General features: G+C 62.8%; 237 protein-coding genes, 5 tRNA genes, 3 rRNA genes, 1 other RNA gene and 1 pseudogene (2 of these 247 cut by a window edge). 132 read left to right on the forward strand and 115 right to left on the reverse strand.

Annotated features, from left to right (window positions below; genetic code table 11):
• A protein-coding gene (locus tag P1M51_RS13455; RefSeq protein ID WP_276274601.1) for an aminopeptidase crosses the window boundary here: on the forward strand, positions 1-402 show its 3' portion. 696 nt of this gene lie to the left of the window's left edge; the window shows 402 of its 1,098 coding nt (coding positions 697-1,098); its start codon lies off the left edge, out of view; it ends in the stop codon at positions 400-402.
• Positions 403-405: 3 nt separating this feature from the next.
• On the opposite strand, the gene P1M51_RS13460 is transcribed toward P1M51_RS13455, so the two are convergent.
• From P1M51_RS13460 to rnpB, 3 genes are all read right to left on the reverse strand, one after another.
• Positions 406-1,248, reverse strand: coding sequence for a hypothetical protein (locus P1M51_RS13460; protein WP_276245680.1), 843 nt, complete (start codon positions 1,246-1,248; stop codon positions 406-408).
• Between the two features lie 30 nt (positions 1,249-1,278).
• Positions 1,279-2,355, reverse strand: a complete 1,077-nt coding sequence (locus P1M51_RS13465; protein WP_276245681.1) for a matrixin family metalloprotease — start codon at positions 2,353-2,355, stop codon at positions 1,279-1,281.
• Between the two features lie 68 nt (positions 2,356-2,423).
• Positions 2,424-2,740: RNase P RNA component (gene rnpB / locus P1M51_RS13470), an RNA gene on the reverse strand.
• A gap of 129 nt (positions 2,741-2,869) precedes the next feature.
• Between rnpB and P1M51_RS13475 the strand changes: the two genes are divergently transcribed.
• Positions 2,870-3,478 (forward strand): TIGR00296 family protein, encoded by a 609-nt coding sequence (locus P1M51_RS13475; protein ID WP_276245682.1) that lies wholly within the window; start codon positions 2,870-2,872, stop codon positions 3,476-3,478.
• On the opposite strand, the gene P1M51_RS13480 is transcribed toward P1M51_RS13475, so the two are convergent.
• The 3 genes from P1M51_RS13480 to P1M51_RS13490 are packed head-to-tail and all read right to left on the reverse strand — an operon-like array spanning position 3,475 to position 7,471.
• On the reverse strand, positions 3,475-4,620 hold the full coding sequence (locus tag P1M51_RS13480; protein ID WP_276245683.1) for a nicotinate phosphoribosyltransferase: 1,146 nt from the start codon (positions 4,618-4,620) through the stop codon (positions 3,475-3,477). The genes P1M51_RS13475 and P1M51_RS13480 overlap by 4 nt on opposite strands.
• A 31-nt stretch (positions 4,621-4,651) precedes the next feature.
• Positions 4,652-5,965 (reverse strand): Hvo_1808 family surface protein, encoded by a 1,314-nt coding sequence (locus P1M51_RS13485; RefSeq protein ID WP_276245684.1) that lies wholly within the window; start codon positions 5,963-5,965, stop codon positions 4,652-4,654.
• Positions 5,966-7,471, reverse strand: a complete 1,506-nt coding sequence (locus P1M51_RS13490) for an Hvo_1808 family surface protein (RefSeq protein WP_276245685.1) — start codon at positions 7,469-7,471, stop codon at positions 5,966-5,968.
• 94 nt (positions 7,472-7,565) lie between these two features.
• On the opposite strand from P1M51_RS13490, the gene P1M51_RS13495 reads away from it, so the two are divergent.
• Positions 7,566-8,150, forward strand: coding sequence for a cysteine hydrolase family protein (locus P1M51_RS13495; protein ID WP_276274603.1), 585 nt, complete (start codon positions 7,566-7,568; stop codon positions 8,148-8,150).
• On the opposite strand, the gene P1M51_RS13500 is transcribed toward P1M51_RS13495, so the two are convergent.
• Positions 8,131-8,580, reverse strand: coding sequence for a PaaI family thioesterase (locus P1M51_RS13500; protein ID WP_276245687.1), 450 nt, complete (start codon positions 8,578-8,580; stop codon positions 8,131-8,133). The genes P1M51_RS13495 and P1M51_RS13500 overlap by 20 nt on opposite strands.
• Before the next feature lie 180 nt (positions 8,581-8,760).
• On the opposite strand from P1M51_RS13500, the gene P1M51_RS13505 reads away from it, so the two are divergent.
• Positions 8,761-9,183, forward strand: a complete 423-nt coding sequence (locus P1M51_RS13505; protein ID WP_276245688.1) for a hypothetical protein — start codon at positions 8,761-8,763, stop codon at positions 9,181-9,183.
• Here P1M51_RS13505 and P1M51_RS13510 read toward each other — a convergent pair.
• Entirely contained in the window at positions 9,167-9,991 is an 825-nt protein-coding gene (locus P1M51_RS13510) for a hypothetical protein (RefSeq protein WP_276245689.1), read from the reverse strand. The two genes, P1M51_RS13505 and P1M51_RS13510, sit on opposite strands and share 17 nt — an antisense overlap.
• 54 nt (positions 9,992-10,045) lie before the next feature.
• On the opposite strand from P1M51_RS13510, the gene P1M51_RS13515 reads away from it, so the two are divergent.
• From P1M51_RS13515 to P1M51_RS13525, 3 genes are read left to right on the forward strand one after another with little or no spacing between them, the layout of a single operon-like run.
• Positions 10,046-10,729: a lipoate--protein ligase family protein gene (locus P1M51_RS13515; RefSeq protein WP_276245690.1), complete on the forward strand. Its 684-nt coding sequence runs from the start codon at positions 10,046-10,048 to the stop codon at positions 10,727-10,729.
• Positions 10,730-10,754: 25 nt separating this feature from the next.
• Positions 10,755-12,011 (forward strand): dihydroorotase, encoded by a 1,257-nt coding sequence (locus tag P1M51_RS13520; protein ID WP_276274604.1) that lies wholly within the window; start codon positions 10,755-10,757, stop codon positions 12,009-12,011.
• Positions 12,012-12,047: 36 nt separating this feature from the next.
• On the forward strand, positions 12,048-12,467 hold the full coding sequence (locus tag P1M51_RS13525) for a pyridoxamine 5'-phosphate oxidase family protein (protein ID WP_276245692.1): 420 nt from the start codon (positions 12,048-12,050) through the stop codon (positions 12,465-12,467).
• Here the strand turns inward: P1M51_RS13525 and P1M51_RS13530 are convergent.
• The 5 genes from P1M51_RS13530 to P1M51_RS13550 all read right to left on the reverse strand — a co-directional run bounded on the left by P1M51_RS13530 (position 12,464) and on the right by P1M51_RS13550 (position 19,005).
• The gene (locus P1M51_RS13530; protein ID WP_276245693.1) at positions 12,464-12,805 is read right to left on the reverse strand and encodes a hypothetical protein; all 342 of its coding nucleotides are present in this window, start codon (positions 12,803-12,805) and stop codon (positions 12,464-12,466) included. The two genes, P1M51_RS13525 and P1M51_RS13530, sit on opposite strands and share 4 nt — an antisense overlap.
• Entirely contained in the window at positions 12,805-13,719 is a 915-nt protein-coding gene (locus P1M51_RS13535; RefSeq protein WP_276245694.1) for an ABC transporter permease, read from the reverse strand. Before P1M51_RS13535 ends, P1M51_RS13530 begins: the two co-directional genes overlap by 1 nt.
• A complete protein-coding gene (locus P1M51_RS13540) occupies positions 13,716-14,732 on the reverse strand; it encodes an ABC transporter permease (RefSeq protein ID WP_276245695.1) in 1,017 nt (338 codons plus the stop codon). The genes P1M51_RS13535 and P1M51_RS13540 overlap by 4 nt, the downstream gene beginning before the upstream one ends.
• A 40-nt stretch (positions 14,733-14,772) precedes the next feature.
• Positions 14,773-16,464 (reverse strand): ABC transporter substrate-binding protein, encoded by a 1,692-nt coding sequence (locus P1M51_RS13545; protein ID WP_276245696.1) that lies wholly within the window; start codon positions 16,462-16,464, stop codon positions 14,773-14,775.
• An 84-nt stretch (positions 16,465-16,548) separates the two neighbouring features.
• Positions 16,549-19,005 (reverse strand): ABC transporter ATP-binding protein, encoded by a 2,457-nt coding sequence (locus P1M51_RS13550; RefSeq protein ID WP_276245697.1) that lies wholly within the window; start codon positions 19,003-19,005, stop codon positions 16,549-16,551.
• A 110-nt stretch (positions 19,006-19,115) separates the two neighbouring features.
• Between P1M51_RS13550 and P1M51_RS13555 the strand changes: the two genes are divergently transcribed.
• On the forward strand, positions 19,116-19,598 hold the full coding sequence (locus tag P1M51_RS13555) for a hypothetical protein (RefSeq protein WP_276245698.1): 483 nt from the start codon (positions 19,116-19,118) through the stop codon (positions 19,596-19,598).
• A gap of 37 nt (positions 19,599-19,635) precedes the next feature.
• Here P1M51_RS13555 and P1M51_RS13560 read toward each other — a convergent pair whose 3' ends face one another.
• Positions 19,636-21,030, reverse strand: coding sequence for an FAD-binding oxidoreductase (locus P1M51_RS13560; protein WP_276245699.1), 1,395 nt, complete (start codon positions 21,028-21,030; stop codon positions 19,636-19,638).
• Between the two features lie 143 nt (positions 21,031-21,173).
• Complete coding sequence (locus tag P1M51_RS13565; protein WP_276245700.1) at positions 21,174-21,836, reverse strand: DUF5806 family protein; 663 nt, start codon at positions 21,834-21,836, stop codon at positions 21,174-21,176.
• A gap of 80 nt (positions 21,837-21,916) precedes the next feature.
• On the opposite strand from P1M51_RS13565, the gene P1M51_RS13570 reads away from it, so the two are divergent.
• Together P1M51_RS13570 and P1M51_RS13575 are read left to right on the forward strand one after the other, a co-directional pair.
• A complete protein-coding gene (locus P1M51_RS13570) occupies positions 21,917-22,285 on the forward strand; it encodes a universal stress protein (protein ID WP_276245701.1) in 369 nt (122 codons plus the stop codon).
• Entirely contained in the window at positions 22,282-22,806 is a 525-nt protein-coding gene (locus P1M51_RS13575) for a GNAT family N-acetyltransferase (RefSeq protein ID WP_276245702.1), read from the forward strand. Before P1M51_RS13570 ends, P1M51_RS13575 begins: the two co-directional genes overlap by 4 nt.
• Here P1M51_RS13575 and P1M51_RS13580 read toward each other — a convergent pair.
• Positions 22,798-23,247 (reverse strand): universal stress protein, encoded by a 450-nt coding sequence (locus P1M51_RS13580; protein ID WP_276245703.1) that lies wholly within the window; start codon positions 23,245-23,247, stop codon positions 22,798-22,800. The two genes, P1M51_RS13575 and P1M51_RS13580, sit on opposite strands and share 9 nt — an antisense overlap.
• Before the next feature lie 84 nt (positions 23,248-23,331).
• On the opposite strand from P1M51_RS13580, the gene P1M51_RS13585 reads away from it, so the two are divergent.
• Complete coding sequence (locus P1M51_RS13585; protein ID WP_276245704.1) at positions 23,332-23,766, forward strand: universal stress protein; 435 nt, start codon at positions 23,332-23,334, stop codon at positions 23,764-23,766.
• A 52-nt stretch (positions 23,767-23,818) separates the two neighbouring features.
• Positions 23,819-24,904 (forward strand): DHH family phosphoesterase, encoded by a 1,086-nt coding sequence (locus tag P1M51_RS13590; protein WP_276245705.1) that lies wholly within the window; start codon positions 23,819-23,821, stop codon positions 24,902-24,904.
• A gap of 158 nt (positions 24,905-25,062) precedes the next feature.
• Here the strand turns inward: P1M51_RS13590 and P1M51_RS13595 are convergent, their stop codons facing one another.
• The 3 genes from P1M51_RS13595 to P1M51_RS13605 are packed head-to-tail and all read right to left on the reverse strand — an operon-like array spanning position 25,063 to position 26,548.
• A complete protein-coding gene (locus P1M51_RS13595) occupies positions 25,063-25,512 on the reverse strand; it encodes a DUF5807 family protein (protein WP_276245706.1) in 450 nt (149 codons plus the stop codon).
• Between the two features lie 38 nt (positions 25,513-25,550).
• A complete protein-coding gene (locus P1M51_RS13600) occupies positions 25,551-25,898 on the reverse strand; it encodes a hypothetical protein (protein ID WP_276245707.1) in 348 nt (115 codons plus the stop codon).
• 53 nt (positions 25,899-25,951) lie between these two features.
• The gene (locus tag P1M51_RS13605) at positions 25,952-26,548 is read right to left on the reverse strand and encodes an archaellin/type IV pilin N-terminal domain-containing protein (RefSeq protein ID WP_276245708.1); all 597 of its coding nucleotides are present in this window, start codon (positions 26,546-26,548) and stop codon (positions 25,952-25,954) included.
• Between the two features lie 139 nt (positions 26,549-26,687).
• On the opposite strand from P1M51_RS13605, the gene P1M51_RS13610 reads away from it, so the two are divergent.
• Positions 26,688-26,978 carry a helix-turn-helix transcriptional regulator gene (locus P1M51_RS13610; RefSeq protein WP_276245709.1) on the forward strand — a complete coding sequence of 97 codons (291 nt, stop codon included), beginning with the start codon at positions 26,688-26,690 and terminating at the stop codon, positions 26,976-26,978.
• Here P1M51_RS13610 and P1M51_RS13615 read toward each other — a convergent pair.
• Together P1M51_RS13615 and P1M51_RS13620 are read right to left on the reverse strand one after the other, a co-directional pair.
• Positions 26,975-27,418 carry a hypothetical protein gene (locus P1M51_RS13615; RefSeq protein WP_276245710.1) on the reverse strand — a complete coding sequence of 148 codons (444 nt, stop codon included), beginning with the start codon at positions 27,416-27,418 and terminating at the stop codon, positions 26,975-26,977. The genes P1M51_RS13610 and P1M51_RS13615 overlap by 4 nt on opposite strands.
• 42 nt (positions 27,419-27,460) lie before the next feature.
• On the reverse strand, positions 27,461-27,862 hold the full coding sequence (locus P1M51_RS13620; protein ID WP_276245711.1) for a 30S ribosomal protein S6e: 402 nt from the start codon (positions 27,860-27,862) through the stop codon (positions 27,461-27,463).
• Positions 27,863-28,096: 234 nt separating this feature from the next.
• On the opposite strand from P1M51_RS13620, the gene P1M51_RS13625 reads away from it, so the two are divergent.
• Positions 28,097-28,381 carry a hypothetical protein gene (locus P1M51_RS13625; protein WP_276245712.1) on the forward strand — a complete coding sequence of 95 codons (285 nt, stop codon included), beginning with the start codon at positions 28,097-28,099 and terminating at the stop codon, positions 28,379-28,381.
• A gap of 40 nt (positions 28,382-28,421) precedes the next feature.
• Positions 28,422-29,654, forward strand: a complete 1,233-nt coding sequence (locus tag P1M51_RS13630) for an MBL fold metallo-hydrolase (RefSeq protein ID WP_276245713.1) — start codon at positions 28,422-28,424, stop codon at positions 29,652-29,654.
• On the opposite strand, the gene P1M51_RS13635 is transcribed toward P1M51_RS13630, so the two are convergent.
• The gene (locus tag P1M51_RS13635; protein ID WP_276245714.1) at positions 29,655-30,173 is read right to left on the reverse strand and encodes a DUF21 domain-containing protein; all 519 of its coding nucleotides are present in this window, start codon (positions 30,171-30,173) and stop codon (positions 29,655-29,657) included.
• Between the two features lie 64 nt (positions 30,174-30,237).
• Between P1M51_RS13635 and P1M51_RS13640 the strand changes: the two genes are divergently transcribed.
• Genes P1M51_RS13640 through P1M51_RS13650 form a run of 3 tightly spaced genes read left to right on the forward strand, consistent with a single transcriptional unit; the run spans position 30,238 to position 32,819 of the window.
• Positions 30,238-31,491: a cation:proton antiporter gene (locus P1M51_RS13640; RefSeq protein ID WP_276245715.1), complete on the forward strand. Its 1,254-nt coding sequence runs from the start codon at positions 30,238-30,240 to the stop codon at positions 31,489-31,491.
• Positions 31,492-31,539: 48 nt separating this feature from the next.
• Positions 31,540-32,385, forward strand: a complete 846-nt coding sequence (locus tag P1M51_RS13645) for an aldo/keto reductase (protein ID WP_276245716.1) — start codon at positions 31,540-31,542, stop codon at positions 32,383-32,385.
• A gap of 41 nt (positions 32,386-32,426) precedes the next feature.
• The gene (locus tag P1M51_RS13650) at positions 32,427-32,819 is read left to right on the forward strand and encodes a hypothetical protein (RefSeq protein WP_276245717.1); all 393 of its coding nucleotides are present in this window, start codon (positions 32,427-32,429) and stop codon (positions 32,817-32,819) included.
• A gap of 12 nt (positions 32,820-32,831) precedes the next feature.
• Here P1M51_RS13650 and P1M51_RS13655 read toward each other — a convergent pair whose 3' ends face one another.
• From P1M51_RS13655 to P1M51_RS13665, 3 genes are all read right to left on the reverse strand, one after another.
• Positions 32,832-33,107 (reverse strand): DUF6360 family protein, encoded by a 276-nt coding sequence (locus P1M51_RS13655; protein WP_276245718.1) that lies wholly within the window; start codon positions 33,105-33,107, stop codon positions 32,832-32,834.
• Entirely contained in the window at positions 33,107-34,855 is a 1,749-nt protein-coding gene (locus P1M51_RS13660; RefSeq protein WP_276245719.1) for a nitrite/sulfite reductase, read from the reverse strand. The genes P1M51_RS13655 and P1M51_RS13660 overlap by 1 nt, the downstream gene beginning before the upstream one ends.
• Before the next feature lie 88 nt (positions 34,856-34,943).
• Positions 34,944-35,270: a hypothetical protein gene (locus P1M51_RS13665; protein ID WP_276245720.1), complete on the reverse strand. Its 327-nt coding sequence runs from the start codon at positions 35,268-35,270 to the stop codon at positions 34,944-34,946.
• 268 nt (positions 35,271-35,538) lie between these two features.
• Between P1M51_RS13665 and P1M51_RS13670 the strand changes: the two genes are divergently transcribed.
• The 4 genes from P1M51_RS13670 to P1M51_RS13685 all read left to right on the forward strand — a co-directional run bounded on the left by P1M51_RS13670 (position 35,539) and on the right by P1M51_RS13685 (position 37,247).
• A complete protein-coding gene (locus tag P1M51_RS13670) occupies positions 35,539-35,679 on the forward strand; it encodes a hypothetical protein (protein ID WP_276245721.1) in 141 nt (46 codons plus the stop codon).
• Positions 35,680-35,742: 63 nt separating this feature from the next.
• The gene (locus P1M51_RS13675) at positions 35,743-36,417 is read left to right on the forward strand and encodes a hypothetical protein (RefSeq protein ID WP_276245722.1); all 675 of its coding nucleotides are present in this window, start codon (positions 35,743-35,745) and stop codon (positions 36,415-36,417) included.
• 58 nt (positions 36,418-36,475) lie between these two features.
• Positions 36,476-36,549: transfer RNA gene (locus P1M51_RS13680), tRNA-Lys, on the forward strand.
• Between the two features lie 500 nt (positions 36,550-37,049).
• Positions 37,050-37,247: a hypothetical protein gene (locus P1M51_RS13685; protein WP_276245723.1), complete on the forward strand. Its 198-nt coding sequence runs from the start codon at positions 37,050-37,052 to the stop codon at positions 37,245-37,247.
• A 7-nt stretch (positions 37,248-37,254) separates the two neighbouring features.
• On the opposite strand, the gene P1M51_RS13690 is transcribed toward P1M51_RS13685, so the two are convergent.
• Entirely contained in the window at positions 37,255-38,106 is an 852-nt protein-coding gene (locus P1M51_RS13690; protein WP_276245724.1) for a hypothetical protein, read from the reverse strand.
• 189 nt (positions 38,107-38,295) lie between these two features.
• On the opposite strand from P1M51_RS13690, the gene P1M51_RS13695 reads away from it, so the two are divergent.
• Positions 38,296-38,580: a DUF2250 domain-containing protein gene (locus P1M51_RS13695; protein ID WP_276245725.1), complete on the forward strand. Its 285-nt coding sequence runs from the start codon at positions 38,296-38,298 to the stop codon at positions 38,578-38,580.
• Here the strand turns inward: P1M51_RS13695 and P1M51_RS13700 are convergent.
• Positions 38,577-38,993 carry a Rieske 2Fe-2S domain-containing protein gene (locus P1M51_RS13700; RefSeq protein WP_276245726.1) on the reverse strand — a complete coding sequence of 139 codons (417 nt, stop codon included), beginning with the start codon at positions 38,991-38,993 and terminating at the stop codon, positions 38,577-38,579. The genes P1M51_RS13695 and P1M51_RS13700 overlap by 4 nt on opposite strands.
• An 88-nt stretch (positions 38,994-39,081) precedes the next feature.
• Here P1M51_RS13700 and P1M51_RS13705 point away from each other — a divergent pair, with 88 nt between their 5' ends.
• Positions 39,082-40,137: a quinone-dependent dihydroorotate dehydrogenase gene (locus P1M51_RS13705; RefSeq protein WP_276245727.1), complete on the forward strand. Its 1,056-nt coding sequence runs from the start codon at positions 39,082-39,084 to the stop codon at positions 40,135-40,137.
• Here P1M51_RS13705 and P1M51_RS13710 read toward each other — a convergent pair.
• From P1M51_RS13710 to P1M51_RS13720, 3 genes are read right to left on the reverse strand one after another with little or no spacing between them, the layout of a single operon-like run.
• The gene (locus P1M51_RS13710) at positions 40,129-40,593 is read right to left on the reverse strand and encodes a GNAT family N-acetyltransferase (RefSeq protein ID WP_276245728.1); all 465 of its coding nucleotides are present in this window, start codon (positions 40,591-40,593) and stop codon (positions 40,129-40,131) included. The genes P1M51_RS13705 and P1M51_RS13710 overlap by 9 nt on opposite strands.
• A 37-nt stretch (positions 40,594-40,630) precedes the next feature.
• Entirely contained in the window at positions 40,631-42,346 is a 1,716-nt protein-coding gene (gene pheT / locus P1M51_RS13715) for a phenylalanine--tRNA ligase subunit beta (protein WP_276245729.1), read from the reverse strand.
• Positions 42,346-43,851, reverse strand: a complete 1,506-nt coding sequence (locus tag P1M51_RS13720; protein ID WP_276274605.1) for a phenylalanine--tRNA ligase subunit alpha — start codon at positions 43,849-43,851, stop codon at positions 42,346-42,348. Before P1M51_RS13720 ends, pheT begins: the two co-directional genes overlap by 1 nt.
• 361 nt (positions 43,852-44,212) lie before the next feature.
• On the opposite strand from P1M51_RS13720, the gene P1M51_RS13725 reads away from it, so the two are divergent.
• Entirely contained in the window at positions 44,213-44,893 is a 681-nt protein-coding gene (locus P1M51_RS13725) for a trans-aconitate 2-methyltransferase (RefSeq protein WP_276245731.1), read from the forward strand.
• 3 nt (positions 44,894-44,896) lie between these two features.
• Here P1M51_RS13725 and P1M51_RS13730 read toward each other — a convergent pair whose 3' ends face one another.
• The 5 genes from P1M51_RS13730 to P1M51_RS13750 all read right to left on the reverse strand — a co-directional run bounded on the left by P1M51_RS13730 (position 44,897) and on the right by P1M51_RS13750 (position 51,983).
• Positions 44,897-46,429, reverse strand: a complete 1,533-nt coding sequence (locus P1M51_RS13730; protein ID WP_276274606.1) for a tryptophan--tRNA ligase — start codon at positions 46,427-46,429, stop codon at positions 44,897-44,899.
• Positions 46,426-47,454: a tRNA-intron lyase gene (gene endA / locus P1M51_RS13735; protein WP_276245733.1), complete on the reverse strand. Its 1,029-nt coding sequence runs from the start codon at positions 47,452-47,454 to the stop codon at positions 46,426-46,428. The genes P1M51_RS13730 and endA overlap by 4 nt, the downstream gene beginning before the upstream one ends.
• A 37-nt stretch (positions 47,455-47,491) precedes the next feature.
• A complete protein-coding gene (locus P1M51_RS13740) occupies positions 47,492-48,211 on the reverse strand; it encodes an endonuclease NucS domain-containing protein (RefSeq protein WP_276245734.1) in 720 nt (239 codons plus the stop codon).
• A 33-nt stretch (positions 48,212-48,244) separates the two neighbouring features.
• Positions 48,245-50,587 carry a DEAD/DEAH box helicase gene (locus tag P1M51_RS13745; RefSeq protein WP_276245735.1) on the reverse strand — a complete coding sequence of 781 codons (2,343 nt, stop codon included), beginning with the start codon at positions 50,585-50,587 and terminating at the stop codon, positions 48,245-48,247.
• 88 nt (positions 50,588-50,675) lie between these two features.
• Entirely contained in the window at positions 50,676-51,983 is a 1,308-nt protein-coding gene (locus P1M51_RS13750) for an MATE family efflux transporter (protein WP_276245736.1), read from the reverse strand.
• Between the two features lie 303 nt (positions 51,984-52,286).
• On the opposite strand from P1M51_RS13750, the gene lipA reads away from it, so the two are divergent.
• The 9 genes from lipA (at position 52,287) to P1M51_RS13795 (ending at position 62,621) form a co-directional block, all read left to right on the forward strand.
• Positions 52,287-53,225 (forward strand): lipoyl synthase, encoded by a 939-nt coding sequence (lipA, locus tag P1M51_RS13755; protein WP_276245737.1) that lies wholly within the window; start codon positions 52,287-52,289, stop codon positions 53,223-53,225.
• A 262-nt stretch (positions 53,226-53,487) separates the two neighbouring features.
• Positions 53,488-54,594, forward strand: a complete 1,107-nt coding sequence (pdhA, locus tag P1M51_RS13760; protein WP_276274607.1) for a pyruvate dehydrogenase (acetyl-transferring) E1 component subunit alpha — start codon at positions 53,488-53,490, stop codon at positions 54,592-54,594.
• Positions 54,595-55,581, forward strand: a complete 987-nt coding sequence (locus P1M51_RS13765) for an alpha-ketoacid dehydrogenase subunit beta (protein ID WP_276245739.1) — start codon at positions 54,595-54,597, stop codon at positions 55,579-55,581.
• Position 55,582: 1 nt separating this feature from the next.
• Positions 55,583-57,085 carry a 2-oxo acid dehydrogenase subunit E2 gene (locus tag P1M51_RS13770; protein WP_276245740.1) on the forward strand — a complete coding sequence of 501 codons (1,503 nt, stop codon included), beginning with the start codon at positions 55,583-55,585 and terminating at the stop codon, positions 57,083-57,085.
• The gene (gene lpdA / locus P1M51_RS13775; protein WP_276245741.1) at positions 57,086-58,510 is read left to right on the forward strand and encodes a dihydrolipoyl dehydrogenase; all 1,425 of its coding nucleotides are present in this window, start codon (positions 57,086-57,088) and stop codon (positions 58,508-58,510) included. It begins immediately after the preceding gene.
• A gap of 64 nt (positions 58,511-58,574) precedes the next feature.
• The gene (locus tag P1M51_RS13780; RefSeq protein WP_276274608.1) at positions 58,575-58,781 is read left to right on the forward strand and encodes a hypothetical protein; all 207 of its coding nucleotides are present in this window, start codon (positions 58,575-58,577) and stop codon (positions 58,779-58,781) included.
• Between the two features lie 104 nt (positions 58,782-58,885).
• On the forward strand, positions 58,886-59,311 hold the full coding sequence (locus tag P1M51_RS13785; protein ID WP_276245743.1) for an Hsp20/alpha crystallin family protein: 426 nt from the start codon (positions 58,886-58,888) through the stop codon (positions 59,309-59,311).
• A gap of 103 nt (positions 59,312-59,414) precedes the next feature.
• Complete coding sequence (gene leuS / locus P1M51_RS13790; RefSeq protein WP_276245744.1) at positions 59,415-62,243, forward strand: leucine--tRNA ligase; 2,829 nt, start codon at positions 59,415-59,417, stop codon at positions 62,241-62,243.
• A gap of 75 nt (positions 62,244-62,318) precedes the next feature.
• Positions 62,319-62,621 (forward strand): hypothetical protein, encoded by a 303-nt coding sequence (locus P1M51_RS13795; RefSeq protein WP_276245745.1) that lies wholly within the window; start codon positions 62,319-62,321, stop codon positions 62,619-62,621.
• A 6-nt stretch (positions 62,622-62,627) separates the two neighbouring features.
• Here the strand turns inward: P1M51_RS13795 and P1M51_RS13800 are convergent, their stop codons facing one another.
• On the reverse strand, positions 62,628-63,623 hold the full coding sequence (locus P1M51_RS13800) for an ornithine cyclodeaminase family protein (RefSeq protein ID WP_276245746.1): 996 nt from the start codon (positions 63,621-63,623) through the stop codon (positions 62,628-62,630).
• A 131-nt stretch (positions 63,624-63,754) separates the two neighbouring features.
• Here P1M51_RS13800 and P1M51_RS13805 point away from each other — a divergent pair, with 131 nt between their 5' ends.
• From P1M51_RS13805 to P1M51_RS13825, 5 genes are read left to right on the forward strand one after another with little or no spacing between them, the layout of a single operon-like run.
• Positions 63,755-64,693 carry a hypothetical protein gene (locus P1M51_RS13805; protein WP_276245747.1) on the forward strand — a complete coding sequence of 313 codons (939 nt, stop codon included), beginning with the start codon at positions 63,755-63,757 and terminating at the stop codon, positions 64,691-64,693.
• An 8-nt stretch (positions 64,694-64,701) separates the two neighbouring features.
• Positions 64,702-66,936, forward strand: coding sequence for a hypothetical protein (locus P1M51_RS13810; RefSeq protein WP_276274609.1), 2,235 nt, complete (start codon positions 64,702-64,704; stop codon positions 66,934-66,936).
• A complete protein-coding gene (locus P1M51_RS13815) occupies positions 66,933-67,850 on the forward strand; it encodes a hypothetical protein (protein ID WP_276274610.1) in 918 nt (305 codons plus the stop codon). The genes P1M51_RS13810 and P1M51_RS13815 overlap by 4 nt, the downstream gene beginning before the upstream one ends.
• Positions 67,850-69,370 (forward strand): hypothetical protein, encoded by a 1,521-nt coding sequence (locus P1M51_RS13820; RefSeq protein WP_276274611.1) that lies wholly within the window; start codon positions 67,850-67,852, stop codon positions 69,368-69,370. The genes P1M51_RS13815 and P1M51_RS13820 overlap by 1 nt, the downstream gene beginning before the upstream one ends.
• Positions 69,371-69,393: 23 nt before the next feature.
• Complete coding sequence (locus P1M51_RS13825) at positions 69,394-70,284, forward strand: hypothetical protein (RefSeq protein ID WP_276274612.1); 891 nt, start codon at positions 69,394-69,396, stop codon at positions 70,282-70,284.
• A 63-nt stretch (positions 70,285-70,347) separates the two neighbouring features.
• Here the strand turns inward: P1M51_RS13825 and thsB are convergent, their stop codons facing one another.
• Positions 70,348-72,021 carry a thermosome subunit beta gene (thsB, locus tag P1M51_RS13830; RefSeq protein WP_369685306.1) on the reverse strand — a complete coding sequence of 558 codons (1,674 nt, stop codon included), beginning with the start codon at positions 72,019-72,021 and terminating at the stop codon, positions 70,348-70,350.
• 303 nt (positions 72,022-72,324) lie between these two features.
• On the opposite strand from thsB, the gene P1M51_RS13835 reads away from it, so the two are divergent.
• Both P1M51_RS13835 and P1M51_RS13840 read left to right on the forward strand, forming a co-directional pair.
• Complete coding sequence (locus P1M51_RS13835; RefSeq protein WP_276245752.1) at positions 72,325-72,906, forward strand: hypothetical protein; 582 nt, start codon at positions 72,325-72,327, stop codon at positions 72,904-72,906.
• A 91-nt stretch (positions 72,907-72,997) separates the two neighbouring features.
• Entirely contained in the window at positions 72,998-73,588 is a 591-nt protein-coding gene (locus P1M51_RS13840; RefSeq protein WP_276245753.1) for a hypothetical protein, read from the forward strand.
• Here P1M51_RS13840 and P1M51_RS13845 read toward each other — a convergent pair.
• The 4 genes from P1M51_RS13845 to P1M51_RS13860 all read right to left on the reverse strand — a co-directional run bounded on the left by P1M51_RS13845 (position 73,585) and on the right by P1M51_RS13860 (position 74,827).
• The gene (locus tag P1M51_RS13845; RefSeq protein WP_276245754.1) at positions 73,585-73,938 is read right to left on the reverse strand and encodes a DUF5518 domain-containing protein; all 354 of its coding nucleotides are present in this window, start codon (positions 73,936-73,938) and stop codon (positions 73,585-73,587) included. The two genes, P1M51_RS13840 and P1M51_RS13845, sit on opposite strands and share 4 nt — an antisense overlap.
• Before the next feature lie 135 nt (positions 73,939-74,073).
• Positions 74,074-74,155: transfer RNA gene (locus P1M51_RS13850), tRNA-Ser, on the reverse strand.
• Between the two features lie 44 nt (positions 74,156-74,199).
• Positions 74,200-74,391 (reverse strand): hypothetical protein, encoded by a 192-nt coding sequence (locus P1M51_RS13855; protein WP_276274613.1) that lies wholly within the window; start codon positions 74,389-74,391, stop codon positions 74,200-74,202.
• Positions 74,392-74,443: 52 nt separating this feature from the next.
• On the reverse strand, positions 74,444-74,827 hold the full coding sequence (locus P1M51_RS13860; protein ID WP_276245756.1) for a Rid family detoxifying hydrolase: 384 nt from the start codon (positions 74,825-74,827) through the stop codon (positions 74,444-74,446).
• A 97-nt stretch (positions 74,828-74,924) separates the two neighbouring features.
• On the opposite strand from P1M51_RS13860, the gene P1M51_RS13865 reads away from it, so the two are divergent.
• Positions 74,925-75,785: an SDR family NAD(P)-dependent oxidoreductase gene (locus P1M51_RS13865; RefSeq protein WP_276245757.1), complete on the forward strand. Its 861-nt coding sequence runs from the start codon at positions 74,925-74,927 to the stop codon at positions 75,783-75,785.
• Positions 75,778-76,737 (forward strand): patatin-like phospholipase family protein, encoded by a 960-nt coding sequence (locus P1M51_RS13870; protein WP_276274614.1) that lies wholly within the window; start codon positions 75,778-75,780, stop codon positions 76,735-76,737. The genes P1M51_RS13865 and P1M51_RS13870 overlap by 8 nt, the downstream gene beginning before the upstream one ends.
• Here the strand turns inward: P1M51_RS13870 and ilvA are convergent.
• From ilvA to citZ, 3 genes are all read right to left on the reverse strand, one after another.
• The gene (gene ilvA / locus P1M51_RS13875) at positions 76,713-77,924 is read right to left on the reverse strand and encodes a threonine ammonia-lyase (RefSeq protein WP_276274615.1); all 1,212 of its coding nucleotides are present in this window, start codon (positions 77,922-77,924) and stop codon (positions 76,713-76,715) included. The genes P1M51_RS13870 and ilvA overlap by 25 nt on opposite strands.
• A 267-nt stretch (positions 77,925-78,191) precedes the next feature.
• Positions 78,192-78,584, reverse strand: coding sequence for a gamma-glutamylcyclotransferase family protein (locus P1M51_RS13880; protein ID WP_276274616.1), 393 nt, complete (start codon positions 78,582-78,584; stop codon positions 78,192-78,194).
• Positions 78,585-78,647: 63 nt separating this feature from the next.
• Complete coding sequence (gene citZ, locus P1M51_RS13885) at positions 78,648-79,790, reverse strand: citrate synthase (protein WP_276274617.1); 1,143 nt, start codon at positions 79,788-79,790, stop codon at positions 78,648-78,650.
• A gap of 103 nt (positions 79,791-79,893) precedes the next feature.
• Between citZ and P1M51_RS13890 the strand changes: the two genes are divergently transcribed.
• Positions 79,894-81,123 carry a potassium channel family protein gene (locus P1M51_RS13890; protein ID WP_276245762.1) on the forward strand — a complete coding sequence of 410 codons (1,230 nt, stop codon included), beginning with the start codon at positions 79,894-79,896 and terminating at the stop codon, positions 81,121-81,123.
• On the opposite strand, the gene P1M51_RS13895 is transcribed toward P1M51_RS13890, so the two are convergent.
• A complete protein-coding gene (locus P1M51_RS13895) occupies positions 81,099-81,356 on the reverse strand; it encodes a hypothetical protein (RefSeq protein ID WP_276245763.1) in 258 nt (85 codons plus the stop codon). The genes P1M51_RS13890 and P1M51_RS13895 overlap by 25 nt on opposite strands.
• 88 nt (positions 81,357-81,444) lie before the next feature.
• On the opposite strand from P1M51_RS13895, the gene P1M51_RS13900 reads away from it, so the two are divergent.
• Together P1M51_RS13900 and P1M51_RS13905 are read left to right on the forward strand one after the other, a co-directional pair.
• Positions 81,445-82,401, forward strand: a complete 957-nt coding sequence (locus P1M51_RS13900) for a succinylglutamate desuccinylase/aspartoacylase family protein (protein WP_276245764.1) — start codon at positions 81,445-81,447, stop codon at positions 82,399-82,401.
• Entirely contained in the window at positions 82,401-83,483 is a 1,083-nt protein-coding gene (locus P1M51_RS13905) for a threonine synthase (protein ID WP_276245765.1), read from the forward strand. Before P1M51_RS13900 ends, P1M51_RS13905 begins: the two co-directional genes overlap by 1 nt.
• Positions 83,484-83,811: 328 nt before the next feature.
• Here P1M51_RS13905 and P1M51_RS13910 read toward each other — a convergent pair whose 3' ends face one another.
• Both P1M51_RS13910 and P1M51_RS13915 read right to left on the reverse strand, forming a co-directional pair.
• Positions 83,812-84,045: a hypothetical protein gene (locus P1M51_RS13910; RefSeq protein WP_276245766.1), complete on the reverse strand. Its 234-nt coding sequence runs from the start codon at positions 84,043-84,045 to the stop codon at positions 83,812-83,814.
• Positions 84,046-84,211: 166 nt separating this feature from the next.
• Positions 84,212-85,474, reverse strand: a complete 1,263-nt coding sequence (locus P1M51_RS13915; RefSeq protein WP_276245767.1) for a tRNA(Ile)(2)-agmatinylcytidine synthase — start codon at positions 85,472-85,474, stop codon at positions 84,212-84,214.
• Between the two features lie 148 nt (positions 85,475-85,622).
• Here P1M51_RS13915 and P1M51_RS13920 point away from each other — a divergent pair, with 148 nt between their 5' ends.
• On the forward strand, positions 85,623-86,585 hold the full coding sequence (locus P1M51_RS13920; protein ID WP_276274618.1) for a transcriptional regulator: 963 nt from the start codon (positions 85,623-85,625) through the stop codon (positions 86,583-86,585).
• Between the two features lies 1 nt (position 86,586).
• On the opposite strand, the gene P1M51_RS13925 is transcribed toward P1M51_RS13920, so the two are convergent.
• The 5 genes from P1M51_RS13925 to P1M51_RS13945 form a co-directional block, all read right to left on the reverse strand.
• Positions 86,587-86,976 (reverse strand): SHOCT domain-containing protein, encoded by a 390-nt coding sequence (locus P1M51_RS13925; RefSeq protein ID WP_276245769.1) that lies wholly within the window; start codon positions 86,974-86,976, stop codon positions 86,587-86,589.
• Between the two features lie 136 nt (positions 86,977-87,112).
• Positions 87,113-87,358: a glutathione S-transferase N-terminal domain-containing protein gene (locus P1M51_RS13930; RefSeq protein WP_276245770.1), complete on the reverse strand. Its 246-nt coding sequence runs from the start codon at positions 87,356-87,358 to the stop codon at positions 87,113-87,115.
• 71 nt (positions 87,359-87,429) lie between these two features.
• Positions 87,430-88,869, reverse strand: a complete 1,440-nt coding sequence (locus P1M51_RS13935) for an NCS2 family permease (protein WP_276245771.1) — start codon at positions 88,867-88,869, stop codon at positions 87,430-87,432.
• A gap of 83 nt (positions 88,870-88,952) precedes the next feature.
• Complete coding sequence (locus P1M51_RS13940; RefSeq protein ID WP_276245772.1) at positions 88,953-89,669, reverse strand: phosphoribosyltransferase family protein; 717 nt, start codon at positions 89,667-89,669, stop codon at positions 88,953-88,955.
• 245 nt (positions 89,670-89,914) lie between these two features.
• Positions 89,915-90,460, reverse strand: coding sequence for a CDP-2,3-bis-(O-geranylgeranyl)-sn-glycerol synthase (locus P1M51_RS13945; protein WP_276245773.1), 546 nt, complete (start codon positions 90,458-90,460; stop codon positions 89,915-89,917).
• Between the two features lie 102 nt (positions 90,461-90,562).
• Here P1M51_RS13945 and P1M51_RS13950 point away from each other — a divergent pair, with 102 nt between their 5' ends.
• From P1M51_RS13950 to P1M51_RS13970, 5 genes are all read left to right on the forward strand, one after another.
• Positions 90,563-91,399 carry a proline dehydrogenase family protein gene (locus P1M51_RS13950; protein ID WP_276245774.1) on the forward strand — a complete coding sequence of 279 codons (837 nt, stop codon included), beginning with the start codon at positions 90,563-90,565 and terminating at the stop codon, positions 91,397-91,399.
• Positions 91,400-91,507: 108 nt separating this feature from the next.
• Positions 91,508-92,125, forward strand: coding sequence for a DUF502 domain-containing protein (locus tag P1M51_RS13955; protein ID WP_276245775.1), 618 nt, complete (start codon positions 91,508-91,510; stop codon positions 92,123-92,125).
• Between the two features lie 39 nt (positions 92,126-92,164).
• Entirely contained in the window at positions 92,165-92,662 is a 498-nt protein-coding gene (locus P1M51_RS13960) for a DUF367 family protein (RefSeq protein ID WP_276245776.1), read from the forward strand.
• 41 nt (positions 92,663-92,703) lie between these two features.
• Complete coding sequence (locus P1M51_RS13965) at positions 92,704-92,916, forward strand: hypothetical protein (protein ID WP_276245777.1); 213 nt, start codon at positions 92,704-92,706, stop codon at positions 92,914-92,916.
• A gap of 53 nt (positions 92,917-92,969) precedes the next feature.
• The gene (locus tag P1M51_RS13970; RefSeq protein WP_276245778.1) at positions 92,970-93,119 is read left to right on the forward strand and encodes a 50S ribosomal protein L40e; all 150 of its coding nucleotides are present in this window, start codon (positions 92,970-92,972) and stop codon (positions 93,117-93,119) included.
• A 5-nt stretch (positions 93,120-93,124) separates the two neighbouring features.
• Here the strand turns inward: P1M51_RS13970 and P1M51_RS13975 are convergent, their stop codons facing one another.
• The 3 genes and pseudogenes from P1M51_RS13975 to P1M51_RS13980 form a co-directional block, all read right to left on the reverse strand.
• Positions 93,125-93,271, reverse strand: coding sequence for a hypothetical protein (locus P1M51_RS13975; RefSeq protein WP_276245779.1), 147 nt, complete (start codon positions 93,269-93,271; stop codon positions 93,125-93,127).
• Positions 93,272-93,303: 32 nt separating this feature from the next.
• A pseudogene (locus tag P1M51_RS20135) lies at positions 93,304-93,381 on the reverse strand (hypothetical protein); the annotation flags it as partial.
• A gap of 41 nt (positions 93,382-93,422) precedes the next feature.
• A complete protein-coding gene (locus P1M51_RS13980; RefSeq protein WP_276245780.1) occupies positions 93,423-94,031 on the reverse strand; it encodes an MBL fold metallo-hydrolase in 609 nt (202 codons plus the stop codon).
• A gap of 164 nt (positions 94,032-94,195) precedes the next feature.
• On the opposite strand from P1M51_RS13980, the gene P1M51_RS13985 reads away from it, so the two are divergent.
• The 5 genes from P1M51_RS13985 (at position 94,196) to P1M51_RS14005 (ending at position 96,824) form a co-directional block, all read left to right on the forward strand.
• On the forward strand, positions 94,196-94,372 hold the full coding sequence (locus P1M51_RS13985; protein ID WP_276245781.1) for a DUF5786 family protein: 177 nt from the start codon (positions 94,196-94,198) through the stop codon (positions 94,370-94,372).
• On the forward strand, positions 94,369-94,920 hold the full coding sequence (locus P1M51_RS13990; protein WP_276245782.1) for a DUF99 family protein: 552 nt from the start codon (positions 94,369-94,371) through the stop codon (positions 94,918-94,920). Before P1M51_RS13985 ends, P1M51_RS13990 begins: the two co-directional genes overlap by 4 nt.
• A gap of 26 nt (positions 94,921-94,946) precedes the next feature.
• Complete coding sequence (locus tag P1M51_RS13995; protein ID WP_276245783.1) at positions 94,947-95,534, forward strand: uracil-DNA glycosylase family protein; 588 nt, start codon at positions 94,947-94,949, stop codon at positions 95,532-95,534.
• Positions 95,535-95,584: 50 nt separating this feature from the next.
• A complete protein-coding gene (hisH, locus tag P1M51_RS14000) occupies positions 95,585-96,244 on the forward strand; it encodes an imidazole glycerol phosphate synthase subunit HisH (RefSeq protein ID WP_276274619.1) in 660 nt (219 codons plus the stop codon).
• A 61-nt stretch (positions 96,245-96,305) separates the two neighbouring features.
• Complete coding sequence (locus tag P1M51_RS14005) at positions 96,306-96,824, forward strand: hypothetical protein (RefSeq protein ID WP_276245785.1); 519 nt, start codon at positions 96,306-96,308, stop codon at positions 96,822-96,824.
• Here the strand turns inward: P1M51_RS14005 and P1M51_RS14010 are convergent.
• Together P1M51_RS14010 and P1M51_RS14015 are read right to left on the reverse strand one after the other, a co-directional pair.
• Positions 96,821-97,168 carry a hypothetical protein gene (locus tag P1M51_RS14010; protein WP_276245786.1) on the reverse strand — a complete coding sequence of 116 codons (348 nt, stop codon included), beginning with the start codon at positions 97,166-97,168 and terminating at the stop codon, positions 96,821-96,823. The two genes, P1M51_RS14005 and P1M51_RS14010, sit on opposite strands and share 4 nt — an antisense overlap.
• Before the next feature lie 46 nt (positions 97,169-97,214).
• Positions 97,215-97,724 carry an HPP family protein gene (locus P1M51_RS14015; RefSeq protein ID WP_276245787.1) on the reverse strand — a complete coding sequence of 170 codons (510 nt, stop codon included), beginning with the start codon at positions 97,722-97,724 and terminating at the stop codon, positions 97,215-97,217.
• Positions 97,725-97,811: 87 nt separating this feature from the next.
• On the opposite strand from P1M51_RS14015, the gene P1M51_RS14020 reads away from it, so the two are divergent.
• The gene (locus P1M51_RS14020) at positions 97,812-98,924 is read left to right on the forward strand and encodes a tRNA (guanine(26)-N(2))-dimethyltransferase (RefSeq protein WP_276245788.1); all 1,113 of its coding nucleotides are present in this window, start codon (positions 97,812-97,814) and stop codon (positions 98,922-98,924) included.
• Here P1M51_RS14020 and P1M51_RS14025 read toward each other — a convergent pair.
• A complete protein-coding gene (locus P1M51_RS14025; RefSeq protein ID WP_276274620.1) occupies positions 98,917-99,288 on the reverse strand; it encodes a hypothetical protein in 372 nt (123 codons plus the stop codon). The genes P1M51_RS14020 and P1M51_RS14025 overlap by 8 nt on opposite strands.
• A gap of 87 nt (positions 99,289-99,375) precedes the next feature.
• Between P1M51_RS14025 and P1M51_RS14030 the strand changes: the two genes are divergently transcribed.
• Genes P1M51_RS14030 through P1M51_RS14040 form a run of 3 tightly spaced genes read left to right on the forward strand, consistent with a single transcriptional unit; the run spans position 99,376 to position 102,326 of the window.
• Positions 99,376-100,173 (forward strand): YihY/virulence factor BrkB family protein, encoded by a 798-nt coding sequence (locus P1M51_RS14030; protein WP_276245790.1) that lies wholly within the window; start codon positions 99,376-99,378, stop codon positions 100,171-100,173.
• A gap of 21 nt (positions 100,174-100,194) precedes the next feature.
• On the forward strand, positions 100,195-101,442 hold the full coding sequence (locus tag P1M51_RS14035) for a YihY/virulence factor BrkB family protein (protein WP_276245791.1): 1,248 nt from the start codon (positions 100,195-100,197) through the stop codon (positions 101,440-101,442).
• Positions 101,439-102,326 carry a phosphatase PAP2 family protein gene (locus P1M51_RS14040; RefSeq protein WP_276245792.1) on the forward strand — a complete coding sequence of 296 codons (888 nt, stop codon included), beginning with the start codon at positions 101,439-101,441 and terminating at the stop codon, positions 102,324-102,326. Before P1M51_RS14035 ends, P1M51_RS14040 begins: the two co-directional genes overlap by 4 nt.
• Before the next feature lie 21 nt (positions 102,327-102,347).
• Here the strand turns inward: P1M51_RS14040 and glnA are convergent, their stop codons facing one another.
• The gene (gene glnA / locus P1M51_RS14045) at positions 102,348-103,721 is read right to left on the reverse strand and encodes a type I glutamate--ammonia ligase (RefSeq protein ID WP_276245793.1); all 1,374 of its coding nucleotides are present in this window, start codon (positions 103,719-103,721) and stop codon (positions 102,348-102,350) included.
• A gap of 126 nt (positions 103,722-103,847) precedes the next feature.
• On the opposite strand from glnA, the gene lrp reads away from it, so the two are divergent.
• Together lrp and P1M51_RS14055 are read left to right on the forward strand one after the other, a co-directional pair.
• On the forward strand, positions 103,848-104,306 hold the full coding sequence (gene lrp, locus P1M51_RS14050; RefSeq protein ID WP_276245794.1) for an HTH-type transcriptional regulator Lrp: 459 nt from the start codon (positions 103,848-103,850) through the stop codon (positions 104,304-104,306).
• 63 nt (positions 104,307-104,369) lie between these two features.
• Positions 104,370-104,594 (forward strand): hypothetical protein, encoded by a 225-nt coding sequence (locus P1M51_RS14055; RefSeq protein WP_276274621.1) that lies wholly within the window; start codon positions 104,370-104,372, stop codon positions 104,592-104,594.
• A gap of 145 nt (positions 104,595-104,739) precedes the next feature.
• On the opposite strand, the gene thsA is transcribed toward P1M51_RS14055, so the two are convergent.
• The 7 genes from thsA to eif1A all read right to left on the reverse strand — a co-directional run bounded on the left by thsA (position 104,740) and on the right by eif1A (position 111,886).
• The gene (thsA, locus tag P1M51_RS14060) at positions 104,740-106,404 is read right to left on the reverse strand and encodes a thermosome subunit alpha (RefSeq protein WP_276248446.1); all 1,665 of its coding nucleotides are present in this window, start codon (positions 106,402-106,404) and stop codon (positions 104,740-104,742) included.
• 133 nt (positions 106,405-106,537) lie between these two features.
• Positions 106,538-107,086 carry a pre-rRNA-processing protein PNO1 gene (locus tag P1M51_RS14065; RefSeq protein ID WP_276245796.1) on the reverse strand — a complete coding sequence of 183 codons (549 nt, stop codon included), beginning with the start codon at positions 107,084-107,086 and terminating at the stop codon, positions 106,538-106,540.
• A gap of 50 nt (positions 107,087-107,136) precedes the next feature.
• Entirely contained in the window at positions 107,137-108,372 is a 1,236-nt protein-coding gene (locus tag P1M51_RS14070; protein ID WP_276245797.1) for an MFS transporter, read from the reverse strand.
• Positions 108,373-108,467: 95 nt separating this feature from the next.
• Positions 108,468-109,328: a helix-turn-helix transcriptional regulator gene (locus P1M51_RS14075; protein WP_276245798.1), complete on the reverse strand. Its 861-nt coding sequence runs from the start codon at positions 109,326-109,328 to the stop codon at positions 108,468-108,470.
• Between the two features lie 39 nt (positions 109,329-109,367).
• The gene (locus P1M51_RS14080; protein ID WP_276274622.1) at positions 109,368-110,519 is read right to left on the reverse strand and encodes a tryptophan--tRNA ligase; all 1,152 of its coding nucleotides are present in this window, start codon (positions 110,517-110,519) and stop codon (positions 109,368-109,370) included.
• Between the two features lie 176 nt (positions 110,520-110,695).
• Positions 110,696-111,538 (reverse strand): serine/threonine-protein kinase Rio1, encoded by an 843-nt coding sequence (gene rio1, locus P1M51_RS14085; RefSeq protein ID WP_276245800.1) that lies wholly within the window; start codon positions 111,536-111,538, stop codon positions 110,696-110,698.
• A gap of 51 nt (positions 111,539-111,589) precedes the next feature.
• Positions 111,590-111,886 (reverse strand): translation initiation factor eIF-1A, encoded by a 297-nt coding sequence (gene eif1A, locus P1M51_RS14090; RefSeq protein ID WP_276245801.1) that lies wholly within the window; start codon positions 111,884-111,886, stop codon positions 111,590-111,592.
• 102 nt (positions 111,887-111,988) lie between these two features.
• On the opposite strand from eif1A, the gene P1M51_RS14095 reads away from it, so the two are divergent.
• Together P1M51_RS14095 and P1M51_RS14100 are read left to right on the forward strand one after the other, a co-directional pair.
• Positions 111,989-113,050: a zinc-dependent alcohol dehydrogenase family protein gene (locus P1M51_RS14095; protein WP_276274623.1), complete on the forward strand. Its 1,062-nt coding sequence runs from the start codon at positions 111,989-111,991 to the stop codon at positions 113,048-113,050.
• Between the two features lie 46 nt (positions 113,051-113,096).
• Positions 113,097-113,285: a hypothetical protein gene (locus P1M51_RS14100; RefSeq protein ID WP_276245803.1), complete on the forward strand. Its 189-nt coding sequence runs from the start codon at positions 113,097-113,099 to the stop codon at positions 113,283-113,285.
• Here the strand turns inward: P1M51_RS14100 and P1M51_RS14105 are convergent.
• Entirely contained in the window at positions 113,282-113,512 is a 231-nt protein-coding gene (locus tag P1M51_RS14105; protein WP_276245804.1) for a hypothetical protein, read from the reverse strand. The genes P1M51_RS14100 and P1M51_RS14105 overlap by 4 nt on opposite strands.
• A 127-nt stretch (positions 113,513-113,639) precedes the next feature.
• Here P1M51_RS14105 and P1M51_RS14110 point away from each other — a divergent pair, with 127 nt between their 5' ends.
• Entirely contained in the window at positions 113,640-115,307 is a 1,668-nt protein-coding gene (locus P1M51_RS14110) for a bacterio-opsin activator domain-containing protein (RefSeq protein ID WP_276274624.1), read from the forward strand.
• Between the two features lie 220 nt (positions 115,308-115,527).
• Here the strand turns inward: P1M51_RS14110 and P1M51_RS14115 are convergent, their stop codons facing one another.
• From P1M51_RS14115 to rnz, 3 genes are all read right to left on the reverse strand, one after another.
• The gene (locus tag P1M51_RS14115; RefSeq protein WP_276245806.1) at positions 115,528-117,504 is read right to left on the reverse strand and encodes a DUF460 domain-containing protein; all 1,977 of its coding nucleotides are present in this window, start codon (positions 117,502-117,504) and stop codon (positions 115,528-115,530) included.
• 125 nt (positions 117,505-117,629) lie between these two features.
• On the reverse strand, positions 117,630-118,805 hold the full coding sequence (locus P1M51_RS14120; protein ID WP_276274625.1) for an MFS transporter: 1,176 nt from the start codon (positions 118,803-118,805) through the stop codon (positions 117,630-117,632).
• A complete protein-coding gene (rnz, locus tag P1M51_RS14125) occupies positions 118,798-119,718 on the reverse strand; it encodes a ribonuclease Z (RefSeq protein WP_276245808.1) in 921 nt (306 codons plus the stop codon). Before rnz ends, P1M51_RS14120 begins: the two co-directional genes overlap by 8 nt.
• A 141-nt stretch (positions 119,719-119,859) precedes the next feature.
• Between rnz and P1M51_RS14130 the strand changes: the two genes are divergently transcribed.
• Both P1M51_RS14130 and P1M51_RS14135 read left to right on the forward strand, forming a co-directional pair.
• Complete coding sequence (locus tag P1M51_RS14130; RefSeq protein ID WP_276245809.1) at positions 119,860-120,906, forward strand: DUF4382 domain-containing protein; 1,047 nt, start codon at positions 119,860-119,862, stop codon at positions 120,904-120,906.
• Positions 120,907-120,945: 39 nt separating this feature from the next.
• Positions 120,946-121,944: an AAA family ATPase gene (locus tag P1M51_RS14135; RefSeq protein WP_276274626.1), complete on the forward strand. Its 999-nt coding sequence runs from the start codon at positions 120,946-120,948 to the stop codon at positions 121,942-121,944.
• Positions 121,945-121,948: 4 nt separating this feature from the next.
• Here the strand turns inward: P1M51_RS14135 and P1M51_RS14140 are convergent, their stop codons facing one another.
• Positions 121,949-123,166 (reverse strand): MFS transporter, encoded by a 1,218-nt coding sequence (locus tag P1M51_RS14140; protein WP_276245811.1) that lies wholly within the window; start codon positions 123,164-123,166, stop codon positions 121,949-121,951.
• Positions 123,167-123,549: 383 nt separating this feature from the next.
• Between P1M51_RS14140 and P1M51_RS14145 the strand changes: the two genes are divergently transcribed.
• Positions 123,550-124,710: a D-glucuronyl C5-epimerase family protein gene (locus tag P1M51_RS14145; RefSeq protein ID WP_276274627.1), complete on the forward strand. Its 1,161-nt coding sequence runs from the start codon at positions 123,550-123,552 to the stop codon at positions 124,708-124,710.
• A gap of 15 nt (positions 124,711-124,725) precedes the next feature.
• Here P1M51_RS14145 and P1M51_RS14150 read toward each other — a convergent pair whose 3' ends face one another.
• Positions 124,726-125,697, reverse strand: coding sequence for a methyltransferase domain-containing protein (locus tag P1M51_RS14150; protein WP_276248447.1), 972 nt, complete (start codon positions 125,695-125,697; stop codon positions 124,726-124,728).
• 111 nt (positions 125,698-125,808) lie between these two features.
• On the opposite strand from P1M51_RS14150, the gene P1M51_RS14155 reads away from it, so the two are divergent.
• Positions 125,809-126,369: a TATA-box-binding protein gene (locus tag P1M51_RS14155; protein ID WP_276245813.1), complete on the forward strand. Its 561-nt coding sequence runs from the start codon at positions 125,809-125,811 to the stop codon at positions 126,367-126,369.
• Positions 126,370-126,411: 42 nt separating this feature from the next.
• Positions 126,412-126,786: a hypothetical protein gene (locus tag P1M51_RS14160; RefSeq protein WP_276245814.1), complete on the forward strand. Its 375-nt coding sequence runs from the start codon at positions 126,412-126,414 to the stop codon at positions 126,784-126,786.
• Between the two features lie 12 nt (positions 126,787-126,798).
• Here P1M51_RS14160 and hisG read toward each other — a convergent pair whose 3' ends face one another.
• Positions 126,799-127,647, reverse strand: coding sequence for an ATP phosphoribosyltransferase (gene hisG, locus P1M51_RS14165; protein WP_276245815.1), 849 nt, complete (start codon positions 127,645-127,647; stop codon positions 126,799-126,801).
• Positions 127,648-127,860: 213 nt separating this feature from the next.
• Here hisG and P1M51_RS14170 point away from each other — a divergent pair, with 213 nt between their 5' ends.
• From P1M51_RS14170 to P1M51_RS14185, 4 genes are all read left to right on the forward strand, one after another.
• Positions 127,861-128,052: a hypothetical protein gene (locus tag P1M51_RS14170; protein ID WP_276274628.1), complete on the forward strand. Its 192-nt coding sequence runs from the start codon at positions 127,861-127,863 to the stop codon at positions 128,050-128,052.
• 74 nt (positions 128,053-128,126) lie between these two features.
• Positions 128,127-129,413 carry an amidohydrolase gene (locus P1M51_RS14175; protein WP_276245817.1) on the forward strand — a complete coding sequence of 429 codons (1,287 nt, stop codon included), beginning with the start codon at positions 128,127-128,129 and terminating at the stop codon, positions 129,411-129,413.
• A 235-nt stretch (positions 129,414-129,648) separates the two neighbouring features.
• Positions 129,649-130,419 carry a hypothetical protein gene (locus tag P1M51_RS14180; protein ID WP_276274629.1) on the forward strand — a complete coding sequence of 257 codons (771 nt, stop codon included), beginning with the start codon at positions 129,649-129,651 and terminating at the stop codon, positions 130,417-130,419.
• 186 nt (positions 130,420-130,605) lie between these two features.
• Entirely contained in the window at positions 130,606-131,892 is a 1,287-nt protein-coding gene (locus P1M51_RS14185) for an adenosylhomocysteinase (protein ID WP_276274630.1), read from the forward strand.
• Positions 131,893-131,901: 9 nt separating this feature from the next.
• Here the strand turns inward: P1M51_RS14185 and P1M51_RS14190 are convergent, their stop codons facing one another.
• Positions 131,902-132,711 carry a formate/nitrite transporter family protein gene (locus P1M51_RS14190; RefSeq protein WP_276274631.1) on the reverse strand — a complete coding sequence of 270 codons (810 nt, stop codon included), beginning with the start codon at positions 132,709-132,711 and terminating at the stop codon, positions 131,902-131,904.
• 103 nt (positions 132,712-132,814) lie between these two features.
• Here P1M51_RS14190 and hjc point away from each other — a divergent pair, with 103 nt between their 5' ends.
• Positions 132,815-133,252: a Holliday junction resolvase Hjc gene (gene hjc, locus P1M51_RS14195; RefSeq protein ID WP_276245821.1), complete on the forward strand. Its 438-nt coding sequence runs from the start codon at positions 132,815-132,817 to the stop codon at positions 133,250-133,252.
• Here the strand turns inward: hjc and P1M51_RS14200 are convergent.
• Positions 133,249-133,821 (reverse strand): SWIM zinc finger family protein, encoded by a 573-nt coding sequence (locus tag P1M51_RS14200; RefSeq protein WP_276274632.1) that lies wholly within the window; start codon positions 133,819-133,821, stop codon positions 133,249-133,251. The genes hjc and P1M51_RS14200 overlap by 4 nt on opposite strands.
• Before the next feature lie 318 nt (positions 133,822-134,139).
• On the opposite strand from P1M51_RS14200, the gene P1M51_RS14205 reads away from it, so the two are divergent.
• Positions 134,140-134,343: a hypothetical protein gene (locus tag P1M51_RS14205; RefSeq protein ID WP_276245823.1), complete on the forward strand. Its 204-nt coding sequence runs from the start codon at positions 134,140-134,142 to the stop codon at positions 134,341-134,343.
• Positions 134,344-134,345: 2 nt separating this feature from the next.
• Here the strand turns inward: P1M51_RS14205 and priL are convergent, their stop codons facing one another.
• The 3 genes from priL to P1M51_RS14220 form a co-directional block, all read right to left on the reverse strand.
• Entirely contained in the window at positions 134,346-135,428 is a 1,083-nt protein-coding gene (gene priL / locus P1M51_RS14210; protein WP_276274633.1) for a DNA primase regulatory subunit PriL, read from the reverse strand.
• A 57-nt stretch (positions 135,429-135,485) separates the two neighbouring features.
• The gene (locus tag P1M51_RS14215; RefSeq protein WP_276274634.1) at positions 135,486-137,849 is read right to left on the reverse strand and encodes a PQQ-binding-like beta-propeller repeat protein; all 2,364 of its coding nucleotides are present in this window, start codon (positions 137,847-137,849) and stop codon (positions 135,486-135,488) included.
• 107 nt (positions 137,850-137,956) lie between these two features.
• Positions 137,957-138,700, reverse strand: coding sequence for a DNA polymerase sliding clamp (locus P1M51_RS14220; RefSeq protein ID WP_276245826.1), 744 nt, complete (start codon positions 138,698-138,700; stop codon positions 137,957-137,959).
• A 255-nt stretch (positions 138,701-138,955) separates the two neighbouring features.
• Between P1M51_RS14220 and P1M51_RS14225 the strand changes: the two genes are divergently transcribed.
• From P1M51_RS14225 to P1M51_RS14235, 3 genes are read left to right on the forward strand one after another with little or no spacing between them, the layout of a single operon-like run.
• The gene (locus P1M51_RS14225) at positions 138,956-139,354 is read left to right on the forward strand and encodes a metalloregulator ArsR/SmtB family transcription factor (protein WP_276245827.1); all 399 of its coding nucleotides are present in this window, start codon (positions 138,956-138,958) and stop codon (positions 139,352-139,354) included.
• Entirely contained in the window at positions 139,351-140,175 is an 825-nt protein-coding gene (locus P1M51_RS14230; RefSeq protein WP_276274635.1) for an arsenite methyltransferase, read from the forward strand. Before P1M51_RS14225 ends, P1M51_RS14230 begins: the two co-directional genes overlap by 4 nt.
• Positions 140,176-140,229: 54 nt before the next feature.
• Entirely contained in the window at positions 140,230-140,994 is a 765-nt protein-coding gene (locus P1M51_RS14235) for a 23S rRNA (uridine(2552)-2'-O)-methyltransferase (protein ID WP_276245829.1), read from the forward strand.
• A gap of 77 nt (positions 140,995-141,071) precedes the next feature.
• Here the strand turns inward: P1M51_RS14235 and P1M51_RS14240 are convergent, their stop codons facing one another.
• The 3 genes from P1M51_RS14240 to P1M51_RS14250 form a co-directional block, all read right to left on the reverse strand.
• A complete protein-coding gene (locus P1M51_RS14240) occupies positions 141,072-141,797 on the reverse strand; it encodes a queuosine precursor transporter (protein WP_276245830.1) in 726 nt (241 codons plus the stop codon).
• Positions 141,787-141,960 carry a ribbon-helix-helix domain-containing protein gene (locus P1M51_RS14245; RefSeq protein ID WP_276245831.1) on the reverse strand — a complete coding sequence of 58 codons (174 nt, stop codon included), beginning with the start codon at positions 141,958-141,960 and terminating at the stop codon, positions 141,787-141,789. The genes P1M51_RS14240 and P1M51_RS14245 overlap by 11 nt, the downstream gene beginning before the upstream one ends.
• Positions 141,961-142,049: 89 nt before the next feature.
• Positions 142,050-144,056: a twin-arginine translocase subunit TatC gene (locus P1M51_RS14250; RefSeq protein WP_276245832.1), complete on the reverse strand. Its 2,007-nt coding sequence runs from the start codon at positions 144,054-144,056 to the stop codon at positions 142,050-142,052.
• A 125-nt stretch (positions 144,057-144,181) separates the two neighbouring features.
• On the opposite strand from P1M51_RS14250, the gene P1M51_RS14255 reads away from it, so the two are divergent.
• A complete protein-coding gene (locus P1M51_RS14255; RefSeq protein ID WP_276245833.1) occupies positions 144,182-144,955 on the forward strand; it encodes a twin-arginine translocase subunit TatC in 774 nt (257 codons plus the stop codon).
• A gap of 33 nt (positions 144,956-144,988) precedes the next feature.
• The gene (locus tag P1M51_RS14260; protein ID WP_276245834.1) at positions 144,989-145,594 is read left to right on the forward strand and encodes a histidine phosphatase family protein; all 606 of its coding nucleotides are present in this window, start codon (positions 144,989-144,991) and stop codon (positions 145,592-145,594) included.
• Between the two features lie 18 nt (positions 145,595-145,612).
• Here P1M51_RS14260 and larE read toward each other — a convergent pair whose 3' ends face one another.
• Together larE and P1M51_RS14270 are read right to left on the reverse strand one after the other, a co-directional pair.
• Positions 145,613-146,488 (reverse strand): ATP-dependent sacrificial sulfur transferase LarE, encoded by an 876-nt coding sequence (larE, locus tag P1M51_RS14265; RefSeq protein ID WP_276245835.1) that lies wholly within the window; start codon positions 146,486-146,488, stop codon positions 145,613-145,615.
• 78 nt (positions 146,489-146,566) lie between these two features.
• Complete coding sequence (locus P1M51_RS14270; RefSeq protein WP_276274636.1) at positions 146,567-147,793, reverse strand: MFS transporter; 1,227 nt, start codon at positions 147,791-147,793, stop codon at positions 146,567-146,569.
• Positions 147,794-147,954: 161 nt separating this feature from the next.
• On the opposite strand from P1M51_RS14270, the gene P1M51_RS14275 reads away from it, so the two are divergent.
• The 3 genes from P1M51_RS14275 to P1M51_RS14285 are packed head-to-tail and all read left to right on the forward strand — an operon-like array spanning position 147,955 to position 151,317.
• Positions 147,955-149,937: an endonuclease MutS2 gene (locus tag P1M51_RS14275; RefSeq protein WP_276245837.1), complete on the forward strand. Its 1,983-nt coding sequence runs from the start codon at positions 147,955-147,957 to the stop codon at positions 149,935-149,937.
• A 38-nt stretch (positions 149,938-149,975) separates the two neighbouring features.
• Entirely contained in the window at positions 149,976-150,134 is a 159-nt protein-coding gene (locus tag P1M51_RS14280) for a hypothetical protein (protein ID WP_276245838.1), read from the forward strand.
• 58 nt (positions 150,135-150,192) lie between these two features.
• On the forward strand, positions 150,193-151,317 hold the full coding sequence (locus tag P1M51_RS14285; RefSeq protein WP_276245839.1) for an ORC1-type DNA replication protein: 1,125 nt from the start codon (positions 150,193-150,195) through the stop codon (positions 151,315-151,317).
• On the opposite strand, the gene P1M51_RS14290 is transcribed toward P1M51_RS14285, so the two are convergent.
• Together P1M51_RS14290 and glmM are read right to left on the reverse strand one after the other, a co-directional pair.
• Complete coding sequence (locus tag P1M51_RS14290) at positions 151,314-152,024, reverse strand: SDR family NAD(P)-dependent oxidoreductase (protein ID WP_276274637.1); 711 nt, start codon at positions 152,022-152,024, stop codon at positions 151,314-151,316. The two genes, P1M51_RS14285 and P1M51_RS14290, sit on opposite strands and share 4 nt — an antisense overlap.
• A gap of 49 nt (positions 152,025-152,073) precedes the next feature.
• On the reverse strand, positions 152,074-153,378 hold the full coding sequence (gene glmM / locus P1M51_RS14295; protein ID WP_276274638.1) for a phosphoglucosamine mutase: 1,305 nt from the start codon (positions 153,376-153,378) through the stop codon (positions 152,074-152,076).
• A gap of 81 nt (positions 153,379-153,459) precedes the next feature.
• On the opposite strand from glmM, the gene rpiA reads away from it, so the two are divergent.
• The gene (gene rpiA, locus P1M51_RS14300) at positions 153,460-154,149 is read left to right on the forward strand and encodes a ribose-5-phosphate isomerase RpiA (RefSeq protein ID WP_276274639.1); all 690 of its coding nucleotides are present in this window, start codon (positions 153,460-153,462) and stop codon (positions 154,147-154,149) included.
• 72 nt (positions 154,150-154,221) lie between these two features.
• Here the strand turns inward: rpiA and P1M51_RS14305 are convergent, their stop codons facing one another.
• A complete protein-coding gene (locus P1M51_RS14305; protein ID WP_276245843.1) occupies positions 154,222-154,389 on the reverse strand; it encodes a DUF1931 family protein in 168 nt (55 codons plus the stop codon).
• A gap of 129 nt (positions 154,390-154,518) precedes the next feature.
• On the opposite strand from P1M51_RS14305, the gene larB reads away from it, so the two are divergent.
• The 4 genes from larB (at position 154,519) to P1M51_RS14325 (ending at position 157,572) form a co-directional block, all read left to right on the forward strand.
• Positions 154,519-155,289 carry a nickel pincer cofactor biosynthesis protein LarB gene (larB, locus tag P1M51_RS14310; RefSeq protein WP_276274640.1) on the forward strand — a complete coding sequence of 257 codons (771 nt, stop codon included), beginning with the start codon at positions 154,519-154,521 and terminating at the stop codon, positions 155,287-155,289.
• 384 nt (positions 155,290-155,673) lie between these two features.
• Positions 155,674-155,931: a GIY-YIG nuclease family protein gene (locus P1M51_RS14315; protein WP_276274641.1), complete on the forward strand. Its 258-nt coding sequence runs from the start codon at positions 155,674-155,676 to the stop codon at positions 155,929-155,931.
• A gap of 37 nt (positions 155,932-155,968) precedes the next feature.
• Positions 155,969-157,342 (forward strand): phosphoglucomutase/phosphomannomutase family protein, encoded by a 1,374-nt coding sequence (locus P1M51_RS14320; RefSeq protein WP_276274642.1) that lies wholly within the window; start codon positions 155,969-155,971, stop codon positions 157,340-157,342.
• Between the two features lie 41 nt (positions 157,343-157,383).
• Positions 157,384-157,572, forward strand: coding sequence for a hypothetical protein (locus tag P1M51_RS14325; RefSeq protein WP_276274643.1), 189 nt, complete (start codon positions 157,384-157,386; stop codon positions 157,570-157,572).
• Between the two features lie 12 nt (positions 157,573-157,584).
• Here P1M51_RS14325 and P1M51_RS14330 read toward each other — a convergent pair whose 3' ends face one another.
• Genes P1M51_RS14330 through P1M51_RS14345 form a run of 4 tightly spaced genes read right to left on the reverse strand, consistent with a single transcriptional unit; the run spans position 157,585 to position 159,522 of the window.
• Complete coding sequence (locus tag P1M51_RS14330; RefSeq protein WP_276274644.1) at positions 157,585-157,761, reverse strand: hypothetical protein; 177 nt, start codon at positions 157,759-157,761, stop codon at positions 157,585-157,587.
• A 25-nt stretch (positions 157,762-157,786) separates the two neighbouring features.
• Positions 157,787-158,176 (reverse strand): GNAT family N-acetyltransferase, encoded by a 390-nt coding sequence (locus P1M51_RS14335; protein WP_276274645.1) that lies wholly within the window; start codon positions 158,174-158,176, stop codon positions 157,787-157,789.
• Positions 158,176-158,373 (reverse strand): ubiquitin-like small modifier protein 2, encoded by a 198-nt coding sequence (locus P1M51_RS14340; RefSeq protein ID WP_276245850.1) that lies wholly within the window; start codon positions 158,371-158,373, stop codon positions 158,176-158,178. The genes P1M51_RS14335 and P1M51_RS14340 overlap by 1 nt, the downstream gene beginning before the upstream one ends.
• A gap of 39 nt (positions 158,374-158,412) precedes the next feature.
• Positions 158,413-159,522, reverse strand: coding sequence for a polymer-forming cytoskeletal protein (locus P1M51_RS14345; RefSeq protein ID WP_276274646.1), 1,110 nt, complete (start codon positions 159,520-159,522; stop codon positions 158,413-158,415).
• A 115-nt stretch (positions 159,523-159,637) separates the two neighbouring features.
• On the opposite strand from P1M51_RS14345, the gene P1M51_RS14350 reads away from it, so the two are divergent.
• Entirely contained in the window at positions 159,638-160,615 is a 978-nt protein-coding gene (locus P1M51_RS14350) for a replication factor C small subunit (RefSeq protein WP_276274647.1), read from the forward strand.
• Here P1M51_RS14350 and P1M51_RS14355 read toward each other — a convergent pair.
• Entirely contained in the window at positions 160,612-161,118 is a 507-nt protein-coding gene (locus tag P1M51_RS14355) for a TspO/MBR family protein (protein WP_276274648.1), read from the reverse strand. The genes P1M51_RS14350 and P1M51_RS14355 overlap by 4 nt on opposite strands.
• Positions 161,119-161,484: 366 nt before the next feature.
• Here P1M51_RS14355 and alaS point away from each other — a divergent pair, with 366 nt between their 5' ends.
• From alaS to P1M51_RS14380, 5 genes are all read left to right on the forward strand, one after another.
• Entirely contained in the window at positions 161,485-164,271 is a 2,787-nt protein-coding gene (gene alaS, locus P1M51_RS14360) for an alanine--tRNA ligase (RefSeq protein ID WP_276274649.1), read from the forward strand.
• Between the two features lie 54 nt (positions 164,272-164,325).
• On the forward strand, positions 164,326-165,093 hold the full coding sequence (locus P1M51_RS14365) for an alpha/beta fold hydrolase (protein ID WP_276274650.1): 768 nt from the start codon (positions 164,326-164,328) through the stop codon (positions 165,091-165,093).
• Positions 165,094-165,166: 73 nt separating this feature from the next.
• Positions 165,167-165,595, forward strand: a complete 429-nt coding sequence (locus P1M51_RS14370; RefSeq protein ID WP_276274651.1) for a hypothetical protein — start codon at positions 165,167-165,169, stop codon at positions 165,593-165,595.
• A gap of 72 nt (positions 165,596-165,667) precedes the next feature.
• Positions 165,668-166,372 (forward strand): type 1 glutamine amidotransferase, encoded by a 705-nt coding sequence (locus tag P1M51_RS14375; RefSeq protein WP_276274652.1) that lies wholly within the window; start codon positions 165,668-165,670, stop codon positions 166,370-166,372.
• Positions 166,373-166,434: 62 nt separating this feature from the next.
• Positions 166,435-167,151: a CPBP family intramembrane glutamic endopeptidase gene (locus P1M51_RS14380; protein WP_276274653.1), complete on the forward strand. Its 717-nt coding sequence runs from the start codon at positions 166,435-166,437 to the stop codon at positions 167,149-167,151.
• A 12-nt stretch (positions 167,152-167,163) separates the two neighbouring features.
• On the opposite strand, the gene P1M51_RS14385 is transcribed toward P1M51_RS14380, so the two are convergent.
• The gene (locus P1M51_RS14385; protein WP_276274654.1) at positions 167,164-167,631 is read right to left on the reverse strand and encodes a cupin domain-containing protein; all 468 of its coding nucleotides are present in this window, start codon (positions 167,629-167,631) and stop codon (positions 167,164-167,166) included.
• A 318-nt stretch (positions 167,632-167,949) separates the two neighbouring features.
• Here P1M51_RS14385 and P1M51_RS14390 point away from each other — a divergent pair, with 318 nt between their 5' ends.
• The 6 genes from P1M51_RS14390 to P1M51_RS14415 all read left to right on the forward strand — a co-directional run bounded on the left by P1M51_RS14390 (position 167,950) and on the right by P1M51_RS14415 (position 173,586).
• Positions 167,950-168,801: an electron transfer flavoprotein subunit beta/FixA family protein gene (locus P1M51_RS14390; protein ID WP_276274655.1), complete on the forward strand. Its 852-nt coding sequence runs from the start codon at positions 167,950-167,952 to the stop codon at positions 168,799-168,801.
• Between the two features lie 3 nt (positions 168,802-168,804).
• The gene (locus tag P1M51_RS14395) at positions 168,805-170,313 is read left to right on the forward strand and encodes an electron transfer flavoprotein subunit alpha/FixB family protein (RefSeq protein WP_276274656.1); all 1,509 of its coding nucleotides are present in this window, start codon (positions 168,805-168,807) and stop codon (positions 170,311-170,313) included.
• A complete protein-coding gene (locus tag P1M51_RS14400; RefSeq protein WP_276274657.1) occupies positions 170,310-171,974 on the forward strand; it encodes an FAD-dependent monooxygenase in 1,665 nt (554 codons plus the stop codon). Before P1M51_RS14395 ends, P1M51_RS14400 begins: the two co-directional genes overlap by 4 nt.
• A 2-nt stretch (positions 171,975-171,976) precedes the next feature.
• Positions 171,977-172,369 carry a hypothetical protein gene (locus tag P1M51_RS14405; RefSeq protein ID WP_369685307.1) on the forward strand — a complete coding sequence of 131 codons (393 nt, stop codon included), beginning with the start codon at positions 171,977-171,979 and terminating at the stop codon, positions 172,367-172,369.
• Positions 172,370-172,394: 25 nt separating this feature from the next.
• A complete protein-coding gene (locus P1M51_RS14410) occupies positions 172,395-173,126 on the forward strand; it encodes a helix-turn-helix domain-containing GNAT family N-acetyltransferase (protein ID WP_276245864.1) in 732 nt (243 codons plus the stop codon).
• Positions 173,127-173,250: 124 nt separating this feature from the next.
• Positions 173,251-173,586: a ferredoxin family protein gene (locus tag P1M51_RS14415; RefSeq protein WP_276245865.1), complete on the forward strand. Its 336-nt coding sequence runs from the start codon at positions 173,251-173,253 to the stop codon at positions 173,584-173,586.
• Between the two features lie 16 nt (positions 173,587-173,602).
• Here the strand turns inward: P1M51_RS14415 and P1M51_RS14420 are convergent, their stop codons facing one another.
• Complete coding sequence (locus P1M51_RS14420; protein WP_276245866.1) at positions 173,603-173,764, reverse strand: DUF6757 family protein; 162 nt, start codon at positions 173,762-173,764, stop codon at positions 173,603-173,605.
• A gap of 26 nt (positions 173,765-173,790) precedes the next feature.
• The gene (locus P1M51_RS14425) at positions 173,791-174,582 is read right to left on the reverse strand and encodes a PHP domain-containing protein (protein WP_276245867.1); all 792 of its coding nucleotides are present in this window, start codon (positions 174,580-174,582) and stop codon (positions 173,791-173,793) included.
• A gap of 131 nt (positions 174,583-174,713) precedes the next feature.
• Here P1M51_RS14425 and P1M51_RS14430 point away from each other — a divergent pair, with 131 nt between their 5' ends.
• Entirely contained in the window at positions 174,714-175,004 is a 291-nt protein-coding gene (locus P1M51_RS14430; protein WP_276245868.1) for a DUF2795 domain-containing protein, read from the forward strand.
• Here P1M51_RS14430 and P1M51_RS14435 read toward each other — a convergent pair.
• Positions 175,001-176,002, reverse strand: a complete 1,002-nt coding sequence (locus tag P1M51_RS14435) for a DUF5784 family protein (RefSeq protein WP_276245869.1) — start codon at positions 176,000-176,002, stop codon at positions 175,001-175,003. The two genes, P1M51_RS14430 and P1M51_RS14435, sit on opposite strands and share 4 nt — an antisense overlap.
• Positions 176,003-176,134: 132 nt before the next feature.
• Between P1M51_RS14435 and P1M51_RS14440 the strand changes: the two genes are divergently transcribed.
• On the forward strand, positions 176,135-176,311 hold the full coding sequence (locus P1M51_RS14440) for a DUF5786 family protein (protein ID WP_276245870.1): 177 nt from the start codon (positions 176,135-176,137) through the stop codon (positions 176,309-176,311).
• Here P1M51_RS14440 and P1M51_RS14445 read toward each other — a convergent pair.
• The 4 genes from P1M51_RS14445 to P1M51_RS14460 are packed head-to-tail and all read right to left on the reverse strand — an operon-like array spanning position 176,289 to position 180,823.
• Positions 176,289-177,011, reverse strand: a complete 723-nt coding sequence (locus P1M51_RS14445) for a hypothetical protein (RefSeq protein WP_276245871.1) — start codon at positions 177,009-177,011, stop codon at positions 176,289-176,291. The two genes, P1M51_RS14440 and P1M51_RS14445, sit on opposite strands and share 23 nt — an antisense overlap.
• Complete coding sequence (locus P1M51_RS14450; RefSeq protein ID WP_276245872.1) at positions 177,004-177,909, reverse strand: NAD(P)H-binding protein; 906 nt, start codon at positions 177,907-177,909, stop codon at positions 177,004-177,006. The genes P1M51_RS14445 and P1M51_RS14450 overlap by 8 nt, the downstream gene beginning before the upstream one ends.
• Before the next feature lie 25 nt (positions 177,910-177,934).
• Positions 177,935-178,810 (reverse strand): YkgJ family cysteine cluster protein, encoded by an 876-nt coding sequence (locus tag P1M51_RS14455; protein ID WP_276245873.1) that lies wholly within the window; start codon positions 178,808-178,810, stop codon positions 177,935-177,937.
• 51 nt (positions 178,811-178,861) lie between these two features.
• The gene (locus P1M51_RS14460) at positions 178,862-180,823 is read right to left on the reverse strand and encodes a beta-propeller domain-containing protein (protein WP_276245874.1); all 1,962 of its coding nucleotides are present in this window, start codon (positions 180,821-180,823) and stop codon (positions 178,862-178,864) included.
• A gap of 202 nt (positions 180,824-181,025) precedes the next feature.
• Between P1M51_RS14460 and P1M51_RS14465 the strand changes: the two genes are divergently transcribed.
• Together P1M51_RS14465 and P1M51_RS14470 are read left to right on the forward strand one after the other, a co-directional pair.
• Positions 181,026-181,223 (forward strand): hypothetical protein, encoded by a 198-nt coding sequence (locus tag P1M51_RS14465; RefSeq protein WP_276245875.1) that lies wholly within the window; start codon positions 181,026-181,028, stop codon positions 181,221-181,223.
• Positions 181,224-181,271: 48 nt separating this feature from the next.
• On the forward strand, positions 181,272-183,107 hold the full coding sequence (locus P1M51_RS14470; protein WP_276245876.1) for an ATP-dependent DNA helicase: 1,836 nt from the start codon (positions 181,272-181,274) through the stop codon (positions 183,105-183,107).
• Here P1M51_RS14470 and P1M51_RS14475 read toward each other — a convergent pair whose 3' ends face one another.
• Both P1M51_RS14475 and P1M51_RS14480 read right to left on the reverse strand, forming a co-directional pair.
• The gene (locus P1M51_RS14475; RefSeq protein WP_276245877.1) at positions 183,108-184,109 is read right to left on the reverse strand and encodes a class I SAM-dependent methyltransferase family protein; all 1,002 of its coding nucleotides are present in this window, start codon (positions 184,107-184,109) and stop codon (positions 183,108-183,110) included. It lies immediately after the preceding gene.
• Positions 184,102-185,211 carry a 60S ribosomal export protein NMD3 gene (locus tag P1M51_RS14480; RefSeq protein ID WP_276245878.1) on the reverse strand — a complete coding sequence of 370 codons (1,110 nt, stop codon included), beginning with the start codon at positions 185,209-185,211 and terminating at the stop codon, positions 184,102-184,104. The genes P1M51_RS14475 and P1M51_RS14480 overlap by 8 nt, the downstream gene beginning before the upstream one ends.
• A 106-nt stretch (positions 185,212-185,317) precedes the next feature.
• Here P1M51_RS14480 and htpX point away from each other — a divergent pair, with 106 nt between their 5' ends.
• The 3 genes from htpX (at position 185,318) to radA (ending at position 187,959) form a co-directional block, all read left to right on the forward strand.
• Positions 185,318-186,196 (forward strand): zinc metalloprotease HtpX, encoded by an 879-nt coding sequence (gene htpX / locus P1M51_RS14485; RefSeq protein ID WP_276245879.1) that lies wholly within the window; start codon positions 185,318-185,320, stop codon positions 186,194-186,196.
• Positions 186,197-186,802: a hypothetical protein gene (locus tag P1M51_RS14490; RefSeq protein WP_276245880.1), complete on the forward strand. Its 606-nt coding sequence runs from the start codon at positions 186,197-186,199 to the stop codon at positions 186,800-186,802. It abuts the gene before it with no gap.
• Between the two features lie 122 nt (positions 186,803-186,924).
• The gene (radA, locus tag P1M51_RS14495; RefSeq protein ID WP_276245881.1) at positions 186,925-187,959 is read left to right on the forward strand and encodes a DNA repair and recombination protein RadA; all 1,035 of its coding nucleotides are present in this window, start codon (positions 186,925-186,927) and stop codon (positions 187,957-187,959) included.
• Between the two features lie 80 nt (positions 187,960-188,039).
• Here radA and P1M51_RS14500 read toward each other — a convergent pair whose 3' ends face one another.
• The 5 genes from P1M51_RS14500 to P1M51_RS14520 all read right to left on the reverse strand — a co-directional run bounded on the left by P1M51_RS14500 (position 188,040) and on the right by P1M51_RS14520 (position 192,453).
• A complete protein-coding gene (locus P1M51_RS14500; protein ID WP_276245882.1) occupies positions 188,040-188,459 on the reverse strand; it encodes an iron-sulfur cluster assembly scaffold protein in 420 nt (139 codons plus the stop codon).
• 497 nt (positions 188,460-188,956) lie between these two features.
• Entirely contained in the window at positions 188,957-190,210 is a 1,254-nt protein-coding gene (locus P1M51_RS14505; RefSeq protein ID WP_276245883.1) for an aminotransferase class V-fold PLP-dependent enzyme, read from the reverse strand.
• Positions 190,211-190,285: 75 nt separating this feature from the next.
• On the reverse strand, positions 190,286-191,386 hold the full coding sequence (locus tag P1M51_RS14510) for a mandelate racemase/muconate lactonizing enzyme family protein (protein WP_276274658.1): 1,101 nt from the start codon (positions 191,384-191,386) through the stop codon (positions 190,286-190,288).
• Between the two features lie 42 nt (positions 191,387-191,428).
• Positions 191,429-191,722, reverse strand: a complete 294-nt coding sequence (locus tag P1M51_RS14515; protein ID WP_276245885.1) for a DUF424 domain-containing protein — start codon at positions 191,720-191,722, stop codon at positions 191,429-191,431.
• The gene (locus tag P1M51_RS14520; protein WP_276245886.1) at positions 191,719-192,453 is read right to left on the reverse strand and encodes a tetratricopeptide repeat protein; all 735 of its coding nucleotides are present in this window, start codon (positions 192,451-192,453) and stop codon (positions 191,719-191,721) included. The genes P1M51_RS14515 and P1M51_RS14520 overlap by 4 nt, the downstream gene beginning before the upstream one ends.
• An 83-nt stretch (positions 192,454-192,536) precedes the next feature.
• On the opposite strand from P1M51_RS14520, the gene thpR reads away from it, so the two are divergent.
• The 15 genes from thpR (at position 192,537) to P1M51_RS14595 (ending at position 205,102) form a co-directional block, all read left to right on the forward strand.
• Positions 192,537-193,091, forward strand: coding sequence for an RNA 2',3'-cyclic phosphodiesterase (gene thpR, locus P1M51_RS14525; RefSeq protein WP_276245887.1), 555 nt, complete (start codon positions 192,537-192,539; stop codon positions 193,089-193,091).
• Positions 193,092-193,152: 61 nt separating this feature from the next.
• On the forward strand, positions 193,153-193,950 hold the full coding sequence (locus P1M51_RS14530; protein ID WP_276245888.1) for a ZIP family metal transporter: 798 nt from the start codon (positions 193,153-193,155) through the stop codon (positions 193,948-193,950).
• 64 nt (positions 193,951-194,014) lie between these two features.
• Positions 194,015-194,167: a 50S ribosomal protein L39e gene (locus P1M51_RS14535; protein WP_276245889.1), complete on the forward strand. Its 153-nt coding sequence runs from the start codon at positions 194,015-194,017 to the stop codon at positions 194,165-194,167.
• A 3-nt stretch (positions 194,168-194,170) separates the two neighbouring features.
• Positions 194,171-194,449 carry a 50S ribosomal protein L31e gene (locus P1M51_RS14540; protein WP_276245890.1) on the forward strand — a complete coding sequence of 93 codons (279 nt, stop codon included), beginning with the start codon at positions 194,171-194,173 and terminating at the stop codon, positions 194,447-194,449.
• 4 nt (positions 194,450-194,453) lie between these two features.
• Positions 194,454-195,116 (forward strand): translation initiation factor IF-6, encoded by a 663-nt coding sequence (locus tag P1M51_RS14545; RefSeq protein ID WP_276245891.1) that lies wholly within the window; start codon positions 194,454-194,456, stop codon positions 195,114-195,116.
• Between the two features lie 118 nt (positions 195,117-195,234).
• The gene (gene rpl18a, locus P1M51_RS14550; RefSeq protein ID WP_276245892.1) at positions 195,235-195,426 is read left to right on the forward strand and encodes a 50S ribosomal protein L18Ae; all 192 of its coding nucleotides are present in this window, start codon (positions 195,235-195,237) and stop codon (positions 195,424-195,426) included.
• A complete protein-coding gene (gene pfdA, locus P1M51_RS14555) occupies positions 195,423-195,881 on the forward strand; it encodes a prefoldin subunit alpha (RefSeq protein WP_276245893.1) in 459 nt (152 codons plus the stop codon). Before rpl18a ends, pfdA begins: the two co-directional genes overlap by 4 nt.
• 6 nt (positions 195,882-195,887) lie before the next feature.
• Positions 195,888-197,177 carry a signal recognition particle-docking protein FtsY gene (gene ftsY / locus P1M51_RS14560; protein WP_276245894.1) on the forward strand — a complete coding sequence of 430 codons (1,290 nt, stop codon included), beginning with the start codon at positions 195,888-195,890 and terminating at the stop codon, positions 197,175-197,177.
• 278 nt (positions 197,178-197,455) lie between these two features.
• Positions 197,456-199,159 (forward strand): nitrite/sulfite reductase, encoded by a 1,704-nt coding sequence (locus P1M51_RS14565; RefSeq protein ID WP_276245895.1) that lies wholly within the window; start codon positions 197,456-197,458, stop codon positions 199,157-199,159.
• Positions 199,149-200,558, forward strand: a complete 1,410-nt coding sequence (locus tag P1M51_RS14570; RefSeq protein ID WP_276245896.1) for a Coenzyme F420 hydrogenase/dehydrogenase, beta subunit C-terminal domain — start codon at positions 199,149-199,151, stop codon at positions 200,556-200,558. The genes P1M51_RS14565 and P1M51_RS14570 overlap by 11 nt, the downstream gene beginning before the upstream one ends.
• A 66-nt stretch (positions 200,559-200,624) precedes the next feature.
• Positions 200,625-202,013 carry a signal recognition particle protein Srp54 gene (locus P1M51_RS14575; RefSeq protein WP_276245897.1) on the forward strand — a complete coding sequence of 463 codons (1,389 nt, stop codon included), beginning with the start codon at positions 200,625-200,627 and terminating at the stop codon, positions 202,011-202,013.
• A gap of 46 nt (positions 202,014-202,059) precedes the next feature.
• The gene (locus tag P1M51_RS14580; RefSeq protein WP_276245898.1) at positions 202,060-202,638 is read left to right on the forward strand and encodes a magnesium transporter; all 579 of its coding nucleotides are present in this window, start codon (positions 202,060-202,062) and stop codon (positions 202,636-202,638) included.
• Positions 202,639-203,196, forward strand: a complete 558-nt coding sequence (locus P1M51_RS14585) for a magnesium transporter (protein ID WP_276245899.1) — start codon at positions 202,639-202,641, stop codon at positions 203,194-203,196.
• Between the two features lie 39 nt (positions 203,197-203,235).
• On the forward strand, positions 203,236-204,207 hold the full coding sequence (locus tag P1M51_RS14590) for a nucleoside recognition protein (protein ID WP_276245900.1): 972 nt from the start codon (positions 203,236-203,238) through the stop codon (positions 204,205-204,207).
• A gap of 70 nt (positions 204,208-204,277) precedes the next feature.
• Positions 204,278-205,102 (forward strand): DUF4399 domain-containing protein, encoded by an 825-nt coding sequence (locus P1M51_RS14595; RefSeq protein ID WP_276274659.1) that lies wholly within the window; start codon positions 204,278-204,280, stop codon positions 205,100-205,102.
• 281 nt (positions 205,103-205,383) lie between these two features.
• On the opposite strand, the gene P1M51_RS14600 is transcribed toward P1M51_RS14595, so the two are convergent.
• The 6 genes from P1M51_RS14600 to P1M51_RS14625 all read right to left on the reverse strand — a co-directional run bounded on the left by P1M51_RS14600 (position 205,384) and on the right by P1M51_RS14625 (position 212,028).
• Positions 205,384-205,459, reverse strand: a tRNA-Cys gene (locus P1M51_RS14600).
• Positions 205,460-205,708: 249 nt separating this feature from the next.
• Positions 205,709-205,827: ribosomal RNA gene (rrf, locus tag P1M51_RS14605) — 5S ribosomal RNA — on the reverse strand.
• 132 nt (positions 205,828-205,959) lie between these two features.
• Positions 205,960-208,875 (reverse strand): 23S ribosomal RNA (locus tag P1M51_RS14610).
• A gap of 205 nt (positions 208,876-209,080) precedes the next feature.
• Positions 209,081-209,152 (reverse strand) — tRNA-Ala (locus P1M51_RS14615).
• 119 nt (positions 209,153-209,271) lie between these two features.
• Positions 209,272-210,744, reverse strand: a 16S ribosomal RNA gene (locus tag P1M51_RS14620).
• The 16S, 23S and 5S rRNA genes sit together here with 2 tRNA genes alongside, the layout of an rRNA operon.
• A 969-nt stretch (positions 210,745-211,713) precedes the next feature.
• Positions 211,714-212,028: a non-histone chromosomal MC1 family protein gene (locus tag P1M51_RS14625; protein WP_276245902.1), complete on the reverse strand. Its 315-nt coding sequence runs from the start codon at positions 212,026-212,028 to the stop codon at positions 211,714-211,716.
• A gap of 266 nt (positions 212,029-212,294) precedes the next feature.
• On the opposite strand from P1M51_RS14625, the gene P1M51_RS14630 reads away from it, so the two are divergent.
• Together P1M51_RS14630 and P1M51_RS14635 are read left to right on the forward strand one after the other, a co-directional pair.
• Positions 212,295-212,492: a hypothetical protein gene (locus P1M51_RS14630; RefSeq protein ID WP_276245903.1), complete on the forward strand. Its 198-nt coding sequence runs from the start codon at positions 212,295-212,297 to the stop codon at positions 212,490-212,492.
• Between the two features lie 109 nt (positions 212,493-212,601).
• On the forward strand, positions 212,602-213,678 hold the full coding sequence (locus P1M51_RS14635) for a molybdopterin-dependent oxidoreductase (protein ID WP_276245904.1): 1,077 nt from the start codon (positions 212,602-212,604) through the stop codon (positions 213,676-213,678).
• Here P1M51_RS14635 and P1M51_RS14640 read toward each other — a convergent pair.
• Both P1M51_RS14640 and P1M51_RS14645 read right to left on the reverse strand, forming a co-directional pair.
• Entirely contained in the window at positions 213,656-214,075 is a 420-nt protein-coding gene (locus P1M51_RS14640; protein ID WP_276245905.1) for an RNA-binding domain-containing protein, read from the reverse strand. The genes P1M51_RS14635 and P1M51_RS14640 overlap by 23 nt on opposite strands.
• Entirely contained in the window at positions 214,072-214,662 is a 591-nt protein-coding gene (locus tag P1M51_RS14645) for an AAA family ATPase (RefSeq protein ID WP_276245906.1), read from the reverse strand. Before P1M51_RS14645 ends, P1M51_RS14640 begins: the two co-directional genes overlap by 4 nt.
• An 84-nt stretch (positions 214,663-214,746) precedes the next feature.
• On the opposite strand from P1M51_RS14645, the gene P1M51_RS14650 reads away from it, so the two are divergent.
• The 5 genes from P1M51_RS14650 (at position 214,747) to P1M51_RS14670 (ending at position 216,983) form a co-directional block, all read left to right on the forward strand.
• A complete protein-coding gene (locus P1M51_RS14650; protein WP_276245907.1) occupies positions 214,747-215,124 on the forward strand; it encodes a YccF domain-containing protein in 378 nt (125 codons plus the stop codon).
• Between the two features lie 47 nt (positions 215,125-215,171).
• Positions 215,172-215,278, forward strand: a tRNA-Arg gene (locus P1M51_RS14655).
• Between the two features lie 243 nt (positions 215,279-215,521).
• Positions 215,522-215,953 (forward strand): hypothetical protein, encoded by a 432-nt coding sequence (locus P1M51_RS14660; protein WP_276245908.1) that lies wholly within the window; start codon positions 215,522-215,524, stop codon positions 215,951-215,953.
• Positions 215,946-216,455 carry a hypothetical protein gene (locus P1M51_RS14665; protein WP_276245909.1) on the forward strand — a complete coding sequence of 170 codons (510 nt, stop codon included), beginning with the start codon at positions 215,946-215,948 and terminating at the stop codon, positions 216,453-216,455. Before P1M51_RS14660 ends, P1M51_RS14665 begins: the two co-directional genes overlap by 8 nt.
• A gap of 66 nt (positions 216,456-216,521) precedes the next feature.
• Positions 216,522-216,983 carry a DUF6069 family protein gene (locus P1M51_RS14670; RefSeq protein ID WP_276245910.1) on the forward strand — a complete coding sequence of 154 codons (462 nt, stop codon included), beginning with the start codon at positions 216,522-216,524 and terminating at the stop codon, positions 216,981-216,983.
• Positions 216,984-217,025: 42 nt separating this feature from the next.
• Here the strand turns inward: P1M51_RS14670 and P1M51_RS14675 are convergent, their stop codons facing one another.
• Complete coding sequence (locus P1M51_RS14675) at positions 217,026-218,117, reverse strand: aminopeptidase (RefSeq protein WP_276245911.1); 1,092 nt, start codon at positions 218,115-218,117, stop codon at positions 217,026-217,028.
• Positions 218,118-218,241: 124 nt separating this feature from the next.
• On the opposite strand from P1M51_RS14675, the gene P1M51_RS14680 reads away from it, so the two are divergent.
• On the forward strand, positions 218,242-218,516 hold the start of the coding sequence (locus P1M51_RS14680; protein WP_276245912.1) for a DUF3267 domain-containing protein. The gene runs 595 nt beyond the window's last position; the window shows 275 of its 870 coding nt (coding positions 1-275); its start codon is at positions 218,242-218,244; its stop codon lies off the right edge, out of view.

The raw sequence follows: 218,516 nt of genomic DNA on the forward strand, positions 1-218,516 counted from the left end.
GTGCCGATGACGCTCAACGGTAAGCGCGTCCGGGACGTCCACCTCACCTTCGAGGACGGGGAAGTCACCGACTTCAGCGCCGGGCAGAACGAGGCGGTTCTCGAAGAGATTCTGAACACCGACGTAGGCGCACGACGACTCGGCGAACTCGGCATCGGGATGAATCGCGGCATCGACCGCTTCACCGACTCGATTCTCTTCGACGAGAAGATGGGCGACACCGTCCACCTCGCGGTGGGTCGGGCCTACGATTCGAACCTGCCAGAAGGCGAGGAAGGCAACAAGAGCGCCGTCCACGTGGATATGATTACGGACATGAGCGAGGACTCGCGCATCGAGGTCGACGGCGAAGTCGTCCAGCGAAACGGCGTGTTCCGGTGGGAAGACGGCTTCGAGGGCTGAAGGCTACGCCTCGAACACCGCCACCAGTGCGAACGCCGCACCAAGCAAGCCCGTCACGAGAACGACGTAGAGCAGAATGCCCGGCGGTGCGCCGTCGGCGACAATCCAGAAGAAGGCCGCCGCCCCGAGGAAGACGGCGGCGAAACTGAGCAACACCGCCTGGACCAGTCGGTCCGGTTCGTCGCGCTCGGGGCCGTCCTGTTCGACGCCCGCTTCGAGCACCAAGGCGACCTGGTCGGACTGGTCTGCGGGAACCGAGACGAATCGCGGCGAGTTCAGTCGTGCAGCACCCCGTTTGTAGGAGAGATAGCAGAGAACGACGTCCCCAATCTTCACGGTACGAACCCCCGCGAGGGCGTCGAGTTTCGTCGCCGCGCCGTAGCGCAGAACACCGCGTTCGCGGTCGATGGAACCAACGCCCGCGAACAGCGAAATCGCCACGAGCAAGCCGAATTTGAAGATGAGAATCGCGAGAATCGCCCGCGAGTCGGCGCGGATGACGAGTAGATAGCAGGCAGCGAGAAGGACGGCGAGTACCGCAATTTGTCCCCAGTTTTCGATGTCCGAGAACACCGTCTGTTCGAGCGTCGGGCGCTGGGATGCGTCGGTCAGCATCGGCCAGAGGTAAAGCAGCGAGGCTGGGCCGCCAACGAGCGCGAGGATGACGACGAGCACGCCGACTTCCGTGGTCAGCGTGGCGAAGATGGCGGGCAGGGCGTAGGCAAACAGGAGCGCGAACAGGATGGCGAACGCTCCGATAGAGGCGGCGAGCGCGGTGCGAAGGACGCGGACGGTGCGGGCGGAGGTACCGTCTATCGTCCATTCGAGCGGCGGGGGTTCGGACACAGTTCGACGGTTCTTGTCAACCGGGTAAAATTATTCCCACCAGTCGCCCCGGCGGTCGGTGTAGGAGGCGTCGCGGAACGGAGCGGGATACTCGGATTCCGACGAGAACCCGAAGCCGTAGCCGAGCCACCAGCCGACGTGCCAGCCGGTGGCTTCGGTGTCGAGGCCCGTCAGCGTGATCTGGAGGTTGGTGTAGGTTTCGAGTTCGCCGTCGCCGTCGGGGTCCTGCCCGCGGACTGCGCCACACGACCCGGGGTCAGTGCCACAGGGTGAGGCGTCCGTGAACTGAATCACGACGTCGGCTTCGGCCTCGGAGTCGACGCTCACGAACGAGATGTTGGTCGGGACGTATCCCTCTGCGCCCGACGCGTAGTAGTCGAGGGCGTGTTGGACCTGCTCGCGGGTTTCGGCGCGGTCACGGTCCCGGACGGCGCTGTAATCGACGTAGACGCGGAGTTCAGAGCGGTCCCACGGGTTTGGCTTGTCTGTCGCGTTGGTCATCGGGAGCGTGGTCAGGTTCGCGTGACCCGCCATGATGTCCGCTGGTTCGTCGTCGTGGTTCAGCCCCATCGCGTGGCCGAACTCGTGCTGGATGACGAGGACCGTGGACGAATCAGAGAGGCCCGTGAGAACCTGAATTCGCTCGGGTCGGTTTATCTGCCGAGAGTCGGTGATGTAGGGCGCACAGCCGGCGACTTCGCGTTTCTCGCCGCAGGTATCGACTCGTTCGACGAATTCGACGACCACGTCTGCGTCGTTCGCGTTCGGTTCGACGTCGAAGGAGAGGGCGTAGCCGGCGTACTGCTCGCTGTTCGCCTCCCAGTAGTCGAGGGCGTCCCGGAGGAGGGCGGTGTAGTCTCGCGAGTCACCGTCCGGTGCTTCGACGGCGATAGTCAACGTCCCCTCTTGCCACGGATTGGAGCGCGAATCGACGGCTCCCGGCGTCTGGGTCTGTGTCTGCGTCTGGACCGCGTTCGGCGTGCCGTCGGCTGGCGGTTGCGTGGTCTGGACCTGCGTGCTGGTCGTGTCGGCGAACCCCGGGTCGAGGGGAGCCGCACAGCCGGCGAGAACGACGAGGAGCGTCAACAGGAGGGCACGCCCGTTCATTACTGACATATCCGGCAGCGCTAAGTATCACGTTTGTGGTCACCGCAACTGCTCGTCGGTACGAAAGTGGCTGAGGGGAGTAAGCCCCCTTCTGTTCTTCCCGGTATTCGGCTGAGCGTCCGCATCGTTGTCCGGGCTACCTTGGCCGATGGGACTTGCACCGGTGAGGTTTCGCCGTTCCATCCGTTCTCCACCATCGACCCTCGGTGGGTTAGCTCCCCGTCCTTGCGGTTGGGTTCGCGCACCTCATCGGTCCGGTGGAGGGGTCTCGTTTCTGTTCCAGCGCCAGCGGTCTCCCGCTCCAGGCTTGCGCCTGGTCACCTGCCCAGACAGTGGGGGGACTTTCCTCGTTGGCTCGCGCCACGGGAACCGGGCTCCCTCTGCCGGCAGATGGTAGGCCGCGTAGCACAATTAAGGCGTTCGATTGGCCGGGTGGAAATAGCGATTGAGATAGTTCGCGTTCCAGATTGTCTGAATGAAAGCGTTGATTATGCTCGTTCCCGTTACAGGTGGTATGTCCGAGGCCCAGACTGCGCTCTTCTCGTACGACGACGGCCGCCGCTCGGTCGACCTTGCACGCGAGGCGGTGGAACTGTTCGTAAAGAACGGCCAGCGAAAACAGCCGGGAAGCATGCGCGACGCCTTCTACAACCGGGCGGGCGTGTTCGTGCGCCTCCAGTCGGCACAGGGGCGTGGCCGCCTCCGTGGCTGTGCGGGTACCGTCCAGAGCCCCGACCGAGTCGGCCACTCGCTCGTCGAGGCGGCGATTCAGGCGGCGAGCGACGACTCCTGTGGCTCCGAAGTCGAGGCCGCAGAACTCAACGCCATCGCCATCTCGGTCTGCGTCGTCACCGACGTCATCGAGACGAGCGACCCCGCCGCCGACCTCGAAGTCGGCACCCACGGCCTCTTCGTCCAGGACCGCGCCCGCTCGGGGTGGATGTACCCGACCGTCCCGGTCGAAAACGGCTGGAGTGAGTTCGAGTATCTCGACCGTACCTGCCGGAAGGCCGGCCTCTCGCCGACCGCGTGGGAGGACGACGACGTGGACGTCCTGCTCTTTCGCAGTCAGGTGTTCGAAGAGCGCAAGCCGAAAGGCTCCATCAAGGAATTGACGTTCTAGTTCTCGCCGAAGCCGACTTTTTTCGCGTCCGTCGCGGCGCGTTTTGCTGCATCAGAGAGGTCGAACTCCCGAACGAGTTCGCCGTCGCGGATGAGCGGTTCGAGCAGCGGTTTCCCGTCGGTCGGCCCGGGCCGACTCGCGAGGCCAACGTGGTGGCCACCGTCGCGGGTGCGGTACACCTGCTTCTTCCCGGAGAGTTTCCCGCGCTTCGACGCGGGTTCGCCCTCAACTTCGACGATGTCGAGCGCGAAGTCGAGTGGGTTCGCGTTCGAGACGTAGCCGCCGACGCCGAAGCCATCGACGAGGTCCTTCAGTTCGTGGAGGTCCGCAGGCCCGAGGCCGCCTGAGACGAAGATATCGACGTGGTCGTGGCCGCGGATGTCGAGTTCCCAGCGCACCTCTTTGACGATGTGCGCGAAGTCCCCGCGCCGCGAGCGGGTCGTGTCGATGCGCACGCTCTCTAAGTCATCGCCGAGTTCCGCGGCCGCGCGGAGCACCTCTTCGACTTCGTCCGAGTAGGTGTCACAGAGCGCGACGCCCTGCCCGGTCGTCTCGTAGAAAGCGCGCCAGGCGGCCTCCTGTTCGCCCCGGCCATAGCAGATGATGAGCGCGTGAGGCATCGTCCCGCTCGGTTCGCGCCCGAGCAGGTCGCCCGCAGCGACGGAGGAAAAGCCGTCGAACCCGGCGACGAGCGCGGAGCGTTCGACCATCGCGGCAATTGAGGGGTGGACGTGGCGTGCGCCGAAACTGACGACCGGCGTGTCCGGGGCAGCGAGGCGTGCTTCGAGTGCTTTCGTCGCGATGCCCGTCGCGTGCGAGAGGAAGCCGAGCAGCGCCGTCTCGTAGCGAGCGAAGTCGCGGTAATTCCCCGAGATCTGGAGGACGGGTCCTGCGTCGAACAGTTGTCCCTCCGAGAGTGCGTCTACGTCTACTGGAAGGCCTTCGAGAAGGTGGGCGGCGTCTTTGACGCCGGCGAAAAGATTGAACGCGCCCGTCGGGAACTGGTTGGCGGTTACCTCCGCGACGACCGTCGGGTTCAGTCCCGCGTGATCGAGCGTGGTTTCGGTCCGCTCGAAGTAGACATCCGTGGCGCGGCCGTCACGGATGGCTTCTGCGGACACGATATCGAACGAATCGGACATAGTCGGCGCTTACCCGCGAGGGGCGAAAAAGCTACCCGTCTATTCCCGAGAGGTCGGCTTCGGTCGGCGCGTTCACGATTTTCACTCGCGTCCCGTCGAGGGTCACGCGGAAGGCGTCGCCGTAGGGCTGGCTATCAGGAATCCGATAAACGCCCGACGAGCGTTCTGTCGCACCGTTGTTTTCGAGCACCTGGAGGTAGGCATCGTTGAACTCCTGGGCGTCGGTCTCCGTCTCCCACTCGGTCACCCAGACGTAGCCGTACTCGCCGTCGTTGTGGTAGGGGACGACCCTGTCGCCCGCCCACCCGGTCGAGGCGGGGAAAGTGTAGGTGTACGCAGACTGGTCGCCGGCCACGCCGTTCGCCCAGAGCATGGCGTAGATGGACGCCTCGCCGACGGTGTCGTAGTCGGGACGGTTCTCGAAGGTGAACCGCGACCACGCGTTCGAGGAGCGGTCTGGAATCGATATCTCGACGGGCGTATCCTCGGGGTAGTCTTCGGGGTGGATGACCTGTTCTGTGCTCTGTGGGACGGCGTCGTAGGCGTCGTTCACCGCCTCCCAGCCGCCGGATTCGCGCAGCGAGTCGACGAATCGAGGGCCGTCGGCGTAGGGCTGGTAGATGGCCGAGAACACGCCGCGGTTGAAGTCGTCCGGCGACCCGGACTGGTTTCGCTCGGGACGGTCGAGGCAGTCCCACTCGGCCTGACACCGCTGTTCGTAGAGCGATTCGACGTAGTTCGCGTCGCCCTCGATGAGGCCGTCGTAGGCGAGTTCGCCGTCCTGCGTGTCGCGGTTGCCCGAGAGGCCGAAGTGCTGGTCCTGGAGGGCGTGGACGAGTTCGTGCGAGAGCGTCGTGCGGTCGACCATCGGCGTCTCGGAGTCGCTCACGAGCGTGATTTCGCCGCCGCCGTAGTAGCCCTGGACCGCGCTACCGAACACGCCGCCGAAGGCGTCGTCGACGGTGGCCTCTTCGTCTACGAGGAACAGCGCTTCCCAGACCTGCTCGTTCCACCGCTGGTAGGTGTTCTGCTCGATGGTTCCCCCGTTACCACCCCGTTGGGCGCGGTACTCGTCGCGGGTGATGAGATTCACCGGGACGGACTGTTTGAACTCGAGTTGGCGGATGACCTCCACGCGGGCCATCGTCCGCGAAACGACGGCTTCGCGTTCGGTTTCGTTCAGGCCGTCGCTCTCGTCTACGGCGAGCGGGTCGTCGTACCAGTAGCCGTTCTCCCAGCCGATAGTGTCGTCGTCAGGCGCGTCTCTGGGGCCGAAAAAGCCGCCGACACAACCCGAGAGGACGAGGAGGAGCGCGAGGCCCACGACAGCGATTGCCCTACGCATTTAGGCTCCAGCGCCGTCGTACACCGCAGGCAGGTCGCCTTCGGTTGGGGCGTTCACGATGGTGACGGTGTCACCCTCGACGTGAATCCAGAAGGTGTCCGCGTACGGTTCACCCTCGGGGATGACCCACGTGTTTTCACCGGCCTGCTCTGCGCCCCAGTGCTGGAGGAGGCGCTCGTAGCCGGTCACGAACTGGTTTGCGTTCTGCGGGGAGTCCCAGGCGAGTTGCCAGACGTAGGCGGTCTCACCGGCGTCGTTCCAGTAGACGTGCATCCGGTCGCCGTCCCAGCCACGCGTGTAGCGCAGGTCGTAGTTGAACGGGTCAGAGCTGTTGACCCGGCCGTTCTGCTCGTAGTTGATAAACTCCTGGGGTTCGACTACCCGCGAGCGGTTGTACTCGTCGGTGAACGTGTGGGCGAACATCGAGGAGAGTGCGGATTGGCCGAGGCTGGCGTAGGCCGGGCGCTCCTGACCGGGGTACGGTGACTCGGGAACGACGCGCTCCCACTCGCCGGAGTTCGTGTCCTCGAAGGTCACGTCAGTCGGCTGGTCTTCCCCGTACTTCTGCGGGTAGATAATCTGCTCTGAGCTGTTCGGTAAGTCGCTGTAGAGTCCGTTTACGCCGTCCCAGCCCTGCGTGCGGTGAATTTGGCCGACGAAGCCGGGACCGTCGCTGTACGGGAAGAAGTTGAGGAAGTAGATTCCCCAGTGGAAGTCGTCTGGTACCCCGCCACCGCCGCCGGAGTCGGGTGCTTCGAGGCACTCCCATTCGCCGCCACAGCGTTCCATGTAGAGGCGCTGGACGTAGTTTGCCTCACCCTCGATGAGGCCGTTGCGACCGTTGTGGAGTTCGCGGGTCGGACGGGAGATGCGAGAGAGGTTGAAGTGCTGGTCCTGGAGGGCGTGGACGAGTTCGTGAGAGAGCGTCCCCTCAGCGTCGAGCGACGGGGTGTCTGAGTTCGCCACGATGACGATGGCGTCCTCCTTCGGGCTGAAGTAGCCGAGGACGTTCGAACCGCGGTTCGTATTCTGGACATCGAGAGCGTCTCTGTCCTCGCCGACGAAGAACATCGCCTCGAACTTCGTGTTGTCGAATGCGCGGAAGGCGTCGGTGTAGTTCTCGTTCGACTGGTTCTGGTACTCTGCACGGGTGATGATTTCGACGGGAACCGTCTCCTGGAATTCGAGTTCGCGGACGTGCTCGACGCGGGCCATCGCTCGGGCAACGATGGCGTCGAGTTCCGTCTCGTTCAGGCCGTCGTCGGTGTTGACCGACAACTGGGCGTCGTGCCAGTAGCCGTTCTCCCAGCCGAGGACGTCAGATTCGGGGTCGGGCCGCGGCGTGGGAGCGGGCGTCTGCGTGCCGGGAGAATCGGTCGTCGGTGCGGCGGTCGACGGCGTGGAGGGCGTCTCCGTCGTCGTGTCGGTCTGCTCTCCAGTCAGTCCGGCGCTGCACCCAGAGAGAACGAGGAGGAGTGCAACGAGGACGCTGGCCAGTGCTCGCATACCCCCATAGACGGGCCTGAGCGTGAAAAAGTACCCGCCGTGTCAGAATTCGTCGCGAGCCAGTTTTTTGCTGGCGGCGAACGCACTCTCCAGCATGAACCTCGACCCAGCCAGAGTCGCCGTCGTCGTCGTCGACATGCAAAACGGGTTCTGTCACCCCGACGGCAGCCTCTACGCGCCCGGCAGCGAGGCCGTCGTAGACGACGTGGCCTCACTCGTCGCCGACGCGAGAGCAGCAGGCGCGACCATCGTCTACACCCGAGACGTCCACCCGCCCGAGCAGTTCGACGACGCCCACTACTACGACGAGTTCGCGCGGTGGGGCGAACACGTCGTAGAGGGAACCTGGGAGACCGAACTCGTCGCCGACCTCGACGTGCGCGACGAAGACCACATCGTCGTGAAACACACCTACGATGCCTTCTACCAGACCGATTTAGAGGGGTTTCTCGACGCGCACGGCATCGACGACCTCCTGATTTGCGGGACGCTCGCGAACGTCTGCGTGCTGCACACGGCGTCGAGTGCGGGCCTTCGGGACTTCCGCCCGATGATCGTCCGCGAGGCCGTCGGCGCTATCGAAGACGCCCACAAACAGTACGCCCTCGACCACGCGGACTGGCTGTTCGGCGAGGTGATTTCACGGGCGGACGTGGCGTTCAGGACTGAAACAGTCTGAAGGCGGCCTGTCCGGTGGCGACTTCTTTACGCTCGCCGTCTGGCGTCTCGCTCTCGACAGTCACCTCGACCCAGCCAATCGACGACCCAGTGCGGATGACCTCTGCGTGGGCGGTAATGTCGCTCGACGCCCGACGCAGGTAGTTCACGTTGAGGTTGACCGTCGCCAGCGTGTCCTCGATGGGGTTTTCGAGCGTGGTTCTGAGCGCGAGGCCGCCGGCGGTGTCGATGAGCGTGGCGGCGACGCCGCCGTGAATCGTCGGCGGGTCGGACGGGTTGGTGAGTTTGTCGTCGAACGGGATAGTAAGGTCCACCTCGCCGTAGCGCACGTCCTCGACCTGCGTTCCGAGCCATGACAGGAAGCCGTGGCGCTCGTCGATGAAGTGCTGGATGGTGCTCGCGGTGCCGTCGGGAACCTGTGGCTCGCTCATATGCGGGTCGTTACAGGGAACTGCCTTTTAGCCTCCGCTACGAAGATTGACGGATTTCTGTGACGAACAATATTATATATTTATATGTTCAGCTACTCAATATATGGCCAGTCGCCACTGAGGGGTCGGGGGCGAAGGGGTTATGCAGTGATACTACACTGGGGTCTGGAGGTCGGCTGGATGGTCGCGGTTCCAATCGTAGCCGCCGCTGTCCCCGTGTTCGGGTCGGCGCTCCGGTCGGTCACTGACATCGTGCCCTGGCGAAACCACGACGACAGCGAGAACATCCACGCAGCTTGTCCCATCCTCGTCGCCCACGTGGTCAAGCGCGTTCCGCCGGACACCATCGTCAGCAACTCCTGGGCAGACCCGATAAAGGATTGCCGGGCGCTTCAGTACATTCTGCGAGAGGCGTTTCTCTCACAGAAGGTGCCGAAGCTCGTCCTCACGAAATCGGAGACCGTCCACGAGGTCAAACACGTTCTCTCGCTGTTGCCGTACACGGAGGGTGAAGAGGAGAACGAACGCGACGGCTACTACGTGAACACCAGTCAGGGTGTGGTCGTGCTCACCCTGGAAGACCCGCTCAAGAACGGGAAATAGCGAGTTCGACACGGTCACCGACCGCGAAGTCGTGGCCGCGGACTACCAGTTTTGCGCCGAATTCGTCCTGCGAACAGAACAGCGAGAGCCCAGTGAGCGCCACGCCGTTCGCCCGGAGGGAGACAGCGTCCCACGACACGTCGCGCCCGGTGGCGACGCCCACGCGCTCGCCCGCCACCGAGACCACTTGCTCGCTCCCGTCCTCGTTTCCGAGCGCGCCGCCGCCGTTGTAATGGGGTAGACCGCCGTCGAGCACGACGCCGGGTGCCCCCTCGATGCCGGCGAAGTACTCGCCGGGGGCGGGGTGGGCCGGTGCGTCGAGTCTGATCCAGGTTTCACCGGTTTCGACCACCGTTCCGGTCCCGTCCCACGGGAGGGGGCGAACGTCGAAATCGAGGTCGATTGGCACCGACCCCGACGCCCGGTACGGGTTCGCGTCGGAGTCGCGAAAGCCGAGGTGGATGTGATTTGCGACCCACGGGGCGAAAAAGCCCGCTCTGACCATCTCGCCGAGCGGGTCGCCGACTTCGACGTGGTCGCCAGCCTCGACTGCGGGTTCGACGTGTAACATTCGGGCCACGTAGTCGCCCGCGTCGACGAGAATGAGGTAGTCGTGTTCCGGCGAATAGGGCTTCGGCGGCGCCCTGACGGCTCGCGTGTCGAGCACCTCGCCGGCGACGGGGGAGGGTGCGACGTTCGTCTCTGGATAGAGGTCGATGGCGCAGCCGTGGTCGTGGGCCGCGTACGGCGAGTTGTAGAGCGAAAAGCGCGGATAGCGCGCGAGCAGAGCCGAGTCGAGCGTGACCATCGACCGCGTGTAGCAAGGGAGAGTGTTTAGTCCCGTCGGGAAGTGGTGACACCCATGCGCGTCATTCGCGGCCGGGGCGACTCCGTCGAGGCTGACCGGGCGGTGACCCGCCGAATGCTCGATTGGGTCGCTGAAAGCGAGACGCCGGCGGTCAGAGTGTGGACGCCGCACCGACAGGTCGCCTTTGGCCGCCGGGATGCGACCGCGCCGGGCTACGAGCAGGCCAGACGAGCCGCAGAAACTCACGGCTTCCCGCCAATCGAGCGCAGCGTCGGTGGCCGCGCCGTGGCCTACACCGGGACGACCGTCGCGTTCGCCCGGGCCGTCCCCGTTGCGGACACGCGAACCGGCCTGAACGACCGATACGACGCCCTCACGGCAGACGTACAGGCTGGTCTTTCGCAACTCGGCGTCCACGCCACCGCGGGCGAACCGCCGGACTCCTTCTGTCCCGGGGCGCACTCGCTGCAAGCGTCGGGAAAACTCGTCGGCATCGCCCAGCGCATCCAGCGCGGGGCGGCCCTCGTCGCGGGTATCTGCGTCGTCACCGACCACGAGGAAATCGCGGCGGTGCTCACCGAGGTGTACGACGCCCTCGACGTACCGTTCGACCCGGATTCGGTGGGCAGCGTCGAGCGAGCGGGCGGTCCGGCAGACCCACAGGCGACCATCGACGCGCTGGAAGCCGCACTCGCGGGGTCGGGTGACCACGACGTCGTCCCGGTCCGGGACGTTTAGGGTACTCCCCAGCGCAGGTGCATCCATGCTCATCACTGACGCGACGCTCGCGGACGGTCGCCGCCGCGACGTGCGAATCGAGGACGGGACGATTTCGGAAATCGGGCGCACGCTTTCTGGAGACGCGGACGTAGACGCGAGCGGGAAGCTCCTCCTGCCGGGAATGATAGACGCCCACGTTCACTTCCGGCAGCCGGGATACGACCACAAAGAGACGTGGGAATCGGGCAGTCGCTCTGCGGCCGCAGGCGGCGTGACCACCGTCGTCGACCAGCCCAACACCTCGCCGCCGACGGTGACGGGCGAGGCGTTCGACGAGAAGGCCAAATTTGCCGAACAATCCTACGTCGACTGGGGCATCAACGGCGGCGTGACCGAAAACTGGGAGCGAAAAAGCCTGCTCTCGCGCCCGCTGTTCGCTCTCGGTGAGGTGTTTCTCGCCGACTCGACGGGGAACATGGGTATCGCCCCGGTGTTGTTCGAGGACGCCGTGAAAGCCGCGACGAAGAAGGGCATCGCCGTCACCGTCCACGCCGAGGACGCGACGCTGTTCGACGAATTGGCGAAAGAACGCGACGATGCCGACGCCTGGAGCGCATTTCGGACGGCAGAAGCAGAGGCCGAAGCCGTCGAGTTGGCGTGTAAGGTCGGCGAGAACGTGGGCGCACAGCTCCACATCGCCCACACGAGCACGCCGGAGGGGATAGACCTCGCCGCAGAGTACGGCATGACCTGCGAAGTCTCACCCCACCACTTGCTGCTCTCGCGTTCCGATTACGAGGACCTCGGCACGTTCGGACGGATGAACCCGCCGCTGCGCATCGAACAACGTCGCGCCGCCGTCTACGAGCGCGTCGTGAACGGAACGGTGGACATGATTGCGACCGACCACGCCCCGCACACGCGCGAAGAGAAAGACGCGAGCATCTGGGACGCGCCAAGCGGCGTGCCGGGCGTCGAAACCGCCCTCCCGCTCCTGCTCGAAGAGGCGCGCAAAGGGAATCTGACCTACGAGCGCGTCCGGCAACTCACGGCGTCGAACCCGGCGGCCGTGTTCGACCTGCCGAAGAAGGGGCGCGTGGCCGTCGGTATGGACGCAGACCTCGTGCTCGTCGATCCGGACAACAGCCGCGAAATTCGCGGCGAAGACCTGCACTCGAAGTGCAACTGGACGCCGTTCGAGGGCATGAAGGGCGTGTTCCCCGAGTGGACAATGGTTCGCGGCGAGTTGGTGTTCGAGAACGGCGCGTTCGCCGACCCGGTTGGGCAGAACGTGCGCTGAGCGAGAGTTTTGCTCTCGGGGCGCGTAGCAACGTGAATGGCCGAAATTCCCCCGGAGTTCCACGACCTGTTCGAGGGGCGGGCCTTCGCCCAGTTCGCCTCCGTCCTCCCCGACGGCACCCCCCACGTCGTCCCCATGTGGGTCGAGTACGAAGACGGCTTTCTCTACGTGAACACGGTGACGGGCAACCGCAAACATCGGAACGTCGAACGCGACCCCCACGTCTCGATTGCGATTAGCGACCCCGAGAACCCGTATCGCTACCTCCACATCCGCGGCGAAGTCGTCGAAATGCGCGAAGACGTCGACCGTGAGCATCTGAACAAACTCGCAGAGCGGTACACGGGCGTCAGAAAGTATCCGCGAGATGCGTCGAACGAACCCGGACGCACGATTTTGAAGATTCGCCCCGATGCGGTTATGGGGCGTGCGCCGCCGACGCGCCAGCGTCGTTAGACGAACGACGCGACGACCGCGCCGAGCATTACACCCGCGCCGAACCCGGCGATGCGGGCCATCGCCCGGCGAGAATCTGCTTCTGTCCACTCTGACGACTCTGAGAGGTACGACTGCATCGTCTCGATGGAGCGACCCATGAACACGGAGCCGGTCCAGCCAAGCGTGGCGAAGCCGAGCGCGAGCGCCCCGAGGGCGAACACCTGATTGACGGCGAACGTGGCGTCACCCAGCCAGAGGCCGTAGGCGAGCGTGCCGACGACGCCGACGGCGAGGCCGACGAGGCCAGCCCCACCCAGCAGTCGGATGCGCGGGCGAAGCCACGCGAGCAGGTCCATCAGTCGATGGCGTCGCGCATCCGTGGGTCCAGTGCATCGCGCATCCCGTCACCAAGGAGGTTGAATCCGAGGACGGTGATGGCGAGGAACAGGCCGGGGAAGAACGACCACCACCAGATGCCAGAGAGCAGGCCCTTGTTGACCCCGTTCGAGAGCATCAGCCCCCACGACGGCGTCCCGGGCGCGGCACCGAAGCCGAGGAACGAGAGCGCCGCAAGGTCGATGATGGCGAGGCCGAAGTTGAGCGTACTCTGGACCGTGATGGGCGCGAGCGTGTTCGGCAGGATGTGGCGGAACAACACCCGCGGGTCGCGTGCGCCGAGCGCGACGGTGGCGTCCACGTACTCGTCTTCGAGCACTTTGAGCGCCGCCCCGCGGACGACGCGTGCGAAACGCGGCGTGTAGACGAGGGTGAGCGCGATGACCACCTTCCAGAGTCCCGCGCCGAAGATGGCGACGAGCGCCAGTGCGAGCAGGAGCGATGGGAACGCGAGCAGCACGTCCATCGTCCGCATGATGACGTTGTCCGTGAGGTCGGAGTAGTAGGCGGCCATGATGCCGAGCGTGATGCCCGCCACCGTCGAGAGGCCGACCGTGATGGTCCCGAACTTCATCGCCAGCCACGCGCCGTACATGACGCGCGGGAAGATGTCGCGGGCCTGCCCGTCCGTCCCGAACCAGAATTCGGCCGACGGTGCGGCGCGGTCGGGGTTCGTCCCGAGTTGCGACGTGGTAATCGCACCGACGTCGATGAACAACCGTGCGTAGATGGCGATGACCAGCATCGAGAAGATGATGAGCAGGCCAGCGACGGCGAGCCGGTTCGACAGGAGTTCAGAGAGGAACGGCGAGGCTTGCAGGCGGTCGAGAAGGCCGCGGTCGTTCCGTTGCTTGGTTTTGGTTTCCGTACTCATTGTTCGATCCTCGGGTCAAGGTAGCTGTAGGTGATGTCGACGCCCAGGTTCACGAGCGTGAACAGGAACGCGAAGGTGAGGACTGTCCCCTGCACGACCGGATAGTCGCCCACCTCGATGGCCTCGACGAGCAGCGTGCCGATGCCGTTGAGCGAGAACACCGTCTCGGTCAGCACCGCGCCGCCGAGCAGCGTCCCGAACTGAATCCCGATGACCGTGATGACCGGGATTAGCGCGTTCTTGAAGCCGTGTTTCATCAGCGTGATTTTCACGCCCTGACCCTTCGCGCGGGCGGTGCGGATGTAGTCCTGGCGGACGACTTCGAGCATCGACGAGCGCATCATCCGCGAGAGCAGCGCCATCGAGTAGATACCGATGACGCAGGCCGGCAGGATGAGGTGGTGGACCGCCGAGAAGAACGCGTCGTACTGCCCGTACAGGAGCGTGTCTATCGTCAGTAGGCCCGTGATGGGTTCCGGCGTCGAGAACAGCGGCGAGATGCGCCGGCCCGTCGGGAAGACGTCGTACTGCTGGGCAAGCAGTAGGATGAGCAGCGGCCCGCTCCAGAAGATGGGGACGCTGATGCCGGTGAGCGCGCCGATTCGCGTGAAGTGGTCGGTCAGGGAGTCCTGTTTGACCGCCGAAATCACGCCGAGTGGAATCCCGAGCAGGATACCGATTATCTGCCCGTACAGCGCGAGTTCGAGCGTGACGGGGATGCGAGTCTGGAGCAACTGCTGGACGCTCGAGTCCTTGTCGATGACGAACGAGTTTCCGAACTCGAACTGCGCCGCGTCGACGAGGAAGCGCCCGTACTGGACGTAGATTGGGTCGTTCAAACCGAGTTGATTCTCTATCTGTCTGACTGCCTCCTCTGTGGCCCGTTGCCCAGCGATGACGCGCGCCGGGTTGCCCGGCGCGAGGTGGAGGATTGCAAAGACGAGCGTCGCGACTCCGAACAACACCGGAATCAGCAACAGGAGTCGCTTTGCAACGAACCGCTTTGAGACCATAGTTCACTAAAAACGAAGTTCAATCAAAAATTGCCCGATTCTATTGTGAGAGGGTAACGTCCTTCAGGTACGGCCCGCCGATTGCAGTCGGGGTGTACCCGGAGACGCCGTTGGCGACGCCGCGAAGCTCCTGTGCGTGGTCGATGAAGACCCACGGAGCCTCGTCGTGTGCGAGTTGGGCAGCCTGGTTGTACTTCTCCGTGCGAGTTGCCTCGTCGTAGGTGGCCTGGCCCTCTTCGACGAGCGTCATGTACTCCTGATTCGCCCAGCCAGCGACGTTGAGGGTGTTGAAGCCCTCGGTGTCGAAGGTGACGTAGTCCTGCCCGTCTGGCGATTCGACGCCGGGGTGGAGCAGTGCGTAGAAGAAGTTGTCCGGGTCGCCGTTGTCGGTGTACCAGCCGAGGAAACACGCGTCGTGTTTGCCCTCTGCGGTGTAGTCGAGGAACGGGTCGAACGACTGCTGGTTGATTTCGACGGTGATGCCGATGGCACCGAGGTCAGAGCGGACCTTCTCCGCGGTCGAAATCGGCGACGGGTTGTACCCGCGTGGGTTCTTGAACGTCGCGAGTTCGAAGGTGAAGCCGTCACCGTAGCCGGCCTCGTCGAGGAGTGACTGGGCCTTCTCCTGGTCGTATTTGTACTCCGAGATTTCGTCGTTGAAGCCGAGGACGTTCGACGGAATCGGCTGGTTTGCCTGCTCTGCGAAGCCTTCGTAGATGTTGTCCACGATGGCTTTCGTGTCGATGGCGTAGCTGATAGCCTGGCGAACCTTCTTGTTGCGGAACTCCTCGCGCTTTGCGAAGTTGAACGCCATGTAGCCGATGTTGATACCCTCGAACTGTTCGAGGGAGGCGTTCGAGGAACTGTCCACGATTTTCGCTGCCTCGCTACCGAGGCCGTCCACGATGTGCGTCTCGCCCGCGTCAAGCGACTGGGCACGCGCCGTGTTCTGCTTCGTCGTGAGGAACACTGCTTCGTCCACCTTCGGACCGTCGCCCCAGTAGTCGTCGAAGGCTTCGAGACGGACGGTTTCCGTGCTGTCTTCGAGGGCCTTCAGCTGGAATGGACCGGTGCCGACTGGGTCAGAAGAGAGGTCCGTGCCCTTCTCCTGGATGGCTTTCTCCGAGTGAACGGAGGAGGCGAACATCGCGAGGTTACGCAGGAACGGTGCGTACTTCTCTTTGAGTTCGATGGTGAGTTTGTAGTCCTCCTCTGCGTTGACACTCTTGATCCAGTTGCCGAGCGTGAACGGCCCGTACGCGGAGGCGTAGTCGGAGCCGGGGAAGTGTTCGTACTCGGTGTCCACGAAGCGGCGGTAGGTCGCCTTGAAGTCGGACGCGGTGAACTCCTCGCCGTTGTGGAATGTGACGCCCTCGCGGAGGGTGAGCGTGGCCGTCGTGCCCGAGAGGTCCCACTCCGTCGCGAGACCCTTCATGAGGGAGGTCTTGCCCGGCTCGAACATCACGAGCTGGTCGTACATCTGGTTGGTGACCTTCACGTCCTCGCCCGAGGTCGTGTTCTGTGGGTCGAGGGTACCCGAGTGAGAGCCACGGGAGTAGAGCAGCGTGCCGCCCGAGCCGCCGTTGCCGCCGCCGTTCCCGTTGCCGTCACCGTTGCCACCGCCGTCGCCCTCATCGTTGCCCGCGATACAGCCGGCCATGGATGCAGCGACTGCTGCACCGCCTGCTGCCTTGAGGAAGCTACGACGCTTCAGGTTGTCTTCAGAAGACATGCGTCAAAGTCCAACATACATCATTGATAATAGTATCGGATATATCTCGTGAACATAAGAACAGGCCCGAGAGGACCTCAAGAGCTAGTTTTCGGAGGGTTGGTCGTAGAGGTGGCAGGCAGCGGGATGAGACTCATCCTGCAACAGTGGGCGGGACTGTTCACAGATGCTCGCAAATGTACTCCGGAGCGTGGCCGCGGCCTGCTCCCAGTCGCCGTCTGCGAGGTGGCGCATCGACTCTTCGACCACGTCGCGAGGTTCGCCCGTGAGTTCCCGGTCGAACTCGCGGTCGTAGAGCGCGTCGATGAACGCGGTGAGTGGGGCCGGGTAGCCACCGTCGGTGGCGACGGCCGAAGACGCCTGTGAATCGGCCGTCGCCCAGACGGGGTCTAACACGAGGTCTTCGTTCTCGACGCGCTCGCGGAAGTCCATCACTTCGCGGTAGGCAGCCTGTTCGATGTCGAGGCCCTCCGGTGGGATGACCTGTGGACACCGCGTGCGGAAGTGGCAGCCAGAAGGTGGATTGATGGGGCTCGGCACGTCGCCTTCGAGCAGGATGCGGTCGGTCTCCGCGTGGGGGTCGGGTTCTGGAATCGCAGAGAGCAACGCCTGCGTGTAGGGATGGCGCGGGTCTGCGAACAGGTCGTCGGTTTCCGCGATTTCGACGACTTCCCCGAGGTACATCACGGCCACGCGGTCACACAGGTGGCGCACCACGGAGAGGTCGTGGGCGATGAACAGGTAGGTCAGGCCAAATTCGTGCTGGAGGTCTTCGAGCAGGTTCAGAATCTGGGCCTGCACACTTACGTCGAGCGCCGAGACTGGCTCGTCACAGACGATGAAGTCAGGGTCCACGGCGAGCGCACGGGCGATGCCGACGCGCTGGCGCTGGCCGCCGGAAATCTCGTGGGGGTACCGGTCGTACTGGGCGGGGTCGAGGCCGACGGCCTCCATCAGTTCCTCGACGCGCTCGCGGCGACGACCCTCCGCGAGGTCGTGAATCTTGAGCGGTTCTTTGATGATTTGCCCGACGTTCATGCGCGGGTCGAGACTGGACATCGGGTCCTGGAAAATCATCTGCATGTCCCGGCGCAGCTCGCGCATCTCGGTCTTCGAGAGGTGGTTGATGTCCTCTCCCTGGAACACCACGGTCCCTTCGGTTGGGTCGAGCAGTCGCAGGACGGTCCGCCCGGTCGTGGATTTGCCACAGCCAGATTCGCCGACGAGGCCGAGCGTTTCGCCCTCGTAAATATCTAAGTCCACACCGTCTACGGCTTTCACGCTCTCCGGGTTCTTCGCGAGCAGTTCGTCTAACATCCCGTCTGCCTTCGAGAAGTGCTTTTTCAGGTCGCGCACGGAGAGAATTTGCTCTGCGTCGTAGTCCACCGTGGACTCGTGGGCGGAGACACCCTCGCGGTCTGCGCCGTACTCGTCCTTGTCGAACGATTCGAAGATGCACTTCGCCCGGTGGTCTACGTCTTCGGGACCGTGCTGGAGGAACGGAATCTCACCTGCGGTACACTCCTCGGTCGCCCACGGACACCGGTCTGCAAAGTGGCACCCGTCGGGCATATCGATGAGACCCGGGACGTTCCCCTCGATTGGCGTGAGGCGGTCTGCGTCCTCGCGCGGGATGGATTCGAGCAGCGCGTAGGTGTAGGGGTGACTCGGGTTGTCGAAGATTTCCTCGACTGGCCCCTCTTCGACGATTTCGCCGGCGTACATCACGGCCACGCGGTCGCAGGTCTCTGCGACCACGCCGAGGTCGTGGGTAATGAACAGGACGGACATCCCGAGGTCGTCCTGGAGTTCGTTGATGAGTTCGAGAATCTGGGCCTGAATCGTCACGTCGAGGGCCGTCGTCGGCTCGTCTGCGATGAGCAACTGGGGCTGGCAAGCGAGCGCGATGGCGATGAGCACGCGCTGGCGCATCCCGCCGGAGAACTCGTGTGGGTAGCTCTCGATGCGGGCTTCGGGTTCCGGAATGCCTACCGCAGAAAGAATGTCGATGGTGTCCTCGAGAATCTCCTCGCTCATGTCGGAGCCGAGTTTCGGCAGGATTTCTCGGACGGCGTTCAGCCACGAGTCCTTCCGGCGGCCCCCGTACTGGTGGAGACGCAGGCTCTCTGCGACCTGCTCGCCAACGGTGAGCGCCGGGTTGAGCGACGTCATCGGGTCCTGGAAAATCATGCTCATCGCGCCGCCGCGAATCTCGCGCATGGCCGATTCAGGCGCGTTCGTGATGTCGATGACGCCCTCGTCCTGGTCGACGAACTGGTCCGAATTCTTGTACTTGCGTGCGAGTTCGTCGGCGACCTCGGGAGCGTGAAACGTCACCGACCCGCCGGCGATGTGTCCCGGGTCGTCGACCAGGTTCATCGTCGAGAGTGCGGTCACGCTCTTGCCCGAGCCCGATTCGCCGACGAGGCCCACGGTTTCGCCTTCGCGAATCGTGAGGTCGATCCCGTCCACTGCCTTCACGGCACCCCGCTCCGTGTTGAACTGCGTGCGGAGGCCCGATATGGAGAGCAGGTCGGTCATTGAGGCAAATTTTGAAATCTCACTATAAACCAGTACCGAATGTCCCTAACACCCACGCGAACCGACCCCACAGCCGAACCCTTTTGAACCACGGCGGGTCACGTACGGGTATGTCTGAGGAAGCCCACAACCCGCTTGGCCGGGTCTCCGGCCAGTGGGACGCCGTGCTCGCCGACATGGAGGCGACCGCCGAGGAGTACCGCGACGACAACTGGGAGGTCGTCGAGTTACACCCCGGCGACAGCGTCGCCATCGCGGACGAGGTGCGCTACGGTATCGACCTCATCGTCTCCTCCTCCGAATTCGAGGAACTCGCCGGCTGGATGGACAACGAACACGCCGAGTTCGACTCCTACGAGGTGTTTCGCGCCGGGAACGAGGACATCATCTACCTCTTGCTAGTTATCCGCGACGAACGCGCAAAACGCGCCATCTGCCTCCCGGCGTACTACGACGTGCGAGCCGGTGGCGACATGATTTCGCGTGCCCGCGAAGAAGGTGTCGTCTACACCCACGTCCGACGACTCTCGACCGACCGCATCATCACGTTCACCCACGAGCAGGCGGCGATGTTGTTGCCACAGCGAGACTAGGCGGATTTCGGGGTATAGTGAGAAAGAGTGGAGAGGCTCAGACAGTCGGTTTGATGTTCTGGTTCAACCGGAACAGATTGTCCGGGTCCCACTTATTTTTGAGCGCAACGAGGCGGTCGTAGTTCTCCAGATACGCCATCGATTGCTCACCGTCGGATTCGGTTGTGAAGTTCACGTAGGTTCCACCGGTCGCGTGGGGGGCTAACGCCTCGAAGTACTCCCGAGTCCACCCAATACACGCATCATCTTGGTTGGGGCTTTGCCAGCGTGTCGTGATGTTCACCAAGAAATCTGCGTCTCGGTGGGGATAGGCCGTCGCATCCGAAGGAACGCGATTTACCGCACCGCCGAGGTGGGTGACAGAGACGCGCGTTTCAGGCGTTGGCGGTGAAATGGCGTGGTCAGTGATGCAATCAAGCGCTTCGGCAGACGGGGATTTGAAATTGTGCGACTTCCAGAAATAGCGCTCGCCGGCCGGATACGACGCGTCGAACGCCTGTTGCCACTCGACGAACCGCCACGGTTCGACCGTGTCGGCGAGGAGCGTGCCCAGTTTCTTGAACGGCGCAATCGCCTCCCAGCCGTCTTCGACGGCACCCGAGAATATCGGAATAACCGAGAGAATCCGTTTGCCGTGGTACACTTCCGGGATGAACGGTTCGGGAGCAGCGGTGGAGAAATTGAGCCACACGGACAACTCGTCGGGAGCGTTTGCAGCGTGCTCCCACCACGACCGGACGACCGAGTGTGCCTCTGCAGCAGGATAAATAAGCAACCCCGCGAGAACCCCCTCCAGTTCGTGGAGGGCGAACTCGAAGTTTGTCACGATGCCGAAGTTGCCACTGCCGCCCCGAACGCCCCAGAACAGGTCGGGGTTGCGCTCAGCACTGGCGTGGACGAGTTCGCCCTGCGCTGTGACGAGGTCTATCGACCGGAGGTTGTCTATCGTCAATCCGTGTTTTCGACAGAGATAGCCGAACCCACCACCGAGGGCCAGTCCTGCGACGCCCGTGATTGAAACGACGCCCGCGGGTGCGACAAGGCCGAGCGGCGCGGTTTCGTGGTCAACGTCGCCCAATCGCGCGCCGGGGCCGACGTGAACCGTTCGGGCCTCGGTATCGACACGGACGGAAGTCATGTTACAGAGGTCAATTTGGAGGCCACCGTCACAGACGGCATTCCCCGCAACGTTGTGGCCACCGCCTTTCACGGCAATCACGAGGTCGTGTTCTCGGGCGAAATCGACCGCAGCCATCACGTCGGCAGCCCCAGTCGGACGCACGACGACAGCAGGGCGGCGGTCGATCATCGCGTTGTATACCGTCCGAGCCTCGTCGTATCCGTCGTCGCCCGGTTGAATCACCTGCCCGCGTATGTTCGCCTTGAGCCCACGTACTGCACTATCAGCTCCCGAGTTCGTGGTAAGTGCCATCACAGCTCACAGTTACCAGACGCTTCCCGATTGCATAAACTCACACGCCAGACGCCTGCTCGGTGATGTTCCAGAAAAGCAGTGACCACTGAGAAATGAAAGCGACTGCCGTCACCGACTGCAACGAAACGGGGCGGGCAATCTCAGGGTTCGTGAATGCACCCGCACTCGGGGCACTCGACTTCTTCGTACCGTAATTCCTGACTCGCCTGGCGCACCTCGCGCATCACGGTCGAAATCCGCTCTTCTGCGGCCAGTTCCTCGTCCACCGCGAGGTCCACGCCTTCGACTTCGAGGAGGAATTTCGCCACCTCCGTCGCCTCGTACATCACGTCGTCGAGTTCCTCCGCGGTGAAGAAGTCGCACATCGCGCCGTAGAGGAAGGTCGCCCCGGCTTTGCGAACCTTGCCTTCGAACGACGACCGGGCCTGATTGACGGCCTGTGGCGAGTAGGTGTCCGTCATGAACGGGACGAGTTCCGGCAGGTTCTTGCCGATTTTCGTCATCTCGACGCCCGTCTCGGTGCGGAAATCAGAGCAGAGACGCGCGATGGCCCACTCGCGGGCGGTGATGTGCGTTCGGTCGCGCAGGAACTGGTTGACGCGCTCGTAGGCCGCCCCGTCCATCTTCGAGAAGCGGGCGTACTCGCGGACGTCCGCGGGGATGTCGCGTTCCGGCTGGTCCTGGGCGGCTGCGTCCGCCGCGTCATCTCCGGAGTGTGCGGTCTCCGCTGGCGCTGCTGATTGCTCCTCCGTGCCCGATTCCTCGCGTGCTGGCTCCTCGGAAGCCGGCGGGTCGCCTGCCATACCTCACCCAGTTTCGCCGGCCCCAAAACCGTATCGACGGAGGGACAACGACTTTGCCGCCGGGTCGCCTTGCTGGGCGTATGAAGGTCCTGCTGGGCATCGGTGGCAGCGACGACTCCCTCCACGCGCTGGAGGAGGTCGTCGAACGCACCAAAGTGACGGGCGACACCCTCACCGTCGCGATTCTCGACAACCCCGAGTCCGACCGCGCGACCGCCACGGTCGAACGACGGGTACGCGAGGTCCTGGACGACGGCGGCGTCGAAGCGAACATCCAGCACCTCTCGGGCCATCCCGGGAGCAAACTGGTAGAACTGGCAGACAGCGGCGAATTCGACCGCGTGGTTCTCGGCGGCGGCCAGCGCAGTCCGATGGGGAAGATAAACCTCGGGAGCATCTCCGAATTCGTCCTCCTCAACTCGAGAACGTCGGTGACGCTCATCCGATGAGTCACGAAATCTATCCCGAAGAGGTGGCGGGACCCTTCGAGAAACCGCCGCGCTCGGTCACGGACAAGGATGGCCGCGAGATAGCCGTCGAGACCTACGACGGCGAGGACGTGTCAGACCTCGTCGCGATGTACACCGAGTTCGACCCCGCAGACCGCGCTCAGGGCATCCCGCCCGTCCGCGAGGAGGGGATTCGCGAGTGGCTCGAAAATATCGTCCCGAAGGGCTACAACGTGGTCGCCCGCAACGAGGGCGACGTCATCGGCCACGCGACGCTCGTCCCCGACGGCGAGGAGGCCTACGAACTCGCCATCTTCGTCCTCCACGACTACCAGGGAGCAGGCATCGGCTCTGCGCTGTTGACCGCACTGCTCGGCGAGGGTGCAGCCCGCGGCGTCGAGAAGGTGTGGCTCACCGTCGAACGGTGGAACGCCGCGGCTATCGGGCTGTATCACAAGGTCGGCTTCGAGACGAGTGGGAGCGAGAGTTTCGAACTCGAGATGTCGATTCGGCTAAACTGAGAGGACGGGCTGGCTCGCGTAGAGCAACACGTATTCTGCGGATTTCGAGAGAACTTCGTCCGGACGACCGGTGAGCGGTTCGCGCGGAATGACGAGGAAGTCAGCGTCCACCTCGTCGGCCACGTCGAGGATGACGCTGCCGGGGTGCTGGGTCTTGCGCTTGAGCGAGAAGCCAGCGGCGGCGGAGTGGCCGATGGTGACTCCCTCGGGGACGATGGATTCGAGCGATTCGACGAACGTCTCCATCCGGTTTGCGACGGTCTCGGGTTCGAGTTCGCCGGTCGCCATCGCACGGACGGAGTCTTCGCTTACGATGCTCAGGATGTGGACCGATGCGCCGTAACGTTCGGCGATCGCGAGTGCGTACTCGGCAGCCTGCATGGACGCTTCGCTGCCGTCTACGGGGGCGAGCACCGTGTCGACTGAAACGGGCGCAGCCATGTCGCAACCTGCGTCGCCCCACCTAAAAAAGCCTCCGAGGGTGGACAGGCAGAGTTTATACACTATCGACCAGAAGATGGACGCATGATAGACTCCGTGGTCATCGCGACCGACGGCTCTGCGAGCGTAGAGCGAGCCGTCACCGTGGCACTCGACCTCGCAGACCGCTTCGATGCCACGGTCCACGCGCTCTACGTCGTCGACGACAGCGAGATAGACACCGCCCCCGACACCATCCGCGACGAGTTCCGCGACGCGCTCGAAGCCTCCGCCGACGAGGCGCTTTCCGCCGTCAAAGACGCCGCGAGCGGCGAGGTCATCACCGCAATCGAAACGGGTCGCCCGGCGAGCGTCATCTGCGAGTACGCCCGCGACAACGACGTCGACGTGGTCGCAACGGGCACGCGAGGCCGCCACGGCGAACACCGCTTCCTGCTCGGCAGCGTTGCGGAGACGGTCGTCCGTCGGTGCTCGGTTCCCGTCCTCACGGTCCGCCAGCTCGAAGGCGAACCCGCCTGAGCCCGGCCCGCTCAACCGAGTCGTTCTTTTCGCGTCAGTTCGTCGAATGCCTATGGACGATTATCTCATCGACGACGAACGACTCTCGCTGCCCCGGAAATCCGTCCTTCCGGGGACCGGCTTTTTCACCCCCGATTCGTTCGAAGACGAACTCGAAGTACAGGAGATAGCGGAGGCCCTGGACGGCGCAACGACCGTCGTCATCGCCGACCCGGACGCAGACGGCCTCGCCTGCGTGGCGCTCATCCGCGCGGCCTACGGCGAGGCCGCGCTCGTCGGCGCGGGCCCCTACGACCTGGAGGACGCGATGGAGCACGTCGCCGAGTACGCCGAACCGGGCGCGACCGTTTTCGTCTGCGACCTCTGTCCGGACAAGTTCGAGTACGTAGACGAGGAACTGAATCTGCTCGTCGACCACGCGGACGTGACGTGGTTCGACCACCACCAGTGGAACGACGAGGTGGCTGAAGCCGTCCGCGAGACGGGCGTCGAACTCGTCATCGGCGACTCAGAGGAGGAGTGTACCGCGGACGTGGCGCTTCGCTCGCTCGACTTCGACTTTCCCGAGTACCTGGTCGAACTCGCCGCCGTCACCCGCGACCACGACCTCTGGCTGCGCGAAGACCCGCGCAGCGACGATCTCGCGGACCTCGCCTACTGGAGCGAACCTGAAGAGTACGCAGCAATCATCCAGGAACACGGCGCTGCCCTCCCCGAGGACGCCCTCGAATTCTTAGCGGAGATGCGCGTCGAGAAGGAGGCGCTCATCGAACAGGCCGTCTCGCGGGCCGAGTTCCACGAAATCGGCGACTGGACCGTCGGCGTGACCTACGGCCGCTGTTCACAGAACGAAGTCGCAGAAGCCCTGCGCGAACAGGGCTCAGACGCCGCGGTCATCGTGAAACCCGCCGGCAGCGCGTCGATTCGCGGCACGGAAAACTTCGAACGCTGCCACGAAGTCGCCGCGCAGGTAAACGGCGGCGGCCATCCGAAAGCCGCCGGATGCAAACCGGACATCTACAACGACATGTTAGATTACGCGCATCACTGGACGACGCAGGGCGCGGTGACCAAGCAGACGATTCTCTCCGCGTTTGAGCGCCTCGCTGCGGAGGAATTGCCGACCGACGAGGACTGAGGAGCGCATCGGCCGAGAATCGTGGCCGAATATTCAGATATTCTGTCGATACGGGGTTAAACTTTATATCACATTACGTGAATAATTATGTAGGGGCAATCGGTTATTGTTCTACGTGCCCCTACCCCACCCCACTTCAACGACTCCGTGAGCGGACGTCAGGCTTCGCGGTCGACGACGACCCACCGGTCAGAGTAGGCAGCCCCGCAGGTACAGTGGGCGTAGGCGTGGATGACGTCACCTTCCGCGTAGAGGCCGCCAACCTCTTCGTTTTGCTCCTCGGCGAACGCGAAGATGTTACGAATCTGGTGGTCGTCGTCCGACTCTTCGTCCCACTTCTGCGGACAGGTTCCAGAGAGCAGGTCGCCGCCGATGTCGCCGTCGTTGCCCATCGCTCGCTGCGCGAACGTCATCGGGTCTACGCCCGTCGCCTTCTCGTACATCGCGCGCCCCTGCTTGCCGGGGAGGACCATCACGACGCCCTCGTCACGGACTTCGCCATGTTCGGCGAGCGCCTCGGGATTCGAGAGGGCGTGTGCGGCGAAGAAAATCAACACGTCGTCGGTACGCTTTCCAGCCAGGAACTCCTCACGCGCGGTTTCGCTCATGGCCGTGCTATCGGTGCGGTGGATAAAAACCGTGTGGCTCAGGGTTCGAGCGACGTTGCCGCGAGGAGGACGCGAAGCGCCTGCTCCGGCGGCAAGTCAGGAGCCACCGCCTCGGTGACCGCCAGCAGGAGGTCCTCGAAGGCCGCCCCGAGGTCGTTGGTCGAAATCGCCGTCTCAGCGTGCACGCCCTCGACCCGCAGGGAAAGGGCGAACTCGTACGCTCGCGCTGGCGTCTCGGCTGCGGCCTGAACCTCGGGCGGCGTCGGCCCGTCCGCACCAGACGTGATGACGAATCGATTGTCCCCGAGCGGTTTCGCAAATGATTCGGGAAGTTCGAGGTCTGCGGGGTCGAGTGGGTCTGTGGTTTCGTCGTCGTGGCTGGTCATTGGAATCTCGCTACGAGTAAAGCTGCTGTATAAAAAGTGGAGTGAGGTCTAGATTAGACTAAGACGTAGTCCTTCGAGCCCAGTGTGTCTGGGACGTTCACACCGTACGTGGTGGTCGCGCCGGACTGGTCGATGACACGGAGGGTCGCCGTCTCTCCTTCAGCGAGAGTGGCTCCTTCGATAGCGTTCGCGGCAATCTGAATTTTGAGTCGTTCGCTCGATTGGTCAAGAACGGTGTCCGAAACGTTGGTATTCGACGAATCGAGTACGACGTAGTGGGTTCCATTTGCCGTAAGACCGTCATGGTAAACGAGCGTCGCGTCGCTCGTATCACTCACGTACTGAATTGTCGCTTGACTGAGGTCAATTGGATCGGATCCCGGTGATTTCTTCACGAGAAACGTGACGGTGTCGACACCAGGGCTCGTATCGTTCACAGCGCCAGTGGCGCTCACGACGTCGATTTGATTGGAAACTTGTGCCTGGGCGTCTGCGCCCATGTCTTCAGCGCGGCTCTGGAGCAGGCCCGCGGTGTTGATGAGCACACCGGCAGCGACAGCTGCGACGAGTACCATTGCGATGAAGATGATGAGTGTCCCGATACCGACCTGCCCGCGGTCGTTGTCATCGGAGTTGCTGAATAGTTCCATAGTTGAATTTCACCTTGTGCATCGCGACTCGTCCACAGTCCGTTGGGAGCCAGGGGGCTGGTCCAACGAAAGTCGCCGCCTCGCACTGACATCAGTGCCGGGGTGTCCGAACGGACGAATCGCCGAGTGACATTGTTTCGTGGGTCACTCCCACGAGATCCTCTTACTCATCGGTTTTCGCGGCGCGACCCACGGCAAGGAGCTCATGGGAGACATCTCGAAACTGTTCAACGCTCACCTGAGTCCGGGGACCGTGTACCCGGCGCTTCACGAACTCGAAGCGGCGGAGGTCCTGGAGATGCACAAACTCGTCCGAACCAAAGAGTACACCATCGCAGACGATGCGACGGCCCGCGCACAAATCGAACGCTCGATGGCTCAACACCTCGCGATTGGGTTGTTCCTCTACGGGTCACTCCAGCACGTCTAATTTTCGTCGAGGTTCCGGGCGATGTCTGCGAGACTCGAGTTCGGTGATTCGACCGCTTTGTAGACCGCACGCTGTCCCGGCACTCTGACCCCGTAGAGGAACCCCTTCTCGACGATATCAACCAGCACGGAACTGCCAAAGGACCGACCGGAGTTCCGAACCCACGCATCGAGGTGGTTCTCGCCCTCGCCGGGATTGCGAGCGAGCCGCGCGTTGTCGTAGGCACCGCGGATTTCCGGGTCGTCGCTCCCGAGGGGCGATTCGATTTTGGCGAAGTACTGCGTGCCTGAGAGAACGAGTCGGACGACCTCACCCACCGGGAACGCGTCGTGGTGCTCCTCCGGGATGGTAATCGTGGCGCGGTCGGTGCGCCCGCGGCGGGCGAGTTTGGCGCGGACCTCCGTCACCGCGGGGTTGTCACTCGAAACGTTGTCTGCCATGGGAGGGAAAACGAAAGCGGGCGTCAAATGCCCTGCGATTACTTACTCTGCGTCTTCGTCGCCGCCTTCGCCGAGGAGGTCCTCGATGGACTGGTCCCCGCGGGCGATGATTTTGGCGTTAATCTGGCGCGTTTCGTCGGAGATTTCGCGGCCGCGAACGGTGATGCGTCGGCGCTCACCCTGCCGTTCTGGCTTGTAGCCAGTGCCGCCGGTGAGGAGCACTGCTTTTACGTTCGGCCCGGCGACGTCGGGGCGCATTGCGCGGCCCGTGTTGTCGGAACCACCGGTGATTTCGAGCGTGTAGCCGTCGAGGCCAACGGCCGTCCCGTCCACTTCGTCGCCGATGTCCTTACCGAGGAATCGGTTCGCATCCTGTCCCTCAATCTCGCGCTGGAAGGTCTCGCCGGAGTCTGGGTCGGCGACGACGACCTGAAAGTCTGCCATGCGTGTCTAAAAATGGTCGCGCTTGAAAAGCACATCGAAACCTCGTTTCGACGCGCCTTGCCCCTCGTCGCCCCGCATCGGGGATACAATTCGTCACGGTGACAGGACAGACGCGGTATGATTCAGTGAATATCGACAGAACCCCATGAGAAGACCTCTCGCTGCCGTAATCCGGGGAATTGACCTCGGTAGCCCCGAAGTCTCAAGTGCGTCCGACACTAACTTGAAGGCATCATGGATGCAAAGCGGCTCGAACGGGCACTCTCAGAGGAGTTCGACCCGGATGCTGGAGAGCTGCGTGTTGTCGTTCGTCAGGCCTGTGACCTGGCGGATTCGGGGTTGATAGAACGTGACCGCGGTCACGAACTGGAAGTCAGGGACGTCGTCGCGAACCTGAACGACGCACCGAAAAACAGCTCGCTCTCACAGCGCTGGAACTGGTGGCTCGGCTCGCTCGAAACCGCCTACGGCGGCTACGCCGAATTCAGAATTCTGCCGACCCTCTTTGAGGACATCTGAACCGATGGAGGCAAACGGCATCGTCCGCTACGTCCGATAGATGAAGCTACGCTTTCTTGGCGGGGCACGCGAAGTTGGCCGGAGTGCCATCCTCGTGAACGACCGCCTCCTTTTGGACTACGGGATGGCCCCCGGCGACCCGCCAGCCTACCCCGTCGGTGACGTGTCGCCCGAGGCCGTCGTCGTCTCGCACGGTCACTTAGACCACGTCGGAGCGCTGCCGACGCTGCTATCTGGGGACGAGCGCCCGCCGATTCACTGGACGCCACCCACCCGCGAACTCGCGCTGACGCTCGCCAGGGACACGCTGAAACTCCACGGGGGCACCTACGACTGCCCGTTCACCGAAGTCGAAGTCAGTCGGATGACGCAGGTGTCAGCAGAACACGGGTACGGCGACTCCTTCGAGGCTGCCGGCCACGAAATCACCTTCTTCAACGCCGGACACATTCCCGGCAGCGCCCACGTTCTCGTCGACGACGGCGAGACGCGCCTGCTCTACACGGGCGACTTTCACACCGACGACACCCGCCTACTCTCGGGGACGACGGACCGCCCCGAGGCGGACGTGGTCATCTGCGAATCGACGTACTCGGACGTAGACCACGACCCCCGCGAGCAAGTCGAACGACGATTCGTCGAGAGCGTCCAGACGACGGTCAGGGAGGGTGGCACGGTCGTCGTCCCCGCCTTCGCTATCGGCAGAACGCAGGAGATGCTCCACGTCTGCGCCGCCCACGGCGTCGATTGCTACGTCGATGGGATGGGCAAGTACATCACCCAGATGCTCCGCAACTACCCCGACTACGTGCGCGACGAGACGGCCCTCCAGCGGGCGAAATCGAACGCCCGATTCGTGACCGGGAAGAACGGCCAGCGGAAACGTATCGCCGCCCAAAACACCGTCATCGTGACGACGAGCGGGATGCTCACCGGCGGTCCAGCGATGACCTACGTACCGGAAATCCGCACCCATCCGGTGAACAAAATCACCTTCACTGGCTATCAGGTCGAAGGCACGCCCGGCCGCGAACTACTGGAACGGGGTCGTGCAGAATTGAACGGCCACGTCCGCCCGGTGAGCGCACAGGTAGAGGCCTACGACTTTTCCGCGCACGCAGACAGCGACGGTCTCCGCGAGTTCCTCGCCGCCTACGGGGGGACGCCGATTTTGCTCAACCATGGCGACCGCTGTGAAGCGTTCGCAGCAGAGTTGCAGGCCGCGGGCCACGACGCACACGCGCCCGTCCTCGACGAGACGGTCGAAATCTGATTACTCGTTCAACAGGTGCTGTTCGATGCCGGAATCGCCCCCGAGCAGCGCATTCAGCCGTCGCGTGATGAAGTCGAAGAAGGCGACCAGCGGGTAGAGAAGTCGTTCGATGAACGAGATGGGGATGGCGACGGTGAGCGCCCACTTCGCCGCGTTACCGAGACCGTAGGATTTCGGGACGATTTCACCGAAGACGAGGACGACGAAACTGCCGACGAGGGTGGCGACGGTCACCGCCTGACCCGTAGACAGGTACTCGATAGTGAGGACCGTGATGATGCTCGAGATGGCGACGTTGACGACGTTGTTGCCGACGAGCAACGTGACGAGCAGGCGGTGGGGGTCCCCGCGAAGGTCCGCAAGTGTATCGACGCGAGAATCGTGCCCGGGCGTCTGCGAGGCGAACCACGAGTCGGGAAGTGTGAAGATGGCCGTTTCGCTGCTCGAGAAGAACGCACTCAGCGCGATGAGACAGGCCAACACGACGATAGCGACCAGGGTGACCGAGAACGAAACCATACCATGGATGCGGACGCCAGCCTCAAAGAACCCGCTCCAGTGAAGTGGGAGGGAATCGAACAGGATGGCGATGGCCGCAGTGTTGAGTTCCGAGACGGCGATTTTTCTGCTCCTGCAAATCGTGCTACTGTTGGCTGTGGCTCGGCTGCTCGGGGCGTTCACCGAGCGTATCGGCGCAACGCGCGTCGTCGGCGAACTCACGACGGGATTCGTCCTCGGCCCGTCGATACTGGGCGTCGCCGCCCCGCCCGCCTACGAGGCGCTGTTCGCCGTCGAAGAATCTGCCTCGCTCGAAGTGCTGTCGCTGCTTGGCCTCGTGTTGTTGCTCACCCTCGCCGGCATCGAGATGGAGTTTCAGTTGATTCGCCGACGCCTCCGGGACGTAGTCGTCATCGGGTCTGCGGGTCTCGCACTACCCTTTGGCCTCGGGCTGGGCCTCGGATTGCTCGTGCCCGGGAGTCTGCTCGTCAGTTCGTCACCTCGCCTCGTGTTTGCGCTCTTTCTCGCGACGGCGCTCAGCATCTCCGCGATTCCCGTCATCGTGCGCATCCTGCGCGACCTGAACGTCTTTCACCAGCCATTCGGCCAACTCACGGTGGCGACGGCGATGTACACGGACACCCTCGGATGGGTGTTGTTGAGCGTCGTCGTCGGCATCAGTCGGGCCGGGTCGCTCGAACTCGGCGCGATCGGCGTCGTCCTGCTCGTCCTGCTTGGCTTCCTCGCGGTGGCGTTCACCGTCGGGCAACGAGTCGTGGACAGCGTTCTCCGGCAGATCGGCACCGACGGGAAGGGGCAACTCGCGCTGGTCGTCGGGACAGCAGTGCTCGGCAGTGCAACGACGATTGCGCTCGGCATCGAACCCGCACTCGGGGCGTTCGTCGCTGGCCTGCTCATCTCGCGAAGCGGCGGCGTCAAACCCGCCGTCTCGGACACCCTCGAACGCGTGACCGTCGGTATCTTCGCGCCGCTGTTTTTCGGCATCGCGGGCCTCCGCGCTGACCTCGGCGCACTGGCCGACCCAACCGTCGCCCTGTTCGGATTCGTGACACTCGCCGTCGCGACGGTCGGGAAACTGGCCGGCGTCTACCTCGGGGCCACCGCACTCGGGTACTCACGCACCGAGGCACTCGGCATGGGGGCGGGTCTGAACGCTCGCGGCGCCATCGAAATCGTCATCGCCACCGTCGGCCTCGAACTCGGGATTCTCTCGGTCGAGGTTTACACCATCATCCTGGGCGTCGCCATCCTCACTTCCGCGATGACCGCGCCGCTGCTCCGAATGGTCGGCCCGCAACTCACCCGCGAACTGGCCTGAATTCCCGCCAGACGAACTCCTATCCGTCTGCCGTGCCTACGGCCGCGCATGGTCCAGAATCAGCGCGACACGTTCGACATCGGCGGCGACCTCACCGTCAATCGCCTCGGCTTCGGCGCGATGCGCATCACCGGTGACGGCATCATCGGCGAACCCGACGACGTAGAGAGCGCAAAAGACGTCCTCCAGCGAGCGGTCGAACTCGGCGTCAACTTCATCGACACCGCAGACTCCTACGGGCCGGGAACGAGCGAACGACTCATCCGCGAGGCACTCGCCCCCTACCCCGAGGACCTCGTCATCGCGACGAAAGGCGGCCTGCTCCGCAACCGAGACACCCAGTGGAAGGCACACGGCGACCCTGACTACCTCCGAAACGCCCATCTCGCCAGTCTCGACCGCCTCGGCGTAGACAGCATCGACCTCTACCAGCTCCACCGCCCCGACCCGGACGTGGACTTCGAAGACTCGGTGACAGCACTCGCAGAACTCAAAGACGACGGCGTCGTCGAACACGTCGGCCTCAGCAACGTGAGCGTCGAACAGTTGGAGACCGCCCGCGACATCGTGGACATCGCCACCGTCCAGAACAAGTACTCCATCAAGCAACGCGAGTCAGCAGACGTCCTTCAGGTGTGCGAGGAGGAGGGAATCGGCTTCATCCCGTGGTTCCCACTCGGCGCGGGCGACCTCGGCGAGACGGGCGAGGTTTTAGACGACATCGCGAGTAGCTACAGCGCGACCCGTTACCAGATTGCCCTCGCGTGGTTGCTCCAGCACTCGCCAGTCATGCTCCCGATACCGGGCACCTCCAGCGTGACGCACCTCGAAGAAAACGTCGCAGCCTCGGAGATTTCGCTCTCGGACGACGAAATCGCACGTCTCGACGGGTAAAGAGGCATATCTCTTTTAGCTCTGGCGTGGTAGTTCATAGCATGATTCAGAAGGACCTCTCTGCGGACGAAAAGGCGGCACTCCACGAACTCCAGCTCGGTAGCGAACACCTGTATCGCGCCTACGGGAAGTTACTCGATTTCCACCACGCCGTCGGGCACGCGATGGACCGGTTTGCGAACGCCGAAGAAAATCTGCGAGCGGCGGGGTATACCGAACTTGCGGACGAACTCCGTGACCAACACCTGCCTGCCGGCGTCATCGACGACAAGTGGACGTACGAAATCGTCGAAGAATTCGAACACGGCTTCCTCGCCGCAACCACCGATTTCGAAAAGCGCGTCTGTCTGGAACTGGCCGAAGGGATGGACCACGTCAGCGAACGCGAGTTGCAATCGATGCTGCGGGTCAGGTCGCGACAACAGGGTCGCTAACGCAGTTTGAAACTACGCTTCGTCTACCTTCTCCGCGTACTTCTCGAGTTCCGCCGCCAGTGTTCGCGCCTCTTCGGCCGTCAGTCGCACCGAATCTGCGTGCGGCGCGAGGGTGTCGAGTTCCGTCGGGTCGAGTTCCACCTGCAGTGAGACGTGGTCCGGATTCTTTCGCGGAGCCGTGACGTTGAGCGTGGCGAACGCCTCCTCGGTGAACCCGTGGCCCTCCGCTTGCGCGTCCAGGAGGTCGAGCGTGGTGTACGCGTTGACCGTCATGATGCGGTCGGGCATCAGTCGTCAGATGGCGCGGGCGAGGCGTCCATGCCGTCGTCTTCCGCGTAGGGGTACCACGTCATCTTCGTGTTGTGCATGAACGGGTCCTCGTAGTCCGTCTCCTCGGGTTCGGCGAGGCCTTGCAGGTCGTCTTCGTCTTTCGCCGCGATGAAGTCGCGGAAGCTCTGTCCGTCTTCGCGCTGGTCTTCGTACACCTGCAGGAGGTTCTTGATGTAGCCGGGCACCTCGTCCGCGGCGACGCGCATCTCGACCCACTCTGCGAACTGCGGGTTCTCGCCGAGGCCGCCGCCGAGACCGATGTCGAAGGCTTCGACGGGGTCGCCGTCCTTGCGCGTCTTCATGCCCCGGAGGCTGATGTCCGCAATCTGGGGCTGGGCGCAGGAGGCCGTACAGCCCGAGAGGTGGATGTGGAAGTCGGTGACACCGTCTGGAACCTCGACGTTGTCGCGGAGCCAGCGGCCGTAGCGCACCATCCGGTTTTTCGTCTCGACGATCGAGAGCGAGCAGTACTCCGTGCCGGTACAGGCGATGGAACCTCGCATGAACGGGTGAGGGTCCGGCGAGTACTCTTCCAGAAGCGGCTCTGCGAGGAAGTCGTCTAAGTCCTCCTCCGCGATGTCGGCGACGATGAGATTCTGGCGCTGGGTGATGCCAATCATCTCGGAGCCGTACTCCTCGGCGAGGTCGGCGAGTTCGATGACGTCCTGGGCGTTCTGTCGGCCGACGAGGACGTACAGGCCGACGAAGTACTGGCCATCGCTCTGCTTGTGGACGCCAACGTAGTCGCCCGGCGCGTCGTTGCGCCCGGAGTTGTAGTCGTACTCGTGGCGCAGGTCCTCGCCTGCGGTTTCGAGTTCGTAGTCGATGTACTCGTCTTGCAGGACGCTGCGGAACTTCTCTGCGCCCCACTCGTCGACGAGGAACTTGATGCGGGCGTTGAACCGGTTGTCGCGGTCGCCGTGGTCGCGGAACAGTGCGGAGATGCCGGCGGACACGTCAGTCATCTCCTCTGGGCGGCAGAACACGTCGATGTCGCGGGCGAGACGCGGTTCCTTGCGGGCGAGGCCGCCGCCGACGCGGACGTTGAAGCCGGTGACTTCCTCTCCATCGAGTTCCTTCGTCGCGGGTTCGAAGGCGAGGTCGTTGATGTCGCCCTGCCCTGCGCCACGGGTGTCGCCGGTCACCGACACCTTCCACTTGCGCGGGAGGTTCGAGTACGCCGGGTTGCCCTTGAACTCGTCGTTCAGTTCCTGGACGAGCGGCCAGACGTCGATGTGCTCGTCCGCGTCGCGGCCGGCGACGGGACTGCCGACGATGTTGCGCCACGAGTCACCGCAGGCCTGAATGGTAGAGAGACCGACGTCCTCGAGTCGGGAGAAGATGTCCGGGATGTCCTGCAGTTGAATCCAGTGGAGCTGGATGGACTGGCGGGTCGTCCAGTCACAGACCGCGCCGGGCCACTCGGGATTGTCGGCGGGGCCGTGGGCGTAGTCTTCGGCGATTTCACCGACGACGCGCAGTTGTTCTGGCGTCAGGCGGCCCATCGGGACGCCGACGCGCATCATGAAGTAGCTCTCCTGGCCGGAGCGCTGGTGGTAGAGGCCCCACCACTTGAAGCGCTCGAACCAGGCGTCGTGTTCGTCTTCCGGGATGGCTTCCCAGCCCTCCTCGGCGAATCGTTCGAGGTGGTCACGGATTTCGAGACCGTAGGTCTCGTCTTTCCAGCCCTCGACTTTGCTTGGCATGACTCGCTAGTTGCCCTCGGCTCATATACGCCCAAGCGTGCCGTCAAGCATCCCCGCGTCTGCCCAATTGAGGAGAGTATTGCCCCTTCTACGCGGACGTACCTCGGTGTCGCAGCCGAGGGATGTGGATGCTTTCGGGGACGACACCGTAGAACGTGCCATCTATGACCCGCCCGACGGTCACCCAGTCGGTGACGCTCTCTTCGCCGCAGACGATACAGCGACCCGCGATTTTCGCGGCAATGTCACCGTCTGCAACACCGACATCGACGAATCCCTCCGCGAGAAAGTCGGCGACTTCGCAGGCGCAGACGTCGTGTCGGGCCAGCAACCAGAGGTCGCTCACGCTCACGCGACGCGCATCGTTTACGCTAATCCACGCGCCGTCGTCGAGCGTGTGGACGGCAACTTGCATACCCCGTCTTTGCGCCCGGCTACCCAAAGTCCGACGGCCCGAGCAACGTTCCCCGGCGGTGATGACGAACCAATCTGGCAGAACCGGCCGCATGCGAGCGGTTTTCGTGTGAATCGGCCGTCGTAGAAAGCGGCCGCGGTTGCCGCCAAGCGGTTTTCAGGGTCACAATTTCAGGTGAACGCGGGCTTATTTTAGGTGGGACAATAGAGTCGAGCATGTCAGAAACTCCCGACGCCACGATGCTCGCCTCGACACGGAGGGATGCCAATTGAGTAAGCAGACAGTCGAGCCCGAACCCGAGGTGAGCGACGACCACGATACGAGCCACCTGGACGACTTAGAAGACGGAAGCGGCTGCACCGAGATCTGGGAGAAACTCTCAGAACAACGCGAGATTCCAGAAGAGTAGGACGTTGTGACCGGCGTGCACAGCACGCGCAGATTTTTAAGGCTCATCCACCTACGCCGACCCATGAGAGAGGCGCGGCGACGCGACGAGATTGGCGCAGGGCGCAGGTCACCCGTCGGTGAGCCCGTCATCCGCGGTGACCCCTCGGTCACCGGCGAACGAGCCCAGGAAGCCGCCCGCTTCGACCCCAACGACCCCGACAGCCTCGCCCGCGCTGCGGAGACGGTTCAGAACTTCGCGACGAAGACCATCGGCGACGAGGACTACGTCTACATGCTCGAAGGGGCCGCCGCCTGCGCTGCACTCGTCCGGGGCGAAGGCTCGTACAAGGCCGCCGCCGCCCGCGCCGGCGGCGACGTGACCGTCTCGTTCATCCGGAAGTGGGCACGCGTCCACGACCTCCCCCGCGCCATCCGTCGCCACGTCGCCCAAGGCGAAATCGCCCCGACCGCCGCCAAACACATCGCCCGCGTTCGGGGGGAAGCGCGCTTCCTCCTCGCGTGGGCCGTCCTCGACAACGACCTGACCGTCCGGCAGGTGCGCGCTGCCGCGAGCGCCATCAACAACGGGACGAGCGTCGAGGCCGCGCTCGCAGAACAGGGCGTCCACCCCGGCGAAGTGACGCTGTCGCTCCCCGTCGACGCCTACCGTGAACTCCGCCGACAGGCCGCCAATCAGGGCGTCGAACCCGGCGAGCTCGTCGCCGACGCGCTCGAAGCGGTGTGGCAAACGGAGTAGGAAACTGGCAGACGGAATCGTAAAGGTTTACCACTAACCGCCGGTAGTCTGTGGTACAGGGCTGGTAGCTCAGTTAGGCAGAGCGTCTGGCTTTTAACCAGACGGCCAGGGGTTCAAATCCCTTCCAGCCCGCTTTTGCAACGAACAACACCGCGAGCACCGCGGAGCGTGTGCTCGCAACTCCGTGAGGAGTTAAACGGCTCCGAAGGAATTTGAATCAGGGAGCAGCTCTGCTGCGACCGAGGTTCAAATCCCGACACGCCGTATTGTGTTTTTAGGATACACTCGCAAAACTCACAGAGTTTTGCTCACTTCCGATGCGGCTTTGCCGCATCGACGTTCGTAATCACGTGGTGATTACTCACTTCCAGCCCGCTACATTCTCTCGCGAGCAACGTGGCGAGCGAGTGCTGTGTCGATACTGGGGGGATTTGAACCAGGGAGCAGCTCTTCTGCGACCGGCGTTCAAATCCCGACACGCCGTTCGACTCCGTCTCACGCCAGTCGTCGTTCGTGAACGCACGCGTTCACTCACCGCCGATGCGGCAAAGCCGCATCGAGGCTCGCAAACCCGAAGGGTTTGCTCGCCGCCGAGGCGTACCTTTATTTCAAAACCAGACACAGAGAGAGCCATGCAACTCGGGTCCGATGTCCTCTCTTCGTTGTTGATTGTGGCGGGTGGGTTCGTCGCGCTGGTCGGGCTTGCGACCATCGCAGGAATGCCGTGGACGACGAAGGCGAGTGGACTCGCGGCGGGGGTCCAGGTGGGCGGCGCGCTCGCGGCGGTGGCGCTCGGCGCGGGACTCGTGTGGCTCGGAAGAAAAGCGTAGACGGCGGTTAGCCCTTGCGCGGGAGGTACGCGAAGGAGAGGATGAAGATGACTGCGAGGAGGCTCAGGATGATGATTCCCCAGAGGCCGTTGATGGTGTCTTCGAAGTCAGTGACCTTCGCTTGCTCCTCGGCGTAATTTTCGTAGTTCGGCGAAAGCTGGACCTCTTCCTCCGAGATGAAGTTCACGACGTAGTCCTGTCCGGAGAGTGTGACGTTGCCGCCCTGTGAGAGGTCAATCGTGTTCGTCCGTGGGGCGTTCCAACCGACCGTCACGCCGCTTTCAGAGACACTCTGGACGGTGGTCGAGTTGTTCTGATACTGCAGTTGGTCTCCAGTCTGGAACTCTTGATTGTCGGGTTCCGGCAGGTATTCAGAGAGCAGTCGCAGCGTCTCGTTTTCTGAGTAGACGACGTACCGAGAGCCGTTCCGGGTAATGGTCTCGTTGTCGACCGCCGGGTCAGCGGCGAGGCGCTGGGTGACGTTGAACTCCTGGGTCATCGTGAACGAGGAGACGTTCGACCCGTTCGGAACGAGGACGCGGTAGGTGTCGTTGTTGTAGGGCACGGTGGAGTTGTTCGCGAGTTCCGCCGTGTAGAGGGCGGACTGGTTGGTCCACGTGAGTTCACCCGCGAAGCTGGCTCCGCCTCCGCCACCGTGACCGCCTCCGCCGCTCGATTCTTCGAGCGAGAGGCTCGCCACCGTGTACGTTCGGTCGCCGACTGTGAGCGTGTCGTTCACGCCGTAGGTTGGGCTGTCCAGTTTGATGTGCGGCTGTTCGGCCGTTGCGATGAGCCCGTAGGCCCCCGCACCGGCAACGACGAAGAACACTGCAAATATGGCCGCGGCGCGTCGTTGCATGCCTGAAGCGTCGAACGGACGCCGTATAACGGTTACTTTTCTCGCAGGCCGCGGGGTACAGCGGCGCTGTTCGTCGGTTCACGCACGCAAGCCGCCAGACGGCAGTGACGTGTCGCTGAGCTAACACGGACGCAACCACGAGCAGATAGCGTTATATGTTACCGAGTAGCATAACTGGTAGAGGTATCGATGGCTACAATGACCCAGCGAGCAGCATGGATGCACTCCGCCGACCACCGGATTCTGGACTATTTACAGCGCGAGCGACCGGATTACGCCCCGCTCATCGCGAACCGACTCGGGATGCACTTGAAGTACGTAGAGGAGCGCATCGACGTGCTCTGTACGTATGGCCTGCTCGAAGCCATCAGCGGTGAGGTCGTCTACCGCATCACCGACCGGGGCGTGGCGTATCTCGAAGGTGAAATCGACCCGACGACGCTCACCCCGGAATACGGCGAGACAGAAGCCTAAAACGAGAGGTGCGACGAGGAGGAGGGCATATCGTCGCCGTCGTCGAGGCCGCCCTCGTGGAGGAATCTGCATTTTGCGTCCGTGAGATATACGTCGCCGTCTTCGACGGTCACGTCCACTTCGACGAGTGTCGATTCTGCAGCCTTGCCGTTGTCGCAGTAGCCAGAACAGCCGTCGAACATCGAGCCGTGTTTGGGGCAGATGATTTCGCCGTCGCGCATGGCCGCGCCCATGCCGCGGTCGAGTCGCTGGTCGGTCTCGTGCTGGCAGAAGTTCTTCCACGCCGCGATGCACGTGGCCGTCTTGACGAGGATGACCTCCTCCTCGCTCCCATCCAGTTCGCGGACGGTGAACAGGTACGATTCGTTTTCGGCGAGGTCAGAAGCGGAGACGAGATGGGTTCCGCGGGGCATACCCAGAGTCGGGAGAGCACGGACTTAGACCCGACGCTCGCTGCTACATCCACGGGCTTTATCGACGTGGCATCCACTTCCTGACACAATGAGACTCTACAGCGCGGCGAAGCCGGTTCTGTTCAGGCTTCCACCGGAGACGGCCCACGGGCTGGTCCACGGCCTGCTCGGGAAAGCGGACGGGACACCTCTGATGAGGGCGATGCGTCGCTTCTACACCGTGAACGACGACCGCCTCACGGTCCGGGCGTTCAACCAGCAGTTCGAGAATCCCATCGGCGTGGCTGCGGGGTTCGACAAGAACGCAGAGATACCGGGCGCGCTTGGTGGCCTTGGGTTCAGTCACGTCGAAGTCGGCGGCGTCACCGCAGAACGCCAACCCGGAAATCCCAAGCCACGGATGTTCCGCCTCCGCGAGGACGAGGCGCTCGTAAATCGTATGGGGTTCAACAACGAGGGCGCAGACCGCATCGGCGAACGATTAGCCGACGTGGACGTGGACTTCCCCCTCGGCATCAACATCGGGAAGTCGAAAGCAACAGCCCTCGAAGACGCCGCAGACGACTATCTGTACACCTACGAGCGCGTCAAAGACGGCGGCGACTACTTCGTCGTAAACGTCTCCAGCCCGAACACGCCGGGTCTGCGCGAACTCCAGAACCGCGAACCACTGGAGCGAATTTTCTCCACACTGCAGGACGCCGGCGCGAGTCCCCTCCTCGTCAAACTCTCGCCGAACCTCACGAACGCCGCCGTCGAAGACGTCATCGACGTGGTGGAGGACCTGGACCTGGACGGCATCGTGGCGACCAACACCTCGACCGATCGACCGGCCCACCTCCAGAGCGCAAACAGTTCGCAGACCGGTGGCCTCTCGGGCAAACCAATCGAGGGACGAGCCACCGAGATGATTCGCTTCGTCGCAAAACGCACGGACAAGCCAGTCGTCGGCGTCGGCGGCATCGACTCTGCCGAAGGAGCCTACCGAAAAATCAAGGCCGGTGCGAGCGTCCTCCAACTCTACACCGGCCTCGTCTATCACGGCCCATCCATCGCTCGCGACATCAACAAGGGACTGCTCGAACTGCTCGAACGAGATGGATACGACAGCGTGGAAGACGCCGTCGGCGCGGATTTACCGTAGGTCCATTCGCATCGTCACGAACTCGTATTCCCCGCCGTTCGTCTCCTGTTCGTATCGCCCAGTCTCCTCGAAGCCGACGCGCTCGTATACTCGAATCGCACGCTCGTTGAACGCCGCTACCGCGAGTTCGAAGGCGGTTGGGTCGAAGCGTTCTCGAGCAAAGGCGAGTCCCGTCCTGAGGAACTTCTCTCCGAGTCCCCCTCCGGTCAGGTCTGGAGCCATCCCGAGGCCAATCGTCACGACGCCATCTGTTTCTGAAAAACTGAAGAAGCCGACGAAGGTTCCGTCTGCATCTTCGACTGCGAAGTACGAACCCGGCCAATTGCTGGCCTCGAGGAACTCCTCGCGGTCTGCGGGGTCCGCATCCAAATTGTAAAAATCGAACGGCGGCTCGTAGCGCCAGCTATCGACTGCATTGGCGTCTGCCTGTGTCAGCGGACGAAACGAGAACTCCATTCGAAAACAGACCGCGACGAGTGAGAAAAGTGGGTCGCTACTGCAAGGCTCGCAGGTCGAATTCGAAGCCAGCGACCGGCAGTTCGAGGCCGTGTTCGACGAGCACCTTCGGGTGAAGCTCGCCGATGACGCCGACTTCCTCGCCGTCGATGACGACGGCGGCGGTGCGCCCGGCGATGAACGATGGATGTTCCGTGGCCGGGGTTTCGAGGGCAACGTCGAACGCGCGACAGAGTGCCTGCAGGCGCGATTTCGCGTCCTCGTAGGACACGTCGTGGCGGGCGAGGACGGCGGCGACGTGGCGTGCTTCTGCGACGCGGGTGTTCAGCGAGTCGTCGCGGTGGGCGACGAAGCCGATTTCCGCTAAGTCCTGTGGATAGGCGCGGTGCGTGTTGTTTTCGAGAACCATCAGCAGCGACGGGAGGTTCCACGTTCGAAGCGTCGTGTACTCCTCGCTGTACGGTTCGGTGATGGTCACGGGCGTTTCCGCACCGAGAGCGTCGTCCGCGGGCGAGATGCCCATGCGCTCGAAGTTCTCCACCTCGCTCGTCATGTGGAAGTTGAGCAGGTCCTGGAACCCGAGGCCGACGAGCGTGTCACGGGTGGCGGTTTCGAGCCGCGAGCGGTCGTGCAGCCCACCCACCGTCGAGACGTCCGGGTACGTCGGTTCGAGTTCGTTGAAGCCGTAGGCCCGCCCGATGTCGTCCACGATGTCGAGCGGGTGGAGCACGTCCACGCGGTACGGCGGGACCGAAACCTCGTAGACCGGTTCGCCGTCCTGTGTCTCCGTCTCGGCGTCGAGGCCGGCGCGTTCGAGCAGGTCGACGACCTCTTTCTGGTCTAAGTCGATGCCGAGCAGTTTCTCGATGCGCTCGTGGCTGACCGTCTTTGTCTCGAGTTCGAAGTCGGGACGGACGAGTTCGTGGTCGGGGTACTCGACGTTCACCTTCTCGACGGTGCCGCCGCGGGCGTCGAGCGCGTAGCAGATGATGTTGCACATCCGGTCGATGGTCCACTGGTCCGTGCCCGTGAGTTCGATGAACAGGTCACGCGAGTCGGTCGAAACCTCCGTCCGGCGGCCGTTGATGACCGGCGGGAACGAGAACAGCCCGATGTCGTCGTAGATGGCTGGGAAGCGGTCGAGCCCCTCCACGAGGGCTGCGTACTTCTTGCCCGTCTCGTGTTCGGTGAGGACTTCCCGTGGTGTGAGTTCCTTGTCGGAATCGAGCGCGACGAAGGTCTCCGCGTCCGGGTCCACGCCCTTGTAGGTGATCGATTGATCGCCTGCGCCGTCGGTCGCTTTCGCGCCCTTCAGCATGGTCAGGTCGTGGACGCCGATTGCGCCCTTGGCGCGTTTGCGGCCCATCGTCGCGTGGAGTTTCTCCTGTAACTGGATGAGCGAGTCGAGGCCGTCCGCAGAGAGATTCGCGCCACGGACGATTGCACCCGTGACGTAGGGTCGTTCTTCGGGAACCGATTCGTCAACGACGATAGACCAGTCGGCGTCGTTCGTCCGGGGGACGTACACGCCGCGGTCGTCACCGTACTGGTAGCGCAGCGAGCGGGCGACGCCCTCCACCGAGAGGCGGTCGAGACGGTCCGGGGCGAACTCCAGTTGGAAGTCGCCGTCGGCTGTTTCGCCCTCGAATTCGAGGCCGAGGCCGAACAGGTCGGTTTTCAGTTCCTCGTCGCTCTTCTCGTCGTGGCCGGTCAGGCGGCGCAGTTCGTCTGGGTTGACGTCGACAACTGGCATTAGTAGACTACCTCCACGTTCCGCAGCAGGTCAAGGTCACAGAGCGTGCCGTGAACGTCGCGGATATCTTCGAATCCGTGCATCAACATGAGCAGGCGTTCTAAGGCGAGGCCCCACGCCATGACGTCGCACTCGACGCCGAGTGGGTCGAGCACCTCGCGGCGGAAGATGCCGCTGTTCCCGATTTCGATGATTTCACCCGTCTCCGGGTGGCGACCGAACAGTTCAAAACTCGGCTCCGTGTACGGGTTGTAGTGGGGTTTGAATTCGAGGTCGGTGATACCGAACTGCTCGTAGAACTCGGTGAACGTGCCCATCAGGTCGCGCACCGAGAGGTCCTCGGCCATGACCCAGCCCTCAATCTGGTAGAATTCGAGTAGGTGCGTCGGGTCGAGCGTGTCGTTGCGGTACACCTTCTCGACGGAGAAGTACCGGGCCGGTTCTTCGAGTTTGCCGATTTCGTGGCCGGAGAGATACCGCATCGAGAGCGAGGTGGTGTGCCCGCGAAGGTCGATAGAGCGCGCCACGTCCTCGGTCCACGGCGAGTGGTACCCCTCGCCGTCCTCGCCCGCGCCGTACAGGTGGGCGTCGTGGACGCGTTCGAGCAGGTCCTCGGGGAGGTCCTCCATCGGCGGCACGTCTAAGGCGAACTGGTCCCAGTGGGTGCGCGCCGGGTGGTCCTGTGGCATGAACAGGCAGTCGTTGATCCAGAACTCGCTGTCCGCGTGCGGGCCTTCCATCTCCTGGAAGCCCATGCCGACGAGCACGTCCTTGACGCGGTTTGCCGTCTGGCGCAGGATGTGTTCTTTGCCGCCGCGATACACTTCGGCGTCAGCCTCGACGTTGTACTCGGCGAAATCGACGTCCTGCCACTCGCCAGAAGTGAGCATCTCGGTCGTGAGACGGCCAACGGTTTCTGCGACTTCGACGCCGGCCATCAGCGCGTCCACGCCCTCGTCCGTGAGCAGCACGGAGCGAATCGTCGATTCAGAAATCTCGACGAGGTCACGACGTTCGAGTTGCGAGAGGACGTCGCCATCCGCGACAGAATCGCCCGCGACGAGCGCGGCGAGTGCGTTCGCCTCGTCGTCGGCGTCGGGGTCGGCGTCCGGGTTCACGGACACCGCACCGCTGTCGATGGAGCCGTAGCCCTTGCGAGCGAAATTAGAGAGCGCGATGTTCACCTGTGGGCCGCCGAGGCTGGATGCACCGATGATGCGGCCCATCTCAACGGGTCCCTCGTCAGCACCCTGTTCGAGCGCGGCCTCGTAGAGACGAATTTCGGGGAGCCCCTCTGTTGCGTATTCTTCGCCTTCGTCGGTGACGGAAACCGCCTCTGTCGTCTCCTCGGAGACGGTGACGAGTCCCTCGGCTTCGAGGGCGAACGCGGCCCCGGCGACCGTCTCTTCGGGGAGTTCTGTGGCTTCCGCCAGTTGGTCGAGCGTCTGTGCCTCTGTGGCGGACGCGGCCTCTAAGACCGCGACCTGTGGTTCGGGTAATCTCATTATTGCTTGTTGTCGCGTACACTGCCAGCAAGTCAGTTAGCGGTTCCGAATACACCCACGTCGGTTTCCTCGAGCCCGGAGGCCGGATTCCACCGTCGCGTCTCAGAACCGAAAAAAGCCGAACCCAGCGGTCCGCAGGGAGTCGTCGCCGGTCAACACTGGCGTGGGTTCGGTAGCCATACCCGGTGATACGAGCGGATTCGCTAAAAAACGTTCCGGACACCGCGTATGCCCAGCGTGCATACCCGTTCTTACGACTCATTACAGGAGAGTATTGACGTTACCGGTATGTTGAAATAATACTTTTCTGCCCACCAGTGCTACCGTGTGACCACCAACCGGGCAGTCCGGGTTTCGCACAATGAACGCAACGTACGCAGACGAGACGGTAATCGAATGGAACGAGTTCTACGAAAACGGCGAGTACGAGCGCATCGCCTACATCGGCGAGGAAGCGATGCCGAAACTCCTCCACCGCTTCTTCGAGCGCCACGGTGCACCTGGGAGTTTCGCCTCCATCGGGTGTGGCCCGGCGGCCGCGGAGTTCGACCTCGCCCCGGATTACCCGAACACCGAGTTCTACGGCTACGACATCTCACAGGCCGTCATCGACGACAACGCGGCCCACGCCGCGAGAGAAAAGCTCGACAACATGCACTTCGACGTGGCGAGTCTTCCGAACCTCGGCATCGACCGGCAGTTCGACGTGGTGTACTGCCTCGCCACGCTCTACTTCGTCGATGGTGTCGATAAGTCAGTGAAAGCGCTATACAACCTCGTCGAGCCGGGTGGCTACCTCATCTTCAACTACCCCAACCGCTACACGATGTGGACGTTCGACGAGGCGTTCGAGGGGTCCCGCCGCGACCTGTTCCACCGGGTCGTGGAGGGGAAGAACCTGCTCTCCTACGAACGCATCCGCAACCTCCTCGGGGCGAACCCGCGGAGCTACTGGACGTTCATGGACGCCGCAGACCTGCCGTTCGTCGGTCGGGACACGCCGTGTGTCTATCTTCGAAAACCGCTCGAAAACGAGGATTGAGAGTTAGCGACGCGGCGACGTGAGTTCGATGTCCGCCTCTTCGAGCAAGTGTTCGACCTCGGCGCGCTTCTCCTGATGCTCTGCTAAGAACTCTTTCATCAGTTTTGCGGCCTGTTCCTTACAACCGCCACAGAGGCGTTCGCCGCCGACACACTCGTCGTAGACTTTCTTCGCGAAGGCGTCGTCGTCGGCCGCGAGCAGGTAAGCGTAGAGTTCGTACACCGGACACTTGTCCGCCTCGCCACCGAGTCGGCGCTGCTCTTCGGCCGTCGAGCGACCACCGGTCGTCGCGGATTTCACCTTGTCGTAGCCGTCCTGTGGGTCGTCGAGCAGGCTGATGTGGCTCGCCGGAATCGAGGAGGACATTTTGCCACCGGTGAGGCCCGTCATGAAGCGGTGGTAAATCGAGGATGGGGCGTAGAAGCCGTACCCACCGTTCTCGATTTCGATTTTCCGGGCGAGCTCTTCTGCCTCCTCGCGGGTAAGTTCGAACGAGTCGATGTGCTCGTCGTAGACGCGCTTTTCGCCTTCCACGGCCTCGATGAGCGCGTCGAAGGCTTCCGGCGTGGCGTTTCGGTCCACGAATCGGACGCGCGGTTCGATTGGTTCCTTCCCGGCCGAATCGAGTTTGGCGACCACGCTGTCGAAGCCATCGCCGTCGGGATTACCGTGTTCGCGAAGCCACGCAGCGGCGTCCTCACAGCGGACGGTTTCGCCGTCGTCGGCAGAGAGCGCGCCGTAGGCGGCTCCGAGGAGTTCTCGCTCTGCGTCGTCCGCCTCGAAACTCGCGAAGGCCTTGGTCACGCCAAAGTAGCGCATCCGGGCGGCGAGGTCACGGGCCAGTCGGACGTGGGGGTCCTGGTCGGGGCCGACCGGGATGACCGTCGGCTTTGGCTCGTCGAGTTGCGGGTAGAGGATGTCCGCCATCTGCGTGACGACGCTCTGCATGTGCGAAACGTCCGTCTCGCCGTCGAAGCCGTAGATGTTCTCCAGTTCGGAGAAGTTGGCCTTGATGCCGAGTTCGAACGCGAGGTCCTGCAGTTCGCGGTTGTCTGACTGTCGGTAGAGTTCGCCCGCCTCGGGGTCGAAGCCGAGGGCGAGCAGGCTCAGCAGGTAGTCGCGAGCGTGTTCGTCGATTTCCTCCCACGAGAGACCGCGGGCGGAGTGGGCTTCTAAGTCAGCAATCAGGGCGTAGGCGTCTGCGCCCTGCTGTTGGTGCCAGATTATCTCGTCGAAGACGAGTTTGTGACCGATGTGCGGGTCGCCCGTCGGCATGAACCCCGAGAGCGCGGCCGTTGGCTTGCCCGCAGCCATCGCCTCGAGGACGGCGCGGTAGTCGCGGTGGCCGAAGATGACGCCCCGACGCATCAGGTAGTGTGGATTTTCGACGTCGGGAAGCACCTCGTCGAACTCCTCGATGCCGAACTCCTCGAACAGTTTTCGGTAATCCGCGATGGTCGACGAACCCCACGGGTCGAGCGTCGTCGCATCTGTTTCGTCCGCTGCTCCCGTGTCGTGTTCTGAATCGCGTGTCATGGTGTGAGTCGACCTACCGACAACCAGGTCTCTGTTCCGTCGTTCGCATCCGTCAGCGCAAAAACCATTCGTTTCCGGACCCCGTGGGCGAGGCGCACGTCGAGTGCCAACTCTCGCAGGGCGAAGGCGTGGTCGCGTTCGAGCACGCGAATCAGGTACTCCGAGTGGCTGAGGTCCGACACAGATTCCACGTCGGCGTAGGTGCGGAAGTCAGCACCGAACTTGAACCCCGTCTTGGGGACGACCTGCCGGTCGCGCAGTTCGGTGTACACCCTCAGTCGGCGGTCGAATCGCTCGCCTTCGACCTCGTGACCACGCGCGACGATGGCATCTGTCCCACCGTCTACGGTGAGCGTCCCCTCGTCAGTGAGGTAGGCCGCTTCGAGCAGCGAGAGCTGGACGGGTCCTTCCTCCTTCTTGCGACCGCCGAGCGGTTGGCCGTAGAACGCGGAGGCGTAGAGGGCACTCGGCGGGTCCCAGACGACCACGCGGTCGTCGATGAGCGTGCCCCTGCACGGTGGGAGGTCGAACGTGGTCGAACCCGTGATAGCGAGGGTGTCCGTGTCGAGGTAGGTGATTTCACCTTCCTCGTCCACCACGGCGAGGACGCAGTCGCCGAGCGCCGCGGCCGGGACGCGCGTTCGTTCGCCCACGGTGCGGATGCGATAGGCGATCTCGTCGTCCCACGGGCCGCTGCCGCGTGGGAACACCACGAAGTCCTCGTCGCCGGTCGGTTCGACCCAGCCGTCGCGTGCGGGAGAGAGGTAGAATCCCCGGTCGCGCAGGTCGCGGTAAACCTGAAAGCGGACGGCGAAGCCCTCGCCGGTTGCATCGGCGAAGAACGCCTCGAAATCCATGCCCTCGACCGTGTCGAGGTCGCCGCGAAACAGCAGGTGGGCCGCCTCGACGGGGTCTAAGGCGACCTCGTTGCCGTCGAGCGGCCGGCCGTAGCCTCGGGCGTCGTAGTAGCGCTGGCGGGCGTTTCCGCCGACCTTCACGACGCCATCTTCGAGCGTGCCGTTCATGACTAGAGGCAGACGGCGGGCGACAAAGGGCCTGCGGTCACACCGCGTCGCAGGTGGCGTCGAGACACCGATGACCGGACGCAGTTTCGAATTGGGGCAAGCCACACGGACAGTTTCCCGCGTGCGTGCCCGTCGGGAACGCGAACCCAGTCTCACAGTCGGGATAGTTCTCGCACCCGGCGATGAGGCTACCCCGCCGGAGTATGTTGAGGTTGCCGTCGCACTCGGGACACTGCCACTCGCCGTCGAACTCGGCTTTGATTCGCTCGTCGAGCGAGTCACACGAGCGGTCGATGCAGAGTTCGAACGCCTTCCCGTGCGTGGCGCGCATCTTCGGGAGGCCACAGTCCGCGCACTGCTCGTCCAGGATGGCTGCGTGCTGAGGCAGGCCGTAGTGGGCTTCACAGCCGAGACAGGAGACGTGCCTGCGTGTCTTGACCAGTGTTCCGTCGCACTCGGGGCAGGTGCCGACGGGCGTGCCGGCTTTCGCGGCAGGCACAGAAGTGGCGGTGTACTCGTCGTGGACGGTGACGGTCAACGACTGGTCGCCGTCCTGGGCGATGATGGCCGTGTCGCTCATCGAGAGGGAGGCGGCGCGAGTCAGCCACGCGACCGGCTGGTAGCCGTCTGCGTCGTGGACGAGGAGCGTGTTGTCGGGTTTGGCGATGACGACGACGTGGCCGCGGGCGGTCTGCTCACGGGTACCTTCGAAGATGGTCGTACAGTCGCCGGCGAGGACGCGAATCGAGTCGGGCATGGCCCGGACTGGTCCCGTATTGGTATATAAAATTCAGTCCACGCGAACCGTCTTCGTCTCGGTCTGTGGCAGGAGCGGCAGGTCGGGATACGCGACGTGGACGGCGTACTCGATTTCCTCGAAGTTCCCGCCGAAGACGGGGACGAGAAGCGTGTCTTCGCCGAGATAGGAGGACTTCGCTGAGAGTTCGGTGTCGTTTCCAGTGACGCGGAGGCCAGCGCGAGCACCGCCACGGCGATTTTTCACGTTGACTTCGCACATGTTGTTCTGGCCCGCGGCGATAGAGGTGGGGAAGTCGCCCCAGTCGATTTCGACGTTCGGGAGGTTGTTGGCCGACTCGTAGACGCGCTCTGCGACGCCCGCAGAGAGTCCGGCGTCGATGAGGCCTTCGACGCCCGCGGCCCGCACGTCTTCGGGCGTCTCGATACCTTCTTTCGCGAGTTTGTGGGCGCGTCCTGAGCCAACGCCGTCGATGGCGGTGAGGCCGACGGCGGCACTGGAGATGCCGGTTTCCACGCGCGCTTCCACGCGACGTGCGAGGTTCGCCGTCTCCGCGGTGTCGAACCGTTCTAAGAACGACTGCATCGCCGCGAGCAGGCGGCGAGCGTTCTGCTGGATGACCCACGCGTCAGAGCGCAGTTCCGGCGGCGTGCCGCCGTTCATGCTTGCTCTGAGGATGGCGAGCACTTTGCGCTGGCCGGGTTCCATGCTGTCCGGCGTGTGCTGGCCCACGAGGATGGCGTTGATGGCGTCGCGCTCCGATTGCCGGGCGCTCACGCTGTCGAACTCGGCGGCGCAGGACACGGTTTCGAGAATTGCGGCTTCGTCCACGAACTCACGGTCGGCGAGGCGTTTGAATCGCTCTGCGGTGGCGAGGCGCAGGTAGAACTTCGAAGCGAGCACGCCGAGGGCCGTCCCGTCTACGCCGAGGTCGTCGTCCATCTCGACGAAGCCACGGGAGACGAGTCCCGAGAGCGCGTTTCGCACCCGGTCGCGCAGGCCGTCGAAGTCGTACTCCTTCGGTTTCGACCGCGAGCGGATGGCGTAGAAGGTGGTGTCGAGCCAGCTCATCACGTCGTCTAAGTCCCGGAGGGTTCCCATCGCGATTTCTGCGTTTAGGTGGGCGTCCAGGTCGTCCGCGAGTCGGGATTCGATTTCCTTGCCCTCGCGCAGGAGGCGGCGGTACTTGTCGGCCTCGGCACGGTCACAGACCACCCAGCCGTAGCCCACGTCGTCGTACCCCGGTCGCCCCGCGCGTCCGAGCATCTGGAGCACGTCGAGGGGACTCATGTCCACCTCGCCTTCGAGCGGGTCGTGGAGCTTCGTGTCGCGGATGACGACACAGCGAGCCGGGAGGTTTACCCCCCACGCGAGCGTGGAGGTCGAAAACAGCAACTGGATTTTACCCTCGCGGAACCACTTTTCGACGGCATCCTTGTCCTCTTTCGAGAGGCCCGCGTGGTGGAACGCAACCCCGTCGGTGACGGAGTTTTTGAGCGTGTTGTTCTGGAGGTCTTTCGCCTCGGTGTGGAAGTCGTAGTCGCCGCGGGCACCGATTGGGATGTCGCGCTCTGCGAGTTCGTCGCGGGCCTTCTTCGCCGCCTGCACGGTGTCCTGCCGGCTCGCGACGAACACGAGCGCCTGCCCGCCGTCTTTGATGTGCGGTTCGGCGAGGTCGATGGCGCGATAGAGGCGACGGTACTTGTCCGCGAACGAGTTGTCCCCGTGCGTGTACGTCTGGACGTCCGCGTGGAGGTCCACGGGCCGGTAGGCGTCGTCGAATTCGAGCGTCGTCTCGGGGACCGCACCGAGCCAGTCGGCCACGTCCGCGATGTTTGGCATGGTCGCAGAGAGCGCGACGATGCGCGGGTCACACAGTCTGCGAAGTCGCGAGACGGTCACTTCGAGGACGCTGCCACGTCGGTCTGAGTCGAGCAGGTGCACCTCGTCGATGACACAGCAGGTGACGTCTGTGATGAACGAATAGCGCGGCGAGTCGTGCTTTCGGGTGGCAGAGTCGGTCTTCTCTGGGGTCATCACGAGGATGTCGGCGCGTTCGGCCCGCCGGGAGTTCAGGTCGCGTTCGCCCGTGACGACGTAGACGGAGTAGCCGAGTTGTTCGAAGCGTTCCCACTCGGCTTCCTTCTCGTTGGTGAGCGCCCGGAGTGGCGCGATGAACAGCGCCTTGCCGCCGTCGCGCAGGGCCTTGCAAATCGCCAGTTCCGCGAGCGCCGTCTTGCCACTCGCGGTGGGCGCACTCGCGACGAGGTTCTCCTCGCGCGTCAAAATCGCGGGCAATGCCTCGCGTTGCATCTGGTTGAACTCCTCGAACGGGAACACCGACTCGAACTGCGGGATGGCCTCTGCGACCTTCACGGAGGACACCTCGACGCAGTTCGCAATGGAAACGTGGGAGAGACCGCCATCTGGTAGTGAGGTTGGTCGCCCTGCCAAAAGGCGTTTCCTAGTCGGCCGCCGTCGCGCTCGCCCGCCGGAACATTCCGGTGTTGGCCGAGTGATAGAAGTAGATGCCGAGTCCGACGGCGGCGGCGATGTTAGACAGGGTCACCGCCCAGAACACCGCGTGCATGCCAAAGGAGAGGACGAGGCCGCCGACGGCGGCGATGGGCAGCCGCACGCCCCAGTACTGGACGACCGAGGCGTACATGCTCACCTTCGTCCGGCTCGCGCCGTTGAACCCGGCCTGGAACAGGTAAATCGCGCCGAGTGCGGGGTAGCCGTAGGCCAGAATCCGCAGGTACTCGACCGAGAGCGCGAGGCCTTCGGGGGACAGTTCCGGGACGAACGCCTCGGTGAGGACGACCGGGAGCAGCCACTGGATGACGCCGATGACGCCAAGGCCGATTGCGGCGAGCCGGACGCCGAGCCACGTCGTGCGCTTCGCGCGGTCGAGTTTTTTCGCGCCGAGGTTCTGCCCGACGATGCTCTGGGCGGCCTGCTGGAGTCCCTGTGCCGGGATGAACGCGATGCTCGCGACGCGGGCACCGACCGTGTACGCCGCGATGCCCGCGACGCCGCCGACGGCGAAGACCACGGCGACGATGATGAGGCGGACGATTTGATTCGTCCCCTGCTGGACGGCCGTCGGAAGCCCTACCTCGAAGACGGCGCGAATTTCACTCGCGTCTACGACGAACGACCGCTCTGAGAGCATCCCGCCATTGCGCCCGCGAATGATGAGGGTCAACCCGAGCAACATGCCACTGCTGTAGCCGATGACCGTCGCGAGCGCCGCGCCCGTGACGCCCATGCCCTCGATTGGACCGTATCCGAAGATGAGCAGCGGGTCGAGGACGATGTTCACGCCGACCGACGTGAGGTTCATCCAGAGCGAGGCCCGAGAGTCGCCCCACGCGACGAGACCGGCTTCGAGCGTGTCGCCGAGGGCGATGAGCGGCAGGCCGAGCGCGATGGTTCCGAGATAGGCGATGGCCATCACGGGGACGACGCCATCGACGCTCATCGGGTTGGTGCTCACGAGCAGCGAGACGAGCGGCCGGGCGCCGAACCACGCGATGACGCCGAGGAGGGTGCCGACGCCGAGCGCGATGTAGATGCCCGACCCCAGCGACCGCCTGGCCCCGGCGACGTTTTCGCCGCCGATGCGCTGGGCGACGCGAATCTGTGTGCCGACGTACGGAATAAAAATCGAGAACGAAAACAGCAGCGCGACGGCGGGTGCGGCGAGGCCGACGGCGGCGACGGCGTCACCGCTCAACCGGCCGAGAAAGATGAGGTCGACGATTTGCACTACCACCTGAACGAGATTCTGGACCAGGAGCGGGGCCGAAAGAACAACCAGCGCCCGGAGTAACGGTCCGTCGGTGATATCAGATGGAGAGAGCTCAAAGTTTGGTCGCCACATACTGAGATATATTTCTCAATTATTGCCCCGAATACATATATTTGACAGGGTTTCTCGCGGGGAGAGATAACGTGGAGGTTCGACCGTCGAATTCGACCTGTGATGCCGCGAGAGCGGGCACGTGGCCGGAAGATGCAGTGGGTCGGGGTTACCCCATCTTTTTGTCCCCGTATCCCCAGACATCTGGTAATGAGTCGCGTGCGGAAACCTGACTGGCTGAAGATGCGGCCACCATCCGGCCAGCAGTTCACGAAAATCAAACAGACCCTGCGCGAGCACAACCTCCACACCGTGTGTGAGGAGGCCAGTTGCCCGAACCTGGGCGACTGCTGGAGTGGTCGCAACGGGCCGGGCACGGCGACGTTCATGCTGATGGGCGACCGCTGTTCACGGGGCTGTAACTTCTGTGACGTACAGACCGGCGGGATGGAACCGTTAGACGAGGACGAACCCGCGAACGTCGCCGAGGCCATCGCAGAAATCGGCCTCGATTACGTCGTCCTCACGTCCGTCGACCGCGACGACCTGCCCGACCAGGGAGCGGGCCACTTCGCCGAGACCATCCGCGAAATCAAGCGCCGCGACCCAGGCATCCTCGTGGAAGTGCTGATTCCTGACTTCCAGGGCGAACCCGAACTCGTTCGGAAAATTATCGACGCCAAGCCCGACGTCATCGCCCACAACATCGAGACGTGCGAGCGCCTCCAGTGGCCGGTTCGTGACAAGCGGGCGGCCTACGACCAGAGCCTTTCGGTGCTCGAACAGGTGGCAGACGAATCCGACATCTACACCAAGACGAGCATCATGCTCGGCGTCGGCGAGTACGACCACGAGGTGTACCAGACGCTCTCCGACCTCCGGGAATCCGACGTGGACATCGTCACCCTCGGCCAGTACCTCCAGCCGTCGCGTCGCCACCTCGACGTGACCGAGTTCGTCCACCCCGACCGCTTCGACGTCTGGCGACAGGTGGCGGAAGCGGAACTCGGTTTCCTCTACTGTGCGAGCGGGCCGATGGTTCGCTCGTCGTACAAGGCCGGTGAACTGTTCGTCGATGCGATTCTCCGCGAAGGCAAGACCATAGACCAGGCCCGCGAGGAAGCGCGGGCCGCGTCCAATTCGGCCTGAGTCGCTCGTTTTCTGCCTCGATTTCGACCGCGACACGCTGTGGCTAGCCACGCCGTCGCTCGATTTGTCACGAAATTTTATATCTGACCAGAATTGTCCATCAACTCCACAAATATTCTCTAGACTGTCCCACTCTTCGCCGTCGAAATGGACGAATTTCGAGGAATGGGCGGCAAGAATGGGGGTTATCCAAAGCGCTTTACGAAAATACTTTAACCGAGGATGATGACCTTTTGCTCATGTCAGGAAGGTGGGTTCGACCGTGAGTACGCTTCAGCGTGACCCAAGCGACCAGGTACAGATTCTCGACGAAGATGGGAACGTCTTAGAAGGTGCAACCGTCCCCGACCTCGACGACGACACGCTCGTGGACATGTATCGGAACATGATGCTCGCTCGTCGCTTCGACCAGCGGGCGGTCAGCCTCCAGCGCCAGGGCCGGATGGGGACCTATCCACCACTCTCGGGTCAGGAGGGTGCACAGATTGGCAGCATCATGGCCCTCGAAGAAGAGGACTGGATGTTCCCCTCCTACCGCGAACACGGGGCCGCCCTCATTCGTGGCCTGCCACTCAAACAGACGCTGCTCTACTGGATGGGCCACGAGGAGGGCAACCGCCCGCCAGACGACGTGAACATCTTCACGGCCTCCGTCCCAATCGCGACGCAGGTGCTCCACGCCACGGGTGCGGCGTGGGCCTCGAAACTCAAGGGGGAAAAGAAGGCGTTCATCTGCTACTTCGGTGACGGCGCGACCAGCGAGGGCGACTTCCACGAGGGACTCAACTTCGCGGGCGTCTTCGACACGCCGAACGTCTTCTTCTGTAACAACAACCAGTGGGCCATCTCCGTGCCTCGCGAACGACAGACCGCCGCGAAAACCATCGCCCAGAAGGCCGTCGCCTACGGCTTCGAGGGCGTGCAGGTAGACGGGATGGACCCACTCGCGGTCTATCAGGTCACCAAAGACGCCGTGGACAAGGCCAAAGACCCGCAGGGCGAACTTCGTCCGACGCTCATCGAGGCCGTCCAGTATCGCTTCGGGGCGCACACGACGGCGGACGACCCGACCGTCTACCGCGACGACGACGAGGTCGAACGCTGGAAGCAGAAGGACCCGATTCCGCGCTTAGAGAAGTTCCTCCGCAGTCAGGGCCTGCTCGACGACGAGAAAGTCGAGGCCATCGAACAGTCCATCGAGGACGACGTCGCCGAGGCAATCGCCGAGGCGGAGGCCGTCGAGCGGCCATCGCCCGACGAAATCTTCGCACACGTCTTCGAAGAGATGCCCGACCGCGTCCGCAGACAGTGGGAGGAGTTCGAACAGCTCCGCGAACGGTACGGCGACGAACAACTTCTGGAGGAATAAATGAGCGACACCCAAAATCTGACGCTTGTACAGGCGGTCCGCGACGGGCTGAAAGGCGAGATGGAACGCGACGACGACGTCATCGTCATGGGCGAAGACGTCGGGAAAAACGGCGGCGTGTTCCGCGCCACGCAGGGCCTCTGGGACCAGTTCGGTGACGACCGCGTCATCGACACGCCGCTCGCAGAGTCCGGCATCGTCGGGTCGGCCATCGGCATGGCCGCTTACGGCATGAAACCGGTTCCAGAAATCCAGTTCATGGGGTTCATCTACCCCGCCTTCGACCAGATCGTGAGCCACGCCGCACGCCTCCGCACCCGGAGTCGCGGGCGCTACACCTGCCCGATGGTGGTTCGCGCCCCGTACGGCGGCGGCATCCGCGCCCCAGAACACCACTCCGAGTCGAAGGAAGCGTTCTTCGCCCACGAACCAGGCCTGAAGGTCGTCGTCCCCTCGACGCCGTACGACACGAAGGGCCTGCTCGCGAGTGCGATTCGCGACCCAGACCCGGTCATCTTCCTCGAACCGAAACTCATCTACCGCGCCTTCCGCGAGGAAGTGCCAGACGAGACGTACACCGTCCCACTCGGTGAAGCCGCGACCCGGCGCGAAGGAACCGACGTCTCCGTGTTCACGTGGGGTGCGATGACACGACCGACGCTCAAGGCCGCAGACGAACTTTCAGAAGAGGGCATCGACGTGGAAGTCATCGACCTCCGCACGCTCTCGCCGCTCGACGACGATGCCATCATCGAGTCGTTCAAGAAGACCGGCCGCGCGGCCGTCGTCCACGAGGCCCCGCTCACGGGCGGTCTCGGCGGCGAAATCGCCGCGACGATTCAGGAGGAAGCCCTCATCTACCAGGAAGCGCCCGTAAAGCGCATCACCGGCTTCGACACGCCGTTCCCACTCTACGCCCTCGAAAACTACTACCTCCCGCAGGTTGCGCGTATTAAAGAGGGCATCAAGGAGGCCTACGAGTTCTAAGATGGTATACGAATTCAAACTCCCCGACGTCGGGGAAGGACTGACGGAAGCAGAAATCGTAAACTGGCTCGTCTCGGAGGGGGACGAAGTCACCGAAGATATGCCAGTCGCCGAGGCGGAAACTGACAAAGCAGTCGTCGAAATTCCGTCGCCGGTCAACGGCACAGTAAAGGAAATTCTCGCCGAGGCAGGCGAGATGGTTCCAGTTGGCAACGTCATCATCACGTTCAATGTAGAGGGTGAGGAGCCAGCCGAGGAGGAGACAGAAGCAGCGGAACCAGCCGCCGAAGCTGAAGCGGAACCAGAAGCCGACAAGTCCGCCGCGAACGGCGAGTCCTCGGCCAAGGGTGGCCGCATCTTCGCCGCGCCGAGCGCCCGCCGGCTCGCCCGGGAACTGGGCGTGGACATCGGGAGCGTCGCCGGGTCCGGCCCGAGCGGCCGCGTGACCGAACAGGACGTTCGAGCAGCCGCAGAAGGTGGCGACGACGGCGCACAAGCCGCCGCGGAGCCAGCCGCAGAATCCGATGCTGAGGAACCAGCGCCAGCACCCGAGACCACCGAATCGGCAGGCTCGGGTGGCACACAGCAGGCATCCGTCTCGATGCAGAAGGCGGACCGCGACCGGACGCTCGCCGCGCCTGCGACGCGCAAACTTGCCGCTGACCTCGGCGTGGACCTGAACGCCGTGCCCGAGGTCGAACAGCGCGAGGGCCAGTCGTTCGTGACCGCAGACGCCGTCCAGCAGTTCGCCGAGGCGCAGACGGAAGCACAACAGGCCGACGTGGCGGCGCTCGGAACGACCTCGAAAGAGGACGAGCGCGTGCCGTATCGCGGCATTCGACGCACCATCGGTCGGCAGATGGAGAAGTCGAAGTACACCGCCCCGCACGTCACCCACCACGACGAAATCGACGTGACGGAACTCGTCGAAACGCGCGCAGACCTCAAGGAGGAAGCCGAGAAGCGCGGCGTGAAACTCACCTACATGCCGTTCGTGATGAAGGCCGTCGTCGCCGGGCTAAAGGAGTTCCCGTACATGAACTCCATGCTCGACGATGACGCAGAGGAAATCGTCCTCAAGAAGGACTACAACATCGGTATCGCCGTCGCCACGGACGCCGGCCTCATGGTGCCAGTCGTGAAAGGGGTAGACCAGAAGGGGATGCTCCAAATTTCGACGGACATGAACGAACTCGTCGGCAAAGCGCGTGACCGCTCCATCGAGCGCAGCGACATGCAGGGTGGCACGTTCACCATCACGAACTTCGGCGCGATTGGCGGCGAGTACGCGACGCCCATCATCAACGTTCCCGAAGTCGCCATCCTCGGGCTCGGCGCAATCAAGGAAAAGCCACGCGTCGTCGACGGCGAAGTCGTCCCACGGCACGTGATGACGATTTCGCTGTCGATCGACCACCGTATCATCGACGGGGCAGTCGCGGCACAGTTTGCCAACACGGTGAAGAACTATCTCGAAAACCCCGCACTACTACTACTCGAATAAATGGTCGTTGGAGACATCGCAACTGGAACGGACGTATTGGTAATCGGTGCGGGACCAGGCGGCTACGTCGCCGCCATCCGCGCCGGACAGCTCGGCTTAGACGTGACGATGGTCGAGAAGAACGCCTACGGCGGGACCTGCCTGAACTACGGCTGTATCCCCTCGAAGGCGCTCATCTCGGCGACCGACGTCGCGCACAACGCCGCGAACGCAGAGGACATGGGCATTCACGCGGACCCCGTCGTCGATATGCAGGGCATGGTCGCCTGGAAAGACGGCGTCGTCGACCAGCTCACCGGCGGCGTCGAGAAGCTGATGAAAGCAAACGGCGTGAACCTGATGCAGGGCACCGCCGAGTTCGCCGGCGAGAACACCGTCCGCGTCGCCCACGGCGGCGAGGGACAGGGCTCTGAGTCCATCGAATTCGACTCCTGTATCATCGCGACTGGCTCGCGGCCCTTCCAGATTCCGGGCTTCGAGTTCGACGGCGAACACGTGCTCAGTTCGCGCGAGGCACTCGCACTCGACGAGATTCCGGAGAAACTCGTCGTGGTCGGCGCGGGCTACATCGGGATGGAACTTTCGACGGTATTCGCAAAACTCGGCACCGACGTGACAATCGTCGAAATGCTCGACGACGCCCTGCCCGGCTACGAGACAGACGTCGCTCGCGTGGTCAAGAAGAAGGCAGAAGCACTCGGCATCGAGTTCCACTTCGGCGAGGCCGCAAAGGAGTGGCGCGAGGAGGCAGACGGCATGACCGTCGTCACCGAGAACGAGGACGGCGAACAGTCCGAATTCAAGGCCGACAAGACGCTCGTCGCCGTCGGTCGTTCCCCGGTCACCGACACGCTCAACCTCGAAGCCGTCGGCCTCGAACCGAACGAGAAGGGCTTCCTCGAAACCGACGAGCAGTGTCGAACCGACGTGGGCCACATCTACGCCATCGGCGACGTCGCTTGCGAGCCAATGCTCGCCCACAAGGCCTCGAAAGAGGGCCACGTCGCCGCCGAAGTCATCGCCGGCGAGCCATCGGCACTCGACTATCAGGCCATCCCCGCTGCCGTGTTCACCGACCCGGAGATTGGGACGGTCGGCATGACACAGGAGGAGGCGAGCGAAGCAGGCTTCGACGTGGCCGTCGGCAAGTTCCCGTTCACCGCGAGCGGGCGTGCCCTCTCGACGGGACACACCGACGGCTTCGTCCGCGTCGTCGCAGACGAGGAGTCCGGCTTCATCCTCGGCGCGCAAATCGTGGGCCCAGAGGCCTCCGAACTCATCGCCGAACTCGCCCTCGCCATCGAGATGGGCGCGACCATAGAAGACCTGACCGCGACGATTCACACCCACCCGACGCTCGCAGAAGCCGTGATGGAAGCCGCCGCCAACGCGAAAGGCGAGGCTATCCACACGCTGAACCGGTAACGCTCGGGTCGCTTTTTACACGCTGTGACGACATTTTTGCTGACTGGGGACCTACAGGTCTAGTATGGTCGAATCGGTCTGGCTGCGACGGGGCGTCAGCATCGTCGTCGGCGTGCTCGTCGGATTTGTCGTCGGCGTCGCCGTAACCGCGTGGCTCGAAGCGGTCGTCTGGCCGTCGCTGTTCGTCGGTATTCCGGCGGCAGTCGTCACCAGCATCGTCGTGGGGGCGGTGGTCTACGCCGTCCTTTCGAGGCGGACGGCGCGAGTGTAGCGCGGAGCGAAAGGTTCGCGATGGCGACAGACGCGCACCAGCGTTAAATCCCAGTCTGACGTATGTTGTACCCGAGGGTCTCGGGGTAGACCCAGTGGTTTCCAATGGCAATGCGAAAATACAACCCGTTCGACGAGCTCGAAGAGATGTTCGACCGCATGAGCCGCCAGTTCGAGGACATGCCTCGACGCGGCATGATGGGCATGTCCCAGATCATGGTGGACGTAGAGGAGCGCGACGAGGACTTCGTCCTCACCGCGGACCTGCCCGGCTTCACTCGCGAGGACATCCACCTCTCGGTGCTCGGTGACCGCGTCACCATCAAAGCCGAACACGAGGAATCGATGGACGAAGAAGACACGAACTACGTTCGCAAAGAGCGACGCCACCGCACGGTTCGCCGCTCGCTGCACCTTCCAGAGGACGTGGACGGCGACAAGGCCAAAGCGTCCTACAAGAACGGCGTCCTCTCGGTGACGCTGCCGAAGATGGAAGGCACGTCGAAGGGCAAGCAGATTAACATCGACTGAGTCGGTTTTTGCTCGTGGGACCCCCAGGTCCCGCGAGGCTATCAGACACCTGCGAGCGTCAGGTATGGGAGTTCTTTTACCTTCGCCACCTGAAGCACAGTACATGGATTACGACCCCCGCACAGTCGAGGGGAAGTGGCGCGAGCAGTGGGCCGAGGCGGGCCTGTACGAAGCCACCCCTGACGACCGAGAGGAGGCGACGTTCATCACGGTGCCGTATCCGTATCCGAGCGGCGGGATGCACATCGGACACGCCCGGACCTACACCGTCCCGGACGTGTACGCCCGGTTCCGACGCCAGCAGGGCGACAACGTGCTGTTCCCCATCGCGTGGCACGTCACGGGCACGCCCATCATCGGTGCCGTCGAGCGGTTGAAGAAGGGCGAGGAGAAGCAACTGTCCGTCCTACGCGACACCTACAACGTCCCCGAGGAGACGTTGAAAGATTTGGAGACGCCGATGGGCTTTGCCCGCTACTTCATCGAAGAGCACTACAAGAAGAACATGAAGGCACTCGGCCTGTCGGTCGACTGGCGTCGTGAGTTCACGACGAACGACGAGCGCTACTCGAAGTTCATCACCTGGCAGTACGAGACGCTGCGCGAGCGCGGCCTGCTGGAGAAGGGCCTGCACCCGGTCAAGTTCTGTACGAACGAGATGAACCCGGTGACGACTCACGACCTGCTAGAGGGCGAAAACGCCGAGTTCCAGGAGTACACGCTGGTCAAGTTCGAGCAGGGCGATACCGTCCTGCCGATGGCGACGCTGCGTCCGGAGACGGTGTACGGCGTCACGAACGCTTACGTCCAGCCAGACGGCGAGTACCGTCGGGCGACGGTCGACGGCGAGGAGTGGGTCGTCTCCGCCGAGGCTGTCGAGAAGCTGCGCTTACAGGAGCGCGACGTAGAGGTCGTCGAAGAGCTGACGGGCGAGGACCTGGTCGGAACGCGCGTCACGAACCCCGTGACCGACGAGGACGTGCTCATCCTGCCCGCCGACTTCGTGGACACGGACAACGCGACGGGCGTCGTCATGTCCGTGCCGGCTCACAGCCCGGACGACTGGGTGGCGCTAGCGGAGGCGAAAGCCGACACAGAACGCATGGAAGCGTTCGGCATCGACCCCGCGGAAGTGCAGGCAATCGAGCCACGCGCAATCCTGACCGTCGAAGATTACGGCGAGTTCCCGGCGAAGGACGCCGTCGAAGCTCACGGTATCACGTCTCCGGACGACCCGGCACTGGAAAAGGCCACCAAGGAGGTCTACAACCGCGAGTTCCACGCCGGGAAGCTGAACGACATGTACGGTGAGTACGCCGGCGAAATCGTCGAACACGTCCGCGAGGACCTGAAGGCCGACTACCAGAGTCGTGGGGCCTTCGACGCGATGTACGAGTTCTCAGAGGAGGTTATCTGTCGTTGTGGCGGCGAAGTCGAAGTCGCGAAACAGGACACGTGGTTCCTGCGCTACAACGACGAAGACTGGAAGCAAAAGACCAAGGAGACCATCGCGAATCTGGACGCGATTCCGGAGAGCACCCGCGAGCAGTACCTGCACACGGTCGATTGGCTGAACGAGTGGCCGTGTATCCGCAATTACGGACTGGGAACCCGCCTGCCGTGGGACAAAGACTTCGTCATCGAGCCGCTGTCGGACTCGACCATCTACATGGCGTACTACACCATCGCCCATCGCATCGATGACGTGCCGACGGAGGACCTCACGCCCGAGTTCTTCGACACGCTATTGCTGGGTGAAGGTGACGACGAGACGGCACTCGACCTGCGCGAAGAGTGGGACTATTGGTACCCGGTGGACTACCGCTGTTCGGGCAACGACCTGATTTCGAACCACCTGACGTTCTACCTGTTCCACCACGCAGAGCTGTTCGAGCCGCCAAAACAGCCACAGGGCATCACCATCATGGGGATGGGCCTGCTCGAAGGCGACAAGATGTCCTCATCGAAGGGGCACGTCGTCCTGCCAGCAGACGCCATCGAGAAGTACGGCGCGGACACCGTCCGCCTGTTCTTGCTGAACTCAGCCGAACCGTGGCAGGACTACGACTGGCGAGCAGACCAGGTGGAGTCCACCCGCAACCAGTTAGACCGCTTCTGGTCTCGCGCCCAGGACATCATCGAGGGCGACGAAGGCGAGAAAGACCTGAAGCACATCGACACGTGGCTGCTGGCGAAACTGCAGGACACCATCCAGACGACGACCGACGCCCTCTCGAACTTCGAGACGCGAACGGCGAGTCAGGCAGCGTTCTACAGCTTCGAAGAGAGTCTACGCTGGTATCGCCGCCGCGCCGACTTAGACCGGCCGGGCGCGAAGTGGACGCTGCGCAAGGTGCTGGAGACGCGCCTGCGCTTGCTGGCTCCCATCATTCCGTTCGCGACGAACGAACTGCACGAGCAACTGACCGGGAAGTCGGTCGAGGAGTCGCCGTGGCCCGAGGTCGAAGCCGAGTTCGTGAGCACGGAGACGGAAGTGCGCGAACAGTTGGTCGAGCGTCTGACCGACGACATCCAGGACATCATCAACGTCACCGACTCCAGCCCGGAGACGATTCGCATCTACACCGCCGCAGACTGGAAGTACACCGTCTTCGACACCGTCGTCGAAACCGGCACGAACGTCGGACAGGTGATGGGCACAGTTATGCAGAACGAGGAACTGCGCGAGAAAGGCAACCAGGTGAACGACCTGGTCCAGAGCCTCGTCGAGGTCGTCCGCGGGCGCGACGACGACGTCCTCGACGCGATGGCTGAACTGGACGAGACGGACGTCTACGAGGACGCCGCCCGCTTCTTCAGCGCGGAGTTCGACGCGAACATCGAGATCTACCGCGAGGGCGAAGCCGCCGTCGACCCCGCAGACAAGGCTCGCCTCGCAGAGCCATTCCGGCCAGCGATTCACCTAGAATAAGCCGGCAAGCAGAGATACGCCGGAAATCCAGACGATAGGCGCGATTTCATTCTTTTACAGCGCGATTAGTAGGGCATGAGTGATAGCGAAACCGCACAACAAGAGACCCCGGTCCTTTCAGACGACCTCAAATCGGTCTACCGCACCGTGACCGAACCGATGGGAATGCACGGAAACAACGAGATGAGCTTGCTCGGCCTCATCTGGTTCGGGCTGCTCGTGGTCCTCCTCATTCCGCTCGCGCCGTTTATCGCCCTCGTCTGGGTGATTGGCTACCTGCGCGAGCGACTGCTCTCGACAGAGGAAGTTGACCTGCAGGTCCGCGACCAGATTCGAGCGAGAGAACGAGCGCGCAGACGGCAGGGCCGCCCGGGCTAATCGCGGTTATCGAAGCGACGTGCCGATGAGGTCGAACGGATAGCCGTTGTTGTTCTCGTCTGCGTGTTCGTAGACGACGTGTGCGGCGGCGACGTCCTGAATCGCGAGGCCCGTGGAGTCGAAGACGGTGAGGCCGTCTGCGTCAGTGCGGCCTTCCTTTTTGCCGACGACGATTTCGCCAATCTGGCCGTAGATGTCCTCGTCCGTGAGGACGCCCTCGTGGAACGGGACATTGATTTCGCCCGAGTGGGTCGTCTGGTCGTAGTCGTCGATGACGAGTTTCGAGTCGAGCAGAATCTCGTCTGCGAGTTCGTGTTTTCCTTCTGCGTCCGCACCCATCGCGTTGATGTGGGTGTGCTCGCCAACAGCTTCGCGGGAAACGATTGGGGATTCGACGGGCGTGACCGTCGAGAGAATGTCACACTTCGCGGCCTCCTCGATGGAGCCTGCGCGAACGTCGAAGCGGTCGTCGAAGGCGTCGATGAAGTCGGCGACGGCTTCTTCGTCTAAGTCCGAGATGATGACCGTCTCGATGTCGCGAATCTCGCTGATGGCTTCGAGTTGCGTGTACGACTGGACGCCCGCGCCGACGAGGCCCATGGAGGTCGCGTCTTCGACGGCGAGGTGGTCGGTGGCGACGGCGGCGGCCGCGCCCGTGCGCTTCATCGTGAGTTCCGTCCCGTCCATGATGGCGAGCGGGAAGGCGTTCTCCGGGTCCGAGTAGACCATCGTGCCCATGACCGTCGGCAGGCCGAACTTGTCGCGGTTGTCCGGGTGGACGTTGACCCACTTGATGCCGGCTGCGTCCCAGCCGTCTGCCTTGATGTAGGCGGGCATCGACCGGAAGTCACCGTTGTACTGTGGCAGGTCGATGTAGGACTTCGCGGGCATCTGCGCGTCGCCGCGCTCGTAGGCCGCGAAGGCATCCTCGATGGCCTGGATGAGTTCCGACATCTGCGTGTTTTCGTCGACTGCCTCCCGATTGAGCAGCAAGGTTTCCATGGAGGCGATTTTTGCGCCCGGAACTTAGTTCCATCTTTCCGCGTTTCCCACAGAGAACGCAGGAAACGTCCAGATTCACCTTCGCAGATTGACCAAAAAGCCTATTCCGGGGGGTCGAATCGTTTCAGGTAATGCACAGGTCCTCCCTCGTAAGTATCCTCTGTGGACTGCTGGTCGTCACCGCCGGGTGTACCGGTTTGACGGGCAGTGAGCCAACACAGGATGTCTCTACGACGCCCGCCGACGTGCCAGCAGAAGACCACGCAGCAATGTCGTGCAACGTAATGGAAGGTGCCGAATCTTCGAACGACGTCTCTTCGAAACCCGCCGACGCACCAGCAGACAACGCATCGTATCCCCCAGGCGTCTCTGAACAGGGCGTCGAAGATAGTTGGGCGCTGGTCAAATCCCATCTACACGCTGCCCCAAATGGGTCGTTCGAACTGACCGCTAGTCACAAAGAAGTGAAACGCGATGACTACGGGAGTTCAGTCAAACACTGGTCCCAACACGTGACCGCAAACACGACCAACGGGAGGTTTCTCCTGAATCGAACCAATGTTCGGAACAACAAAACAGTTCAGTGGACGACGTATCAAAATCAGACGAAACTGTTCTGGCTCTCGACCAGCGAAAACAAGACACTGTGTCACGTACTTCCCGCGGACTCCAATCTCACGGTTGGTGGGTTCGTCGATAACGAGGAGTTCTCGATAATCTCGCAAGCCGGAGATTGGAACGTCACCCGCATCGAAGGGACTGAAGACCAGTTCCGCCTCCAGTCGAACTCGTTCAAAGAGGACTCGTGGTTAAAAGACCCAAACTCGTCAGTTTCAGCGTCGAATCTCACCATCGACATGGTCGTGCGGTCCGACGGGACGATTCTCGAATATCGCTACTCAGTAGAGAAGTCGAGACCAGAATTCGGAGAGACAACTCGAATTACCACTGAGTACGAGCTTTCCAACCTCGGCGAACCCGTCTCCATCGAGGAACCCGACTGGGTTTCTGAGGTGAACGTAACGAGTGAGCAAACAACCGACGGACAGGCGACTACTGCGTCGAGTTGAGAACGGTAATGAGACATTTCGTAGCCGCCGTCGCCGTTTCGTTCCTTCTGGTGACCGCCGGATGTAGTGGGATTCTTGGTGGTAGCAGACCGTCCGTTGACATCTCCGCGACGCCTGTTGCTGTGCCGAGCGACCCGACGTGGCCGCCCGGCGTCAATGAAACGAGTGTTTCCAACGTGACCGCACTCATGGCTGGACACCGGGATGCCCTTTCGAATCAGGCGGCGGTAATTCACATAGAGCGAACGACCACCCAGTTGTGCGAGGAGCAGGCCGCACCCCACGGCGACGCAGACACCTGTGAGAATGCGACGGTTATCAGGGATGGATTCTCCGAAGGGAAGTATAGCGCCAATCACAGCCATCACTCGGCCCGTGGCTACACCTTCGCGAATTCGACGCACATGGAGAGAGCGCGCACCTCACACTATCACACCTACGGTGAGGGCGAGCAACTGTACATCAATCAAACGCACGATGGCAACTCGTCCTACCAAGTCGTCTACGACCAGTACGCTTCGTCTGCAGACCCAGACGAACCCTCGCTCCCACGAATGCTCCGGCAGGACCGGGTTGCGGAGGTCCTCGGCCAGATGGAGGCCGTCGATGTATCGGTGATTCAAGAATCGCCGCAGAAACGGTATCGAATCACCGCCCGTGGCTTCGAAGACTCCCGTGAGATTCTGGAGCGGTACGATGCCAACGACATCAAATCGAGTCAGCTGTCGATGGTTGTCACAGAAACGGGTGCGATTCTATCCTCCGAGTACTCCTACACCCTTGTTCACGACGAAGGGCCGCGACAGTACGAGTACGCTGCAACCCTCGAGTATCCGGATACCCTGTCCCCCGTTAAACCGGACTGGATTTCGACGATGAACGGGGTCGACATGCCACCGGGACTGAACACGTCGGGAATCTCGAACAGTTCTGCCTTGACAACCGCCCACGAATCAGCACTTGCCAATCAGTCGGCCACGATTCACTATTCGAGCGGTCGAGAGGGGGCCCAGTCAGTCGTCGTTGGGCCGAACGCAGACCAGTTCCGACTCGTAACGCGCTCTCCAGGCGGCGTCCGGGAAATCGCTTCGAATGGGTCTGCAACGTACGCGTTCAACGGGAGCGAAGGCTATCAAGTTCAGCAGGTTGACAATCCAGAACAGGCGCGTTCGAACCTGACTCACGGCGAATTCGTCTCTCGTGTCCTGCACACTGCAGAGGAAGCAGCTGCGCTTCGAGTGAGAGGCGAAAATGTCCGGACCGAAAGTCCGGTGTACTACCTGTCCGGCACCATCGAGGGGAACGAAACGTCCCTCGAGCCGGCGATAAACGGGTCGGTAGAGGAGATACGGTTTAGAGCAGAGGTCACATCGAACGGCCTCGTCCGCCATGCGTATCTATACTACACCGTGCCGGAAGATGGGGAAAGGGACAGATACAGGGAGAGCGTTTGGTTCGGAAATGTCGGAAACACCACTGTCTCGGAACCGCCGTGGTGGGGTGAAGGAACGTGGCTGGTCGGGAAGAACGCGACTGGGCAACGCGAGCTTGTAGACAGTCACGAGGCTTCGCTCGAAAACCGGTCCCTGACAATCTACGCGACGAGTCAGACAGAGTCACAAACTGACAGTGGACAGTTCTTGTTCGAATCGTCCACTCGACGCGAAGGACGAATTGCGGCGAATGGGTCGCACTATCGGGTGGACATCCAGCGCTACAATCAGTCTGCGAACGGGACGACCAGAGATCGTGTGGTCGCGTGGGCAAACGGGTCTGCACGGTTCGAACGAACCAATGTGGACAGAGATAGCTACGAGTACACACTGGTTCGTGACGAGCAAGGGAACGTCGCAGACCCAGCCGCTTTGCTGCAGGTCGAACGTATCGATGGCGACGATATCGAGCTGCTCCTTTCCACGATTGAGGTGGACTCGATTTCCGCACACAATCGTGGGACGAGCGGAGATACACTCACCGTCGACTACCGATTGTCTGGCCACAATGTAACCGACCGAGCAGCCTTCGAAGCGTGGACTGGTCACGAAAATGTGTCAGCCCTTTCCATGGAGATGACGGTCCGCGATGGCGTTGTCAGGGAGTACCGACTCGATTACGATACCACTGAAAACGGGACGACCGACCGTATATCACGAGAGGTGAGAATGCACAATATCGGACGGACCGAGGTCCCGTTTCCTGAATGGGTCGAAACAGCGAGAGAACGGACGAACAAATCCACATGAGACGAGTGATTCCAGCGGTTCTCGTTGCCGTGCTCCTCACGACGGCCGGTTGCAGCGGTTTGATGGGCGACGAACCGACGGAAGACGTTTCGGCGACACCCATGGACGTGCCCGAGGACCCTACCTACCCGCCGGGTGTCACCGAGAATGGTGTCGAGAGCGTGAGCACCCTCCTCCATGCGCACAAAGAAGCCCTCGCGAAGCAGTCGGTGACGTTCCATCAGGAGACGACGGCGACGCGCATCTGCTCGCGAGTCAACGCCTCCGACGGCGAGGCATTCAGTTGTGAGAATTCGAGTTTCATGTACGACGGGTTCATTCACGGCCAATACCTCGAAAACAGGAGTCACTTTCTGACCCACACCCGCTCTGAGTCGGCAACGATTTACGACGACTACACCGTCCGCTCGTACGCAGACGGTGAGCGTGTCTACGTCAATCAGACGCGGTCTGATAACTCGACCTACCGAATCGCGTACGGCCCAGACGGCGAACCCACCGACCCGCGCAAGATGATGTTCGTCAATCTGGACAAGGAGGGCGTACTCACGAACTACCTCCACACGATGAACGTCGTGTCAGTCGAACGGATTCAGGACTCCCCGACGGAGCTGTATCGAATCACTGCTCGGGACTTCGAGAAGGAAGACCAGTTCACGAACGACCGCGGGTACGAAGCAGTTTCTGATGGCCGTCTCTCGCTCGTCGTCGCCGAGACCGGCGCGATTCAGTCGTACAACGTCACCTACACCTTCACCGACGAGAAAGGGCGCGTCCGGTTCGAGCAGACAGTGACGTACTCCGACTGGGGCAACACGACCATCGAGGAACCGGATTGGCTCTCCAAGGTAAACGAGTCAGACGCTCAGCGGCCGGAGAGTCATACAGCAACCGCGACGGAGGAGGGACGGTGATGCGTCGCATCGTCGCCACAGTTGCGGTTTTCGTGCTTCTCGTGTCGGCGGGGTGCAGCGGCATCACGGGCGACGAACCCGAACAGGAGTTCTCCGCGACGCCGGTAGACGTGCCGACGGACGAACCGACGCCTACGCCCGAGCCAATCGTTCCCGGCATCGGAGCGGAGGGCGTGTTCGACGCCGACTGGGTGGTTCAGTCTCACGAAGCGGCACTGGCTGGGCAGTCGGTGACCCTCCACGTCGAAGAGAATCATCGACTTCCCGGCGAACGCAGCGCGCACGTCGCGTCGTCGTGGGCGTTCGTCGGGGCCGACCGAGAGCGGTTCCATCTGGTCCAGCAGATTGGTGTGGCAGCGGAGCGAAACAGAACCCTCGTCGAATACGCCTCGAACGGGTCTTCGACGTACGAACTGAGCGAGCAGGCGAACTTCACCATCCGGAACGTCGGTGAGGGCACACCTCCACAGGTCCAGAAAGCGACGTACGGTGAACTGCTTCGCATCCTGTTCTCGTCGGTCGAAATGGACGCCCCACAACAAACCTGGGAAGATGGCGAAGTGTTGTATCAGGTTCGGGGGCGCACGCTCGCCGACGAGCAGGCGTTCGAGGAGTGGGCTGGCGCCGAGAACGTGACGAGCGTGTACGTGAACGCCAAGATTACCGAGGACGGGTTCGTCCGCGCCCTGCAACTGCGATACGTCGTGGCGCATCCGGACGGAAAGATCGTGTTCAACAAGCAACTCACCTACTCCGACGTCGGTGGCACTGAAGTCACGCTCCCGCCGTGGTGGGGGCAAGACCTGTGGCTCATCGGTGAGAACAGCGGTGGCGAGGCCGCACTCGGCAAGCGAAGCGTCGCCGCACTCGAGAACAAATCGATAACGGTTCGATGGTCCAAAGACGTGCTCGATAACGCCTCCGACTATCGGTCGCGCCTTTCGTCCGTACACCTTTACGGAACCCTCGGCGCGAATCGCGACCGATACCGGACGAGAGTGTACATCAACAACTCCACCGAACAGGTCGACTTCGAGGCGTTCTCGAACGGCACCGTTCGAATCGAACGCCGGGTGACGCGCGACACGGAGAACGTCACCGTTGCCTCCGACGAGGCAGGGAATCCAATCGACCCGGCCGCCGCGAGACGAGTTCGGCAACTGTCCGTCGCCGAGGCGGAGACGCTGCTTTCTGCCATCGAGTTCGAGGATGTCATCGTAGACACGAACGCCGAACCGGGCGAAGGACCGGGGCCGCGGTACATCTTCGTTGGGCGCGCTGTTGGAGATGAACAGGCAATGCGGGAATGGACCGGGTACGACAACGTCTCCAACGTCTCAGCAAGTGTGTCAATTGCAGCGTCCGGCGCGATTCGTGGATACAGGCTCGAATACACCATCCACCGAAACGGCCAGTCGGATGGGGTGAGCGAGACGTACTACGTCCACGGCGTCGACGAAGTACAAGTCGACGCTCCATACTGGGCGAATCAGACAACAGAGCCGGATTCAGCAGCATGAGACGACTACTATCGACAATTTTGGTGGCACTACTCCTCACCACTGCTGGCTGTAGCGGCATCCTTCCCGGCCAATCCGAACCGACAGCGGACATCTCTGCGACGCCGGTACCGGTTCCGGGTAATGGTTCGTACCCGCCCGGTTCACAGCACGTCGATATCGCTGACAACGTCTCGTATCCGCCGGGCGTGACGGAAGCGGGGCTCGAAAACGGGGTCGCCCTCCGCGAAGCGAACGCTGACTGGATTTCCGGAAAACGATACACGGTCGTTCGAACGGTGATTCGGGAGCGAACCCAGTCAGCTGAATTCGACAAAACTGAAACGAGGCTGGAAATCGCCAACAACACCTCCTTCTACCTCCAGCGGACGACCTACTGGGACGAGTCACAGACCATGCTCCGTGCGCATTCGCTCTGGGCGACCGGTGACAAAATCTACGAACACGAGGTAGAGGGGAATCAGACAGAGACCGACGTCGTACACGACGGAATCGTCCATCCAACGGGAGAGCGAACGATAGACGGGATTGCCGAAGAGGAACTCGCTCTGCTCCTCTCTACGAACGGAAACGTGACCGTCGAACCGGCTTCAGTCACGATAAATGGGGAACAAGCCTTCGTCCTCACCGGCAAGCAAATTTCAGAAGACGATTTCTTCGACAGCCCACAGTACCTCACTGAGACTGACGGGTTCGCGATTGAGAACGTCACTATCCGAGTGCTGGTGACGAGTGAGGGGAAAATTTGGTCATACCACTACGCACTCTTTGGAGAGCGAGACGGGGAATCGTACACCGAGCGCGCGACGGTCGAGTACAAACACGTCGGGCAGGGGCGCGTTCACGAACCCCACTGGGCTGACGAACTAAACGGAACTGACAGCGATTCCACTCAGGAAGCGGCGTCGGCGTAGAAAAACGGTCGAAACGCGATTCGTTCAGCGGTCAGGTGTGGGAGATGGGCTGAGAGCCGATTTTTACATCATGCCGCCCATGCCGCCCATACCGCCCATGCCGCCACCCATGCCACCGCCGCCCGGTGGCATTTCCTCGTCGCCGCCCTTGTTGGTGGAGAGGTCACCAGCGGCGATGATGTCGTCAATTTTGAGGACGAGGTTCGCGGCCTCGGTGGCACTGGAAATTGCCTGCTCCTTCGCGTGGGCTGGCTCGACGATGCCTGCCTCGAAGGTGTCTTCGATTTCGCTCGTGAAGACGTTCAGGCCAGCGCGCTTCTCACCGGACTCGTGGGCTGCACGGAGGTCGACGAGCGTGTCGATGGAGTCGAGACCAGCGTTCTCGGCGAGGACGCGTGGCACGAGTTCGAGGGAGTCTGCGAACGCCTCGACGGCGAGCTGCTCGCGGCCGCTCACGGAGTCAGCGTACTTGCGCAGGCGGCTTGCGAGTTCGACTTCGATTGCGCCGCCGCCGGCGAGGACGCGGCCGTCGGAGACGGTCTGTGCGACGACGTCGAGTGCGTCGGTGATGCCGCGTTCGAGTTCGTCGACGACGTGTTTCGTGGAGCCGCGGAGCAGCAGGGTGACACCGTGGGCTTCGCCTTCGCCTTCGACGTAGAACAGTTCGTCTGCCTCGTCGCGGCGGATGGTGCCCTTGCCGAGGTCCGATTTCTCGACGCTGTCTAAGTCGGAGACGATGGACGCGCCGAGGACCTCTTTCAGGAACTCGATGTCGGACTTCTTCGTGCGGCGGATGGCGAGGATGCCTTCCTTCGCGAGGTAGTGCTGTGCGAGGTCGTCGATGCCCTTCTGGCAGAAGACGACGTCAGCGCCGACGTCTTTGATCTGTTTGACCTTCTTTTTCAGCTGGGCTTCCTCGTTGTCGATGAACTGCTGAAGCTGAGATGGGTCCGTGATAGAGACCTCGGTGTCGACGTTGGCCTCCTCGATTTCGATGGCTTCCTTGAGCAGGAGGATGTTCCCGTCCTGGACTTCTTTCGGCATCGAGTCGTGGACTGGGTCCTTGTCGATGGCGGCACCGCGGAGGAGTTCGGACTCGCCTGCGGCGCGACCGGTCTGGGTTTCGATGTTGATGAAGTCGAGGTCGACGACGTTCTCGCCTTCGTCGTTCTCGACCGTGACCTGGCGGACGGCGTCGACGATAATCTTGCTGAGGACGTCCTTGTTGAGCTCTGCGCCTTTGCCGGTCATGGAGGTCTCAGCGACCTTGCGAAGCAGGTCTTCGTCGTCGGTGTCGACGCGCTCTGCGATGTCGTCGATTTCCTTGCGGGCCTGCTGGCTCGCGAGGTGGAAGCCCTTGATGATGGCCGTCGGGTGGATGTCCTGTTCGAGGAGGTCCTCTGCGTTCTTGAGGAGTTCACCGGTGACGGCGACGGCGGTGGTCGTCCCGTCGCCTGCCTCGTCTTCCTGCGTTTCGGCGACCTCGATAATCATCTCGGCCGTCGGGTTGTTGATGTCCATCTCTTTGAGGATGGTGACGCCGTCGTTCGTGATGGTGACGTCGCCCATCGAATCGACGAGCATCTTGTCCATCCCTTTCGGGCCGAGTGTGGAGCGTACGGCATCAGCAACTGCACGGGCTGCGCGGATGTTGTGCGCCTGTGCGTCGCGGTCCTTCATTCGCTGGGAATCTTCGCCGAGGATGATCATCGGCTGACCCTGCATTCGCTGACTCATAATCAAGAGCGACTATAATTGTGATTCTACATAAATGCTTTGATTTCCGCTCCGGCCAATTTCCCACACAGTACGCCCGCTGACGCCTGAAACCACCAGAAAGAGCAGTCTCGTTGGAGAGGGTGTGACGGAGACCCACACGACGTGGACGTTCTGTTCGTTCGTTCTTTAAATACAATCTACTAGCCACAGGTCTTCGAAACCATCGACCACCTCGAAACGGCAGTCGAAGCACTCGCTCGCACGATGTAACCTATTGGCTCAGAAACAGGTATTTCTCCTCGCTTCGCCATCCCACTATCAATGGAAAATCGCAGGCGGACGGTGGTCGCGGTGGCCATCGCGGTGCTCTCGATTCTCGGTGCGGCAGTGGTTGCGGGGAGCAGTGCGACGGTAAGCGAGACACAGACCGACCAACAGCTCGTCACGCGGAGCGTCAACGGCGCAACGAACGGTCTCGATGGTCGACTCTACCTCTACGTCGAAGGTGAGCGCGAGGCAGATTCGCTCAGAGCTGCGCTCACGGAAGCGTTTGGCGACCGCGGCGTCGAGGTGCTCGAACTCGAAACTCTCGCGGACACGCACGATGCGCCCGTGCTTGCAGTGTTCGCTGAGGAGCCGACAATTCGCTACGCCCCCGGCGAGTCTGTCGGCACGGTGCGATGGGCGCTCTCCTACTCCGCCGCCGGTAACGCCACCCAACTCGCGGCAGTACGCGCAGACCCGACCGCTGGCGTCACCCTGTCCGCGTCGAACCCGTTCGTTCGCACCGGAACGTTCGAAACCCGTGATACCACGAGGGGAGTGTTCTCGCTCCCAACCTATCGCATTCACCTCGCGGACGTCATCGGAACGACAACTGCAGACGCGGTTTTTGCACCCTGACCGGCAAATATTTTCTCTCCTGTGGAAAGAATTAAAATAACATAAAATAAACCAGATAATTATATATTCCTCTCAGCCTTATTAGTGTTCGATGAAAACCCCCATTCGGTCCCCTCTTCGCCTCGGGTTAACGCTTCTATTGCTGTTCAACGCGGCGAACGTCGCTGCGTTCAACGCCGTCGAGAGCGATACCGAGACGGAAAGTGTCTTGATTACGAGTAACACTATCGGTGTTGACAACTTGCTCGACGACCGGCTCTATCTCTACGTCGAGGGTGACGTTCGTGATGCGGCGATGCTCCGAGTCGCGCTCACGGAAGCATTCGCCGCAGAAGGCGTGACCACCGTCCCGGTCGATTCGCTCGACGGTCGATTCGATGCCCCCGTTCTCGCCGTTTTCTGTGACGAGGTAGCCCTCGAGTACTCTCCCATCCGTTCGAACTCGAAAGTCGATTGGCAACTGTACTACTCCGCGACGGGCAACGCGGCACAACTCGCCACGCTCCGTGCAGACAACTTCGCCCCCATCGACCTGACCGACGCTGACCCGTACGTCAGCTTCGGGCTGTTCACCACCTACGACGTGACGACGGGCATCTTCACGCTCCCGAGCTACAGAACCCACATCACCGACGAGATGGCCGCTGAAGCCGTTCGCAACGTCGAGATTGCGCAGGCTTAGGCTTCATTCGCGATGTAGACGCCAATCCAGCCGCCAATCGCGCTCAGAACAATCGAGTACGCAACACCGAACAGGACGATAATCCAGAAGAGGAAGCCAAACAGCAGGCCACCGCCCGTCTCGCCGACGCTGAACGCGCCGATGGAGAGGAATCCGAAGATGAAGAACACGATGAGAATGAACGGAATCGCGGCGATTGCGCCAGCGAGTGCACCCACTTTGAGTCCTTCGTCTTTCTGCAGGTAGCCTGCTACGCCGCCGCCGAGGACCGGCGACAGCGGAATCCACGAGAGAACGACACCGATTACCGCCCCGATGAGTGCGTTAACCCAGATATTCTGCTCTGCCATGCCACCAGATTGACCCCGCGGGGAGAATAGTCTATTGGATGATGTGTTTTCAAATCCCATCAGAAAGCGTTTCCCAACGCAACGGGTCCGCAGCGCGACTAGACGCGCTGCTCAGAAGTGTTGCGTTGGAGAAAACGCCAGGACTGGGATTTGAACCCAGAATCCCGAAAGGGAACACGCTTTCCAGGCGTGCGCCTTACCGTTCGGCCATCCTGGCTCGCGTCCGAGACTATCCCCGTGACGCGTTTAAGTCCTTCTTTTTCAGTCGGCGAGTGTCGGTTCGGCGAGGTAGGTCACTACCGTTGCACCGACGCCGATGACGAGGGCCACGGCGAACTTCACGAGCAGGTCCACGGGTTGCCCGGCGACCAGTTCGTAGGCCTGTAGGAGGACCAGAAACGACAGCGCGCCGATGACGCCCCAGAGCAGACTGGCCTTCGTCCGTGGGTTCATGGACGTGGTCGTAGGCTGCGTTTGCGAGTCGAGCGACGAACCGACGACACGCTCACTCCTCGACGGAGGCGATGGCTTCGATTTCGACGTCGACGCCCTTTGGCAGGTTGGCGACTTCGACTGCGCTGCGGGCCGGCGGTTCGTCGTCGAAGTACGTCGCGTACGTGTCGTTCATCGCCGTGAAGTCGTCGATGTCGTTCAGAAACACTGAGACTTTGAGCACGTCGCTCATCTCCGCGCCGGCTTCCGCGAGGACGGCAGTGAGGTTGTCGAGACACTGCTCTGCCTGCACGTCGATAGGTTCGTCGTCTAAGAGTTCGCCCTCCGGCGTGAGTGGAATCTGCCCGGCGGTAAACACGAGCGAGCCGTTCGTCGTTGCCTGGCTGTACGCGCCGACGGCCTCGGGAGCCTCGTCGGTGTGGATGATTCGCTTCATACCCCGAGAGGCACGCCGAGTGTGATAAAACTGCATGAGATGGGTCCACCCGGCGAACGTTGAAGGGGGCTGTCTGTCAACCATCCACCGAGGACAGATGACAGACGACTACGAGATTACACCGCCCGAACTGACCGCAGACCGGATTCTCACCCTCTCAGACCCGCGTTTTTCCGACGACTCTGTCGCCATCGTCACCGGGGCCGCATCCGGCATCGGCCGCGCGACTGCGGTGGCACTCGCGAAAAACGGCCTCACCGTCGTCGCCACCGACATGGACGAGGACGGTCTCGCAGAGACGGTGGCGGTCGCAGACGAGGTCGATGCACCCGGCCCTGTCGAGACGGTGGACGTGAACCTCACCGACGACGCCGAGGTGGAGGCACTCGTGGAGACGGCCGCCGAGCTGGGACAGTTGCGCTACGTCGCGAACATCGCGGGTCTCCAGCACATCGCCAGCATCGAGAACTTCCCGATGGAGACGTACGACCTGATGCAGAACGTGATGGTTCGTGCGCCCTTCCTGCTCACGAAACTCGCCTTCCCCCACATCCGCGAGGCAGACGACGGCGTCGGCGCAATCGCCAACATGGCCTCGGTCCACGGTCACCTGGCGACGAAGGACAAGCCCTCCTACATCATGACGAAGTTCGCCCTGCGCGGGCTGACGCAGGCCATCGCCGCCGAGGGCGAGGGGCGGATTCGCAGTTTCAGCGTGAGTACCGCCTACGTCAAGACGCCGCTCGTGACGAATCAGGTGCCGGACACGGCCCGCGAGCGCGGTATCAGCGAGCGCGAAGTCGTCGAAGACGTGATGCTCGGCCACAGTCGGGTAAAGGAGATGATGGAGCCGGTGGACGTAGCGAACCTGTTCACGTTCGGCTTCTCGCAGTACGGCCAGCATCTGGACGGTGGAGACCTGCGCTGGGACGGCGGCATGACGCTCACGTATGAGTAAGCGCGTCGCCATCGCCTGTCAGGGCGGAGGGAGTCATACGGCGTTCACCGGGGGCGTCCTCAAGGGAATACTGGACGAGGACCCAGACGTGGACATCGTGGGCTTCTCGGGAACCTCGGGTGGGGCCGTGTCGGCGCTCGCCGCGTGGTACGGACTGCTCACGGAGGGGCCCGAGAAAGCCTGTCGCCTCATCGACGCCCTCTGGGGGGACATCGCCGCCAATCCCGGCGTCGACCGCTGGGTCAACAGTTCGATGGTCGCGTGGACGCGAGCGGGCAACAGCGGCCTCCCGATTCCCGAGGTCAGCCCCTACCAGCATCCGTTCTCCGACTGGGGCCACAATCAGTTGCGCGCCACGCTAGAGCAGTTCATCGACTTCGAGCGCATCCCCGACCTGCTCGAAGCGGACAGCCCTGAACTCGTCGTCGGGACGGTGAACGTGAACGCGGGCGAGTTCAAGACGTTCGCCGACGAGGAGATTACGGTCGAAGCCATGCTCGCCTCAACCGCCCTGCCGACGCTGTTCCCAGCCGTCGAGATTCATGGTCACAGCCACTGGGACGGCCTGTTCAGTCAGAATCCACCGATTCACGACCTGTTGACCAACGGCACGAAACCGGACGAAATCTGGGTCGTCCAGATAAACCCGCAGACCCGAGAAACGGAGCCAAAATCGCTCCTCGAAATTCACGACCGGCGCAACGAACTCGCGGGGAACATCTCGATGAATCAGGAACTGCGCTTCATCCACACGGTAAACGAGTGGATAGAGGCGGGTCACCTGCCGAGAGAACACTACAACGTCGTCCGCACGCGGAAAATCATGTTCAACAGAGACCTCCACGCCGCGTCGAAACTCGACCGTTCGCCCGACTTCCTCGCGGAGTTGCTCGAACTGGGCGAGCGACGCGGGCGCAGCTTTATCGATCAGATGAGGACGTCCACTTCGTAGTCGTTCTGCTCTAAGGCCGCGAGTACCTCGGCGACGTGGTCGTGGCCCCGCGTCTCCAAGTCGATTTCGACCTCCGCTGCGTTCATCGCGAGGTCACGCGAGGTCCGGTCGTGCTGGATGGCGTAGATGTTCGCCTTCTCCGCGGCGATGACCTCGATGAGGCGTTCGAGCGCGCCCGGTCGGTCTTTGAGCACCGTTCGAATCTTCAGATAGCGACCGGTCTCGACGAGGCCGCGCATGATGACGGTCGTGAGGACGTTCAGGTCGATGTTTCCGCCACACAGCGCCGGGACGATGACCTCGCCCTCCTCGTAGTCGAACTTCTCAGAGAGCAACGCGGCGAGTGGAACCGCCCCGGCCCCCTCGACGAGCGTCTTGCCGCGTTCGAGCAGCGAGATGAGCGCGACGGCGATTTCCGAGTCGGAGACCGTGACCACCTCGTCTACGCGCTCCTGGATGACCTCGAACGTCTGCTGGCCGACGCTCCGAGTGGCGATACCGTCGGCGATGGTGTCGACGCTGTCTAGCTCCTGGACGGACCCCTTTTCGAGCGACTGGGCGACGCTCGATGCGCCTTCTGCCTGCACGCCGATGACGCGGATGTCCGGGTTCTTCGCCTTGAGTGCCGTGGCGATGCCCGCAATGAGGCCGCCGCCGCCGATACCGACCACGACGGTTTCGACCTCCGGGAGGTCGTCGTAAATTTCGAGGCCGATGGTTCCCTGCCCGGCCATCACCGTCTCGTCGTCGAAGGCGTGGACGTAACAGCGCCCTTCCTCGCGCTCGATTTCGTGGGCTTTCTCTGCCGCTTCGTCGTAGTCTGCGCCGTGCAGGACGACTTCTGCGCCGTAGGCGCGGGTGGCCTTGACCTTTGAGATGGGAGCGTACTCGGGCATCACGATTTTCGAATCGACCCCGTTTCGCGTGGCGGCGAGTGCGACGCCCTGTGCGTGGTTGCCCGCGCTCGCGGTGACGACGCCCGCTTCCTTCTCCGCAGGCGAGAGCGTCGCGATGCGGTTCGATGCGCCGCGAATCTTGAACGACCCGGTCCGCTGGAAGGTTTCGAGTTTGAGGTGGACCTTCGCACCGGTTATGTCCGAGAAGGTGTGAGAGTAGTCGAGCGGTGTGTGGCGAGCGACCGCCTCGACCCGCTCTCGGGCCTCGAGTACGTCAGAAAGTTCGAGCATACCTCCGAGTTGCTGTTGCGCCGCATTTATCGTTTACGTGTAACTCAGGGCGATGAAGTAGGGGGATCGGGACGAGCATCCCAGGGGATGGGGGGCTGTCCCAAAGCGTATGACTGCGTCTGGATGACAGCAGGGAGACCATATAAATGATTTGGAGGTAGAGTGAAAGTGAAACCGGACGACTGCAGCGGGTTCGAGCGGGCGTCAGACGCTCGTCGGCCGGACGTCATGCTGGCGTATCTGCAGGGAATTGTTTGTCAGCCGACACTATTCGCGAGGTCGAACCTGAATCGGTTTTTCCTGGAGATAGCGGGTGACACGCGCCTCGAACGACCCGCTCCCGGGCCACTCGACGGGTTCGGAGACGGCGAGTCGCTCCGGGTCGCCGACGTACAGCGCGATGTCCCGGTCAGGCCCGGGGACGTCTACGCGGACGTACAGGCCGCTCTCGACGCCCTCGTAGGCGTCGAGTGAGCGGATGTCGGCGGTTCGCAGTAGCTTGCCCTCCACCTCGCTGCCCGGTGCCGGACCGAGCGTCAGGTAGTTGCCCGAGACCACTTTGAGCCCTTCGAGCACCGCGTCGCCGAAGAACTCGTAGCTCGATACGACGTCTTCGACGGTCTTTCGCTCGGTCAGCGTTCCGTACACGAACACATCCATGGCCGGGGCTATGGCGGCGGATGGTTTGCCAGTTGTGGCTCGAAAATCGAGGGCGTCAGGCGATTATCGCTCGTCGAGCGGCGTGACCGTCAGGTCCTTCTCGCCGACGTAGCGAGAGCGCGGGCGGATGAGGCGGTTGTCCTCGTACTGTTCTAAGACGTGGGCAATCCAGCCACCGGCGCGGGACATCGCGAAGATGGGGGTGTAGATATCGATTGGGATGCCCATCTGGTAGTAGGTCGTCGCGGAGTAGAAGTCCACGTTGGGCGCGAGGCCCTTCTCGTCGCTCACGTACTCCTCGATGGCGACGGAGTAGTCGTACCACTTCATGTCCCCTGCGGCCTCGCCGAGGGATTCAGACTGCTCGCCGAGAATCTTCGCACGTGGATCTTTCACGTTGTAGACGCGGTGGCCGAATCCGGGGACGCGACGGCCGTTTTCGAGGGCGTCTTTGACCCACTGAGTCGGCTCCTTGCCGCTCTCGTCTACCTCTTTGAGCATCTTCATCACGTTCGCGTTGGCTCCGCCGTGGAGGCCGCCTGCGAGCGTGCCGATTGCGCTCGTGATGGCGCTGTGGAGGTCGGTAAGCGTGGAGGCCGTGACCATCGCGGAGAACGTAGAGGCGTTCAGGCCGTGGTCTGCGTGGAGCACGAGCGCCTGGTCGAACACGTCTTCTTTGACCTCGTCCGGTTCCTCGTCGTTCAGCATGTAGAGGAAGTTCGCCGCGTGCGAGAGGTCCTGGCGTGGTTCGACGGGGTCGTTACCGTTGCGGATGCGGTTGTACGCCGCGAGGATGGTCGGAATCTTCGCCGTGATGCGACGGGCCTTGCGGAGGTTGGCGTCGTAGTCGGTCGGGTCGACGTCGTCCTCGGCGTCTGGGTCGTACGCGGAGAGGGCGGAGACGAGCGTTCGAAGGGCCGCCATCGGCTGTTCGTCCTGTTCTGCGAGTTCGCGAATCTCGGCCATGAGGCCGTCCGCGATTTCGCGCTCGGTCGTCATCGCGTCGGCGAATTCGGCGAGTTCGTCCTCGGTCGGCAAATCGCCGTGCCAGAGGAGGTAGAGTACTTCTTCGTAGCTTGTATTTCGAGCGAGGTCCTCGATTGTATAGCCACGATAGACGAGTTTGCCGGCGTCGCCGTCGATAAACGAAAGTGACGACTCAGCGACAAGCACGCCTTCTAGCCCTTTCTTGAGCTCGTCAGACATACCGTGTCACTAGCTTACCTGCCGGGAAAAACATTATTGTTCGCCCGCATTCTGCCGACGGCTCCGGGCAACGTTTTTTGCCGGTGGCGGAGAACTGGCGAGTATGTCCGACGAGGTCGGCTACGAGCCGGTCAGCGTGAAGCAGGTTTTAGCGGAGATGAAAGACATCGCTGAACTGCTCATCGACCTCTCCTACTCGGCGGTGCTCCTCGGCAGTGACGAGGTCGCAGAGGAGGTCCTCGTCTTAGAAGAGCGTATGGACGTCCTCCAGATGCAAGCGCGCATGAGCCTGCTCATGGCCGCACGCAGCCCCGAGGACGCAGAGGCACTCGCCCCTGTCCTCGGCGTCGTCGGCGCGGCAGAGAAGATAAGCGACGCCGCAGGCGACATCGCGAAGGTCGTCTTAGAGGATATCGGTCTCCCTGACGCGATGCGCGCGGCGATTCCGGAAGCCGTCGAAACCCTCGTGCGCGTCACCATCACCGACGACTCGCTCCTCGACGGGATTTCGCTCGGTCGCGAGAACATCGAGACGGAGACGGGCGTCCGCATCATCGCCCTGCGCCGGAGCGGAACCTGGCTGCTCAACCCCGACCACGAGACGAAACTCGCCGCAGGCGACGTCATCCTCTTGCGCGGTCCCGAGGAAGGGGTCGCGCAGGTGTTCGAGCAGGCGAGCGGCCGCGCCTACGTCCCGCCGACGCCGCCGGAACCAGGCATCGAGGACTTAGAACGCGCCGTCGATTCCATCGTCCTGATGAAGAACATGGCCGAACTCGCCGTCGATTTGGCCTACGGTTCCGTGCTGTTCGACAGCGCCGAAGTCGCAGAGGAAGTCGTCGAACTCGAAGCCGAAGTCGACGCCCTCCAGTCGCGCTTCGAGGCGTGGGTGTTGCAGGCGGCCAGCAGGGTGGACGACCCCGTGCAGTTGCGTGGTCTCGTCCATCTCGCGCGGTCGACGGAAGTCATCAGCGACGCCGCCCTCGAAATCAGCGAGGGCGTCCTGCGCGGCCTCGGCACGCACCCCGTCGTCGAACAGGCGGTGCTCGAAAGCGACGAGGTCATCGTCCGCCTGAACGTCGCCGAGGGGAGCGACTTAGACGGCGTCACCCTCCGCGACAAGATGGTCAAGACGGAGACGGGAATGCGCGTCATCGCGGTCCACCGCCGCAACAAAACCCACGACGCCCGCGGCGTCCCCGACGAGTGGGTCGTCTCGCCGGGGCCGCTCACGGCACTCCACGGTGGGGACGTGCTCATCGCAAAAGGAACGCGAACGGGAGCGGAGCGCCTCGCACAACTGGCCGGTCAGGACTCCCTCGACAATCTGTAGGCCGACCGCAGCACGAGGATGACCGTCGCGAACGCGCCGAGCGACGTCGCGAGGACGAACCCGAGCGCGATGTAGAAAAACGGCGAGCGGAACGTCCCCGGCAGGATGACGAAGAAGACGAAGATGGCGACCGTAGCGAGCACGCCGAATGCGAAGCCACGACGGGCGTTTTGTGGCACATTCAGCGCATCGACCATATTCGCTCGCGGGGAGCGGGACCGTTCGTCTGTCACAGCCGGAAGTTGGGACGCGAGTGCAAAAACCACGTTGATTTTCCGCATACCGAACGGCTAAAGAGCGTGGGGCCGCCGTCTAGGGGTAATGACGACCCTCGGCACGGCAGTGGCCGAACCAGGCGAGATGGACGTCGGTCGGTTAGCCGTCGGCGAACTCCGCGACGGCAGTCCGCTTCGCCTCCCTGTCGCCGTGATAAACGGGGCCTCCGAGGGGAAGACACTCTATATCCAGGCGGCGAGCGACGGCGACGAACTCAACGGTGTCGGCGTGCTGAAGACGTTCGTCCCACAGCTCGACCCTGCTGAACTCACTGGAACGATTCTCCTCGTCGGCATCGTCAACTACCACGGCTTTCAGGTGGCACAGCACCGCAACCCAATCGACGACACGAAGATGAACCGGGCATACCCCGGCGACAAACGCGGCACCTCCTCTGAACGCATCGCCGCCGCAACGTTCGAGGTGGCCAGTCAGGCTGACTACGTCTTAGACCTCCACCAGGGCTCGACCAGTCGGATGATAAACGAGACGCGCGTCCGCTGTGGTCGCCGCCACCACCTCCACGACGAGTGTCTCGAACTCGCCCGCGTGTTCGGCTGTGGCCACGTTCTGGACCAGAAAGGCCCGAACGGCCAACTCGCCCGCGCCGCCCCGGACAAGGGCATCCCGACCATCGACCCCGAACTCGGCGGTGCGGTTGGCTGGGACGAACAGAGCATCGGCATCGGCGTCCGTGGCATCTACAACGTGCTGCGCTACTACGGCTTCTTAGACGGCGACGTGGACGTCGAACCCCAGACCCGCGCCCGCGGCTTCCGCCAGTTCGGCGCGCCCGCCGGCGGCGTCGTCACCTTCGAGAAGGAACTCGGCGAGTGGGTCGCCCCCGGCGACACGCTGTTCCGGGTGACCGACGTGTTCGGGACGGTAAAGGAAATCGTCGAATCGGACACCGACGGCATCTTCTGGCGAACCCGCCGCCTGCCACAGGTCGCAACCGGCGAGTACGTCTGCTCCGTGGGCGTCGACATCGACGAAATCTGATGCTCGCCTGTCCCGCCTGCGACCGAACCTACGAATCCGGCCCCGACGAGCCGTGGCGCTGTACGTGCGGCCACGCCCTCGAATTCGCCGAGCGACCGCTTCCCGACGGCCCTGCACCCGACCCCGTCGCGCTCGACACGCGACCCGGCCTCTGGACCTTCACGGACTTTCTGCCGATGGACTCGCTCGTGACCCTCGGTGAAGGCTGGACACCCCTCGTCGACGCGCCCGACTGGAACGCCCAGTTCAAACTGGAGTACGTCTTCCCGACGGGGAGTTTCAAAGACAGGGGCGCGACGACGACGCTCTCACAGGCCAAAGCACTCGGCGTCGAAACCGTCATCGAAGATTCGTCCGGGAACGCGGGGGCCGCCATCGCGACGTACGCCGCCCGCGCCGGCATCGACGCCGAAATCTACGTCCCCGCCTCGGTGAAACCCGCAAAGCGCCGAGCCATCGAGCGGGCGGGGGCAACCGTGATTCCCGTCGAGGGAAGCCGCGAAGCCGTCACCGACGCCTGCATCGAGGCCGTCGAGCGCGGCGAGGGCTGGTACGCCAGCCACGCGTGGAACCCCACCTTCTTCGCCGGGACGCAGACTGTCGCCTTCGAAATCGCCGCCCAACGCGACTGGGACGTGCCGGACGCCGTCGTCCTGCCACTCGGCCACGGGACGCTGTTTTTGGGCGCGTACCGCGGCTTCAAAGCCCTCCTCGACGCTGGCTGGACCGACGAAATGCCGCGATTGCTGGGTGCGCAGGCTGCTGGTTTCGCCCCGATTGCAGACGAATTGCACGGCGATTCGGGCGAGCAAAACGACGTGGCTGACGGCATCCAGATTCGCGAACCCGCACGCAAGGACCAAATTCTGGAGGCCATTCGGGAGACAGGTGGCGATGCGATTGCCGTCGGGGAAGCGGAGACGGCGCGAGAACTGGAGAACCTCCACCGTGCCGGCTTCTACGTCGAACCGACGTGCGCGGCCGCCCCTGCTGCGCTTTCGGTGTATCGGGAACGAGGGGAACTTGCCGACAGCGACGACGTGGTCGTCCCGCTCACGGGGAGCGGGCTGAAGATGAGATGACGGCCGGAATGGCCGTCGCTCGGTAGAATGAGGGTGTGTACCTGCTGGCGCGGCGTTCGGGCGTCGGGCGAACGCCACAGGCCAGGGGTCGCCGGAAGGGGAGCCGTCGACCCGCGGCGGCCGCGCCAGCAGTGGGTATGGCAGTCGGAGGCGCTGGATGACGCCTCCAGGGACCGCGAGGGGGACGCGGTCGGGTGGTGCAGCGCAGTGGGGGTGCGCAGTGGTGGTGGTTCACAGCCGCGCGGGGGACACGGCCGGGGCGATTCACCCGGTGGAAGCCACCGGGGAGCTCCAACCATGAGGGTTGGAGGAGGGTCTGAGTCGTTCCTCAGCGCGCGTCTTTCAGGTCGACGAACGAGCCTGCAGCGGCGGTGATCCACTGGGTCATCAGCTCGTCTTCGGTCGCCTCACGCGGGTACACGGTGCACTCCTCTGTCGGGCCGTTCGTCTCGAGGGTGTAGTCGAGGTCGAATTCCGGCCAGCGGTCGCGCGAGGTGAACTCGGAAGTTGCCGCGCCGTTCGTCCATTCGGACTCGCTGAGGTCGTATTCGTTTCCGCTCATGGTTGGGGTCTCCGTTCACGCCGGGTCGTCGGCGCTTACTCCATCCAAGAACACATACCACCTTTCCTATACACTGACTAATCTAACCGTTAATTCCGTTCGAAGGACTGAAACGGTCTGAAACGATTCGGAAGCGACTGTAAGGATAGGCTAAAAACGCAAGACGCTAGCGCTCTGTGTGAGTTTCACAGTCGAACCCGCCACGAATTAACGGTTTTGCGATATGTCTCCGGGCACACGGGGGCACTTCGTACCAACCGGGTTCGATGTCGCGCGCGACGGAAACCTCGACCTTGCCCGGCGCGGTCGTCCCACAGTCGCGACAGCGATAGCCCTGGTTCGCGCCCGCAGACTTCATTCGCCGGTCGCACCCGGGACACGTGGGCGTTTCGAGCGCGGTGGTCTGCACGGCGCGAACTGCGAATTTCTCGAGTTTCAGCGTGCCGTCGCTGCATTCGCCACACACCACGAGGTCGTCGCCGACCCGCAAGTTTCGGACGTGGTCGCGAAACCGCTTCGTCGGCTCGAATGCCGCACACTGCAGGCGATTAATCCCGGCTTGAATCTCGAAGAAGACGTGGCCGCCCTCCCGCGTTTCCGGTGGGGTGGTAACGACCCCCGAAAGGCGGTACGAGCGGCCGTTTTTTGCAGTGGAAATGGTACCCTCTCGGAGGTGAGCGTCGGTGCCCTGGTTGGTCACGAACAGGGCCGTCTCGGCGACCGGTTCACTCTCGATGGCGGCGGCGACTTCCCGGACGGCGTCGGGGTCGTCGCCACGGATGCCGTAGAGGATGGGACCGGGCGTGTGGGGCACGCAAACGGCCTGCCCCTCCACTTCGTCCACCGTGTCCCAGACCGCTGGATAACCGGCTTCCGCCGCGGCAAACACGGAATCGTAGTCGATGTCACGCTCCGTTCCCCACCGCCCGCGGGGTCTATAAGAGATGTGCTCGTAGGTCCACTCTGAGAAGGTGTCCCACGCGCCGACGGCGGCGAGCGCCCCGATGAGGCCCCGTCCCTGCTTCCACTCAGCATGAAGGAAGCCGGCCTGCTCGATGAGCGCGCGGGCGTCGTCGATTTCGTGAAAGTCGCGGACTGCGGCCCGAGCAAAGTCGATAACATCCGCAGAGACGGCATCATCGGGACAGACGACCACGCCGGGATTCGTGCGCGGGTCTGCGGTTTCGGCCGAGGATTCGACCTCGTCGCGGGCGAGTTCGAGGGCCGCCTCCGGGTCGCAGTCAGTGTGGATGCAGAGAGCGGCGTTACCCCGGGTTTTGTGCTTGACAGCAGGATTCAGCCGCACGAGGAGGAGTCGGTCAACGTCGTTGCCAGCCTCGCGGATGCGGCGTGCGACCCGGGCAGCGGCGTAGGTCGTACACATCCCGCGGTCGCGTGAATCCGTGTCGTCGAGGCCAACGAGCGTCACATCGAGGCGTTGTCGGTGCGCGAATTTCCCGGTTTCGGACCGGGGACAGAATATATCAATCTATCCCCACAGACCGGGCAAATCGCCCGAAGGAGTGGGTTTTCGAGTGGCACAACGCATATATGGCAGGAATAGCTTATTATTGTCCATGTCACGGTCAGCACTGGTCGAGAACGTGACCGCAATGCTCGCCGACGCGGGCTTTACGGTGAGCGACCGGTGTGCCATCCGTCCGAAAAGCTTCGACGTGGCGGCCCGCCGGCACGATGACCTCATCCTGGTCAAGATTCTCGGCAACATCGACGCCCTCGACGCACACACGGGCATCGAGATGCGTCGCCTCGGGCAGTTTCTGGACGCGACACCCCTCGTATTGGGCCTCAGAACCCGCGACGAGGACCTGAAACCCGGGGTCGTCTACTTCCGACACGGCGTCCCCGTCGTCAGCCCGGACACCGCGATGGACCTCTTCGTCGAAGGGGTTCCGCCGCTCATCTACGCTGCACCGGGCGGCCTGTACGTAAACATCGACGCCGAAGTGCTCGCAGACGCCCGCGAGGAACAGGGCTGGAGCCTGGGACAACTGGCCACCGAACTCGGCGTCTCGCGGCGCACCGTCTCGAAGTACGAAGACGGCATGAACGCGAGCGTCGAGGTCGCGGCCCACTTAGAAGAACTGTTCAACCGACCACTCACGAGTCCCGTCGAGATGCTCGCGGAGGAACTCGACGAACAGGAGCGCGAACCCGACACCGCGGCGGTCGACCCGGACGACGAGCAACTCGTGACCATCCTCACGCGGGTCGGCTACCAGGTCCACCCGACCGCTCGCGCCCCGTTCAAGACCGTAAGCGAGACCGACAACCGCGAAGACCGCGTGCTCACTGGCCACTCCGCGTTCACCAAAACCGCAGAAAAGCGCGCTCGCATCATGAGTTCGCTCGGCGAAGTCACCCGCACCCGGTCTGTGTACGTCGTCGACCGCGCGAAACGCGAATCGGTCGAGCACACGGCCATCATCGAGCGCGATGAAATCGCCCGCATCGACGACCCCGACGACCTACGTGACCTCATCTACGAGCGCACGAAGCGCTCTGGCTCTGAGGCCTGAGTCACTCAGGTTGTTTTTCTCGGGCCTGCGCTCGCTCTTCGACGTTTTCGAGCGTTTCAGTGTCGAGCAGTCGCTCTAGCTTGCGCTCGAACTGCTCGTCGGTGAGTTCGCCGCGTGCGTAGCGGTCTCTGAGGGTATCGAGCGCGTCGCGCTGGCTCTCGTCGTCTGCGTCCTGCATCGGTGAAGTGGCGTCTTCCTCGAGTTCCGGTTCCTCCTCGTCGTCGCCGAACAGGATGCCGACGATAGGGACGATGACGATGTACCCAAACAGCATGAACGGGAGCCACCAGTCCAGCCCCGACAACAGCGCGGCGAGCCAGATGCCGGTGACCAGCAAACTCGCGATTCCGGTCGCGTTCCCCACGAGTCGCTCCCGGAGTGTCGAACTCATACAGTGCAGTTGGCGCGAGGGGAGTAAAAATCAGGGCGGTGAATCTGCTATCTCGCGGCCAGTTCTCCAGTCGAAACGAGGGGGTGTGGGTGGCGTTGGCGAACGCCACCGCGACGAACGGTCCGGGAACGCGGGATTACGCGTAGGTCTCTTCTAAGTACTGGACGATGTCCGAACTCTCTGGCATGCCGGAGACGTCGTGTTCTTCGTCGACGAGGACGGGAACGCCGGTCTGACCGCTCACATCCTTCACTTCGGTGCGCTCGCTACGCGCGGCCGGTACCTCGATGGATTCGTACTCGAGGTCCAGTTCGTCGAGTTTGCTCGTGACCTTCGCACAGAACGGGCACCCGGGGAGTTCGTAGAGTTGAATGGAACTCATCAGACACACGTATGGGTGGAAGCATAAAAAGCCAACTGGCGGTGTGCGGCCCGCGCACACCAGCGGCCAGTTCAGAGTTGGCCGGCGAGCAAGCCGCTCGTACGGACGAAGAAGTAGAAGACGAACAGCACGGCGAGAATCCACTGGCCGGCGTGGACGTCGCGTGCCTCACCGACGGCAGCCTTCACGAGCGGGTAGGAGATGATGCCCGCGGCGATGCCGTAGGCGATGGAGAACGTGAATGGCATCACGAGGATGGTCAGACCCGCCGGAACGGCGTGGGAGATTTTGTCCCATTGCACGTCCGCGATGTTACGGAGCATGAGCACCGCGACGACCACCAGCGCGAGGTGCGAGGCGTAGAGCGGGACGGCCGCGGCGAGTGGGACGAGCGCGAGCGAGGCGAGGAACAGGAGGCCAACCACGAGTGCAGTCATACCCGTGCGACCGCCCTCCTCGACGCCAGTCGCGGATTCGATGTACGTCGTGACCGTCGAGGTGCCGAGGATGCCGCCCGCGGTGGTGCCGACTGCGTCGGCCATGAGCGGTTTGTCGATGTCTGGCAGGTCACCATCTTCGTCGAGGAAGCCCGCCACCTGCGCGACACCCGTCAGCGTGCCTGCAGTGTCGAAGAAGTCCACGAAGAAGAACGTGAAGACGATGAGCGAGAAGGCGAGGGCGTCGACGTTCTGGAAGCCCTGGATGAATGCGCCGACGAGTGGCGTGATGTCGTAGCCTGCGGCGGAGTAGGCAATCTGGGTCGACCCGACGAGCGAACTGTCGGCGAGCGTCGTGCCCTGTGGGGCCTGGTCTGCCGGGAACGCCCGGTAGCCCATCGCGTGGGCCGCGTAGCCAGCGATGGTGGTGAGGATGATGCCGAGAATGATAGATCCGCGAACGCCGCGGGCGTAGAGCGCGAAGGTGACGAAGAGGCCGACCGCCGAGATGATGGCGACCGGGTCGGAGGCGAAAACTGGGTTGAAGGCGACGAAGGTGGCGGCGTCGCCGGTGACGACGCGCATGGCTTCGAGGCCGATGATGGCGAGGAACAGCCCGATACCGGTTCCGACGGCGAATTTGACGGGTTCGGGGAACAGCCCGATGATGAACTCACGTGCCCCGATGGCGGTGAGCGCGATGAACAAAATCCCCTCGACGACGACGGCGGCGAGCGCCGTTTGCCACGGGACGCCGAGGCCGAGGACGACGGTGAACGCGAAGAACGCGTTCAGGCCGAGGCCCGGAGCCTGCGCGAACGGCCGATTCGCGTAAAAGGCCATCACGAGCGTGGCGATGGCGGCGGAGATGAGCGTGACGACCGCAATCATCTGGAAAGTTTGTGCGTCGGTGCGCCCGGGGACGTCGATTGCGAGGTTGAGAATCGCTGGGTTGACGACGACGATGTAGGACATCGTGAGGAACGTCGTGAGCCCGGCGAGAACCTCCGTCCGGAGGTCCGTGTTGTATTCCTCGAAGCCGAAGTAATCGGCAATTGTGTCAGTTATCGCCATAATGCACGTTTAAGCACAGCGCCTGAAGTAGACTTAAGTCTTATCCAATCTTCGCCACGAAAATCAGCACAGACGTGAATACCTCACGGTTCGAGCTGGGTGAGCGCGCCGACCGGGGCTGGGGTGAGTTCGCGCGCTCGGCCAATGCCCTCCTCGCCCACGGCGATCAGCGCGAACACGCCACCCACGTCGGCGTCGGCACTCGCGGCGATGTCGAGGAGGAGTTCCTGCGTCTCGCCCGAACGAATCAGGTCGTCGACGACGAGCACGGAGTCGTTCGCGTCGATGGCCGAACTCGGGAGGTAGTAGGTGAGTTCGATGCCAGACTGGAGGCGCTGGCGGGCCTCGATGAAGTCCTCGACGGCGGTCTCCTTCGACTTCTTCGCGTAGGCGAGCCGTGCGCCGAAGTAACTCGCCATCGCGGCGGCGAGCGTGATGCCGTCGGTGGCGGCCGTGAGCACCACGTCGGGCGTTTCGAATTCGAAGGCATCTGCGGCGATTGGGGCGACGAGGTCCAAGAAGGACTGGTCGAAGACGACGCCGGAGTTGTCCACGTAGCCTTCGTCGTCCACCCGGATGCGAGAGTGTAGTTCGCGGGCGAGTTCCTCGCGGCCGACGCCGCCGACGACTTCGCGGGCGCGTTCGACGCCGGGGAGGACGTGGCCGTTGACGTAGCGATTCAGGTCACCGGCGGGGAGGCCGGTGAGGTCGGCGAGCTCGTCGTAGGTCCGACTCTGCTTCAGCATTCGCAAGACGGCGACTGCCTGCAACTGGATGGCGGCTTTCTCCGCTCGATTCATGCCCTGTACCTCACGTTTGCACAGTTATGAATACATCGATGGATTGTCGTGCTGGAAGTAACCATTGACGTGCATTAGCACGGCGGCGTCGTGTTACGGGAGAAGAACGAAGAGCGGTGCGGTTGCGGTGTGGAAGCTGTCCAGTGTAACACCCGAACGTGAGCGAAGCGAGCGTTCGGTTTTTTCGGGCGCGTTTTTGCAACGAGCGGTTCGTCGAAGGCGAACCCGAGTTGTAAAAAGGTGCGTTACCAGGGTTCGTTCTTCAGTCCAAGAACGTAGGCGATTACGTTCGTGAGGATGTGGAGAACCGGCGTGAGGATGAGCACGGTCACAATGACGGGGAGGGTGAACGTCTGTCTGAACCAGCCGGTTGCGACGAGGAAGGTGAGCAGGAGCGCCACGACGACGAAGTCGAGTTGGTCAAGCAGGGGGAAAGCGGCCCCGCGTTCGCGTCCCGACCGGCGCTTGATGAACGAAGCGAGGATATCGCCGAGCATCGCACCGAAGGCGAGGCTGAAGGCGGCGACGAGCGGGAACGCCGGGAGGGTGAAGTCGAGCAGCTGGTTGAGCGAGGGGCGGATGGCGTTTAGCGCGACGCCGACGAGGACGCCGATGAGCGTTCCGGCGGCGGTTCCGCGCCAGGTCTTCCCGTCGCCGAGAATCCGTCTGCCCCGCCACGTTCGACCGCCGTCGATCGGCGGGCCGCCGCCGAAGAGGACCGCCGCGTTGTTGGGGATGTAGGCCGGCAGCATCGCCCAGAAGGCAATCGCAATCACCGCAAAGATACCCATATACTCTCCCTGAATCGCGGCGGTGACTTAATCTCGGGTGGTTCTCGTCTGGGACGTAGTCAAAACAACATTCTGAATAGGGGAGCGAAAAAAGTGCCTGCAATGATTCCGCCCATCGCGAGCAAATTCGTGGCCGGTGAGACGGAGGCGACCGTCTTAGACCACACCCGAAAACTCAACGAACGGGGCGTCAAGGCCATCCTCAATCTGCTCGGCGAACACTACGACGAGCGCGCCGAGGCCGACGCCGACGCCGACGTATACATCGACCTCGTCGACGAAATCGCCGCGGCGAATCTCGACGCCTGCATCTCGGTGAAACCGTCACAGGTAGGCCTCGACTTCGGCGCTGACGTGTTCGGGGAGAACGTCACGCGCATCGTCGACCACGCCGCAGACAAAGGGGTCTTCGTCTGGATCGACATGGAGGACCACACGACGACCGACGACACCCTCGACGTGTTCGAGGAACTCGCCCGCAAACACGAGGGCGGCGTAGGGCTCGCGATTCAAGCAAATCTGAAGCGCACCAAAGCAGACTTAGAACGACTCGTCGACGTGCCGGGCAAGATTCGACTCGTGAAAGGGGCGTACGACGAACCGAAAGCAATCGCCTTCAAGGATAAAGCGGACGTGAATCAGGCGTACAAGGACTACCTGAAGTTCATGTTCGAGGAGTTCGAGGGCGGCATCGCCGTCGGGAGCCACGACCCGGCGATGATTGCCTACGCGAAGGAACTCCACGAGGAGTACGGGACGGACTTCGAGATTCAGATGCTGATGGGCGTGCGGGAATCGGCGCAGTACGAACTCGCAGAAGAGTACGAGATGTGGCAGTACGTGCCCTACGGCGACCGCTGGGCGCAATACTTCTATCGCCGCGTCATGGAACGCAAAGAGAACGTCCTGTTCGCGCTTCGGGCCATCGTCGGGCGCTGAGCCGCGCTATCTGCCGAATCGTTCACGTTTGCTGAGTGACTGCTGTCCGATAGTGTAATCGACGCGAAGGAAAGGGCTGATAATCGTTGGGCGTGTTGGTACCGTCAAATGGCCTCCTGGAAACGTGATATGGCCAGCGGCCTGGTCGTCCTCATCCCTATCCTCGTCGTCGCGTACGTCGTCTTCCGACTGTACGTCCTGATCGCGTCGATTTCGGGGTTCGCCAACATCGAACCGATCTGGCTCGGCGTCATCCTGACGCTCATCGTCTTTTCGCTGTTCGTCCTGTCGGTTGGCTACCTGATGCGCACGGCATTCGGGAGTTTCGTCGAAGAGACAATCGACAGTGCAATGAACCGCCTGCCGGGCCTTCGCATCGTCTACAACGCCTCGAAGATGGCCATCGAGACGGCCCTCACCGGCACCGAGGACCTCCAGAAGCCCGTCAAGGTCGAGACGTGGGACGGCCTCCGCATGACCGCGTTCAAGACCGGAAAGATGGCTCCCGACGGCCGCGAAGTGCTCTTCTTACCGACCTCACCGAACATCACCACCGGATTCGTCATCGAAGCCGAATCGGACCGCTTCGAAGAAATCGACGAGAAGGTAGAGGACGCACTCATCCGCGTTCTGTCGGCCGGATTCGGGGAGAACCGCGATAAGGCAGGCGTGAAAATCGATGTCCACGAAGACGGCGAGACGCCTACGCCCGGCGACGACGACTGAACGCAGCGCCTTTACTTTCCTCCGCCCTACCTCTCGCCAGTGAAGCTGCACGTCCGCTACGAGGGCGACGACGACCCGAAGAAATGTACCGCCCGTAAACTCGCACGATTCGACCTCTGTGAGTTACACCGCTCTGCGCGGGCGACCCCCTACGGCGTGATTCTGAATCCGCACGCTGAGCAGGCGCTCTCGCCCGCCGACGCGGGGCAATCGAACCTCGTCGCGCTCGACTGCTCGTGGGAAACCGCGGGCGAGGCGATGTTCAAAATGCGCGGCGAACACCGGGCGCTCCCCTTCCTCGTCGCCGCGAACCCCGTAAACTACGGGAAGCCCTTCCAGTTGAACACGGTGGAAGCCTTCGCCGCCGGACTCGCGATTCTCGGGGAGTACGACCACGCAGAAGAAATTCTCTCGAAATTCCGCTGGGGCCACACCTTCTTGGAGATGAACGAAGAACCCCTGCGTCGGTACGCCGTGTGTGCCGATTCTGCGGAAGTCGTCGAGGTCCAACAGGAGTATCTGGACCGGGGGAACTGACCTCCAGAAGGCTTATTCTACGTGTCGTTGATTTGTTATGTATGGTCAATCCAGTCGGCCTCGTCCTCATCGCATTCGGCCTTCCGGCCGCCATCTGGCCATACCGAATCTCGCGACTCCAAGAGCGTCTCGACGCCGTCGGCAGCACGACTCCGTGGGACGAAGTCGAACCCGCAGATTGGCGCGTCGCCCTCACTCGAATCGTGGGCGTTAGCCTGTGTCTCGTCGGGTTGGTCGGCTTCCTGCTCGGGTGACCTGCCGGCCCAACTCGGAACATTTTAACCGCCACAGACGGTACCCCGCCAGTATGGCCAGCTTTGAAGCCGCGGAAAAGCGGATTCTCGAGAAGATGATCTGCATGCGGTGCAACGCACGGAACCCGAAGCGCGCAGAAAAGTGCCGCAAGTGCGGCTACGCGAAACTCCGCCCGAAGAGCAAAGAGCGCCGCGCAGCCTAATCGAGCTACTCGCGGGCGAGAATGGCGTAGTGGGCTACCGCGACGCGCTCACCGTCCAGAATCGCCGCTTCTTCGAACGTCTCCTCGTGTCGATAGCCGAGGCGCTGCCAGATGGGCGCCGAGGCTTCGTTCGGGGCATCGTTTCTGCACACACATGGTGTAAGCCGCGTTCGCGAAAGCCGTAGTCAGTCACGAGGCGACTCGCCTCGGTGCCGTGGCCCTGCCCCCAGAACTCGGGGGCGAGATTCAGTGAGCCAGCCATAGCTGAAAGGCGATTGAAAGTGAGAAAAAACGGTTGCTCGATTACTCGGGGTACTTCGATTTTCGCTGCTCTGCGCGGCCGAGTGCCGTCTCGATGACGTCGCGGACGTCGCCGTGGAACTCGTCGCCGTGGCCCGAGTACATGTGTTCGACGCCCTCGGGGAGCCGGGCTAAAATCTCCTTGATGCTTTCGATGAGGCGTTCGCGAGACTGGCCGGGCATGTCCGTGCGCCCGAAGCTGCCGTAGTCGAAGGCCGCGTCGTTGTGGACCACGACGTCCCCGGAGAAGATGGTAGCGTCACTGGTGAGGGCGATGTGGTCTGCGGCGTGGCCGGGCGAGTAGATGGCCTCGAACTCCTCGTCGCCGATTTCGACGGTGTCGCCGTCGTCTAAGTGGTCCGTCCGAAGGTCGTGGTCGCCGTAGGCGTAGCACGGACAGTCGAACGCATCGAGAACTGTCGCCAGTTCCGAGACGTGGTCGCCGTGCTGGTGGGTGAGCACGACCGCGTCCAGCGAATCGGTGTGCTCGCGGATGGCCGCTACGACGCCGTCCATCGCACCTGCGTCGACGAGCACCGTCCGCTCACCGAGAACGAGGTAGGCGTTGCAGGTGAACACCTCCGCATCTTCGGTGATATTGATAACTTCCATACCGTCCACTTGGCCCGGGGGTTCTTGAGGCTACCGGGGACGGCAAGTGAGAGACGGCAGGCCCGTCTGGCGATAGTGACGCGGACAGCGAACTGAAGGTGTCGGGCATCACGCACGTGATAGGTGGCGTGGCTTTTTTCCCCGAGAATCCACAATGGTTGCCCATGGGATTTGGGAGCTACGACGAGTCTGAACAGGAGCGACAGGAAGTCGACGGTGACTTAGACGAGAGTGACGGCGTAGCGACCAGCGAGAACGACCATCAGGGGAGCATCGACTTCGAAAACGGCGCTTCGAACGACGAACTGCTCGACCGCCTCCAGGAAATCAAACAGCAGTGAAGTCAGGAGTGCGGACGCTCGGTGTCGCCGAGTCGTTCCGCGACGAACGGAGCACGCTGGCTGGCGTCGTCACCCGCGCCAGCCGCATCGTAGACGGCTTTTCTTTCGGCGAGTGTACGGTCGGTGGCCTCGACGCGACGGACGCTATCAGTGACCTCTACGACCGGCTGGGCCGCGAGGACGTCCAGTCGGTCATGGTTTCGGGCATCGCTCTCGCGTGGTACAACCTCGTGGACCTCCACCGACTCCACGAGGCGACAGCGCGCCCGGTCATTTCGGTCACCTACGAGGCGAGCGATGGTCTCGAAACCGGACTGCGAGACGCCTTCGACGGGACGGAACTCGACGCCCGTCTGGCCATCTACGAGGCACTTCCTCCGCGTCACGAACTTCAAGTTGGGGCGGAGACGGTGTGGGTTCGGTGTGTGGGTTGTGAACCCGACGAGGCCGCCGAACTGGTGCGGGGATTCACGCCGGAAGGCGGCCGCCCGGAGCCACTTCGCGTCGCCAGGTTGGCCGCCCGGGCGGCCGACGAGTGGTGGCATTAAGTATGCACGTCTCGCAGTTTTTTCCAATGGGAACAATGGAAGGACTCGACGTCGTCGAGTGTACACGGTGTCCCGAACTCGTCGAGTGTCGGTCGCAAATTGTCAATGGGGTCGGTCCCGCCGATGCAGACATTCTCTTCGTCGGCGAGGGCCCGGGCGCACAGGAAGACGAGCAGGGCGAACCCTTCGTCGGGCGCAGCGGGACCGTCCTCAGCGACACGCTGCGCGACGTGGGCTTGGAGCGAGAGGTCGTCCGCATCACCAACTGCGTGCGGTGTCGCCCGCCGGACAACCGCAACCCACGCAAAGAGGAACTCGCAAACTGTCGTGAGTATCTGGAGAACGAAATCGACCGCGTGGACCCAGAACTCATCGTCACGCTCGGGAAGGTCCCCTCTGAACACCTCCTTGGTCGCTCCGTCGCCGTGACCAACGAGGCCGGCAGCATCGTGGACAAAGCGATTGGTGGCAAGCCCCGGCGCATCCTCGTTTCTGTACACCCGGCCGCGACGCTCTACGACCGCAGTCAGACCGAGACGTTCGTGAAGACGCTCACGAAGGCCGCAGAGACCACGAATGAGACCGGCGACCAGTCCCGACTCGGCGACTACTGAGTTTCACCGCAACGGAAAGCGACTTGTTCGAGACCCCCTCTAGCTAGCGTATGAGCCAGCGTGCCCCACAACAGGCGACGACGGCCGACGTCGTCGTCGTGGACTACGGCCTCGGCAACCTCCGGAGCGTGACCCGCGGGCTGGAACGCGCCGGTGCGGCGGTCGAAATCACCGACGACCCCGACCGCTTCGCCGACGCAGACGGCATCGTCCTCCCCGGCGTTGGTGCCTTCCGTGAAGGTGTCGAGAACGCCGCTCCCTACCGTGAGGCGCTCCGCGACGCCGCCGACCGTGGCCAACCAATTTTCGGCATCTGCCTCGGAATGCAGATGCTCCTGACCGCGAGCGAAGAGGCAGACCGGGCCGGACAGGGCGACGTCACCGGTCTCGATTTCATCCCTGGAAACAACGTCAAGTTCCGCGAGGGCCAGAAGGTCCCGCACATGGGCTGGAACGAACTCACCGTGAAACGCGACCACCCACTCGTGGAGGGCATTGATGGTGAACACGCCTACTTCGTCCACTCCTACTACGCCGTTCCCGACGACGAGAACGCGATTGTCGCCACGACCGACTACGGCGTCGAGTTCCCCGCCATCATCGCAAACGAATCGGGCACTATCTTCGGCACGCAGTTCCACCCAGAAAAGAGCGGCGAGACCGGCCTTCGCATCCTGCGGAATTTCGTCGATATCTGCGATTCGGCGTAAGCTAAAATCGGTTTTTGTGTCACGCGAGAGTTAATATACGGAGCGGACGCAGTGGGACTCGATGCGCGCGCTCATCGCTGTCGCCATCGCCCTCACCGTCGTTCTCGTCGGCGTCGTTGCGGGTGGCGTCTACCAGTCTGCCGAATTTGGATCACCCGACGGACCCGCTCCCGACGAGGCCCGCGTCCTCTCCTTCGAATCCGGAGGCGGTCAGTGCGTCGAAACCACGAATCGGAACATCACGTCGACACAGCGGGGTAGCGACCGAGCTACGGTCATCGAGACGCGGGCCAACGTCACCGTTCCCGACGCGAACTACGCCCTCACCGACCCGACCATCACGAAGGTGGGTGAGCGACGGTACGTCGTCTCCTTCGAGAGTGAAGAAGTACCAGAAAAGGCCGCGCGTAACTGTCAGGCGATGGCTCGCTACCACCTGACGTTCGAGGTCCCTCACGGTCAGGCAGACCGCTTCAACGTGACCGTCGAATACAACGGCGAAGAAACGCAGTGGTTCGAAAATGGACCGGATGGGTCGGGAAGCGGCGCGAACGCCGGCGGCAGCGACGCGACCACCTAGAGGAACTCGCGGACGTCCGAGTACCACATGTCGTGTTCGTCCACCATGTCGATGCGACGGGCGATTTCCGCGGCCAGCACGTGCCAGCACAGCTGTTCTGGGTCGTCCTTGTCCAGATTGAACGCCGCGTCCTGACAGCCACAGGCTCGGCCTTCGACGACGTACTCGTCCTCGTGGCCGACGACGACGGTGAAGTCTCGGTACTGTTTGACTCGCATCTCTGAGACGGCCTCGATGGCGCGGACGCCCCGCGACCCGTGGACGGAGATGATGCGGTCGACGATAGCGGGGGCTAGCGAGCCACGTTCAGCCAAATCGGCCTGCCAGCGGTCGACCGCGTTCACGCCAGACCCTACGGCGTGCGCACCAAAAACCCATGCGATACCCGTATCAGGTGCGGCTGGGGTCCCCGGCGCGGAATCGCTCGATGGAGCGGCAGGTGACCTGATGTGCGGCGACGAGAATGGTGACGCTCACGACGATGGTCGCCGCCTCGTACGGCGTCGAGAGCAGCCCGAGCGAGACGATGAGGGTGGTCGCACACGCCGGAGCGTGGACGGTGTCAGTTTCGAACATCCCGAAGCTGGTGAGGGAGATGGAGAGGATGCCGCTCGCAGCGAGACGAAGGCCGTCCGGCGAGGAGGGAGCGAGTGTGGCCGTGACGACCACGCCATTCGCGAACAGGAGATAGGCGACGAGACCGGCGAGTGCGCCGATGAAGTGACTCCCGACGACGCGACGTAGGTCCGTCGCCGGGCCCTTCTGCTCGACGGCGAGGATGAACGCGGAAGGGCCGAGGCTCGGGAAGATGAACGGCTGGCCCGTGACCCACGCGAGCGCCCCGAGGACGGTGAACAGCGCCCCGGCGTAGAGGCTCGTTCGCAGGCGGCGACGACGCATATCGGTGTGCTGCCGGCGGAGCAAGAAAACACCTTCTTCTCGCACCGAGAGCGTGTCCCTTTTCGTCTATCGCCGGAGAGAACAGGCATGAACGTCCGGGAAGGGGCCATCGAGGTGGCGGTACCCGAACAGTCAGGCGACTCGATCGAGGACGCCGTGTTCTTCAATCCGAACCAGGAGTTGAATCGCGACATCACCATCGCCGTCCTTCGGGCCTACGCCGAGCGAAACGAGTACGCCAGTTCGTACCTAGATGCGACAGCAGCAAGCGGTATCCGCGGGGTTAGAGCCGCGAACGAGGGGTGGGAGGCTACCTGCTGTGACGTAGACGAGGAAGCCGTCTCGCTTTGCGAAGAGAACTTCGAGCGAAACGGCCTCGCTGGGACCGCCGTCCGCCGAAACGCAAACGCCCTCATGCACGAAGAACGCTTCGACGTGGTGGACGTAGACCCCTTCGGAACGCCCATCCCCTTCGCCGACGCTGCGTTCAACAGCGCCCGCAACCTCGTCTGTGTGACGGCGACGGACACCGCCCCGCTCTGTGGCGCGCACTTCAACTCCGGCGTCCGCAAGTACTCGGCGGTCCCCCGAAACACAGACTACCACGCGGAGATGGGGCTCCGCATTCTCCTCTCGGCGCTCGCCCGGACCGCCGCCCGCTACGACGTTGGCGTCACGCCCATCCTCAGTCACGTCACCCGCCACTACGTCCGGGTGTACCTCGAGTGCAGTCCTCGGGCGACGGACGCGAACCACGCAATTGACGAACTCGGCTACGTCCACCACTGCAACGAGTGCATGCACCGCGAGTGGGAGGACGGGATGATTGCCCACCCCCCAGCCGCGTGCCCGAACTGCGAGACGAGTATGGTCACCGCTGGCCCGGTCTGGCTCGGTGCAATTCGTGACCGTCACTTCACTGCGCAGGTCCGCGACCAGTTGAGCGAGGAGATGGGGCAGGCGAAGAAAGCAGAACGCATGCTCGCCACCATCGAGGACGAACTCGACCTCCCGTTCCACTTCGACCAGCACAAGGTCTGCAAGCAGTGGGGCATCTCGGCCCCGGCGATGGACGACTTCCTGGAGGTGCTCCACGAAGCGGGCTACGAGGCGCGACGCGCCCACTACGGCGGAACCACCTTCCACACGGACGCGACGATTGCGGAAATCGAGGACGCCGCCCGCGCTCGATTCAGCTAAGACAATCTGCGAGTGATTCTCCTGTTGACTGCGCCCATTCGATAAGCGGCCAGAACAGGACGAACGAGAGCCCAATCACGAGTAGTTTGACTCCCGTTTCCCTGAGCCCGGCGGGCGACCCGCCGCGTTCGAGGGCGAACACGACGGCAGCGAAGGCGAACGAGAACCACGCGACTGCGAGGTGTTCTGAGCGTGCGACGAGATAGTAGCCAGCGAGCAGCATAGCCGAAAGGATGGCAAAACCCCCCGCGAGTGCCAGCGTCGGCGTGACGCCAAGGAATCCAGCTACGACGACGATTGAACTGGTCACGAGGAACGTCGCGAGCGTCTGTCGGCGACCATTCGGGGCGGCGTACTCGGACACGGATGTTCGTTCCGGCCGAACTGTCAAGAATGCACGGGAGTGGCCGAAACCCTTGAAAGGGCCGACTGGTAACGGACTATCCATCGAATGGCCGCCCTCCACACCGCGAAGTCGGTCGTCACCGTGGCGAAAGAAAAACAGTTGAACGTAAAGGCGGCGAGTCTCGCGTACTTCGCCGTCGCATCGTTTATCCCGTTCGTCCTGCTCCTCATCATCGCACTTTCGAAGTGGGGCGGTGACGGCTTCGCGGCGTTCGTCATCGACAGCGTCCTCTCGCGAGTCCTGCCGGCGCAATCGGGGCAACTTAGGGAGATGGTGATGAATGCGGCCGGCCGGAGTCGGGCGACGGCACTCTCTGGAATCGTGCTCTTCTGGTCGTCGCTGCGGCTGTTTCGCGGCCTCGACGCCGTGTTCGTCGAGATGTACGGCGACCGGGAAAAGCACGGTATCGGGGACCGAATCGTCAACATCCTCCTCGCGTTCCTCACCGTGACGGGGGCGCTCGCGCTCTTGCTGGTGGTGGGCGTTGCCCTCGCCATCAACTTCGATGCCGCGTTCTGGAGATATCTCGCCCCACTGCTCTTGGTTCCGGGGCTCACGCTCGTATTCCTCCCGATGTTCCGCATCTTCCCGAAGGGGACGGTTCCGCTGCGCGAGGCGCTGCCCGGGGCACTCATCTCTGCAACCTCGTGGGCGCTCCTGTTCGCCGGCTTCCGCCTCTACATCACGACCATCGGCCAGTCGCGGCTCTACAGTTTCGCGGGCCTCGCGCTCATCGTCCTGACGTGGCTGTATCTCGGCGGCATCGGCTTACTCCTCGGCGTCGTGTACAACGCCGTCACCAACGGCCACGTCAAACCCGAGCGGCCACCGAGTTTTTTGTAGTCCTTTTCGTAAGAGAGCAGTGTGAATCAACGCGTCGCCACCCTCGCCGACACGGGTCGCACCATCCTACGTGAGGCCCAGGACCACCAAATCACGTTTCTGGCGGCCAGTCTCGCCTACTACGCGTTCATCTCGCTCATTCCGCTGTTGTTGCTCGTTCTCGCCCTCGGGTCGCTGTTCGGCGGTCAGGAGTTCGCGGCCGCCATCGTGGGTTCTCTCAGCGGACTGCTCTCCGCACAGGGGCAGTCCGCCATCGAGGAGGCGCTCACCGGAAGTGCCGGACGAGGCGGGGCGACGCTCATCGGGGTCGCGTTCCTGCTCTGGAGCGCGCTCAAAATCTTTCGCGCCCTCGACATCGCCTTCTCCAGGGTGTACGACAGCGAGTGGCCCGATTCGCTCGTCTCACAGCTCAAAAACGGCCTCGTGACGCTCGTCGCCGTGGGCGGCGGCCTCGCGCTGACCGCAGCCGTCGGCGCGGCGATTTCCCTGCTCGGCCTGCCGGTGTTGGAGATTATCGGGCCGTTCGCCCTCGTCGTCTTCCTCGCCGTGGCGTTCGTCCCATTGTACTACTTTTTGCCCGCGAAGGACGTATCCATCCGTGAAGCACTGCCCGGCGCGGCGTTCGCCGCGGTTGGCTGGACGATACTCCAGACGGGCTTTCGCATCTACGCCTCGCAGGCGGGCAACTTCGAAGCCTACGGCGTCATCGGCGCGGGCCTGCTGCTCGTGACGTGGTTCTACCTCGGCAGCGTCATCCTGCTCGCCGGTGCCGTCATCAATGCCGTCCTCGCCGGGCGCAGCGACGCATCGACGGACCGGCAGTTACACAAAGGCGGCCCCCGAGGTGACAAGCGACAACTGGCGAGCATGACTGACGAACGCGACGACACAGAGGCGGCCGCAGAATCGGTTTCCGACGAACTCAACGCCCTCCGCGCGGACTTAGAGGCCTTCGAGGAGGAAATCGAACAGCGGACGGTCCAGCGCGACCAGGTCGAAAGCGACTTGAAACGATACGTCCGAAGCCGGATGCGACGCGGCCACGCCCGCGGCTGGGGGCCGTATCTCGTTTTGCTCTACGGGACCATAATGACCCTCGGCGCGTTCTTCTACCTCTCGGGTGGCTGGGCCATCCTCGCCATGCTCGTCGTCTGGCTCTCGACACTCGGCCTCTACGTCGTGATGCTCGCCGTCGGCGTCGTCGGTGGGGCGGTAAACGTTCCCGGTCGACTGCGTGACCGCTACACCGCGTGGCGACAGGACCGATGACCAGGAGCTTTGGCGTAGTCGAATTTCTGCGCGAACTCGTCCCCGAGTTACTTATTCCGCTGTTCGCGCTCGTCACGCAACTCGGCGACCTGTGGTTCTACTTCCTCGTCCTCTCGCTGCTCTACTGGCTCGGCCCGCGCACGCCACTCTGGAACGATGGCGTCTCACGCGACCGCATCGCCTACGTCATCGCAATTACGCTTGGGGCGCTCTCGCTCACCCTCGCGCTCAAGGGCCTCTTCGCACTTCCCCGCCCACCCGCGCCGGACGTCGTTCCCGGGAGTCGGTTCATCCCAGACGCCTACCACGCCGCCTACGAGTGGCTCGCGGTCTCTGACGGCTACGGCTTTCCGAGCGGGCACGCCCTTGGGTCGACGGTGGTCTGGGGCGGGCTCGCACTCACCCTCGGTGTGAGTACGTTCCGCCGCCGAATCGTGACGGCGGGAGCCATCATCGCCCTCATCTCGCTGTCGCGACTCGTTCTCGGGGTTCACTACCTCGTGGACATCCTTGCGGGCATCACGATTGGCGTGACCTACCTGCTCGTCGAACGGCGAATCACTGGCGAAGACCCGCGACTCGCGTTCTGGGTCGCCGCCACCATCGCGCTGTTCGCGTTCGTCACCAGTGGCTTCGGAACCGAGGGGGCCGCCGCCGTCGGCGGCACGGTCGGTGGCATCCTCGCCTGGCAGTACGTCGAACCGCGACTCGACCAATTCCCCTCTCGGCGCCAGGCACTCCTGACCGTCATCGTTGGCCTGCCGGTGCTCGGCATCCTGCTCGCCATCGTGACGACGGTCACTGGGTCGGTGATGGTCTCGCTGCTCGGTAACGCCGTCGTCATCACCGGGCTACTGGCGCTGCCGCTCGTCGCGAACCGCTGAAAAAGACCTGAATAGCGGGAGTTAGAACGTCTCGAGGTAGCGGTCGAGTTCCCACTGGCTGACGGAGATGCGGTACTCGTCGTACTCCTGGGACTTCGCCTGCATGAACTTCTCGTAGACGTGTTCGCCGAGTGCGGACTGCATGTCCTCGTCTGCTTCGAGCGCAGAGAGTGCCTCGCCGAGGTTGGCCGGCAGCGTGTCGATACCGTATTCGGCGCGTTTGTCGGCGTCGAACTCGTAGATGTTCTCGCGGACCGGGTCGGGCGCTTCGAGGCCGCGCTCGATGCCGTTCAGACCGGCGTGGATGATGACGGCGAGCGCGAGGTACGGGTTGCACGATGGGTCCGGCGAGCGCAGTTCGATGCGCGAGGCGGCAGGCACGCGGGCGGCCGGCCGGCGGATGAGCGCAGAGCGGTTGCGGTCGGACCACGCGACGTAGACGGGTGCCTCGTAGCCGGGGACGAGACGCTTGTACGAGTTAACCGTTGGGTTGCAGACGGCGGTGAGCGCCGGGGCGTGTTCGAGGACGCCCGCGAGGAACTGCTTTGCCGTCCCAGAGAGGCTGAACTCGTCGTCGCCGTCGTGGAATGCATTGTTGCCGTCCTCGTCGAACAGCGAGATGTGGGTGTGCATGCCCGAGCCGTTGATCTTCGCGATTGGCTTCGGCATGAACGTGGCGTGATAGCCGTGTTCGGCGGCGATAGCGCGGACGACCATGCGGAAAGTCGCGACGTTGTCGGCCGTCGTCAGGGCGTCGTCGTACTCGAAGTTGATTTCGTGCTGGCCCTCTGCGACCTCGTGGTGGCTGGCTTCGATTTCGAAGCCCATGTTCTCTAAGCCGTAGATGATGTCGCGGCGAACGTCGGAGGCGAGGTCCTTCGGCGCGACGTCGAAGTAGCCGCCTGCGTCGTTGGTGATGGTCGTCGCGCGGCCATCTTCGTCTTCCTCGAACAGGAAGAACTCGGGTTCCGGCGCGGCGTTTACCTTGTAACCCATCTTCTTCGCGCGGTCGAGCGCCTGCTTCAGAACGTAGCGTGGGTCGCCGTTGAACGGTTCGTCCGTCGTGGTGTCCACGACGTCGCACATGAGACGCGCAGAGGCGCTCTCTTCGGTGTTGCGCCATGGTAAAATCGCGAACGTCGAAGGGTCGGGTTTCAAACGCATGTCCGATTCCTGAATGCGGACGAAGCCTTCGATAGAAGACCCGTCGAAATAGATGCCCTCCGAGAAGGCCTTTTCGGCTTGCGAGGCGGGGACAGCGACGTTTTTCACTGTACCGAGAATGTCGGTGAACTGGAGTCGAAGGAAGTCTACGTTGTTCTCTTCGATTTTGTCAACGACTGCCTGCGCTTCCGCCGAAAGACCACCATCAGGGGCAATATTTTCGTTTGTCATCTTTCTCTTACATGCCTTCGGACTACCTCAACCATTAAAACACTAATGGTCGGCGCAACTCTCCGAATCGCGGGGTAAAATTGGATATTCGTAAAATTCTAATGGGTGGGGAAAGTGATAGCAAATATGACGTACGAAAATCTCGACAGCAAACTCATCAACGCGCTCCTCAAAGACGGGCGGGCAAGCCTTCGCAGCCTCGCAGACGAACTCGACGTCTCCGTGACCACCGTCTCGAACCACCTGAAGAATTTAGAGGAAGAGGGCGTCATCACCGGCTACACGCCAAAGGTGAGCTACGACAAACTCGGCTACGGCGTCACCGCCGTCATCCAGCTCAAAGTCGAAGGGTCTGCGCTCCCAGACATCACCGAACAGCTTCGCACCCACCGCCAGATGGTCTCGGTGTACGAAGTCACCGGCGACCACGACATCATCGCGATTGGCAAGTTCAAGGACACAGACGACATGAACAAGCAAATCAAGGCGCTGCTCGTGGAGCCGGAAATCAAAGAGTCGAACACGAGCGTCGTGCTCAACGCCGCCGCAGAGCACGAGCAGTTCGACTTAGAAATCGAAGAGTAGACTCCCGAACAGTCACGTTTTCCAGCACTCACATCTAAGCCAGTTGACATGAAAGTCGGTGGTATGGCTCCCGCCCCACAGACGCGAAAACAGGTCGAACAAGCGACGTCCCGATTCCGTATCGGCATCGTCGTCTTTCTCGTTCTCGGCGGCCTGTTCGGCGTGCTGACGATGGACGGCCACGCCGGCGCACTCGTCGCTGGCGTGGCCGGCCTCGGCCTGTTCGTGTACCTGACACGACTCGCCGGGCAGCAATCGCACCATCCGTGGAACCGTGGCCGCGTCTAGCGGCGCGGCGACGAAAGAAGAATGTCTGGTTTTCGAGTCGGTACTGGAACCGCGGGGTAGTGGGTGTAGGGTGTCTAGGGACGATTTTCAGCCGCTTTGCCGAGTTATACTCGACAGCCCATGTGAAATTGTTACCTGCTCAATTTCACATTGCGCCGCCCATACCGCCCATACCGCCCATGCCGCCCATGCCACCGCCGCCCGGTGGCATGTCCATGTCGTCGTCGTCGCCGTCGACCTGGCCGCCGGAGAGGTCGCCTGCGGCGATGACGTCGTCGATGCGGAGGATCATGACCGCGGCTTCGGTTGCGGATTCGATGGCCTGCGTCTTGACGCGGAGTGGCTCCACGACGCCTTCGGCTTGCATGTCGATGATGTCGCCGGTGTAAGCGTCGAGACCCGTCGTCGTCTCGCCTGCGTCGTGCTTCGAGCGAAGATTGACGAGACTGTCGATTGGGTCGAGGCCAGCGTTCTCTGCGAGGGTGCGTGGGATGACGTCGATTGCGTCTGCGAACGCCTCGACGGCGAGCTGCTCGCGGCCGCCGACGGAGTCGGCGTAGTCGCGCAGACCGAGGGCGAGTTCCGTCTCCGGAGCCGCGCCGCCGGGCAGGACTTTGCCGTCTTCGAGCGTGACGCGAACGACGCCGAGGGAGTCCTCGATGGCGCGCTCGACTTCGTCGACGACGTGCTCGGTGCCGCCGCGGAGAATCAGCGTGACGGACTTCGCTTCCTTCACGTCCTCGACGAAGATGCGGTCCTTGCCGCCGACGTCGCGCTGGGCGACGGAACCGGCGTAGCCGAGGTCCGCTTCCTCGATGTCCTCTAAGTTCGAGACGACGCGAGCTCCCGTCGCGCGAGCGAGGCGCTTGATGTCGGACTTCTTGACCCGGCGGGCCGCGAGGATGCCTTCCTTCGCGAGGTAGTGCTGGGCCATGTCGTCGATGCCCTTCTGGCAGAAGACGACGTCAGCGCCGACGGCTTTGAGCTTGTCGACCATCTCCTTCAGTTGCTTCTCTTCCTGGTCTAGGAACTGCTGGAGCTGGGCCGGGTCGGTGACGTTGACTTCGGCGTCGATTTCCGTCTCCTTGATTTCGAGGGCCTGGTCGAGAACTGCGACGTTCGCGTCCTCGACGCTGTACGGCATGTTGTCGTGGACGCGCTCTTTCGAGATGATGACGCCCTCGACGAGTTCGGACTCGTCGATGGAGCCGCCGACGACCTTCTCGACTTTGATGTTGTCCGTGTCGATACCGTCCTCGTCTGCGACGGCGCGAACGGCGTCGACGACGAGCTTCGAGAGCGTGTCCTTCGCGCTCTCTGCGCCCTTGCCGGTCATCGCGGTCGCGGCAATCTGGGTGAGAATCTCCTCGTCGTCCTCGGAGACGTCGATGGCGATGTTCTCGAGAATCTCCTTGGACTTGGCTGCGGCCTGGCGGTACCCCTGTGCGAGCGTGGTCGCGTGGATGTCCTGCTCTAAGAGGTCCTCGGCCTGCTGGAGGAGGCCGCCCGTGATGACGACGGCTGTGGTCGTCCCGTCACCGACTTCGTCCTCCTGAGTCTGGGCGACTTCGACGATCATGTTCGCCGCCGGGTGTTCGATGTCCATCTCTTTGAGGATGGTGACGCCGTCGTTCGTGACGACGACCGAGCCCATCGAATCGACGAGCATCTTGTCCATCCCTTTCGGGCCGAGTGTCGTGCGTACCGCCTCGGCGACCGCCTTGCCGGCGGTGATGTTCATCGACTGCGCATCTCGACCTGAGGTGCGCTGGCTGTCCTCCGAAAGTACGATGAGGGGCTGGTTGCCCATTCGCTGAGCCATAATCAGTCAACAGATTGAATGTGCTTCTATATGAATCTTTTGCCGGTCCGGTGAGAAATCGTACCACACAGACCCCGTCGAGAGGTGTGTGAAGCCGTGTCAAACGAGAGTTTAAATAGGATTATCCGGAGAAGTTGTGGTACTCCATCCCCTGAGTCTTCAGTTCGTTGTGCGCCCGTTCGAGATAGGAGTACACCGTCCCGTGGGGAGCGCCGTCGAGAATCATCTCGGCGGCCCGCCGGGCGACTTCCACTTGCTTTGGCGTCCCGATGATGCCGAGGGTGGAGCCGTAGATGGTGACCGATGCGCCCGAGAGTTCGGCCATCAACTGGCGGGTGCGGCCGCCCTCGCCGATGAGCCGACCTTTCTGGCGTTTCAGGTCGTTTTTGTTCCTGCTGTGGGCGTCGATGTCGATGAGGTCGAACATCATCAAATCGTCGTTGAGCAGCGAGAGGGCGTCGTCCGGGGAGAAGCCACGACCGATTGCACGCACCACGTCGGGCCCTTTCAGCCCGGAGATGGGGTCGCCAACCGACTCGACTTTCACCGACCCGGATTCGGAATCGATGTCGAGGCGCACCTCTGCACGCGCTTCGATTTCGCGCATCGTCGCACCGCCTTCACCGATAAGGACGCCAATGCGGTCCTGCGGAATCTTCACGTGTTGCATGCGCCTCACTACTTTCTCACGGCGTTTTAAGCCTTCGCACACGGAACGAATCAGTCGGCAGCGGCCCCAACAGCGAACTCCACGTCGCCGATGGGCCCCAGTTTTCGAAGCCGCGGCAGGGCGGTGACGTAGCCGGCGACGAAGACGAACGAGACGCCCGTAGCGAGCATGACGACCGTCGGGCCGGAGGCATCCGCCGCCGCCCCACCGAGGAGTGCGCCGAAGGGTGTCGCCACCGTCGCCATGCTCACGAGGACAGACGTGACCCGCCCGACGAGTCGCTCGGGCATGCTCGTCTGGACGAGCGTCATGACGAGGACGTTCGTCGCGCCGATGGGCACGGCCGCAACCGCAAACAGGGCCGCGGTCAGCGCGAGCGACGGGGCGAGGACGGCGAGCACCCAGAGTACGCCCGAGAGTAGATACGAGACGACGATGAGTCGGCCAAACGCGAAGTGGTCTACCGTCCCCGCGCCGAGCGCCCCGGCGAGCATCCCCGCGGATAAGGCGGCGAGCAGCAGGCCGTACGCCGCGGAGTTACCGAGCGTGTCCGCGTAGGCGGGGAGCACGGCGAAGTAGCCGCCGAAGGCGAAGTTCGCGACCACCGCGCCGAGAATCAGGAGGAACAGCGGGGACGCCCGGAGCGCCGCGATACCCTCGCGGAGGTCCGTAAGATACGTCTGCAGGGGTGATTCGGTGGCGTCTGCGTCTTCAGCAGGGGGCACGCGAACCGAGAAGAACAACAGAGCTGCCGCGGCGAAGGTCACCGAATCCACGAGAAACAGCGTGACCGCGCCGAACACGGCGACGACGATGCCGCCGACGGCGTTGAACACGAGGTCGACCCCCTGATAAGCAAAAGAGAACGCCGAGTTCGCGGGGACGAGGTGCTCGTCGTCCACGAGTCGCGGGAGGGCGGTAATCTGGGCGGGGTAGACGAGCTGGTTGAGCGAGGCGAGGACGGGCATCACCGTGAGCACGAACCAGACGGTGAGGTGGCCGGTGTAGTGGGCGAGCGGAATCGTGAGCACCAGAACGCCCTGAATCACCTGCGTCGTCACGAGGACGCGGCGAATCGAAACGCGGTCGACGAGCGGTCCGGCGAGAAACTGGAACGCGCCGGGCAGCATCGTGAGAAAGCCGGCCAGCCCCGTGTAGAACGCAGACCCCGTGAGCGAATAGACGAGCCACATCGCCGCGATGTAGTAGAGACTGTCTCCGGCGTTGGTCACCAGTCGGCCCGTCATGAGGCGGACGAACGGGCCGTTTCGCAGGAGCGGATGCACGGACGAAGGGACGAACGACTGGCGAATAAATGGTCGCAGAAATACATTTCTGTCCGACCAGTTGCAGAAACGCGCTTCTGTAATCGTCGCGAGGGCTACCCGTCGCGCGTCGTTTCGAGAACCGTGAGCGAGTCGTCGATGGTCACCCGAAGCGTGCCGTCCCCGACGTGACCCGTGACGCGAAGCCGAAGCGGGTCGGTCGAAACCGTCTCGACGGTGGTATCGTCGAGCCACTCGAGTCGCCACGTCGGTTCGGCGTCGAGGGCGACACCCTGTTCGTGGTGGAAGGCGACGACTGCCGGGTCGGTGACGAGCGCCTCGGGAATCGTCATGTAGACCGTTCCATCACACCGCACGCAGGTGAATCGCACCATCCGGTCGTCCGTGCCGAACTCCTCCGGGTCGAGCAACACCTCGGGGATAGACCGCCCCTCGCACGAGAGACAGAACCCATCGATAACGCTCCTGACCTTCGAGCGAATCCAGCGGTCGTACACCATCGGATACTCGTGAGGGTCGTAGCCGTCGAAGACACCGGGAGGAACCGAACTCTGGAGGGTCGTCCGGTCACAGTCGGCACAAACGACCAGCGCCCGTTCGTCCTCGTAGGAAAATTCGAGTGTCCCGCCGCAGACCGGACACGGGTCGTCGAGCGAAAACGGCCCCACGGTCGCGGCCTGCTCGTAGGCACCCGCCAGAATCGCGCCCATGACGTGCGCCCCGGCATAGCGCAGGCGGTAGCCGGCATCGACCTTATCGATGAAGATACCAGTGAGTTTGCCGAGGTGGTAGTTGAACTGCCCGCTGTCGCGCATTCCCACCCGCTCGCGAAGTGCAGAAAACGAGAGCGGCGTGTCCGAGGCGTCTGCGAGTTCACGCAGGATGGCGACGCGCGTCTCGTTGCCGAGCAGCGCGAACGCCTCGTCCGGTCGCGTGTCCGCGCGTGAGTCGTTCATGACGGCACAACGCCACTCTCGAATAACAGCGTTTCGCCGTCAGAGACCGAGGGCAGCGAGCGCGGCTCGGCGCTCGTCCGCGGTCAATCTAAAGGGGGCGAGTCGTTCGTCCAGTTCCGCGTCCGACGGCCGTCGCGACTGGTGGGCGGAGAGGAAGTTCGCAATCTTGTCCGCGGCGTACTGCTTCAGTTCGCCGCTCAGTAACTCTCCCGAACGGTACTCGCGGGCGAGGCGGTCGAGTTCGCCGTCGTCGGGTTCGAAGAACGCCTGCAGGTACTGGAACGCCACGTCGATTTCGGGATTGCCGCCCTGTTCGCGGTGGGCATCGAGGCTCGATTGCCCGCCCGAGAAGGCGTACTGCTGGAGTTTCTCGGTCACCGTCTCCCGGTCGTCGGTGAGGCGAATCGAGGGGGCGTCGTCGCTCGAACTCATCTTCCCCGGCCCGGCGAGACTCGGGAGGAATTTCCCGAGGAGCGCTCCCGGTTTCGACACGGGGACCTTCTGCAGGTCGGCCACGTCCCGACAGAGGCGGACGTGAGGGTCCTGGTCTACGGCAATCGGGACGAGCGTCGGATGTGCGCCGTGGACGAGTTGCGGGAGCACGAGGTGGGCGGCCTGCACCGCCGGGTAGAACCCAAGGCCGATGTTCGGCGGGTCGCCGTACGTCGCCGAGATGGTGGCGGGCGTGAGGTGCTTCGCGAACGCGGCGGCCGCGGGGTACACCACGTCCGCGTCCTGCGTGTCCACGAGGATACGGGTGTTCTCGGGGTCGAACCCGACGGCGAGCAGGTCCTTGAGGTTGTCTCGCGTGTAGGCGCGCCCTTGCGCGAGGGTCTGGTCCTTCGCGAAGTACTTCTCGTCGTCCGAAAGCGGGATGTAGACCGTCGCGCCGGTCTGGTCTTGCAGGTGCTGTGCGAGGGAGAACACCTGGATGTGGCCGAGGTGCATCGGTCCGGAAGGTCCGATGCCGGTGACGATAGAGTGGTGCTGGCCGGCGTTCGCGGCAGCGAGGTAACGGTCTACGTCGCGGTGGGCGTAAAACACCCCACGGCGAACGAGCGGGTGAACCGGCTGTGGAAAGTGTTCGAGGTGGTCTGTAGTCAGTGCGTCTGCGCCGAACTCGGCAAGGAGTTTCTCGTAATCGACCTCGCCGGAGACGGCGTACGGGGTGACGGAATTGGATGCTGGCATTGTGGGTGCGTCGCTGGTGGTCTGAAGACGGTGCGAAAAGAGAGCGAGGGAGCCGTCGACGGGCGGGCTGTCGGGTTAGGCCGCGACGCCTGCACAGGCGAAACTGTCCGCTCTCGAACCGGGCCAGCGCCAGTCGAAAGCGGACTCCATGCGAGAAAGAAGTTGCCGTGAGAACTTTAGCGTTCCTGCTCGGTGACGTGTGCGAGCAGGGATGTTCCGTCGGTGTCGACGCTCTGGCGGGCGAAGAAGTTCGCGATATTCCGACAGTCGCGTTCGAGGAAATCGCGGGAGTTCGGGTGGTGGACGGTGACCGCCTGTCCGAGGTCGATGATGGTGAGTTCGCCCTCGTGGACGACGATGTTGTACTCAGAGAGGTCGCCGTGGACGAGACCGGAATCGTAGAGACGGCACATGTACTCACGGACGACCTCGAAGGCGGTTTCGGGGTTCTCGATGTGAACTTCGCCGAGCCGGCGGGCGCGGTCGTCGCCCTGGCCGAGATACTCCATCACGAGCACGTTGCGTTCGACGGCGATGGGGTTCGGGACGCGAACGCCCGCTTCCTTCGCCCGCCTGAGGTTCGCGAACTCCTTTTTCACCCACGCCATCACGACCTGGCGTTTCTGGTTGCCAATGCCCTCGAAACGTGGGTCGCCCTCCAGATAGTCACGCATCTGGCGGAAGTTGCTCGTGTTTATGAGGTACACCTTCACCGCGATTTCGCCGTCGGGGCCGTCTGCGAGGTAGACGTTCGCCTCCTTGCCGGTCGAAATCGGCCCGCCGAAGGCGTCGATGTAGCCGTCTTGAACGAGTTTGTAGAGTGCGGCGAGCGTCGCATCGTCGAACACAGCCCCCTCTACTTTGAACTGCTCTGTGTCCTTGAGCCGAATCGCGAACTCCTCGAAGTCGCGGTCGTGGCTCTTTGCGATGCGGTCGGCCTCGCTGTCTTCGACGTGGATTTCCTCCCACTCGTCTGTGTCGGCCATCTCGGTGTCAACGAGGCCGTGGTCGTCGCTCATCTACCGGAGCGTACGGGGTGGAACCGTAAAAGCGGTGGTGCTCCGGGCGTGTCAGGCCGTGATGTGGCCTTCGCGGCGCAACTGGTCTGCGTCTGCCTTCTCGAAGCGCCAGACGATGTCGGCCTTCTCGTCTTGCCAGTCCCAGGGCTCGACGATAACCACGTCGTCTTCGCGAATCCAGACGCGCTTTCGCATTCGACCGGGAATTCGAGCGGTCCGCTCGACGCCGTCCATGCACCGCACTTTCACACGGTTCGCGCCGAGCATATCCGTCACGATGGCGAACACTTCTCCGTCGTCGGGCATCCGGAGGTTCTTCCGGCCCTCGTTGCTCTCGTTCTCGCTCATGGGGGCCTGTTTATCGGCAGGCCATTTAACAGTTGCAACCTTCGGCAGATCCGAACTGCCGCGTGCAGCACACTTAACCGCTCGCTACGATGACTGATACCAATGCGCGCAGTAGTGTTTCAGGGAGTGGGCGAACCGCTCACCGTAGAAGAGGTCGATGCGCCGACGTGCCCGCCTCATGGCGTGGTCGTGGAGACGGAAGCCTGTGGCATCTGCCGGTCGGACTGGCACGCCTGGCAGGGCGATTGGGACTGGGTCGGCGTGACGCCGAAACCGGGGCAAATTTTCGGCCACGAACCGGTCGGTATCATTGCGGAGGTCGGCGAGGAAGTCACCCAGTTCAGCGAGGGCGACCGGGTAACGACCCCGTTCAACCTCTCGGACGGAACCTGTCCGCACTGCCGGGCGGGCCGGGCGAATATCTGTGAGAACATCGTCCCGCTCGGTTTCGTCGGACCGGCACAGGGCGCGTTCGCAGAACGCTTCACCATCCCCGATGCGGACCACAACGCCGTGTTGCTCCCCGAGGGTGTGGACCCGACGGCGGTTGCGGCCCTCGGCTGTCGATTCGCCACGGCGTTTCACGGTCTCGCCCACCGCGTGGACGTGGCTCCCGGCGACTGGGTCGCGGTTCACGGCTGTGGCGGCGTCGGCCTCTCTGCGGTCCACATCGCGGCGGCCCTCGGTGCGAACGTCGTCGCCGTCGACATCGGCGCAGAGAAGCTCGACCGAGCGCGAGAACTCGGCGCCCACGAGACGGTGAACGCGACGGACGTAGACAGCGTCCCTCGCGAGATAAAACGGCGTACCGGGGGCGGCGCACACGTCTCGGTGGACGCCCTTGGCATCGCAGAGACCTGCCGGAACTCGGTAAACTGCCTCGTTAAGGGCGGCCAGCATCTCCAGATTGGCCTGACCACGAGCGAAGAGCGCGGCGAAATCGCCCTGCCAATCGACGCCATCGCGATGGGCGAAAAGGAGATTTACGGCGCGTTCGGGATGCAGCCAAACCGCTACGACGAGGTGTTCCGGATGATTGCAAGTGGGAGCGTAAACCCCGGCAAAATCGTCTCTGAAACCGTCTCCCTCGACGAGGTGCCGGAGAAGCTGGCGGCCCTCGGAACCTACGAGTCGGTCGGGATTCCGGTCGTCGATACGTTCTGAGCCGCCATCACCGCACTTAAGAGGGCAGGCCGTGCACTCCCCGCGTATGTTGGATAAACTCGGAACGGGCGGCCTCGTTGGCCTCCTGTTACTGGTCGTCGGCCTCGGCGTCATCGCCTACGCAAACCCACTCGTCGCCGCCGGGCTCGCACTCGTACTCGCGGGTGTCGGACTCGTCGCGAAGGGACTCGTCTCCGGGATGCTCTCCGCATTCGGGATGGGTGAAATGTTCTAACTGCGGGAGAAGAGGTACGCGAACAGGCCGAACGCGCCGGTTAGCACGTTGACCAGGAAGAGCGCACCGACGAGCAGCCCCCAGACTGGTGCGCGGGATTTCCCCCTGCGATGTGCGTCGCGGTAGACGTACCGACCGGCAGCGATTGCGAATACGGTGTTGCAGACCAGAAAGAACACCACCAGCACCGCGAGGTCAGGGCCTCCCGCGAACGGAAACGAGACCATACACAGTCTCTGCGGACGGAAAGCAAATACTTGCTGGCTCGTCCCGTTGGCGGTTGTGACGGTATCGTTTCGTGATAGATGACAGTTGGCAGGTACATTTATCAGCAGGAATCTCCGAGTGTTACTAGTGACGCGCGACACCGACGTCGCCCAGTCAGAAGCGATAACGTCAAAGATTCTCGAAACCAGTCCGGTCGGTATCGCTGTTTTCGATGGAGACGCTCGAATCGTCCGCGTCAACGACCGCCTCGCTGACCTGCTGGGTGCGACGAAAGCCGAGATACTCAAGGGGGCGAGCGAGCTGCAAGAGTGGCCGGTGTACGACGAAGACGGAAACCACGTCCCGAAAGCAGAACTCCCGATTCGCCAGGCCATTCTCACGGGCAAACCGATATACAATCAGGCCTATCAGGTTCCTCGAAACGACGACGAGCTGTTCTGGTGTTCGCTGAGCGCCTCGCCTATCTTCGACGAGGACGGCTCCGTCGCGTTCGTGGTCGTCTCGGTAGAGGACATCACGGAGGCGAAACGACGCGAGCAGGTCCTCGAAACCCAGACCCAGGAGTTAGAGACGGTCAATCAGATAAACCGCATCATCCGCGACATCAACCGGTCGCTCGTGTCCGCGACCACGCGCGGAGAGATAGAGCAGGCGGTCTGTGACTGTATCGTGAAGTCTGGGCTGTACGCCTTCGCCTGGATTGGCGAGCGCCACAGCAGCGGCGTCGGGTTGGTCCCCCGGGCGCGGGCCGGGGTCGACGACCGCTACTTTGCGACCCTCGAACGACTCGCGACAAACCATCCCGAACGGTCCGAATCCTGGCCGTCCACCATGGCGCTCACGACGGGGGAGTTGATGTTCGAACCCGACGTCGCGGCCACCGAGTCGATTCCGGAGTCGATTCGCGCCGAATCGCTGCGACTCGGCGGCGAGTCGGCCGTCGCCATCCCGCTTCGCTACGACGAAACCGTCTACGCAGTGCTCGTCGTTGCGTCCACTCGAGAAGCAGCCTTCGCCGAGCGCGAACTCGACGTGCTCACCGAACTCGGCGAGAGCATCGGCTACGCCATCAACGCGATTCAGGCGCGACGGCTACTGTTCTCGAACTCGGTCATCGAACTCGAATTCGAACTCACGAACCGGGACGCTGTGTTCGCCCGTCTCTCGAAGGACGGTGACTGTAGAATCCAATTCAAGCAGATGGTGGCTGGCCGCGACGGGAGCCTGTTGCTCTACTGTGGCATCACGGGGGCAACGGCCGAAACCATCGAATCGCTGGCCGGTGAGTTTCCCGAAATCGAACAGTGCCGGCTCATCCGCAAGGACGACGAGGAGACGCTGTTCGAGTTCGTCGTCTTCTCCCCGTCAGCGGTCAAGTCGTTGATGGACCTCGGTGGGCACATCTCCGCAACCGTCGCAGACCGGGGCGTGAGTCGCATTCGCGTCGAGTTCCCACCAGACGCCGACGTCAGAGCGGCTGTCAACGCCGTCCGCGACCTGTACCCTGACGCGAAACTCGTCGCCAAGCGAGAACGCGACAACCCCGTCGAGACCACCCGCGAGTTCAGGCACAAACTCGACGAGCAGCTCACCGACCGCCAGCGCTCGGCGCTCAGAGCAGCCTACTACGCGGGCTACTTCGACTGGCCGCGGGGCTCGACGGCTGAGGAAATCGCAGCGTCGATGGGTATCTCCTCGGCGACGTTCCACCAGCATCTCCGGGCCGCACTCCGCAAACGCTTCTCTGCGTTCTTCGGTGACGACACTGACGAGACCACGAACCTAATTACATAGGCATATTATTTGTTGCCACGGCTGGCATAGCAGGTGATACCTCTCCGGGAGAGAGGTGCCTCTATTGCGGTACGGAAGGTGGGGTAGGGGGGAGGGGCCGTTTCCGGCGCCTTCTGCCACTCCACAGTGGACAAAGTGACACACATCTCGGAGTAGCATACTCATTTAGGGAGTGGTACGGTTAAACGTGACTATAAGTGACACACGGAAAGTACAAGCCTCAGTCACTCTCACCGTGACCGGCACGATGTTCGCTGATGAGACGGTCTATCATCGCCTCCTGCTGTGCCTTTTCGCGTTCTTCTGCGCGCTCGTTCCAGGCGTCGATGACCGCTTCGACGTCGCTTTCACGCGCCACCGCGAGGTCGTCAATCTCCTGAATTGACACTTCCTCCGCAGACCCGACGGGGATGTCGTGTTCAAACAGTACCGCGTCGGCAGCATCAGAGAGCATCCCGTACTTGAGCACGACGCGCGGTTCGGTCGCCGCGAGCGCCTCAGCCGTGCTCCGGCCCGCGCCGCTCGCGTCTCGCAGGAGAATCACGTCCGCCTTTGCGAGGCCGTACCGTTCTTGCGTGTCGGCGATGGCTCCCTTCGTGAACTGCGCGATTGGCTTTACCGACACGAGGTCCTCGTTCTCCGCGGCAACGTCTGCGAAGTTCGAGTGGTCGATGCGCCAGAGTTCTTTCAGGCGCTCCAGTTTGTCGCGCAACTTCTCGCTCGTCTCTTTTTCCGTGGCGAGTTCGCGTTTCAGACGGTCTGTCTCGCGTTCGAGACGGGTTATTTCGCGGCGCTCTCTGGCTTCTTTTCGCTCCTCGCGGCGGGCCGTCGAGAGTTCTTTCTCGTACTCCTGTACCCGCTCGTTTTTCGTGGCAATCGTGTTCCGAAGGTCCTCGACGTGCGATTGGAGGCGGTTGACCTGCGCTTCGAGGCGCTTGATGCGCTTTTCCTCTTTGGTCAGTTCACGTTCGGTGTGTTCTGACTGCTGCTCTTCCGAGTCGTCTTCCGCCAGCAGGTCGTCGAGAACGCCCTCCACCGACTCGCCGCCGGCCACTACCCGTGCGGTTACTTCGCCGCGGTCTACGGGCGCGGGCACCTTCTTCGCGATGCGGTCGAACTGGTCTTCGTGGGCGTCGTAGGCGAACAACGCCGCGGCCATCGCGTCGCGTTCGTGGTCGTTGTCGTATCCCTCCTGGCGCGTCCGGTGTTGTTTTTCGTCGACAGGGAGGTCGCGCTGTGGAACCCACGCCGCCGCGTTGAAACTCCGGCGTATCTTCTCGACTGTTTCGGGCATCGGCGTCACGTCGGCGGCGACGAGAATGGGCCGCCCGTGTTCGATGATCCACTCGATGACGTCAGCGGTGTCCGCGGTGCGCGTAGAGAGGACGTCGAGCACTTCGCCGTCCAAGCCGACGATGGCCACCGCCGTGGTCGTGCCGGGGTCGATACCGACGAGGACGTGGTCGCGTCGCTTTGCGAGCGGCCGAAACTCGATGCCGTCGCGTCGCTCGCGCTCCATCTCCACGCGCACGTCGCCAGAGCGGTGGGTCGTCACCGGAATCTCGTCCGGGCGGCCTTCGACCCGGAAGACGGCGTTCGCGTACCCCCCGTATTTTTCGGTAACGTCCTTCTCGAAGTCGAGGCCAACGTCCTTGAGCGTGGCTTCGACCTCACGGGACCGGGTGCGGACCGCGCCGTGAATCCGCCGCGTGAAGCGGTCTTCGCTCCAGCCACCCTTGCCGGTCGAGCGGCCCCGCGAGACCTTGATTCGCGTCGTGTTGGTGAACGCAGAGACTTCGTACCCCACGTTCGCGGCGGCGAGGCGGGCAGCGGCCTCCGCCTCCTTCATCGGGTCCTTGCCGTAGGGGACGCCGTGACGGGCGGCGACCCGAGAGAGCGGTTCCGGGCGCTCGTCGCCGGTCACCTGGACGAGTTTCGTCTCGCTCGGGAGTTCCTGCAGGAAGTGGACGAGGGCGTCCTTGTCCGCCGCGAGTTCGTACATGTTGTCAGTCGCGACGATGGCCGGCTTCTCGCGTTGGATGAGCCGACAGAGCTTGCGAAAAGTGACGACGTCGCGGTCGAGCGACTCTCCTTCGAAGGCGACGAGGGCGAAGGAAGGCGCATCACCCCGGATGTCGCCGCTTTGCACGTCGACCCCGAAAATCAGGGCGTCGAGGGCACTCGTTCGAGTACTCACACACTTGGGTAGGGCGTCATGTGACTTATACTGTCGTCTGTAACGTTTTCACGATACTCGACACCCGCTGGTGTCGGATTCTTCAGTGCTTACAGACGACAGTACAGCGAATGGGGGGGTTCACTTCACGCGGTTTGCTTGACGACGCCGCCGAAGAAGACGGCCGCGAGCAGGGCGAAGACGACGAGCACGCGCCACCCGGCGGCGTAGCCGCTCGCGTCCGCGACGTAGCCAAAGAGCGGTGGGATGACGAGCGCGCCGGAGTTGAGCGCGGTCTGTGCGCCGGCGGTCGCCGCCCCCACCTCGCTCGGTGCGACGAGCATCGTCACAGAGGCGTGGTACAGACCCGTGAACCCGAGGACGGAGAGGCCGAGCAGGGCGAACACGGCGATGGCGGCGAAGCGGGCGTCCATCATCGGCAGGACGAAGAACAGCGCCGCAGAGCAGATCGCGAGCACGACCATGATGAGGGCGCTGGCGTTCACGGGGTCACCCGGGAGGCGGTCTGCGAGGCCGCCAAAGGCCACCCGACCGGTGCTCCCCATCACCTGCACGAGCGCGAGGGTGAGGCCCGCAACCCCCACGGAAATCGACACGGATTCGGTGAGGTAGGGGACGAGGTAGCCGGTCATCGTGAACAGTGTCGCCGCGAGAAAGAGGCCACCGACGATGAGCAGGACGTAGGCGCGATTGTCGGCGAGGCCGCGCACGTCCGGAATCGAGATGGTGCCCGAACCGTCGTGCTCGTTGGGATAGCCCCGCGAGAACGCGGCGGTCACGAAGAACGCGAGGCCGGCAGCGACGTAGAACCCGGCGTCCCATGGCACGCCGGCGCGTGCGGCGAGGCCGGTGACGACGAGCGCGCTCGCCCCGGCCCCGGCGGAGACGCCGACCTGTTTCACGCCGAGAGCGAGATTGCGATGGGAATCAGGGACGCCCTCGACGATGGCGCGATTGGTCGCGGGCATGGCCGAGGCGTAGGCCGCCCCGAGCGCGAACACCGCCCCCAGCAGGAAGGCGAACGAGGAGGCGAGAGTGACGCCGAGGACGCCGAGCGCGAGGGCGACGAGGCCGCCGATCATGACGCGTTTCTCGCCGAGGCCGTCCACGGCCGCCCCCATCGGGAACAGAAACAGGGTGTACCCGAGAGTGAGTGTCGAGACGACGATACCGAGGGAGAACTTAGAGAGCCCGAATCCAGACTGGATGAGTCCGGTGGCGGCGAACACGCTGTAGTAGCAGACGCTCGCGGCGACTTGCCAGGCGAGAATGACGCCGACGGTTCGCCGTGCCTCAGTCATCCGGGTAGGGGACATCCACGGTTTGCCCGTCGTGAGGGACGAACACGTCACCGTCGAAAGCGGCAACAGCGTCGCTGTGGATGGCCCCGGCGTTCCCGGCGTAGCGCGAAGAGATGTGCGTAAGCGCGAGGCGTTTGACGCCGGCTTGCTGAGCGACTTCGCCCGCCTCGGTGCCAGTCGAATGACCCGTCTCGCGGGCGCGGTCGGCGCGTTCGTCGTCGAACGTCGCGTCGTGGATGAGCAGGTCTGCGTCCGTCGCGGCCTCGACGACGCTCTGGGCGGGGCGAGTGTCCCCGGTGTAGACCACGCGGCGGCCGGGGCGGGGTTCGCCGACAACCTGTTCCGGTTCGACGACCGTGCCGTCGTCGAGTTCGACGGGGTTGCCCGCGTGGAGTTCCTGAAACAGCGGCCCGACGGGGACGCCGAGTTCCTCTGCGCGCTCGCGGTTGAACCGCCCTTTGCGGTCTTCTTCGACGAGGGCGTAACCGACCGAGGTGGTGCGGTGGTCTGTTTCGAAGGTTCTGACTTCGTACTCCTCGCCCCCGTGGGCGACCTCGTCCGGTTCGACTTCGTTGATGTGGACGGGGTAGGAGGGGCGTGCGCCCGTGGCTTCGACGAGGTTGCGAATCTCGCGGCGGGTTCCCGTCGGCGTGTGGATGGTGAGCGGGTCGTCGCGGCCGTTGAAATCCCACGTCTGGACGAGGCCGGGGATCCCGAGGACGTGGTCCCCGTGGAGGTGCGTGACGAAGAGGTGAGAGACGGCAAAACCGGTTCCAAAGCGCATCATCTGTCGCTGGGTGCCTTCGGCGGCGTCGAACAGCAATCGCTCGCCTTCGCGGTTGACCATCAGCGCACTGGGATTGCGCTCGGTGGTCGGCACCGCCCCACTCGTTCCGAGAAACGTCACGCGCATGGCCCGAATTTGGGCGGTGAAGCATTAAACGCGCTTCGGAAACGGGCCGTAAGTCAGGCGAAACCGGTCGCAACCCGGTCGCGACGAAATCGTTGTTCGAAGGCGAGTTCTTATCAGTCAGAGAGTTTTTGAAAACATTGTATGTCTACAAAACTGATTGGTTCGCTGCTGGTGGCAGCCATGCTCGTGCTCGCTGGCTGCACCGGCGGCATGGGACCAGCCGACGACACCACGACGGCAGCGGGAGACGGTGACCCATCCGAGACGGGGACGGTCAACTTCTTCATCTCCGACCAGGAGAACGCCATCTCCGCGTTCTCGCACCTGAACGTGACCGTCGATGCGGTGTCGTTCCGTAAGGCGGGGAGTGACGACGGAGGCGACGACGAGAAATCGACCACGGCTGAGACTGCAACGACCACGGCTGAAACGACCTCGGCCGAGGCGACCACACAGGCCGACACGACAACCGAGACGGAAACCGAAGCCGAGACAGAAACCACGGAAACCGAGTCAGAAGACGGTGACGACTCCGGCTGGGAGACCTACGAGGTCGATTCGAAGACCTTCGACCTGACCGAGCTACAGGGTGAGAACGCACAGAAGCTCGCCGCCTTCGACCTCGAATCCGGCACCTACACCGAGGTTCGCCTCCACATCTCCGACGTGGACGGAACGCTCAAAGACGGTGAGGAAGTGTCGGTGAAACTCCCGAGCGACACGCTCAAAATCAAGTCCGAGTTCACGCTCGACGCCGAATCCGAGGTGGACTTCGTCTACGACATCTCCGTCCGTTCGGCGGGCAACAGCGGCAAATACGTCATCCAACCGGTCGTGAAGGAGTCCGGCGTGAACGTCCCGTACACCGACATCGGGAGCGACGAGGGTGACGAGGAAACCGACAGCGCAGACGGTGACCTGTCGCTCGAACTCGTCGGCGACGCCGTCGCCGGCGAAGAAGCCACCGTGAAAGTGACGCAGGCCGGCGAACCCGTCGCGAACGCAAACGTCACGGTCAACGGCGAAGCCGCCGGAACGACCGGCGAAGACGGAACCGTCTCGTTCACCGTCCCCGTCGGGTCCGAGGTGAACGTCGAAGCGACGTCAGGCGAGGCCGAAGGCGAACTCGACGTTTCGCTCGAAGGGACTGCAGGCGTATCGAGCGACTCCCTCGCCCCGCTCGCATAATCGACCGATTCTTACCCCCACATTTCCTTCTATGCGGTAATGGACGGGCCGCTGTGGACCGATACGCACGCGCCGGCACTCTCAGACCTCCCCCAGCCGGAGGTCCGCGACTACCTCACGCGGGCCGTAGACGAGCCGATTAACCTCGTTCTGCACGGCCCACAGGGCAGCGGGAAGACCGCCGCCGTGCGTGCGCTCGCGAGAGAAGCACACGACGACCCGGACAACGATTTGGTAGAAATCAACGTCGCCGACTTCTTCAACCGAACCAAAAAGGAGATTACGAACGACCCGCGCTTCGAGCACTTCCTCACTGGAAAGAGCGACCTGCCGAAACGCGACATGATAAACCACGTCCTCAAGGAGTCTGCGAGTTACGCGCCGGTGTCGGGCACCTACAAGACCATCCTGCTCGATAACGCGGAAGCCATCCGCGAGGACTTCCAGCAGGCGCTGCGACGGGTGATGGAGCGCCACCACAAGACGACCCAGTTCGTCGTCACGACCCGGCAACCGACGAAGCTGATTCCGCCCATCAAGTCGCGCTGTTTCCCGGTTCCTGTCCGCGCACCGACGGCGAAGGAAAGCGCAGAAGTCCTGCGTCGAATCGTCGAAGCCGAAGAAGTCGAGTACGAGGAAGACGGCATCCAGTACCTCGCTGGCTACGGCGGTGGTGACCTGCGCAAGGCCATCCTCGGCGCACAGACCACGTTCGAAGACGCTGGTGAAATCACCATGCAGACCGCCTATGAGGCACTCGGCGAGATTGGCAACAAAGAGCAGGTCGAGACGATGGTCGCGAAGGCCGAAAAGCGGGAGTTCACGGACGCGCGCAAAATTCTCGACGACCTGCTCGTAGACGAGGGCTACAGTGGCAGTGAAATTTTACAGGACATCCTCGGGGTGGCGCGGTCGCGCTACAGCGGCGATAATCTGGCTCGGCTTTACGAGATTGCCGGTGAGATTGATATGGATTTGGCGGAGGGGACGAGCGACCGAATTCACATCTCGCACCTGCTCGCTGAGATAGGGCGGTAGTCGCTCACTTTTTCCCACCAGCCAATCGCGTCGCCTCCGGGCGCAGCCGAAGTCTCAACATGGAGAGCGTGCCGAGCAGTGGCCCAATCGCGAGTGGGGCGAACGCCCACTGCCAGCCGACGAGGTCCACGAGGACAGGAACCAGTTGAATCGAGGCGATAGTGAGCAGGAAGCCGAGGGCGGTCTGGAGGGTGAGCGCCGTCCCGACGTAACTCGATTCGGCGAGTTCCGTGACCGCGACCGAGAACTGGGCGGAGTCGGCGACGATGGTGAATCCCCAGAGGAGGACGAACGGCGCGAGAATCCAGAGCGGTGCGCCGAAGACGAACCCGGCGGCGAGACAGCTCAGGCCGCTCACGCCCATACTGACGCTCGTGACCGTGGTTCGACCGAGGCGGTCTGCGGCGAGGCCGGCGACCATTGCGCCCGCGCCGCCGATGGCGATGGTGCCAAAGGCGAGCAGGCCGGCGGTTCGCTGTGAGCCGGGGGTTCCGGCGGCGAGGCTGGCGACGAGGAAGACGGGAATCCACGTCCAGACGGCGTAGAGTTCCCACATGTGGCCGAAGTAGCCGCCGTTCGCGAGCAGGGTCGGACGGTCACGAAGAATGCGGACGACGGCGCGCGGGTCGAACGGGGCGGCGGGCGACTGGTAGGGGCCTTCGGTCACGAACAGCGCGAGGGCTGCGCCGACGGTGGCGACGCCCGCCGCGCCGAAGAGGACGAGTCGCGGGTTGTCGACACCGCCGATGACGCGGATGAGGTGGGGCAGGGCCGAGCCGACGGTGAGCGCCCCGACCAGAACGCCGACGGCCATGCCCCGCCCGGCGCGGAACCACCCGGCCATGAGTTTCATCCCCGGTGGGTAGACGCCGGCGAGCATCATGCCGGTCAGGAAGCGCAGGACGACGGCGGGAAGGAGCGATTCGACGAACGCGGCGATGGCGGCGGTTGCCGCCGCGCCGACGAGGGCCGCACCGGCGACGAGGTACTTCGGCGTAATCACGTCGGAGATGGTGAACGCCGCAGAGAGGAGTGCCCCGGTGACGAAGCCGAGTTGGACGGCGTTCGTGAGCCACGCCGTCTCCGCAGGCGTGAGGTCCCACGCCGCGGCGAGTTCCGGGGCCGCCGCCGTCGCCGAGAACCACAGCGACATTATCAAAAGCTCCGCCGTGGCGATGAGCAAGAGCATCCGAAGACGGCGGGTGGACGAAACGCCCGTCATTATTCAGAACGATGACAGGCGACGGCTAAAGGCTTGCCCGCGCGTGTGAGGAGCGCGCAGCCCGTACAGCATTTTTTTTGGTCGAAACCGTTTATCAAAAATTCTGGGTTGGCACACTGACACAAATGACAGAACGTTCAGTCTAAAAGAGTGTAACACAGCTCTTTCCGCTGGTTTTTATACATTGTGCAGCCGACCTATATGGTTAGCGTACGTGAATTATTGACCAAAAGACATTTACTCGGACTCGCGGTTACACACGGTGATGTTGACGAGTGGCCGACGAACCTCCCTCCAGGTTCTCGGTACCCTGGTGGGGACGGACAGATACGACACAGGATTGACAGCACAGTCGCGGTTCGCGACCAAGGAGTGCGTGTAGCATGAGCGACCAGCCCTCCAAGCGTGGTCCTCGACCGTCTCGACGACACCTGCTCGCGCTCGGCGCGTCACTCGGCCTCGCGGGGTGCATGGACATCACCTCCGGGTTCGAAAAGTGGCGACAGGACGGGCCTGCGACCACTTCGACGAACACCCCGGCAGCGACGTCGACCGCAACCCCACAGACTGAGACGGCCACAGAGACGGAGACAGAAACGCCCGAACCGGTCGAAGAAGCCGTAAACGGCGTCCCAATAAAGCGCACCGAGTTCACGTATCGCGAACTGCCCTACGAAGAACGTCCTCAGTTCTTCGGGCAGTACCGTGACGCGAAGCCACAGTGTGACAAAACCGTCTCACAGGTCAACGAACTGCCCGACCTCATCCCGGCGACGGTCGGCGACCACACCGGTCACTTTCCGCTCCGGACGACACGTTGGCTGCTTCGCTGCCTGCACTGTTATCGCGAAAGCGGAAAACAGGGCTACCTCGACCGCGCAGAGGAGTTCTCCCAGGCGCTCGTAGACGACGCCGCGATTGGCCCAAACGACGGCATCTACTTCTCGTATCGTCTCGACAAGGCGGGGTCGAGCGCCGACCTGAAAGCGCCGTGGTACTCGGGAATGTGCCAGGGCGTCGGCCTCTCTGCATACACTTACTTCCACGAGCTCACGGGCGACGACAAGTACCTGGACTTAGCAGAGCGGGTGTTCCAGACGTTCAAGTCCGTAAAGCGGACCACTGACGGCCCGTGGACGACGATGGTCGACCCAAACGGCTACTACTGGGTCGAGGAGTATCCCTTCGAACCGCCGACGCACGTTATAAACGGCAAGTGTATCGGCATCTGGGGGCTGTACGACTACTGGCTGCACACCGAATCTGCGGAGGCGAAGTTACTCCTCGACGCCACGCTCACCACGGTGCAGAACTACGCCGACCACTGGCGCGTCCCCGGTGAAGTGAGCTACTACGGACTCGACGGCTACCGGCGCTGGCAACTCGGCCAGACCGACCGGTATCCGGACCCGTACCGTGGCAACGACTACTACCACGGCGTCCACCTCATCCAGATAGACAAGCTCTACAAGCTCACCGGCGACGAGTTCTTCAAGCAGATGTGGGAACGCTACAAGTCGGACGACCCCGGCGACATGTCCTGACCACGTGGCCAGCTTTTATTCGAGCACGAGAATGTGGCGGGTCAGCGTGCCGTGAACGTACCGCTCGAACGAGTGAGTGACTTCCCAGCCAGCCGCTCGCGCTTCCTCGGCCCACGGGCGGTCCGCGACGAGGACGCACTTCTCTCCGACGCGCCTCGCTTCCGCGAGCGCACCGGCTACGAGGTCCGCGAGGTCGAGGTTCGCGATTTTCGACTGGCGACCGTACGGCGCGTCGAACACGACGGCGTCAACCGAATCGTCACGGAGGGCGAGGGCAGTCGCATCGCCGCGCACGATGCCGAAGTCCGCGTCATCGGGCAGCAGTTCGGTGAGATTCTGCTTCGTGCCCCGAACCATCTTCCACTGGGCGTCGTTGCCGACGAGACGCGCCCCCACGAGACCGCCTTCGAGGAGGACGCCGCCAGTTCCGCACATCGGGTCTAGAAGGGTGCGCCCCGGGCCGGCCCCGGCGATGTTCACGAGCGCCCGGGCGAGCAGCGGTTCCATCGACCCGGGCTGGAAGAAGGGACGGGCGGTCGGATTGCGGTCACCGTAGTCGCGGAGGCTCGCGGCAGCTTCCCAGCCGAGTGCGCAGACGTCGTCTGCGAACAGCGCGCGGAGGGTGTGGTCGGGGTCGTCCAAATCGACGGTGAACCCGCGGTCTACGAGCACGCCACCGAGCACGCGCTCTGCCTGCTGGGTGCTCACGTTCGCCGTATTCTGGATGTCCCGGGCGCGGACGGCGACGCTCCCCTCACGGTCGAACGTCGCGGATTCGAGCAGCAGGCGGGCGCTCTCGACGGAGGCATCGGTGTGGCCCACGAGTTCGTTCGCGCGGTGGGTGTAGGCGAGACGCGCGATGGCCGCGGCGTCGATGCTCCCGGCGCGGACGAGGCCGGTGGCCATCGGGGTCACCGCTGTCGCCGCGCTCTCGGCCTCGCAGGCGGCGAAAGCGTGGTCTTCACCACCGAGTTCCAGGACGTACACGATGCGCACTCTGGAACCTCGAACAAAGAGCGTATCGGTTAAATACGCCGAAACCTGTCAACGGCTGGCACCAACATTTATAAACCTTAAATACAAGTTTTTAAACGAAACATGACTGACCCCAAGGAGACTATTAATATTGAGAACGTGGTTGCCTCCACAGGCATCGGTCAGGAACTCGACCTTCAGTCTGTCGCGATGGACTTAGAAGGTGCCGACTACGACCCCGAACAGTTCCCCGGTCTCGTTTACCGCACCCAGAACCCGAAGTCTGCCGCACTCATCTTCCGCTCTGGCAAAATCGTCTGCACCGGTGCAAAGAGCACCGACGACGTCCACGAGAGCCTGAACATCGTGTTCGACAAGCTCCGTGAACTCAACATCAACGTAGACGAGGACCCTGAAATCGTCGTCCAGAACATCGTCACGAGCGCGGACCTCGGTCGCAACCTGAACCTGAACGCAATCGCCATCGGGCTCGGCCTCGAAAACATCGAGTACGAACCAGAGCAGTTCCCCGGCCTCGTCTACCGCCTCGACGAGCCGAAAGTCGTCGCCCTGCTGTTTGGCTCCGGCAAACTCGTCATCACGGGTGGGAAGAAACCGGTCGACGCAGAACACGCCGTCGACAAGATCGTCTCGCGCCTCGAAGAACTCGGCCTGCTCGAGTAACTTCCGGCACACACAAGCCTTTTCGCACTCTCACAGACGAGTATGGACTCTACCGCACTGCAGGTCGTCCCAGCCGAAGGCGGCCCGCTCGCGGTCGCTGGGACGTTCGTCCTTGGGGCGCTTTTCTACGCACTCACCGCGCACATCGCCGCCCGGTACGTCCTCGGCGACGTACCGCCGACCCGTGCACTCATGGTCGGCCCCGTGCCGGCACTGGTGACGATTCTCCTCCAGCAATACCCCGTCGCCGTAATGTTGCTCATGGGATTCATCGCCGACTTTCTGGCGATTCGGTTCATCTACCGCGTGCGGCTCAAAACAGGTGGTCTCATCGCCGTCGTCCACTACACCGTCACGGTGTTGCTCGCGCTCGTCCTCGCGAACCTCGTGGCGCTACTCGGAACCGCACCGACCTGAAAAATCCAGTTTCTATTCGACCAATCGCTCGATTTCCGTCACGAGAATCCCCGACGCGCCGAGTTGCTTTACCTCCGTGATGGTCTCGAACACGTCGCGCTCGTCCACGACCACATGGACAGCGACGTTGTCTCCGCCCGCGATATCCATCACCGTCGGGCCGCCGAGGCCGGGCAATGCCTCGCGAATGGCGTCGAGCTGGTCGCGAGGTGCGTTCATCATCAGGTAGCGCTTGCCCTCCGCGTGGAGCACGGAGTCGAGCGCCGTCTTGATTTGCCCCACTTTCTCGTCCTCGACGACGTCCTCGCGAGCGAACAGGCGCACGGAGCTGCCCAAGACTTCATCAAGGATAGCGAGGCGATTGACGCGTAGCGTCGTCCCGGTGGAGGTGATGTCGATGATGGCGTCGGCCATGTCCACGTGCGGTGTGAGTTCGGTCGCCCCAGTGACCTCCACGATGTCCGGGTCGATGTCCCGCTCTGCGAAGTAGTTGCGCGCGATGTTCGGGAACTCCGTGGCGACGGTCTTCCCATCTAAGTCGTAAATCTCCTCGATGTCGCCGTCTTCGGGCGCGGCGAGCACGAGGCGACACTGCCCGTAGCCGAGGTCCAGCAGGTCGACGAGGTTCGAGACGCCCGACTCGTGGACCTGGTCTAGGCCGGTGATGCCCACGTCCGCCGCGCCGTCTGCGACGTACTCGGGGATGTCCGCGGCGCGGACGAAGAGAATAGTGACAGCTGGGTCGACCGTACTGGCGTAGAGTTTGCGGTCTGCGCCGTCCACGACGTGCAGCCCTGCGCGTTCGAGCAGGTCAATCGTCGGGTCGTGCAGTCGGCCTTTGTTCGGCACAGCGATGCGCATTGGCTGGGCCTTTGCGTGGCGAAGCAAACTGTCTTTCCCTCCCGGAGTATTTTTCTCACCCAGATGAAGACTGTGTGACGTATTCGGATTGAAGGGTATCCTTCGCTGCAAACCATTCCAACCAATTCACTCAACGACCAATACTTCTCAAACCGACTTAAATGAAGAGAGACTGCTAGGAGAAATTATATGAGATGAGAACGTGTCAACAATATGTCAAGCATAGATAAATTTGGAGGGACGTATCTAAGCGCCAACATAGCAATTGGAATTAGTGCAGTCGCCACCGTATTTATTGCAATAGCGGCAAGTGAGTTTATAGACAAAAGTATTGCATTAATTATCGCAATCTCAATAGGAGTTGTATTGGCGATTGGCTTGTACAGATTTATTAGAGGACCCTAACCGATCAAACCAATCGCCTCTACAAGCAGGTCTGAGTCGGCACGTTTTCAACACCCGCGACAGAATCTCCGGCCATGACCACGCTCCAGATTACCGGCGGGAAGGTCCTCCTGCCGGACCTCTCGGTCGAAGACGCAGACGTGCTCGTAGACCAGGACGCGGGCACGATTCTCGCTGTGGGCGACGTCGAAGCAGGCGACGAGACCTTAGACGTCTCCGGGTCGCTCGTCATGCCGGGGCTCGTGAACGCCCACTGCCACGCCGCGATGACCCTGCTCCGGGGCTACGCCGACGACAAGCCGCTCATGGACTGGCTCCAGGAGGACATCTGGCCGGCAGAGGCGCAGTTGACGCCCGAAGACGTGCGCGTCGGGACCGAGTTGGGCATCGTGGAGATGCTCAAGGCTGGCGTCACGACGTTCGCGGATATGTACTTCGAGGTGCCCGAAGTTTCGGCGGCAGTCGAGGACCTCGGCGTCCGCGCCCGCATCGGCCACGGAATCGTGACCATCGGCAAGGACGAGGACGACGCCTGGGACGACATCGAGGAATCCATCGAGGTGGCCTCCGAGTTCGACGGCGCGGCAGGCGGGCGCATCAAGACGGCAGTGATGCCACACAGTCTCACGACGGTCGGCGAGGAGTACTACCGCGAGTTCCTGCCCGAGGTGCGCGAGGCGGGGCTTCCGGTCCACTACCACGCGAACGAGACGTTAGGTGAAGTCGAGCCAATCGTGGAGGAGCACGGCGAGCGTCCAATCGAGTACGCCGCAGACCTCGGGATGCTCGACGCGGGCGACTTCTTCGCCCACGGCGTGCACCTGGACGAGACCGAGATTTCGGTGCTCGCAGCCCACGACGCCTCGGTCGTCCACTGCCCGGCGTCGAACATGAAGCTCGCGAGCGGGATGGCCCCCGTGCAGGCACTCCGCGATGCGGGCGTGACCGTCGCGCTCGGCACCGACGGCGCGGCCTCGAACAACGACTTAGACCTGTTCGACGAGATGCGCGACGCGGCCATGCTCGGGAAACTCGCCACCGGTGATGCGAGCGCCGTCCCCGCCGAGGCCGTCGTGGAGATGGCGACGCAGGGTGGCGCGGACGCCCTCGGGTTCGACGTGGGACGCATCGAGGCGGGGGCGAAAGCCGACTTCGCCGTCGTGGACTTCGAGGCTCCGCACCTGACTCCGGCCCACGACTACGTGAGCCACCTCGCCTACGCCGTCCGCGGGTCTGACGTGCGCCACACCGTCTGCGACGGACATATCCTCATGCGCGACCGCGATGTGCTCGTCTGCGACGAGGCCGCGGTGCGCGAGCGGGCGGCAGAACACGCCGCAGCGCTCGTCGACCGCGCCTGAGCGGTCGACTCGCCGGTTGGCCACCGAACGTACAGAAAATCTAACAGTTAGGGTTTGTGAAACGACGGCCTATTTGTCGTCAATTATAAGGGTAGAAATAAACGTATAGAGTCGTCTCTAAACGGTCTTGAGGAATCTCTACCGCCATATCTCGTCGCATGAACTGAACGAACAACGAAAAACTGAACTGAACAGAAATCTGTATTTATCTCGTTTCCAGAATATCGTTGTCTCGATGAATTCGAAACCGAAGTTGTTCGCCATCGCAGCCGTGATGGCGTTGTTGCTCGCGACGGTCGGCCCCGTGGCCGCGTTCGCGGGTGACGAGACAGCGGGCAACGATTCGATGAGTACAGCTGGAAACGACGCACCGCTCGCGGTGCACGTCACAGAGACGGATACCGACGTGACCGTCACCGTGACCAACGCGAGTGAACCCGTCTCGAACGCGAACGTGACCGTCGCGCCGGTGGGCGACGCCACCTACGACGGTGCTGGTGAGTACACAACCGACGAGAACGGGACCGTTTCACTCCCCGTTCCGGGCGAACAGGTCGAAGTCGAAATCGTCGCCACGAGCGGTGACGAGCGCGTGACCACGACCACCGTGCTCGGCGACTGGCGACCGACCGTGGACGGCGACGCACCGTTCGGCCAGCACGTCTCACGGTTCGTCCACTACCTGTTAGACCGCGATGATTTAGACGACGACAAGCCGTTCGGGCAGATGGTTCGCGAGTTCGTCCACGAACAGAAACAGCGGGCGGACAAGCACGCGAAGAAACACGACGACGAGAGTGAGAGCGCGGATGAAGAGTCCGACCGCGAGGACAAACGTCCCGACCACGCGAAGGATAAGGCGGACAAGGAAGACAAGCGCCCCGACCACGCCGGACCGAAGGACGGCCACGAGCGCGGCACTGACAAGACATCTGACGACGGCGAGAACGAGGATAGCGAAACCGACGACGAAGACGAAGCGGAGAACAGCGACGCGGAAAACTGAAGTAGAGTCCGCGAAACGGGCACTCCGCGGTCGGAGCTGAATCGCACGCAAACTGACCCATCTGAACTGTCAGTGGCACCCCGCTCCGAGTTCTCGGAGCCAGCACGTCGATTCGGGATGTGAGTTTTTCTGCGGGCTGTAGACGAGTCCGGTAGCGTTTTGACCCGCCTGTGCCATTCTTCCGCCATGAGTGACGCTTATCCGCCTGTCAGCGAGCACCTCGACGATGTCGAGGCCGCCCGCAAAGAGGGCCGTCGCAAGATGGACTGGGCGCTCCAGCACATGCCCATCCTCCAGGCACTCCGCGAGACGTACAAAGCCGAGAAACCGTTCGCCGGCCAAGTCATCGGCATGGCGATGCACGTCGAGGCGAAGACCGCGAACCTCGTCGAACTGCTCGCCCTCGGCGGCGCAGAAGTCGCCATCACGGGGTGCAATCCGCTCTCGACGCACGACGACGTGAGCGCCGCGCTCGATAACAACGACAACATCACCTCCTACGCCGTCCGCGGCGTTGACAGCGACGAGTACTACGACGCTATCGAGGCTGTCATCGCCCACGCACCCACCATCACCGTCGACGACGGGATGGACATGGTCGCCGCGATTCACGAGAACCATCCGGAACTCATCGATTCCATCATCGGCGGCGCAGAGGAGACGACGACGGGTGTCCACCGCCTGCGGGCGATGGACCGCGACGGGGAACTCAAGTACCCAATCTTCGCCGTCAACGACACGCCGATGAAGCGCCTGTTCGACAACATCCACGGCACGGGCGAATCGAGCCTCGCCACCATCGCCATGACGACGAACCTCTCGTACGCCGGGAAGACCGTCGTCGTCGCCGGCTACGGCTACTGTGGCAAGGGCGTCGCGAAGAAAGCCGCCGGGCAAAACGCGCACGTCGTCGTCACGGAAGTCGACCCACGCCGCGCCCTCGAAGCCCACATGGAAGGCTACGAAGTCATGCCGATGGCAGACGCCGCGGAGGTTGGTGACGTGTTCATCACGACCACCGGCAACCGCGACGTCATCACTGAGAGTCACTTCGAGGTCATGAAAGACGGCGTCCTCCTCGCGAACGCCGGCCACTTCGACGTCGAAATCAATCTCGACCAGCTCGAAGCGATGGCAGCGAACGTCTACGAAGCCCGCGACGGCGTCATGGCCTACGAACTCGAAGATGGCCGCGACCTGAACGTCCTCGCCGAGGGCCGCCTCGTCAACCTCGCGAGTCCAATCGCGCTTGGCCACCCGGTCGAAGTGATGGACCAGAGCTTCGGCGTGCAGGCCGTCGTCGTCGAGGAACTCGTCGAAAATGCAGAGAAATACGACGCCGGCGTCCACGACGTACCGGACGAACTCGACCGCCGCGTCGCAGAAATCAAGCTGGACGCAGAGGGCATCGACTTCGACGCCCTCACCGACGCCCAGTCAGCGTATCTCGGCTCCTGGGACCACGGGACGTAAGCCAGTGCCCTATTTTCCGCCGCGGACGACGTGGCCATACTTGAGCAGCGAGACGAACACCGCCCCACCGAGCGCGTTGCCCACCGTCGCGAGGGCGAGGAAGTGCAGGTAGTCGAGGAAGCCGAGTTCCGGCACGAGGAACAATCCGGCGAGCACCTCGACGTTGCCCGCGATGCTGTGAGGCAGGCCCGCGAGTCCGATAGTGACCGTTACGAGCCAAACGAAGAACACGCGGCTGATGGTCTCCTGGGCGGCCGCGACGAGCCACGAGAGCAGGCCCATGAGCCAGCCAGCGAGCACCGCGGCGGTGAACAACCCCCACGTCGAGTGTTCCGTGAGTTTGACCGCAATTTCTGCGAACGCAGAGGCGTCCGCGATGCCGTAGGAGGGCGCTGCGGTCACGGCGATGGCGGCGAAGATGATGCCGCCGACGATGTTCCCGACGTAGACGATGCCCCAGAGCCGCCCGAGTTGGGCGAGCGTCGCATCGCGATTGAGCACGGGTAACACGGCGAGGGTCGTGTGTTCGGTGAACAGTTCCGAGCGTCCGAGGACGACGAAGATGAAGCCGACGGCGTAGGCGTTGGCGAGCGCGATATGGAGCAGGGGTTCGCTCCAGAGGTCGCCAGCCATCGTGATGATGACGGCCATGAGCAGCGGCCCGAAGCCGATGTCGAGGCCCGCAGACAGCGCAGAGAGAAACAGCCCCTCGCGTGGTCGCCTGAGTTCGTTGAGTCCCTCGTCTATCTGCCGGGAAAGAATCGTCTTCGAGGAGGTTTGTTCGGTGGTTCCGCCATCGACCACTGGGTCGCCACTCATGACTCTCTAGGCGGGTGTTCTGCAATTCGCTACTAAAGTGGTTGGGCCGTTCACTGTCAGGTAGCGGTTTTTATACGTCCCCACCGACCAGATTCACGTACGAATGGCAAACTCCAACTCGAAGGGCAACCGCCGCGAGCGGGAACTCGTGAACCTGCTCGACGAAGCCGGGTTCGCGGTCATGCGCGCCCCCGCGAGCGGCGCGGCGACCACGCGAGAACTTCCGGACGTGCTCGCGGGCAACGGCGACGTGTTCTACGCCATCGAGGCGAAGGCGTCCTCCGGGCGGCCCATCTATCTCACGGGCGAAGAAGTCGAAGCTCTCGTCTACTTCTCACAGAATTTCGGCGCGAAACCGCGCATCGCCGTGCGCTTCGACCGCGAAGACTGGTACTTCTTCCACCCCGCAGACCTCTACGTCACCGATGGCGGGAACTACCGCGTGAAAAAGGAGACGGCACTCTCCGAGGGCGAAGACCTGGACGAACTGACCGGAAAATCGAAAAAGACGCGGCTCACCGACATCGGCGAGGACGCTTAACCGGTGGCACCGGCCGCCGGCTGTGGGGAGTCGTCGCCCGCGGCTTCGAGGGTCGCCGGTCGCGCGAGTCGCGAGTAGGGGAACGAGTAGCGGCGGAGTCGTGACCGTCGCAGCGTGTCTCGTGGGTAGACCGCCTCGACGACGAGGTCGTCGCGGTCGTACCGGTGGTTGCCGGGATAGCCCGCGACGGTCGTGTTCGCGGTGGGGATTTCGACTTCGTCCGCTCGGTCCGTGGTGACCCGATAAACGATGAGGGGGTCGCCCGTCTCGCGGTCGATTACCCGGTCGCCGGGTTCGAGTTTGTGCCCGGGACAGAGGAACGGTCGCGGCGCACCTCTGCGAGCCATGAGTCGGTCGCCACAGACGGCGCACTTCGTGGTGAACTTGCCCGGCGGCGGGACGCGCCCGAGGGTGATTTCGAGCGCGACCCGCCGCTGGTGTTTGCACTTCGCGTTTCTGAGTTCGTAGTCCGGACACGAACACTCGTGTTTTGCGAGGTCGACGACGTAGGTCGCGCCGCTCTCGCTATCGACGGCGTAGCGTCCATCAGGAAGCTGTCGGACGGCCATGCATTCCGTCCACGCACGTGCAGACCGACTATCCATTCTGGAGGTGTCGGGCGCGAGTGCGATTTTTCGTGCTGGTGACGCTGGTGTTGCTTGCAATGGCGTCATGATTGCTCCGTGGGTGGCGCACATCATCCGCCGTGGCGTCCGCCAACCACTCCACGTGAACAGTAGGTTCCGAAGGGACGTAAACTCTCGGTATGGACCGTTTATACCTATTATTCTCTGTCGAAAGTAGCGTGAAAATTCCCCCTTCATTTCGACTGGAGCGCGCCTCTGAAGCTTCGAAGCGCTTTTGAAGTGGGGAACAGAAGGCGGCGCATGGAATTAGAGCGGGACGCGCTTGTCGAAATCGTCGTCTCTACGGTCGCCGTCGTGCTGTTTGTCGCGGTCGTCGTGGCCGTCGGGGCGACGTACACGAGAGATTCGCTGAGCAGCCAGGGTGCACTCGCACTCGTCGGCACCATCGTTGGCTTCGTGTTGTTGATGGCGGGAATCGGCTTCTGGCTCTCGCGAAAGAAGTAGACTCAGGCCTCTTCTGACTCGGCTTCTGCGTTCTCCGTACGCCAGTCGGTGAGGTCATCGTCGTCCGCGTCGTCGATGGCTTTCTCGTAGTAGGCCATCGGGTGCGAGATGGTCTCACAGCGGTCGTCTTTGTTGATACAGTCGCCGTAGGATTGCATCGTCGCACACGACGGTGCCGAGTATTCGGTCGGACTCGTCGCCCCGCGGATATGATTCGTCTGATAGCGCGTAATCTCCTCACCGAAGCCGGGATTCACCTCGTAGAGCGAGACGATTTCGTCCGTGTCCATCCCGATACTGGCGAGGAAGGCGGTGATGGCGAACCGAGAGTGGTGCTCCAGATGTTCGCCCTTCTGAATCTTGTCGAGCAGCGCCTTCATGCACGGCGGGAACAGGTCGGGGACCACGGTGTCGATTTCGCGGGTGAGGTCGAGTTCCGAGATGACCTGCTCTAGGTGTTCGACCTCGTCTGCGAGCGACTCGGCGATGGCGTCGGGGACGTTCAGGGGGAGTCCGTCCTCGATGCGGTGTTGAACCGCCTGACGCAGGAGCTGGTGGCACTCTGCCTGCGTGACGGGGACCTGTCCGTCCGCGAGTTCGCGGTTGACGAGTCGCCACTCGTCGCCCCACATGTCCGCCGCGAGCAGGAGGTACGTCGCCACGTCGACGCGATAGCCTGCGCCGTCTTCGTGGACGTGGCTCGCGAGGTCGAATTCGGCGAGGAGTTGGTCGAACGAGAGGCGTTCTGTCTGCGTGCTCTTGAGTTCCGTGCGTTCCTCGAACTCCGCGACGAACTGTTCGTGGGCGGCTTTCGCCTCCGCACGGGCGTACCGCCGGGTGCAGATGTGAACGTCCACGAGCGAGACGAGCACGCGGGCGACGGGATACGAAAGCAGTTCCGTGCGGGCGCTCCGGTCGGGTTCGCCCACGTCACCGTCGGTGAGTGCGCCCTCCACGCGCGCCACGGCCCGCGCGACGACGGGGTCGTCCTCGCGGGCGACGAGTTCGGCGAGGTCCACGCCCGCCTCTTGGACCGCCTGCCGCGAGGCTGCGAGGAACGGGTATCTGGCGTGGAGTTGCTTCATTGAACTTCACCTTCTTGGTGAGTCCGAATAAATTGAATGGATTCTCGGAGAGTCGGGTTAGCTGTCTCGCATGAAGGCGAACGTGGTGCCAAGGTGCTTGCCGACGAGGACCGTGCCGTCGGTGACTGTTGGGGCTGAAACTGCGTCACCTTCGAGTTCGTATCGGGTCAGGAGTTCGCCCGAATTCGCGTCGTACTTGTGGAGTCGCCATTCGTCGGTGCCGGCGTAGATGCTATCACCTGCGACAGCGAGTTCGCCAAGTCCGACGTAATTGCTGTGCGGCGATGGACGAGTGTTGTGCTCCCATTCGACGGTCCCATCCGTCGGCGAGAGTCGGTAGAGCCGGTGGTTGTCGATGTCGTTTCCGAATGCGTCATCGTTACCTGCGGTGACGAACACCGCGTTGTCAGTCGAGACGATGGAATCGACGTAGGTGTTCTCGTCTTCGCGCCCGTGTGAGAACGTTTTCGACCAGCGTTCGATTCCGTCGATATCGTAGGCTACGAGGTTCGTCCGTGGGTCCTCGTTTCGTGTTTGACTTCCGGCGAGAACGGTGGTGTCGTAGGCTTCGAGCGATTCGAGTCGTGGACCGCGTTCGCTCCAGCCAAGCGTTCCAGTATGACGCTCTACGGCCCACAGACGGCCATTCGTGTCGTTGAAGATGACGAATGGACCGCCGATAACGGGCCCAGCCGCAAAGCCTTCGAGGCCGGGGCAGGTCTTTCCACTGAAGTCCCACTTCACGCTCCCGTCGGCAGCATCCAGTGCGTAGAGTTTCGACCACGGGTGGCGGTATTTCGTGCCAACGAACACCGTTCCGTCTGCGACGGCCACGTCGGTGTCGAGCGGTCGTTCTGGTGAGAAGCGCCACTGTTCGACGCCAGTAGCACGGTCGACAGCGTACAGCACATCGCGGTCAGCCACGAACACGGTTCCCTGTTCGCTTGCAGGGCCAAACTGGAGCGACCCCTGTGCAATGAACTCCCATTCCTGCTCGCCCGTCTCTGGGTCGAGGCCGTAGAGTCTACCGTCCGCGTCTGCCGTGACGGTCAGTTGCGTGCTGTCTGCGAGTGGCGAGGCGTGAGCCGCTTTCGTATCGAACCGCCATGCGAGTGATTCGGGCGGTGCGCCAAACTCGTAGACGCTCCCCCCGCCAGTCAGGTACAGTCGGCCGTCGGCGACGATTGGATTCGAGATGTAGGTCGAATTTGGTCGTGCAGGCAGAACGTTCAGGACATCCCCCGTTTCCGTGTCAAAGGTGAAGAGGTGATACTCCCCGTTATTGAGCTGTGCGAGGGCGAAAAGCTTCGAATCGGCCGCGACGATCGTGCTGTAGAACCCGGAAATCGCCATCTGATCCCAGGTGTCACCTCCGGGATGTGTGTCGTATTGGCGTTCCCAGCGATATTCTCCAGTCGCAGCATCGATTGCCCAGAACGTGTTGTAGCCGTCCCTCACGTAGACGGTGCCGTTCGCTACTGTTGGCTGTGAAACCCCCCGGTGATTCGTGACGTCTCGTGCCCAAATCGGCGTTCCGTCTGCTGAGTCGTAGGCGACGACTCGTCGTCCAACCGTGAGGTAAACGAGTCCATCTCCGACGACCGGGGAGACGCTCAATGGGGTTCCTCTATCGTCTCGCCACACCTCACTACCGTCGTCGGTCGAGATGGCGAGAATTCGCTGTTGGTCGGTGAAGTAGACAGTTCCGTCAGTGACGGCCGGTGCGTCGGGTTCCCCGTCGGACAGATTTCCGTGTTCGTTTTCTCGTGGGGACGGACCGGCGACTCGCCACGTCTCTGAACCGTCTTCGGTATCGAGTGCGACGAACGCGCTTCGGTGGCCGTCGACACCGATGAGTTTGAAAAAGACCTGTCCGTCTGCAAGTGTCCCGACAGAGGAATACTTTGCGTCTGATTCGTACCGCCAGAGCTCAGCCCCATCGGACCGCGAAAACGCGGCAACCTCGTTCTCGATGAATACCTGTTCACCAGATGCGACACCGACGACGATAACACGGTCTTCGTGGACGATTGGCGTATACTTCGACCCCGAATTGCCGATTTCTTTGCTCCAGGCTGTCGACTGGGACGCGAGGTCGATGGCCGACAGGTACAGTGTTCTATCAGTGTGTGAGGCCGTGACCTCGTGTACGACGTACGCAACGCCATCAGCGATTGCTGGCGCATAGGGGGCAGCCTCCGGCGTGTCGACGCTCCAACGGACCATCGCGTCCGTGTCTGGAGCGGCTTCTCCCGCTGCGTGCCAGGTGTTCTGTGAATCGTAGGCGTACATCGGATAGCCACTAATCGCCGTCTCTGCTGCCGCAACGTCGGAAAGTGTGGACAGACCCGCGCCTGTCACACCTGCGCCGAGGAGAGCACCGAGCGCTTGGAGGGTAGTACGTCGGTTAAGTTCCGTCATCGTCCAGAGATATTCTAAAAAGCCTGTAAGTGTCTTCTGGCTAAGAGAATAGCTAGACAAACCGAACGATCAGCAACCTATCGTGAAAAAACCGCAAGAAGTGAGGGTTAGTCGCTCTGGATACGCGGGGCGAGCATGTAGGTGACGCTGCCCTGGCCCTCTGCGAGTTCGAAGTGGAGTTTCACCGGGAACTCCTCGCCTAAGTCGATGGTGACCTCGCCGTCTTTCGGGATGGCCTTGTTCATATCCTTCAGATAGTCGAGCGAGAACAGCGAGCGGGCCTGCCCGGCCTGCAAGTCGATGAGGTCCTCGCGGGGGAGTTCCAGACGCACGTCGTCGGTGTCGCCCTCTGCGGAGACGTAGAACAACTCGTCTGCCTCTTCGACGCCCAGTGCGATGTGGTCAGAGACCATATCTGCGGCCTTGACTGCCCGGTCGATGTCGCGTCCCTCGATGACGACCTGTGCCGGCAGGTCCAGGTTGGGGATGTCCGGCTCCTGCCGGATGGAGTCGGGGTCGATGAGCGCGAGGGTATACTCTAAGCCCTCAATCTGGATGTGGAGCTTTCGCGTCTCCTCGTCCAGTTCGAGCTGCACGAGTTGGCCAGAGCTGGCCATCCCTGCGATGTTCTCCAGTCGGGAAAGATTAACGCCAATGACGCCGCCGTCCGCCTCGTAGGACTCGAAGGCGCTGGCATCGAGCGTGAGGTCCACCATCCCAACGTTCGCCGGGTCGACCGCCCGAATGGCGAACCCGTCCTCGTTGAGGTGGATTTTACACTCGTCTACCAGCACACTCACGGAATCAAGGGCCGTCCGGAGCGTTTCAGCGCTCACGATAGCCTTGAACATGTATTTCGGGGTACGAAAGCCCGGCATAAAAAGACTCGCGTTCGCGCCTGCGACTGCGCGCGTGCGCGAATCGCCGTGGCCGAGCGACATCGGCTAAGGGTGACCGACACGGCCTCCCGAAATCCGGTGATGACCGAACGCGAGAACGACCGTTGAACGGCTGAATCGATGCCCTGCCAGAGGCAGTCGCTCGGGGCGAGAGCGGCAGAAAAGCCGCCGCAACGCTTATCTGAATAGCTGTTCAATTATTCAATTATGACTCAGGACACGACGCGTCTGCGCCGTCTCATCGAGGACGAGCGTGGGACGTGCTGCGACGAGGCGCTCACGGAGCGACTGGACGAATTGAAGGCGCTCTCCGATGGGACCAGATCCCCGTTCGAGCGCGACGTGGCCGCGCTCAAGGCGCTTGGCAACGAGACGCGCTACGAAATCGTCCGCCTGCTCACCGTGGCGGACCGAGAACTGTGCGTCTGTGAGTTCTCGCCGCTACTGTCGGTGAGCGAGAGTGCCGTGAGCCACGCGCTTCGCGGCCTCACGGACGCTGGACTCGTCTCCCGTCGCAAAGAGGGGACGTGGCGGTACTACCAACCAACACCGCTTGCAGAACGGTTGCTGGCGGCGCTCGACGGCTCGCGAGGTGAGCAGGAATGAGCGACGAATCGGGGCTGTCGGCGCAAGCACAGCGGAGAGCCGTGCGAAACCGCTACGCGCAAATCGCGACGGAGTCAGGGACCAGCACTGACGCGGACGACGATTGCTGTGGGAGTTCCGACGGCTGCTGTGGCGACGAGGCGTCGCAGGCGGACTCGACGGCACTCGGCTACACTGACGACGACGTGGCGGCCGTCGCGGCCGGTGCGGACCTCGGACTCGGCTGTGGGAACCCGACGGCGCTCGCCTCGCTCGAAGCGGGCGAGACGGTTCTCGACCTCGGGTCGGGAGCTGGCTTCGACTGCTTCCTCGCCGCCCACCGCGTCGGGGAGACGGGCCGCGTCCTGGGCGTGGACATGACCGTCGAGATGGTCGAGAAAGCTCGTGCCAACGTCGAGAAGAACGACGCGACGAACGTCGAGTTCCGACTGGGCGAAATCGAGCACCTCCCCGTCGCAGACGAGACGGTCGACGTCGTCATCTCGAACTGCGTCGTGAACCTCTCGCCGGACAAGCCGCAGGTGTTCCGCGAGGCGTTCCGGGCGCTCAAGCCGGGCGGCCGTGTGGCGATTTCTGACGTCGTCATGACCGCCGACCTCCCCGACTCTGTTCGGCGCGACCCGGAATCGGTCGCCGCCTGCGTTGCGGGTGCGTCGACCATCGACGACCTCGAATCGGCGCTCGCTGCGGCGGGGTTCGAGGACATCGACATCGCGCCGAAAGACGACAGCGGGGAGTTCATCCGCGAGTGGGACGACTCGCTCGACTTGAGTGCGTACATCGTATCCGCGGACATCTCGGCGCGAAAACCGGCGCGCTGACCTCGCTCGGTCGAAGGGCGTAAGAAGCCGCGTTTCCTACGCCACGGCAATCAAATGCCGCGCAAAGACCACTATTACAACAAAGCCAAACAGGAGGGCTATCGCTCCCGTGCGGCCTACAAGCTGAAGCAACTGAACGAGGAGGCCCACCTCATCGAGAAGGGCGACACCGTGGTGGACCTCGGGGCCGCCCCCGGCGGGTGGCTCCAGGTCGCAAAGGAACTCACCGGCCCGTCGGGCACGGTCATCGGCGTCGACCTCCAGCGCATCAAGCCCATCGACGGCGTCGAGACCATCAAGGGCGACATGACGACCGACGAAATCAAGGACGCCGTCCGGGAGACGGCGGGCGAGGCCGACGTCGTCATCTCCGACATGGCCCCAAACATGACCGGCGAGTACAGCTTAGACGCTGCGCGCTCTGCCTACCTCGCTCGCCAGGCGTTCGAGACGGCGACGGATATCCTCGCCCCCGGCGGCGACTTCGTCGCGAAGATTTTCGACGGACAGGACGTGAAACCGCTGCGCGACGACATGGAACAGGAGTTCGAGTACGTCCGCGCCATTCACCCTGACGCCTCCCGCGACGAATCCTCCGAACTCTATCTGGTCGCGAAAGGGTTCCTCACCTCGCCGGTCCGCGAAGGCGACACCGTGGAAGTCACTATCGCGAACATCGGCAAGGAAGGCGACGGCGTCGCCAAACTCGACGGCTACACGCTGTTCGTGCCGGGCACGGAAGCGGGCGAGACCGTCGAGGTCAGGGTGACGGACATCAAGCCGCGCTTTGGCTTCGCAGAGCGCATCGACGACGAGTAAAAACCGATTTTGCTACTGCTCAATCAGCAGTGAGCCGACCAGGACGATTCGCGGATAGTCGACGTGAAAAACGGTAGTTACTCGAAGGCGAACTCGCCGGCGTCGGCGACCTGTTTCTCGCGGCGCGACGTGACGAAGCCCACGACGGCGTAGACGAACGGGGTGTCGCCGAGCGCGATGAGCAGTTTGAGGAGGTACTGGCCGATGATGAGGCCGGCGACCTGCACCAGCGGCAGTGGGTTGCCCGTCCCGAGCAGTTGGGGAACGAGGTAGAACGCGAGCGAGACGAAGATGACGGTGTCGATGACCTGGCTGCTCGCGGTCGAACCGATGTTGCGCAACCAGAGGTGTTCGCCGTTCGTGAACTCGCGAATCTTGTGGAACGCGAAGACGTCCCAGTTCTGACTCACGACGTAGGCGGCGAGACTGCCGATGACGATGTTCGTACTCGCGCCGAGGACGGACGCGAAGGTGGTCGCATCGACCGGCGAGAACTGGAATGCAGGGGCCTGAATCGTCGTCCAGACGAGCACCAGCATGACGAGCGTCATCCCGAAGCCGACGTTCACGAGCATGGTCGCCGGTTTGCGCCCGTAGAGTTCTGCGTAACAGTCAGAGGCGAAGAAGGTGAGCGCGTAGGCGAGCGCCGCGCCCGGCAAGATGAGCGTGTTGCCAGCTAGCGGCAGCGAGAATGGAATCGAGAAGGCGAGGACTTTCGAGGCGGTTAGCTGGGCCGTGACGAGTGCAGTGATAAACAGCGCGACGAGCGCGAGGCGTACTGGGTCCCCGGCATCACTCGTCATCGATTCTCCCGTGACGGTCGTCGATTTCGTCGAGGAGGTCGAGCATCTTGCGAATCGAGGCTCGAATCGCTTCGCTTCTGTTTACGAATTTGCCGTCTTCCCCCACGTGGGCATCGAGGTCAGAAAGAAGTTCCTCTGGAACCTCAACGCTGATTTTTGGCATGGTAGGATGTTACTGGAAGAATACTTAAATCCTCTCTTGGGAGTCCACGAGAGAATGTCTCTCCCGCCCGAAATCAGCCAAATCGCCGGTTAATCGGCCCCAGCGCGTTCTTTTTCGGGAACGCGACGACCGCCGAGGGTCACGACCCAGAGCAAGCCGAGGCCGAGGAAGTACGCGAGCAGCGTCGGAATCGCGAGGATGAACATCATGAACATCCCGCCCGGCGCGCCGAAGGCGGCGATTGCGAGGATGCCGATGGTCACTTCACGCCAGCGGGTGCGGAAAGTGCGGTAGGTGATGATACGCCCGCGGTGGAACAGCAGCATCGAGACGGGAATCATCCCGAGGATGCCGATGCCGGCGGTCGTGAGGAACACGAGCCACCCGAAGGCGTTGATGCGGTAGGAGATGATCATGTTCGCCTGAATCGCGTCTGCGGCGAGCCACGAGACGATGGTCGGTGCGACGTACGAGTATCCGACCATCGTTCCGGCACCGATGCCGACCAGCATCGAGAGGCCCCACAGGAGCAGAACGTTGCGGTTCCCGCGGGCGAAGCCGCGCTCTTTGAGCGACGGCCACGCGAAATAGAGCAATACCGGAATCACTGAGACGGCGGCGAGGACGGTTGCGATTTTCACCTCGAAGATGAGCGCCTCGACCGGGTGAAGCGCGACGATACCGAAGTCGATGCCGTCTGCGGCGATGGCCTCTGGAACCTTGCTCAGGAAGTTGTCCCGGATGATTTTGATGCCACCCGAGTAGAGGAAGATGAACACGCTCGCGAGGACGAGCATGAACGTCCCCACAATCCAGAATGCTTTCGAGGTGAGACTTTCGAGGATGAACGCGATGTCGTAGTAGTAGCCGCCGATGTCGTCTTCGGTCTTCTCGTCCTCGGAGAAGGCGTTCACGATACCGGTCGTCGTGCGGGTGATGGCGCTCCCCGATTCCTCGTCGGTGTCGTCGGGGCGAACGTCATCGACGTCGCCGTCTGCGGCGTCTGTATTCGCCGCAGGAGCCTCCGCGTCCTCGTCTTCTGGCATATCGTTGACGGCGGCGGCAGTCGCGCCGTTCTCGACGGGGTCAGCCTCGACGGCTTCTTGCACCTCGTCGAAGCGGTCTAAGATGGCCTGTGCCTTGTCGGCGTCGTCGTCCTGCATCGCCGTGCTGGCGTGCTGGAGCGCCTCGTCTTCGGACATGGCCGCGAACACTTCCGTGGGTGCGGCATAGATAGCGGCGGCGTCAAGGCTGTCGATGTCGATTTCCGCTGGGTCGCCCGCGCTCGCTGGACTCGGCGCGTCGCGCTGGCGGCGCGTCGAGACGAGCACCTTCGTCAGGCCGAGACTGAACCCGTAGAGGAAGAGCAGCGGCACGGCCCACATAATCTGGGTGAAGGGGTCTGGCGGCGAGAACAGCGCCCCGAAGATGAAGATGGCGACGACGGCGTGACGCCACTTATCGCGCCACGTCTCGTAGGGGACGATTTCGATGTACGCGAGGCCGGTCATCGCGAGCGGGAGCTGGGCGGCGAGGCCGAAGGAGAGGGTCAACAGGAAGACGAACTGCGCCCAGTGGACGATGGAGTACGTCGGCTGGAATCCGCCCTGAATCGCATTCCCGGCGAGGAACTCGAACATGAGCGGGAAGAAGAGGGCGTAAGCGTAGACGACGCCGCCGACGAACAGTCCGAGGCTCAGCGTGAGGATGAAGGTGAATTTCCAGAGGCCGATGCGCTGGGTCGGCCAGAGGCCGCGTTCACGGAGCGCGTCGCGGGAGTAGTACAGGAGGAAGGGAATGGCGAGCAAGATACCCACGACGAGGCCGATTTTCACTTGCAAGAGGATGACGTCGAACGGTGTGACGGCGATGACGTCGGTCTGGTCTGCGACGTCTGGGCCCATTTTCGAGAACAGGTCCGCCTTGAGTTGGACCCAGACGAACTCGCGCAGGGCGTAGATAGTGCCCATCAGCCCGATGACGAACACGATGAAGACCTTCTGTAGATGGGTCTGTGCCGTGCTGAGCATCGCGCCGACCGTTTCCCGACCACTGGCGACAGCGCGTTTCGTGTCGTCGTCTATCGCTCCAGACATCCCCGTATCTGGCGAAGGTAGCCCGGTCTGAGTTATCAATCTTGTTCTCTGCGCGGAGAAGAAAGTTTACAAACGTTGGCCTGACTATCAGCGAGTAATGACGGGAGTGTCGGAGGGTTCGGACGATGGCTGACCACTTCTCAGCCCCAGCCGTAAACGAAGATGGCTCTGTGCAGAACGGGCCGGCGTCTGACAAGGAGATGCCGCTTGCGGACCACATCGAGGAAATGGTCCGCCGGACGGGCGTCGTCCTCGTCATCATGGCCGTGATAAGCGGCATCGTGTTCCCCTTCGCAGACCAGATCATCAACTTCCTCTGGAACAACATTCTCCCGGGAACCGACGTGGCACGACCCCGACTCTACCACCCGCTCGCGCTGGTCCTCGCGCGGCTGAAAGTCGCCTCGCTCGCCGGGTTCATCATCGCGTTACCCGTGTTCGTCTACGAGACGTACCTGTTCATGCGTCCCGGCCTCTACAAGCACGAGCGCCGGTACTATCTCGCGGCCGTCCCGACGAGTCTCATCCTCGCGTTCATCGGCGTTGCCTTCGCGTTCTACCTCGTTCTCCCGACCATTTTCACCTACTTCACCTACTACACCCAGGGAGCCGCGACTGTCGCCTACGGCCTGACCGAGACGTTCAACCTCATCGTCCTGCTGATGGGCTTTTTCGCGCTCATCTTCCAGATTCCGCTCATGGTCATGCTCGCCATCATGATGGGACTGACCACCCGCCAGTGGCTCGCAGACCGTCGCCTCTACTTCTGGGGGGCGTTCGCGGGTATCGCGTTCCTGTTCAGCCCCGACCCGACCGGGATGGCACCTATCATCGTCGCGGCCACGATGATTGCCCTGTTCGAGGGGACGCTGTTGCTCCTGCGCTGGACCCAGCGGTAACACTCTTTTCTCCCCCCTCCCTCTCACCGGACGATGAGAGTGTTGCTGGTTCGCCACGGCGAGACGCACTGGAACCGCGAGCGACGCATGCAGGGGTGGGCTCCCTCACGGCTCACCGAAAACGGCGAGCAACAGGCCCGGGTCACGGGTGAGACCCTCGCGGCGGAGTACGACATCGCCCACATCTACGCCTCAGACCTGACGCGCACTCGGGAGACGACGGTGCACATTCGCGAGTCGGTAGAGGCAGACGCTACCTTCGACTCGGCGTGGCGTGAACGTGACCTCGGCGTCTATCAGGGACTCACCCACGACGAGATAACCGAGCGATTCCCCGAATTCTCGCTCACGCGAGCGGGCCTCGAAGCCGCGGCGAAAGTACCGGAAGGTGGAGAAAGTCTCGTACAGGTCAGAGACCGCGTGCTCTCCGGCTGGGAGGACCTCACCGAGAATCACCGCGAAGGCGACACCGTCCTCGTAGTGAGCCACGGCGGGCCGATGTACCTGTTGCTCGGCCACCTGCAGGGTCACGACATCGTCGAGAGTTACACCCGACTGCGCCTGAAGAACTGTTCGGTCTCAGAAATCGCGGTCGAGGAGGAGTCCCGCGTGGTGCGGGAAAACGAGACGCCGTACTAGTTGTCGGGTCGCTTCGGACTACTTACCGGTCGGGTACTCAGCGTCGAAGACGTTCTCGACGAGCGGTTCGTCGGCCGCCGTGGCCTGCCCGGCGGGACTCACGCTGCCGGTGCGATAGCCAAAGAGGTCGAGGGTGACGTGGTCAAAGCCGGCGTCCTTGATGTGGTCACGGGCGGCGCGGATGAAGTCAGCGTCTAAGGCACGGTCCAGTTCGTCCTCGGCGATTTCGATGCGGGCGAGGCCGTCGTGGTCGCGCACGCGGAACTGCGAGAAGCCCCACGTTCTGAGGAGTTGTTCTGCCTTGTCCACGCGAGAGAGGCGTTCTTCGGTGACTTCGAGACCGGTCGGAATGCGCGAGGAGAGACACGCCATCGCCGGTTTGTCGGCGACTGAGAGGTCGTACATATCCGCAATCTGGCGCACCTCGTCTTTGGTGATTCCCTGGGCGACGAGCGGGGAGTAGGCGTTTAACTCCTCGACGGCGCGCAGGCCGGGACGGTGGCCCTCGCCGAGGTCGGAGGCGTTCGTGCCGTCGCAGACGATTTCGATGTCGAGCTCTCGGGCCTTGTCGAACATCTTGCCGAGGCGCATCGTCCGGCAGTGGTAGCACCGGTCTTCGTCGTTTTTCACGAAGTCGGGGCTGTCGAGTTCGCTGAACTCGACGATTTCGTGCCGGATGCCGATTTCGTCTGCGACCGAGACGGAGTCGTCCAGTTCGGCCGCCGGGAGCGTCTCACTCTTCGCCGTACAGGCCACCGCGTTCTCGCCGAGGGCGTCCGCGGCGAGTGCCGCGACCACGCTCGAATCGACACCGCCGCTGAAGGCGACGAGGACGCTGTCGCGCTGGGCGAGGTCCTCGCGGACGGCTGCTGCTTTCTCCTCAACCGTAGGCATAGACACGGCTACTTGCCGCGTAAACAAAAGTACGTTGTCCGCGGCGAATCCTATCAGCTGGGCGAAACGAGGGTGCGGTCAGACCGCCTCGTCCGGCTTTTCCGGCGGGGTCCCAGCGCGGTCGAGCGACGAGCGGAGAGCAACCCCGATGAGGAGCGCGAGGGTCAGCGAGACGAGCCCTGCGCCGAGCAAGAGCAGCGGGTAGCCCGTGACCGCGGCGAGACCCGCGAACAGCGCCGGGCCAGTCGCCCGTCCGAGGAAGGTGGTACTGTTGCGCAGGCTGAGCGCCCCGGCGCGGTACTCGCCGGTCACGAGGTCGCTAATGGCGGCGTCCACGGCGGGCATCGAGAGGCCAAGTCCGGCCCCCACGACCACCGCGCCGAGGGCGACGACGAGCGCGGAGGGGGCGAGCCACGCGACGACGAGACCGACGCCGAAACAGGCGAACCCGCCCGCGACGAGGAGGCGATTCGAGATGTGGCGGGCGAGTCGGCCGTTTTGCGTCGAGACGACGATTGACCCGACCTCCGCAGCCACGATGATACCGCCGATGAAGACCGGCGCGAGACCGTACTGTGCGGTGAGCAGGAACGGCAGAACCGTGAGAATTGCGCCGAACAACAGCAGTTCGGTGGCGAACGCCGCACCGTACAGGAACAGCGTGTTCGGCCCGGTGACTACTGAGAGCGCCCGCCGGATGTAGGCGACGCCGCGCGCCTCGCGGACGAGTGCCGGTTCTTCGAGCGCGAAGAGGGCGAACAGGCCCACGGGAATCGCGAGCAGACAGGCGAGGAAGGGGACGTTCCACCCGAAGGAGACGAGGATGCCGCCGACGAGCGGGAACAGCGCCGCGCCTGCAGAGAGCACCGCGATGTTCATCCCGAGGACGGCATTTCGTTGCGTTCCCTCGAAGGTGTCGCCGATGAGTGTGACCGTCGCGACGAACAGCCCGGCGGCCGCCGTGCCCTGAATCGCCCGGAGTGCGAGCACCCACTCGAATGACGGCGCGAAGTAGATGGCTCCGCCGGTGACGCCGAAGGCGAGCAAACTCGTGACGAGCACGCGCTTTCTGCCGAGGCGGTCTGCGAGCAGGCCGATGAACGGCGAGAGGACGATGCCGACGACGAAATAGGCGCTGACGACGAGGCTGGCACGCGCGTCGGTGACGGCGAAGGCGTCGCGGATGACCGGCAGCGCCGGAGCCACGAGCGGGACACCGAGCGGCGCGAGCAGCGTGCTCAACAGCACGACCTGTACCGTCCGCGAACGCCACGGCACGCGGTCTGGTCGAAGATTCTCAGCCATCAGGACGTCCCCCGGATGCCGACCGCACGGGCGGCACCCCATCCCCAACTCATGCGTAGAGATTCGCTGGCTGGGCGGATAATCCTGCGTCAAAACGTGGGTCGGCCGCCGGGACCGGACCGCGAACGCTTTTTGTCCCCGGGTGGGTATCACACGGCTGAATGGATTTCGAGGGTATCCCGGGCGTTGGCGAGAAAACCGCGGCCGCACTCGCGCAGCTCGACGACCCCGAGACGGCGCTCAAACGCGGCGACGTGCTGCGATTGGCGAGCGCCCCCGGCATCACTGAAGGGCGAGCGGCGAGCATCGCGCGGGCGGCGATTCGAGAGCAACACGGCGACCCCGGGACGTTCCTCGCGACGAATCGAGCCCGTGAACTCTATCAGGACACGCTTGCCCTCCTCCAGCAGCGCACCGTGACCACCTACGCGAAAAAGCGCCTGGAGACGCTGTTTCCGAGTTCGAAGCAATCACGCATCGACGAGGTGCGCGCCTTCGTCGACGATGCGACGACACGCGACCCGACGCCTGAGGTGTTGGAGGCGCTGACCGCCGTCGAACCGCTCGCCCACCCCCGAAACGTTCGGGTGCGCGACCGCTGTCTCGCGACGATGGACGCGGAAATCTACGCCGAGGCGAAGGAGGCCGTGCCTGAACTGAGCGTCGAAATCGTCGAGGACGCCCGCAGGCTCGGCGACCTGGCACGCGGCTACGCCACCGTCATCGCGCTCGACGAGGAATTCGCGGGCGTCGACATAGACGGCGACGTACAGGTGAAACCGAAGGCCTTCGAGAATCCCGTGGACATCGTCCCCGAGCGCACGCTCGCGTTTTTCGCGGCGAACCGCGAACGCCTCTCGGCGGCGATTCGCGTCCACCGCGCCGCCGACCTCGAACCGCCACAGGGCCTCGAACTGGATGCACTCGAAGCGGGCCTCACACGGCTGAACGACGACGGCACGGTGAAAGGTGACGAGGAGTTAGAACGCCTCACCGCGGCTGCGAACGACCTGGACGCGGCGGTGTCGATGGCCGAGAACGTGGCGAACGACCGGCTGCGCGAGGCGATTCAGGCCCGCGACGTGACCATCGAGGGGTCAGACCTGCTCTCGCTGGTCGAACAGGGTGCGGGCGTCGATTCGCTGCTGTCGCGAGAACTTGCAGACGAGTACGACGCAGCCATCGAGGCCGCCCGCGACCACCTCGTCGATTCCCTCTCGCTCGATTCGGGCGAGGCGGAAATCGGGCGGATGATTTTCGGCGAGGAGCCAACCTTCCCCGTCGGCCACCAGGAGCAGGTCGTGAATCGGTTACGTGAAGACCTGACCGTGGCCCGCGACCGCCGCGCGGCCCGGCGAAAGCGCGAGGTGGCCGTCGAACTCGACGGCATGACCGAGGCCGTCGAAGAACTCGTCTTCGCGTCGCTCGAACTCGACGTGGAACTGGCCATTGCTCGGTTCGTCGCGGATTACGACTGCGTGCTGCCCGACCTCGCGGGCGAAGGCTTCGACATCGAGGGCGGGCGCTCGCCTCTGCTCGACGTGCCCTTCGACGAGGTGGACCCGGTGGACTACGCCGTCGAGGGCGTGACGCTGCTCTCGGGGGTCAACAGCGGGGGGAAGACCTCCACGCTCGACCTCTGTGCCGTCGTCGTCATCCTCGCGCACATGGGGCTTCCCGTGCCCGCAGCGAAGGCGCGCATCAGCCTCGTCGAAGAGCTCCACTACCACGCGAAGACCCAGGGAACCCTCGACGCCGGCGCGTTCGAGAGCACGCTCCGTGACTTCGCGGGCCTGGTCACCGGCGACGCGAAGAAACTCGTCCTCGTGGACGAACTGGAGTCGATAACCGAACCCGGCGCGAGCGCGAAAATCATCGCCGGCATCCTCGAAGCGCTCTCGGAGCGCGACGACTCGGGCGTGTTCGTCTCTCACCTCGCGGGCGAGATTCGAGACGCCGCGGACTACGCGGTGGCGGTCGACGGCATCGAAGCCGTCGGTCTCGTGGACGGCGAACTCGTCGTGAATCGCTCGCCACAGAAAGACCACCTCGCCCGGTCGACGCCCGAGTTGATTGTTGAAAAACTCGCCGCCGAGGGTGACGCCACGTTCTACGGGCGGTTGCTCGAAAAGTTCGAAGCCTGAGCGCGCATTTACCCCTTCTCGCCGCCTACACTCCGTCAATGCCTGTCGTCTACCGCTGTCCAGTCAGAGGATGTGCATTCGTCGTGCAGGCGAATGACTCGAATCACGTCCTCGAACTGGCGCGCAAACACCACGACATGAGACACAACGTGCCCGTCTCCGGTGAAGAGGTCAGACGGGCGATGACGCACGTCTGACGCCGAGATACCCCAATTTGGCGAACAGTTAAGTAGCGTCACAGGCACGGTGAAAGTGATGGCTGATGACCCCGACGGGGGGATGCTTTCGTGGGACGAATCGGTGTTCCGGGACGAACACGTGTTCGAAATCGACTACGTCCCCGAGGTGTTCCGCCACCGCGAGACGCAGATGCGGAGCCTGAAGTACGCGCTCCGGCCAGCGGTGCGTGGGTCTCGTCCGCTGAACGTGATGATTCGCGGACCGCCCGGGACCGGCAAAACCACTGCCGTCCAGACGCTCTTTGGCGAACTCGAAGCCGAGACGGACGTGCGGACGGTGCGCGTAAACTGCCAGGTCGATTCGACGCGCTACTCGGTGTTCTCGCGCATCTTCCAGGGTATCTTCGAGTACGAACCGCCCTCCAGTGGCATCTCGTTCAAGAAACTGTTCGGACAGGTCACAGACCACCTCGTGGACGAAGACGAGGTGCTCGTGGTCGCGCTGGACGACGTGAACTACCTGTTCTACGAGTCCGAGGCCTCCGACACGCTCTACTCGCTGCTGCGCGCCCACGAGGCCCACGCCGGGGCGAAAATCGGCGTCATGGTAATCTCCTCTGACCTCGGCTTAGACGTCATCGAAGAACTCGACAGCCGCGTCCAGAGCGTGTTCCGCCCCGAAGAGGTATTCTTCCCGGCGTACGACGAATCTGCGATTCGCGACATCCTCGCAGACCGCGCAAAACGCGGCTTCCACGAAGGCGTCATCGAGGGCGACGTACTGGACCGCGTCGCCGCGCTCACCGCCGACACGGGCGACCTGCGCGTTGGCATCGACCTGCTCCGCAGAGCGGGCCTGAACGCGGAGATGCGCGCCAGTCGGGTCGTCACCGGGAAAGACGTGGAGGAAGCCTACGACAAGTCGAAGTTCATCCACCTCTCACGGAGTCTCCGGGGCCTCTCGGAACCCGAACGCGCCCTCATCAGGGTCATCGCAGAACACGAAGGTGAGCAAGCCGGCACCGTCTACGAGGCGTTCCACGAAGAGACGGACCTCGGCTACACGCGCTACTCGGAACTCATCAACAAACTCGACCAACTCGGCCTCATCGAAGCGCGATACACGAACGTCGAGGGGCGCGGCCGCTCGCGCGAGTTGACATTGAAATACGACGCGCAAGCCGTCCTCGACCGCCTCTAAAATCGCTCGACGTGTGGCCGGACGTCGAGTTCGAGCGTCCACGAGTCTTTTTCCTGTTCAATCAGATGCCAGTAGGAGTTCGCGATGGATTCAGGTTCGAGATACTGGTACGGGTCACCCTCTACGTCTGCATCGGAAACGGAGGGGTCGCGAATCTGCCCGTCGATGACGACGTGGGCGACGTGAATCCCCACCGGGCCGAGTTCGCGGGCCATCGACTCGGCCATGCCCCGGACGGCGAACTTGGCCGCTGAAAACGCGATGGCCCCCTCCTTGCCCCGAATCGAGGAGGTCGCTCCGGTGAAGATGATGGTTCCCTCGCCCGCTTCGAGCATGTCGGGGATGACCGCCTGCGAGCAGAGCAGGCCGCCGACGGCGGCGACCCGCCAGGCGGCTTCGAACTCAGCGGGGGTAACGTCGTGCACTCCCTTCCAGACCGAATCGCTCGCATTGTTGACGAGCACCGAGACCGGTCCGAGGCGCTCGTGAACCTCCTCGAAGGCGGCGGTCACGGCCGCCGGGTCTGCGACGTCCACGGGAATTGCGATGGCCCGCCCCGGTCCCGCTTCGAGTTCGGCGGCGAGTTCTCCGATGTAGTCACTCGACCGGGCGAACAGCGCGAGTTCACAACCCTCGACGGCGAATCGACGCGCGAGTGCGGCTCCGAGTCCGGGGCCGACACCCGCGATGACGACGGTCTTGCCCATTGCTACCAAAGAGCAGTTCCGAGGAGAAAAACCGTTGGTCTGCGTCGGGTTATTGGGAGTCTGCGACGATTCCGGTCGCCCGCTCGAACACTTCGTCTGCGCGTCCGGGGTCGCGGGCCTCAGCGGTCACGCGGATGAGCGGTTGCGTGCCCGAAGCGCGAAGTAGGAACCAGGCATCGCCGAGGTCCACGCGCACGCCGTCTAAGGTCTGAACATCGTCGAACTCGTTGTGGACGCGGGCTTCGATGGCGGCCATGAGTTCGTCCTTGTTCTCGACTTCGAGGCTCGTCCGGCGAATTGGGTACGGTTCGATGTCGCCGACGCGGTCCGCGAGCGGGCGCTTGCTCGCGAGTTCCACGAGGCGAACCGCGGCGAGCGGCCCGTCCGGGCAGAGCGTCTCTTCTGGCCAAATCCACGCGCCGGACGGCTCGCCGCCGAACACCACGTCCGGTTCGGTGGCACGTTCTGCGACGTACACGTCGCCGACTTTCGTCCGGGTGAGCGACGCGCCCTGGTCTGCGAGCAGGTCCGCGACGACGAGACTCGTGTCCACTGGGGCGGCGACGCGTTCTCCCGCGCCCGCTGCGTCGAGCGAGAAGAGCGCGAGGAGGATGTCCCCGGAGATGAACTCGCCCGCTCCGGTGACCGCCATCATGCGGTCTGCGTCACCGTCGTGGGCGATACCGAGGTCGGCGTCCGACGCGCCAACGAGCTGGCAGAGCGACTCGCAGGTTTCGGCGGTCGGTTCGCTCGGGCGACCCGGGAACCGGCCGTCCGGCTGTGCGTTCAGCGTCTCGACCTCACAGCCGAGGCGGGCGAGGGCTTCTGCGGTGACGCCGCCCGCACCGTTGCCAACGTCCACGATGACCGAGAGCGGTTCGGCGAGGTCCACGGCGTCGACGAGCGTCTGGACGTGGCGCTCTGCGCCGTCGCGCTCGATGCGCGTGCCGAGGCCTTCCCAGCCGACCGGTTCGAAGTACTCCTCGCGGATGCGTTCGGTGACCGCTTCGCGCTGGGCCTCGTCGAACGCTTGGCCCGAGGGGTTCCAGAGTTTGATGCCGTTGTCGGGGGCGGGGTTGTGCGACGCCGTAATCGAAACGCCCGCCGCTGCGTCCTCTGCGGCGACGGCGCGGGCGACGGTCGGCGTGGCCGCGAGGCCGATGTCGACGACGTCCGTGCCGCTCTCGCGGAGCCCGGCGACCAGCGCATCAGTCAAAAATTCGCCACTTTCTCGGGGGTCGCGGCCGACGACGACTCGGGCTGCGTCGGCGGCGAGGGCGCGCCCGACGGCGAGTGCGAGGTCGGCGGTCACGACCTCGCCGACGGGGCCTCGAATACCACTCGTTCCAAACATGATAGTGGCGACGGAGTACGACAATAAAAAGTGCGTGGCCGGAGGGCGCGCTTTTTCACTCCCCACGTCTATGGTGCCCACATGAAAACGACCGGCGGAAGCGACGACGCAAAGCGACGCGCGGGCGAACGCGCCGCGGAAGAAGCCACAGACGGGATGGTCGTCGGCCTCGGGACGGGTTCGACCACCGCCCACGCCATCCGCGCCCTCGGGCGGGCGGTGGATTCTGGCCTCGACATTTGCGGGATTCCGACCTCGTTTCAGTCACGCCAGTTGGCCATCGAGGCGGGCATCCCACTCACCGCGCTCGACGAAGTCGAGACGGTCCACCTCGCCATCGACGGGACAGACCAGTTCGCGGGCCGTCACCTGATAAAGGGCGGCGGCGCGGCCCACACCCGCGAGAAACTCGTCGATTCGGCCGCCGAGCGATTCGTCGTCGTCGCAGACCCCTCGAAGCAGGCTGAGGTCCTCGACCACCCGGTTCCGGTGGAAGTGCTGCCGGATGCCTGGACGGTCGTCACCGAGGAGATCGCGGCGAAAGTCGGTGGGGAAGCCACCCTGCGGGAAGCCGAACGCAAAGACGGGCCGGTCGTCACGGACAACGGAAATCTCGTCCTCGACTGTGACTTTGACGAAGTTCGCGACCCCGCCATGCTCGCGCTCGACCTCGCGGCGATTCCGGGCGTCGTCGAACACGGCCTGTTCATCAACCTCGTCGATACGGTGTACGTCGGAACCGACGACGGCGTCGAAGAACACCAGTTCTGACCGGGAGCTGTCGCTCTCGGCGAGAAGTGTGAAAGAATGGTTGGTGTCCCCCCAGGGGGAGTGCTATCCTATTTAAAGGTCGCGCGGCTGAACGGTCTTTCGGTCGTTCTCTTTTGCGCGACGTGCGGCGTCTTCGAGGAGCTCGGAGACTTCCTCGTCGAGTGCGTCGTAGAAGTCGGACGCAACGTTCATGTCATCGAGTGCTTCCTTGACGGCGGCTTTGACGATCAGGTCTGCCATACGCACGTCTGTTTCCCATCACCGTTTATAAGGTTTCTCAAATAGACTCGGTGTAAGAAGGCCCCTACCCTCTACAAACCCCCGTTTCGAGTCGATAACTAGGTACGCTCGTAGTGTGAACGTGCGAATATGCGCGACATCTTAGAAGCGGTAGCGGCGGGCGACCTGAGCGTCGCGGCCGCAGAAGCGGAACTGGCCGGGTACGCAACCGACGACGTCGGGCGGTTCGACGCCGCTCGCGAGACGCGAAGCGGCGTCCCGGAAGCCGTCTACGGGACCGGTAAGACGACCGAAGAAATCTGTGGCCTGGTTGCCACGTCGCTCGAAACGACGGGCCGGGCAATCGCGACTCGCCTCTCGATGGCCGACGCGAGCGCCGTCCGAGAACGCCTTCGCCCCGAATTCGAGGGGAGTCTCTCGTTCGACGAACGCTCAGGCGTGCTTCGGGCGCACGCCCCGGAGTTCGAGCGCCGGGACCTCGACGCGACGGTGGGCATCGTCACAGCAGGCACCGCAGACGGCGGCCCGGCGGGCGAGGCGGCTGCCATCGTGAGCGAGATGGGCGCGACCGTCAAGCGAATCGACGACGTTGGCGTCGCCGGGATTCACCGGCTGTTCGACAACCTCGCGAACATGCGCGCGGTGGACGTGCTCATCGTCGCCGCGGGCCGAGAGGGGGCACTCCCCACGGTCATCGCCGGTCTCGTGGACGTGCCCGTCATCGCCCTCCCTATCGCCTCGGGATACGGTCGCGGTGGCGACGGCGAGGCCGCCCTCCTCGGGATGCTCCAGTCGTGTACCATGCTCACGACGGTGAACGTGGACGCGGGATTTGTCGCGGGCGCGCAGGCCGGACTGATAGCCCGTCGCCTCCACGCCGCGCGAAACGAATCCGCGTAGGCCTGAACGAGGCGAATATTGCACGAATATCTGAAGAATATATAACGAATCGTGCAAGAGTATATCAAGGTACGACACGAACGAGTCGTGCCGGTAGACAATTGCCGGTACGTGAGATATGCCAGAGTGCAATTACTGTGGCGCGCACGTGTCCGACCGCTTCGCGCGGGTATTCGCGGACGAGAATGGTTTGGTGAACGCATGTCCGAACTGTTCGGCGAATGCGGGAATTGCGGAGGCATCCAGGACTCGTGCGGATCGGCAACTCGCCAGATAAGGACGCGGAACTGTATCGCCAAGAAACCAACTTCGGCGCTTTTCCCTCTCTACCCCCATTCTCGGCTCCGAAATGACTACACGATAGCGCCGCGACTGTCCACGTGAATGCACTTCGTCTACATGCTGGAGTGTGGCGACGGGACGCTCTACACGGGCTACACGACCGACGTAGCGCGCCGCGTCGAAGAACACAACGCCGGAACCGGCGCGAAGTACACTCGCGGGCGAACCCCGGTCGAACTCGTCTACACCGAATCGTTCGAGACGAAGTCGGGGGCGATGAGCCGCGAGTACGAAATCAAGCAGTTTTCCAGAGCACGCAAAGAGCGACTGGTCGAGTCGGCAATTTCTGCAGGCCCGTAGCAACGACCTTTTTCACCCCCCGCAAGGAGTGTCGCACATGGACGAAATCTCGTTTGGCACCGACGGGTGGCGCGCGACGCTCGACGTGTTCACCACCCCGCGCGTGCGCATGGTCGGCCAGGCCGTCGCCTCCTATCTCGCCACGACCGACGAGCAGCGCCCGCTCGCCATCGGCTACGACGCCCGCGAGACCTCCCGCGAGTTCGCAGACGCCCTCGCTGGCGTACTCACGGCGAACGGCTTCGACGTGGTGATGCCACCCCGGGACTGCCCGACGCCGGTCGTCGCGTGGAACATCGTCGAGCGCGGCCTCGCGGGGGCGCTCATGGTCACCGCCAGCCACAACCCGCCCGAGTACAACGGCGTGAAATTCATCCCTGACGACGGCGCACCCGCGTTGCCCGACGTCACGGACGAAATCGTGAGCCACCTCGCCGAACCCGAAGGGCTGCCCGAGGCCGACCACGGCACGGTCGAGGAAGTGGACTTCGTCGGCTCCCACCGCGAGCAGGCACTCTCGCTCGTGGACGGCAACCTCTCGGGTCTGACGGTCGCCTACGACGCGATGCACGGTTCGGGACGCGGCGTCACCGACGCCCTGCTCGAAGCCGCGGGCGCGGAGGTCATCCGCCTGCGCGAGGAGCGCGACGTGACCTTCGGCGGAACCCCGCCGGAACCGAACGCGGAGAACCTGCAGGCGCTCGCAGATTACGTCGAATCCGGTGAGGCCGACCTCGGCGTGGCGAACGACGGCGACGCAGACCGCATCGGCGTGGTGACCCCAGAACGCGGCTACCTGAGCGCGAACCACTTCTTCGCCGCCATCTACGACTACCTGCTCGAATCCGACACGGGGCCGGCCGTCCGGACGGTTTCGACGACGTACCTCATCGACCGTATCGCCGAGGCGCACGGCCAAGAGGTCGTGGAGACGGCAGTCGGGTTCAAGTGGGTCGCGCAGGCGATGCAGGACCACGACGCCCTGATGGGTGGCGAGGAGTCGGGTGGGTTCTCCATCCGCGGGCACGTCCCCGAGAAAGACGGCGTCCTGATGGCCCTGCTCGCGGCGGTTGCCGAATCCGAAAAATCCCTCGACCAGCGCGTTACGGACCTGCTCGCAGAACACGGCGAGATTCACCAGAGCAAGAGTAGTCTGGATTGCCCCGATTCGGAGAAAGCGCGGGTCATCGCGGCACTCGACGGCGACCTGCCCGAGACGGTGGCCGGCGTGAGCGTGAAGAACGTGAACGCCACGGACGGCTTCAAAATCGTCCTCGAAGACGGGTCGTGGCTGCTCGTCCGGCCGTCTGGAACCGAACCGAAACTGCGGGTGTACGCCGAAGCAGGCAGTACCGAGCGCGTGGGCGAACTGCTGGACGCGGGCCGCGAACTGGTCGAACCGCTCGTCTGAACGCGGCAGCTTTTTGTTGGCTGTTTGTCCAGAATTAGCTAATGGACGCTGCATTACGACGCTATCTGAACGCGATTCTCATTCTGCTCAGTCTGCTGGTGGGGCTTCTGGCAACCGAGTTCGTCATCTCTATGGGCGGCGTGAGCGCATCGATGCTGGCCCTCCCCCTCGTGTTCACGCTGGTGGTGGGTGCAGGCGCGTGGGTGGTCGCGAAACCGGCCGCCTACTAGTCGTCGGCAAATCTACTGCTCGTTCTCGCGCTCGACTTGCTCGCGGTTTATCGGCGGCGTTTGCCACTCAGCCGCTCCGTCGGCTGTGCCAACTTTGACGAGTCCCCAAAAAAACGCCGCCCAGATGGTCAACAACACGAGGGCGAGCAAAATCGTCATCGCCAATTGCAGTTCAGACGGAATCGCCATACCCACGTTTCGAAAAGTTAGGTAATCAACGTTTTCGACACCCGGAGCGAGGCAATTCGCGAGTGCCTCGCAACCGCTCGTCGTCGAATTCCTCGATTTCAAACCTCAGTTTCTCGTAGAAGGGGCGGTTTTTCTCGTCGAATTCGGCCGTCAGTCGCGAAACGTCCTCGCCAGCGGCGTCCACCAGTTTCCGGCCGATTCCCTGCCCGCGTCGAGCGCGACGGACGGCCACGGCGTCGATGTGCTGGCCAGTGCGGACGAGCGCGCCGAGAATGCGCCCCTCCGATTCTGCCACGAGTGCCTCGCGGGTGTCACATTTCTCGCGAATCGCGGCGGCGTCCGCTTCGAGCATCGCACCGTCTAAAATGGTCATCACCGTCGGGAGGTCGGCGTCGGTGGCGGGGCGGACGCGCATTAGCCGCCTTTGATGAGTCGGAGAATTTTCACGTGCGCTGCTTCCACCGGTTGGTCCTCGGGGACGAGCGCCCCGTCTACGAGGACGGAGACTTCGTGGACGTTCAGGTCCACCGCCTCCACGAGGTCGGCGTAGGTGCCGCCTTCGAGTTCCACCTCGTGGGTGTCCTCACCGACGACTTCGACCGTGACGCGCATGTCACAGGGGTAGCGACGGTGCGCCCTAAACGTGTCGCGTCAGGTCGGCGGAACCCAGGTGTCGCCCGTCTCGTCTGCCTCGCCTTCGACGAGCGGTTCTGGCGGGCTCGCCTCGCCGCGGTAGGTGCGGTAGGCCGTGAGTGCGAGCGCACCAAGCCCGAGGATGAGCACGAGGAACTCGATGAGGCCGCCGACGAACGGCAGGCGGGTTGCGAGTTCGACGACCAGCAGGCCGAGGAACAGCGCGACGAAGCGGTTCGAGTAACCCGCGTAATCGAGCAGGAACGACCCGATAGCGTAGCGCCCGTAGATGGTCCCCACCCACACGACCAGCGCGAACAGGAAGATGCCGGCAATGGACAGCGGGATGCCGACGATGGTTATGAGCAACACCAACAGCAGGATTGGCACGCCGATGAGTGTGAGCAGACCCACGCCGCCTGACCTGAGTGGTGCAGTCGTCGCGGCCGCGGAGACGCGCCCCGAGAACGCCGGGAAGGCGAGCAGGAGAATCGCACCGAGGACGAAACTCACGAGGAAGCCGTAGACGGCGAAGATACCCGGCAGGACGCCGAAGCCGGGAACGTCGGTGCCGCCGTCGCCGAGTTGCAGGTTCGGGTTCTGGGTCACGGTACCCGCGACCACCGCGCCGTCCGCGACGTCGAGTTCGCCGTCGTATTCGAGGTTGCCGCCGACCTGGGCCGTCTCGCCGAGCGCGATAGAGCCGCTGTCGATGCGGGCGTCGCCGGTCACCTGCCCGTTGACGACGGTCGAACCGCTGCCGGATTCGAACGTGCCGAGGACGGCGGTCGGGCCGACCACGACGCTGCCACCGAACGCCCCGGTGGTTCCGGTGACCTCGCCGTTGATGACGCTACTCCCGGTGAACAGCGAGAGGTCGCCGTTGATTTGGCCGTTCACGACCGCGTTTCCGCCGAAGACGTTCACGTTCCCGTTGACCGTGCCGTCGATGACGACGTTCCCGGCGTACACCTCCAGGTCCTCGTTGATGACCTCCCCTTCGGCGATTCGGACATCGCCGCCAGTTCGCGTGTCAGCCGCCACGACCCCGGGGATGGCCCCGAAAACGACGATGGCGACGAGCAATGCTGCGAGGATACGTCTGTGGATAATTCCCCGTCCCCTCATAGTGCTAGACGTACGTCCTGGACGGGCTTAAGTCGGTATTGCGCGAAATTGACCACACTGTGAGCAGAGCGAGAGTCTCGGAGCGTTTACAAACCGATAGCCCCTCACTTCGGCCATGAGCGAGGCGGATGCCAATTCGCGGGCCGGACGCGAGGAGATCTGGATCGAAAAGTATCGCCCACAGCGACTGGACGAGGTCGTGGGTCACGAGAACATCGTGGGCCGCCTCAAAAGCTACGTCGCCAAAAACGACCTGCCACACCTCCTGTTCTCGGGACCAGCAGGCGTCGGCAAGACCACCTCGGCGGTGGCCATCGCCCGGGAACTCTACGGCGACGACTGGCGAGAGAACTTCCTCGAACTGAACGCCTCAGACGAGCGCGGTATCGACGTGGTGCGCGACCGCATCAAGAACTTCGCGCGGGCGAGTTTCGGCGGCTACGACTACCGCATCATCTTCTTAGACGAGGCCGACTCGCTGACCTCAGACGCCCAGTCCGCGCTGCGCCGGACGATGGAGCAGTTCTCGAACAACACCCGCTTCATCCTCTCGTGTAACTACTCCTCGCGCATCATCGACCCCATCCAGTCGCGGTGTGCGGTGTTCCGCTTCGCCCCCCTCGACGACGCGGCGGTCGCAGACCAGATTCGCCGTATCGCAGAAAACGAGGGCATTCCCGTCACCGACGAGGGGATAGAGGCACTCGTCTACGCCGCAGACGGCGACATGCGAAAGGCCATCAACGCGCTCCAGGCCGCCGCCGTCATGGGCGAGGAAGTGAACGAAGAGGCCGTCTTCACCATCACCTCGACGGCCCGCCCGGAGGAAATCAAGGAGATGGTGACGAAGGCGCTCGACGGCGATTTCACCGCCGCGCGCTCGACGCTCGACGAGTTGCTCACGGAGAAGGGCCTCGCCGGCGGCGACATTATCAACCAACTCCACCGCTCGGTGTGGGAGTTCGGACTTTCGGACAAGGAAGCCGTGCGCGTCATGGACCGCATCGGCGAAGCGGACTACCGGATTACCGCCGGCGCGAACGAGCGCGTCCAGTTAGAGGCGCTGCTCGCCTCCCTCGCACTGCCCGACTAGTTGAGCCGCCAGATGTGGTAGTTGAGCACGGCGGCGAACGTCACCCAGGCCAGATACGGCACGAGCAACAGCGCCGCGCGCCGGTCCACCCGGTCGAACAGCGCGATGGTGGCGACGATGGCCACCCAGAGGGCGATGATGACGACGAGGCCGAGCTGTGGCGATTCGAGGCCGAAGAAGGCCGCAGACCAGCCGACGTTGAGCGCGAACTGGAGGGCGAACGCCGAGAGGGCGACTCGGACGGCCGTCTGGTCGAATCCGCGCCGCCAGACGAGCCACGCGGCGGCCCCCATCAGGGCGAACAGCGTGGTCCAGACGGGGCCGAACACCCAGTTCGGCGGGTTGAACGCGGGTTTCGCGAGGGTGGTGTACCACGTGTTGATTTGCGGGCCGGTGAATACCGTCCCGAGCGCGCCGACGAGTTCCGAGAGGAGAATCGCCGCCGCGAGCGTGGCGATTGGCCGGCGGTTGGGGAGCGAGGAGCGGGCGAGGTCGGTTGCCATAGGATACTGTACGCACTCGTTGGTAGTGAAAATGAAGGGTGGCGTGCGAGGGGGGAGTCGCACGCCGCAGAAAACGGGTGAGGGGGGGGATAACCCGCTGACACGGTTGCCACCCTGGAGGGGTGGAGGGAACTCCCGCGGCGACCAACACGGCACAAATGAGGCATAACGGTGGACGGCTGCGGGTAACTCCCGGTTATACGGTAACCATTAGTTACGTAAATACCCGAGGTAAGTAAAAGGTAAGCTGGTTACCCACGGGTAACTGTGGTTGTGCCGTCTGAAGCACGCTGCGGGCCGATTTATCCGATAGCGAGCGTGTATGCGGAACTGTTTTACGCGCACACAGGCCAATTGGGGACACGAATGAGCGACCTCGAAGCGGAGTATCGTCTCGAGTATTTCGAGACGGAAGACTTCCACCGACTGGAGTGCTCTGAGTGCGGGGCGCACTTCTGGACGCGAGACGGGACTCGCGAGACCTGTGGTGAGCCGCCGTGTGCGGAGTACAGCTTTATCGACAATCCGGGATTCGACGCAGAATACACGCTCGAAGAGATGCGTGAGGCGTTCCTCTCTTTCTTCGAGGAAAACGACCACACGCGCATCGACCCCTACCCCGTGGCCGCGAACCGCTGGCGCGACGACGTGCTATTGACGCAGGCGTCCATCTACGACTTCCAGCCACTCGTGACGAGCGGACAGGCACCACCGCCGGCGAACCCGCTCACGATTAGTCAGCCGTGCATCCGAATGCAGGACATCGACAACGTGGGCAAGACCGGCCGCCACACGATGGCCTTCGAGATGATGGCCCACCACGCCTTCAACGCCAAGGAGGAGGTCGGCGACAAGTACGCCTACGAGGGCGAAGTCTACTGGAAATCCGAGACCGTTGAATACTGTGATGCGTTCTTCGAGTCGATGGGCGTCGACCCCGTCGAAGTGACCTACATCGAGGACCCATGGGTCGGTGGCGGCAACGCAGGCCCCGCCTTCGAAGTCATCTTCATGGGCGTCGAACTCGCGACGCTCGTCTTCATGTCCTTAGAGCAGGACCCAGAGGGCGACTACGAGATGAAAGACGGTAACCGGTACTCCGAGATGGACACCTACATCGTGGACACCGGTTACGGCTTGGAGCGCTGGACGTGGGTCAGTCAGGGCACGCCGACGGTGTACGAAGCCGTCTACCCCGACATGATTGCCTTCCTCAAAGAGAACGCAAACATCGAACTCACCGAGGAGGAAGAGGACATCGTCCACCGGGCGGCGAAGCTCGCTGGCCACATGGATATCGACGAGGCGGAGGACATGGAGTCCGCCCGCGACAACATCGCAGAGCACATCGGCGTCTCCACGACGGAACTGACGGACCTGATGGAGCCACTGGAGGACATCTACGCCATCGCAGACCACTGCCGGACGCTCGCGTACATGCTCGGCGACGGCATCGTGCCGTCTAACGTCTCGACTGGCTACCTCACGCGCATGGTGCTTCGGCGCACCAAACGCCTCGTGGACAACGTCGGCATCGACGCCCCACTCGACGAACTCGTGGACATGCAGGCAGAGCGCCTCGGCTACGACAACCGCGACACCATCCGCGACATCGTACGGACGGAAGTCGAGAAGTACCGCGAGACGCTCGACCGCGGTGGTCGCCGCGTCCGCCAGCTCGCAGAGGACTACGCAGCGAGCGGCGAGTCGATTCCGACCCGCGAACTCATCGAGCTGTACGACTCTCACGGCATTCAACCAGACATGGTCGAGGAAATCGCCCTCGAAGTCGGCGCGGACGTGCAGGTTCCCGACGACTTCTACAGCCTCGTCGCGTCCCGCCACGGCGGCGAGCAGGCCTTCGAGGACGAAGAACAAGTGAAAACGTCTGCGGACGACCGCATCGCGGAACTCCCGAAGACCGACCGCCTGTACTACGAAGACCAGGAGCGCACCGAGTTCGAAGCCGTCGTCATCGACGTGTTCGAGCGCGAGGAGGGCTACGACGTCGTGCTCGACCAGACGATGTTCTACCCCGAAGGCGGCGGTCAACCGGCCGACCGCGGGTCGCTCTCGACCGACGACGTGAGCGTCGAAGTCACCGACGTCCAAATCGTCGACGGCGTCATCCTCCACCGCACCGACGACGACCCCGGCAAGGGCGAGTTCGTCCGCGGGCAGGTCGACACGACGCGCCGTCGCCGGCTGATGCGCCACCACACCGCGACACACGTCGTGATTCACGCCGCCCGGAGAGTGCTCGGCGACCACATCCGGCAGGCGGGTGCCCAGAAGGGACTCGCCTCCTCGCGCATCGACGTCACCCACTACAACCGCATCACCCGCGAGCAGGTGAAGGAGATAGAGCGCCTCGCCAACGAAATCGTGATGAACAACACGCCGGTCAAACAGGAGTGGCCGGACCGCCACGAGGCGGAGAGTCGCCACGGCTTCGACCTCTATCAGGGCGGCATCCCGCCGGGCGAGAACATCCGCCTCATCTACGTCGCAGACGACGTGCAGGCCTGCGGTGGCACGCACGTCTCGCGAACCGGTGACATCGGCGCAATCAAGATTCTCACCACCGAGCGAGTCCAGGACGGCGTCGAACGCCTCGTCTTCGCGGCCGGTGACGCCGCCATTGAGGCCACCCAGGAGAACGAGGATTCGCTGTACGCGGCCGCGGACATCCTCGACGTGAGTCCAGAAGAGGTTCCGACGACCGCAGAACGCTTCTTCGAGGAGTGGAAGGCCCGTGGCAAGCAGATAGAGGACTTAAAAGAACAACTCGCCGAAATTCGCGCGAGCGGTGGCGCGGGCGGCGAAGAAGTCGAACTCGAAAATGGTGCAATTGCGGTCGTCCAGCGCATCGACGCGGACATGGACGAACTTCGGGCGACCGCCAACGCGCTCGCCGAAGACGGGAAAATCGCCGTGCTCGGCAGTGGCGCGTCGGGTGCGCAGTTCGTCGTCGCCGTCCCCGACGACGTGGACGTGAACGCCGGCGAAGTCGTGGGCGAACTCGCCCGCCGCGTCGGCGGTGGCGGTGGCGGCCCGGCTGACTTCGCACAGGGCGGCGGCCCGGATGCGGAGAAACTGGACGACGCGCTCGAGGCGGCCCCCGAAGTCCTGAAGAAGGTCCTGAACGCCTGAATCGGGCCGGCCGCGGTCGCTATTCTCTTTTGAGTCGCCCACCGAGTGACGACCATGGACGTCACTACGACAGACGGAACGACGCTGTTCGCGCAGGCGGCGGGCGACGGCGAGACGGTCACGTTCGTCGGCGACGCCGGCTACGGCGCGTGGCAGTGGGGCTGGCAACACGCCGCGCTCACCGGCCCGTTCGAGACGCTCGTCTACGACCACCGGGGCGTCGGGCGCTCCGAGAAGCCACCTGGCCCGTACTCAGTCGAACAGCTGGCCGACGACCTCGAAGCCGTCCTGTCGGCCCACGGGGCGCGAAAGACACACCTCGTCGGCGCGGGCCTCGGTGGAATGGTCGCACTCGACTATGCTCGGCGCTACGCACGGGCGCGAACCCTGACGCTGCTCGGAACCGCCGCACGGGGGGCGGGCATCGACACGTCGCCGCTCGCGGCAGACCCGACAGACGAGGCGGCGATTCGCGCCTCGCTCGACCACGCGCTGTCCGCCGACTTCGTCGGAGCGTACGATGAAGTGGTAGACCAAATCGTCCAGTGGCGAGCGAGCGACGACGCGTCACTCGCTGGCTGGGCAGCCCATCAGGCCGCAGTCGAGGGGTTCGACGCTGACCCACTGTACGAGATTTCGCTGCCGACGCTCGTGGCCCACGGGACGGCCGACGAGGTGTGGCCGGCGGCGGGGGGTGAACACCTCGCCGACGGACTGCCGAACGCGACCCACTGCAACCTCGATGGGGCCGGACACCTCTGTCACGTTGAACAATCACGTATCCTGAACGACGAACTGATTGGTTTCCTCGAAGTCGCCTGAAGGAGCATTATTTCACTGAAAGACTGACACAAATATTTATTGGTTACTTCTGTGTTCAGTACTGTAGAGTGAAATGTTACGACGGGAGCTTTTGGGCGCGATGGGGGTGGTTGGGCTTGCCGGCTGTCTGTCGTCGCTGCGGTCGTCGAAGGGAGAATTGGCGGGCATCGAGGTGGTGAATCACGACGACGTCAGGCACACGGTTCACCTGCTCGTGAAACTGGGCGGCAAACTCGTCCACTGGTCCTCCCACGAGGTGGGCGGGAACGACGGGACGGCAGCCGAGGCGAACTCGACGCAACTCGACCGGGAGTGGCCGGAGAGTTCGGGGCTGTTCACCATCTACACCCGGGTGGACGACGCCGTCGAGTGGGAGAAACTCACCCTCGACACCACACGGGTGGGGTGTCACGCCGTCAAAATTCTGGTGGACGCGACGGAAGTCAAACTCTGGCGAACCGGCTGCACTGACTATCCGACAGCACAACCCACATCACCCTGAGCCGACTCAGAGAGCGGCAGAACTATCAGGAGAGCGTAACGCACTAAACGTTCGCTGTCGTCCTAGACAGCAATGACACGGCTCCGACTCGCGCTCTTGAACGCTTCACACGACGCAACCGATACGAAGCGGAACTTTCGTCGCGAAGTGGACGCGGACCTCGTCGAGTTCCACGCCACCGAGGGCCGGCTTCCGGGAACGTTCGACTTCGACGGCTTTCTCGTAACCGGGTCACGGTCGTCCGTGTACTGGGACGAGAAGTGGATTCAACCGCTCAAAGACTGGGCGAAGGAAGCGATCGACGAAGGCCTACCAGCCCTCGGCGTCTGTTACGGCCACCAGCTGCTGGCGGATGTCCTCGGCGGCACCGTCGAGGGGATGGGCGAGTACGAAATCGGCTACCGCGAAATCACCCACCACGACAACACGCCCCTGTTCTCCGGCGTCAACGAGCGATTCCTCGCGTTCACGACCCACCAAGACGCCGTCACGGAACTCCCGCCGGGCGCGACGCTCACCGCCGAGAACGACTACGGCGTCCACGGCTTCCAGAAAGACGACGTGTTCGGCGTCCAGTTCCACCCCGAATACGACATGCAGACCGCCCGCGAACTGACGATGGGCAAGGACCTGACCGACGAACACCGGCAGCAGGTGTTAGACGGCATCACCCCCGAGAACTACGCCCGCGCCCAGCAGGCGAAACTCGTCTTCGAGAACTTCTGTGACTACGTCCGCGAAGTGAAGGACATTCCGCGCGCCCCGGCCCGACAGTAATTCCGTCACCGGTCCGGATTTTCGAGCGACTAACTATAGCCGGCTCCTGCTTCTCTCCCTGTATGGCAGTCCGCTCGTTCAGCCGCCTCAGACACCTCGTCGGTGCGGTGGTCATCACCGTCGGTGCGTTCGTCCTGAGCGCGCTCCTCTCGCTTCCCGCCATCGGGATTCCCTTCGACACGCTGGTGGGCTTTACCGTCATCGTCGTCCTCTCTGAACTCGGGTTCGCGCTCGCCGCGGGCATCTTTCTGTGGCTCGCCCACCACCGCATCGACTACTTCAACATCCGCTGGCCGACCCGAATGGGGTATATCGCCATCGTGGCCGGAACCGTCGGCCTGCTCGTCTTCCGGTTCGTCTCGCTGTTCGCCGTCACCGAACTCGGCCTGCCGGTCGCCGGAAATTCCATCCTCGACCCGGCACTGGCGGGGTTCACCGAGATTCTGCTCGTGTTGATTCCCATCTCGATTCTGGTCATCGGCCCCACAGAGGAACTGCTGTTTCGCGGCGTCCTCCAGCGCTACCTCGGGGAATCCTTCCGAACGGGCACCGCCATCGCGATTTCGAGTTTCTTGTTCGCCCTCGCCCACGTCCCCACGTCGTTCGTCGCCACGCCGGACCTCGGGGCAGTCGCCGTGACGGGCGTCATCCTCTTTGGCATCTCCGTCATCCTCGGGGTCATCTACGACCGGACGCAGAACCTGGTCGTCCCGATGCTGGTCCACGGTCTCTACGACGCGGTGCTGTTCGGCGCGGCGTACGTGGTGTTGACGGGATAAGAAGACCGGAGATTAGGTGTAGCGACCGGTCTGGTCGCCACACTCCTGGCAGACCGTGACCAGTGCGTCTCTCGACTCGACCATCTCGATTTTCTGCGGGGTACGTCCGTCGCAGGACTCACAGTCTCCGTAGAGGTCGATTTCGTTCGACTCTTTGGGCGACCCGATGGCGAGGGCGACGACGCGGTCGTCGGTGTAGTTGAACCCCTGCTGGTGGTCGCCAGGGGCAAAGCGGATGGCCTCACCTTCCTCGACGACGATTTCGCCGTCCTCAGTGTCGAAGGTGGCGGCCCCCTCCTGGATGTAGAACACTTCTTCCTGGTCGTGGTGGCAGTGGTAGCCGAAGGCGAAACTCTCGCCGGGGGCGAGTTCGAAGTAGTTGAGCGCGAGACCCTCGGTTTCGAGCGCCTTCGCCACGGGGATGCGGCGGCTTGCGGGACTCATCCGTCGGTCGAGTTCGTCGATGCGAACCTTCTGCATGGTGCAAACGCGGGAGTGGAGTCACAAAAGTCCTCCCCGACGTGTCTTTTGCTTGTCCAGTCGGTGGTGGGTTTCGGTGTCTGGTCACGCGAGCACGCCATCGATTCTCGTCGGAATCGCACGGCCAGCTGAAAACTCTCGACCCTCGTACGGTCGCGTCCCGTGACCGGATTTTCGTCGGAAACCGACAGACTGCGACCGTTTCGTCCTCGAAACGACACGAAAAGTGGCACCCGCCAGTCCAATTGGCGGCCCGACATAATAATAAACCATGAGGTAGGAGTAACATGCGACCAAGAGTCACGAGGTTCGATACCAATGCACTCAATTGTTCTTACGAAAGGCGTCCCCGACTTCCGCGAGGGTCAGGTGTCCTTCAACGAGGAAGGACACCTGGAGCGGGGGAAAACGCCGACGGTGATGAATCCGAACGACAAGTTCGCCCTGGAGGCCGCGTTACAGACGAAAGTCCGACACGGCGGCCGAGTCAGCCTGATGAGCATGGGGCCGCCAGGCTACCAGAGCATTCTCGTAGAGGGGATGCGCGACGTGTACGCAGACGACCTCTACTTGCTCTCTGACCGCGAGATGGCCGCCTCAGACACCTGGGCGACGGCCATCACCCTCAGCGCCGGCATCGAAAAACTCGGCGAACCGGACCTCATCTTCGCCGGGTTCAAAACCGCAGACGGGGAGACGGGCCACACCGGCCCCCAGACGGCGTGGTGTCTCGACTGGCCGATGATTACCCACGTCATCGCCCTCGACGTAGACGAGGAAGAACGCACGGTTCGCGCAAAGCGCCTCGTCGAAGGCGACATCAAGGAGATCGAGACGGTGGAGGTGGACATGCCCGCGTTCATCGTGATGGACCCCGAGTTCGAAGCGAGTTACCGGAAGGCCGACCACCGCCTCGTGTTCAAGGACCTGCGCGCGGAGACCCAGGAGCGCGCCGAGGACGCAGAGGACCACATCACGGTGTGGGACCACGTCGCGCTCAACCTCGACCCGAACTTCATCGGCCTCGACGGGTCGCCGACCATCGTGTCCTCGGTGGACCCGATTCCGAAAGCGCCCGCAGAGCGCGAGGCCACCATGGTCGACGCGGCCGACGCGGAGGGAATGCGAGAAGTACTGGACGTGATGGACGCGTTCGCAGCGGGGGACTAACTCATGGCGCTCGACCCAGCAGACTACACGGTAAAAGAACTCGAATCGGAACTCGAAGACGTCGCAGACGAAGGCGAACTACAGGAGATTCTCGACGCAGAGAAAGACGGCAAGGGACGGACGACGGCCGTCGCGGCCATCGAGGCGCGTCTCGACGCCGTCACCGGCGCAGACGAGGGCGAAGCGGCGGACGAAGACGTCCAGGAAGAACCCGAGGGAAGCGTCGAAAAACCCGCGGCGGCCAAGCAGGCGGTGGACGTCATGGGACTCGCAGACGACCTCCCCGAGGGCTTAGAGCACCCGACGGCGGACAAGAAACACGTCCGCGCACTCGTCGGCGGCACCTACCGCGACATGTGGGTGTACTGTGAGACGCAGGCCGGCGAACTCATCGACGTCTCGAAGGAGATGCTCGGGAAGGCCCGCGAGCTAATGGACCAGTACAACGAGGACTACGACGCAGACGAGCGCGTCGTGGGCGTCGTCATCGGCGACAACACGAGCGACCTCGCAGACGACGTCATCGCCTACGGTGCGGACGTGGCGGTGTACCACGAGGACGACCGCCTCGAACGCTTCCAGCACAAACCGTACACCGAAATCGTCTCCGACATGAGCCGGGCGGACGCAGACTGGCGCGACTACGACAAGCCCCGGTACTTCCTGTTCCCGGCGACGAACAACGGTCGTGACCTCTCGGCGCAGGTGCAGGCCGAACTCGACAGCGGCCTCGCGAGCGACTGTTCTGACCTCTACATCACGGACGAACTCATCTCGAATCCCGTGAAGACGGGTGAACCCGGTGTGAAAGTCGAGTTCGAGCGCGTGTTGCACATGAAACGCCCCGACTTCAGCGGGTTCGAGTACTCGACGATTCTCTGTCTCGACAATCCGAGCCGGGAGTTCCACCCGCAAGGAGCCTCGGTCATTCCCGGGAGTTTCCCGGTCCCCGAAGCAGACGACGACCGCGTGGGCCTCATCGTGGACCACGACCTCGACCTGCCCGACGACTGGTTCAAAGTGCACGTGACTGGTCACGAAGAACTCGACGAAGGCGTAGACCTGACTGGGCGCGAGGTCATCGTCGCGGTGGGGCGGGGAATTGGCAAGGACCCGACCAAGGGGCTCGAACTCGCGCTCGACCTCGTCAAACAGTTCGACGACGCGGACCTCGGCCTCTCGCGTGGCGTGGTGACGGCCTCATACAAGGTGGGCGGCCACGTCGAACAGTACGTCGCGGAGGAACGCCAGATTGGCGAGACGGGACAGGTGGTCGCGCCGCCACTCTACATCGCGGCGGGTATCTCCGGGGCGGTCCAGCACAAGGTCGGGATGGACGAGTCGGGTACGATTATCTCCATCAACACGGACCCAGACGCCCGAATTCGGGACTTCTCGGATTACTTCATCGAGGGAGACCTGTTCGAGGTGCTCCCGCAGTTGACACAGGCGCTCGAAAGCGGCGAATTGAATCTGAAAGCACTCGCTGACGGACGCGGTGACTCACAATGACGGAGTACGAACACTATGAAGCAGTCGTGGTCGGTGCCGGCCCCGGAGGGGCGGCGGCGGCCGCGGTACTCGCACGAAACGGTATCGAAACGCTCGTCCTCGAACGCGGCGTCGAGGCGGGGTCGAAGAACGTCTCGGGTGGCCTCCTCTACGCAGAGGAATCGGCCCCCTACACCATCGACGACCTCTTCCCCGACTTCCGCGAGGAGGCCTCAGAACGCCCGATTACGCAGTATCACCTGCACAATATCGCCGGCAAGAAGGTGAAATCCTTCGACATCACGGACCTCCACGAACACGACACCGCGTGGTCTGACGCCGTGCTGCGCCGGAAGATGGACTCGTGGCTCGCCGGACAGGTTCACGAGATTACTCGTGCGACCGGCGGTGGCCTCCTGACCGGCGTCCACGTCGATGGCTTGCTGCGGGAGAAAGGCGAAATCGTCGGCGTCACCTGTGACGAACTCGACCCCATCACGGCAGACATCGTCGTCGCCGCAGACGGGGTGAACTCAGAACTCGCCCGGCAGGCGGGTCTCATGGACTGGGAGGAACCAGATGAATGGTTCCAGGGAGTCAAAGCCGTCGCGGAGATGCCCGAAGACGTCATCGCAGAACGCTTCGACGTCGAAGAAGACGAGGGCGTCGCCCACCTGTTCTCCGGCAACCTGTTCGAGAACGTCCGGGGTGGTGGCTTCCTCTACACGAACCAGGAGTCGCTGTCCATCGGGACGGTGTTCCACTTAGACTCGCTCGTCGAAGAGCGCGCAGAGCCACACCAGTTGCTCGACAACCTGCTCACCCACCCGCTGCTCGCCAACTGGCTGGGCGACGACTACACGGAACTCGAGTACTCGGCGAAACTCGTCCCCGACTCGAAGAAAGTGGCCCACACGTCGCCGCACAAGGACAACCTCGTGCTCGTGGGCGACGCGGCAGGCCAGATGCAAGCACAGGGCCCCATCATCAAGGGGATGAACCACGCCGTCACCGCCGGGGCACTCGCCGCAGAGGCGTTCGCGGAAGCGAAAGCCCGCGGCGACACGGCCTCCGCCGGGGAACGCTACACCGAGAAACTCTACGACGAAGGCGTGATGAAGAAGCTCCGGCCGCGGGGCTACCAGGTGGTCCGTCGGGTTGGCGAGAACGACGCGGCAGAGGGCATCGTCGACGGCCTGCTCAAATCCACGATTGGCCGACTCGGCGTCCGTGCCCTGGGCGGGCGGTTAGAGCGCCTCTACTCCGAGCCACGGCTGTCGATGATGGTGCCGGATACCCAGACGCCGTACGTGACGCTGCCGACGGTCATCGCAGAGGAACTGGGAACGAGAATCAGCACCGAGAGCCACGTCGAACCACCGTCGCTGGCAGACCGCATCGGGAAACTCACCTACGACACGGACGTGGGCAACCCACATATCACGCTGCTCGACAACTCGCTCGAAGCGAGCGGCGCGGCGGTCACGGCGTGTCCGGTGAGCGCCCGGAACTTCGGTGGCGGGTGCTACCGCGAGGAGACCATCGCGTCGAACGGCTCGACGGAGCGGGTGGTGAGTCTCGACACCCAGCCGTGCGTCGAGTGTGGGACCTGTGCCATCGTCGCGGACACGAAGTGGGAACACCCACGGGGTGAGAAGGGCGTCGAGTTCGAGTGGGGCTAAGCGTGACCCACTCGCCGTACTGGGAGCGGATTTCGGCGCTGGCAGAGCGAGCGCGCGCAGACCGAGAGGCATCAACGCTTGTCCGGGGCGACCCGGACACAGAGCGGGCGATGGCGTACCTGCGTGAGGGGGCGGGACAGGCCGTCCTCGTGTACATCGAAGCACGCACTGGTGACGAGCAGGTGCGCTTTTCGGAGGTGGAGTTCTCGCTGCTCGAACGGGCGTTGAACGACTGGCTCGACTGCTACGCCCACTGTTACGGCGTCGAGTTGGACGCGGATTTCACGGTTCGCGAGATGGCGGAACTACTCATCAAGACCGACAACATCCACGACACGGCCCAGTTGTTGACTGGGGTGCCGAAACGACGACCAACCGTCACGAAAAACTATTAGGGTAGAGGGCGTGGTATCGCATGCCATGAAACTCTCTGACAAGCTAGAGTTCGGCCACGAGGACCGACGACTCATCTACGAGTACATCGAGAGCCACGGGGCCGTGACGCCGAAGGAGATAGAGCGGACGCTGCGGGTGGACCCCGGTGGACTCAAACACCACATCGCGATTCTGAAGCGCGACGGGCTCATCGAAGCGGCGGACGACAAACTGCTCGTCTCCATCGACGCTGGCACGGAGGAGGAGTTCACCGACGAGGGCGTCGAGTACTCGATTCGGCCCGCTCGCCAGGATGACCTCACCGGGCTTGTCGGAGCGATTCGCCAGGTGTCCCAGGAGAAGACGTACATCGTCGGCGAATCGGTGGCCGACGTCATCGACCACGAGGAGGTGCTCCTGCGACACAACGAACTGGAGTCACGCATGTTCTTCGTCGCCTGCGTCAACGGGGACGTGGTCGGCTGGGTCCACCTGAGCGCCCCCGAACTGGAGAAACTGAGTCACACCGCCGAGTTGACCGTGGGCGTCATCGACGAATATCGCGGCCACGGCATCGGGAGCCACCTGCTCCACCGTGGGCTCGAATGGGCCAAAGAAAACGGCTTCGAGAAGATCTACAACTCGGTTCCATCGACGAACACGGACGCCATCAAGTTCTTAGAGACCCACGACTGGGAAATCGAGGCGACGCGCGCGAAACACTACAAACTCGGCGCGGAGTACATCGACGAAGTGATGATGGCGGTCAGACTCTGACCACGACGTCGGGGAGTTTTTCGCGGCGACCAGCGACCGCAAACGTGCAGAAAACCGCCGGAGAGCGGAGTTCCCCGGCAAGTATTAACATGGTTTTAAGTGGCTTGCCGACATTCGGTCTGCCATGGCAATCGACCCACAGTTCCACGAAAACCGCGAGGTAGTGGACGAACACAACGGTCACGACGTGTGGGGACCGGTCGACGAACCGGAAACGCTCGGCATCCACGGCACCCACGTCGCCGTCGATTTCGACATCTGTATCGAGGACGGCGCGTGTCTCGAAGACTGTCCCGTAGACGTGTTCGAATGGGTAGACACCCCCGGCCACCCCGAAAGCGAGCGGAAAGCAGACCCGGCAAAAGAAGCTCAGTGTATCGACTGCATGCTCTGTGTAGACGTCTGCCCCGTCGATGCAATCGACGTGGACGCCGGCCGGCAGGCCGGTGGCGGCTGGTAAGGGCGAAAAACAGCGGCTATTTCGTATCGAGGTCGAGTCCGTCCGGCAGCGCGCCGAACGCGTGTGCGTCTGCGAGTTCGCGCATCCGCTCTCGCAGATGCTGTTCACAGAGGCCGACCTTCATGTGGTCTTTCTCCACAGCGAAGGCAGCCTCACGGTCGCAGTAGTGACAGCGCATACAGTGAACTACGTTCCTTGGGGAGTTTAAGCCTCCGACGCCGTCAATCGTTGACTGAATCGCTCGTACTCCGCGCCAGAAAGCGTCACCTCGCCGAGCACGTCGATGTGGGCGTCGCTCCCGCCGGTGACGAGCAGGTCGTAGGCGGACACCGCCTCCCAGAGACTGGCGTCGTCCACTGGTCGGGCGTAGGGGTAGTACGCCTCGATAGCGTCTAACTTGGCGGCCAGTTCGATGGCCTTCTCGGGATGTGGATACCGATACGGGTGTGCGAGGCTGACCACGGGACAGGCTTCGGAGAGCAGGCGGGCACCCTCTTCGAACGAGGGGATGGCCGCCCTGCGGACGAAACACGGCCCGTCGTCGCCGATGAGCTCGTCGAACGCGTCCTGATAGGCGTAGGGCGCGTCGCTTGCTTCGATGGCGCGGGCGATGTGCGGGCGTCCGATGCCCGGTTTGTACTCGATGTCGAGGGAGACAGAGAGCGTCGATTCGACGGCCGCGACCATCTCTCGTGCCCGTTCGAGCCGGTTCTGCTGGATGCGGTCGAGGGTGGTGGCGAGGGCGTCCGTCTCCCGAACGCCGTAGCCGAGCAGGTCGATGTCGAAGCCGCCGGTATCGACGCGCAACTCGATTCCTCTGATGAGGGTGAGACCGTCGTGAGTGGTCACGGGGGCGGGCAATCCCGGGTGGATGGTGTCGTGGTCGGTGATTGCCACCGCGTCGAGATCGGCACGGGCAGCCACTTGGGGGACGTCCGCGAGCGTCATCGTCCCATCAGACGCAGTCGTGTGTGCATGGAGGTCCGCGACCGACATGGTCTAGCCCACGTACTCGGGGTGGAAACGCCTTCGGGTGGTCCATGGCAATAATATGCCCTAAAAGACCATTAACAATCCATAGTCATACATAGAAAACAGTTATAATTATTCTTCATGCACAAGCGAGTATGAGATTGAACAACGGTGCAAGCGAACTAATCGAAGCCCACAATTACCCGGCCACGTCCGGCGAATTCGTCGAGCAGTACGGAGAGGAGGAGATTAAGCTGGCAAACGGTTCTGAGACCTTTGGCGAGGTCTTTGGGCTGTACGAGTCTGACGAAACCTTCACCGATGCAGAAGATGCAAAGCTTGCAGCGTTCCAAGCAGTGAGCCACAAGGGCGTTGGCCGGCGTTTCTACTCGGACCGCGAATCGTTCGATATCGCCGAAAAGAGCCCAGAGGCCGTCTCGTTTTAGGCCCACTCGATTGCACTATCCAGGTCGAGCGGCAATCCACCCTTCTTGTAGCCACGAAACGTGCCGTCGGGTCGTGCTCTGAACACGACGGCCGGTTCGTGGTGGACGTCCGGTTTTTCACCAGCGACTGCGTTCCACTCGTCGTCACGAAACGAGGTGCAATCGACGAACAGCACCGCGCCGTGGTGTTCGCTGAGTTGGCCCTCCGTCTTGGTCGCGGCGGTGTCGCGGACGGCCGCAGTCGGCGTGTTCGCCACGCGTTTGGTCGGCGGGCGGGGGCGCGTCACCTCGACAATGACGTCCGTCTCACCTTTTATCGCCCGGAAGTCGAGCGTGTGTCCGGTGTGAACGTCGATTTCGGGGACGAGTTCGTAGCCGGCGTCGATGAGGAGTCTCGCCGCGTTGAACTCGCCCATGGTCGCGTCCATGCGCGTCTTATCGAGGCGGGCGCTCGTGCCGAGTTTCGACGCCATCGTGTAGCGATACTGGTCGAGGAGGCCAGTGTCGAGGAGGTCCTCGTAGAACTGGATGGCCTCGTCTGGGTCGGCGTCGGGGAACCCTGAAGCGTGTTCGCGGAAGAACTTTCGAGTCGTCTCGCGGCCGTCTTTCGAGAAGAACACCGGGAGGAAAAACCAGGCGACGTGGTCGTAACTCGCGAGCCAGGGGTCTGTCTCTTTCAGGTCGGCGAGGAGTTCGCGCTGTGCCCACCGGGCGACAGGATACGGAACCTCGTCGAACGAGTACTTGTCCGTCCGCCAGAGCGCGCTCGGCGTCTGCGTGTTGCCGAGCCAGTAGGCCTCGTTGTCGTTCCAGCAAAAGAGCGCGAAATCACCGTTTTCCATCGTAAATCGGCGCGCTTCGAAGCCGGTAGGCGGTTTGAACCACGACCCGGACATGGTCGCGCCCATCGCCTCGTCGAGGTCCGAAAGCAGCTCCCGGCGCACCCGCTTTTCTGACCACGACTGGGGCGAGCGTCGGAAGCGAAGCGGCCCTGCCACGGTTGAGTAAAAGGGGCGGAGGTCTATACGGGTTACGAACGACTGACTGGTCAGAAAACGTGGCTATTTCAGCGAAAAGACAGGTACCGATACATTGATAATGAAAAACACGCAAGTATGGGTGTATTTCGCATGTCAATGGGTGCCTATGACGAACAGGAACACATGCGCCGCGAAGAGAAAACGAGTCGTGTCAACGCCGACAACGATGACGACACACGCCTTCAGTACGAAGGGAAGGTAGAGTACGACTCGGGAGACTCTGCAGAGGCGCTCTTAGAACAGTTCAAGAAGATGAAACAGCAGTAACAGTTCCTTTTCTTCGCAGCAGTAGCAGCGACGACCCAGTGACGACGACCATCGCCACGACGTGCGCGGCGAGCGTCGCGAGGAGCACCGGGTGGTCGAGGACGAACGGGACGAGCAGTGACTGGAGTAAGCCGAACCCGAGGGTGTCGCGATCGGCCAGCGAGAGCGCCCGTGCCTGTTCCGGCGGGAAGTCGTAGGTCCACGACCGCCAGAGCGCCGTGACGCTCGCCCACCACCCCGTCCCGATGCGGTAACAGAGGTCCCAGCAGACGAGTAGCATGAGGTAGACGGCGAGGATGGGCGGGTCGGGGCCGACCAACCGCGTGAGCAGTGGCTCCGGCCCGGTGTCGAAGGCGAACAGGTAGGTTACGAGCGCGACGAACGCGAGGACGGTGAGGACCACCTCGACGTTCGGCCCGAACAGGAGTCTGCGGTAGGTCCGCGGCGCGTTCGCCTCGCGAATTCGGGTGGCGATGGCGCTCATGCAGAGACTGCCGATGGTCGCCACGACGATGGCCGCAGTTCCGGCGGGGACGGCCGCCCAGAGGTCGTAGATAGCGGCCACCACGAGCAGGCCACCCTCGAAGAGCACGAACTGGACGAGCGCCGAGGCCCGTTGCGAGAGGTCGACGCCAGGTAGCGCCCCGACGATGCTTTCGTACACCCAGGCGTCACCATAGCGAGAAGCGGGCTTATCCATCGGCGACCTCGACGGCATCGACGCCGAGGGCTTTTTCGACGGCTTCGTCGAACGGAGTGAGTTCAACCGAGACGAGTTCTTCGATGCGATTGTCGGTGACGACGACGGTGTTTTTCATGCCGTGAATCAGGGGGTGGGCGACGCTCGCTGGCACGTCCGTCACGAAATCGAGCCAGTAGGCCGACAGGCGTGGGGTGAGAACGGGCACGCGAATGATGGTCAGGTCGTGACCCTGGAGCGCGGCCGTGTGTTCGAGCACTTCGCGGTAGGTGAGGACGTCTGGGCCACCGATTTCGTAGGTTTCACCCGCCGTTTCGGGGACTGAGAGGGCACCGACGAGGTACGCAATCACGTCCTCGATGGCGATGGGCTGGCACTTGGTGTCCACCCATTTTGGCGTGACCATCACCGGCAGACGGTCCGCGAGTTGGCGGACCATCTCGAAACTTGTACTCCCATCGCCAATGATGATAGCGGCGCGCAACGTCGTCAGGTCGTAGTCGCCCTCGCGAAGGATGCGCTCGACCTCCCGGCGCGACTTGAGGTGTTCTGAGAGGTTGTCTCGATCCTCTCCGAGTCCCCCGAGGTAGAACACCCGAGACACGCCTGCTCTGCTCGCGGCGCGTTCGAAATTGTGGGCTGCCCGTCGGTCACGTTCTCTGAAGTCCCCACTGGACCCCATCGAGTGGACCAGATAGTACGCAGCATCGATACCGTCGAGTGCCTCGTCTGCGCCCCACGGTTCGAGCAGGTCTCCTTCGAAGACAGAAACGCCTTCGAGGGCGTCGTAACGGGCTGCATCTCGGACGAGCACGCGAACCTCGTGGCCCGCCTCGAGAAGTGCCGGAACTAAAAGCCGACCGACGAACCCAGTCGCGCCCGTGACCAGAACTCTCATACAATAGTACAGTCGCGCAGTCAGCTTAATTATCTGCTGCCCAACCAGGGGTGTCGGGTGCGCCTCTGGCCAGTTCGACCGTCCTTGCGAGTCGTGACGCCGGCGCGGAGTCGCCCGGGTCGCCCGCCCGCTCGGTCCAGTCGTCGATGGCCCGTCCGGTCCATGAATCGGCCGCGAGAACCTGTTCACGGGCTGTTTCGTACTTCCCGTCGTTCACGACGGTCGTCCCCGCACTGGACGCGGCGGCCACCGCGAGCAGTTCGGCGCGGTCTTCGTCGGTCGGTTCGCGGGCGGCCAGCCGCGAGACGACCCCTTCGAGACGGGCCGGTTCGGGGTGGACGAACACCTTCTCGCCGATGGCGTGGCGGCCGAACAGCGGTTTCGCCTCGGTTGGCGTCCGGTCTATCAGGCGCTCACCGCCGAACGTCGATTCGACGCGCTCACATTCGGTTTCTACATCGAGGGCGAGGTTGTAGCCGGGGTACACCGAACACTCCTCGGGATAGAGGTCGCTGTCGTGGATGCGACACTGCAGCGTCTCGGGGTCTAAGAATACGCACGTCGAGAGCCACGTCGCCTCGGTGTCGAACGGACCGACCGGTTTCGGCGGCTTGCGAAGGCCGACGAAAAATGCGGGGCCGCCATCGATTGCGGCGAGGTCGATGCCGTCTATCGTCACCCTAGAGTCGGCGGCGTTCGCGTCCTGAAACAGGCGCGGGACGAGCGCGTCGCCGTAGCCAGCGTCGATGAAGCGGCGGACTTCGTCGCGGCGGAGCGGGACCAGATTGTACACGTCGTCGAGCGGTTGGCGCGGGCCGCGGCGCTCGTGGTCGAGGGCGACCGGAGAGATGGCACGCCAGTCGATACAACAGCCGGCGCAGCCTTCGCAGTTCACGCGCATGGAGTGGCCCACGCTACCGTGGGGCAAAAAGGGTTGGGCGAAGCGAGGGTGTCAGCGGAGGTCGATGCGGTTCACTTCGTCCCACGTGGTCTCGTCGAGGACGACGATTTCCGACTGGCCAATGACGTAGAGGTGGTCACCGATGTAGACGGCGCGCTGTGGGGTGTCGATTTTCACCGACGTCACGATTTCGAGGCCGTCGTCGTAGGCGACGATGTGGCCCTTCTCCGCTCCGGGGAGGAAGAACACGCCGTGTTTCTCGTCGAGGAGGAAGGCGTGGTGACTCTGCTGGATGGCCGACCAGCGGTCGTCGAGTTTCAGGTCGTCTTCGATGGTCGGGTCGGTCGGGTCGGACACGTCGAACATGACCGCCTTCACCGAGCCGTTGTCCTGCCCGATGCCGAGGACGCGGTCTTCACCGATGGGGTGGAGGTACGACGAGAAGCCCGGGAGCTTCAGTTCGCCTTCGAGCGTCGGGTTCTGTGGGTCGGAGAGGTCTAACACGTGGAACGGGTCGATTTGGCGGAACGTGACGACGTAGCCGCGGTCACCGTCGAAGCGGACGCCGAAGATGCGCTCGTTCTTGCCCATGTCCTCGACCGAACCCGTGACCGAGAGCGACTCGTCTAAGACGTACACGTCGTTCACCGGTTCGGTGGAGGCTCCGAGGAACCACGGCGACCAGATGGTCGTCGCGATGCGGAGGTGGCCCTCGTGTTCGTCCATCGAGAACTGGTTGAACGGCGTGCCGGGCACTGCGCCCGTCGCCGTCACGTCGAAGCCGTCTTCGATACCGACTTTCACGATGCTCGTGGTGACGAAGTCGCGCTTGTGTTTCTCGACGTAGTTCTCGGCGCGGTCTTGAAGCCGCTCAGAGACGCGTTCGCGCTCTGCGGGCGACAGGGTGGCGTACCACTGCTGGAGGATAGCCTGCACCTCGACGGTGCGCGCCTGCTCTGAGAGATCGTACGTCTGGAGGCGCTCTAATCGCTCGACCGTGCGCTGATCGAGCAGGTCACGAGCGTCCGTGAGCAGGAAGTCGAGCATGAGGTCGCCCTGGCTCGGGTACTCGGAGTACGTGAGGTAGATGCCGGTTTCTGACATCGTGACGACGGAGGCGTACCCACCGACGAACGAGAGGCTGTCAGAGACCTCGCCGGAGTCGGGTTCGAGCGCCAGCGCGGTGTAGGTCAGCGAAGAGGGCATCGGTTCGGAGGGGTGGAGGATGTCTGTACACCGCACCGAGACGCCCGCGAGCGGTTCGATTGGGCATGGTTCACCGTAGTTGATGTTCTGCTGGACGACGAGGTACACCGTGCCGTTCATCAGGCGAGCGGTGTGAATGTAGCCGTCTACGGCTTTCTCCCAGGATTTCTCGGGGTTGTCCGGGTCGGACACGTCGTAGGCGGTGACGCGGTCGCCACCGAGGACGAGCAGCGTGTCGTTCGCGAGGAGGAGTTCGCCGGAGGCGTCAATCTTCGAGACGACGTCAGCCTTCTCGGGTGGCAGGGCGCTCACGACGCTCGTCTGTGGCTTGTAGCGAGCGTCGTCTTCGGCGCGTTCGTAATAGTAGTAGTAGTACTGGCCCTGACTGACGAAGAGGTGGGTGCCATCGGTCTTCACGAGGTCCGGTTCGTCGATGCCCTGAATCTGGACGTTGGTGCCGGAGACGCGGTCAGGTTCGCCGGATTGCCCGCCGTCGTTTCCGCCCTCACTGGTCCGGGTAGGTGCGCCGTCGGGACTCGCACCTTCCTGGACTGCGACATCCACACCGCCGTCCGCGCCGCCGAAGCCGAATCCACCGTAGCTACTCTTGGCTCTCCCGGCTTCGAGGTACTGCTGGAAGGCTTCCGCAGAGTCGAAGCGTTCGAGTGCGGTGGGTTCTGGTGTTGAGTTCGGGTCCGTGCCCGGGCGATCGTCGAGTGCTGGAAGCATCGCGCCGACGAGGACGCCCGTCGTGGTCAGTACGACGAGGGTCAACGTCACGATGCGAAATGGCGTCAGTCGAACCATGGCGGTCTCACGAGCGAAGTGCTCGATTAACAGAAGGATACAGACTCAAATAGCGATTCCCTAACATCAAATACCTGTTTGAGTTATCGAGCCGTCGGCTCGTTTTGGGGTGTAACTGTCGTCTCGTACGATGGTTCGGTCGACAGCGAGACCCAATCAGTAAGGGAGTCATTGCTATACCCCTGCGGGGAGTCATACCGGTATGGCACGACGGGCGTGTGACGCGTGTGGTCGCAAGGTAAAGATAGCCGGCGGCATCGGCGACCTTTGGTCGTTCGACTACGGTCCCTCGGACGGGATGACGCTGGAGTACGAAGACGGCCGCGAGTATTTCCTCTGTTTCGAATGTATCGAGCAACTGCCGGCGGCCGCCACTGCCGAGGACGTAGAGGCACTCTGAGGTGGTGAATCCGGTGGTATTTTGGCCGCGCGGACAGGGTTCTCTAACGTGAATACGGAGCGCATTCTCGACGAATTTCCGGCCCCCTCGTTTCGCGGTGCCCAGAAGCAGGCGCTCCTCGACATCAAGAACGCCTACGACGCCGGCAACGACGTGGTGCTCGTCCGCGCGCCGACCGGGAGTGGGAAATCGTTACTCGCCCGCGCCATCGCCGGGTGTGCGAAAAAGCCCGGGGAGGGCGACCCGACGCGGCCGATGGGCGCGTACTACACCACGCCGCAGGTGTCACAGTTAGACGACGTGGCGGACGACGAACTCCTCGAAGACCTCCAGATTATTCGCGGAAAGCGCAACTACTCCTGTATCCTGCCGGGCGAATCGACCACGCCCGTCAATCAGGCCCCCTGCGCCCGTGAGAAGGGCTTCGACTGCAACGTCAAACACAGGTGTCCGTACTTCTCCGACCGGGCCATCGCAGCCAACCGCTCGATTGCGGCGATGACTCTCGCGTACTTCATGCAGACCGCCGGAACCGAAGCGTTCGGCCAACGCGACGTGGTGGTCATCGACGAGGCGCACGGCCTCGCCGAGTGGGCAGAGATGTACGCGACCATCGACATCCAGCCACACACCGTGCCCGTCTGGGAGCAGCTGAACGTCCCCGAAATCGACGGCCTCGACCGCGCCGTCTCGTTCGCCGACGGCGTCAAGGACATCTGCACCCGGCGCAAGGACGAGCTCCTGCGGAAGGTCGAACTCTCGCCCGCGGAAGTCGCAGAGCGCGACCGCCTCCAGAAACTAATCGCTGACCTGAAGTGGTTCGTCGAGGACTACCGGAACCCGGAGAGTCCGACAACGTGGGTCGTCGACCAGCCAGACGGCGAGGGAACCGGCGTCACGGTCAAACCGATGAATCCAGAACGCTACCTGCGTCACACCGTCTGGGACCGGGGAACGAAGTTCGCGCTTCTCTCGGCGACGATTCTCAACCGCGAGGCGTTCTGTCGGCAGGTCGGTCTCGACCCGAAGAAAGTCGCCCTCGTGGACGTTCCTCACACCTTCCCCCTCGAAAATCGCCCGCTCTACGACGTGACCCAGGGAAAGATGACCTACGAGCACCGCAAGCAGACGCTTCCGAAAATCGCTCGCCTCATCGTCCAGTTGATGCAAAAGCATCCCGACGAGAAGGGAATTATCCACGCCCACTCCTACGCGATTCAGGCGGAATTAGAGCGGATGCTCGGCGAATTCGGCGTCGCCGGACGCGTGCAGGCCCACTCACGGGAGAACCGGGATGCGGACTTAGAAAGCTGGAAGGCGACCGACGACCCCGACGTGTTCCTCTCGGTCAAGATGGAGGAAGCCCTCGACCTGAAAGGCGATCTCGCCCGCTGGCAGGTCATCTGCAAAGCGCCCTACCTGAACACGTCGGACTCGCGGGTGGCCCGCCGCCTCGAAGACGGACAGTGGGCGTGGTACCACCGCGCCGCGCTGCGCACCGTGATTCAGGGCTGTGGCCGCGTCGTTCGAGCACCGGACGACTACGGCGCGACCTATCTGGCGGATTCGAGCCTCCTCGACCTGTTCGAACGGGCAGAACCCGACATGCCCCCGTGGTTCAAAGAGCAGGTGGACGCGATGACCGTCCCGGACCTGCCCGACTTCGACGGAAAGGCCGCGGCGGGCGAGAAGTTCGGCAGTCCTTCGAAAACGTCCCGGCGAGCCCCAACGCGCAACTCGACGCGCTCGTCAGGGGGTCGTTCGTCGTCAGGTTCGTCCTCGTCCTCGTCCACCGCCGCGAGCAGTGACGGCTCCCGACGCAAGGGGAATCCCAAGAATAAGTCGTTCGAGGACCATCCACTTTCCGACATCTGGAGCGAGTAGTCAGTCGATTTTCGCGTCCACGACGACGTGCCAGACGCCCTCGCTGTGGCTCTTTACCTTGCGTCTGTCGAGTATCTCGACCGCCCGGTCAGCCCGGGCTGCGGCCGCGGTAAGACGGTCGATTGGTCGGTCCCAGAGCAGGGTTTCGGGCGTCGTCTCGTGTATGTGGAGGACGCCGCCGGGTTCAAGCGCGGCGAGTGCGGCGTCAAGATACTCGTGTGCCTCGTAATAGCCCATCACGACGCGGTCTGCAGAAATCTCGACGTCCCGGCAGTCGGCGAGGATGGCGTCTACCCGGTCGGTCACGTCGTTCAATTGGGCGTTCTCCGCGAGGAATTTGAAGGACGTGGGGTTGATTTCGGTCGCCGTGACGTGTGCGCCAGCACGGGCCATCGGGAGCGTGAAGTAACCGATGCCCGCGAACATGTCGAAGACGCGCTCGTCGGGTTCGACGACCTCGCCCATGCGGACGCGCTCCGCCTGATTTCCGGGCGAGAACATCACCTGTGAGAGGTCGACGGCGTACTTCGTTCCGTGTTCGGTGTGGACGGTTTCGGTGTCGCCGCTGCCCGCGATGACGGTGCCGGTGGGTTCTCTGCGTGCGCCAGAAATCCCGCCGCGGGAGACGACGGTCTCCGCCTCGCCGTGCAGCGAGAGTAGCGCCTCGCCAACTTCTTTGGGGCGAGGGCAGTCGTCTGGGAGTTTGACGAGCACGACAGACCCGACGACGGCCCACGAGGTGGGCGCGGAGTCGAGTTCCGCTTCGGTCCAGCCCTCGGCGGCGAGCACGTCTTCGAGTGTGCGAGTGCGCCGTTGTGGGTCGGTCTGGCGAATCACGTCGAAGACGGCGGTTTCGCTGGGCGGGGCGAGAATCGGGAGTTCGACGTGTCCCTCGTCGTGGGTGACGACTTTGCGCGAATCGTCGTAGACGCCTTCTGCGGTGAGTGAGGCGATGGCAGCCTCGGCATCGGCTTTCGCGACGACGGCAGCGAGGTCACGCATCGTCGGGGAGGATGTGGAGGCCGGCGCGACTCTTCAGGACAGAAACCATCGTCGCATCGGGGTCGAGGTACGAGGGCCGCGAGATGGTCTTCGACTCGAAGGTCTCTGGGTCTAACACCTGCACCGCGTGTTCGTCTTCGACGGTGACGAGGGTGGTCTCCTCAGCGTCGTCCACCGAGCCGATTTTCTTCGCGCTCGCGGCCTCCTCGTCGCCGAACGGGGCTTCGAACGGGTCGCCCGTGGTGAGACGGATGCCCTTCAGGTTGCCCTGGACGCTCTTTACGAGGACGGGGCCGCCGTCGTCCTGGGGGTCGATGATGTCGCCGGGGGTGAACGGCGGCAGGCGGACCGCGAAGGTGACGCGGTAGACGCCGTTGCCGTCCTCGTCTTCGGTGACGAGCGTCTCCGAGTCGGAGTAACTGCCGCCGAACTCGTTTACGACGCGGCGGGCGATTTTCATCCCGATTTTGTTGGTCGAGACCTTGACGTTGAGGCCGTCCGGGCCGCGTTTGGTCTCGGTGATGAAGGCGTCGCGGTCGCCGGTATCCTGCATGCTGGCGACGACTTCGTTCGCGATTTCTTCGGCGCGATTCATCTCCTCTGCGGTCGGCGTGCGGTCGCGGGCGCGAATCTGGACGGTACTCGCGTAGTAACTGCCCGCGATTTTCCCGCAGCGAGAGCACGTCTGGCGCGAGATTTTCACGGGCACCATCACTTCTTCCTCGATTGGCGTGTCGCGGATGACACCTGTGAAGTAACAGTGCATGTGGATGGTGTTCTGGTCTACCTGTTCGGGTTCGACCGCCCAGTCTACGTCCGCCACGTCCACGTGGACCTGGAGGTTGCGAGAGACTTCTTCGATGGCGATGTCGGTGTAGTCCTCTGCGCCCACGTCGACCCAGCTGCTCTTGCGGTAGAGCGCGCCACAGTGGGCGCAAACGAGCACCTCGATGCGGTCGGGGGCAGAGACGAACTCGAAGTTCTCGAAGTAACAGTCGTCACAGAGCTTCGCGTCCGGGTCCACTGGCTCACCCGGGCGTGGCTCTTCGGGGAGGTCCATCGGGTCCCCACAGCGTGGACAGAAGGCGCGCGAATCGGTCATTGTACTCTGTAGGCAGTTCACGCGGTAAAAACGCCGCGTCCCGCGGCCCGAACCGTGCGAGAACGTAACAGGGAAGCTTTAGTTCGCGAATCACTTACGAGAGAGCATGAATTGGAAGCCAGACTGGGGCCTGCGCGGGCGCATGGCTCTGACCATGTTCCTGCTCTTTGCCCTCTACATCGTCTTTATCGGGGTCCTCACGCTCTACTTCGAGAGCCTCGTGATTACCGTCGCGTTCATGGGGATCTTCATGTTCGCCCAGTTCTTCTTCAGCGACAAACTCGCCCTCTATTCGATGGGCGCGAAAGTCGTAGACGAAGACGAATACCCCGAGTTGCACGCCACGATTGGCCGCCTCGCCCAGCAGGCGGACCTGCCGAAGCCGAAGGTCGCCGTCGCGAACTCCCGCGTTCCGAACGCTTTCGCGACCGGGCGCTCCCAGAAGAACTCCGCCGTGGCAGTCACCACGGGCATCATGCAGACGCTGGACCAGGACGAATTAGAGGGCGTTCTCGCACACGAACTCGCGCACATCAAGAACCGCGACGTGATGGTCATGACCATCGCCTCGTTCCTCTCGACGATTGCCTTCCTCATCGTTCGCTGGGGCTGGCTGTTCGGCGGCGGCGGGCGCAACCGCGAGGGCGGCGCACCTGTCATCGTGGCCATCTTCGTCTCGCTCATCGTCTGGGTGGTGTCGTTCCTGCTCATTCGCGCCCTCTCGCGCTATCGCGAATACTCCGCAGACCGCGGCGGGGCCATCATCACGGGCAAGCCCTCCGCGCTCGCCTCGGCGCTGATGAAGATTTCGAGCGGGATGGAGCGCGTTCCGAAAGAGGACCTGCGCGAGCAGGCCGAGATGAACGCGTTCTTCATCATCCCCATCAAGAGCGGCTTCATCGGGCGCATCGCGAGCACGCACCCACCGATGGAAAAGCGCATCCAGAAGCTCCGCGAGATGGAGCGGGAGATGGAACTCGCATAGATGGGCTTACTCGATAGTCTCAGAGAAGCCCTCGGCATGCGCGCCGAGGCGGACTCCATGCGCGATGCGGACCCAGACGACCTGTTCGGGATGAGCACCGCCTACCTGACGATGGAGGCGGACCTCGGCTTCGAACCCTCGGCTGAAGCCGCCCTCTGTTTCGCGGGCGTGGACAACACCGATTTCGCCGACACAGTGCGCGAGGTAGACGACATCCTCCACGCCGGCAAAGAAGAGACGGGCACCGAAATGTCGTTCCAGAAAGACGGTCACGGCTACGAGTGGGTCGTGCTCGAAGACGACGACCCCGAGGACCTCGTGACGAGCATCCACTTCGCCGCGGACACGTTCGTCGAACGCGGCTACGGGTCGCGCCTGCTCGCCGCGCTGTTCGGCTTTGAGAAGGACGGCCAGATGGCCTACTGGGTGTACTCGTTCCGCCGGGGGGCGTACTACCCCTTCGCCCCGAAAGGGAACAAAGAGCACAACACGAGCGTCGAGTTCAAACTCGAGAGCGTCCTAGACGGCGAACTCGAACTCGAAGCGGACAAGGCCTACTGGTACCCCCTCTGGCCGAGCAGTGCGGGCCGCCACCCCTGGGACTAGGCGCTCGTTTTCACACAAATAGGTTCGTGCCCACGTCACAAACGGCCGTTCGGCATCCCGCATTTTCACTTTCACCCTCCTGTTAACGAGGCTTTATACCCGAGGCGGAAAAAGAACGGAGTATGGCAAAAGACGTCGACCTCGAGAGTCTCCCTGGTGTCGGTCCGGCAACCGCAGACAAGCTTATCGAAGCCGGCTTCGACACGTTCCAGTCGATTGCAGTCGCCAGCCCTGGCGAACTGTCGAACACCGCAGACATCGGTGAATCCACCGCCGCAGACATCATCAACGCCGCCCGCAAAACGGCTGACATCGGCGGCTTCGAGACAGGCTCCGCAGTGCTCGAACGACGACAGAAAATCGGCAAGCTCAGCTGGCTCGTCCCGGACGTAGACGACCTGCTCGGCGGCGGCGTCGAAACCCAGTCCATCACCGAAGTGTACGGTGAGTTCGGGGCCGGGAAGTCTCAGATTACCCATCAGCTTTCGGTGAACGTCCAGCTCCCCCGCGAGTTCGGCGGGCTCGAAGGCAGCGCCATCTTCATCGACTCCGAGGACACCTTCCGGCCAGAGCGTATCGACGACATGGTCCGTGGCTTAGACGACGAGATTATTCAGGCCGCGATGGAGCGCCGCGAAATCGAGGGCAGCCCTGGCGACGACGAAGCCATGGAACTGCTCGTCCAGGACTTCTTAGACCACATCCACGTCGCGAAGGCGTTCAACTCGAACCACCAGATTCTGCTCGCCCAGAAGGCAAAGGAAATCGCAGGCGACACACAGGACACCGAGTGGCCCGTCCGCCTGCTCTGTGTGGACTCGCTGACCGCCCACTTCCGCGCCGAGTACGTGGGCCGTGGCCAACTCGCCCAGCGCCAGCAGAAACTCAACAAACATCTCCACGACCTGATGCGCGTCGGCGACCTCAACAACACCGCCGTCGTCGTCACGAACCAGGTGTCCTCGAATCCCGACTCGTTCTTCGGCGACCCGACCCAGCCAATCGGTGGGAACATCCTCGGACACACCTCGACGTTCCGGATGTACCTGCGCAAATCGAAGGGCAGCAAGCGTATCGTCCGCCTCGTGGACGCGCCGAACCTGCCGGACGGTGAGGCAGTCATGCGTGTCGAGGGCGAAGGCCTGAAGCCGGAATAAGCGGTTTCGATTCTCTCTTCATTTTCTCGTTCGCGTCGCTACACCGTGAGCGATTGGTAAAAAGCGAGAGTGACCGGGTACTATTCTTCGGTGACGGTCTTATCGAGGTCTTTCTCGCCGAAGTAGATTTCCGCGCCGTCCTGGGCGACTTTCTCTGCGAGGACGGCACACTTGATGCGCATCGGGCTGATGTCGACGCCGAGCATGTCGACCATGTCGTCGCGGTCCATCGCTTGGAGTTCCTCGATCGTCATCCCAGGAAGTTTCTGCGAGAGCAGACTGGCGCTCGCCTGGCTGATGGCACAGCCGTCGCCGGTGAAGGCGACGCGGACGATTGTCTCCTCGTCCTCGTCCAGGACGACGTCCATACTAATCTCGTCACCGCACAGCGGATTCTCGCCGACGTGTGAGAACGTCGCATTCTCCAGATGCCCGTAATTTCGCGGGTTCTTGTAGTGGTCGAGAATCTGCTGTCGGTACATATCCGAACCCAGTCCCATACTGTCCACGATATGAGAGTGCGACCTAAAAGGATTCCGCAGCCGGGATTTTCGCGAAATAGAATAGTCAGAAAAAATGAATGGAAATTTCTCAATAACCGGTAGTGTAGGAAATAAAGTCCGAAAGGCTGAATATCCATATATCAAGAATGAGTAATTAGCAGTACATTTATTATGGATGGCGTAGATTATTAAATTGATACCAGGGATTCCGAGTTCTTGGAATGAGGTATCAACTGAGGGGAAGGGTAGGGGAGAACCGCAGCAAACTGCTGAGTCGTCAGTACCGGTCGCAAAGCCGGCGCGTGGGGGCGCGACGACGACTCGGCGCAACGAGCCACGTGGCTCGTAAGGGGGTCCACAGGGGAGGGACGAACCGAGACTTCGTCGGGGGGCGAAATCTCAGCATAAACGAGTCCTTGGGGGAGGACTGAGGGGTTTATTGGGGGGAGTACCGGTGACGGATTTTTCGAATGCGTTTCACTGTCGAGCGGACGTCAGACGCTCGCGAAGATTTCGCGGGCAGCGTCGACGGCGTCGACGAGCGCATCGACCTCTTCTCGTGTGTTGTAGAGATAGAACGACGCCCGAGCGGACGCGGAGATGCCGAGGCGGTCGTGGAGCGGTTGCGTACAGTGGTCGCCCGCACGGATGGCCACGCCGTAGTCGTTGACGATGCTCGAAAGGTCGTGGGCGTGGAGGTCGTCGAGGGTGAACGAGACGAGCCCAGAGCGGTCTTCGCCCAGGCCCGGCCCGTAGGTCGTCACGTCGTCGAACTCGTTGAGGCGTTCGAGCGCGTACTGGGCGAGCTGGTGCTCGTGGGCCTGAATCTTCTCCAGACCAATCTCGTCTAGGTAGTCACACGCCTCGGCGAAGGCGATGCCTTCTGCGATGAGCGGCGTGCCGGCCTCGTACTTCCACGGCAGGTCGTTCCACGAGGAGTCCTCGTAGGTGACCTTCCGAATCATCTCGCCGCCGTAGAGGAACGGCTCCATGTTCTCGAGAATCTCCTTCCGCCCGTAGAGGCCGCCAATGCCGGTTGGTCCGCACATCTTGTGACCGGAAAAGGCGTAGAAATCCACGTCCAGAGCTTTGACGTCCACCGGTCGGTTCGGCACTGCCTGGGCCCCGTCACCGAAGATGTAGGCGTCGTGGTCGTGGGCGAGAGCAGCGAGGTCGCGAATCGGGTTGACCGTGCCGAGCGTGTTCGAGATGTGGACCGCGCTGACCATCTGCGTGTCGTCGTCGATGAGTTCCGCCGCGTGGTCCATGTCGAGTTTCCCGTCGTCCGTGATACGGATGTAGCGCACCTCCGCACCCGTCCGCTTGGCGATTTGCTGCCAGGTAACCAGCGAGGCGTGGTGTTCCATCTCCGTGAGGACGACGTTGTCGCCTTCACCGAGTTCGTTCAGGCCCCACGCGTAGGCGACGAGGTTGATGCTCTCGGTCGTGTTCTTCGTGAAAATCATCTCCTCGCGGCCGGCTGCGCCGACGAACTCGGCGACTCTGTCGTGTGCCTCTTCGTAAGCGATAGACGCCTCCTGGCTCAGATGGTGGATGCCCCGGTGGACGTTCGCGTTGTAGCCCCGATAGTAGTCCCCGAAGATGTCGATGACGCGATTTGGCGTCTGACTTGTGGCCGCATTGTCGAGGTACACCAGTGGCGTGTCGTCGCCGACGGTCCGCGAAAGGATTGGGAAATCCTCCCGGAGACGGGCGACGTCGAGTGGTGCTGACTCTTGGGTTCCCATTACTCGACGTAAGGAGATGGAGACAGAACTTTCCTTCGGTCGCCGACCGATTTGGCCGAAAACCGGAGCCTGCGCTTACGTGTCGGGCAGTACGTCGCGGTTCAGCGTGACACCGAGTCCAGGGCCCTCCGGCGGGGTGACGGTTCCCTCGTCCGCGGTGAACGTCTCCTCCAGCATGAAACTCCACGATTCGGGCGTCCACGGCGGTTCGAGCGGGAATTCGCACCACGGACTGCCCACGGCGGCCATCACGTGGAGGTTCGCGGCGAACCCGATGGCGTTCGTCCACGTGTGCGGAACGACCGAAACGCCCTGCTGGGCGGCCGATTGGGCAAGAGAAACCGTCTCCCCCATACCGAGGGCGAGCATGGAATCGGGCTGGAGGACGTCGAGCGCCTCCGCACGCAGGAACTCGCGAACGTGGTGAGGGCCGTTGTTGAACTCTCCGCCCGCGATGGGCACGTCCGTCTGCTCGCGCAGGCGAGCGTAGCCCCGGTAGTCGTGGCGCGGAAGTGGCTCTTCGAGCCACACGATATTGCCGATATCCTCGAGTTCGCGACACACCTCACGGGCGTCGGCGAGTGACCACTGCTTTTCTTCGTCCATCACCCGGACGCTCCAACCCTTGTTCGCGTCCACCATCAGCGTCAGGTCGGGGAACGCTTCTCTGACTTCGCGGACGATTTCGAGGTCGGCTGTCGACTGGACGCGGAGTTTCACCGCCTCGAACCCCTCGGCGACGCGCTGTTCCACGTACTCGATGCGGTCTGGGGCGGACTGGACCTCGCCCGTGGAGGCGTACGCTGGAATCGCCCGGGACTCGGCCCCGAACAGTTCGTACACCGGCTTTCCCGCGTCCTTGCCGATGATGTCCCAGAGGGCAGTCTCGATGTGCCACGGGCGCGGGCCGACGAGGTCGATGCTCGCGAGTTTCCGCCGGATGCCTGCGACGTTGTGTGGGTCCTCGCCGAGCAAGAACAGCGAGAGGGCGTTCTCGTAGTCGATGCCGCCGGCGAAACTCGGACTCGCGGTGATGCCGGAGATGCCCGCGTCGGTTTCGATTTCGAAAATCTCGGCCTCGTGTGTTCCCTGCGGGTAGCCGGGAATCCACGTCGGGTAGAACGCCCCGTCCAGATGGTGTTCGACGTGATACTGGGAGACACCAGTTATCTGCATGACAGGTGGCGCGAACTGCGGCGCAAAAAGTGTTCTGCCGACTTAGCCGAGGCGCAAGACCTGTGCGTGCCGCGTCTCGCCGATGGTGAGCACCGTGCTCTCGTCGACGAATCCGTTTTCGACGGCGACCTGAATCGCCTGCGTGCCGACGATGTTCGCGACGGTCGCCCGCTGAAGGCTCGCGACGACGCCCTGTTCGTCGGTCTCGTCGCCGCCGTAGAAGCTCTCGCTCACGGAGATGGAGACGTCGCCATCGGTGAACGTCTCGCCGAGGATGTCCGAATCACAGACGGAGACGAGCAGGCCTTCGGGGGTCTGCCGTTCGTTTACGATCATTCTTCGACGAGTTTGCGCTCTGCTTCCTGGCGCAGCTCTTCTGCCTCCTCTGCGAACTGCTCTGCGAGGTCGTCCTCGCCGACTTCCTCGTGGGCGCGAGCCTTCTCCTCAAGCAGGTCGATGGTGCGGAAACCGAGGCGAAGCGCGTTGTCGAAGCAGTTGAGCGCCTCCTGTGCGAGACCGCGTTCGAGCAGGAAGAAGCCGCGATTGTACCACGCCTGCGGGAAGCGCGGGTCGATTTCGACGGCGCGCTCTGCGTGTTCGAGCGCTTGCTCCGGGCGACCGAACTGCCAGAGCGCGTAGGCGAGGTTCGTCTCCGCGCTCGCGGCGTGCTCGGAGCGGTCGTCGAGCGAGATGGCTTCCTGATACGCGCCAATCGCTTCGTCGAACTCCTCTAACTCGGCGTGGGCCGCACCTTTGTTCACCCAGGACTCCTGGGCGACGAGGTCGTCTTCTGCGAACTGCGCGGCGCGCCCGAACGCCTCCGTCGCCTGTTCGAAGCGGTTGATTTGCATGTAGCCGAGGCCGACTTCGAGGAGTTGTGGGGCGTCTACGTCGTCTTTCGCGAGCTGGCGCTCGTCGAGCAGGTCGGTGAGGACGCGAGAGTCAACCGGGTCCACCTTCGAGGGGTCGACTTTCAATTCGGGTGGGTCGAGGTCGAACTCGTCGTACGAGTCTGAGAAACCCTGTCCCTCCGAGAACCGGTGTGGGTCGCGGTCGGGGTCGGTCATTGCCGGGCGTAGGCAATCACGCACATTAAGGGCTACGCCATCGCCACCCGCAGAATAATCGTCTCGAACCGCGAAGTGTCTGTATGCGACTGTTCGTGAGCATCGACCTGGACGGGCTCGCAGCGGCGGTCGCCGCCGTCCAGGAACCCCTCGCGTCGGTAAGTGGACTCGACCTCGTGGACCCGAACCAGACCCACGTCACGCTCAAATTCCTCGGCGAAGTCGGTGAGAAGAGCGTGCCGGAAATCGAAACCGCCGTCAGCGAAGCCGTCAGAACGACGGCGATTCGCCCCTTCACGGCGACGTTCGAGGGGCTCGGCGCGTTTCCGAACAGCGACTACATTCGCGTCGTGTGGCTCGGCGTCTCGGACGGAGCATCGGAATTGACCCGGCTCTACGAGGCCATCGAACGCCGACTCATCGAGGAGGGATTCGAGCCCGAAAGCCACGAGTTCACGCCGCACGTCACCCTCGGGCGGATGCGCCACGGCGGGGGCAAGGAAAAACTCCAGCGGGCACTCGAAACGGAGGGGGTGACCGCCGGGTCGATGGAGGTACGCGAGGTGCGCCTCAAAGAGAGTCTGCTCTCCGGTGACGCCCCCGAATACGTCACCGTGTCGCGGTTCGAACTGATTTAGGTCGGCCAAAATCTTTCAGTTCAGTGATAATTCTTAAGCCCATCGCGGCGCAAGCACGGATATGGGACTGGTCGAGAATCTCATCCTGGTGTTCATCGCGGGGTTTATCACGGCGCTCGCGACCGGCCTCGGCGCGCTGCCGTTCTTTCTCGTCGAGCGCGTGAGCGACCGGTGGAACGTCGTCCTCTGGGGGCTCGCCTCCGGCATCATGGTCTCTGCGTCCCTGTTCGGCCTCATCGGCGAAGGGCTGGCGAACGGGACGCCGACGGAGCTCGCCATTGGCCTGCTCGCCGGCGTCGTCCTCGTCGTCGTCAGCCACCGCATCATCTCCGGGACCGAAGTCTCGCCGAAACGCTACGAACAGGCAGACTTTCGCAAACTCGTCTTGATTCTCGGCATCCTCACCGTCCACTCGTTTCCGGAGGGCGTGGCCATCGGCGTCTCCTTTGCGGACCTGAATCTGGACACGGGCATCGCCCTGCTCGGCTTTAGCGTCCCGCTGCTCGCCGTGTTCATGACCGTCGCCATCTCGATTCACAACATCCCGGAGGGCGTGGCCATCTCCATTCCACTCCAGTCGATGGGCGTCTCGAAGTGGCGGATGGTCTGGTGGGCCGTCTTTTCGAGTCTTCCCCAGCCTCTCGGTGCAGTCATCGCCTTCTACTTCGTCCGCATCGCGCGGGAGTTTCTGCCCTTTGGCTTTGGCTTCGCGGCGGGGGCGATGATTTACCTCGTGCTCTCTGAGTTCATCCCCGAAGCCCTCGAACTCGGCGAGGAACTGCCCGGCGGCGGGCACACGGAACTCGCCTCCGGCCTCCTGGTCGGCGTGCTCGTCATGGTTCCCCTCGCGTTCGTCTGAATCGGCCGCTAACCTGAGTCAAAGGAACAAGATTTTATGCCGTCGAAGGGTACGCCCGTGTACTATGGGCAAGAAATCGAAGGCCAAGAAAAAGCGCCTGGCCAAACTCACGCGCCAGAACACGCGCGTTCCCGCCTGGGTTATGATGAAGACGGACATGGAAGTCCGACAGAACTACAAGCGCCGCAGCTGGCGGCGAAGCGACACCGACGAGTAAGCAATGAGCGCAAGCGATTTCGAGGAGCGCATCATCACCGTGCCGCTCCGTGACGTTACGGCAGTTGCAAAGCACCAGCGAGCCAACCGCGCGATGAAGATCATCCGCGAACACCTCGCGAAGAACTTCAAAGTCGACCCAGAAGACGTGCGTCTCGACCCGTCTATCAACGAGGCCATCTGGTCTCGCGGTCAGAAGAAGCCACCGCGCAGACTCCGCGTCCGCGCAGCGCGCTTCGAAGAGGACGGCGCACGCATCGTCGAAGCCGAACCGGCAGAGTAACGCTGTGTTACGTGCGGCATTCTCCGGTTCCGCGTACGTCGGCATCTTCGCGCGGACCACTGACGACTGCGTCGTCGTTCGCCCCGATGTCGACGACTCACTCCTCGCCGACTTAGAGGAGGAACTCGATGTCCCAGCAGTGGCAACCACGGTCGGCGGGTCGGGTGCGGTCGGCGCACTCGTCACCGGCAACGAGAACGGCCTGCTCGTTTCGAGCCGCATCAGCGACTACGAACGCGAGCGCATCGCGGACGTCGTCTCCGTTCCGGTGTACGAGTTGCCCGGTCGCATCAACGCCGCCGGGAACGTCATCCTCGCGAACGATACCGGCGCGTACGTCCACCCAGACCTCTCAGATGCGGCAGTAGAGGCGGTACGTGACGGCCTCGACGTGCCCGTCGAGCGCGGCGACTTGGCCGGCGTCAGAACCGTCGGCGCTGCGGCCGTCGCCACCAACAGAGGCGTCCTCTGTCACCCGAAAGCTACGGACCAGGAACTCGACGCGCTCGAAGCCGCGCTCGGCGTTCCGGCCGACATCGGGACGGTGAACTACGGGGCTCCCCTCGTCGGCTCCGGCCTGCTCGCCAACGACGCCGGCTACGTGGCCGGCAAGGACACGACCGGGCCGGAACTCGGTCGCATCGAAGACGCCCTCGGTTTCATCTAAGCCGTCGATTCGCCACCGATTCTGCGGATTTTCCGCCGAATCGACGCCCAACTCCGACGAGCGACAGCGCAGCACAGGAAGGGAAGATACTTCCCGCTCGCTCCCGGTATTCTCTTCCATGAGTCAATTCACCGTGACTGGTCAGTTCAAGACGAGCCGTGGCTGGGAATCGTACACCAAACAAATCGACGCGCCAAACGAGAACGTCGCACAGGAGCGCATCTTCACGCAGTTCGGCTCCAAACACGGTCTCGACCGCACGAAAATCACCATCGACTCCGTTGAAGAGGCAGAGGAGGTCGCAGCATGAGCGCCCAACAGCAGATGCAGCAGCTCTCCCAGCAGCTGCAGGCACTCGACGAAGAAATCGAAGCGCTCGAAGCCGAAATCGAGCAGAAGCGCGAAGAAAAACAGTCGATGGACGAGGCAGTCGAAGCCCTCGAACTCTTAGAGAGTGGCTCGACGGTACAGGTGCCACTCGGCGGCGGCGCACACGTCCGCGCAGAAGTGCTCGACATCGACGAAGTCGTCGTCACCCTCGGCGGTGGCTACGCAGCAGAGCGCGACCAAGAAGACGCAGTCGAGACGCTCAAGAACAAGAAAGAGCTCGTCGACGAGGAAATCAGCGACCTGCAGGACGAAGTCGCCGAACTCGAAGAGCAGTCTCAGCAGATCGAACAGCAGGCCCAGCAGATGCAACAGCAGCAGATGCAACAGCAGATGCAGCAGATGCAACAGCAGCAGGGCGAAGGCGACGAGCAGTAAGGTGAGATGTTCGACGGACTAAAAGAGAAGCTTTCGAGCTTCCGAAAGGATGTCGAGGAGTCGGCGGAAGTCGAGGAAGATGTCGACGACTCGCCAGCAGCCGACACGGAATCGGCGGCCGACCCGGCCACAGCCGAGGCCGACGCCGTCGAAGCCGAACCGGAAGCCCCTGCGGAGGCGGCTCCGGACGCAGCGCCGACCGAGACCCCGGAGCCAGCACCCGAACCGGTCGCAGACGAACCCGACTCCGCAGACCCCACCGAAACCGTCCCTGCGGAGGTTCCTGAGACGACTGACGAAGTCGAACCGGAAGCCAGTGCCGAAGCGGAACCCGAGACGGACGAAGGAGACGTCCAAGAGGCAGAGGCAGCCGGGGACGAAACAGACCCCGAGAAGGCGGACAACGGCCGCAGTTTCACCGAACGAGCGAAACTGTTCGCTACCGGACGGGTCGTCATCGAGGAAGAAGACTTAGAAGACCCACTCTGGAACCTGGAGATGGCGCTCATCCAGAGCGACGTCGAGATGAACGTCGCAGAGGAGATTTTAGACCGCATCAAGGAGAAACTCGTCGGCGAAACCCGTGTCCGCGGGCAGTCCACGGGCGACATCGTCGAAGAAGCACTCCACGATGCCCTCTACGACGTCATCAGCGTCGGGCAGTTCGACTTCGACCAGCGGGTTCGCGACGCCGACAAACCCGTCGTCATCATCTTCACGGGGGTAAACGGCGTCGGGAAGACCACGTCCATCGCGAAACTCTCGAAATACTTCGAGAAGCAGGGCCTCTCGACGGTGCTTGCCAACGGTGACACCTACCGCGCCGGGGCGAACGAGCAACTCGCAGAGCATGCCCGCCGGCTCGACAAGAAAATCATCACCCACGACCAGGGCAGCGACCCGACCGCCGTCATCTACGACGCAGTCGAGTTCGCGAAAGCCAACGACGTAGACGTCGTGCTCGGCGATACGGCCGGTCGGCTCCACACCAATAACGACCTGATGGCGCAACTCGAGAAGATAGACCGCGTCGTCGGGCCGGACATGACCATCTTCGTGGACGAAGCCGTGGCCGGACAGGACGCCGTCGAACGCGCCCGCACCTTCAACAACGCAGCGGCCATCGACGGTGCCATCCTGACGAAGGCAGATGCCGATTCGAACGGTGGCGCGGCAATCTCCATCGCTCACGTCACCGGAAAGCCGATTCTCTTCCTCGGCGTCGGGCAGGGGTACGACGACTTAGAGCGCTTCGACCCCGAACAGATGCTCGAACGCCTCCTCGGTGAGGAGTGAGCGGCGGATACCAGTCTTTTTTACCGGTATCGCGGACAAAACGCAGTGGTAACCAGGGGACGGCCACGGGAAACTGTGGGAAGCAACCAATCGCACAACCAGCAGCGGTCGCGTGTGCCGGTAAAATCTACCGCATCATGGGTTGTGGGGATGTTTTCGCCGTGAGACGCGTGTTCAAGATGCTTCCATGATGAACGTCCCGTGAGGGATGTGCACATGGACCAACCAACTACTGTCGATAATGCAGTAGGCGTAGCAGAAAGAAGAGGTGGAGTGGCATGAACACCGTAGAGCAGTGGAAACAGGAACAACATCCACTCGACATAATCGACGACGTCGAGCGATTCGCCGCGGAGGGAGTTCCATTCGAGAACCTCGAAGACCGGGCTGGTCCCGGCGTCTGGGAGCGGTTGAAGTGGGCGGGGATGTACGCCCACGGCAAGCACACGGGCTACTTCATGCTCCGGACGAAGGTTCCCGGCGGGTACCTCACCCCGGAACAGGCCGCCGTCATCGGTGAGGTTGCAGACGAGTTCGCAACTGCGCCCGACGAGTTTGGCGGCGCAGAACAGAACGAATTCTGGGGGGATGCGTACCTCGACATCACGACCCGACAGGACGTCCAAATGCACTGGATTCGACTCGAAGATGTTCCCGAGATCTGGCGACGGTACGACGCAGTCGGCCTGACGACGATTCAGGGATGTGGCGACGGGGCGCGAAACGTTCTCGGCTGTCCCGCGGCCGGCCTCGACGACCACGAGTGTTTCAACGCCCAGCCCGTTGTGGATGCCGTCTCTGACTTCTTCACAGGGAATCGTGAGTACGCGAACCTCCCCCGGAAGTTCAAGCTGACAATCACCGGATGTAGCCGCGATTGTGCACAGTCACAGATAAACGATATCGGACTCACGCCCGCCCGAAAGGAGTTCGATGGTGAGTCCTACTACGGCTTCCACGCCCGCGTCGGCGGGGGACTTTCCGACGGCCCTCGAATGGCCTCAGACCTGGATGTGTTCATCCGACCCGAAGACGCAGTCGAGTTCTGCCGTGCCGTCGCCCAGGTGTTCAAGGAACTTGGTGACCGGCACAACCGTGGCGTCTGTCGGATGCGCTACCTCGTCGAACAGCTCGGCCCGGAGCGATTCGAGGAGGCGATTCGCGCCCGGTGTGAGTCCCCACTTTACTCACGAGGAACGGACCTGACAACCGGGTACACCGGCGACCACGTTGGCGTCCACGACCAGAAGCAGGACGGCCTCAGATTCGTCGGCTTCAACGTCATCGCGGGTCGGATGGGCGGCGACGAGTTCGCCGCCGCCGCCCGCGCCGCCGCGGAGTACGGCACCGACGAGGCGTCGGTTCGCCTCGCCACCGACCAGAACTTCCTCATCTCTCACATCCCCGAGGCGAACGTCGAGGCGCTCGTCGCAGAACCGTTCGCCGCCGACTATCAGCCCGACCCCGGACCCTTCTCGCGAGGAGCGGTCGGCTGTACCGGCAGCGAGTTCTGTAACTACGGCATCATCGAGACGAAAAATCGGGTGCGTCGCTGGGCGCGGGAACTCGACGAGCGGGTGGCGGTCCCCGACGGCGTCGACGTGATTCGGATGCACATGAGCGGATGTTCGGCCTCCTGTGCGCAACCCCAAATCGCCGGCATCGGCTTTCGTGGAGAGACCGTGAAAGTCGAGGACGGTACGAGTACCAACGCTGAAGGTGACGCCATCGTCGAGGGCATGGACGTGGGCCTCGGGGGAAGTCTCGGAGCGGACAACGACTTCATCGACTGGGTGGAGACCGCCGTCCCCGCCAGTTCGGTGGTACCTGCGCTCGAACAGCTCTTTTCGGCTTACTCGACGGAGCGAACCGAGGGCGAGCGCTTCTACGAGTGGTGTCGACGCGTGGATAACGACCAACTGCGAACCATCATGCAGCACGCGGACGTGAACGTCTCGGGGGGTGTCGCCCATGAGGGATGAACCGTTTCCGGGCGTTCCCGGCAGAGAGACCTCGGCGGAAGCACGGACCGATGGGGGCGCGGTGAACGTAAGCGAGGACGGCAGCCTCGGCGACCTCACATTCACCCGGCCGGCGGAGGGAAAGAGCCAGGACGTAGAGGAGTCCGACCCGACCGTGCGGTGGGGCGTCCCTGATGGCGTCGATCTGGACACGCCGGGCTACTCGATTCGGGCGTCGATGAACGACATTGAGACACCAGACGAAAAGACGTGGTTCATGGAACTCGACGAAGCGGTCATCAGAGAAGACCGGTGTATCCAGTGTGGAACCTGCGTTGCCGCCTGCCCCTCGGACTCGATTGGCATCGGTGACGACGGTCTGCCAGAACTGGTCAAAATGTGTACCGGTTGTTCGCTGTGCTGGGATTTCTGCCCCCGCGGCGGCCTCCGCTACGAACGTCAGTGGAAGATTACCGGTGGCGACGACAACGTGAAAGGCGCGGGAGATCCTCTCACCGAATTCTCGGCGAAAGTGACCGACGACTGGCGCGAGAACGCCCAAGACGGCGGTGTCGTGACGGGCATCCTCAGTCACTTGCTAGAAGCCGGTGAAATAGATGGAGCGCTCATCGCCACCGAATCCGCAGACGAACCGTGGAAAGCCGAGAGTTTCCTCGCGACCACTCACGACGAGCTGGTCGCAAACGCCGGAAGCTTCTACAATCAGACGATGGCGCTCGGTAACCTCGACCTCGAACAGTGGGCGCACAAACTCCCCAACAAGCCGGTTTCCGAGTTGAGCCTCGCCGTGGTCGGGACACCATGCGAAATCGAGGGCATCCGCGCCCTACAGGACTTTGACTGGGATTACCAGAGTCAAGAGGAGGGGGTGCGCGCCATTTCCTACACCATCGCGCTGATGTGCACGAAGAACTTCAATTACCAGCGACTCATCGGCGAGCAATTGGAAGAAAAACGCGGCGTCTCACCGGACGAAATCGGTAAACTCGATGTGCTGCACGGGAAGATGATGGCCTACGACCACGACGGCGACCTCCTGGTCGAAGAGGACGTGGCGAACTTCCACGACGCCGCCCTCAAAGGCTGTGACGAGTGTGCCGACTTCACCGGCTACTGCGCGGACCTCACCGTTGGCTCCGTTGGGAGCAGCGACGAGTTTTCGAGCGTTATCATCCGCACGGAACAGGGGATGCGAGCGTGGGAACTCACCGAACCCGACCTCGAGTACCACGACTTAGAAGACCGGAGCGCGATTGGCAAACTACAGGGCTGGGACAAGAAGAAGGCCTTCGAGTCGCTAAAGCGACCGTTCGACCCGGACGCCCCACGATTCATCGACTACACCGACCACGCCGAGTGGTACGACACGAATCTGAACCCCCACGAATCGGACCACTGAGCGGAGAATCAGGCCCACTGTCCGAGAAAAAGCCTTTATCACCTGGACCGCCTATCCTCGCGTAACATGGTACTTGACAATCTCGGGAGCTCCCTGCGGGGCACCCTCGACAAACTCCGCGGCAAGTCTCGTCTCAGCAAGGAGGACGTCGAGGAGATCGTCAAGGAGATTCAACGCTCTCTCCTGCAGGCCGACGTCGACGTCGGCCTCGTGATGGAACTCTCCGACAACATCAAAACGCGCGCCCTGGAGGAAGAACCGCCGGGCGGCACCTCGGCGCGTGACCACGTCCTTCGCATCGTCTACGAGGAACTCGTGGACCTCGTCGGCGAGAGCACCGAACTCCCGCTCGAAAAACAGACCATCATGCTCGCGGGCCTCCAGGGGTCGGGGAAGACCACCTCCGCCGCGAAGATGGCGTGGTGGTTCTCGAAGAAGGGGCTTCGCCCCGCGGTCATCCAGACCGACACCTTCCGGCCGGGCGCCTACGACCAGGCCAAGGAGATGTGTCGCCGGGCGGAAGTCGATTTCTACGGCGACCCAGACGAGGAAGACCCGGTCAAAATCGCCCGCGAGGGCCTCGAAGCGACCAAAGACGCGGACGTGCAGATCGTGGACACCGCCGGTCGCCACGCGCTCGAAGCCAACCTCATCGACGAAATCGAGGAGATTCGCGCGGAAGTGAAACCCGACCGTTCGCTGCTCGTCTTAGACGCCGCAATCGGGCAGGGTGCAAAGGAACAGGCCCAGCAGTTCGACGAGTCGGTGGGTATCGACGGCGTCATCATCTCCAAACTCGACGGGACCGCGAAGGGTGGTGGGGCGCTCACCGCCGTCAAGGAGACGAACTCCTCTATCGCCTTCCTCGGGACGGGCGAGACCGTCCAGGACATCGAACGCTTCGAACCGAGCGGCTTCATCTCTCGCCTGCTCGGGATGGGTGACTTAAAACAGCTCACCGAGCGCGTCGAGCGCGCCATGGCGGAAACCCAGGAGGAGGACGAAGACTGGGACCCAGAGGACATGCTGAAAGGCACGTTCACCCTCCGGGACATGCGCCGGCAGATGCAGGCGATGAACAAGATGGGGCCGCTCGACCAGGTTCTCGACATGATTCCGGGCCTCGGCGGTGGGCTGAAAGACCAGCTGCCCGACGACGCGATGGACGTGACGAAAGACCGGATGCGCGTCTTCGAGTTCATCATGGACTCGATGACCGAAAACGAACTGGAGAACCCCCGGTCTATCAGTGCGAGTCAGGTGAAGCGAATCGCCCGCGGTTCTGGCACCTCCGAAGAGCAAGTGCGCGAACTGCTCCAGCAACACAAGATGATGGAGCGGACGCTCAAGCAGTTCAGCGGGATGGGCGATGGCGACATGCAACGGATGATGAAGCGCATGCAAAAACAGGGCGGTGGCGGAATGGGCGGTATGGGCGGCATGGGGCCGTTCTGAGTCGTTGTAAACTGGTTTTTTATTCCTGCGGCGGCACTGTCCTCACATGAGTGCCCGCGACATCGCGACCGAGGCGTACCGGGAAGCACTCCCGGCCCTCAGTCTGAGTGTCGTGGGCGGCCTGTTCGCCGGCGTCGTCCTCGGTGGAATGCGTGCTGAACTCCAAGACGTGCCCGGCCTCCTCGTGTTGATTCCCGCACTGCTCGCCACCCGCGGGAACGTTTACGGGTCGCTCGGTGCGCGAATTGCGACCGGACTCCACCAGGGGCTCGTCGAACCCCACGTGTTCAACGGCGACCGGAGGCTCCAGTCGGCGGTTGCAGCATCGATGGCGAATGGCATTCTCGCGAGTCTGTTCGCCGCCGCAGTCACGTTCTTCGTCCTCGGTGGTCTCTCCCGACCAGCCGCCCCCTTGCAAACGCTCCTCGCGATTGCGCTCATCGCGGGTTTGCTGTCGGGAACCGCCCTCTCCGTCGTCGTGGTGACAGTCGTGTTCGCTGGGTATCGGCGCGGCTACAACCCCGACACGCTCGTCGGTCCCGTCGTCACGACCACGGGCGACGTGTTCGGCCTCGCGTTCCTCCTGCTCGCCGTTCGAACCGTCCTCACCCTGGGGGTGGGCTGAGTGCCCACCGACTGGACGGTCCGCGCAATTACCCGCGCGCTGCTCCCCGTCTTGCTCCCGCTCACGCTGGTCGAAATCGGGAGCGGTCTCGTCCTCGGGACCTTCGAGAACACGCTGCTTCGCTATCCCTCGCTGCTCGTCCTCGTGCCCGTGACGATTGGCACCGCCGGCAACCTCGGAAGCATCCTCGCGGCTAGACTCTCGACCGCCTTCCACCTCGGACTCCTCTCCTTTGGCCGGGCCGACGAGACGCTGCTCGGGAACGCCCTCGCGACGATTGGCCTCGCCCTCACCGTCTTCCCCGTCGTCGGCGTCGGTGCGTGGCTCCTCTCGTGGCTCACCGTCGGGACCGACCTGCCGCTCAGAACCGTCTTTCTCGTCTCGCTTTCCAGCGGCGCGACACTAGCCGTCGTCGCCGTCCTCATCACCTTCGTCGCGACGTACGCGGCCTACCGGTTCGAACTCGACCCCGACGACGTGGTGATTCCCGTCGTGACCAACGCTTCTGACGTGCTCGGGGTCATCATCCTGTTTCTCGCCGTGCGCGTGTTCGTCTGAACCGACGAGCATTTGCGGGGTTCGCCCCGAGAGAGAAGTGTGCAGTCGCTCGTGGACCTCCTCTGGGTGGTCGGCCCCCGCGTCGCGAAGATTACGCTGTTCATCGCCATCGGCGTCTTCCTCGCGAATCTGGCGGTGGCGTTCGGCGCGGTGCGGAAGATTGCGGCCCTCTCACGGCCCCTCACCCACCCGGCGAACCTGCCAGAGGAGGTTGGCACCGCCATTCTGACGACAACGGCCTCGACCACCGCCGGGTACGGGATGCTCGCCGAGTTTCGCGAGTCGGGGATGCTCGACGACCGCGCCACCCTCGTCGCCGTCACCATAAACACGTTCTTCGGGTTCGCCCAGCACATCTTCACCTTCTACGCACCCGTCCTCATCCCGATTCTCGGGCTCGAAGTCGGGCTCATGTACGTCGGGACGCGGGCGCTCATCGCGCTCGCCATCACCCTCGTCGGCATCGCCGCCGGGGCGTTCTTGCTCTCTTCGCACAACGTGAACCACGAGGCCACGCCAGAAGACGTCGAAGCCCCCGGCCACGAAGCCACCTCGACGCGCGAAAAGCTGGAAGACGCAGGCCAGAACACGGCGTCGAAGATTCGCGACATCGTCCCCCGTCTGGCCATCATCTACACGCTCGTCGTGTTCCTCACCACACGCTACGATATCGCCGCAGCCACCGCGTTCGCAGACCCCCTCGTCGCCGTCGTCGGCCTCCCAATCGAAGCCGTCCCCGTCATCGCCGTCCTCACCCTCGACACGACGAACGGCGCACTCGTCCTCGCTCCACTCATCGAGAACGGGACGTTCACCCCCCGGGCCGCCGTGGCCACCATGCTCGTCGGAAGCATCGTCTCCTTCGCCGTCACCACGTTCAAACGCTCTATCCCCTTCCAGTACGGTATCTGGGGCGCGGAGTTCGGCTCGAAGGTCATCGCCGTGAACACCGGCCTGAAACTCGTGTTCATCTCTCTCGCTGTCGGTATCCTGCTCGCGCCCATCTGGTGACACCACAATACATTCACATCATATTTCTTCGAAAACAATTACCACCCCGCCGTCTGTAGCCACACGTGCTATGGACAACGAACTGTCTCGTCGCAGGTTCGTGACGCTCACTGCTGCGGCCGGCGCTGTGTCGGTCGCTGGCTGTACCTCTGGAAACGATGGTGGGGACACGACGACAACCGACGGCCAAACGACGACTGGTGACGGCAACGGAAACGGCGACCACTCGGTTCCCGACGACGCGAGCGTCGCCTTCGAGAGCCCAACGGACGGCGCGGCGCTGAAGAGCGCCGCCCAGGTCGTGATGAGCGCGGAGAACTTCGACATCGAACCTGCAGGCGAAGTCAAACAGGGCGCAGGCCACTTCCACGTCCTCATCGACACAGACCCCGTCGAGACCGGCGAAGTGATTCCAAACGACGACCAGCACCGCCACTTCGGCGACGGGTCGAAACAGACTGTCATCGACTTAGCATCCGGCGACCACACCCTGACCCTTCAAGTGGGCAACGGCGCACACGAAGCCCTCCCGCTCACCGACTCCATCGACGTCGCCGTGACTGACAACGCGACCATCAGCATCGACTCTCCCGACGACGGCGCAGAGAAAGAAAGCCCCGTCTCCGTCATCATGGGCGCAGAGAACTTCGCCATCCAGGAGGCTGGAGAAGTCAAACAGGACACCGGCCACTTCCACATCATCGTCGACGGCGAACCAGTAGAGACTGGCAAGCCAATCCCGAACGACGACACCCACCTCCACTACGGCAACGGCTCGAACGAAGTCGAAGTTGAACTCGAACCCGGCGAGCACAGGCTCACCGCACAGGCCGGCACCGGCGCTCACCTCGCCCTCCCGCTCACGGACGAGATCTCCGTGACCGTACCCGAGTAACCCCGAGGGTTCGAAGGGGGAGAAAGGGGTTGCAGGCGGTCGGTTTACGCTCTTTTTCGAGACGAAGTGATGCCTCTCTTCGAGCGCTGGCGACTCGACGAAAATGAACGTGCAATAGATTGTAAACGAGAATACGGGCCGGATGTGAACGCCGGTCGCGATCGTTTGAAAATCACGTCGTGATTTTCATAGCCCATCAGACTGCGAAGCAGTCTGCGGACGCTCCCTGGTTCACATCCTTGTCTGGTTGCTGTCGCTCACCAGATTGTTCGCGACACGAAAGCCAAGGGCCGGATTTGAACCGGCGATGGGCGGCTCTGCAGGCCGCTGCGTTTGGCCGGACTCTGCCACCTTGGCGCATCAATTGGTAGTGGGGTGAGTCGCTTAAGCGTAGCGGTCCACGACGAACCGCCAGACGCGAGCGTTGCCACTCGTCGTCTGTAAATACAAAAAGCCCAGCGCTCTCGCTACTGGGCTTGATGAATGAAGTATGAATGGAGGCGGCGAACCACTGGTTGCAGACCGTTATAACGGACTGTTCTCCAATTCCACCGGGACGAACCCTGCGTGTACTATGGATGGCAGTCCTGGGACTGTACCTTGTCACCCTTGCGGGTCAGCTCTCCCAGAGACTCTCGTACTCCAGTACTCACTGGAACGCAGGCGGGCTTATCTTCCGTGTTCGGGATGGGTACGGGAGTTGCCCCGCCGCTGTGGCCGCCTTAACGCCGATCTGTGGAATCGAACCACGGGCACCGTGTGTGGTGAACACCAGTTATCGGTGGTTATCGCTGTAATGTACGTGCAATCCAGTTTACGCCTGGACTCGTTCCGAAGTCCATCCGTAATGCGGTATGATTAAGTGGCGACCTGTTAGTGCTCGCGGGCTAAACGCCTCGTTGCCTCAGCGCGTACACCCCGAGTCTATCGAACTCGTCTTCTACGAGTGGTCTTAATAGTGCTTCTTTTTCAGGTGGGTTTCGAGCTTAGATGCATTCAGCTCTTACCCCTTGTTGCGTAGCTGCCCGGCACGTGCCCTTTCGGACAACCGGTACACCAGTGGCAACCATTCGTAGTTCCTCTCGTACTATACGAACGTTCCCGTCAAGCACCTTGCACCCCCAATAGATAGCAGCCGACCTGTCTCACGACGGTCTAAACCCAGCTCACGACCTCCTTTAATAGGCGAACAACCTCACCCTTGCCCGCTGCTGCACGGGCAGGATGGAGGGAACCGACATCGAGGTAGCAAGCCACCGGGTCGATATGTGCTCTTGCCGGTGACGACTCTGTTATCCCTAGGGTAGCTTTTCTGTCATCAATGGCCCGCATCGAGCGGGCTCATTGGTTCGCTAGACCACGCTTTCGCGTCAGCGTTCCTCGTTAGGAAGAACACTGTCAGACGACCTTATGCTCTTGCACTCTTCCTCGGGTCTCCGACCCGAGTGAGGTCATCTTAGGGCGCGCTCGATATCTTTTCAAGCGCGTACCGCCCCAGTCAAACTGCCCGGCTACCGGTGTCCTCCTCCCGGAGTGAGGGTCACAGTCACTAACGGGTAGTATTTCAGTGATGTCTCGGTGGCCCGCTAGCGCGGGTACCTGTGTAACGACTCCTACCTATCCTGCACATTAGCGACCATGTCCCAGCGACAGCCTGCAGTAAAGCTCCATAGGGTCTTCGCTTCCCCTTGGGGGTCTCCAGACTCCGCACTGGAATGTACAGTTCACCGGGCCCAACGTTGGGACAGTGGCGCTCTGGTTGATCCATTCATGCAAGCCGCTACTTAAGCGGCAAGGTACTACGCTACCTTAAGAGGGTCATAGTTACCCCCGCCGTTGACGGGTCCTTCGTCCTATTGTACTAGGTGTTCAGATACCCGCACTGGGCAGGATTCAGTGACCGTACGAGTCTTTTCAGATTTGCGGTCACCTATGTTGTTATTAGACAGTCCGAGCGCCCGAGTCACTGCGACCTGCCCCATTCCGGGGCAGGCATCCCTTATCGCGAACTTACGGGACTAATTTGCCGAATTCCCTAACGTCGGTTATTCCCGACAGGCCTTAGCTTTCTCCGCTATGGACACCTGTGTCGGTTCTCGGTACGATCATCATGATTGCCTTTTCACGGGCTCCAGGTTGGGTCGAGTTTCCCTATCCTGCCGTTCATCCGCTTCGTGCCATTACGGCTTCCACGGATTTGGACAGTTCGACCGGGCGAATGCCCGGCTCGACCGACCCCGAAGCGTCGGCTTTTAGTTCATGATGGCGCTGGAATATTAACCAGCTTCCCTTTTGTCTTACTCGAATTGCGGTAAGACTTAGGATCGGCTAACCCTCAGCTGACGAACATTGCTGAGGAACCCTTATCCATTCGGCCGTCGAGATTCTCACCCGACTATCGCTGCTACTATGGCCAGGATTTTCGTTACTATTCGGTCCACACGAGTTCTCACCCGTGCTTCCACCCAAACAGAATGCCAACCTACTGAATCACGATGTTACTCGTGCCGTCAGGTCTCGGTGGTAGACTTGAGCCCCGATCATTTTCGGCGCCTCGAACCTCGGCCGGTAAGCTGTTACGCTATTCTTAGAGGGTAGCTGCTTCTAAGCTCACCTCCCGGCTGTTTAGGGCTCGAGACCACCTTTAAATCGCACTTAGTCTACACTTGGGGACCTTAACCCGACTCTGGGTTGTCTCCCTCACGGTACACAGGCTTACCCCGCGCACCGGACTCCCAGCTTCGACAGCGTCTGTAGGTTCGGAGTTTGACAGGGGAGTCGACTCCTCTCGGAGGCGAGCTCCCCAATCGGTCGCTCTACCCCACAGACTACCTCAGCTGAGGTCATGCTTCGACATGTTTCGGTTGGAACCAGCTGTTTCCGAGTTCGATGGGCCTTTCACCCCTACACACAGATCACGGGAGGGTATTGTAGGACACCACCCCTAGCAGGCTTCCACATGGCTTTCGCCATGCTTCACCTTGCCCATGTGTAGATCACTCGGTTTCGGGTCGTGCCCGTTTGGCTCCCCGCACTTGAATACGGCGGCCCTCACGCAAAGCGCTGCGGCCATGTTGGTTTCCCTATGCCTTCCTCGATGCTCGAGTTAGACTCGCCAAACAAGCACACTCCCTGGCTCGTTTTTCAAAACGCACGACGGAACACCGGCTCTCTGAGATTCCTACTTAAGGTTCGCACCTTGTTCGTTTTTCTCAGAGCCTTTTATGCCCCGTCGCTCCATCACTGACTGATTTCAAGACCTATTGCACCTTCCTTCTCGGAGTGCTTTTCAGCGTTCGCTCACGCTACTTGTTCACTGTCGGTCTCAAGTTGTATTTAGTCTTGGCAGTAGATGCCTGCCTTATTGGCGAGGGATTTCCAACCCCCGCTACTCAGGTACTGGTGCACAGCATACTCATTTGTGTTACGGGGTTTTCACCCTGTATCACGCTCTGTTCCAAGAGACTTCACACAAAATTTCTGCTGATGAGTACCAGCCCATACACCACATTGCCCGAAGGCTTCGGTTTGGACTGTGTCGTCTTCACTCGCCGTTACTAACGACATCCCGATTTGGTTTCTTTTCCTGCTCCTACTAAGATGTTTCAATCCGGAGCGTTCCCCATTGCGCGAAGCAATTGTAAAGGGATTCCCATTAGGAAATCTGTAGTTCTTAGCCTCCGTGCGGCTCCCTACAGCTTTTCGCAGCTTGGCACGTCCTTCGTCGGCACTTGAGCCGAGCTATCCACCAGCCAGTATAGTTTCCACGATTGTTTGTTCCGGTTGTGACTCGGAACGCGTCCAGTGGACGTCTGGATTGCACGTACACACAGCGTCATCACGCACACATCGGGTAAGATGATGCGTTCAACCCTTCCCACTCGCGCTTACACGGAGTGGTGCATCGGTTCTTGCAGGGATTCAATCGTAGTGCCGTCTCCCACTTAAGGGACACGGTTCGGATTGAACCCATTTGCATGGACCCACAGGGATTCGAACCCTGGGCATCCTCCTTGCAAAGGAGGCACTCTACCACTGAGCTATGGGCCCGCCTTCCAACTGGAAGGCAGTTGTTAGCCTTGATAGTTCAAAGGTGCCCGACCGGTGAAACGCGGTCGAACGGTGAAACCAATTAAGGTGGGTCGGGCCGAAGCCCGATCCCGGTCTTTAGGAGGTGATCCAGCCGCAGATTCCCCTACGGCTACCTTGTTACGACTTAAGCCCCCTTGCGAAGCCCAGATTCGACCACCGTTTCGGTGGCCTCATCCGGACCTCACTCGGGTGCTTTGACGGGCGGTGTGTGCAAGGAGCAGGGACGTATTCACCGCACTCTTGTGAAATGCGATTACTACCGAATCCAGCTTCATGAGGGCGAGTTTCAGCCCTCAATCCGAACTACGATTGAGTTTAGGAGATTAGCGTCCTCTTTCGAGGTAGCAACCCATTGTCTCAACCATTGTAGCCCGCGTGTAGCCCAGCACATTCGGGGCATGCTGACCTACCGTTGCCCGTTCCTTCCTCCGCTTTGGCAGCGGCAGTCCACCTAATGTACCCAACCACCACAGGGGTGTTGCTGGCAATTAGGCGTGCGGGTCTCGCTCGTTGCCTGACTTAACAGGACGCCTCACGGTACGAGCTGACGGCGGCCATGCACCTCCTCTCAGTAGGTCAAGTAAGCTCATCACACTGACTTTCACTCCTACTGTCGATGCTGGTGAGATGTCCGGCGTTGAGTCCAATTAAACCGCAGGCTCCTCCGGTTGTAGTGCTCCCCCGCCAATTCCTTTAAGTTTCATCCTTGCGGACGTACTTCCCAGGCGGCTCGCTTCACGGCTTCCCTACGGCACAACACTGGCTCGTAGCCAGTGTCACACCTAGCGAGCATCGTTTACAGCTAGGACTACCCGGGTATCTAATCCGGTTCGAGACCCTAGCTTTCGTCCCTCACTGTCGGATCCGTTCTTCTGGAGTGCTTTCGCCATCGGTGGTCCGTCTAGGATTACAGGATTTCACTCCTACCCCGGACGTACCCTCCAGACCTCCCGGTCCCAAGCCGCACGGTTTCCGTTGGACGCCTGCTCGTTAAGCGAGCAGATTTCCCAACGGACCTGTGCGGCCAGCTACGGACGCTTTAGGCCCAATAATAGCGGTCATCACTTGAGCTGCCGGTATTACCGCGGCGGCTGGCACCGGTCTTGCCCAGCCCTTATTCGTGTACCACCTTACGGTACACAAAAGCGAGGACTGTATGCCCTCGCACTTGGGGTTCCCTTATCGCACTGTCGTGCAGTGTAAAGTTTTCGCGCCTGCTGCGCCCCGTAGGGCCCGGAATCTTGTCTCAGATTCCGTCTCCGAGCTCTTGCTCTCACAACTCGTACCGATTATCGGCACGGTGGGCCGTTACCCCACCGTCTACCTAATCGGCCGCAGTCACATCCTATGGCGCCGGAGCATTTCAAGGTCTAAGCATTCCAGCATAAGACCCCTATTTGACATTATCCTCAGTTTCCCGAGGTTATTTCAATCCATAGGGTAGTTTGACCACGTGTTACGGAGCTTTTCGCCACGAATCTAAATTCGTGCAACTAGCATGGCTAAATCGAACCCCAATAGCAATGACCTCCGGCAGGATCAACCGGAATGTTCCCCTGGTTAGACCAGGGGGGCGTGGCGGGAGCTGTGTAGAACACAGCTACCATATCGCTAAATCGCTATTGGTATCACAGTTCGACGACACACGATTACCGATCGGGTGTCACCGAACTATCAAGGCTAACATCAGATCCCATCTTTACGGCGGACCGCAGGGGTGGAATCCTCATTTCCTTCGGACCTGAACATACTCCGGGAAGGGTCATAAACCCTTCGAAGGGAGTTCGTCGGCCCATGAGTGGGGACGGGATTCAACCGTCGCCCAGTCACGCTTGCTTTCTGTCTGCATTCATTCGGAATGTCCTTACCCACTTAAGGGCGTCGGATTCCGATTCGAAGTTGGGTGTCGGAGGGTGGCTCCGACCTCCCGCGCTTCACATTACATCCGAATGCCCTTACACACTTAAGGGCATCGGAATCAGGCGGCCGCCGGGTGTCGATTTCCCAGCGCACCGCGCTTATTAATCCCGAATGCCCTTACACACTTAAGGGCTACGGATGCAATCCGGTGCAACGAGGCCAGGTCGGGGCGTCCGACCCTCCTGCGCTGCTTCACATTATTCCGGATGGGGGGGTTACACTTAAGGCCGTCGAACGAAGGCCGCTTCGTCATGCGGTTTCATGGGTACTGCAGGCACGACCCGAGAGAGGTTACTCACATAGAGGGTCGTCGAGACTGACCCGTCAGCGGGAACGACTGCGCCGGTGCTACTCGAGCTGTACAATGTCCCGATGAATGGTGTCGCGCGGATGGAGGCCGACCGGTCATCCCTCGCTTGTCGCGTCAGGTCTGGTCGGGTGTTGCCCGCGCATTTATCGATACGAGCAGGCACGGTAAAGGAGACTCGGTCGGGATCGACAGCAGTTGGTCACTGGTACATCCCACGTGTACGAGCCCGCACGGTACGCGAGCGTGTGGAAACAAGTACTAGCGCCGAAAAAATCGGATGACTGCGAGCTTAGATTTCTTCTAAGTGCTCGATTCCCTTCTTCGAGACGTTCGCCTCGGTGATGACTTTGGGCATCCAGTTTGGCTTGTCGTCGGGTGCTTCCTCCTTCCACGCCCACCCATCGTAGATGTGGACCTTGGTTGTCCCCTTCTCACGCAGCCGGAGTTCGGTCTTCTTCGCCGCACTCTCACTTTTGGCTGGTTTCAGGCGGCGTGCCGCTTTGAGTGCTGCCTGGCGTGGGGTTCGTCCCGAGAAGACGCTCGATTCTTTACCGTTCTTTTCGCGCAGGGCGAAGTTGCGCTTGGAATCCTCACTACGTGCCATGGTTTTGGCTCCATGTCAACCGAGCACATACCGCCTAATAAAGATATCCCCAAAATCGGGGGACTCCGACACCATCTTTATATAGTGGGTTGGCGCGGAACGGACCTACGAGGGCGAAATCCACCCGAAAACAGATGGCTGCAACCCTTGCACGCACCCCCTGTTTTAAATATGAGGAGCGATTCAGCGCGCTGAGAGTTCTCAGAAGACTGCTTCACGGTAGACTTAAGTATCCACTACAGCGAACCTGCCCATAAGATACCGCGATGGTACGGAAAAAGAAGCTCAGTCCGAGCGGGGCAAAAGACGAGAATGGGGAGTACCACAACGTACACCTGAACCTCCACGAAGACGAGTTGAAGGTTGCGGGGATGGACATCGGCGACGAAGTGTTCGTTCGCGTCCGCGAGGGAAAGATCATTATCCAGAAAGCAGACCAGGACAAGGTCGAACACGAGTTCTAGGGGTTCACAACCTTCCCACAAACCGCACCGACTGAGCCACGGCGTTCCGCACGCGGGCCGCGTTAGGGACAGGAGGGCTAAATTCGTCCGCCCCCTACAGGGAGGAGAGATGGTGCGCTCCCGGTTCGAACCCTCCGCCCGAACCCTCGACTGGACGCTGTTTCTCGTCGTGGCGCTCGAAGCCGCAACCGGCCTCGTGAGCCTCGTCTCCGGACGACCATCGGACGCTATCGTCTTCACCGTTCACGGCGTCGGTGGGTTCGTCCTGACCGTCCTCGTCCTCTGGAAATTACGGCGCGTCGCCCCACGCGTGAAGTCCCAAGTCGCAGGAACGAGGACGACTGCATTCTCACTCCTTCTCACCGTCGTGACCCTCGCCGCACTCGCGACAGGCATCTTCTGGGTGTTCGGTGGAGACTTCAGATTCCTACTCTGGAACGCGCTCAACGTCCACGTCGCCCTCGGATTACTCCTCGTTCCCATCCTCCTCCTACACCTACGGAGTCACTTCCATCGTCCCCGGCAGACCGACTTTACCAGCCGACGAACCGCCCTCCAGTACGGCGCACTCCTCGTGTTCGGCGCACTCGTCTGGCGCGTCCAGCAGGCGACAAACCGGTTGCTCTCGCTTCCCGGGGCGTCCCGACGGTTCACCGGGTCACGAGAACGGGGAAGTCTCGCCGGGAACGCCTTCCCCCTGACCAGCTGGGTCGCAGACGACCCCGACCCAATCGATATCGACGCGTGGACGCTCTCGGTTACGGGCCTCGTCGGGACACCACGGACATTGGCCTACGACGAGCTCACGCTCGACGCAGAGACACGAGCTGTCCTCGATTGCACGAGCGGCTGGTACTCCGACCACGACTGGCAAGGCGTACGCGTCGGGTCGCTGCTCGACCTCGCAGAATCAGGTCAGAACGCCCGCTGGGTGTCATTTCGCTCCGTGACGGGCTATCGCTGGAGCCTTCCCATCGCCGAGGCACGAGACGCGCTTCTCGCGACCCACGTAGACGGCGAACCGCTCGCCCACGGCCACGGCGCGCCGCTCAGGCTGGTCGCTCCGGGTCGGCGTGGCTTCCAGTGGGTCAAGTGGGTCACCGCAGTAGAAGTACGAGAAACGAGAGACGTGAGCGAGTGGCTCGCGATTTTCGTGAGCGGATTTACCGACGCTCCTCGGGAGTGACCGGCTTGCCGTCCTCCGTCGGAGGCGCGATGTGGTCGATGAAGGTCTCAGCATCCGGTTCACGCACGCGCACGCGAACCGACAAATCGCCCAATTCGCCGGGCTTTCCCACGGAGAAGTTGACGATGCCCTTGAACGCCGCCTGCTTCTTCAGGTCGAACGAGAACTTGTCGCCCTCGAGCGTGGCGAAGAACTCCCCACGGGCCGTGTCCAGAATCTGCTGTTTGTGCAGGCACTCCGAAAAGTGGTCCATGCTGTGGGCCTCGGCGACGAGTTCGCCAGGGTGGGTCGTCACCTCCGCCTCTGGAAAGAGCTTCGTGATGGCGTCCGCGACGCGGTCCGTTACCTCCGTCTGCTTTACTGGGGCCGTGATTTCGACGTCGACTGCGTAGATCATTCGTTGGTCTCCTTCGTGTTCGGATGGTCGTCGACTGCGTCGAGTCCGCCTTCGAGAAGGCGCCGAATCGTCTCGTGGAAGGCGTCGAGCGTCGCCGTGTTCTCGATGACCACGTCCGCACGCTCCATCGCCTCACCCATGCCGTAGCCAAGTTCTCGCTCGTCGCGTTCGCGGAGGTCTGCGCTGGCCTCCGCCGTCGGGTCGCGCCCCCGGTCTCGAATTCGAGCGAGGCGAGTCTCGAACGGCACCTCGATGCTCGCGAGGACGAACTGGTCGCCAAAAGCTTCCTCGAATCGTTCGACCTCCGCTCCACCGCGAATCCCATCGACTAGCACCACGTCACTGTCCGCCAAGTGCGCCTCGATGAGCGGGAGCGACCGGTCAGCGATGGCCGCGAGGCCGCCCTTCTCGCGAAGGTCCGTCGCCACCATCCCCATGTTGTCCTCCGTGATGTCGAGGCCGCGCTCGCGACACTCAGCCCGAATGACGTCCCCCATGGTCAACACGGGGATGTCGAGTTCGGCGGCGACGGTGGCCGCCTCGCTCTTCCCGCTTCCCGGCAATCCGACGATACCGATAACACGCATTACGTCGGCGTACTCGTGAGATGCGCATAAGCCCTCTGCTCCGGTCCAGCACACCTTTTCTCTCCGTCCCCCCTACAGGGTACGATGACTCAACGCTCCCTCCTCGTCCGCGCCCTCTGGTTCGTCGCCATCGGCTGGTGGCTCACCCCCGCCCTCATCAACATCGCCTGGGCACTCAACGCGACCATCATCCTCCTCCCACTGGGTATCAAGCTCATCAACCTCGTTCCAACCGCCCTCACGCTTAAAGAACCGCGCTCGCTCACGGTGCCGGAATCGGGCCGCGGGCAGTACTCGCTGCTATTGCGCCTCGTCTACTTCGTCCTCGTTGGCTGGTGGCTCAGTCTCGCGTGGGCCAACATTGCAGCCTTCTTCGCCATCACCATCATCGGCCTCCCGATTGCCTACTGGATGTTCAACCTGCTCCCGTTCGTCACCTCGCTGTATCGTTTCGACGGCTGAAATCACGGACCGCTACAATTTTTGGTCGTCACCGAGAACGACCGGTAGGGCACGTAGCTCAGTCCGGATAGAGCGTCGGACTTCTATCCCTGTCAGCGTCACGCTGGAAGGGGAAGACATCCGACGGTCGTGGGTTCAAATCCCATCGTGCTCGTTCGAAAATCGCTCCGCGATTTCTCACTCGCACGATGTACCTCGCAAACGCTTCGCGTTTGCTCAGTCCCATCGTGCTCGTCATCTCCGACGAACGACAGTGAGTCGTGAGTGACGACTCTCGTGGGGTTCGAATCCAGGAACAAGAGGTGAGCGAAGCGACGAAGTCACACTCGCGTCGCTCGCGTGACTCCCATCGTGCCCGCATGAACTTTTTGTTAGTCGGTTGATTAGTTACGGATGAATGGCCCTCCCTCACCTGCTGGTGCGGTCGGTTCACGTCCTCGCGATGGCGGTGGCCGTGGGCGGTGCGGTGGTCGTCTGGTGGCTGCTCAGAGCGAACGGCGGCCGAACGGAAGCCGTCCGCATCGCGACCGGCTACGAGTGGCTCTTCTGGGCGGCGATGGGCGTGTTGGTGGCGACGGGCGTGGGCAACCTCGGGGCGCTCGCTCCCGGCGTCCCCGGACCCGGAACCCAGTGGGGTGTCGTCTTCAATACGAAACTCCTCGCGGTGCTCGGCTTGCTCCTGCTCTCACTCGGTCGGACGGTCATCGTCGTCGAAATTCGGAAGCGAGTGGACACCGGAGCGAACCGCTTCCTCTCGCAGGCCTACGCCGTCACGACACTCTACTTACTCTCCCTGCTCGCGCTCGCGGAGGTGCTCGCCCATGGCTGAAGCCGACGCCGGAACCGTGACAGCTGAACGACCCCCGGACACACTACTCACCTTCGCGCTCGCCACATTCCACGTCTCGCTGCTCGGCGCTGTCGCCCTCGTCATTCTCCACTCGTCGGGCTCGGTAGGACGGTTGCTGGTCGGCCTCGATACGGCCGCCGGCCTCCTGCTGTTTCTCGCTCTCTGGGGCATCACATGGTGGACGACGCGATGGGTGCTCACCCACGCTCCGCTTGCTCCCGACGACCCGGACGGCGGAGTTGGACGAGCGCTGCTCTGGGGCTTCCTCGGCGGGGCCGTGACCGGCATCGGCTTCCTCCCGGTAGCGTTCGTCCTCTTCTTCCTCACCGCATTCGGCCTCGCCGTGTTTGCCAACCTCGCATCGTTCATCTTCCTCCTCTTTGGCATCCCCGTCGCCGCCATCGCAGGCGGACTCCTCGGCGCAACATTCGGCCTGCTCGACGCACTCGTCTACCGGGCGGCCACCGCGTTCGTCGCCTGACCGCCCGAGGGCAAGTTACCGGCCGGTAACTCCCACGTTATCCAAATTGGGGTGGTACGTATGGCCATGGCATCTACCACCGTCAGCCCGATAGCCCGTACGAATCTCACGATGGGCGACCTCGCGAGGCGGGGAGTGCTCGCCCTCGTGATTTCACTCGTCGCCGTCCTGATTGCCCGCGGAATCATCGGAGCACTGCTCACCGTCCCGACGGGGTTCGACCCCCTCAACTGGGGCGCAATCGTGTTCGTCACGACAATCTCAGCGGTGGGTGCGACAATCGTCTACGGGCTCTTAGACCGGTTCACGAAGCGGGTAACGCGGAACTTCCTCGTCGCCGCCGCAATCGCGTTCGTCGTCGAGACCATCCCGTTGTTCACGGTTGCCCCGCTGTTCCCGGGTGCTACCTCGACACTCATCGCGGTGACGTTGGGGCTGCACATCATCGTAGCCGTCGGCATCGTCGCATCGCTGCTTCGCGGCCCGGAACTGGTGAGGCGGCGACGGACAGCGACCTCTGTCGAGTGAGGGAAAAAGACAGCTCGCCCGAAAAAACGCGGTGAGAGCAGGTTACCCTTCGAACCCGTCCTCGAAAATAAACGTCCCGTTGCGCTGGACGACTTCTCCATCGACCTCGATGAAGGAGTTCTCGCTCATGTCTACGATCATGTCGACGTGGGTCGCGCTCTGGTTCGCCTCTTGGCCTTCGCCCACGCATTCGTCGTAGGCGCGGCCGACGGCCATGTGGACGGTGTCGCCCATCTTCTCGTCGAACAGCATGTTGTACGTGAATCGGTCGATATCACGGTTCATCCCGATGCCCAGTTCGCCGAGCCGCCGGGCTCCGTCGTCCGTGTTGAGGATGTTGGTGAGGACCTCCTCGTTCTTGTCCGCGGCGTGGTCTACCACTTTGCCGCCCTCGAATTTGAGCCACGCGCCGTTGACCTCGCGGCCCTGATGATAGAGCGGAAGGTCGAACAGAACCTCACCCTCGACCGAATCGGGGACGGGCGCGGTGAACACCTCGCCGCCGGGCATGTTGTGCTCGCCCCAGTCGTTAATGGTCTTCATCCCGTCCAGACGCATCGTCAAGTCGGTCGTGTCGCCGCTCACGATGCGAATCTCCGAGGCCGGGTCGAGAATCTCGACCATCTGCTCTTGGTGGGCGCGCTGGGCGTCCCAGTCTTTGTTGATGGCGTCCCAGACGAAGTTCTCGTAGCCTTCGAGGCTCATCTCCGCGAGTTGCGCGCTCCCGGTGCCCGGATACTGCGTCGCGACCCACCGCTTCGACAGGCGCTCTTCTAAGGTCGGCGACATGGCACGCGAGAACGCAGCCATGATTTCGGGACGCACGTCGCTCGTCTCAGTGGCGTTCACTTCGGTTCGAATCGAGATGTAGACGTCCATCTCTTCGTAGAGGGCCATGAGGTGGCTCGGCGTCTCGAAGTCCTCGGGATCGGAGGCGCGGAGGTACGCCCGAGAGGCGCGCGAGTCGCTCGCCATGTACACCGGGTTCGCTCCCTTGTCACCGACCAGTTCGTGGACAGCGACGGCGAGGTCCTGTGCGACGGCGGGTGCGACGATGACGACGTTGTCACCTTTTTCGACGCGCGTCGAGTGTTCGACGATGACCTGTGCGTGTTCGCGGATTCGCGGGTCCATACCGGATATTCATGCAGGTTCCGGATACCCCTTTCGGGTTTTGCCCTCTACCGGGGAGGAAGGCTGTACGCACGGGTCACGGTACGATTATCACGACAACCAGCGAACAGTATGGCAGTACAACATGGACTCCAATGCTGACTCGCCGCTCGCCACGTTCGCCGTCTCGCGGAGCGTTGCAGTCGAGTGGGCGGCACTCGGCACGGCGGGGTTCGTCGTCGCGCTGTTCGCCCTCGGCGGTCTCTACGCCACCGTCACAGGGCAGTCGGAAGCGGGCTTCTCGTTTTCCCTCTCCGACACGCACGGAGCGCTCGTGAACCTCGCGCTCGCCCTCCTGCTCAGTGGCGGGGTCATCGTCGTCCACGAACTCGTCCACGGCGTCGTGATGTCCCACTACGG

The sequence above is a fragment of the Haladaptatus sp. QDMS2 genome, assembly GCF_029338295.1.
Taxonomy (GTDB): Archaea; Halobacteriota; Halobacteria; order Halobacteriales; family Halococcaceae; genus QDMS2.

Excerpts from the sequence above, each read along its gene's own strand:
- P1M51_RS14100 (WP_276245803.1), top strand. The coding sequence starts at position 113,097 with ATGTTGGATAAACTCGGAACGGGCGGCCTCGTTGGCCTCCTGTTACTG.
- P1M51_RS13535 (WP_276245694.1), bottom strand. The coding sequence starts at position 13,719 with ATGAGTACGGAAACCAAAACCAAGCAACGGAACGACCGCGGCCTTCTC.
- P1M51_RS14425 (WP_276245867.1), bottom strand. The coding sequence starts at position 174,582 with ATGTCGGTCGCGGACCTCCATGCACACACGACTGCGTCTGATGGGACG.
- P1M51_RS13930 (WP_276245770.1), bottom strand. The coding sequence starts at position 87,358 with ATGAGTTCCATTCAACTCTACGAACTCCCCGGGTGCCCGTTCTGTGCG.
- P1M51_RS13560 (WP_276245699.1), bottom strand. The coding sequence starts at position 21,030 with ATGGCACTTACCACGAACTCGGGAGCTGATAGTGCAGTACGTGGGCTC.
- P1M51_RS13860 (WP_276245756.1), bottom strand. The coding sequence starts at position 74,827 with ATGAAGCGAATCATCCACACCGACGAGGCTCCCGAGGCCGTCGGCGCG.
- P1M51_RS13950 (WP_276245774.1), top strand. The coding sequence starts at position 90,563 with ATGATTCCGCCCATCGCGAGCAAATTCGTGGCCGGTGAGACGGAGGCG.
- P1M51_RS14325 (WP_276274643.1), top strand. The coding sequence starts at position 157,384 with ATGGACGCTGCATTACGACGCTATCTGAACGCGATTCTCATTCTGCTC.
- P1M51_RS13550 (WP_276245697.1), bottom strand. The coding sequence starts at position 19,005 with ATGACCGACCTGCTCTCCATATCGGGCCTCCGCACGCAGTTCAACACG.
- lrp (WP_276245794.1), top strand. The coding sequence starts at position 103,848 with ATGACGTACGAAAATCTCGACAGCAAACTCATCAACGCGCTCCTCAAA.
- P1M51_RS14320 (WP_276274642.1), top strand. The coding sequence starts at position 155,969 with ATGGACGAAATCTCGTTTGGCACCGACGGGTGGCGCGCGACGCTCGAC.
- P1M51_RS14565 (WP_276245895.1), top strand. The coding sequence starts at position 197,456 with ATGAACACCGTAGAGCAGTGGAAACAGGAACAACATCCACTCGACATA.
- P1M51_RS14460 (WP_276245874.1), bottom strand. The coding sequence starts at position 180,823 with ATGGTTCGACTGACGCCATTTCGCATCGTGACGTTGACCCTCGTCGTA.
- P1M51_RS13690 (WP_276245724.1), bottom strand. The coding sequence starts at position 38,106 with ATGCAACGACGCGCCGCGGCCATATTTGCAGTGTTCTTCGTCGTTGCC.
- P1M51_RS13925 (WP_276245769.1), bottom strand. The coding sequence starts at position 86,976 with ATGAGTTCGACACTCCGGGAGCGACTCGTGGGGAACGCGACCGGAATC.
- P1M51_RS13650 (WP_276245717.1), top strand. The coding sequence starts at position 32,427 with ATGATTCAGAAGGACCTCTCTGCGGACGAAAAGGCGGCACTCCACGAA.
- P1M51_RS14430 (WP_276245868.1), top strand. The coding sequence starts at position 174,714 with ATGAGATTGAACAACGGTGCAAGCGAACTAATCGAAGCCCACAATTAC.
- rio1 (WP_276245800.1), bottom strand. The coding sequence starts at position 111,538 with ATGAGCGACGACCACGGCCTCGTTGACACCGAGATGGCCGACACAGAC.
- P1M51_RS14570 (WP_276245896.1), top strand. The coding sequence starts at position 199,149 with ATGAGGGATGAACCGTTTCCGGGCGTTCCCGGCAGAGAGACCTCGGCG.
- P1M51_RS13720 (WP_276274605.1), bottom strand. The coding sequence starts at position 43,851 with ATGAGATTACCCGAACCACAGGTCGCGGTCTTAGAGGCCGCGTCCGCC.
- P1M51_RS13570 (WP_276245701.1), top strand. The coding sequence starts at position 21,917 with ATGAAGGTCCTGCTGGGCATCGGTGGCAGCGACGACTCCCTCCACGCG.
- P1M51_RS14375 (WP_276274652.1), top strand. The coding sequence starts at position 165,668 with ATGACACGGCTCCGACTCGCGCTCTTGAACGCTTCACACGACGCAACC.
- P1M51_RS14105 (WP_276245804.1), bottom strand. The coding sequence starts at position 113,512 with ATGGTCTCGTTTCCGTTCGCGGGAGGCCCTGACCTCGCGGTGCTGGTG.
- P1M51_RS14510 (WP_276274658.1), bottom strand. The coding sequence starts at position 191,386 with ATGCAGATAACTGGTGTCTCCCAGTATCACGTCGAACACCATCTGGAC.
- P1M51_RS14135 (WP_276274626.1), top strand. The coding sequence starts at position 120,946 with ATGGACGGGCCGCTGTGGACCGATACGCACGCGCCGGCACTCTCAGAC.
- ilvA (WP_276274615.1), bottom strand. The coding sequence starts at position 77,924 with ATGCTCGAACTTTCTGACGTACTCGAGGCCCGAGAGCGGGTCGAGGCG.
- P1M51_RS13705 (WP_276245727.1), top strand. The coding sequence starts at position 39,082 with ATGAGACTCTACAGCGCGGCGAAGCCGGTTCTGTTCAGGCTTCCACCG.
- thsA (WP_276248446.1), bottom strand. The coding sequence starts at position 106,404 with ATGGGCAACCAGCCCCTCATCGTACTTTCGGAGGACAGCCAGCGCACC.
- P1M51_RS14630 (WP_276245903.1), top strand. The coding sequence starts at position 212,295 with ATGGTACGGAAAAAGAAGCTCAGTCCGAGCGGGGCAAAAGACGAGAAT.
- P1M51_RS13970 (WP_276245778.1), top strand. The coding sequence starts at position 92,970 with ATGGCCAGCTTTGAAGCCGCGGAAAAGCGGATTCTCGAGAAGATGATC.
- P1M51_RS13685 (WP_276245723.1), top strand. The coding sequence starts at position 37,050 with ATGCAACTCGGGTCCGATGTCCTCTCTTCGTTGTTGATTGTGGCGGGT.
- P1M51_RS13995 (WP_276245783.1), top strand. The coding sequence starts at position 94,947 with ATGGGAACAATGGAAGGACTCGACGTCGTCGAGTGTACACGGTGTCCC.
- P1M51_RS13865 (WP_276245757.1), top strand. The coding sequence starts at position 74,925 with ATGACAGACGACTACGAGATTACACCGCCCGAACTGACCGCAGACCGG.
- citZ (WP_276274617.1), bottom strand. The coding sequence starts at position 79,790 with ATGTCTGACGAGCTCAAGAAAGGGCTAGAAGGCGTGCTTGTCGCTGAG.
- P1M51_RS13800 (WP_276245746.1), bottom strand. The coding sequence starts at position 63,623 with ATGGAAACCTTGCTGCTCAATCGGGAGGCAGTCGACGAAAACACGCAG.
- P1M51_RS13625 (WP_276245712.1), top strand. The coding sequence starts at position 28,097 with ATGGATGCAAAGCGGCTCGAACGGGCACTCTCAGAGGAGTTCGACCCG.
- P1M51_RS14670 (WP_276245910.1), top strand. The coding sequence starts at position 216,522 with ATGGCATCTACCACCGTCAGCCCGATAGCCCGTACGAATCTCACGATG.
- P1M51_RS14250 (WP_276245832.1), bottom strand. The coding sequence starts at position 144,056 with ATGTCTGGAGCGATAGACGACGACACGAAACGCGCTGTCGCCAGTGGT.
- P1M51_RS14520 (WP_276245886.1), bottom strand. The coding sequence starts at position 192,453 with ATGACCGACCCCGACCGCGACCCACACCGGTTCTCGGAGGGACAGGGT.
- P1M51_RS14390 (WP_276274655.1), top strand. The coding sequence starts at position 167,950 with ATGCACTCAATTGTTCTTACGAAAGGCGTCCCCGACTTCCGCGAGGGT.
- P1M51_RS14215 (WP_276274634.1), bottom strand. The coding sequence starts at position 137,849 with ATGACGGAACTTAACCGACGTACTACCCTCCAAGCGCTCGGTGCTCTC.
- P1M51_RS13765 (WP_276245739.1), top strand. The coding sequence starts at position 54,595 with ATGAGCGACACCCAAAATCTGACGCTTGTACAGGCGGTCCGCGACGGG.
- P1M51_RS14005 (WP_276245785.1), top strand. The coding sequence starts at position 96,306 with ATGCGCGCGCTCATCGCTGTCGCCATCGCCCTCACCGTCGTTCTCGTC.
- P1M51_RS14350 (WP_276274647.1), top strand. The coding sequence starts at position 159,638 with ATGAGCGAGGCGGATGCCAATTCGCGGGCCGGACGCGAGGAGATCTGG.
- P1M51_RS14645 (WP_276245906.1), bottom strand. The coding sequence starts at position 214,662 with ATGCGTGTTATCGGTATCGTCGGATTGCCGGGAAGCGGGAAGAGCGAG.
- P1M51_RS13675 (WP_276245722.1), top strand. The coding sequence starts at position 35,743 with ATGAGAGAGGCGCGGCGACGCGACGAGATTGGCGCAGGGCGCAGGTCA.
- larB (WP_276274640.1), top strand. The coding sequence starts at position 154,519 with ATGCGCGACATCTTAGAAGCGGTAGCGGCGGGCGACCTGAGCGTCGCG.
- P1M51_RS14120 (WP_276274625.1), bottom strand. The coding sequence starts at position 118,805 with ATGACTGAGGCACGGCGAACCGTCGGCGTCATTCTCGCCTGGCAAGTC.
- P1M51_RS13725 (WP_276245731.1), top strand. The coding sequence starts at position 44,213 with ATGAACGCAACGTACGCAGACGAGACGGTAATCGAATGGAACGAGTTC.
- P1M51_RS14220 (WP_276245826.1), bottom strand. The coding sequence starts at position 138,700 with ATGTTCAAGGCTATCGTGAGCGCTGAAACGCTCCGGACGGCCCTTGAT.
- P1M51_RS14595 (WP_276274659.1), top strand. The coding sequence starts at position 204,278 with ATGGACAACGAACTGTCTCGTCGCAGGTTCGTGACGCTCACTGCTGCG.
- P1M51_RS13505 (WP_276245688.1), top strand. The coding sequence starts at position 8,761 with ATGGTCGCGGTTCCAATCGTAGCCGCCGCTGTCCCCGTGTTCGGGTCG.
- P1M51_RS14155 (WP_276245813.1), top strand. The coding sequence starts at position 125,809 with ATGACTGACCCCAAGGAGACTATTAATATTGAGAACGTGGTTGCCTCC.
- P1M51_RS13485 (WP_276245684.1), bottom strand. The coding sequence starts at position 5,965 with ATGCGTAGGGCAATCGCTGTCGTGGGCCTCGCGCTCCTCCTCGTCCTC.
- P1M51_RS14455 (WP_276245873.1), bottom strand. The coding sequence starts at position 178,810 with ATGCGCGTGAACTGCGAAGGCTGCGCCGGCTGTTGTATCGACTGGCGT.
- P1M51_RS13590 (WP_276245705.1), top strand. The coding sequence starts at position 23,819 with ATGGACGATTATCTCATCGACGACGAACGACTCTCGCTGCCCCGGAAA.
- P1M51_RS14175 (WP_276245817.1), top strand. The coding sequence starts at position 128,127 with ATGACCACGCTCCAGATTACCGGCGGGAAGGTCCTCCTGCCGGACCTC.
- P1M51_RS13810 (WP_276274609.1), top strand. The coding sequence starts at position 64,702 with ATGAGACATTTCGTAGCCGCCGTCGCCGTTTCGTTCCTTCTGGTGACC.
- P1M51_RS14415 (WP_276245865.1), top strand. The coding sequence starts at position 173,251 with ATGGCAATCGACCCACAGTTCCACGAAAACCGCGAGGTAGTGGACGAA.
- P1M51_RS13655 (WP_276245718.1), bottom strand. The coding sequence starts at position 33,107 with ATGCCCGACCGCATCATGACGGTCAACGCGTACACCACGCTCGACCTC.
- P1M51_RS14640 (WP_276245905.1), bottom strand. The coding sequence starts at position 214,075 with ATGATCTACGCAGTCGACGTCGAAATCACGGCCCCAGTAAAGCAGACG.
- P1M51_RS14365 (WP_276274650.1), top strand. The coding sequence starts at position 164,326 with ATGGACGTCACTACGACAGACGGAACGACGCTGTTCGCGCAGGCGGCG.
- P1M51_RS14275 (WP_276245837.1), top strand. The coding sequence starts at position 147,955 with ATGGATTTCGAGGGTATCCCGGGCGTTGGCGAGAAAACCGCGGCCGCA.
- P1M51_RS13780 (WP_276274608.1), top strand. The coding sequence starts at position 58,575 with ATGGTCGAATCGGTCTGGCTGCGACGGGGCGTCAGCATCGTCGTCGGC.
- endA (WP_276245733.1), bottom strand. The coding sequence starts at position 47,454 with ATGAACGGCACGCTCGAAGATGGCGTCGTGAAGGTCGGCGGAAACGCC.
- P1M51_RS14330 (WP_276274644.1), bottom strand. The coding sequence starts at position 157,761 with ATGGCGATTCCGTCTGAACTGCAATTGGCGATGACGATTTTGCTCGCC.
- P1M51_RS13900 (WP_276245764.1), top strand. The coding sequence starts at position 81,445 with ATGACGACCCTCGGCACGGCAGTGGCCGAACCAGGCGAGATGGACGTC.
- P1M51_RS13620 (WP_276245711.1), bottom strand. The coding sequence starts at position 27,862 with ATGGCAGACTTTCAGGTCGTCGTCGCCGACCCAGACTCCGGCGAGACC.
- P1M51_RS14410 (WP_276245864.1), top strand. The coding sequence starts at position 172,395 with ATGAAACTCTCTGACAAGCTAGAGTTCGGCCACGAGGACCGACGACTC.
- P1M51_RS13980 (WP_276245780.1), bottom strand. The coding sequence starts at position 94,031 with ATGGAAGTTATCAATATCACCGAAGATGCGGAGGTGTTCACCTGCAAC.
- P1M51_RS13575 (WP_276245702.1), top strand. The coding sequence starts at position 22,282 with ATGAGTCACGAAATCTATCCCGAAGAGGTGGCGGGACCCTTCGAGAAA.
- P1M51_RS14380 (WP_276274653.1), top strand. The coding sequence starts at position 166,435 with ATGGCAGTCCGCTCGTTCAGCCGCCTCAGACACCTCGTCGGTGCGGTG.
- P1M51_RS14665 (WP_276245909.1), top strand. The coding sequence starts at position 215,946 with ATGGCTGAAGCCGACGCCGGAACCGTGACAGCTGAACGACCCCCGGAC.
- P1M51_RS14385 (WP_276274654.1), bottom strand. The coding sequence starts at position 167,631 with ATGCAGAAGGTTCGCATCGACGAACTCGACCGACGGATGAGTCCCGCA.
- P1M51_RS13500 (WP_276245687.1), bottom strand. The coding sequence starts at position 8,580 with ATGAGCGAGCCACAGGTTCCCGACGGCACCGCGAGCACCATCCAGCAC.
- P1M51_RS14020 (WP_276245788.1), top strand. The coding sequence starts at position 97,812 with ATGAACGTCCGGGAAGGGGCCATCGAGGTGGCGGTACCCGAACAGTCA.
- P1M51_RS13770 (WP_276245740.1), top strand. The coding sequence starts at position 55,583 with ATGGTATACGAATTCAAACTCCCCGACGTCGGGGAAGGACTGACGGAA.
- P1M51_RS13605 (WP_276245708.1), bottom strand. The coding sequence starts at position 26,548 with ATGGAACTATTCAGCAACTCCGATGACAACGACCGCGGGCAGGTCGGT.
- P1M51_RS14535 (WP_276245889.1), top strand. The coding sequence starts at position 194,015 with ATGGGCAAGAAATCGAAGGCCAAGAAAAAGCGCCTGGCCAAACTCACG.
- P1M51_RS14465 (WP_276245875.1), top strand. The coding sequence starts at position 181,026 with ATGGCACGACGGGCGTGTGACGCGTGTGGTCGCAAGGTAAAGATAGCC.
- P1M51_RS13555 (WP_276245698.1), top strand. The coding sequence starts at position 19,116 with ATGTCTGAGGAAGCCCACAACCCGCTTGGCCGGGTCTCCGGCCAGTGG.
- P1M51_RS13935 (WP_276245771.1), bottom strand. The coding sequence starts at position 88,869 with ATGGCGATAACTGACACAATTGCCGATTACTTCGGCTTCGAGGAATAC.
- P1M51_RS13795 (WP_276245745.1), top strand. The coding sequence starts at position 62,319 with ATGAGTGATAGCGAAACCGCACAACAAGAGACCCCGGTCCTTTCAGAC.
- P1M51_RS13840 (WP_276245753.1), top strand. The coding sequence starts at position 72,998 with ATGAAAACCCCCATTCGGTCCCCTCTTCGCCTCGGGTTAACGCTTCTA.
- P1M51_RS13815 (WP_276274610.1), top strand. The coding sequence starts at position 66,933 with ATGAGACGAGTGATTCCAGCGGTTCTCGTTGCCGTGCTCCTCACGACG.
- P1M51_RS14075 (WP_276245798.1), bottom strand. The coding sequence starts at position 109,328 with ATGAACGACTCACGCGCGGACACGCGACCGGACGAGGCGTTCGCGCTG.
- P1M51_RS13525 (WP_276245692.1), top strand. The coding sequence starts at position 12,048 with ATGGCCGAAATTCCCCCGGAGTTCCACGACCTGTTCGAGGGGCGGGCC.
- P1M51_RS13480 (WP_276245683.1), bottom strand. The coding sequence starts at position 4,620 with ATGTCCGATTCGTTCGATATCGTGTCCGCAGAAGCCATCCGTGACGGC.
- P1M51_RS13510 (WP_276245689.1), bottom strand. The coding sequence starts at position 9,991 with ATGGTCACGCTCGACTCGGCTCTGCTCGCGCGCTATCCGCGCTTTTCG.
- P1M51_RS14345 (WP_276274646.1), bottom strand. The coding sequence starts at position 159,522 with ATGAGGGGACGGGGAATTATCCACAGACGTATCCTCGCAGCATTGCTC.
- P1M51_RS14140 (WP_276245811.1), bottom strand. The coding sequence starts at position 123,166 with ATGACGGGCGTTTCGTCCACCCGCCGTCTTCGGATGCTCTTGCTCATC.
- htpX (WP_276245879.1), top strand. The coding sequence starts at position 185,318 with ATGAATTGGAAGCCAGACTGGGGCCTGCGCGGGCGCATGGCTCTGACC.
- leuS (WP_276245744.1), top strand. The coding sequence starts at position 59,415 with ATGGATTACGACCCCCGCACAGTCGAGGGGAAGTGGCGCGAGCAGTGG.
- P1M51_RS13595 (WP_276245706.1), bottom strand. The coding sequence starts at position 25,512 with ATGAGCGAAACCGCGCGTGAGGAGTTCCTGGCTGGAAAGCGTACCGAC.
- hjc (WP_276245821.1), top strand. The coding sequence starts at position 132,815 with ATGGCAAACTCCAACTCGAAGGGCAACCGCCGCGAGCGGGAACTCGTG.
- P1M51_RS13635 (WP_276245714.1), bottom strand. The coding sequence starts at position 30,173 with ATGGTTTCGTTCTCGGTCACCCTGGTCGCTATCGTCGTGTTGGCCTGT.
- P1M51_RS14205 (WP_276245823.1), top strand. The coding sequence starts at position 134,140 with ATGGAATTAGAGCGGGACGCGCTTGTCGAAATCGTCGTCTCTACGGTC.
- P1M51_RS13945 (WP_276245773.1), bottom strand. The coding sequence starts at position 90,460 with ATGGGTATCTTTGCGGTGATTGCGATTGCCTTCTGGGCGATGCTGCCG.
- P1M51_RS13985 (WP_276245781.1), top strand. The coding sequence starts at position 94,196 with ATGGGATTTGGGAGCTACGACGAGTCTGAACAGGAGCGACAGGAAGTC.
- P1M51_RS14305 (WP_276245843.1), bottom strand. The coding sequence starts at position 154,389 with ATGGCAGACCTGATCGTCAAAGCCGCCGTCAAGGAAGCACTCGATGAC.
- P1M51_RS14625 (WP_276245902.1), bottom strand. The coding sequence starts at position 212,028 with ATGGCACGTAGTGAGGATTCCAAGCGCAACTTCGCCCTGCGCGAAAAG.
- P1M51_RS13490 (WP_276245685.1), bottom strand. The coding sequence starts at position 7,471 with ATGCGAGCACTGGCCAGCGTCCTCGTTGCACTCCTCCTCGTTCTCTCT.
- P1M51_RS14270 (WP_276274636.1), bottom strand. The coding sequence starts at position 147,793 with ATGGCTGAGAATCTTCGACCAGACCGCGTGCCGTGGCGTTCGCGGACG.
- P1M51_RS14230 (WP_276274635.1), top strand. The coding sequence starts at position 139,351 with ATGAGCGACGAATCGGGGCTGTCGGCGCAAGCACAGCGGAGAGCCGTG.
- P1M51_RS14440 (WP_276245870.1), top strand. The coding sequence starts at position 176,135 with ATGTCAATGGGTGCCTATGACGAACAGGAACACATGCGCCGCGAAGAG.
- pfdA (WP_276245893.1), top strand. The coding sequence starts at position 195,423 with ATGAGCGCCCAACAGCAGATGCAGCAGCTCTCCCAGCAGCTGCAGGCA.
- hisH (WP_276274619.1), top strand. The coding sequence starts at position 95,585 with ATGAGCCAGCGTGCCCCACAACAGGCGACGACGGCCGACGTCGTCGTC.
- P1M51_RS13630 (WP_276245713.1), top strand. The coding sequence starts at position 28,422 with ATGAAGCTACGCTTTCTTGGCGGGGCACGCGAAGTTGGCCGGAGTGCC.
- P1M51_RS13700 (WP_276245726.1), bottom strand. The coding sequence starts at position 38,993 with ATGCCCCGCGGAACCCATCTCGTCTCCGCTTCTGACCTCGCCGAAAAC.
- P1M51_RS13820 (WP_276274611.1), top strand. The coding sequence starts at position 67,850 with ATGCGTCGCATCGTCGCCACAGTTGCGGTTTTCGTGCTTCTCGTGTCG.
- P1M51_RS14015 (WP_276245787.1), bottom strand. The coding sequence starts at position 97,724 with ATGCGTCGTCGCCGCCTGCGAACGAGCCTCTACGCCGGGGCGCTGTTC.
- P1M51_RS13955 (WP_276245775.1), top strand. The coding sequence starts at position 91,508 with ATGGCCTCCTGGAAACGTGATATGGCCAGCGGCCTGGTCGTCCTCATC.
- P1M51_RS13835 (WP_276245752.1), top strand. The coding sequence starts at position 72,325 with ATGGAAAATCGCAGGCGGACGGTGGTCGCGGTGGCCATCGCGGTGCTC.
- P1M51_RS14635 (WP_276245904.1), top strand. The coding sequence starts at position 212,602 with ATGGTGCGCTCCCGGTTCGAACCCTCCGCCCGAACCCTCGACTGGACG.
- priL (WP_276274633.1), bottom strand. The coding sequence starts at position 135,428 with ATGAAGCAACTCCACGCCAGATACCCGTTCCTCGCAGCCTCGCGGCAG.
- P1M51_RS14400 (WP_276274657.1), top strand. The coding sequence starts at position 170,310 with ATGACGGAGTACGAACACTATGAAGCAGTCGTGGTCGGTGCCGGCCCC.
- P1M51_RS14190 (WP_276274631.1), bottom strand. The coding sequence starts at position 132,711 with ATGAGTGGCGACCCAGTGGTCGATGGCGGAACCACCGAACAAACCTCC.
- P1M51_RS13545 (WP_276245696.1), bottom strand. The coding sequence starts at position 16,464 with ATGTCTTCTGAAGACAACCTGAAGCGTCGTAGCTTCCTCAAGGCAGCA.
- P1M51_RS13580 (WP_276245703.1), bottom strand. The coding sequence starts at position 23,247 with ATGGCTGCGCCCGTTTCAGTCGACACGGTGCTCGCCCCCGTAGACGGC.
- glmM (WP_276274638.1), bottom strand. The coding sequence starts at position 153,378 with ATGTTTGGAACGAGTGGTATTCGAGGCCCCGTCGGCGAGGTCGTGACC.
- P1M51_RS14335 (WP_276274645.1), bottom strand. The coding sequence starts at position 158,176 with ATGCGCGTCCGCCCCGCCACCGACGCCGACCTCCCGACGGTGATGACC.
- P1M51_RS14480 (WP_276245878.1), bottom strand. The coding sequence starts at position 185,211 with ATGACCGATTCGCGCGCCTTCTGTCCACGCTGTGGGGACCCGATGGAC.
- P1M51_RS14185 (WP_276274630.1), top strand. The coding sequence starts at position 130,606 with ATGAGTGACGCTTATCCGCCTGTCAGCGAGCACCTCGACGATGTCGAG.
- P1M51_RS14200 (WP_276274632.1), bottom strand. The coding sequence starts at position 133,821 with ATGGCCGTCCGACAGCTTCCTGATGGACGCTACGCCGTCGATAGCGAG.
- P1M51_RS13645 (WP_276245716.1), top strand. The coding sequence starts at position 31,540 with ATGGTCCAGAATCAGCGCGACACGTTCGACATCGGCGGCGACCTCACC.
- P1M51_RS13495 (WP_276274603.1), top strand. The coding sequence starts at position 7,566 with ATGAACCTCGACCCAGCCAGAGTCGCCGTCGTCGTCGTCGACATGCAA.
- rpl18a (WP_276245892.1), top strand. The coding sequence starts at position 195,235 with ATGAGTCAATTCACCGTGACTGGTCAGTTCAAGACGAGCCGTGGCTGG.
- P1M51_RS14315 (WP_276274641.1), top strand. The coding sequence starts at position 155,674 with ATGCACTTCGTCTACATGCTGGAGTGTGGCGACGGGACGCTCTACACG.
- P1M51_RS13565 (WP_276245700.1), bottom strand. The coding sequence starts at position 21,836 with ATGGCAGGCGACCCGCCGGCTTCCGAGGAGCCAGCACGCGAGGAATCG.
- rnz (WP_276245808.1), bottom strand. The coding sequence starts at position 119,718 with ATGCGCGTGACGTTTCTCGGAACGAGTGGGGCGGTGCCGACCACCGAG.
- P1M51_RS14225 (WP_276245827.1), top strand. The coding sequence starts at position 138,956 with ATGACTCAGGACACGACGCGTCTGCGCCGTCTCATCGAGGACGAGCGT.
- ftsY (WP_276245894.1), top strand. The coding sequence starts at position 195,888 with ATGTTCGACGGACTAAAAGAGAAGCTTTCGAGCTTCCGAAAGGATGTC.
- P1M51_RS13530 (WP_276245693.1), bottom strand. The coding sequence starts at position 12,805 with ATGGACCTGCTCGCGTGGCTTCGCCCGCGCATCCGACTGCTGGGTGGG.
- P1M51_RS14055 (WP_276274621.1), top strand. The coding sequence starts at position 104,370 with ATGGCTCCCGCCCCACAGACGCGAAAACAGGTCGAACAAGCGACGTCC.
- P1M51_RS14160 (WP_276245814.1), top strand. The coding sequence starts at position 126,412 with ATGGACTCTACCGCACTGCAGGTCGTCCCAGCCGAAGGCGGCCCGCTC.
- alaS (WP_276274649.1), top strand. The coding sequence starts at position 161,485 with ATGAGCGACCTCGAAGCGGAGTATCGTCTCGAGTATTTCGAGACGGAA.
- P1M51_RS13940 (WP_276245772.1), bottom strand. The coding sequence starts at position 89,669 with ATGAATCGAGCGGAGAAAGCCGCCATCCAGTTGCAGGCAGTCGCCGTC.
- lipA (WP_276245737.1), top strand. The coding sequence starts at position 52,287 with ATGAGTCGCGTGCGGAAACCTGACTGGCTGAAGATGCGGCCACCATCC.
- P1M51_RS13785 (WP_276245743.1), top strand. The coding sequence starts at position 58,886 with ATGGCAATGCGAAAATACAACCCGTTCGACGAGCTCGAAGAGATGTTC.
- P1M51_RS14080 (WP_276274622.1), bottom strand. The coding sequence starts at position 110,519 with ATGCCAGCATCCAATTCCGTCACCCCGTACGCCGTCTCCGGCGAGGTC.
- larE (WP_276245835.1), bottom strand. The coding sequence starts at position 146,488 with ATGCCTACGGTTGAGGAGAAAGCAGCAGCCGTCCGCGAGGACCTCGCC.
- P1M51_RS13695 (WP_276245725.1), top strand. The coding sequence starts at position 38,296 with ATGGCTACAATGACCCAGCGAGCAGCATGGATGCACTCCGCCGACCAC.
- P1M51_RS14650 (WP_276245907.1), top strand. The coding sequence starts at position 214,747 with ATGACTCAACGCTCCCTCCTCGTCCGCGCCCTCTGGTTCGTCGCCATC.
- P1M51_RS13665 (WP_276245720.1), bottom strand. The coding sequence starts at position 35,270 with ATGCAAGTTGCCGTCCACACGCTCGACGACGGCGCGTGGATTAGCGTA.
- P1M51_RS14575 (WP_276245897.1), top strand. The coding sequence starts at position 200,625 with ATGGTACTTGACAATCTCGGGAGCTCCCTGCGGGGCACCCTCGACAAA.
- P1M51_RS13905 (WP_276245765.1), top strand. The coding sequence starts at position 82,401 with ATGCTCGCCTGTCCCGCCTGCGACCGAACCTACGAATCCGGCCCCGAC.
- P1M51_RS13520 (WP_276274604.1), top strand. The coding sequence starts at position 10,755 with ATGCTCATCACTGACGCGACGCTCGCGGACGGTCGCCGCCGCGACGTG.
- P1M51_RS14475 (WP_276245877.1), bottom strand. The coding sequence starts at position 184,109 with ATGCGTGACCTCGCTGCCGTCGTCGCGAAAGCCGATGCCGAGGCTGCC.
- P1M51_RS13585 (WP_276245704.1), top strand. The coding sequence starts at position 23,332 with ATGATAGACTCCGTGGTCATCGCGACCGACGGCTCTGCGAGCGTAGAG.
- P1M51_RS14280 (WP_276245838.1), top strand. The coding sequence starts at position 149,976 with ATGCCTGTCGTCTACCGCTGTCCAGTCAGAGGATGTGCATTCGTCGTG.
- thpR (WP_276245887.1), top strand. The coding sequence starts at position 192,537 with ATGCGACTGTTCGTGAGCATCGACCTGGACGGGCTCGCAGCGGCGGTC.
- P1M51_RS14580 (WP_276245898.1), top strand. The coding sequence starts at position 202,060 with ATGAGTGCCCGCGACATCGCGACCGAGGCGTACCGGGAAGCACTCCCG.
- P1M51_RS13845 (WP_276245754.1), bottom strand. The coding sequence starts at position 73,938 with ATGGCAGAGCAGAATATCTGGGTTAACGCACTCATCGGGGCGGTAATC.
- pheT (WP_276245729.1), bottom strand. The coding sequence starts at position 42,346 with ATGCCAGTTGTCGACGTCAACCCAGACGAACTGCGCCGCCTGACCGGC.
- P1M51_RS13600 (WP_276245707.1), bottom strand. The coding sequence starts at position 25,898 with ATGACCAGCCACGACGACGAAACCACAGACCCACTCGACCCCGCAGAC.
- P1M51_RS14515 (WP_276245885.1), bottom strand. The coding sequence starts at position 191,722 with ATGATCGTAAACGAACGGCAGACCCCCGAAGGCCTGCTCGTCTCCGTC.
- glnA (WP_276245793.1), bottom strand. The coding sequence starts at position 103,721 with ATGACAAACGAAAATATTGCCCCTGATGGTGGTCTTTCGGCGGAAGCG.
- P1M51_RS14505 (WP_276245883.1), bottom strand. The coding sequence starts at position 190,210 with ATGGGAACCCAAGAGTCAGCACCACTCGACGTCGCCCGTCTCCGGGAG.
- P1M51_RS14355 (WP_276274648.1), bottom strand. The coding sequence starts at position 161,118 with ATGGCAACCGACCTCGCCCGCTCCTCGCTCCCCAACCGCCGGCCAATC.
- P1M51_RS14285 (WP_276245839.1), top strand. The coding sequence starts at position 150,193 with ATGGCTGATGACCCCGACGGGGGGATGCTTTCGTGGGACGAATCGGTG.
- P1M51_RS13640 (WP_276245715.1), top strand. The coding sequence starts at position 30,238 with ATGGCGATGGCCGCAGTGTTGAGTTCCGAGACGGCGATTTTTCTGCTC.
- P1M51_RS14260 (WP_276245834.1), top strand. The coding sequence starts at position 144,989 with ATGAGAGTGTTGCTGGTTCGCCACGGCGAGACGCACTGGAACCGCGAG.
- P1M51_RS14180 (WP_276274629.1), top strand. The coding sequence starts at position 129,649 with ATGAATTCGAAACCGAAGTTGTTCGCCATCGCAGCCGTGATGGCGTTG.
- P1M51_RS13890 (WP_276245762.1), top strand. The coding sequence starts at position 79,894 with ATGTCCGACGAGGTCGGCTACGAGCCGGTCAGCGTGAAGCAGGTTTTA.
- thsB (WP_369685306.1), bottom strand. The coding sequence starts at position 72,021 with ATGAGTCAGCGAATGCAGGGTCAGCCGATGATCATCCTCGGCGAAGAT.
- radA (WP_276245881.1), top strand. The coding sequence starts at position 186,925 with ATGGCAAAAGACGTCGACCTCGAGAGTCTCCCTGGTGTCGGTCCGGCA.
- P1M51_RS14065 (WP_276245796.1), bottom strand. The coding sequence starts at position 107,086 with ATGCAACACGTGAAGATTCCGCAGGACCGCATTGGCGTCCTTATCGGT.
- P1M51_RS14490 (WP_276245880.1), top strand. The coding sequence starts at position 186,197 with ATGGGCTTACTCGATAGTCTCAGAGAAGCCCTCGGCATGCGCGCCGAG.
- P1M51_RS13965 (WP_276245777.1), top strand. The coding sequence starts at position 92,704 with ATGGTCAATCCAGTCGGCCTCGTCCTCATCGCATTCGGCCTTCCGGCC.
- P1M51_RS14450 (WP_276245872.1), bottom strand. The coding sequence starts at position 177,909 with ATGAGAGTTCTGGTCACGGGCGCGACTGGGTTCGTCGGTCGGCTTTTA.
- P1M51_RS13740 (WP_276245734.1), bottom strand. The coding sequence starts at position 48,211 with ATGCCCGACTCGATTCGCGTCCTCGCCGGCGACTGTACGACCATCTTC.
- P1M51_RS14095 (WP_276274623.1), top strand. The coding sequence starts at position 111,989 with ATGCGCGCAGTAGTGTTTCAGGGAGTGGGCGAACCGCTCACCGTAGAA.
- P1M51_RS14030 (WP_276245790.1), top strand. The coding sequence starts at position 99,376 with ATGGCCGCCCTCCACACCGCGAAGTCGGTCGTCACCGTGGCGAAAGAA.
- P1M51_RS13910 (WP_276245766.1), bottom strand. The coding sequence starts at position 84,045 with ATGAGCGGAAACGAATACGACCTCAGCGAGTCCGAATGGACGAACGGC.
- P1M51_RS14290 (WP_276274637.1), bottom strand. The coding sequence starts at position 152,024 with ATGGGCAAGACCGTCGTCATCGCGGGTGTCGGCCCCGGACTCGGAGCC.
- P1M51_RS13855 (WP_276274613.1), bottom strand. The coding sequence starts at position 74,391 with ATGAACCCACGGACGAAGGCCAGTCTGCTCTGGGGCGTCATCGGCGCG.
- P1M51_RS13730 (WP_276274606.1), bottom strand. The coding sequence starts at position 46,429 with ATGACACGCGATTCAGAACACGACACGGGAGCAGCGGACGAAACAGAT.
- P1M51_RS14255 (WP_276245833.1), top strand. The coding sequence starts at position 144,182 with ATGGCTGACCACTTCTCAGCCCCAGCCGTAAACGAAGATGGCTCTGTG.
- P1M51_RS13805 (WP_276245747.1), top strand. The coding sequence starts at position 63,755 with ATGCACAGGTCCTCCCTCGTAAGTATCCTCTGTGGACTGCTGGTCGTC.
- P1M51_RS14540 (WP_276245890.1), top strand. The coding sequence starts at position 194,171 with ATGAGCGCAAGCGATTTCGAGGAGCGCATCATCACCGTGCCGCTCCGT.
- P1M51_RS14420 (WP_276245866.1), bottom strand. The coding sequence starts at position 173,764 with ATGCGCTGTCACTACTGCGACCGTGAGGCTGCCTTCGCTGTGGAGAAA.
- P1M51_RS14370 (WP_276274651.1), top strand. The coding sequence starts at position 165,167 with ATGTTACGACGGGAGCTTTTGGGCGCGATGGGGGTGGTTGGGCTTGCC.
- P1M51_RS13475 (WP_276245682.1), top strand. The coding sequence starts at position 2,870 with ATGTCCGAGGCCCAGACTGCGCTCTTCTCGTACGACGACGGCCGCCGC.
- P1M51_RS14145 (WP_276274627.1), top strand. The coding sequence starts at position 123,550 with ATGAGCGACCAGCCCTCCAAGCGTGGTCCTCGACCGTCTCGACGACAC.
- P1M51_RS13515 (WP_276245690.1), top strand. The coding sequence starts at position 10,046 with ATGCGCGTCATTCGCGGCCGGGGCGACTCCGTCGAGGCTGACCGGGCG.
- P1M51_RS14445 (WP_276245871.1), bottom strand. The coding sequence starts at position 177,011 with ATGGATAAGCCCGCTTCTCGCTATGGTGACGCCTGGGTGTACGAAAGC.
- P1M51_RS13870 (WP_276274614.1), top strand. The coding sequence starts at position 75,778 with ATGAGTAAGCGCGTCGCCATCGCCTGTCAGGGCGGAGGGAGTCATACG.
- P1M51_RS13615 (WP_276245710.1), bottom strand. The coding sequence starts at position 27,418 with ATGGCAGACAACGTTTCGAGTGACAACCCCGCGGTGACGGAGGTCCGC.
- hisG (WP_276245815.1), bottom strand. The coding sequence starts at position 127,647 with ATGCGCATCGCTGTGCCGAACAAAGGCCGACTGCACGACCCGACGATT.
- P1M51_RS14530 (WP_276245888.1), top strand. The coding sequence starts at position 193,153 with ATGGGACTGGTCGAGAATCTCATCCTGGTGTTCATCGCGGGGTTTATC.
- P1M51_RS14340 (WP_276245850.1), bottom strand. The coding sequence starts at position 158,373 with ATGCGCGTCACGGTCGAAGTCGTCGGTGAGGACACCCACGAGGTGGAA.
- P1M51_RS14170 (WP_276274628.1), top strand. The coding sequence starts at position 127,861 with ATGTCAAGCATAGATAAATTTGGAGGGACGTATCTAAGCGCCAACATA.
- P1M51_RS14245 (WP_276245831.1), bottom strand. The coding sequence starts at position 141,960 with ATGCCAAAAATCAGCGTTGAGGTTCCAGAGGAACTTCTTTCTGACCTC.
- P1M51_RS13660 (WP_276245719.1), bottom strand. The coding sequence starts at position 34,855 with ATGCCAAGCAAAGTCGAGGGCTGGAAAGACGAGACCTACGGTCTCGAA.
- P1M51_RS13540 (WP_276245695.1), bottom strand. The coding sequence starts at position 14,732 with ATGGTCTCAAAGCGGTTCGTTGCAAAGCGACTCCTGTTGCTGATTCCG.
- P1M51_RS14235 (WP_276245829.1), top strand. The coding sequence starts at position 140,230 with ATGCCGCGCAAAGACCACTATTACAACAAAGCCAAACAGGAGGGCTAT.
- P1M51_RS14040 (WP_276245792.1), top strand. The coding sequence starts at position 101,439 with ATGACCAGGAGCTTTGGCGTAGTCGAATTTCTGCGCGAACTCGTCCCC.
- rpiA (WP_276274639.1), top strand. The coding sequence starts at position 153,460 with ATGAAAACGACCGGCGGAAGCGACGACGCAAAGCGACGCGCGGGCGAA.
- P1M51_RS13880 (WP_276274616.1), bottom strand. The coding sequence starts at position 78,584 with ATGGATGTGTTCGTGTACGGAACGCTGACCGAGCGAAAGACCGTCGAA.
- P1M51_RS14660 (WP_276245908.1), top strand. The coding sequence starts at position 215,522 with ATGGCCCTCCCTCACCTGCTGGTGCGGTCGGTTCACGTCCTCGCGATG.
- P1M51_RS13920 (WP_276274618.1), top strand. The coding sequence starts at position 85,623 with ATGTCACGGTCAGCACTGGTCGAGAACGTGACCGCAATGCTCGCCGAC.
- P1M51_RS14500 (WP_276245882.1), bottom strand. The coding sequence starts at position 188,459 with ATGGGACTGGGTTCGGATATGTACCGACAGCAGATTCTCGACCACTAC.
- eif1A (WP_276245801.1), bottom strand. The coding sequence starts at position 111,886 with ATGAGCGAGAACGAGAGCAACGAGGGCCGGAAGAACCTCCGGATGCCC.
- lpdA (WP_276245741.1), top strand. The coding sequence starts at position 57,086 with ATGGTCGTTGGAGACATCGCAACTGGAACGGACGTATTGGTAATCGGT.
- P1M51_RS14675 (WP_276245911.1), bottom strand. The coding sequence starts at position 218,117 with ATGGACCCGCGAATCCGCGAACACGCACAGGTCATCGTCGAACACTCG.
- P1M51_RS13465 (WP_276245681.1), bottom strand. The coding sequence starts at position 2,355 with ATGAACGGGCGTGCCCTCCTGTTGACGCTCCTCGTCGTTCTCGCCGGC.
- P1M51_RS14240 (WP_276245830.1), bottom strand. The coding sequence starts at position 141,797 with ATGACGAGTGATGCCGGGGACCCAGTACGCCTCGCGCTCGTCGCGCTG.
- P1M51_RS14395 (WP_276274656.1), top strand. The coding sequence starts at position 168,805 with ATGGCGCTCGACCCAGCAGACTACACGGTAAAAGAACTCGAATCGGAA.
- P1M51_RS14130 (WP_276245809.1), top strand. The coding sequence starts at position 119,860 with ATGTCTACAAAACTGATTGGTTCGCTGCTGGTGGCAGCCATGCTCGTG.
- P1M51_RS13710 (WP_276245728.1), bottom strand. The coding sequence starts at position 40,593 with ATGGAGTTCTCGTTTCGTCCGCTGACACAGGCAGACGCCAATGCAGTC.